The organism is Streptomyces sp. NPDC094448, from assembly GCF_044763775.1.
Classification (GTDB): Bacteria; Actinomycetota; Actinomycetes; order Streptomycetales; family Streptomycetaceae; genus Streptomyces.
This window is the reverse complement of record NZ_JBIWGU010000001.1, coordinates 290405-521090: the sequence shown is the minus strand read 5'-3', so window position 1 is coordinate 521090 and position 230686 is coordinate 290405. Positions and strand designations below refer to the sequence as shown.

General features: G+C 71.8%; 187 protein-coding genes and 1 riboswitch (2 of these 188 cut by a window edge). Of the genes, 94 read left to right on the top strand and 93 right to left on the bottom strand.

Annotated elements, in window-relative coordinates:
* On the bottom strand, nucleotides 1-1009 hold the 5' portion of the coding sequence (gene cobN, locus ACIQ9E_RS02075) for a cobaltochelatase subunit CobN (protein ID WP_403700482.1). It extends 2597 nt beyond the left edge of the window; 1009 of the gene's 3606 nt are visible here — the first part of the coding sequence; the start codon lies at nucleotides 1007-1009; its stop codon lies beyond the left edge, outside the window.
* 53 nt (nucleotides 1010-1062) lie between these two features.
* A riboswitch (cobalamin riboswitch) is annotated at nucleotides 1063-1138 on the bottom strand.
* 103 nt (nucleotides 1139-1241) lie between these two features.
* Between cobN and cobG the strand changes: the two genes are divergently transcribed.
* The 3 genes from cobG (at nucleotide 1242) to ACIQ9E_RS02060 (ending at nucleotide 4749) form a co-directional block, all read left to right on the top strand.
* Nucleotides 1242-2561, top strand: coding sequence for a precorrin-3B synthase (cobG, locus tag ACIQ9E_RS02070; RefSeq protein ID WP_403701301.1), 1320 nt, complete (start codon nucleotides 1242-1244; stop codon nucleotides 2559-2561).
* 62 nt (nucleotides 2562-2623) lie between these two features.
* Complete coding sequence (locus ACIQ9E_RS02065; protein ID WP_403701298.1) at nucleotides 2624-3256, top strand: precorrin-8X methylmutase; 633 nt, start codon at nucleotides 2624-2626, stop codon at nucleotides 3254-3256.
* The gene (locus ACIQ9E_RS02060; RefSeq protein WP_403700479.1) at nucleotides 3253-4749 is read left to right on the top strand and encodes a precorrin-2 C(20)-methyltransferase; all 1497 of its coding nucleotides are present in this window, start codon (nucleotides 3253-3255) and stop codon (nucleotides 4747-4749) included. The genes ACIQ9E_RS02065 and ACIQ9E_RS02060 overlap by 4 nt, the downstream gene beginning before the upstream one ends.
* A gap of 441 nt (nucleotides 4750-5190) precedes the next feature.
* Here ACIQ9E_RS02060 and ACIQ9E_RS02055 read toward each other — a convergent pair whose 3' ends face one another.
* Genes ACIQ9E_RS02055 through cbiE form a run of 3 tightly spaced genes read right to left on the bottom strand, consistent with a single transcriptional unit; the run spans nucleotide 5191 to nucleotide 8163 of the window.
* Complete coding sequence (locus ACIQ9E_RS02055; protein ID WP_403700477.1) at nucleotides 5191-5973, bottom strand: cobalt-precorrin-6A reductase; 783 nt, start codon at nucleotides 5971-5973, stop codon at nucleotides 5191-5193.
* 31 nt (nucleotides 5974-6004) lie between these two features.
* Nucleotides 6005-6754 (bottom strand): precorrin-4 C(11)-methyltransferase, encoded by a 750-nt coding sequence (gene cobM / locus ACIQ9E_RS02050; protein WP_403700473.1) that lies wholly within the window; start codon nucleotides 6752-6754, stop codon nucleotides 6005-6007.
* On the bottom strand, nucleotides 6751-8163 hold the full coding sequence (cbiE, locus tag ACIQ9E_RS02045) for a precorrin-6y C5,15-methyltransferase (decarboxylating) subunit CbiE (RefSeq protein WP_403700470.1): 1413 nt from the start codon (nucleotides 8161-8163) through the stop codon (nucleotides 6751-6753). The genes cobM and cbiE overlap by 4 nt, the downstream gene beginning before the upstream one ends.
* Before the next feature lie 529 nt (nucleotides 8164-8692).
* Between cbiE and ACIQ9E_RS02040 the strand changes: the two genes are divergently transcribed.
* Both ACIQ9E_RS02040 and ACIQ9E_RS02035 read left to right on the top strand, forming a co-directional pair.
* Entirely contained in the window at nucleotides 8693-9715 is a 1023-nt protein-coding gene (locus ACIQ9E_RS02040; protein WP_403700467.1) for an SPFH domain-containing protein, read from the top strand.
* Nucleotides 9712-10620: a hypothetical protein gene (locus ACIQ9E_RS02035; RefSeq protein WP_403700464.1), complete on the top strand. Its 909-nt coding sequence runs from the start codon at nucleotides 9712-9714 to the stop codon at nucleotides 10618-10620. Before ACIQ9E_RS02040 ends, ACIQ9E_RS02035 begins: the two co-directional genes overlap by 4 nt.
* Nucleotides 10621-10680: 60 nt before the next feature.
* Here ACIQ9E_RS02035 and ACIQ9E_RS02030 read toward each other — a convergent pair whose 3' ends face one another.
* The 15 genes from ACIQ9E_RS02030 to ACIQ9E_RS01960 all read right to left on the bottom strand — a co-directional run bounded on the left by ACIQ9E_RS02030 (nucleotide 10681) and on the right by ACIQ9E_RS01960 (nucleotide 27832).
* Complete coding sequence (locus ACIQ9E_RS02030) at nucleotides 10681-11517, bottom strand: enoyl-CoA hydratase/isomerase family protein (RefSeq protein WP_403700462.1); 837 nt, start codon at nucleotides 11515-11517, stop codon at nucleotides 10681-10683.
* The gene (locus tag ACIQ9E_RS02025; RefSeq protein ID WP_403701295.1) at nucleotides 11514-12620 is read right to left on the bottom strand and encodes a cytochrome P450; all 1107 of its coding nucleotides are present in this window, start codon (nucleotides 12618-12620) and stop codon (nucleotides 11514-11516) included. Before ACIQ9E_RS02025 ends, ACIQ9E_RS02030 begins: the two co-directional genes overlap by 4 nt.
* A gap of 246 nt (nucleotides 12621-12866) precedes the next feature.
* Nucleotides 12867-14222 carry a cytochrome P450 gene (locus ACIQ9E_RS02020; protein WP_403700459.1) on the bottom strand — a complete coding sequence of 452 codons (1356 nt, stop codon included), beginning with the start codon at nucleotides 14220-14222 and terminating at the stop codon, nucleotides 12867-12869.
* 10 nt (nucleotides 14223-14232) lie between these two features.
* The gene (locus ACIQ9E_RS02015) at nucleotides 14233-14793 is read right to left on the bottom strand and encodes a GTP-binding protein (protein ID WP_403700456.1); all 561 of its coding nucleotides are present in this window, start codon (nucleotides 14791-14793) and stop codon (nucleotides 14233-14235) included.
* Between the two features lie 3 nt (nucleotides 14794-14796).
* Nucleotides 14797-15180 (bottom strand): DUF742 domain-containing protein, encoded by a 384-nt coding sequence (locus ACIQ9E_RS02010; RefSeq protein ID WP_006345705.1) that lies wholly within the window; start codon nucleotides 15178-15180, stop codon nucleotides 14797-14799.
* Nucleotides 15173-16012 (bottom strand): roadblock/LC7 domain-containing protein, encoded by an 840-nt coding sequence (locus ACIQ9E_RS02005; RefSeq protein ID WP_403700452.1) that lies wholly within the window; start codon nucleotides 16010-16012, stop codon nucleotides 15173-15175. The genes ACIQ9E_RS02010 and ACIQ9E_RS02005 overlap by 8 nt, the downstream gene beginning before the upstream one ends.
* Entirely contained in the window at nucleotides 16009-17190 is a 1182-nt protein-coding gene (locus ACIQ9E_RS02000) for an ATP-binding protein (RefSeq protein ID WP_403700449.1), read from the bottom strand. Before ACIQ9E_RS02000 ends, ACIQ9E_RS02005 begins: the two co-directional genes overlap by 4 nt.
* A 361-nt stretch (nucleotides 17191-17551) precedes the next feature.
* Nucleotides 17552-18607, bottom strand: a complete 1056-nt coding sequence (locus tag ACIQ9E_RS01995) for a helix-turn-helix domain-containing protein (protein WP_403700446.1) — start codon at nucleotides 18605-18607, stop codon at nucleotides 17552-17554.
* Between the two features lie 384 nt (nucleotides 18608-18991).
* Complete coding sequence (locus ACIQ9E_RS01990; RefSeq protein ID WP_403700443.1) at nucleotides 18992-19561, bottom strand: methyltransferase family protein; 570 nt, start codon at nucleotides 19559-19561, stop codon at nucleotides 18992-18994.
* A gap of 225 nt (nucleotides 19562-19786) precedes the next feature.
* Nucleotides 19787-20206: a hypothetical protein gene (locus tag ACIQ9E_RS01985; RefSeq protein ID WP_403700441.1), complete on the bottom strand. Its 420-nt coding sequence runs from the start codon at nucleotides 20204-20206 to the stop codon at nucleotides 19787-19789.
* A gap of 354 nt (nucleotides 20207-20560) precedes the next feature.
* On the bottom strand, nucleotides 20561-22435 hold the full coding sequence (locus ACIQ9E_RS01980; RefSeq protein WP_403700438.1) for a serine/threonine-protein kinase: 1875 nt from the start codon (nucleotides 22433-22435) through the stop codon (nucleotides 20561-20563).
* A gap of 174 nt (nucleotides 22436-22609) precedes the next feature.
* Nucleotides 22610-24055, bottom strand: a complete 1446-nt coding sequence (locus ACIQ9E_RS01975; protein WP_403700435.1) for a hypothetical protein — start codon at nucleotides 24053-24055, stop codon at nucleotides 22610-22612.
* Nucleotides 24052-25413 (bottom strand): cytochrome P450, encoded by a 1362-nt coding sequence (locus tag ACIQ9E_RS01970; protein ID WP_403700432.1) that lies wholly within the window; start codon nucleotides 25411-25413, stop codon nucleotides 24052-24054. Before ACIQ9E_RS01970 ends, ACIQ9E_RS01975 begins: the two co-directional genes overlap by 4 nt.
* Nucleotides 25414-25796: 383 nt before the next feature.
* On the bottom strand, nucleotides 25797-27179 hold the full coding sequence (locus ACIQ9E_RS01965) for a sensor histidine kinase (protein WP_403700429.1): 1383 nt from the start codon (nucleotides 27177-27179) through the stop codon (nucleotides 25797-25799).
* Complete coding sequence (locus ACIQ9E_RS01960; RefSeq protein ID WP_403700427.1) at nucleotides 27176-27832, bottom strand: response regulator transcription factor; 657 nt, start codon at nucleotides 27830-27832, stop codon at nucleotides 27176-27178. The genes ACIQ9E_RS01965 and ACIQ9E_RS01960 overlap by 4 nt, the downstream gene beginning before the upstream one ends.
* Before the next feature lie 399 nt (nucleotides 27833-28231).
* Between ACIQ9E_RS01960 and ACIQ9E_RS01955 the strand changes: the two genes are divergently transcribed.
* A complete protein-coding gene (locus ACIQ9E_RS01955; protein WP_403700424.1) occupies nucleotides 28232-29005 on the top strand; it encodes a DUF3152 domain-containing protein in 774 nt (257 codons plus the stop codon).
* A gap of 77 nt (nucleotides 29006-29082) precedes the next feature.
* Here the strand turns inward: ACIQ9E_RS01955 and ACIQ9E_RS01950 are convergent, their stop codons facing one another.
* A complete protein-coding gene (locus ACIQ9E_RS01950; RefSeq protein WP_403700422.1) occupies nucleotides 29083-29838 on the bottom strand; it encodes a type 1 glutamine amidotransferase in 756 nt (251 codons plus the stop codon).
* 379 nt (nucleotides 29839-30217) lie between these two features.
* Here ACIQ9E_RS01950 and ACIQ9E_RS01945 point away from each other — a divergent pair, with 379 nt between their 5' ends.
* Entirely contained in the window at nucleotides 30218-31243 is a 1026-nt protein-coding gene (locus ACIQ9E_RS01945; RefSeq protein WP_403700419.1) for a LacI family DNA-binding transcriptional regulator, read from the top strand.
* An 832-nt stretch (nucleotides 31244-32075) separates the two neighbouring features.
* Nucleotides 32076-32882, top strand: coding sequence for an SDR family NAD(P)-dependent oxidoreductase (locus ACIQ9E_RS01940; RefSeq protein ID WP_403700416.1), 807 nt, complete (start codon nucleotides 32076-32078; stop codon nucleotides 32880-32882).
* A gap of 123 nt (nucleotides 32883-33005) precedes the next feature.
* Here the strand turns inward: ACIQ9E_RS01940 and ACIQ9E_RS01935 are convergent, their stop codons facing one another.
* On the bottom strand, nucleotides 33006-33671 hold the full coding sequence (locus ACIQ9E_RS01935; protein WP_403700413.1) for a hypothetical protein: 666 nt from the start codon (nucleotides 33669-33671) through the stop codon (nucleotides 33006-33008).
* A gap of 641 nt (nucleotides 33672-34312) precedes the next feature.
* On the opposite strand from ACIQ9E_RS01935, the gene ACIQ9E_RS01930 reads away from it, so the two are divergent.
* Nucleotides 34313-35053, top strand: a complete 741-nt coding sequence (locus ACIQ9E_RS01930) for a class I SAM-dependent methyltransferase (protein WP_403700410.1) — start codon at nucleotides 34313-34315, stop codon at nucleotides 35051-35053.
* A gap of 34 nt (nucleotides 35054-35087) precedes the next feature.
* On the opposite strand, the gene ACIQ9E_RS01925 is transcribed toward ACIQ9E_RS01930, so the two are convergent.
* The 4 genes from ACIQ9E_RS01925 to ACIQ9E_RS01910 form a co-directional block, all read right to left on the bottom strand.
* The gene (locus ACIQ9E_RS01925; protein ID WP_403700408.1) at nucleotides 35088-36221 is read right to left on the bottom strand and encodes an XdhC family protein; all 1134 of its coding nucleotides are present in this window, start codon (nucleotides 36219-36221) and stop codon (nucleotides 35088-35090) included.
* A gap of 119 nt (nucleotides 36222-36340) precedes the next feature.
* Nucleotides 36341-38749 (bottom strand): xanthine dehydrogenase family protein molybdopterin-binding subunit, encoded by a 2409-nt coding sequence (locus ACIQ9E_RS01920; RefSeq protein WP_403700405.1) that lies wholly within the window; start codon nucleotides 38747-38749, stop codon nucleotides 36341-36343.
* On the bottom strand, nucleotides 38746-39321 hold the full coding sequence (locus ACIQ9E_RS01915) for a (2Fe-2S)-binding protein (protein ID WP_403700402.1): 576 nt from the start codon (nucleotides 39319-39321) through the stop codon (nucleotides 38746-38748). The genes ACIQ9E_RS01920 and ACIQ9E_RS01915 overlap by 4 nt, the downstream gene beginning before the upstream one ends.
* Nucleotides 39321-40283, bottom strand: a complete 963-nt coding sequence (locus ACIQ9E_RS01910) for an FAD binding domain-containing protein (RefSeq protein ID WP_403700399.1) — start codon at nucleotides 40281-40283, stop codon at nucleotides 39321-39323. The genes ACIQ9E_RS01915 and ACIQ9E_RS01910 overlap by 1 nt, the downstream gene beginning before the upstream one ends.
* A gap of 319 nt (nucleotides 40284-40602) precedes the next feature.
* On the opposite strand from ACIQ9E_RS01910, the gene ACIQ9E_RS01905 reads away from it, so the two are divergent.
* The 5 genes from ACIQ9E_RS01905 (at nucleotide 40603) to ACIQ9E_RS01885 (ending at nucleotide 47758) form a co-directional block, all read left to right on the top strand.
* Nucleotides 40603-42459 carry a PucR family transcriptional regulator gene (locus ACIQ9E_RS01905; protein WP_403701293.1) on the top strand — a complete coding sequence of 619 codons (1857 nt, stop codon included), beginning with the start codon at nucleotides 40603-40605 and terminating at the stop codon, nucleotides 42457-42459.
* 235 nt (nucleotides 42460-42694) lie between these two features.
* The gene (locus ACIQ9E_RS01900) at nucleotides 42695-43759 is read left to right on the top strand and encodes an iron ABC transporter substrate-binding protein (RefSeq protein ID WP_403700397.1); all 1065 of its coding nucleotides are present in this window, start codon (nucleotides 42695-42697) and stop codon (nucleotides 43757-43759) included.
* A 52-nt stretch (nucleotides 43760-43811) separates the two neighbouring features.
* The gene (locus tag ACIQ9E_RS01895; RefSeq protein ID WP_403700394.1) at nucleotides 43812-45374 is read left to right on the top strand and encodes an ABC transporter permease; all 1563 of its coding nucleotides are present in this window, start codon (nucleotides 43812-43814) and stop codon (nucleotides 45372-45374) included.
* Entirely contained in the window at nucleotides 45371-46459 is a 1089-nt protein-coding gene (locus tag ACIQ9E_RS01890) for an ABC transporter ATP-binding protein (protein ID WP_403700391.1), read from the top strand. The genes ACIQ9E_RS01895 and ACIQ9E_RS01890 overlap by 4 nt, the downstream gene beginning before the upstream one ends.
* 507 nt (nucleotides 46460-46966) lie before the next feature.
* Nucleotides 46967-47758: a hypothetical protein gene (locus ACIQ9E_RS01885; protein ID WP_403700389.1), complete on the top strand. Its 792-nt coding sequence runs from the start codon at nucleotides 46967-46969 to the stop codon at nucleotides 47756-47758.
* 12 nt (nucleotides 47759-47770) lie between these two features.
* On the opposite strand, the gene ACIQ9E_RS01880 is transcribed toward ACIQ9E_RS01885, so the two are convergent.
* Complete coding sequence (locus ACIQ9E_RS01880; RefSeq protein ID WP_403701290.1) at nucleotides 47771-48451, bottom strand: GntR family transcriptional regulator; 681 nt, start codon at nucleotides 48449-48451, stop codon at nucleotides 47771-47773.
* Nucleotides 48452-49106: 655 nt separating this feature from the next.
* Between ACIQ9E_RS01880 and ACIQ9E_RS01875 the strand changes: the two genes are divergently transcribed.
* Entirely contained in the window at nucleotides 49107-49952 is an 846-nt protein-coding gene (locus tag ACIQ9E_RS01875; protein ID WP_403700388.1) for a (2Fe-2S)-binding protein, read from the top strand.
* Between the two features lie 291 nt (nucleotides 49953-50243).
* The gene (locus tag ACIQ9E_RS01870; protein ID WP_403700386.1) at nucleotides 50244-51335 is read left to right on the top strand and encodes a DUF2637 domain-containing protein; all 1092 of its coding nucleotides are present in this window, start codon (nucleotides 50244-50246) and stop codon (nucleotides 51333-51335) included.
* A 176-nt stretch (nucleotides 51336-51511) separates the two neighbouring features.
* Here the strand turns inward: ACIQ9E_RS01870 and ACIQ9E_RS01865 are convergent, their stop codons facing one another.
* The 3 genes from ACIQ9E_RS01865 to ACIQ9E_RS01855 all read right to left on the bottom strand — a co-directional run bounded on the left by ACIQ9E_RS01865 (nucleotide 51512) and on the right by ACIQ9E_RS01855 (nucleotide 55388).
* Nucleotides 51512-51997 carry an ATP-binding protein gene (locus ACIQ9E_RS01865; RefSeq protein ID WP_403700384.1) on the bottom strand — a complete coding sequence of 162 codons (486 nt, stop codon included), beginning with the start codon at nucleotides 51995-51997 and terminating at the stop codon, nucleotides 51512-51514.
* Between the two features lie 173 nt (nucleotides 51998-52170).
* Nucleotides 52171-53913 (bottom strand): pyruvate dehydrogenase, encoded by a 1743-nt coding sequence (locus ACIQ9E_RS01860; protein ID WP_403701288.1) that lies wholly within the window; start codon nucleotides 53911-53913, stop codon nucleotides 52171-52173.
* A 116-nt stretch (nucleotides 53914-54029) separates the two neighbouring features.
* Nucleotides 54030-55388: a hypothetical protein gene (locus ACIQ9E_RS01855; protein ID WP_403700382.1), complete on the bottom strand. Its 1359-nt coding sequence runs from the start codon at nucleotides 55386-55388 to the stop codon at nucleotides 54030-54032.
* A 110-nt stretch (nucleotides 55389-55498) separates the two neighbouring features.
* Here ACIQ9E_RS01855 and ACIQ9E_RS01850 point away from each other — a divergent pair, with 110 nt between their 5' ends.
* Complete coding sequence (locus ACIQ9E_RS01850; protein WP_403701285.1) at nucleotides 55499-55981, top strand: DUF456 domain-containing protein; 483 nt, start codon at nucleotides 55499-55501, stop codon at nucleotides 55979-55981.
* A 58-nt stretch (nucleotides 55982-56039) separates the two neighbouring features.
* Entirely contained in the window at nucleotides 56040-56414 is a 375-nt protein-coding gene (locus ACIQ9E_RS01845) for a PPOX class F420-dependent oxidoreductase (protein WP_403700379.1), read from the top strand.
* Nucleotides 56415-56515: 101 nt separating this feature from the next.
* On the opposite strand, the gene rsgA is transcribed toward ACIQ9E_RS01845, so the two are convergent.
* Nucleotides 56516-57631, bottom strand: a complete 1116-nt coding sequence (gene rsgA / locus ACIQ9E_RS01840) for a ribosome small subunit-dependent GTPase A (RefSeq protein WP_403700373.1) — start codon at nucleotides 57629-57631, stop codon at nucleotides 56516-56518.
* A gap of 458 nt (nucleotides 57632-58089) precedes the next feature.
* Here rsgA and ACIQ9E_RS01835 point away from each other — a divergent pair, with 458 nt between their 5' ends.
* Nucleotides 58090-59562, top strand: coding sequence for a hypothetical protein (locus ACIQ9E_RS01835; RefSeq protein ID WP_403700370.1), 1473 nt, complete (start codon nucleotides 58090-58092; stop codon nucleotides 59560-59562).
* Nucleotide 59563: 1 nt separating this feature from the next.
* Here the strand turns inward: ACIQ9E_RS01835 and ACIQ9E_RS01830 are convergent, their stop codons facing one another.
* The gene (locus ACIQ9E_RS01830; protein ID WP_403700367.1) at nucleotides 59564-59953 is read right to left on the bottom strand and encodes a VOC family protein; all 390 of its coding nucleotides are present in this window, start codon (nucleotides 59951-59953) and stop codon (nucleotides 59564-59566) included.
* Nucleotides 59954-60143: 190 nt separating this feature from the next.
* Here ACIQ9E_RS01830 and ACIQ9E_RS01825 point away from each other — a divergent pair, with 190 nt between their 5' ends.
* On the top strand, nucleotides 60144-61259 hold the full coding sequence (locus ACIQ9E_RS01825; protein WP_403700364.1) for a nitrous oxide reductase family maturation protein NosD: 1116 nt from the start codon (nucleotides 60144-60146) through the stop codon (nucleotides 61257-61259).
* 95 nt (nucleotides 61260-61354) lie between these two features.
* The gene (locus ACIQ9E_RS01820; RefSeq protein ID WP_403700361.1) at nucleotides 61355-62425 is read left to right on the top strand and encodes a methyltransferase; all 1071 of its coding nucleotides are present in this window, start codon (nucleotides 61355-61357) and stop codon (nucleotides 62423-62425) included.
* Nucleotides 62426-62512: 87 nt separating this feature from the next.
* Here the strand turns inward: ACIQ9E_RS01820 and ACIQ9E_RS01815 are convergent, their stop codons facing one another.
* The 7 genes from ACIQ9E_RS01815 to ACIQ9E_RS01785 all read right to left on the bottom strand — a co-directional run bounded on the left by ACIQ9E_RS01815 (nucleotide 62513) and on the right by ACIQ9E_RS01785 (nucleotide 67965).
* The gene (locus ACIQ9E_RS01815) at nucleotides 62513-62893 is read right to left on the bottom strand and encodes a TcmI family type II polyketide cyclase (protein WP_403700358.1); all 381 of its coding nucleotides are present in this window, start codon (nucleotides 62891-62893) and stop codon (nucleotides 62513-62515) included.
* On the bottom strand, nucleotides 62890-63354 hold the full coding sequence (locus tag ACIQ9E_RS01810) for an SRPBCC family protein (RefSeq protein ID WP_403700355.1): 465 nt from the start codon (nucleotides 63352-63354) through the stop codon (nucleotides 62890-62892). Before ACIQ9E_RS01810 ends, ACIQ9E_RS01815 begins: the two co-directional genes overlap by 4 nt.
* A 1-nt stretch (nucleotide 63355) precedes the next feature.
* Complete coding sequence (locus ACIQ9E_RS01805) at nucleotides 63356-63613, bottom strand: acyl carrier protein (RefSeq protein ID WP_006345754.1); 258 nt, start codon at nucleotides 63611-63613, stop codon at nucleotides 63356-63358.
* A 108-nt stretch (nucleotides 63614-63721) separates the two neighbouring features.
* On the bottom strand, nucleotides 63722-64996 hold the full coding sequence (locus ACIQ9E_RS01800; protein WP_403700352.1) for a ketosynthase chain-length factor: 1275 nt from the start codon (nucleotides 64994-64996) through the stop codon (nucleotides 63722-63724).
* Nucleotides 64996-66273, bottom strand: a complete 1278-nt coding sequence (locus tag ACIQ9E_RS01795; RefSeq protein ID WP_403700349.1) for a beta-ketoacyl-[acyl-carrier-protein] synthase family protein — start codon at nucleotides 66271-66273, stop codon at nucleotides 64996-64998. The genes ACIQ9E_RS01800 and ACIQ9E_RS01795 overlap by 1 nt, the downstream gene beginning before the upstream one ends.
* Nucleotides 66270-66707, bottom strand: a complete 438-nt coding sequence (locus ACIQ9E_RS01790; protein WP_403700346.1) for a cupin domain-containing protein — start codon at nucleotides 66705-66707, stop codon at nucleotides 66270-66272. The genes ACIQ9E_RS01795 and ACIQ9E_RS01790 overlap by 4 nt, the downstream gene beginning before the upstream one ends.
* A 112-nt stretch (nucleotides 66708-66819) precedes the next feature.
* Nucleotides 66820-67965: a SchA/CurD-like domain-containing protein gene (locus tag ACIQ9E_RS01785; RefSeq protein ID WP_403700343.1), complete on the bottom strand. Its 1146-nt coding sequence runs from the start codon at nucleotides 67963-67965 to the stop codon at nucleotides 66820-66822.
* A gap of 323 nt (nucleotides 67966-68288) precedes the next feature.
* Between ACIQ9E_RS01785 and ACIQ9E_RS01780 the strand changes: the two genes are divergently transcribed.
* The gene (locus ACIQ9E_RS01780; protein WP_403700341.1) at nucleotides 68289-70073 is read left to right on the top strand and encodes an FAD-dependent oxidoreductase; all 1785 of its coding nucleotides are present in this window, start codon (nucleotides 68289-68291) and stop codon (nucleotides 70071-70073) included.
* A gap of 226 nt (nucleotides 70074-70299) precedes the next feature.
* Complete coding sequence (locus ACIQ9E_RS01775) at nucleotides 70300-73008, top strand: SpoIIE family protein phosphatase (RefSeq protein WP_403700338.1); 2709 nt, start codon at nucleotides 70300-70302, stop codon at nucleotides 73006-73008.
* 27 nt (nucleotides 73009-73035) lie between these two features.
* On the opposite strand, the gene ACIQ9E_RS01770 is transcribed toward ACIQ9E_RS01775, so the two are convergent.
* The 3 genes from ACIQ9E_RS01770 to ACIQ9E_RS01760 form a co-directional block, all read right to left on the bottom strand.
* Nucleotides 73036-73863: a DUF1775 domain-containing protein gene (locus tag ACIQ9E_RS01770; protein WP_403700336.1), complete on the bottom strand. Its 828-nt coding sequence runs from the start codon at nucleotides 73861-73863 to the stop codon at nucleotides 73036-73038.
* A gap of 238 nt (nucleotides 73864-74101) precedes the next feature.
* Entirely contained in the window at nucleotides 74102-75382 is a 1281-nt protein-coding gene (locus ACIQ9E_RS01765) for a hypothetical protein (RefSeq protein ID WP_403700333.1), read from the bottom strand.
* A 413-nt stretch (nucleotides 75383-75795) separates the two neighbouring features.
* The gene (locus ACIQ9E_RS01760; RefSeq protein WP_403700330.1) at nucleotides 75796-76533 is read right to left on the bottom strand and encodes a histidine phosphatase family protein; all 738 of its coding nucleotides are present in this window, start codon (nucleotides 76531-76533) and stop codon (nucleotides 75796-75798) included.
* Nucleotides 76534-76833: 300 nt separating this feature from the next.
* On the opposite strand from ACIQ9E_RS01760, the gene ACIQ9E_RS01755 reads away from it, so the two are divergent.
* The 3 genes from ACIQ9E_RS01755 (at nucleotide 76834) to ACIQ9E_RS01745 (ending at nucleotide 78472) form a co-directional block, all read left to right on the top strand.
* Complete coding sequence (locus ACIQ9E_RS01755; RefSeq protein WP_040913662.1) at nucleotides 76834-77073, top strand: CbtB domain-containing protein; 240 nt, start codon at nucleotides 76834-76836, stop codon at nucleotides 77071-77073.
* A gap of 29 nt (nucleotides 77074-77102) precedes the next feature.
* A complete protein-coding gene (locus ACIQ9E_RS01750; RefSeq protein ID WP_403700327.1) occupies nucleotides 77103-77894 on the top strand; it encodes a CbtA family protein in 792 nt (263 codons plus the stop codon).
* A 188-nt stretch (nucleotides 77895-78082) separates the two neighbouring features.
* The gene (locus ACIQ9E_RS01745; RefSeq protein ID WP_403700324.1) at nucleotides 78083-78472 is read left to right on the top strand and encodes a VOC family protein; all 390 of its coding nucleotides are present in this window, start codon (nucleotides 78083-78085) and stop codon (nucleotides 78470-78472) included.
* A gap of 14 nt (nucleotides 78473-78486) precedes the next feature.
* Here ACIQ9E_RS01745 and ACIQ9E_RS01740 read toward each other — a convergent pair whose 3' ends face one another.
* Both ACIQ9E_RS01740 and ACIQ9E_RS01735 read right to left on the bottom strand, forming a co-directional pair.
* The gene (locus ACIQ9E_RS01740) at nucleotides 78487-79233 is read right to left on the bottom strand and encodes a helix-turn-helix domain-containing protein (RefSeq protein WP_403700321.1); all 747 of its coding nucleotides are present in this window, start codon (nucleotides 79231-79233) and stop codon (nucleotides 78487-78489) included.
* A gap of 10 nt (nucleotides 79234-79243) precedes the next feature.
* Nucleotides 79244-80599 (bottom strand): YihY/virulence factor BrkB family protein, encoded by a 1356-nt coding sequence (locus ACIQ9E_RS01735; protein ID WP_403700318.1) that lies wholly within the window; start codon nucleotides 80597-80599, stop codon nucleotides 79244-79246.
* Nucleotides 80600-80616: 17 nt separating this feature from the next.
* Between ACIQ9E_RS01735 and ACIQ9E_RS01730 the strand changes: the two genes are divergently transcribed.
* The 14 genes from ACIQ9E_RS01730 (at nucleotide 80617) to ACIQ9E_RS01665 (ending at nucleotide 95258) form a co-directional block, all read left to right on the top strand.
* Nucleotides 80617-82287 carry an acyl-CoA dehydrogenase family protein gene (locus ACIQ9E_RS01730; RefSeq protein WP_403700315.1) on the top strand — a complete coding sequence of 557 codons (1671 nt, stop codon included), beginning with the start codon at nucleotides 80617-80619 and terminating at the stop codon, nucleotides 82285-82287.
* 320 nt (nucleotides 82288-82607) lie between these two features.
* Complete coding sequence (locus ACIQ9E_RS01725) at nucleotides 82608-83825, top strand: GAF domain-containing protein (RefSeq protein WP_403700312.1); 1218 nt, start codon at nucleotides 82608-82610, stop codon at nucleotides 83823-83825.
* 318 nt (nucleotides 83826-84143) lie between these two features.
* Nucleotides 84144-84710 carry a GNAT family N-acetyltransferase gene (locus ACIQ9E_RS01720; RefSeq protein WP_403700309.1) on the top strand — a complete coding sequence of 189 codons (567 nt, stop codon included), beginning with the start codon at nucleotides 84144-84146 and terminating at the stop codon, nucleotides 84708-84710.
* Between the two features lie 697 nt (nucleotides 84711-85407).
* Nucleotides 85408-87105 (top strand): nitrite/sulfite reductase, encoded by a 1698-nt coding sequence (locus ACIQ9E_RS01715; protein ID WP_403700305.1) that lies wholly within the window; start codon nucleotides 85408-85410, stop codon nucleotides 87103-87105.
* A 184-nt stretch (nucleotides 87106-87289) separates the two neighbouring features.
* The gene (locus tag ACIQ9E_RS01710) at nucleotides 87290-87475 is read left to right on the top strand and encodes a hypothetical protein (protein WP_403700302.1); all 186 of its coding nucleotides are present in this window, start codon (nucleotides 87290-87292) and stop codon (nucleotides 87473-87475) included.
* On the top strand, nucleotides 87472-88170 hold the full coding sequence (locus ACIQ9E_RS01705) for a phosphoadenylyl-sulfate reductase (RefSeq protein WP_403700299.1): 699 nt from the start codon (nucleotides 87472-87474) through the stop codon (nucleotides 88168-88170). The genes ACIQ9E_RS01710 and ACIQ9E_RS01705 overlap by 4 nt, the downstream gene beginning before the upstream one ends.
* Before the next feature lie 58 nt (nucleotides 88171-88228).
* Nucleotides 88229-88762, top strand: coding sequence for an adenylyl-sulfate kinase (gene cysC, locus ACIQ9E_RS01700; RefSeq protein ID WP_403700296.1), 534 nt, complete (start codon nucleotides 88229-88231; stop codon nucleotides 88760-88762).
* Nucleotides 88759-89700, top strand: a complete 942-nt coding sequence (cysD, locus tag ACIQ9E_RS01695; protein ID WP_403700292.1) for a sulfate adenylyltransferase subunit CysD — start codon at nucleotides 88759-88761, stop codon at nucleotides 89698-89700. Before cysC ends, cysD begins: the two co-directional genes overlap by 4 nt.
* A gap of 2 nt (nucleotides 89701-89702) precedes the next feature.
* Nucleotides 89703-91082 (top strand): sulfate adenylyltransferase subunit 1, encoded by a 1380-nt coding sequence (locus tag ACIQ9E_RS01690; RefSeq protein ID WP_403700289.1) that lies wholly within the window; start codon nucleotides 89703-89705, stop codon nucleotides 91080-91082.
* A gap of 204 nt (nucleotides 91083-91286) precedes the next feature.
* Entirely contained in the window at nucleotides 91287-92396 is a 1110-nt protein-coding gene (locus ACIQ9E_RS01685; protein WP_403700286.1) for an aliphatic sulfonate ABC transporter substrate-binding protein, read from the top strand.
* A 31-nt stretch (nucleotides 92397-92427) separates the two neighbouring features.
* Nucleotides 92428-93234, top strand: a complete 807-nt coding sequence (locus tag ACIQ9E_RS01680) for an ABC transporter ATP-binding protein (protein ID WP_403700283.1) — start codon at nucleotides 92428-92430, stop codon at nucleotides 93232-93234.
* Entirely contained in the window at nucleotides 93221-94126 is a 906-nt protein-coding gene (locus ACIQ9E_RS01675) for an ABC transporter permease (protein ID WP_403700280.1), read from the top strand. Before ACIQ9E_RS01680 ends, ACIQ9E_RS01675 begins: the two co-directional genes overlap by 14 nt.
* Before the next feature lie 9 nt (nucleotides 94127-94135).
* Nucleotides 94136-94915, top strand: a complete 780-nt coding sequence (locus ACIQ9E_RS01670) for a sirohydrochlorin chelatase (protein ID WP_403700278.1) — start codon at nucleotides 94136-94138, stop codon at nucleotides 94913-94915.
* 148 nt (nucleotides 94916-95063) lie between these two features.
* Entirely contained in the window at nucleotides 95064-95258 is a 195-nt protein-coding gene (locus ACIQ9E_RS01665; RefSeq protein ID WP_403700275.1) for a DUF4236 domain-containing protein, read from the top strand.
* Between the two features lie 11 nt (nucleotides 95259-95269).
* On the opposite strand, the gene ACIQ9E_RS01660 is transcribed toward ACIQ9E_RS01665, so the two are convergent.
* Nucleotides 95270-95815, bottom strand: coding sequence for a DUF1697 domain-containing protein (locus ACIQ9E_RS01660; protein ID WP_403700272.1), 546 nt, complete (start codon nucleotides 95813-95815; stop codon nucleotides 95270-95272).
* Between the two features lie 228 nt (nucleotides 95816-96043).
* Between ACIQ9E_RS01660 and ACIQ9E_RS01655 the strand changes: the two genes are divergently transcribed.
* A complete protein-coding gene (locus ACIQ9E_RS01655; RefSeq protein WP_403700270.1) occupies nucleotides 96044-98338 on the top strand; it encodes an MMPL family transporter in 2295 nt (764 codons plus the stop codon).
* A 100-nt stretch (nucleotides 98339-98438) separates the two neighbouring features.
* On the opposite strand, the gene ACIQ9E_RS01650 is transcribed toward ACIQ9E_RS01655, so the two are convergent.
* From ACIQ9E_RS01650 to ACIQ9E_RS01640, 3 genes are read right to left on the bottom strand one after another with little or no spacing between them, the layout of a single operon-like run.
* Nucleotides 98439-99752 carry an ABC transporter substrate-binding protein gene (locus ACIQ9E_RS01650; RefSeq protein ID WP_403700267.1) on the bottom strand — a complete coding sequence of 438 codons (1314 nt, stop codon included), beginning with the start codon at nucleotides 99750-99752 and terminating at the stop codon, nucleotides 98439-98441.
* Nucleotides 99752-100621 (bottom strand): carbohydrate ABC transporter permease, encoded by an 870-nt coding sequence (locus ACIQ9E_RS01645; RefSeq protein ID WP_403700265.1) that lies wholly within the window; start codon nucleotides 100619-100621, stop codon nucleotides 99752-99754. The genes ACIQ9E_RS01650 and ACIQ9E_RS01645 overlap by 1 nt, the downstream gene beginning before the upstream one ends.
* A complete protein-coding gene (locus tag ACIQ9E_RS01640) occupies nucleotides 100618-101523 on the bottom strand; it encodes a carbohydrate ABC transporter permease (protein WP_403700262.1) in 906 nt (301 codons plus the stop codon). Before ACIQ9E_RS01640 ends, ACIQ9E_RS01645 begins: the two co-directional genes overlap by 4 nt.
* Before the next feature lie 167 nt (nucleotides 101524-101690).
* Here ACIQ9E_RS01640 and ACIQ9E_RS01635 point away from each other — a divergent pair, with 167 nt between their 5' ends.
* The gene (locus ACIQ9E_RS01635; RefSeq protein WP_403700259.1) at nucleotides 101691-102542 is read left to right on the top strand and encodes a phosphotransferase enzyme family protein; all 852 of its coding nucleotides are present in this window, start codon (nucleotides 101691-101693) and stop codon (nucleotides 102540-102542) included.
* A 596-nt stretch (nucleotides 102543-103138) separates the two neighbouring features.
* Here ACIQ9E_RS01635 and ACIQ9E_RS01630 read toward each other — a convergent pair.
* The gene (locus ACIQ9E_RS01630; protein WP_403700256.1) at nucleotides 103139-103876 is read right to left on the bottom strand and encodes an exonuclease domain-containing protein; all 738 of its coding nucleotides are present in this window, start codon (nucleotides 103874-103876) and stop codon (nucleotides 103139-103141) included.
* Between the two features lie 67 nt (nucleotides 103877-103943).
* A complete protein-coding gene (locus ACIQ9E_RS01625) occupies nucleotides 103944-105185 on the bottom strand; it encodes an SAV2148 family HEPN domain-containing protein (protein WP_366261081.1) in 1242 nt (413 codons plus the stop codon).
* A 433-nt stretch (nucleotides 105186-105618) separates the two neighbouring features.
* Between ACIQ9E_RS01625 and glgX the strand changes: the two genes are divergently transcribed.
* Both glgX and treY read left to right on the top strand, forming a co-directional pair.
* Nucleotides 105619-107766 carry a glycogen debranching protein GlgX gene (glgX, locus tag ACIQ9E_RS01620; RefSeq protein ID WP_403700254.1) on the top strand — a complete coding sequence of 716 codons (2148 nt, stop codon included), beginning with the start codon at nucleotides 105619-105621 and terminating at the stop codon, nucleotides 107764-107766.
* Between the two features lie 166 nt (nucleotides 107767-107932).
* Nucleotides 107933-110308, top strand: coding sequence for a malto-oligosyltrehalose synthase (gene treY, locus ACIQ9E_RS01615; protein ID WP_403701283.1), 2376 nt, complete (start codon nucleotides 107933-107935; stop codon nucleotides 110306-110308).
* Between the two features lie 43 nt (nucleotides 110309-110351).
* Here the strand turns inward: treY and ACIQ9E_RS01610 are convergent, their stop codons facing one another.
* Nucleotides 110352-110924 (bottom strand): FHA domain-containing protein, encoded by a 573-nt coding sequence (locus ACIQ9E_RS01610; protein WP_403700251.1) that lies wholly within the window; start codon nucleotides 110922-110924, stop codon nucleotides 110352-110354.
* A gap of 391 nt (nucleotides 110925-111315) precedes the next feature.
* On the opposite strand from ACIQ9E_RS01610, the gene ACIQ9E_RS01605 reads away from it, so the two are divergent.
* Both ACIQ9E_RS01605 and treZ read left to right on the top strand, forming a co-directional pair.
* The gene (locus ACIQ9E_RS01605; RefSeq protein WP_403700249.1) at nucleotides 111316-112206 is read left to right on the top strand and encodes a GNAT family N-acetyltransferase; all 891 of its coding nucleotides are present in this window, start codon (nucleotides 111316-111318) and stop codon (nucleotides 112204-112206) included.
* A gap of 132 nt (nucleotides 112207-112338) precedes the next feature.
* A complete protein-coding gene (gene treZ, locus ACIQ9E_RS01600; protein ID WP_403700246.1) occupies nucleotides 112339-114117 on the top strand; it encodes a malto-oligosyltrehalose trehalohydrolase in 1779 nt (592 codons plus the stop codon).
* 16 nt (nucleotides 114118-114133) lie between these two features.
* Here the strand turns inward: treZ and ACIQ9E_RS01595 are convergent, their stop codons facing one another.
* The 6 genes from ACIQ9E_RS01595 to ACIQ9E_RS01570 all read right to left on the bottom strand — a co-directional run bounded on the left by ACIQ9E_RS01595 (nucleotide 114134) and on the right by ACIQ9E_RS01570 (nucleotide 119301).
* Nucleotides 114134-115141 carry a hypothetical protein gene (locus ACIQ9E_RS01595; RefSeq protein WP_403700244.1) on the bottom strand — a complete coding sequence of 336 codons (1008 nt, stop codon included), beginning with the start codon at nucleotides 115139-115141 and terminating at the stop codon, nucleotides 114134-114136.
* A gap of 131 nt (nucleotides 115142-115272) precedes the next feature.
* Nucleotides 115273-115923: a nucleoside/nucleotide kinase family protein gene (locus ACIQ9E_RS01590; RefSeq protein WP_403700241.1), complete on the bottom strand. Its 651-nt coding sequence runs from the start codon at nucleotides 115921-115923 to the stop codon at nucleotides 115273-115275.
* Nucleotides 115924-115986: 63 nt separating this feature from the next.
* Nucleotides 115987-116400: a peptide-methionine (R)-S-oxide reductase MsrB gene (msrB, locus tag ACIQ9E_RS01585; RefSeq protein WP_403700238.1), complete on the bottom strand. Its 414-nt coding sequence runs from the start codon at nucleotides 116398-116400 to the stop codon at nucleotides 115987-115989.
* A 72-nt stretch (nucleotides 116401-116472) separates the two neighbouring features.
* Complete coding sequence (gene murC / locus ACIQ9E_RS01580; protein ID WP_403700235.1) at nucleotides 116473-117882, bottom strand: UDP-N-acetylmuramate--L-alanine ligase; 1410 nt, start codon at nucleotides 117880-117882, stop codon at nucleotides 116473-116475.
* Nucleotides 117883-117943: 61 nt separating this feature from the next.
* Nucleotides 117944-118414, bottom strand: a complete 471-nt coding sequence (locus ACIQ9E_RS01575) for an indole-3-glycerol phosphate synthase (RefSeq protein ID WP_403700232.1) — start codon at nucleotides 118412-118414, stop codon at nucleotides 117944-117946.
* 107 nt (nucleotides 118415-118521) lie between these two features.
* Nucleotides 118522-119301 carry a pyrimidine reductase family protein gene (locus tag ACIQ9E_RS01570; protein WP_403700229.1) on the bottom strand — a complete coding sequence of 260 codons (780 nt, stop codon included), beginning with the start codon at nucleotides 119299-119301 and terminating at the stop codon, nucleotides 118522-118524.
* Here ACIQ9E_RS01570 and zapE point away from each other — a divergent pair.
* The 4 genes from zapE (at nucleotide 119300) to ACIQ9E_RS01550 (ending at nucleotide 123664) form a co-directional block, all read left to right on the top strand.
* The gene (gene zapE / locus ACIQ9E_RS01565) at nucleotides 119300-120433 is read left to right on the top strand and encodes a cell division protein ZapE (protein ID WP_403700226.1); all 1134 of its coding nucleotides are present in this window, start codon (nucleotides 119300-119302) and stop codon (nucleotides 120431-120433) included. The two genes, ACIQ9E_RS01570 and zapE, sit on opposite strands and share 2 nt — an antisense overlap.
* Before the next feature lie 105 nt (nucleotides 120434-120538).
* A complete protein-coding gene (locus ACIQ9E_RS01560; RefSeq protein ID WP_403700223.1) occupies nucleotides 120539-120964 on the top strand; it encodes an OsmC family protein in 426 nt (141 codons plus the stop codon).
* Nucleotides 120965-121184: 220 nt separating this feature from the next.
* Nucleotides 121185-122546: an alkaline phosphatase PhoX gene (locus ACIQ9E_RS01555; RefSeq protein ID WP_403700221.1), complete on the top strand. Its 1362-nt coding sequence runs from the start codon at nucleotides 121185-121187 to the stop codon at nucleotides 122544-122546.
* Nucleotides 122547-122818: 272 nt separating this feature from the next.
* Nucleotides 122819-123664 (top strand): polysaccharide deacetylase family protein, encoded by an 846-nt coding sequence (locus tag ACIQ9E_RS01550; protein WP_403700218.1) that lies wholly within the window; start codon nucleotides 122819-122821, stop codon nucleotides 123662-123664.
* 8 nt (nucleotides 123665-123672) lie between these two features.
* Here the strand turns inward: ACIQ9E_RS01550 and ACIQ9E_RS01545 are convergent, their stop codons facing one another.
* Together ACIQ9E_RS01545 and ACIQ9E_RS01540 are read right to left on the bottom strand one after the other, a co-directional pair.
* Complete coding sequence (locus ACIQ9E_RS01545) at nucleotides 123673-123882, bottom strand: hypothetical protein (RefSeq protein ID WP_403700215.1); 210 nt, start codon at nucleotides 123880-123882, stop codon at nucleotides 123673-123675.
* 93 nt (nucleotides 123883-123975) lie between these two features.
* Nucleotides 123976-124650, bottom strand: a complete 675-nt coding sequence (locus tag ACIQ9E_RS01540; protein ID WP_403700212.1) for an AIM24 family protein — start codon at nucleotides 124648-124650, stop codon at nucleotides 123976-123978.
* Nucleotides 124651-124868: 218 nt separating this feature from the next.
* On the opposite strand from ACIQ9E_RS01540, the gene ACIQ9E_RS01535 reads away from it, so the two are divergent.
* The 8 genes from ACIQ9E_RS01535 to ACIQ9E_RS01500 all read left to right on the top strand — a co-directional run bounded on the left by ACIQ9E_RS01535 (nucleotide 124869) and on the right by ACIQ9E_RS01500 (nucleotide 134040).
* On the top strand, nucleotides 124869-125678 hold the full coding sequence (locus ACIQ9E_RS01535; protein ID WP_403700209.1) for an aminoacyl-tRNA hydrolase: 810 nt from the start codon (nucleotides 124869-124871) through the stop codon (nucleotides 125676-125678).
* 197 nt (nucleotides 125679-125875) lie between these two features.
* A complete protein-coding gene (locus ACIQ9E_RS01530) occupies nucleotides 125876-126652 on the top strand; it encodes a DUF4142 domain-containing protein (protein ID WP_403701280.1) in 777 nt (258 codons plus the stop codon).
* Between the two features lie 202 nt (nucleotides 126653-126854).
* Nucleotides 126855-128156, top strand: a complete 1302-nt coding sequence (locus tag ACIQ9E_RS01525) for a DUF692 domain-containing protein (RefSeq protein ID WP_403700207.1) — start codon at nucleotides 126855-126857, stop codon at nucleotides 128154-128156.
* Between the two features lie 4 nt (nucleotides 128157-128160).
* Nucleotides 128161-129117: a TIGR04222 domain-containing membrane protein gene (locus ACIQ9E_RS01520; protein WP_403700204.1), complete on the top strand. Its 957-nt coding sequence runs from the start codon at nucleotides 128161-128163 to the stop codon at nucleotides 129115-129117.
* Between the two features lie 189 nt (nucleotides 129118-129306).
* Entirely contained in the window at nucleotides 129307-130275 is a 969-nt protein-coding gene (locus tag ACIQ9E_RS01515) for a TIGR04222 domain-containing membrane protein (RefSeq protein ID WP_403700202.1), read from the top strand.
* Between the two features lie 134 nt (nucleotides 130276-130409).
* Nucleotides 130410-131396, top strand: a complete 987-nt coding sequence (locus ACIQ9E_RS01510; RefSeq protein WP_403701276.1) for a TIGR04222 domain-containing membrane protein — start codon at nucleotides 130410-130412, stop codon at nucleotides 131394-131396.
* A 113-nt stretch (nucleotides 131397-131509) separates the two neighbouring features.
* Nucleotides 131510-132313 (top strand): TIGR04222 domain-containing membrane protein, encoded by an 804-nt coding sequence (locus ACIQ9E_RS01505; RefSeq protein WP_403701273.1) that lies wholly within the window; start codon nucleotides 131510-131512, stop codon nucleotides 132311-132313.
* Nucleotides 132314-132429: 116 nt separating this feature from the next.
* Nucleotides 132430-134040: an alpha/beta hydrolase gene (locus ACIQ9E_RS01500; RefSeq protein ID WP_403701270.1), complete on the top strand. Its 1611-nt coding sequence runs from the start codon at nucleotides 132430-132432 to the stop codon at nucleotides 134038-134040.
* A gap of 426 nt (nucleotides 134041-134466) precedes the next feature.
* Here the strand turns inward: ACIQ9E_RS01500 and hemQ are convergent, their stop codons facing one another.
* Nucleotides 134467-135180 (bottom strand): hydrogen peroxide-dependent heme synthase, encoded by a 714-nt coding sequence (gene hemQ / locus ACIQ9E_RS01495; protein ID WP_403700199.1) that lies wholly within the window; start codon nucleotides 135178-135180, stop codon nucleotides 134467-134469.
* Nucleotides 135181-135184: 4 nt separating this feature from the next.
* A complete protein-coding gene (gene hemG, locus ACIQ9E_RS01490) occupies nucleotides 135185-136696 on the bottom strand; it encodes a protoporphyrinogen oxidase (protein ID WP_403700196.1) in 1512 nt (503 codons plus the stop codon).
* 150 nt (nucleotides 136697-136846) lie between these two features.
* Here hemG and ACIQ9E_RS01485 point away from each other — a divergent pair, with 150 nt between their 5' ends.
* Together ACIQ9E_RS01485 and ACIQ9E_RS01480 are read left to right on the top strand one after the other, a co-directional pair.
* The gene (locus ACIQ9E_RS01485; RefSeq protein WP_403700193.1) at nucleotides 136847-137062 is read left to right on the top strand and encodes a hypothetical protein; all 216 of its coding nucleotides are present in this window, start codon (nucleotides 136847-136849) and stop codon (nucleotides 137060-137062) included.
* A 34-nt stretch (nucleotides 137063-137096) separates the two neighbouring features.
* Complete coding sequence (locus ACIQ9E_RS01480) at nucleotides 137097-138491, top strand: FAD-dependent oxidoreductase (protein ID WP_403700190.1); 1395 nt, start codon at nucleotides 137097-137099, stop codon at nucleotides 138489-138491.
* A gap of 57 nt (nucleotides 138492-138548) precedes the next feature.
* On the opposite strand, the gene hemE is transcribed toward ACIQ9E_RS01480, so the two are convergent.
* Complete coding sequence (gene hemE, locus ACIQ9E_RS01475; protein WP_403700187.1) at nucleotides 138549-139613, bottom strand: uroporphyrinogen decarboxylase; 1065 nt, start codon at nucleotides 139611-139613, stop codon at nucleotides 138549-138551.
* A 91-nt stretch (nucleotides 139614-139704) separates the two neighbouring features.
* Here hemE and ACIQ9E_RS01470 point away from each other — a divergent pair, with 91 nt between their 5' ends.
* From ACIQ9E_RS01470 to ACIQ9E_RS01445, 6 genes are all read left to right on the top strand, one after another.
* Nucleotides 139705-140385, top strand: a complete 681-nt coding sequence (locus ACIQ9E_RS01470) for a DUF3000 domain-containing protein (RefSeq protein ID WP_403700184.1) — start codon at nucleotides 139705-139707, stop codon at nucleotides 140383-140385.
* A gap of 285 nt (nucleotides 140386-140670) precedes the next feature.
* Nucleotides 140671-141336, top strand: coding sequence for a response regulator transcription factor (locus ACIQ9E_RS01465; protein ID WP_006345827.1), 666 nt, complete (start codon nucleotides 140671-140673; stop codon nucleotides 141334-141336).
* Nucleotides 141337-141414: 78 nt separating this feature from the next.
* Nucleotides 141415-142701: an HRDC domain-containing protein gene (locus ACIQ9E_RS01460; protein ID WP_403700181.1), complete on the top strand. Its 1287-nt coding sequence runs from the start codon at nucleotides 141415-141417 to the stop codon at nucleotides 142699-142701.
* A 406-nt stretch (nucleotides 142702-143107) separates the two neighbouring features.
* On the top strand, nucleotides 143108-144325 hold the full coding sequence (locus ACIQ9E_RS01455; RefSeq protein WP_403700178.1) for a thiolase family protein: 1218 nt from the start codon (nucleotides 143108-143110) through the stop codon (nucleotides 144323-144325).
* Nucleotides 144322-146448, top strand: coding sequence for a 3-hydroxyacyl-CoA dehydrogenase NAD-binding domain-containing protein (locus ACIQ9E_RS01450; RefSeq protein ID WP_403700176.1), 2127 nt, complete (start codon nucleotides 144322-144324; stop codon nucleotides 146446-146448). The genes ACIQ9E_RS01455 and ACIQ9E_RS01450 overlap by 4 nt, the downstream gene beginning before the upstream one ends.
* A gap of 69 nt (nucleotides 146449-146517) precedes the next feature.
* Entirely contained in the window at nucleotides 146518-146892 is a 375-nt protein-coding gene (locus ACIQ9E_RS01445) for an NTP pyrophosphohydrolase (protein WP_403700173.1), read from the top strand.
* On the opposite strand, the gene ACIQ9E_RS01440 is transcribed toward ACIQ9E_RS01445, so the two are convergent.
* From ACIQ9E_RS01440 to ngcE, 9 genes are all read right to left on the bottom strand, one after another.
* Nucleotides 146880-148418, bottom strand: coding sequence for an amino acid permease (locus ACIQ9E_RS01440; protein ID WP_403700171.1), 1539 nt, complete (start codon nucleotides 148416-148418; stop codon nucleotides 146880-146882). The two genes, ACIQ9E_RS01445 and ACIQ9E_RS01440, sit on opposite strands and share 13 nt — an antisense overlap.
* A gap of 134 nt (nucleotides 148419-148552) precedes the next feature.
* Nucleotides 148553-150478 (bottom strand): 1-deoxy-D-xylulose-5-phosphate synthase, encoded by a 1926-nt coding sequence (dxs, locus tag ACIQ9E_RS01435; RefSeq protein ID WP_403700168.1) that lies wholly within the window; start codon nucleotides 150476-150478, stop codon nucleotides 148553-148555.
* Nucleotides 150479-150996: 518 nt separating this feature from the next.
* The gene (locus ACIQ9E_RS01430) at nucleotides 150997-152376 is read right to left on the bottom strand and encodes a sugar ABC transporter permease (protein ID WP_403700166.1); all 1380 of its coding nucleotides are present in this window, start codon (nucleotides 152374-152376) and stop codon (nucleotides 150997-150999) included.
* The gene (locus ACIQ9E_RS01425; RefSeq protein WP_403700163.1) at nucleotides 152373-153161 is read right to left on the bottom strand and encodes an ATP-binding cassette domain-containing protein; all 789 of its coding nucleotides are present in this window, start codon (nucleotides 153159-153161) and stop codon (nucleotides 152373-152375) included. The genes ACIQ9E_RS01430 and ACIQ9E_RS01425 overlap by 4 nt, the downstream gene beginning before the upstream one ends.
* A 157-nt stretch (nucleotides 153162-153318) precedes the next feature.
* Complete coding sequence (locus ACIQ9E_RS01420) at nucleotides 153319-154434, bottom strand: substrate-binding domain-containing protein (protein WP_403700162.1); 1116 nt, start codon at nucleotides 154432-154434, stop codon at nucleotides 153319-153321.
* A 152-nt stretch (nucleotides 154435-154586) separates the two neighbouring features.
* Entirely contained in the window at nucleotides 154587-155783 is a 1197-nt protein-coding gene (locus ACIQ9E_RS01415; RefSeq protein WP_403700159.1) for an ROK family protein, read from the bottom strand.
* A 198-nt stretch (nucleotides 155784-155981) separates the two neighbouring features.
* Nucleotides 155982-156923: a carbohydrate ABC transporter permease gene (locus ACIQ9E_RS01410; protein ID WP_403700156.1), complete on the bottom strand. Its 942-nt coding sequence runs from the start codon at nucleotides 156921-156923 to the stop codon at nucleotides 155982-155984.
* A gap of 1 nt (nucleotide 156924) precedes the next feature.
* Nucleotides 156925-157854 (bottom strand): carbohydrate ABC transporter permease, encoded by a 930-nt coding sequence (locus ACIQ9E_RS01405; protein ID WP_403700153.1) that lies wholly within the window; start codon nucleotides 157852-157854, stop codon nucleotides 156925-156927.
* Between the two features lie 97 nt (nucleotides 157855-157951).
* Nucleotides 157952-159397: an N-acetylglucosamine/diacetylchitobiose ABC transporter substrate-binding protein gene (gene ngcE, locus ACIQ9E_RS01400; protein WP_403700150.1), complete on the bottom strand. Its 1446-nt coding sequence runs from the start codon at nucleotides 159395-159397 to the stop codon at nucleotides 157952-157954.
* 565 nt (nucleotides 159398-159962) lie between these two features.
* Between ngcE and ACIQ9E_RS01395 the strand changes: the two genes are divergently transcribed.
* Nucleotides 159963-163832: a GH92 family glycosyl hydrolase gene (locus ACIQ9E_RS01395; protein ID WP_403700148.1), complete on the top strand. Its 3870-nt coding sequence runs from the start codon at nucleotides 159963-159965 to the stop codon at nucleotides 163830-163832.
* A 68-nt stretch (nucleotides 163833-163900) separates the two neighbouring features.
* On the opposite strand, the gene acnA is transcribed toward ACIQ9E_RS01395, so the two are convergent.
* Both acnA and ACIQ9E_RS01385 read right to left on the bottom strand, forming a co-directional pair.
* The gene (acnA, locus tag ACIQ9E_RS01390; protein ID WP_403700145.1) at nucleotides 163901-166615 is read right to left on the bottom strand and encodes an aconitate hydratase AcnA; all 2715 of its coding nucleotides are present in this window, start codon (nucleotides 166613-166615) and stop codon (nucleotides 163901-163903) included.
* Between the two features lie 298 nt (nucleotides 166616-166913).
* Nucleotides 166914-168017 carry an alkene reductase gene (locus tag ACIQ9E_RS01385; RefSeq protein ID WP_403700142.1) on the bottom strand — a complete coding sequence of 368 codons (1104 nt, stop codon included), beginning with the start codon at nucleotides 168015-168017 and terminating at the stop codon, nucleotides 166914-166916.
* Between the two features lie 86 nt (nucleotides 168018-168103).
* Between ACIQ9E_RS01385 and ACIQ9E_RS01380 the strand changes: the two genes are divergently transcribed.
* The gene (locus ACIQ9E_RS01380) at nucleotides 168104-168460 is read left to right on the top strand and encodes a MerR family transcriptional regulator (RefSeq protein WP_403700139.1); all 357 of its coding nucleotides are present in this window, start codon (nucleotides 168104-168106) and stop codon (nucleotides 168458-168460) included.
* 330 nt (nucleotides 168461-168790) lie between these two features.
* Complete coding sequence (locus ACIQ9E_RS01375) at nucleotides 168791-170320, top strand: helix-turn-helix domain-containing protein (RefSeq protein WP_403700136.1); 1530 nt, start codon at nucleotides 168791-168793, stop codon at nucleotides 170318-170320.
* Nucleotides 170321-170469: 149 nt separating this feature from the next.
* Here ACIQ9E_RS01375 and ACIQ9E_RS01370 read toward each other — a convergent pair whose 3' ends face one another.
* The 4 genes from ACIQ9E_RS01370 to ACIQ9E_RS01355 form a co-directional block, all read right to left on the bottom strand.
* Nucleotides 170470-171855, bottom strand: coding sequence for a tyrosine-type recombinase/integrase (locus ACIQ9E_RS01370; RefSeq protein WP_403700133.1), 1386 nt, complete (start codon nucleotides 171853-171855; stop codon nucleotides 170470-170472).
* Nucleotides 171761-172063, bottom strand: coding sequence for a helix-turn-helix transcriptional regulator (locus ACIQ9E_RS01365; RefSeq protein ID WP_403700130.1), 303 nt, complete (start codon nucleotides 172061-172063; stop codon nucleotides 171761-171763). Before ACIQ9E_RS01365 ends, ACIQ9E_RS01370 begins: the two co-directional genes overlap by 95 nt.
* Before the next feature lie 124 nt (nucleotides 172064-172187).
* Entirely contained in the window at nucleotides 172188-172889 is a 702-nt protein-coding gene (locus ACIQ9E_RS01360) for a hypothetical protein (RefSeq protein ID WP_403700127.1), read from the bottom strand.
* A 422-nt stretch (nucleotides 172890-173311) separates the two neighbouring features.
* Nucleotides 173312-174838, bottom strand: a complete 1527-nt coding sequence (locus tag ACIQ9E_RS01355) for a tyrosine-type recombinase/integrase (protein ID WP_403700124.1) — start codon at nucleotides 174836-174838, stop codon at nucleotides 173312-173314.
* Between the two features lie 456 nt (nucleotides 174839-175294).
* On the opposite strand from ACIQ9E_RS01355, the gene ACIQ9E_RS01350 reads away from it, so the two are divergent.
* The 4 genes from ACIQ9E_RS01350 to ACIQ9E_RS01335 all read left to right on the top strand — a co-directional run bounded on the left by ACIQ9E_RS01350 (nucleotide 175295) and on the right by ACIQ9E_RS01335 (nucleotide 180044).
* Entirely contained in the window at nucleotides 175295-176347 is a 1053-nt protein-coding gene (locus tag ACIQ9E_RS01350; protein WP_403700121.1) for a hypothetical protein, read from the top strand.
* A 533-nt stretch (nucleotides 176348-176880) separates the two neighbouring features.
* The gene (locus ACIQ9E_RS01345; RefSeq protein ID WP_403700118.1) at nucleotides 176881-177333 is read left to right on the top strand and encodes a MobC family plasmid mobilization relaxosome protein; all 453 of its coding nucleotides are present in this window, start codon (nucleotides 176881-176883) and stop codon (nucleotides 177331-177333) included.
* The gene (locus ACIQ9E_RS01340) at nucleotides 177330-179045 is read left to right on the top strand and encodes a relaxase/mobilization nuclease domain-containing protein (protein ID WP_403700115.1); all 1716 of its coding nucleotides are present in this window, start codon (nucleotides 177330-177332) and stop codon (nucleotides 179043-179045) included. Before ACIQ9E_RS01345 ends, ACIQ9E_RS01340 begins: the two co-directional genes overlap by 4 nt.
* Nucleotides 179046-179186: 141 nt before the next feature.
* On the top strand, nucleotides 179187-180044 hold the full coding sequence (locus tag ACIQ9E_RS01335) for a hypothetical protein (RefSeq protein ID WP_403700113.1): 858 nt from the start codon (nucleotides 179187-179189) through the stop codon (nucleotides 180042-180044).
* Here the strand turns inward: ACIQ9E_RS01335 and ACIQ9E_RS01330 are convergent.
* The 5 genes from ACIQ9E_RS01330 to ACIQ9E_RS01310 form a co-directional block, all read right to left on the bottom strand.
* Nucleotides 180032-180889, bottom strand: a complete 858-nt coding sequence (locus tag ACIQ9E_RS01330) for an aldo/keto reductase (RefSeq protein WP_403700111.1) — start codon at nucleotides 180887-180889, stop codon at nucleotides 180032-180034. The two genes, ACIQ9E_RS01335 and ACIQ9E_RS01330, sit on opposite strands and share 13 nt — an antisense overlap.
* Nucleotides 180823-182019: a JmjC domain-containing protein gene (locus ACIQ9E_RS01325; RefSeq protein WP_403700108.1), complete on the bottom strand. Its 1197-nt coding sequence runs from the start codon at nucleotides 182017-182019 to the stop codon at nucleotides 180823-180825. The genes ACIQ9E_RS01330 and ACIQ9E_RS01325 overlap by 67 nt, the downstream gene beginning before the upstream one ends.
* Nucleotides 182020-182095: 76 nt before the next feature.
* Nucleotides 182096-182263, bottom strand: coding sequence for a hypothetical protein (locus ACIQ9E_RS01320; protein WP_153480196.1), 168 nt, complete (start codon nucleotides 182261-182263; stop codon nucleotides 182096-182098).
* A gap of 136 nt (nucleotides 182264-182399) precedes the next feature.
* Nucleotides 182400-182702 (bottom strand): hypothetical protein, encoded by a 303-nt coding sequence (locus ACIQ9E_RS01315; RefSeq protein WP_403700105.1) that lies wholly within the window; start codon nucleotides 182700-182702, stop codon nucleotides 182400-182402.
* Nucleotides 182702-183142 (bottom strand): ATP-binding protein, encoded by a 441-nt coding sequence (locus ACIQ9E_RS01310; RefSeq protein WP_403700103.1) that lies wholly within the window; start codon nucleotides 183140-183142, stop codon nucleotides 182702-182704. The genes ACIQ9E_RS01315 and ACIQ9E_RS01310 overlap by 1 nt, the downstream gene beginning before the upstream one ends.
* 202 nt (nucleotides 183143-183344) lie before the next feature.
* Between ACIQ9E_RS01310 and ACIQ9E_RS01305 the strand changes: the two genes are divergently transcribed.
* Together ACIQ9E_RS01305 and ACIQ9E_RS01300 are read left to right on the top strand one after the other, a co-directional pair.
* On the top strand, nucleotides 183345-184733 hold the full coding sequence (locus ACIQ9E_RS01305) for a transcriptional regulator (protein ID WP_403700100.1): 1389 nt from the start codon (nucleotides 183345-183347) through the stop codon (nucleotides 184731-184733).
* A 61-nt stretch (nucleotides 184734-184794) separates the two neighbouring features.
* Nucleotides 184795-185967 (top strand): serine hydrolase domain-containing protein, encoded by a 1173-nt coding sequence (locus tag ACIQ9E_RS01300; protein ID WP_403700097.1) that lies wholly within the window; start codon nucleotides 184795-184797, stop codon nucleotides 185965-185967.
* A gap of 71 nt (nucleotides 185968-186038) precedes the next feature.
* Here the strand turns inward: ACIQ9E_RS01300 and ACIQ9E_RS01295 are convergent, their stop codons facing one another.
* Both ACIQ9E_RS01295 and ACIQ9E_RS01290 read right to left on the bottom strand, forming a co-directional pair.
* Nucleotides 186039-186518, bottom strand: coding sequence for an ASCH domain-containing protein (locus ACIQ9E_RS01295; RefSeq protein ID WP_403700094.1), 480 nt, complete (start codon nucleotides 186516-186518; stop codon nucleotides 186039-186041).
* Complete coding sequence (locus tag ACIQ9E_RS01290) at nucleotides 186515-188572, bottom strand: GNAT family N-acetyltransferase (RefSeq protein ID WP_403700091.1); 2058 nt, start codon at nucleotides 188570-188572, stop codon at nucleotides 186515-186517. The genes ACIQ9E_RS01295 and ACIQ9E_RS01290 overlap by 4 nt, the downstream gene beginning before the upstream one ends.
* Before the next feature lie 445 nt (nucleotides 188573-189017).
* On the opposite strand from ACIQ9E_RS01290, the gene ACIQ9E_RS01285 reads away from it, so the two are divergent.
* Nucleotides 189018-189584 carry an IS5 family transposase gene (locus tag ACIQ9E_RS01285; protein ID WP_403701267.1) on the top strand — a complete coding sequence of 189 codons (567 nt, stop codon included), beginning with the start codon at nucleotides 189018-189020 and terminating at the stop codon, nucleotides 189582-189584.
* A gap of 7 nt (nucleotides 189585-189591) precedes the next feature.
* Here ACIQ9E_RS01285 and ACIQ9E_RS01280 read toward each other — a convergent pair whose 3' ends face one another.
* Nucleotides 189592-190461: a RelA/SpoT domain-containing protein gene (locus ACIQ9E_RS01280; RefSeq protein ID WP_403700089.1), complete on the bottom strand. Its 870-nt coding sequence runs from the start codon at nucleotides 190459-190461 to the stop codon at nucleotides 189592-189594.
* A 1214-nt stretch (nucleotides 190462-191675) separates the two neighbouring features.
* On the opposite strand from ACIQ9E_RS01280, the gene pglW reads away from it, so the two are divergent.
* The 5 genes from pglW to pglX all read left to right on the top strand — a co-directional run bounded on the left by pglW (nucleotide 191676) and on the right by pglX (nucleotide 203602).
* On the top strand, nucleotides 191676-196169 hold the full coding sequence (gene pglW, locus ACIQ9E_RS01275; protein ID WP_403700086.1) for a BREX system serine/threonine kinase PglW: 4494 nt from the start codon (nucleotides 191676-191678) through the stop codon (nucleotides 196167-196169).
* A gap of 133 nt (nucleotides 196170-196302) precedes the next feature.
* Entirely contained in the window at nucleotides 196303-196800 is a 498-nt protein-coding gene (locus ACIQ9E_RS01270; protein ID WP_403700083.1) for a hypothetical protein, read from the top strand.
* Entirely contained in the window at nucleotides 196797-198209 is a 1413-nt protein-coding gene (locus ACIQ9E_RS01265) for a KGGVGR-motif variant AAA ATPase (RefSeq protein ID WP_403700080.1), read from the top strand. The genes ACIQ9E_RS01270 and ACIQ9E_RS01265 overlap by 4 nt, the downstream gene beginning before the upstream one ends.
* Nucleotides 198206-199696: a hypothetical protein gene (locus tag ACIQ9E_RS01260; protein WP_403700077.1), complete on the top strand. Its 1491-nt coding sequence runs from the start codon at nucleotides 198206-198208 to the stop codon at nucleotides 199694-199696. Before ACIQ9E_RS01265 ends, ACIQ9E_RS01260 begins: the two co-directional genes overlap by 4 nt.
* Nucleotides 199697-199798: 102 nt before the next feature.
* Entirely contained in the window at nucleotides 199799-203602 is a 3804-nt protein-coding gene (gene pglX, locus ACIQ9E_RS01255) for a BREX-2 system adenine-specific DNA-methyltransferase PglX (protein ID WP_403700074.1), read from the top strand.
* Nucleotides 203603-203662: 60 nt separating this feature from the next.
* On the opposite strand, the gene ACIQ9E_RS01250 is transcribed toward pglX, so the two are convergent.
* Both ACIQ9E_RS01250 and ACIQ9E_RS01245 read right to left on the bottom strand, forming a co-directional pair.
* The gene (locus tag ACIQ9E_RS01250) at nucleotides 203663-203842 is read right to left on the bottom strand and encodes a DUF397 domain-containing protein (RefSeq protein ID WP_403700071.1); all 180 of its coding nucleotides are present in this window, start codon (nucleotides 203840-203842) and stop codon (nucleotides 203663-203665) included.
* A 22-nt stretch (nucleotides 203843-203864) separates the two neighbouring features.
* Nucleotides 203865-204506 carry a DUF5753 domain-containing protein gene (locus ACIQ9E_RS01245; RefSeq protein ID WP_403700068.1) on the bottom strand — a complete coding sequence of 214 codons (642 nt, stop codon included), beginning with the start codon at nucleotides 204504-204506 and terminating at the stop codon, nucleotides 203865-203867.
* A gap of 158 nt (nucleotides 204507-204664) precedes the next feature.
* Between ACIQ9E_RS01245 and ACIQ9E_RS01240 the strand changes: the two genes are divergently transcribed.
* The 6 genes from ACIQ9E_RS01240 (at nucleotide 204665) to ACIQ9E_RS01215 (ending at nucleotide 215920) form a co-directional block, all read left to right on the top strand.
* Complete coding sequence (locus ACIQ9E_RS01240) at nucleotides 204665-205096, top strand: ATP-binding protein (RefSeq protein WP_403700065.1); 432 nt, start codon at nucleotides 204665-204667, stop codon at nucleotides 205094-205096.
* A gap of 122 nt (nucleotides 205097-205218) precedes the next feature.
* Nucleotides 205219-209175 carry a hypothetical protein gene (locus tag ACIQ9E_RS01235; protein WP_403700062.1) on the top strand — a complete coding sequence of 1319 codons (3957 nt, stop codon included), beginning with the start codon at nucleotides 205219-205221 and terminating at the stop codon, nucleotides 209173-209175.
* Nucleotides 209172-212048: a BREX-2 system phosphatase PglZ gene (gene pglZ / locus ACIQ9E_RS01230; RefSeq protein WP_403700059.1), complete on the top strand. Its 2877-nt coding sequence runs from the start codon at nucleotides 209172-209174 to the stop codon at nucleotides 212046-212048. Before ACIQ9E_RS01235 ends, pglZ begins: the two co-directional genes overlap by 4 nt.
* Entirely contained in the window at nucleotides 212045-213421 is a 1377-nt protein-coding gene (gene brxD / locus ACIQ9E_RS01225; RefSeq protein ID WP_403700056.1) for a BREX system ATP-binding protein BrxD, read from the top strand. The genes pglZ and brxD overlap by 4 nt, the downstream gene beginning before the upstream one ends.
* The gene (locus ACIQ9E_RS01220; protein ID WP_403700054.1) at nucleotides 213418-215580 is read left to right on the top strand and encodes a DEAD/DEAH box helicase; all 2163 of its coding nucleotides are present in this window, start codon (nucleotides 213418-213420) and stop codon (nucleotides 215578-215580) included. Before brxD ends, ACIQ9E_RS01220 begins: the two co-directional genes overlap by 4 nt.
* Nucleotides 215581-215668: 88 nt before the next feature.
* Nucleotides 215669-215920 (top strand): hypothetical protein, encoded by a 252-nt coding sequence (locus ACIQ9E_RS01215; RefSeq protein ID WP_403700051.1) that lies wholly within the window; start codon nucleotides 215669-215671, stop codon nucleotides 215918-215920.
* 249 nt (nucleotides 215921-216169) lie between these two features.
* Here ACIQ9E_RS01215 and ACIQ9E_RS01210 read toward each other — a convergent pair whose 3' ends face one another.
* Both ACIQ9E_RS01210 and ACIQ9E_RS01205 read right to left on the bottom strand, forming a co-directional pair.
* Nucleotides 216170-217582 (bottom strand): hypothetical protein, encoded by a 1413-nt coding sequence (locus tag ACIQ9E_RS01210; RefSeq protein WP_403700049.1) that lies wholly within the window; start codon nucleotides 217580-217582, stop codon nucleotides 216170-216172.
* Nucleotides 217583-217854: 272 nt separating this feature from the next.
* A complete protein-coding gene (locus ACIQ9E_RS01205) occupies nucleotides 217855-218751 on the bottom strand; it encodes a helix-turn-helix domain-containing protein (protein WP_403700047.1) in 897 nt (298 codons plus the stop codon).
* 264 nt (nucleotides 218752-219015) lie between these two features.
* Between ACIQ9E_RS01205 and ACIQ9E_RS01200 the strand changes: the two genes are divergently transcribed.
* Nucleotides 219016-219930: an alpha/beta hydrolase gene (locus ACIQ9E_RS01200; RefSeq protein WP_403700044.1), complete on the top strand. Its 915-nt coding sequence runs from the start codon at nucleotides 219016-219018 to the stop codon at nucleotides 219928-219930.
* 173 nt (nucleotides 219931-220103) lie between these two features.
* On the opposite strand, the gene ACIQ9E_RS01195 is transcribed toward ACIQ9E_RS01200, so the two are convergent.
* Nucleotides 220104-221090 carry a LacI family DNA-binding transcriptional regulator gene (locus ACIQ9E_RS01195; RefSeq protein ID WP_403700041.1) on the bottom strand — a complete coding sequence of 329 codons (987 nt, stop codon included), beginning with the start codon at nucleotides 221088-221090 and terminating at the stop codon, nucleotides 220104-220106.
* A 129-nt stretch (nucleotides 221091-221219) separates the two neighbouring features.
* Between ACIQ9E_RS01195 and ACIQ9E_RS01190 the strand changes: the two genes are divergently transcribed.
* The 5 genes from ACIQ9E_RS01190 to ACIQ9E_RS01170 all read left to right on the top strand — a co-directional run bounded on the left by ACIQ9E_RS01190 (nucleotide 221220) and on the right by ACIQ9E_RS01170 (nucleotide 225420).
* Entirely contained in the window at nucleotides 221220-222140 is a 921-nt protein-coding gene (locus tag ACIQ9E_RS01190; RefSeq protein WP_403700038.1) for a ribokinase, read from the top strand.
* A gap of 45 nt (nucleotides 222141-222185) precedes the next feature.
* Nucleotides 222186-223532 (top strand): NtaA/DmoA family FMN-dependent monooxygenase, encoded by a 1347-nt coding sequence (locus ACIQ9E_RS01185; protein WP_403700036.1) that lies wholly within the window; start codon nucleotides 222186-222188, stop codon nucleotides 223530-223532.
* 34 nt (nucleotides 223533-223566) lie between these two features.
* Nucleotides 223567-224091, top strand: a complete 525-nt coding sequence (locus ACIQ9E_RS01180) for a flavin reductase family protein (protein WP_403700033.1) — start codon at nucleotides 223567-223569, stop codon at nucleotides 224089-224091.
* Nucleotides 224084-224542 carry a riboflavin kinase gene (locus tag ACIQ9E_RS01175; protein WP_403700031.1) on the top strand — a complete coding sequence of 153 codons (459 nt, stop codon included), beginning with the start codon at nucleotides 224084-224086 and terminating at the stop codon, nucleotides 224540-224542. Before ACIQ9E_RS01180 ends, ACIQ9E_RS01175 begins: the two co-directional genes overlap by 8 nt.
* A 116-nt stretch (nucleotides 224543-224658) precedes the next feature.
* Nucleotides 224659-225420 (top strand): nicotinamide riboside transporter PnuC, encoded by a 762-nt coding sequence (locus tag ACIQ9E_RS01170; RefSeq protein ID WP_403700030.1) that lies wholly within the window; start codon nucleotides 224659-224661, stop codon nucleotides 225418-225420.
* 238 nt (nucleotides 225421-225658) lie between these two features.
* Here ACIQ9E_RS01170 and ACIQ9E_RS01165 read toward each other — a convergent pair whose 3' ends face one another.
* Nucleotides 225659-226198 (bottom strand): hypothetical protein, encoded by a 540-nt coding sequence (locus tag ACIQ9E_RS01165; protein ID WP_403700028.1) that lies wholly within the window; start codon nucleotides 226196-226198, stop codon nucleotides 225659-225661.
* 513 nt (nucleotides 226199-226711) lie between these two features.
* Here ACIQ9E_RS01165 and ACIQ9E_RS01160 point away from each other — a divergent pair.
* Nucleotides 226712-227536, top strand: a complete 825-nt coding sequence (locus tag ACIQ9E_RS01160; protein ID WP_403700025.1) for a TetR/AcrR family transcriptional regulator — start codon at nucleotides 226712-226714, stop codon at nucleotides 227534-227536.
* Nucleotides 227537-227658: 122 nt separating this feature from the next.
* Here the strand turns inward: ACIQ9E_RS01160 and ACIQ9E_RS01155 are convergent, their stop codons facing one another.
* The 3 genes from ACIQ9E_RS01155 to ACIQ9E_RS01145 form a co-directional block, all read right to left on the bottom strand.
* The gene (locus ACIQ9E_RS01155; protein ID WP_403700022.1) at nucleotides 227659-228111 is read right to left on the bottom strand and encodes a phospholipase; all 453 of its coding nucleotides are present in this window, start codon (nucleotides 228109-228111) and stop codon (nucleotides 227659-227661) included.
* A 248-nt stretch (nucleotides 228112-228359) separates the two neighbouring features.
* A complete protein-coding gene (locus ACIQ9E_RS01150) occupies nucleotides 228360-229745 on the bottom strand; it encodes a DUF4241 domain-containing protein (RefSeq protein WP_403700019.1) in 1386 nt (461 codons plus the stop codon).
* Nucleotides 229746-229950: 205 nt separating this feature from the next.
* Nucleotides 229951-230686 carry the end of a polyamine aminopropyltransferase gene (locus ACIQ9E_RS01145; protein ID WP_403701264.1) on the bottom strand. 818 nt of this gene lie beyond the right edge of the window, so only the last 736 of its 1554 coding nucleotides appear in the window; its start codon lies beyond the right edge, outside the window; it ends in the stop codon at nucleotides 229951-229953.

Here is a 230686-nt window from a genome sequence, read left to right as displayed (position 1 = left end):
TCCGCTTGTCTGCTGCGGGGATATGGCGGAGGCGGGCGTGGCGGACGGCGATCCCGGCGACGCGGGCGGCGCGCTCGGGGTCGGCGACGTACACCGGGAGGCCGTCGGCGTCGATCTCCTTGAAGGAGAAGGGGACCGTGATCAGCCGGCCGTCGAATTCGGGGACGGCTATCTGGCTGGCGGCGTCGAGCGGGGAGACGCCTTCGTCGTTCTCCTCCCAGACCGAGCGGGAGCCGGTGAGGCAGAGGGCCTGGAGGACGGGCACGTCGAGGGAGGTCAGGGGGCCCGCGTCCCAGGATTCGTCGTCGCCGCCCGCGGAGGCTTCGGCGGGCCGGGTGCCGCCTGCCGCCAGGACGGTGGTGACGACGGCGTCGGCGGCCCGCAGCGCGTCGATCAGCTCGGATTCGGGGGCCCGGAGGGAGGCCACGTACAGCGGCAGCGGGCGGCCGCCCGCCTCCTCGACGGCATCGCAGAGGGCGTGGACGAAGCCGGTGTTGCCGCTCATGTGGTGGGCGCGGTAGTAGAGCACCGCGATCACCGGTCCGGCACTGCCCGGCCGGGGGGCGCGCTCCAGGGGCCCCCAGGTGGGGGCGGAAGCGGGGGCGTCGAAGCCGTGGCCGGTGAGGAGCACGGTGTCGGAGAGGAAGCGGGCGAGGTGCTCCAGATTCGCCGGGCCGCCGTGGGCGAGATAGGCGTGGGCCTCGGCGGCGATGCCGACGGGGACGGTGGAGGCGGCCATCAGCGAGGCGTCGGGGGCCTGTTCGCCGGAGAGGACCACGACCGGGCGGGCGGCGCCGGAGGCGTCCGGGGCGAGCAGCAGGTCCAAGCCGTCCTGCCAGGCGCGCAGCCCGCCGAGGAGGCGTACGACGACGAGGTCGGCGCCGTCGAGGAGGGCCGGGAGGTCGTCCAGCGGGAGCCTGGAGGGGTTGGCGTACCGGTACGGCACCGGACCGCCCGCCGCCCGCGCACTGAGCAGGTCGGTGTCGGACGTCGACAGGAGCAGGATCATGCGGCGCCTGGCCTTCCTCGGGGTCCGCGCCCCGGGCGGTAGTCGGACGGCGGGAGTTCCTGGCTCACCCGGCCCCTGGGGGCGGGCTCACAGTGGCGGGACCGCGCCGGAATCGCACCGGGCTTCCTCCCCTGTCGCCGTCGCGGCGATGGCGGACCGGATGGTCCGCCGAGGAGCATAGTAAGGGCCACGGCCGAACAGGGTGGAGGGTGCATCCGGTGTGATGGTCGGTATGCTCGCCGCCATGTCCACGGCCCCCTTCCCTCCGTCGTCCCAGGCCACAGCGGTCTCACGGGACCGGGGCGACGTCTGCCCGGGGACCCTGAGGCTCCACGAGGCGGACGACGGGGCGCTGGCCCGGGTCCGGGTGCCGGGCGGTGTGCTCACCGCCGTCCAGGCCGGGGCGCTGCTGGACGCGGCGCGGCGGCTGGGCGACGGTGCGCTGCATCTGACCTCGCGGGGCAATGTGCAGTTGCGGGGGCTGCGCGGCGGCTGCGGCGCGGAGCTGGCGGCCGTACTGGACGCCGCCGGGCTGCTGCCGTCGCCGCAGCACGAGCGGGTCCGCAATATCGTCGCCTCGCCGCTGTCCGGTCTGGACGGCCGGGGCGTACGGGACGTACGGCCCTGGCTGACGGCCCTGGACGCGGCGGTGTGCGCGAGCCCGGCGGCGCGGGCGCTGTCGGGCCGGTTCCTGTTCGCGCTCGACGACGGGCGCGGGGACACGGCGGCGCTGGGCGCCGATGTGACGGTACGGGCGGTGGCCGGGGACGCCGGGGCGGCGCTGCTCGCCGCGGGCGGGGCGGACGAGGCGCTGCGGATCGCGGGGCACGAGGCGCCGCGCGCGGCACTGCTCACTGCAGAAGCGTTCCTTCAGTGGGTACGGGAGTCCGGGGACCGGGTCTGGCGCATCGCCGAACTCGGCCTTGAGCCGGGTGCGTTGCTGCGGCGGATCCGCGGCACCCTGGCGGACCACGGCATCGGCGCCGTACCCGGACCGCTGCCCCGCGACCCGTACCGCACCGGGGCACCCGTCCCCGGGATCGCCGGGTCCGCGCTCTGCGTCCAGGCCCCCCTCGGTCTGCTGACGGCCGGGCAGTGGCAGGAGGCCACGGAGATCGCCGCCGCCACCTCCGCGGGCGAGATCCGGCTGACCCCGTGGCGCGGGCTCGTCGTCCCCGTCCCGGGGCTGGGCCCGGCGGAGGCGTCGGCCGCGCTCGCCCGGCTCGCCCGTACCGGTCTCGCCACCGGCCCGGACTCGCCCTGGCTGCGGACCGGCGCCTGTATCGGCGCCCCGGGCTGCGCCAAGTCGCGGTCCGACGTACGGGCGGACGCGGTCCGCGGTCTGGCCGCCGCCGGCCGCTCCCCCCTGCCGCTGTACTGGTCCGGCTGCGAACGCCGCTGCGGGCGCCCGCCGGGAGACCGGATCGATCTGGTCGCCGTCCCCGAAGGCGGCTACCGGGTCACCGGGAGCACCGCGGGACTTCCGCCGCGCACCGCCGTCCTGGCCGACCCCGGCCGGCTCGCCGCCGTCCTGGCGGCGATCACCCCATGAGCCGTACGACAGCCGTACTGCGACCATCTGCGAACACGACCGAGAGCAGCGAGAAGAACACCGTGACCAGCTACGACTACGAGAAGGACGGGGCGGAGATCTACCGCCGGTCCTTCGCCACCATTCGCGCGGAGACGGACCTCGCGGCCCTGCCCGCCGACGTCGGCCGGGTGGCGGTCCGGATGATCCACGCCTGCGGCATGGTCGACCTGGTGCGCGACCTCGCCCACTCCCCCGGGGTGGTCGCCCGCGCCCGGGAGGCCCTGCACGCGGGTGCGCCGATCTTCTGCGATGTGCAGATGGTCGCCAGCGGGGTGACCCGCAAGCGGCTGCCCGCGGACAACGACGTCCTGTGCACCCTCGGCGATCCGGCCGTACCCGCCCTGGCGGCGCAGCTCGGCACCACCCGCAGCGCCGCCGCCATGGAGCTGTGGCGCGACCGGCTGGAGGGCTCCGTGGTCGCCGTCGGCAATGCGCCGACCGCCCTGTTCCGTCTGCTGGAGATGATCGACGAGGGCGCGCCCCGTCCGGCCGCCGTCATCGGCGTGCCCGTCGGCTTCATCGGCGCGGCCGAGTCCAAGGACGCCCTGGCCGCCCATCCGTCCGGTCTGGAGCATCTGGTCGTCCGGGGCCGCCGCGGTGGCAGCGCGATGGCCGCCGCCGCGCTGAACGCGATCGCGAGTGAGGACGAATGAGCGGCAAGCTGTACGGGGTGGGGCTGGGCCCCGGCGATCCGTCCCTGATGACCGTCCGGGCCGTACAGGCCATCGCGGAGGCGCAGGTGATCGCCTATCACAGCGCCCGGCACGGCCGGTCCATCGCCCGTTCCATCGCGGCGGAGCACATCCGGGCCGACCAGGTCGAGGAGGCCCTGGTCTATCCGCTGACCACCGAGACCACGGACCATCCCGGCGGCTACCGGGGTGCGATGGAGGACTTCTACGCCGAGGCGTCGGCCCGGCTCGCGGAGCATCTGGACGCGGGCCGTACGGTCGCGGTGCTCGCGGAGGGCGATCCGCTGTTCTACGGCTCCTATATGCATATGCACAAGCGGCTGGCGGACCGCTACGAGACCGAGGTGATCCCCGGGGTGACCTCGGTAGCGGCGGCGGCGGCCCGGCTGGGCACCCCGCTCGCGGAGGCCGAGGAGGTGCTGACGATCCTGCCGGGCACCCTGCCCGAGGAGGAGCTGACGGCCCGTCTGGCCGCCACCGACGCGGCCGTGGTGATGAAGCTGGGGCGGACCTTCCCCAAGGTCCGCCGGGCCCTGGAGAAGTCGGGACGGCTGCCCGAGGCCCGGTACGCGGAGCGGGTCACCATGGCCGGGGAGCGGCTGGCCGCCCTCTCCGAGGTGGCGGAGGATTCGGTGCCGTACTTCTCGGTGGCGGTCGTGCCGAGCCGGATCGGCACCGGGGCGGCCGAACGGGAACCGGAGGGGCCCGGCGAGGTCGTCGTGGTCGGCACCGGTCCGGCGGGCCCGCTCTGGCTGACACCGGAGAGCCGCGGCGCCCTCGCCGCGGCCGACGATCTGGTCGGCTACACCACCTATCTGGACCGGGTGCCGGTCCGCCCCGGCCAGCGGCGCCACGGCTCGGACAACCGGGTCGAGGCGGAGCGCGCGGAGTTCGCGCTGCAACTGGCCCGGCAGGGAAGGCGGGTGGCCGTCGTCTCCGGCGGCGACCCCGGGGTCTTCGCGATGGCCACGGCGGTGCTGGAGGCGGCGTCCGCCGAGGAGTACACCGGGGTGCCGGTACGGGTACTGCCCGGGGTGACCGCCGCCAATGCCGCGGCCGCCCGGGCGGGCGCCCCCCTGGGCCACGACTATGCGACGGTCTCCCTCTCGGACCGGCTCAAGCCCTGGGAGGTCATCGCCGGCCGACTGCGCGCGGCAGCCGCCGCGGATCTGGTGCTGGCGCTGTACAACCCCGGTTCCCGGAGCCGGACCTGGCAGGTCGGCAAGGCACGGGAACTGCTTCTGGAGCACCGGGCCCCGGACACTCCGGTCGTCGTCGCCCGGGACGTGGGCGGCGCGGGCGAGCGGGTGCGGATCGTGAGGCTGGCGGATCTGGACCCGGCCGAGGTCGATATGCGGACGATCCTGCTGGTCGGGTCCTCCCAGACGCAGGTGGTACGGCGCGGCGACGGCGAGGAAGTCGTGTGGACGCCGCGCCGGTATCCGGAGGAGTAGCCGGAGGTCCGGGGCGGCGGCCCCGGGCTTCCGGGCCGGTTCCGGGGGAGTCCTGGCTGCGGTGCCGGGGCGTGCCTGCGCGGCCCTCAGGCTCCGCGCGGCCGGGCGGTGCGGAAGCACGGCCGGGCCGGGCGGACCTCCGGGAGGTGCGGATACGGAGCACGGCCCGCCGGTTGCTGCGGACAGCGCCCAGCGGTCGGCCCGCGCGCGCCGGAGCGGACCCGTAGGGAAGTCCCGCGCCTTCACCGCCGGTGCGGGCGCGGGCGGGCCGGGACCGGTGGCGTACCGGCCGGGCCGGGGTGCCGTCCGGGTCCGCCACGGCCGGGCGTGCGTACCCCAGAAGCTCTGGATACGACGGCACCGCCCGCCGGTTGGTGCGGGCAGCAGCCCCGCCGCCCCGTCCCGGGCCGGACCCGCGGTGAAGCCCCGTCCTCCGGCCGGTCAGTGACCCGGCCCGCCGGGGCGGCGCGGTCGGCGCCCGTACTCCTCCGCGATCCACCGGGCCGCCTCCTCCGGCCCGGCCACCACCGGCACCGCTCCGGGCACCGGGGGTCTGCGGACCACCACGACCGGCAGCCCGGCCTCCCGCGCGGCCGTCAGCTTGGGCGCGGTGGCCGCTCCCCCGCTGTCCTTGGTGACCACCACGTCGATCCGGTGGCGGCGCAGCACGTCCCGCTCCCCGTCGAGGGTGAACGGGCCCCGGTCGAGCAGTACGGCCGAGCACGGCGGCCGCGGCCCTTCGGGCGGGTCGACCGAGCGGACGAGGAACCACAGGCCGTCGAGGCCGGTGAAGGCCGCGAGACCGGTACGGCCGGTGGTGAGGAAGATACGGCTGCCGAGGCCGGGCAGCAGCGCCGCGGCCTCCTCCAGGGACCCCGCCTCGTGCCAGTCGTCGCCGTCGCCCGCCGTCCAGCCGGGGCGGCGCAGGGCGAGCAGCGGCACCCGGGCACCGGCGGCGGCGCGGGCGGCGTTGAAGCTGATGGTCCCGGCGAAGGGGTGCGTGGCGTCGACGAGGGCGTCCACCGCGTGGGTACGGAGCCAGTCGGCGAGCCCGTCGGCTCCGCCGAAACCGCCGATCCGCACCGCGCCGGGCGGCAGCCGGGGCGCGGCCACCCGCCCGGCCAGGGAGTTCGTCACGCGCAGACCGGGCGGACGGTGGGTCTGCGCCAGCAGTTCGGCCAGGGTGCGGGCCTCGGTGGTGCCGCCCAGGATCAGTACGTGCACGGCAGACCCGTTCCCGGCACTCCGGTCTCCCTCAGCAACTGTGCCGTTCCCGCTCCGGCGAGTAGAGGTGGCTGTCGCGGAACTGCTCCGCGCCCAGCGTCCGGCCCACCATGATCACGGCCGTCCGCAGCACCCCCGCTTCCTTCACCTTCCCGGCGATCTCGTCGAGCGTGCCGCGGATGATCAGCTCGTCGGGCCGGGAGGCGTAGGCGACCACGGCGGCCGGGCAGTCGGCTCCGTAGTGCGGCAGCAGCTCCGCCACCACCCGGTCCGCGTACCGCGCGGCCAGATGCAGCACGATCAGGGCGCCGCTGCGGCCGAGGGTGGCGAGGTCCTCGCCCTCCGGCATGGGCGTGGCCCGCTGGGAGATGCGGGTGAGGACGACGGTCTGGCCGACCGTCGGGACCGTCAGCTCGCGCTTCAGCGCCGCCGCGGCGGCGGCGAAGGCCGGAACGCCGGGCACGACCTCGTACGGGATGCCCGCCGCGTCCAGCCGCCGCATCTGCTCGGCGACCGCGCTGAACACGGACGGGTCCCCGGAGTGCAGCCGGGCCACGTCGTGCCCCGCCTCGTGGGCGCGGACGAACTCGGCGGTGATCGCGTCCAGGTCGAGCTGCGCGGTGTCCACCAGTCGGGCGTCCGGCGGGCATTCGGCCAGCAGTTCGCGGGGCACCAGGCTTCCCGCGTACAGACAGACCTGGCAGGCGGCGAGCGTCCGGGCACCGCGCACCGTGATCAGATCGGCGGCGCCGGGCCCGGCGCCGATGAAGTACACGGTCATATCTCTGCTCCTGCCGTTCCTGCCGGTCCTGCGGTGACCGCCGGGTCCGGTGCCGCTTCCGTACTGCCGGTGCTGCCTGTGCTGCCTGTCGCCCCGGGCTCGGCGGAGGCCCCGAAGCCGCGGGGGAACCCGGCCCCTTCGGGGGTGCTCGACGTCTTCTCCACCGCCCACTGGGTCACCGGCATCGCCTGCCGCCAGCCGGTGAAACCGCCCACGGGCACCGCGCGAGCCGTCGCCAGCCGCACCAGTTCACCGCCGTGGCGGCGGTGGGCGGCGGCCAGCAGCGCCTCGGACTCCAGGGTCACCGTGTTGGCCACCAGCCGTCCGCCGGGCGGCAGCGCCTCCCAGCAGGCGTCCAGCAGTCCGGGGGCGGTGAGGCCGCCGCCGATGAACACCGCGTCCGGCCGGGGCAGTCCGGCGAGGGCGCCGGGCGCGGCGCCGGTCACCACCCGCAGCCCGGGGACGCCCAGCCGCTCGGCGTTGCGGACGATGCGTTCGGCCCGTACCGGATCGCGTTCGACGGAGACCGCCCGGCAGGACGGATGGGTCCGCAGCCATTCCACGGCGATGGAGCCGGAGCCGCCGCCGACGTCCCAGAGGAGTTCGCCGGGGGCCGGTGCCAGCACGCCGAGGGTGACGGCCCGCACATGCCGCTTGGTGAGCTGGCCGTCGTGTTCGTACGCCGCGTCCGGCAGGCCGGGGACCGCGCCGAGGCGCAGGGCGCCCGGGGCGCGGCGGCATTCGACGGCGACGATGTTCAGCGGGTCGCCCGGCGGGGCCGCGTCGGGCCAGCCGTCGGCGGTCACCGCTCCGGTCGTCCGCTCCCCGGGGCCGCCGAGGCGTTCCAGGACCCGTACCGGGCTGGGCCCGAAACCGCGGTCCCGCAGCAGGGCGGCGACCTCCCCGGGGGTGGCGGCGCCCGCGCTCAGCACCAGCAGCCGGCGGCCGTGGTGCAGGGCGGCCGCGATCCGGGCCGTGGGGCGGCCCACGACCGTGACGACCTCGACGTCCTCGGCGGGCCAGCCGAGACGGGCGCAGGCGTACGAGACGGAGGAAGGGTGCGGCAGGATCCGGGCGGCTCCGGCGCCCAGTACCTCGGTGACAGCGCGTCCGATGCCGTAGAACATGGGGTCGCCGCTGGCCAGTACGGCGATCCGGCGGCCGGAGTGGGCGGCGAGCAGCCGGGGTACGGCGGGCCGGAGCGGTGACGGCCAGGGGATCCGCTGCCCGGCGCACTCCGGCGGCAGCAGCCCGAGCTGACGCGGACCGCCGATGAGGACCTCCGCATCGAGGAGTTCCGCCTGGTGGGCGCCGGGGACACCGTCCCAGCCGTCGGCGCCGATGCCGACGACGGTCACCGCCGCGGCCGTGACGGCGGCGTCGGCCGATGAGGGTGGGGCGGGGGTCACTGCGCGGCACCTCGGAGTCCGTAAGGGCATCGGGGACGCACTCTACGGGGCTCCGACCTGCGGGATACCGCTCGGGGTACGGGATCCCGGGCCTCCGGGCCGGGTCCGCCGGATGCCGCCCGGCCCGCGACGCCGGGCCCGCGCTCTCCCGCGGTGCCCTTCGGGCCCCGGGTGGAGGTACGCCCCCTGGGCTGCCGCCGCGTGGTACGGCCCGAAGAGGCAGCCCCCGGGTGCGGGGGGCCGCGAGGGTGCTTTCTCCATTTTCCCCTTGGCCCAAAGCCCCCCGGGGTACGGGGGATCCGCACCGCCTTTCGCCGGCCCCCGGGCAAGCAGCCGAGCGGGGCGCGCCTTCCGCCGAGCCGCAGGACCGGGAATCCGCGGGCGCCGCCCCTCCGGGCGGACGGTGCCCGCACTCGCCCGGAGGGCCCGGAGGGTAGGGCGCGAGCCGCTCCCCCCGAACCCCATCTCGTCACCTTGACGAATACCGGCGCGGGCCATTAATGTCAATGAGACGAAAAGGGGTATCCGCATGGCCGACATCACCCGGCGTCTCGGCTGGCGCCATCTGCGCTCCGCGCCCACCTCGTATATCCGGCACCACCGCGGCGGCAAGCTCGTCCACGACGGGCCGGGGCTCGGCTTCTGGTACCGGGCCCTGTCCGCCGCGCTCGAAGAGATCCCGGTCGGCGACCGCGAGGAGTCCATGGCGTTCCACGCCAGGACCGCCGACTTCCAGGACGTGACCGTCCAGGCCACCGTCGTCCACCGGATCGGGGATCCGGCCGTCGCCGCCGAGCGGCTGGACTTCTCCGTCGACCCGGACACGGGCGTCTGGCGCGGCGCCCCGCTGGCGCAGCTCTCCACCCTGCTCTCCGAGACCGCCCAGCAGCACGCCCTCGATGTGCTCTCCCGTACGCCGCTCGCCGCCGCGCTGGTCGACGGGGTGTCCGCGGTACGGGAGCGGATGGCGGCCGGGCTCGCCGCCGAAACCCGGCTGGCGCAGACCGGGCTCACCGTGGTGGGGGTCCGGGTGATCGCGATCCGCCCGGAGCCGGAGGTCGAGCGCGCGCTGCGCACCCCGGCCCGCGAACGCATCCAGCAGGAGGCCGACCGGGCCACCTACGAACGCCGCGCCGTAGCCGTCGAACGGGAGCGCGCCATCGCCGAGAACGAACTGGCCAGCCGGATCGAACTGGCCCGTCAGGAGGAGCGTCTGGTGGAGCAGCGCGGCGCCAACGCCCGCCGGGAGGCCGAGGAGCAGGCGGCCGCCGACGCGGTACGGGCGGAGGCCGAGGCGGCGCGCACGGTACGGCTCGCCGGGGCGGAGGCGGCGGCCCTGCGGGAGGTCGGTGAGGCCCGGGCGGCGGCCGAGGCGGCCCGGCTGCGGGCGCACGGCGGGGCCGACCCGGCGGCGCTGCGGGCGCTGACCGCCGCCCGGCTGGCGGAGAACCTGCCGCGCATCGACAGTCTGACCGTCTCGCCGGACGTGCTGACGGGTCTGCTGGCAAGGCTGGGCCGGGACGGCGGCGCCGGGCAGGAGGCCGGGGCGTGAGCCTGGCGCCCCGGGCAGTCCTGGTCCACCGGACCACGGAGTACGAGGAGTTGCTGGCCCGGCACGGCACAGCGGGGCAGGCGGCGTTCTTCCTCTCCTCCCGGGGCCGGAGCCTCGACGAGGCCGCCGAACGGCACGAGACGGTCCGGCGGGCCCTGGCCCGGACGGCCGCGGGGATCCCGCTGAACTGGCGCCGGGCGCGGGTGGAGCGGGGGCAGCTCGACCGCTTCCTCTTCGGCCCCGAGGACGTGGTCGTGGTGGTCGGCGCGGACGGTCTGGTCGCCAACACCGCGAAGTATCTGACCGGGCAGCCCGTGGTGGGCGTCGATCCCGAACCGGGCCGGGGCCTCGGGGTGCTGGTACGCCACCGCTGCGAGGACACCGCCGCACTCCTGGAGTCGGCGGTCTCCGGCCGGCCGGTGTGCGAGGAGCTGAGCATGGTGGAGGCGGTTGCCGACGACGGCCAGCGGCTCTGCGCGCTCAACGAGATCTACCTCGGCGCACCGGGCCATCAGACGGCCCGCTACCGGCTGGGCACCCCGGAGCGGGGGCGGGAGCCCGGCCCGGAGGAGGTCCAGGCCTCGTCCGGGGTGCTGGTCGGTACGGGGACGGGGGCGACCGGCTGGCTGCGTTCGCTGTGGCGGGAGCGCGGCGGGGCGACGGTCCTCCCGGCTCCGACGGACCCCCGGCTGGTCTGGTACGTCCGGGAGGCGTGGCCGTCACCCGCCACCGGCACCTCCCTGGTCGAAGGCGCCCTAATCCACGGCGAACGGCTCCGGCTCACCGTGGAGTCGGACCGTCTGGTCGCGTTCGGGGACGGTGTCGAGAGCGACGCCCTGGTGCTGACCTGGGGCCAGACGGTCCGGCTGGGCCTCGCCGGGCTGCGGCTGCGGCTGCTGGTCTGAGGCCCGGGTGGGCGCCGGGTGGCGGGAGCGGGATGCCCCCCACCACCCGGCGTACCCGTACTACTGCCGCAGTTGTGCGGCCATGAGGTGGGCGTCCAGCAGTCCGACATCGGCCGTCCGGTCCGCCCTCGCGTACCCGGCGAACATCCGCTTGGTCAGGGTGAGGGCCTCCGGGGAGCGGCGGGAGATGGGCCGGGTCCAGGCGGCGACCGCCTGGTCCAGTTCGTCGTACGGGGCGACCTTGTGCAGCAGGCCGAGCTGCCGCGCGGTGGCCGCGTCGAAGGCCTCGCTGGTGAGCATGAGTTCACGGATCCGGGCCGCGCCCGCCTCCGAGATCAGCCGGCCCAGGACGCCGCCCCAGGCCGGCGGCATTCCCAGCCCGAGTTCGGGCAGCCGGAAACGGGTGGTGTCCGCCGCGACGCGCAGATCGCAGAAGGAGGCGAGGGCGAGGCCCTGGCCGACGACCCTGCCGTGCAGGCGGGCGATCGTCACCACATGGCTGTTCTCCAGCGCCTGGCAGAGCCGGTGTCCGCGGTCCAGGATGCGGCGCAGGGACGTACCGGTGGGATCCGTGTCCAGAGCCGCCTGGTACTCCCGGCGGTCGCCGCCGAGGCTGAAGTCGTCACCCGACGACGACAGGACGACGGCGCGGACCCCGGGCCGTTCGTGGAGGCTGTCGAAGAGGGTGACGAGACGGTCGAGCGCGGCCACTTGGAGAAGGCTGTCGCCGCCCCCGGGATTCAGGTCGACGTGGAGCACCGGTCCGTTCTCCGAAACGGCCGGCACCGGGAGGGCGACGACACCGTCCGACCGCCCGTCCGCCCGCTCGGACGGCGGATCGGACGGCGGGCGGGAGACCGGATCGGAGATCGGGGGCGTACGGCTGATGGTCGTCATACGAGGGCGACATCCAGATTCAGCAGGCGCCGGAACGCCACCCTCGGCGCCCAGGTCGGGCGGCGGGCGAGGGCGAGACGGGGCAGGCGCTGGGTGAGTTGGCGGAGTACGGTCTGGGCTTCGAGACGGGCCAGCGGTGCCCCCAGGCAGTAGTGGATGCCGCCCCCGAAGGCGAGATGGCCGCCCGGCTTGCGCAGCGGGTCGAACCGATGCGGGTCCCGGTGCTTCGCGGTATCGCGGTTGGCCGTCGCGAGCATCAGATGGACCACCTCGTCCCGGCGCATCTCGATGCCGTCGAGGGTCGTGTCGTCACGGGCGACCCGGGTGACCACCGGGGTCGGCGGATCGTAGCGGAGGGTCTCTTCGACGAAGCCGGGCGCCAGTTCGGGCGCCCCCGCTATTCGCTCCCACCATTCGGGGTTTTCGAGAAGCAGCCGGACCGTGGTGGACAGCAGCGAGGAGGTGGTCTCCAGAGCGGCGAGGAAGACGGACAGTGTCAGGTAGTAGACCGCTTCGTCGGAGCGGTCGGGATCGGGGTGCTGCTCCGTGGCGTCCCAGGCGGCGATCCACCGGGAGACGGGATCGTCCCCGGGGCGGGCCCGCCGCTCCCGGACCAGGTTCCTGAAGTAGGCCCGCAGTTCGGGGGTCGCCGCATCGGAGAGCGCCAGCTGGCGCGCGGACGGCAGCAGTTCCTGGGTGAAGACCTGGTCGTGGGTCAGCTCCCGCAGCCGCGCCAGATCGCCGGCGGGCAGACCGAGCCACGCGCCGATGGTGCGGACCGGCAGCTCCTCGCAGACCAGGTCGACCAGATCGGCCTCGCCGCCGCTGTACACCCGATCGACTACGGAGTCCAGTAGTCCACCGGTCACGCTCTCGACCGTCTCGCCGATCCGGCCGATTGTGGTGCGGTCGAAAGAGCCGAAAACGCGGCGCATCCGCGTATGGTCCGGCGGGTTGAGCACCAGCAGGGTGTAGCCCATCTCGGTGGACGAGGGGGTATCCCAGCGGGTACCACCGCCTTGGCGGCTACGCCAGCGGCGGTCGGGTTCCAGCCAGGCGCGGTCGCGGAGCACCTCGTCGCAGAGATCGAACCCGGTGATCAGGTGACCACCCCACGGAGCTGGGAAAACGGGCCCCAGCGAACCGAGATCCGTGTAGATCGGATAGGGGTTGCTCTGCCCCTTCGCGGTCCGTAGTCGGGAGAAGAGTGTGACGGCGGTACGGCGGCTGACCGGAGAAGGAGGGCAGGCCTTCACGGTGACGGATCCTTTCTGCAGGGTCAGCCGCCATAAGTACCCATGCCGTCCAAATTCCATCCGTCAGCAAGGGACTACAAAACGTAACTTACGTCACTCGCCCCGAGTCCAGGCCAGAAAACGGCTGAAAAGGCCTGCCTTCGGCTGCTGCTGACGGGCCGTACCGTGTGCGGTTCCGGACCGGTGCGGGGCCGCGTGCGGACGGGGCACGGCGTGCGCGGGCTCGGTCCGCGGCGGAGCGGGGGCCCGCGGGGTGAAGCGGATCGGGAGACCCAGCAGGGTGCGGGTCCAGGGCGAGGAGGCCCAGTTCAGATCCTTGAACGGAACGCGCATCTCGACATCGGGCAGCCCGTTCAGCAGCGACTCGACGGCGGCGACCGTGATCATGAACGCCGGGTCCTTGGCGGGGCACGTGTGCGGTCCGGCGCCGAAGGCCAGATGGGCCTTCGCGCTGAGCTGTTCCCGGTGGACGGTCAGCCGCGGATCGGTGTTGGCCGCCGCGAAGGAGATCGTGATCGGGTCGTTGGCCCGGACGGTCCGGTTGCCGATCTCGACGTCGTGGACCGGGAAGTGCGTCGCGTAGTTGGCGATCGGGGCGTAGTTCCACAGAGTGTGGGAGACCGCGTCCTCGACCGGCAGACCCGCCTGCCAGGACTCGCCCAGATAGAGCGCGGTGCTGGTGCCGATGGCGGCGGCCAGCGGTGCCGTACCGCCGGACAGCAGCACCACGAGCTGATGCAGCACTTCCTCGTCGGTGAGCTGGGCCGGGTGGTTCATCAGCCGGGTGGTGAGGTCCTCACCGGGGTGGCGCCGCTTGAGGTCGATCAGCTCGGTGATCGCCCCGCCGAGGATGTGGTCGGCGTTCGGGGTGCCGCTGAAGATACCGGTGACACCGGAGATGACCCGGTCGCCGATCTCGGGCGGGCAGCCGAACAGATCGCTGAAGACCAGCAGGGGCAGCGGCTGCGCGTAGTCGGCCATCAGCTCCGCCTGCCCCTCGGGCGCGGCGCCGAACTGCCCGATCAGATAGGCGGCGGACTGCTGCGTCTGCCGGACGAGCTGGAGTTCGTTGACCGTGGCCAGACTGTCCGTGACGGCCTGGCGCAGCCGGGCGTGGGCCGCGCCGTCGGTGAACAGCGTGTTGGGGCGGTACGCCATCATCGGCACCGCCGGACTGTCCTCGGGCAGCCGCCCCTCGTGGACGGCGTTCCAGCGGCGGGCGTCGCGGACGAAGGTGGCCGGGTTCTGGAGGATGTACAGGGCGGCGTCGTAGCTCGTGACCAGCTCGACCTGGACGCCCGGGGCGATATCGACGGGGGCGCTGGGCCCGAAGGAGCGCAGGGAGGCGTAGTGGCCCTCGGGGTCGGAGCCGAAGGCGGGCCCGTAGAGCGGGATGTTGCCGTGCGCGGGGCAGCCGGCGGGTATCCCGGATTCGGGGTGCTGCTGCATGCCGATTCTCCTAGTCGAGAAGTGAGAGTAGGTGGTTCACGAGGGTGATGAGGGCCTGGGCGGACGAACGCTGGTCCCGGACGTCGCAGGCGACGACGGGGGTTTCCGCGCTGAGGTTCAGGGCCTCGCGCACCTCTTCCAGCGGGTAGGCCGGGTGGGTCTGGAAGTGGTTGACGCCGATCGCGTACGTCAGTCCGAAGCTCTCCACGAGGTCGAGGACCGGGAAGGACTCGGAGAGCCGTTCCGGGTCGACGAGGACGAGCGCGCCCAGGGCTCCCCGGGACAGCTCCTCCCACATCTCCTTGAAACGCTCCTGTCCGGGGGTCCCGAAGAGGTAGAGCACCACCTGATCGCTGAGGGTGAGCCGGCCGAAGTCCATGGCGACGGTGGTCGTCGTCTTGTCGGGGGTGCTCGACAGATCGTCGAAGCCCTCGCTGGCCTCGGTGATCTCCTCCTCGGTCTGGAGGGGCTCGATTTCGGAGATGCTGCCGATGCAGGTGGTCTTGCCGACCCCGAAGTGTCCCACCACAAGGATCTTCACCGCGGTGGAGACGCCTGGATCCAGGTACACGTATCACGCTCCGAATCGGGATTTCAGGCCATCGAGCACGGCGCTGAGCAGTTCTCTGTCGACACGTTCGGCGCTCGGGACCGGCTGCCTCACCAGGATGAGACCGTCGTCCTCCAGCTGCGCCAGCAGGATGCGCACGATGCCGAGCGGCAGATGCGTATGGCCCGCCACCTCGGCGACGGACAGGAAGCCCTCGGCTACCAGGTCCATCACGATGCGCGCTTCCGGGGACAGGGTCCGCACCGCGGTCGCGGCGCCGGGCTGGGCGCAGATCAGGGTGGTGCGTTCGTACTCGTGGTCCGGCGGCAGGTTCCAGCCGTTGGTGATGACGAAGAGGGGGACCAGGGAGGACGTCAGTTCCAGCTCGTGTTCCGGATCGTCATGCATCGGCGCCCCCCGTCCGTACCGGCTCGGCGTTCAGCCGTGGCGCCACGGCGTGCAGCCGGGTGCTGAACTCCTCGATATCGGCGTCCCGGTCGGCCGCCGCGGCGAGGAAGGTGCCGTTCCCGGCGGCGATCAGGAAGATCCACCCGTGTTCGAACTCGATGACGGTCTGCCGCCATTCGGCCTCCGGCAGATCTCCGGCGAACGGGGCCGTGACGCGGCTGTAGGCGTTGATACCGGTCATCGCGGCGGAGATGGTGTCCGCCAGGTCCCGGCCGAGGCCGGAGGTCGCGCCGCGGGGCAGTCCGTCGGCGCCGAGCAGGACGGCGTGCCGGGCGCCGTGCACATCGGCGACGGCCTCGTCGAGGGCGGTCAGCGTGAATCCGCCGGGGAAGGCGTCGGTCGACCGGTCCCGGAGCGGCTCACCGGCGCCCGCACGGCCGGCTTCGACCCGGGGCGGCGAGGTGAGGTTGTCGCCGAGCCGGGCGACGAGCCGGTGCATCCGGAACGAGATCTGCTGCATATCGACCTCGGGCGCCGCGGCGGCGGCCAGATAGGCCCCCTGGCCGGCACCGATCAGGAAGATCCACCCATGGGAGAACTCGATGATCGTCTGGCTCCACCGCCGGTCGTCGGCATCGCCCGCGAAGTGGGCGATGGCCCGGCTGAGCGACTGCATCCCCGCCATGGCCGCGGAGATGGTGCGTACGTCCTTCGCCGGCAGCCCTTCGGTGGCCCCCCGGGGCAGACCGTCGGCCGACAGCAGGACGGCGTGCCGCGCCTTGGGCACGTTGCGAACGATGTCCTCCAGCATCCACGACAGATCAGAGGTCATGTGTCTTCCGCCCCTTCGAACGCCGGGGTGTCGAGGGTGCGGCCGGAGATCGTGCCGCGCTGGAAGGCGCCCAGGCTGCGGCCGGTGGCGCGGGCGGCCTCGTCGGAGCTGCGGGCCGCGGGCCGGACGGCGTCGCGGCTGCCGGCGTCCCCGAGCGGCTTCTTGCGGGCGCCGCGCTTGGGCAGCCCGTGCACGGTGCGGCCGCCGTTCTGGGCCCGGCCCTCGGCCTGCCGGATGTCCATCACGGGGGCCTCGGTCACCGGAGGCGTCTCCTCCACCGTCCACAGCTCCTCGGGGAGCAGGACGACGGCGCGGACCCCGCCGTAGCGGGAGATTCCGGTGACGTCGACCTTGAATCCGTACTGACGGGCCAGCAGGCCGATCACGGGGAAACCGAACTTGGGCTGGTTGCCCAGGTGCGACAGGCGCGGGCGGAGGTCCCCGGACAGCAGCGCGGTCGCCTTCTGCCGCTCCTCGTCGTTCATGCTGACGCCCGCGTCGTCGATGACGATGCAGAGGTTGCTCTGGATGTGCTGGAACGTCACTTCAATCGGGGCGTCGCTCTGCGAGAAGCTGGCCGCGTTGTCGAGGAGTTCGGCGACGGCGAGGGCGACCGGCGATACCGCCGAGGCCTTCAGGGCGAATCCGGTCTGCTGCATGATCTCGACCCGCCGGAAGTTGCGGATCTGCCCCTGCGCGCTGCGCACCACGTCGTACACGCTGGCGGGCCGGCTGCGGCGGCCGATCGGCGCACCGCACATCACGGCGATGCCCTGCGCCTTACGGGCCATCTGGGCATTCGCGTGGTTCACTTCGAGGAGATCGCCGAGTACGGAATGGCCACCGTACTTCCGCTGAACCTCCTCAAGCAGCGCCATCTGCTCCGCCGCGAGGGACTGGAGAAAGCGCGCCGCGCCCTTCAGCACCGCTTTGGTACTGTCCTCGGAAGACTCCTCGGCTTCCCGGACCGTCGTGTCGTGCTCGTCATGGAGCCGTCGCAGTTCTGCCTGGGCTACCGCCAGCTGGCTCTCGGCCGTCCGTATCTGCCGGCCCAGGGCGGCCTCGGACTCACGTTTTCTCACTCCCAGGGCTCTGTTGCGGCCGATGAGCAGCACGACCGCGGCAACGGCTATCGCCGCCACGGCGACCAGGCACCACGTAAGTGCGTCTTGATTCACGACAAACCTTTCCCGACGCATGACCTGAACACATTGACGGAAGCACCTCTATGAGGGTCCGCAACCCGGCCGCCTGGCGTCCGCGTCAACTACGCAGCATTCGGCCCGAGTTGTGAGATTCATGATCGCGGATTCGGGCATGCTATCACCGTGACCACACCCCCGGGGACCTGCTCTTTTACCCCCTGATTACCATCAATGCGGCGTGTCCGGCAAAATCTCTGCCAAGCACTGGCCATACGGGCAAGTCGCTCCGCGCGAAGGGCTGCTCCGGGGGCCGGGCGTACCGGGCCGCGAGCCCGGCCGTCCCGACACCGGCCGGGCACCGGGAGCCGGACGGCCGGGCCGCGCGGACGGTGCGTCAGACCGTCCCGCCGGGTTCCGCGGTACGACGGCGCGGGGGCCGCCGGGGCCCGGACTCGTCCACGGGGGCGGCCGGCCCGCCCTGCGGCGCCGCCGACTGCCGGGCCTGCTGACGGTAGGCACGGGGGCTGATGCCGTAGGCGGCCTTGAAGGTCCGGCTGAAGGCCGTACTGCTGGTGAATCCCCAGCGCGCGGCGATGGCGTGGATCGGCAGGGGGCCGCGGGTGGAGACGAGTTCGGCGCGGCAGCGTTCGAGTCGAAGCCGCCGGATCCGGGCCGCGACACCCTCGTCCTGGGTACGGAAGAGACCGTAGAGGCCGCTGAGGGACAGATGGTGCCGGGCCGCTACGGTCCGCGGGGTGAGGTCCGGATCGTCGAGATGGCGCTCGATGAACGCGTGGATCTGCCGGAGCGCCACCTCCTCCTTGGTCTCCGCCGGAAGCGAGTCCCCCAGGTCGAGCTGCTGCGCCAGCAGCGCCGATGCGAGGGCCACCGCGCTGCGCTCCAGTGCCGCCAGCCCCTCCGGGGAGCAGTCGGGCGCATGGTGCCGCAGGGACCCGAGGAAGGTCCGCAGTATCGCGCCGATGCCGTCCCGGGCGGCAAAACCACCGGCGAGCAGCGCGTCCAGCCGGCCCTCGGGCAGACCCACCGCCGTCCGCGGAATGCTCAGCAGCAGCACCCCGCTCCCTCCGGGGGAGGTGGTTCCGGCGCTGTAGGGGTGGGAGCTGTCGAAGAGGACCCCGTCGCCCGGTCCGAGACCGGCATGGTTGCGGCCCTGCTGGACGTGCATCCCGCCCCCGGTGATCAGACCGAGGAAGTAGTGCCCGGGGTCGCTGCACCGGATGTGTTCCGGAGTCCTCCAGGATTCCTGGGCCCCGAAGTCGTGGTACGCGACGGAGACCCGGCCCAGCTCCAGCAGCCCGGTTCTGGCGTGGAAGGTCGCCGGATCCACCAGCGCCATCCGGTGCGGGGCGACCGTACGGCTGATCACGTCGTTGAACCATTCGGCCTTGTCCGCCGTTGCGACGGTGTCGAGGGACACCCAGGACCACATGACAGCCCTCCTCCTTCTCCACGTGGCCGGATCGAATCAGCGGGCGGCGCGCGGGCCCCGCGCGGGCACGGGATCCGCCCGGCGCGGCGCCCGGCACCTCCGAGCAGATCAGACCGGACATTGTTCAGCAGCCCGGTCCCGGACTGATCATTGGCCGGGGGCACCTATTGACCTGCGGCGGGCCCGGCGTACGCTACTCGGCGGTCAACACGGCCGGGAGACGGCGGGGGTGGACGGTGGCAGGGCGTCGTGAGGTTCCGGTCGGCCCGGAAGCGGGCCCGGTCCAGGCATTCGCCCATGGGCTGTTCGAGGGGGCGTTCCGCACGGCCGGGCTCGGTGCCCGGGACCGGGAGCGCCGCGCCGCCGTGCACGGCGCCCGGCGGATCAGTACAGGAACGGCACCAGTCTGCGTGTACGGCTCCGGTACTCCTCGTACTCGGCGCCGAACGCCGCCAGCAGCATCTCCTCCTCGGCGGCGATCCGGCGGCCGTAGACGAACAGGAGGCCGACGGTCACCACGCCCCAGGCGATCCCGTTCCCGAGGCCGAGACTGTAGCCGCTCCAGACCAGCAGGCTGCCGCAGTAGCCCGGGTGCCGGATGTAGCGGTAGGGCCCGTCCGTGACCAGCCGCTGGCCGCCGGTGGTGCGCAGGGTCCGGGTGTAGTGGACGCCGAGGGTGTGCATGCCCCAGGCCCGCAGCGCCAGGCCCGCGGCGATCATCGCGATCCCGGCCCAGCGCGGCCACCCGGGCAGTTCACCGATCCCGACGGCCCCGAGTACCGCATTGACGAGGACGGCGGCCGCGTAGGCCGCCAGCAGCAGCCGGGTGGTGCCGCGATCGGCCGTACCGCCGCGCCAGGTGGCGGAGTCCGCGTCGGCGCGGCTGCGCAGCAGCAGTTCGTACCCGGCCCACAGCAGCACACCCGCGATGGAGAGGAAGTCGGTCAGCCGCATGGGCCGCAGCATCTCAGGCCCGGCGCCGGCGGCCCTTCCGACACGGCGGCGGGCTCCGGCCGGATACCCGGTCCGCGCCCGGCTCCGCACCCGGAAGGAACGGCCGCCGGATTGCCGGAGAGCGGACACTGCACCGACCGTCCGCGGGCATCCGGCCGGGAATGCCGAAAGGTCCTCTCGGGGCGAAATCCGAGAGGACCTCAGGCCGTTACGGCACCGCGGATATCAGCAGAACGGCGTGTCCGGGAGCACATCGTCCGGATAGTCGACGTAGTAGCTCGCCATCCAGCCGCTGAAATCGGGCCGGATGATGTACACCCAGTACGGATTGCCGCCGACCGTCTGGCTGCCCCGCTTCTGGCACCAGGCCTCGAACGACTGCCCCGGGTTGACCGTGCCGCGGATGTTCGGACAGTTGGCGACCGACGGCGAGTTGTTGCAGCGGGCGTAGTCGGCGTTGTTGTGCCGGACGTTCACCTGCGTCGCCCAGGTCGTGAACGAGCGTTCCACCGTGAACTCGCCCCGGTTCCCGACCACCGGCCGGCCGTCCCGGGCGACGGTGTCCGTCGCTCCCGCGGCCGGGGTCGCGGCCAGGACCGTGCCCAGCGTCAGAACCACAGCTCCCAGCATCGTGCGGATTTTCATGCTGTCCCCCGTCCGACCGGTGGCGTTTCCACCGCAACCGGACGTCCCCATGCTGACCGGAGAGCGGCACCGCAATGAAGGGCGAAGTCGGCCAGCGATTCCCCTTTTCGAGCACCCGGGAATTCATGTGCAGACGTTCGAGGAATTCCCCGGCCCAGTGAATCCATGGACCCCGACAATCCTATGAATGCGACGCAAGGGATTCGGGGTGTCCCGGCCCCGGCGGACGGGCCGGGGGCCGCTCGCCCCGTCCGCCGCTCCCGCACCGGCCGACACGGGAGCACCGGCGCCGGTACGGTCGTCCCCCGGCCGGAAACCGGTCACGGACACCGGTACGGCGAAGTCCGGTACGGATCAGCCGAGCGGCTGGTGCTTCGACACCACCTTGCCCTTGACGTCCGCGAACAGATAGCCCGTCTCGCCGTACTCGTTGGTCAGGTAGACGCTCAGTCCGGCCGGGGTGTCGAACGTCGTGTTCGGCGGTCGCACGATCAGATAGCGGGAGTTCGGGTTCTTCACCTTCAGATCCTTCTCCGCCGTCCGCAGCAGGGCCGGTACGACGTCCCAGTCGTAGCGGCTCAGTTCGACGGGGCGGTCGCCGCCGAAGATGCTCCCGCGGATGATGCCGGTCTCCAGACCGCGGTCCGGGTAGTAGCTGTAGGACTCGTAACGGGTGTCGCTGCCCTTGACCGCGGCCCGGAAGAACACGTACTCCGGATAGACGGTGGCGCCGAACACCCGGTTGGAACCGGTCTTCGCGGTCAGCGCCGCGACGGCCTTCCGGATGCCTTCGGGGGTAAGGACGTTCCGGCTCCCGGGGCTCTTCGTGCTCCGGCCCGCGCCGGGTCCGGTGCCCGTGCCGCCCGTCCCCGTACCGGGGGACGCGGAGCCCGGCGCCCCGGAGGGGCCCGGGTCCGCCCCGGTGACCTTCCTCTCCACGGTGTTCCAGTCGGGCAGGGCGTCCGTCACGACGGTCGCCGTCACCGCCGCGGAAAGGAGCACGGCACCGATCGCCAGCCGGATCCGGAGCGCGGACCGCGGCGGCACCGGGGCGATATCGCCCAGCACCGTCACCGGCTCGGCTCCCGGACCGGGCACCGGGACCGGGGTGGGTGGTGCCAGCGGATAGGAGGTCGCGGCGGACTCCCCGGTGCCGTCCGGCGGTACGGTTCCCGGCGCACCGTCCACGGCGGAAGTCGCCGGTCCAGGAGCGCCGTTCGCGGCGGACGGTACGGCGGCGGGCGGGCCCGCCGGGACCTCGGCCGCACCTGCCCCGCCACCCGCATCCCGCGCGACCTCGGCGAGCATCCGTTCCAGCGCAGCGAACGGGGGCCGGGCCGCCGGATCCTTGACGAGGACCGCGTTCAGTACGGCGGTGAGCCGGCCGGCCCGGAGCGGCGGCGGCAACGGTTCGTTCAGTACGGCGGCGAGCGTCGCGAGCGTGGTGGCCCGGCGCAGCGGATGGCGGCCCTCGACGGCGACGTACAGCATCATCGCCAGCGACCAGAGATCGGACGCCGGGCCGCCGGACTCGCCGGTGATCCGCTCGGGGGCCATGTAGTCGGGGGTGCCGATGATGGAGCCGGTCGCCGTGAGCACCGTCGACTCGCGGATCGCGGCGATGCCGAAGTCCGTGAGCACGGGCCGTCCGTCCGGCCGCAGCAGGACGTTGGCGGGTTTCACGTCCCGGTGCTGGATGCCCGCCGCATGGGCGGCACCGAGCGCGGCGAGGATCTCGCGGCCGAGCCGGGCGGCCGCTGCCGGGTCCAGCGGCCCGCGGGCCAGCAGATCGGCCAGCGAGCCGCCGGTGACCAGCTCCATCACCAGCCAGGGGTAGGTATCGCCGCCGCCGTCCACCACATGGTGGATGGTGACCACATTGGGGTGGTCGACCCGGGCCAGGGCCCGGGCCTCCCGCAGCACCCGGGCCCGCAGCAGCCGGGCCGCCTCCGGGTCGTACTCGGCGAGCCCCGGATCCGGCGGGCGCACTTCCTTCAGCGCCACCGCCCGGTCCAGTACCAGATCCCGGGCGCGCCAGACCGTGCCCATTCCGCCGCCGCCGAGACGCGCCTCCAGGGCGAACCGCCCGTCGACGACGCGCTCGTGGCCCGCCGGAGCCGGCCGGGTCTCCTCCCCGGCCCCGCCGCCCCCACCGGTCCCGGTACCGCTGCCCGTACCGGTCCCTATGCCGTTGTCGGCGCCGCTGTCGCTGCCGTTTCCGCCGCTCATGGCCGGGAGCATACGAGAACGCTCCGACATCCCGGCACCGGATCCGGATCCCGGGATCCGGCCGGGGGGCGAAACGAGCCGAAGCACGGGCCGGCGGGGTGCGCCGGACCGATCCGCGACGCCCTCCCGGTGGACGGCGCTACGCCCCGGCCCCGGCCCGGGGCGGCCCCGCGGTCATGACGCCTCGACGTGGTCCCGGCGGACGGGCTCGTACCAGGGCCGGCCCGAACCGTGTGCCGGGGCCTGGTGGGGGCCGTGGCCGGGCCCGTTCGGCAACCCGTGGCCATAGGCGTGTCCCGGCCGCTGCTGGCCGTGGGCGGACGCGTACGGCCGGGCGGATCCGGTGGCCGTACCGTCCAGGTGGCCCGGTGCCCCGCCCCGTACCAGATCGGTGTCGCTGGTCAGCCGTACACCGTCGGCCCGCCGGTAGCGGTCGGAGGAGAAGGACCAGTCGAGGTTGCCGCGCATCCAGGCCTCCATTCCGTCCGCGTACGACTCGACGGCGTGCCGTTCGCCGCGGGTGAGGCCGAGCCACTGCCCGGAGAGCGCCCGCAGTTCCTCGCGCGCCTGCCGGAATTCCGCGACCCAGCCGCCCACCCGGCCGTAGACGGCGTCGATCGCGTCCTGGAGGCCGCCGCCGCGCTCCCGGGCGAGGACGAGCACGCCGTTCGTGGTCTCGCCCGCGACGAGTTCCTTGCGGAGGGAGACGATGTCGTTGACCCAGACCACGACATCGGAGGCGCATCTGAACATGGTCTGGAACTGGTCGGTTTCATGGAGCAGCGGGGGGATCTCCCGGTCGGACGCGACCTCCAGCAGATCGAGGGAGGGGGTGATCCCGCCGGAGGCACGGCGCAGCTGCGTGTAGCCGAGGAGCCCGGGGGTGTGGTGGTGGCGGCGGTTGAGGGACTCGTACTTGAACGCGGCCAGGAAGTGAGTCATATGGAGGGTGAAGCGCATTCGCCAGGCCGCGCTCCGGTCGCGGGCCAGGTCGTGCCAGACCCGGGCCAGTATCGCGTCGAGCCTGCTGGCGGTGGTGGTGGCGGGCAGGGTGGCGTCGGGGGTCAGCAGCCGGAGCATGCGGAAGGCGGACGAGTCGTAGTCGATCTGGCCCTCGGGCTGCCGGTCGTGGCAGTCGTCGATGACGAACGCCCAGGTGAACCAGCCCGCGACGGCATCGGCGCGGTGCAGGCCCATGGCGGGGTAGGAGCGGGCGATCAGGGCACCGAGATGACTGCGGGCCAGCCGGTCGCGGGCGGCCGGGCTGTCGAGGAGGTCGTAGGCGTCGGCCCAGACCATAACGGAGGCTTCCAGATGCTCCAGCCAGGGGGAGACATGGGGCTGGAGGGCGAGCAGGGGGTGGTCGGGGCCGGGCCAGAGGTCGAGGAGGGCGCCGGTGGCGGGGTCGGCGACCCGGGTGGGGTCGCTGCCCGGATCGGGGTGCGCGGGCGCGGCGGGACAGTCGGCGGGGTGTTCGCCGGGGAGGTGGTGGGCCGGCTGGAAGGCGAGGACCGGCGGGGTGTCCGGATCCCGGAAGTGGCCGGCGGCGTACGGCGGGTGGGGGGCGTAAGCGGGGTGCAGCGGGCGGGGACCGCCCGCCGCGGCGAGGGTGGGGGTCATGAGCGGGCCTCCGTCGTCATGGGCAGCGGACCGGTGGTCAGTTCGGCCTTGGCCACCGGGCGGATCCGGTGGCCGGGCAGCGGGCGCAGCCGCCAGGCGGCCGTGATGGAGGCGAGGGCGAGGGTGACCTCCTGGTTGGCCAGGACGTCGCCGAGACACTTGCGGCTGCCGCCGCCGAAGGTGATGGTGGCGTTGCGCGGCAGTTCGCACGCGTTCTCGGGCAGCCAGCGGTCCGGGTCGAAGCGTTCCGGCTCGCGGAAGACGGCCGGGTCCCGGTGGAGTGCGTACGGGCTGAACAGGATGCTGGAGCCGGCGGGTACGGGGTGTCCGGCCAGCTGGGTGTCGGTGACGGCCCGCCGGGTGATGAACCAGACCGGCGGATAGAGACGGAGCGCCTCGGCGACGACCCGCTGGGTGTAAGGGAGTGCGGTCAGATCCGTGGCGCGGGCCGGGCGGCCGCCGAGGACGGCGTCGACCTCGGCGAGCAGCTTCCGTTCCACATCGGGGTTCTCGGCCAGCAGATGGAAGGCCCAGGTGAGACCGGAGGCGGGGGTTTCGACTCCGGCCGCGAGCACGGTCATCAGCTCGTCGTGGATCTCGGTGTCGGTCAGTCCGATGCCGCGTTCGTCGCGGGCGTTGAGCAGGACGGTCAGCAGATCGTCGCGGTCGGCGGTGTCACGGCGGTAGGTGTCGAGCATCCGGATGATGACGTCGTCGAGGCGCCGAAGGGCCCTGGTGAACCGGATATTGGCCGGGGTGGGCAGGGCGTGGAGCAGCGGCAGCGGGATGATCATCCGCCGGTAGACGCCCTTCCAGACGACGGGGAAGTTGCGCTGCACTGCGGTGACGGCGTCGGCTGCGATATCGGCGGAGAACATCATGCGGGCGGTGACCCGGGTGGTGAGCCTGCTCATTTCCGTACCGGCGTCGATGACGGCGCCCGGCCGCCAGGAGCCGGCCAGAGCGGTGACCTCGTCCTGCATCAGCCTGCAGTAGTCGTCGAGCCGGTCGCGCTGGAACGCGGGCTGGATAAAGCGCCGCTGCCGCCGGTGCTTGGCGGCTGGGCAGGTGCCGACACCGTCACCGAGCAGCAGTTTCATCGTGTCGATGAACTCGCCGCCCTTGTCGAACGTCCGGGGACGGTGCAGCACTTCCTGGACGACGTCGTGGGTACAGGCCAGATACGCCGTACTGGTGCCGATCTTCAGCCGGACGAGGTCCCCCTCGTGGCGCAGTCCGGGCAGATAGTCGAGGGGGGTACGGAAGAGCTGGAGGGCATTGCCCAGCAGGGGGACACCGCCCGGCGCCCGGCCGAGGCGGTAGGAACGGCGCTCGGACGCAACAATTGTCGTGCTCACGTGAAGAACCCTTACTGCGGAGACGGCAGGACACACCTGTCGCCTGGTCGTGATAAAAGCCGGATTCGTCGTGCGTACCTACGCCCTCGCACCTGAGCGGGTTCGCCGCCCGCCGGCCCGCTACCGGCCCGGACTCCTTCGTCCGGACCGCTTTCAACCTGACGCAGTGACGCCGGGGACGAAGCGGGCGTACGGGCGAGGTGCGCAAAATACGCATACGGATCTAAACACCACGTCCACCCGAAGTGCCATGTGCCACTCCGGCCGTGCGGGGTGATGCCGGGGTCCATCCGAAGGCACGTTGCCGCAGCCGGACCGTGGCCGGCCGGACCGCCGGAGCCGGGGGCGGCCGCGCTGTTCACCACGGCCGCCCCCGGGTCAGCTCACCTCCGGGGACGCGCAGTTGCCGCGGCCGCACTGCGGTGCGCGCCCTTCGGCAGGGGCAGGGTCGCGGTCACGGTCAGTCCGCCTCCGGCCCTGGGTTCGGCGGTGGTGTCGCCCTGGTGGGCACGGGCCACCGCCCGCACGATGGAGAGCCCGAGCCCGCTGCCGCGCGCCGAACCGACCCGGTCGGTCAGCCTCCGGAACGGCTCGAACAGCACCGGGATCTCATGGGCTTCGATCACGGCACCGGTATTGCCGACCGCGAGGTACGCGCCGAGCGGCCCGGTCCCGGTGTGCACGGTCAGCACCCCGTCCGGCACGTTGTACTTGACGGCGTTGTCCACCAGGTTGCGGACGAGTTGTTCGAGGAGCACCGGATCGCCCAGGGCGGGCGCGGGCGCCAGGATCCGCTGCACCCGCAGCCGGCGTCGCTGCGCGTCGGCGGCCGTATGGGTGAGGACGGATCCGGCGACCGCCGCCAGGTCGACGGGGTGGCTCTCGGCGGGGGCGCTCTCCGCGCGGGCCAGGGTGAGCAGCGCGTCGATCAGCCGCTCGTGGCGCTCGTTGACCGCGAGGAGGTTCTCCCCGAGCTGCCGCACCTCGGGGGGCGCGTTGCGCCGGGCCACCGCAACCTCCACCAGGGTCCGGCCCACCGCCAGCGGGGTCTTGAGTTCATGGGCGGCGTTGGCGATGAACCGGTCCTGCCCGGCGAAGGCCTGGTCCAGCCGGTCCAGCATGCTGTCGAAGGAGTCCGCGAGCCGTTTCACCTCACCGGGCGGTTCGTCGAGGCCGATGCGCTGGTGCAGGGTGCGGCCCGCGATCCGCTCCGCGGTGGAGGTGATCCGGTTGAGCGGGCGCAGCAGCCGTCCGGCCACCAGCCAGCCCATGGTGGTGGCGATCACCCCGACGACGACCACCGTCAGCCCGCCCTTGGCCATGAGATTGGTCCGCATGGTGGCGAGGACGTGGTCCCGTGACGCCGGGTCGATGGTGATGCCCTCGTACTCCGGGCGGCCGTCGGCCGGCACGGCGAAGCCCCCGACGAGCTTCTCGCTCGGCAGGCCCGTCGGCAGATCTGTCGGCGGGTGCGTCGGCGGGTCCGTCGGCAGCACGGTGGGCGGGGGCGGGACCTCGGGCGGCGACGCGGGGAGGGGGCCGAAGACCCGGCCGTCCGCCGGGCCGGATCCCGGCGGTGTCTGCGATACGGAAGGGCCGGACGTCCGCTCCGCGGTGGGGAACGGCAGCGAGAGGGTGTACTGCATGCTGTTCCCCACCAGGATCAGCGCCCCGCCGAAGATCGCCGCGCCCGCGACGAAGAACATCAGACCGAAGACGACCGTCAGCCGGACCCGCAGGCTGCCGCCGAGCGCGCGCAGGATCACCGGATGCGGTAACCGACGCCGGTCAGCGTCTCGATGACGGGATCGCCGCCGAGCTTGCGCCGCAGCGAGCGCATGGTGACCCGGACGACGGTGGTGAACGGATCCACGTTCTGGTCCCAGGCGCGTTCGAGCAGCGCCTCCGCCGAAACGGGCGCTCCGCCGGCGCGGAGCAGCTCCTCCAGCACCGCGAACTCCTTGCGGGACAGCGCGATGTACCGGCCGTCGCGGGTGGTCTGCCGCAGATGCGGGTCGAGTCTGATGCCGGCCCGCTCCAGTACGGGCGGTACGGCGGGCCGCGAGCGGCGGCCCAGCGCCCGGATCCGGGCGACGAGTTCGGCGAACGCGAACGGTTTGGTCAGATAGTCGTCCGCGCCCAGTCCGAGTCCCGCGACCCGTTCGGCGACGGTGGTGGAGACCGTCAGCATCAGCACCCGTACCTCCGCACCGGACGCGACGGTACGGCGGAGCACCTCGTCACCGTGGACCAGCGGGAGATCCCGGTCGAGCACCATCACGTCGTACGTGTACACCGCCAGGTTCTCCAGTGCCGCCTCCCCGTCGTGGACGACGTCGACCGCCAGCCCCTCGTCGCGCAGCCCCTCGGCCATCGCCCCGGCGAGCAACTCCTCGTCCTCGACCACCAGCACCCTCATGCGTTTCCACCGTTCCTCACCGCGTTGGTCCGGATCAAGTATCCGCGCCCGATGTGAAAAGCAGGTGAGCGGATACGCTCACCGTGATCGCACGCTTCTTCGCGTGGACTGTGCGCGGGCCGTGACCGCCGCCCGGCGCCGTACCCCGACCGGAGAGCGGCGCAGCGGCGCTCCCGCCGCACCGGACACCGCCCCGGGGTCGCAGCGGTCCGGCGGGCGCCGTACGGACGGATCCGGCCCGCTCCGAACGTCCCCGACGAAGGCTGAACTCCCATGGCTGACCGCCGGCTCACGACCGCTTCCCGACCCGGGGGCCGCCGCCGCTCGCACCGGACGGCACCCCGGGGCGGCCGGCGGGCCCGGCGAGGCCGCCGCTCGGCCGCCGCGACGGCGCTCCGGTTGCTGCTGTTGATCGTCTGTACGGCCGCGGTGGGCTGGGCCGGTCTCGCCCTGCTGCCGGACCCGGAGGAGGACCGGGCGGCATCCCCGGCGGCGGACGACGGCCCCATGCGCACCGCGTCCGCTCCCCCGCCCCGCGCCACCGCCACCGCCTCGGGCGGACCGCGCCCCCGCGGCGACGACCGGCCGCCCCAGCGGGTCCGCTACGCGGTCGACGGGCCCGGTACGTACACCTGGGCCAAGGGCACCGGGCCCCGGGCCGGCACCAAGGGGCGGCTCGTCCGCTACGGGGTGAAGCTGGAGCACGGCACCGGACTGGACGTCGACGAAGTCGCCGCCGAGATCGACGGCATCCTCCGCGACCCCCGGGGCTGGACCCGGCAGGGCGCCGCCTCCTTCCAGCGGGTCGGATCACCCCCGTACGACATGCTGATCCATATCGTCTCCCCCGGCACCACCGACCGCCTCTGCGGCCAGTGGGGTCTGAAGACCAGGGGGCAGGTCAACTGCGCAGGCGCCCCGCATCTGGTGGTCAACGTCCGCCGGTGGATAGAGCTGAGCCCCCAGTACCGCGGCCGGCCGGCCGACTACCACGCCCTGATCATCAACCACGAGGCCGGCCATGTCCTGGGCCGGGGCCACCGGGGCTGTCCGGGCCGGGGCCGCCCGGCCCCGGCGATGATGCAGCAGATAAAGGGGTTGAAGGGGTGTACGGCCAACCCCTGGGTGTACGACGCCGGGGGCAGGCTGATCGACGGACCGCCGGAACCCTGAGGGGCGGCGCCCGCCCGGGGCTGCCGGAGCACCGTGTTCGGCCGCGAGGCCGGACGGCCGGCTCGGGCCCGCGGGCCTCAGAGATCCCGCCGGGCCCCGGGGGCGGCGCCGAGCACCAGGTCCGCCCAGGATCCGGCCGTCCGCGCCCACACCGCGCGGAGTTCCGGCTCCGCAGCCCGGACCGAGGCGACGGCCGCACCGGGGTCACCGCCCGCCCGCGCGACGGCCGGGCCGTCCGAGAGCGACCAGTCCGCGACCGCATCACCGAGCACCTCGGGGTGGAACTGCACTCCCCAGGCCCGCGAACCGACCCTGAAGGCCTGGTGGAGGCAGTCGTCACCGGTCAGCAGCGGAACGGCGCCCGGGGGCAGGGCGCCGATCTCGTCCCAGTGCCACTGGGCGGCCCGTGCCCCGTCGGGTACGGAGCCGAAGAGCGGGTCCCCGTCGGCCGCGGGCAGCCGGCGCAACGGCACCGCCCCCACCTCGGGGCCCCGGTCCCGGACCCGGACCGAGCCGCCGAGCGCGGAGGCCATGATCTGGCCGCCGAGGCATATCCCGAGCAGCGGTACCGAGGAGTCGACGGCCTCGCGGACGAGGACCCGCACGGCGGGCAGCCAGGGCAAGGCCTCCTCGTCATCCGCGTTGGCCGCGCCGCCCAGCACGAGCAGTCCCGCACAGCCGTCGAGGGACGCGGGCACCTCGTCCCCGTCCCAGGGGTGGACCAGGTGCAGCGCGAGCCCGGCCGCCGCCAACTCCTCACCCACCAGGCCGGGACCGGTGCCGTCCTCGTGCTGGATCACCAGGATCCGGGGGGCCACCTGGGATGTAGTCACAGTCGTCCTGCCTCCGCAATCTGCTGGAGGAGCGCCGTGGCGCGCTCCTCGGGGGCTTCGCCGAAGACCGGTTCCGGCGGGCCCTCGGCCCGGGACGGCGCCCCGGTGGAGAAAGCCCACCCGGATCCGGACCCGCGGCCGGGAGCGGTGCGAACCAAAACCTTTTGAGCGATAGGGGTGGCCGATATGCTCAACCAAAAGGTTTTGGCAGTCAAGGGGTGCCCGAAGATTGACTGCCGGGGACCTCCGGTCCCGCCGACGGTCACCCACCACGGCTCGTCCGGCCGGACCGCGCACCACCCGCCACCATGCACGGATCACCATGCACGGATCACCGATCACCGATCACCGATCACCGATCACCAGGAGGGGACACGCGATGCCCGGACCGGCCGGACCGCACCACGTTCCGGAGACCGCGCGTTCGGTCGGGATCAAGGACGTCGCCCGCGCCGCGGGGCTCTCCATCACCACCGTCTCGCACGCCCTCAACGGCAAGGGCAAGGTCAGCGCCCGCAGCCGGGAACGGGTGCGGGAGATCGCCGACGCGCTGGGTTACCGGCCCAACCCCGCGGCCCAGGTGCTGCTCAGCGGCCGTACCGGCATCGTCGGACTGGCGGCCGGACATCAGAGCGCCGAGGCCTGGGAGCGGACCTACCGCCCGTACTACGCGTCGCTGACCGCCGGTGCCATGGTCGAGGCGGTCGACCGCGACTACGCCCTGGTGGTGGTCCCGGTCCGGCCCGGCACCGATCTGTGGACCCGGATCCCGATGGACGGGCTGATCGTCGTCGACCCGGTCGCGGGCGACCCCGTGATCGCCGAGGCGGTACGGCGCGGACTCGCCCTGGTCACCGACGGGCGGCCCCTCGACCCCGGGCAGGCCCGGATTCCGTATGTCCACAGCGATATGACGGCCGGTCTGCCGCTGGCCATGGAGCATCTGTACGGCCGCGGGGCCCGCCGCACGGCCTTGCTGACCGGCCCCGAACCCGACTCGTACACCCTCGACAGCGAACGGGCCTATGCGCGTTGGTGCGCCGGGCGGGGGCTGCCCGCACGCATCGAGCGGGTACGGGACGGGGAGACCGCGCGGGACACGGCCCGGCGGCTGCTCGCCTCCGGGGACCGCCCCGACGGCGTCCATGCGCTCAACGAGACCTACGGGGAGGCGCTGCTGGCGGCCGCGGATGAAGGGGGCATCGCCGTTCCGGACGGCCTCCAGGTGACCGCGGCGGGGGATGCGGAGCCGGGCACCCGCCCGGCCCTGACCCTGCTGACGCTCTCTCCGCGCCGGATCGGCGCGCTCTGCGCGGGCATGCTCATCGACCTGCTGAACGGCCGGGCGCCGGAGCCCGTTTCGGTGCCGTGCACGCTGCTGCCGGGGGACTCCACCCGGGTTTGAGCACCACGGGCCCGGGAGTCCGCCCTACGACGCCGGCTCCGGGTGCGAGAGCAACCGTTCGGCCGACATCCGCCGCACCGCGGCGGACCGCGGCTTCCCGGACGCGAATCCCGGCACTCGCTTCCCCCGGCCGACCGGCAACCGGATCCGGCCCTGCCCAGCGGCCGCGGGCGGTGCTTCCGGGGACCGGCGCCCCCGCTCCCGGGCGACGGCGCACCGAACAACGGAAGCCCGCCCGGCCTTTCCGTATTCCGGCCCGGCGAACACCCTCACCCGACCGGACTCTTTACCTCCGCGCACCGGCCCGGCGGATCTCCCGGCACCCCCGGCCCTGACGGACCGGCTCGAAACGGCGCGGCAGCCCTGGTTACCGACGGGAGGATTTGGCCGGCACCTTCCCTTCACCGGTGCCCGTCTCCGGCCCACCGCGGAAATGTGAACGGACAACAAGAATCCGCTGCCGCCGCATTACGGCGGCAGCGCCCGCACCCACTCCGTCAAAGGGCCGTCAGGGCGGCGGCAAGGGCGCGTCAGAGAACCGTACGTCTTCTTGTCCCGCCCTTCTCCGCCCACTTCGATGGACGTCGTGAACAGCGCGTGGTTCCTCCTCGGCCGACCGCCCCGTTCGGCGGACCGGCCCTACCGCGTCGCTGCCGGGAGCCGTCCGCTGCCCACTCCCCGCGCGCCGTCGGACGGCGCGCGGGCGGGGCCGCACGGCGGCCGAACCGCCCTCCGGGGGCGCCGCGAGTCCCGTTCCGGCGCCCCCGGCCGGGCCTCCACCGCCCCGGCCCCCGCTCACCTCTTCCCGTCACTTCTTCCTCTTGGATGGACCATGTCCGGCTCCGACCTCTCGTCCCTGACCGCCCTGGTGACCGGTGCGACCTCCGGTATCGGCCTGGAGACCGCCCGGCTGCTCGCCGAGCGCGGGGCGGCCGTGCTGGTGCACGGGCGTACCGCCGACGAGGCGCGGACGGCGGTGGACACGCTGATCGCCACCACCGGCGCCGACGGGGCCCGGCTGCACCCGTACGCGGCCGACTTCACCGGGCTGGCGGAGGTGACGGTGATGGCATCGCGCGTTCTGGCGGCCCATCCGCAGGTCGACGTACTGGTGAACAACGCCGGGCTCGCCGCGCCCGAACGTCACACGCTCACCCGCGACGGCAACGAAATCGCCTTCCAGGTCAACTTCCTCGCCCACTATCTGCTGACCGATCTGCTGGCCCCGGCACTGCTCGCCGCTCCGGCGGGCCGGGTCGTGAACGTGTCGTCCTCACTGCACCGCACCGCGTCCATCCAGTGGACCGACCCGCAGCGGGCCCGCCGCTACTCCCGGATCGCCGCCTACGCCCAGTCCCAGCTCGCCCTCACGGTCTTCGCCGCCGACCCCCGGATCACCGCGGTCTCGGTGCACCCCGGCGTCTGTTCGACGGAGCTGCTGCCGCTGTACGCGCACCGGGGTGCTCCGGCCGCCGAGGGCGCCGCCCATGTGGTGCGGCTCTGCGACCCGGCGACGGCCGTCGTCAACGGCGCCTACTACGACCGGGACCGGCAGGCGGAGCCCGCGCCGGGCGCGACCGGAGAGCGCGCGGTCAGGCGGCTGGCGCGGCTCGCGGACCAGCTGGTCCACACGGGCTGAAGCCCCGTCCCGCGAACCGGCAGGCACCGGACCACCGGACCACCGGATCGGCAGACCGGCAGACCGGCAGACCATCGGAGCACGGGTCGGCGGATCACCGGGCCGGCCGGGCCGGCGGGGCCGTCAGCGCGAGTGCCCGGCCCCCGGCCGTTCGGCGACGCCGAGACGGGCCGCCCACTCCAGGGCGTTGGGCACCCGCGACTCCCGGGGCAGCGGCCCCGGTTCGGAGGCGGAGTCGATCAGCTCCTCCAGAACGTCGGCGTTGACCGTGCCCGCGGCCACCCGGGCGACGAACCGCTCGGCCGCCACGGGGTCCCGGTAGCCGGCGTCGGCGAAGCTGTCGGCCAGCGAACGGTCGTCGAAGATGCCCGCATAGCCGTCGCAGGAGGCCGCGAGACCGTCGTCCGTCACATACTCGGGATAGGGGGCACGCTGCCAGCGGTCCCCCTCCCACCAGTACAGATAGCCGAGGTCATAGCCGTCGTTGAGTGCGCGCAGCTTCTGGTGCGGCAGCCAGTCGGGGGCGTCGGCCAGCAGGTCGACGGGCTTGTCTCCGACATAGGTGGTGTCGCTGCAGTCCACGTCCTGGCCGTAGAACACGGCCTTTCCGTCCGTCAGCAGGGCCAGCGTCCAGCCGCCGTTGGAATGCGCGCAGGACAGTTCCCGGTCACCGAGCCGGAATACGGGTCTGGTCGTTCTGGTGACAGCGATCAGTACGAGCACGACGGCGCGTTGCCACATGCGCTCGGGCCTGCCGAGCAGTGCCGGAATCCGAGGCTCGTCGGTCATCTCTGTTCCTGTTGTCGGCCATGGGTTTCGCCGCCCGAACATCCGGGGTTACCGAACCATACGACCGGATGGAGCACCGGCGCCAATGGTCCGCCGCATGCGCGTCGCGGCCGGGTCCACCGGGGTTGCAGGGGCCGGCGTGACCGTAGGGGAATGGACGGCCCCGACGGTACCTCTTCGTCGAATTCCCGTTCCGGGAAGGGAAATCCGTACAGGAATACGGACCGGGACAATGCTGCGGATCGGCATGTGGCACACCAGGGAGGGTTGTTCTTCGGGGAATGGCGGACGGGGATTCGGAGGGGCCGGGAATGCGATGTCGTACGGAGGGACGAGGGCGGCCGGGCCGGATCGGGCGAGCCGGACGTACCGCACACCTCGGGCTCGGGGGACGCGTCGCACTCCTCGGGCAGGCCTCCTCGGGCTGTCGGGGGCGAAGGCAGCTCCCGCCCCTGCTCCGATGTTCGCATTTGCTTACCGCTTACTCACCCGGTCGTCGGGGATCCGGCCGGAATGCACCTCACAAGGATCCGTCCGCCGTGCGCCCGACCCCACCGCGCTCCGGCGGGCTCACCGGTAGTACGTACGGGAGCGGCAGACGGTTCAACGGAACCGCGAACCGGGGACGTAGGGTGAGGACGGTGTTCACCTCATCCGGACCCACGCTGCGCGAACTCGCCGTCCAGGCGCTCTCCTCGGTGGAGCGCGGTTACGACCTGCTGGCCCCGAAGTTCGACGAGACCCCGTTCCGTACGCCCGGCCGTTTCCTCGATCCTTTCGTCGAGGCCGTCCGTCCCCTCGGCCCGTTCGCTACCGGTCTGGACGTCTGCACCGGTACCGGCGCGGGCGTAGGGGTGCTGCGCAGCCTGTGTGAGGAGCGGGTCGTCGGCGTGGACTTCAGCGCGGGCATGCTGGAGCGGGCCAGGACGGCCCCAACAGCGGGGCAGGATTCGGCCGCGGCGCCCGCGGTGGAGTGGGTACGGGCCGATGCCCGGGCGCTGCCGTTCGCGGCGGGCTTCGATCTGGCGGTGAGTTTCGGGGCGTTCGGGCATTTCCTGCCCGCGGAGCGTCCGGCGCTCTTCGCCGGGGTGTGCCGGGCGCTGCGGCCGGGCGGGGTGTTCGCCTTCCCGCTGCCCGCGCCGCCGCCGGTGGGCTCGCTGCCGTACTGGACGCTGTGGGGCTTCGACGCGGCGATGCGGGTACGGAACGCGGTGTGGCGGCCGCCGTTCGTCATGTACTACCGCACCTTCCCGCTGGGCCCGGTGCGGGCGGATCTGGAGCGGGCCGGGTTCGCGGTGGAGCTGCGGGCCGTGGAGGAGCTGGGGCGGCGGCCGGACGGCAGTCCGAACTGCCGGCTGGTGGTGGCCCGCCGCCGCGGCTGAGCCGAGCGGCCTACGGGGGCCGGGCCCCGGCCGGTCAGGCGACGGAGCCGATCCGGCCGGGTCGAGGCGCGTCGTGGTGGATCGGGGTCCCGGCCCCGGTCAGCGGTGCTCCGCTGCCGCCCCGGCGGCGGGCCACGATCTCGGCGGCGATGGACAGCGCGGTCTCCTCGGGGGTACGCGCCCCGAGGTCGAGCCCGATGGGGCTGTGCAGCACGGACAGCTGGCGCTCCGTCACCCCGGCCGCGCGCAGCCGCCGCTCCCGGTCGCGGTGGGTGCGGCGGGAGCCCATCGCGCCGATATAGGCGACGGGCAGCCGCAGGGCGTGGACCAGCAGGGGTACGTCGAATTTGGCGTCGTGGGTGAGGACGCACAGCACCGTCCGGGTGTCGGTCGCCGTGGACCGGAGGTAGCGGTGCGGCCAGTCGACGACGATCTCGTCGGCCTCGGGGAAGCGTTCGGCGGTGGCGAAGACCGGACGGGCGTCGCAGACGGTGACATGGTGGCCGAGGAACTTGCCGAGGCGGACCAGCGCGGCGGCGAAGTCGATCGCCCCGAAGACGATCATGCGTGGGGGTGGGGTGCTCGACTCGACGAGGAGGGTGAGCGGGCTGCCGCAGCGGCCGCCGTCCCGTCCGACGGGAACGGTGCCGGTACGGCCCGCTGCCAGCAGGGCCCCGGCCTCGGCGGCTGCGGTGCGGTCCAGCTCCGTACCGCAGCCGAGGGTGCCGCGGTAGGTTCCGCCGGGAGTGACGAGCAAGGGTCGGCCGATGAGGTCTTCGGGTCCGTCGGCGATCCGGACGAGGGCGGTGGGCTCACCGCGGGCGGCACGGGCCACGGCTTCGGTCCCGGGTCCTCCGGGGTCGACCGGGGTGACCAGGACTTCCAGCTCTCCGCCGCAGCTCAGGCCGGTGGCGAAGGCGTCGTCGTCGCTGTAGCCGAAGCGTTCGCGCAGGGCGTGTCCTTCGTGCAGGGCGCGGACGCACAGCTCGTAGACGGCGCCTTCGACGCAGCCGCCGGAGACGGAGCCGACGGCCGTGCCTGCGGTGTCGACGGCGAGGGCGGCGCCCGGCTGCCGGGGCGCGCTGCCGCTGACGGAGACGACGGTCGCGACGGCGTACTTCCGGCCCTGTTGGGACCACTGGTGCAGTTGGTCGGCGATGTCGAGCACGGTGCGCGCTCCTCTCTCCGGTTCGCCGGGGCCGGGGCTCCGGGGCCGGGCTCCAGGCTGGGGCTCCGGTACGGCTGGGGTACGGCGACGGTTGCGTGGGGTTCCCGTCCGTACCGTCGTCAGCCGTACCGGAGCCCGGTCTCTGCCGTCCCGGTGAGGTGTTCCGGGCGGACGGGGGTCCGGTTCAGCTCCAGGCCGGTGGCGGCCCGGATCGCGGCCAGTACCGCGGGGGTGGAGGACAGGGTGGGCGCCTCACCGACGCCGCGGAGTCCGTACGGTGCGTGTTCGTCGGCGAGTTCGAGGATGTCGACGGGCATGGTGGGGGTATCGAGGATGGTGGGGATCAGATAGTCGGTGAAGGACGGGTTGCGGACCCTGGCGGTGACGGGGTCGACGAGGATCTCCTCCATGACGGCCATGCCGAGGCCCTGGGTGGAGCCGCCGTGGATCTGGCCGACGACGGAGAGCGGGTTGAGCGCCTTTCCGACGTCCTGGGCGCAGGCCAGTTCGACGACCTTGACCAGGCCGAGTTCGGTGTCGACCTCGACGACGGCCCGGTGGGCGGCGAAGGAGTACTGGACATGTCCGTTGCCCTGTCCGGTGACGGGGTCGAAGGCCTCGGTGGGCCGGTGCCGCCACTCCTGTTCGGCCTCGACGGCGTCGTCCTCCAGGACCTCGGTGAGTTCGGCCAGCACCTCCCCGCCGTCGGTGACGACCCTGCCGTCCTCCAGCCGGAGCCCGGCGGTCGCCCAGGCCGGGTGCCGGGGGCCCAGCCTGCGGCGGCCGAGTTCGAGGACCCGTTCGCGGACGGTCTCGCAGGCGGCTTTGACGGCGCCGCCGGTGACATACGTCTGGCGGGAGGCGGAGGTGGAGCCCGCCGAGCCGACGCGGGTGTCGGCGGGCTGGACGGTGACCTGGGCGACACCGAGTTCGGTACGGGCGATCTGGGCGTGGACGGTGACCCCGCCCTGGCCGACCTCCGCCATCGCGGTGTGCACGGTCGCCACCGCGGCGCCGCCCACGACCTCCATCCGGACCCGGGCGGTCGAGTAGTCGTCGAAGCCCTCGGAGAAGCCGACGTTCTTGATGCCGACGGCGTAGCCGACGCCCCGGACCACGCCCTCGCCGTGGGTGGTGTTGGAGAGTCCGCCGGGCAGGGCACGCACATCGGGGCCGCCGCCCGCGACCTCCCACTGCCGTTCCGGGGGCAGAGGCAGGGCCTTGACCCGGCGCAGCAGTTCGGCGACCGGCGCCGGGGAGTCGACGGTCTGTCCGGTGGGCATGGTGGCGCCCTGGGCCATGGCGTTGAGCCGCCGCAGTTCCACGGGGTCCGTACCGAGGGCGGCGGCCAGCTTGTCCATCTGGGCCTCGTAGGCGAAGCAGGCCTGGACGGCGCCGAAGCCGCGCATGGCGCCGCACGGCGGGTTGTTGGTGTAGAGGGCGAACACCTCGATATCGACGTCGTCGACGACGTAGGGGCCGATACCCAGGGACGCCGCGTTGCCGACGACGGCCGGGGAGGAGGAGGCGTAGGCGCCGCCGTCGAAGACGATCCGGCAGCGGACGTGGGTGAGCTTTCCGTCCCGGGTGGCACCGTGTTCGTAGCGGAGCCTGGCCGGGTGGCGGTGGACGTGCCCGAAGAAGGACTCGAAGCGGTTGTAGACCATTTTGACCGGTTTCCCGGTCCGGAGGGCCAGCAGACAGGCGTGGATCTGCATCGACAGGTCCTCGCGGCCGCCGAAGGCACCGCCGACGCCGGAGAGGGTCATCCGTACCTTCTCCTCGGGCAGTCCGAGGACGGGGGCGATCTGGCCGCGGTCGGAGTGGAGCCACTGGGTGGCCACATAGAGGTCGACCCCGCCGTCGTCGGCCGGGACCGCCAGCCCCGATTCGGGTCCCAGGAAGGCCTGGTCCTGCATGCCGAAGACGTATTCGCCGGTGACGATCACATCGGCGCGGCGGGCGGCGGCCGCGGCGTCGCCGCGGACGATCGGCTGCCGGTGGACGATATTGGGGTGCGGGACCCGGCCGCTGTGGTGGTCGGTGCGGTGTTCGTGGACGAGTACGGCGCCGGGCGCGGTGGCGGAGGCCTCGTCGGTGACGACGGGCAGTTCGGCGTAGTCGACGCGGATCTTCGCGGCGGCCCTGCGGGCGGTCTCGGGGTGGTCGGCGGCGACCAGGGCGACGGGTTCGCCGTGGTGGCGGACCTTGCCGTGGGCGAGGGCGGGGGTGTCTTTGATCTCCAGCCCGTAGTGCTTCACGGCGGCGGGCAGATCGTCGTAGGTGAGGACCGCGTACACCCCGGGGGTGGCGAGGGCCTCGGCGGTGTCGATGCCCCGGATCTCGGCATGGGCGGTGGTGGAGCGCAGGGTGTGGCCCCAGATCATGTCCTCGTGCCACATGTCCGACGCATAGGCGAACTCCCCGGTGACCTTGAGTAGGCCGTCGGGGCGGAGGGTGGACTCGCCTATTCCGCCGCGGGTGCGGGAGCCCTGGGTGAGCCCCGACGGGGCGCCGGTGGCGGTCACCGTACGGGTCCTTCCCGGTCGTCCGGGGTGGCCTGGCGGACGGCCGCGAGGCGGACCGCGTCCAGGATCTTCTCGTAGCCGGTGCAGCGGCAGAGATTGCCGGAGAGTGCCTCGCGGATATCGGCGTCGGAGGGGTCGGGGGTGCGTTCGAGGAGTTCGTCGGCGGCGACGAGGAGGCCGGGGGTGCAGAATCCGCACTGGACGGCCCCGGCGTCGGCGAACGCCTGCTGGACGGGGGCGAGATCGTGTCCTGCGGTGTCCGGCCGGGACGCTTCCGCCGCGTCCGGCCGGGGCGCTTCCGGCGGCTCCGGCCGGGCGCGGCGGCGGGCGAGGCCGGGGAGTCCCTCGACGGTGATCACGTCCCGGCCCTCGGCCTGTCCCGCGGCGACCAGGCAGGAGCAGACCGGCACTCCGTCGATGCGGACCGTGCAGGAACCGCATTCGCCCTGTTCGCAGGCGTTCTTGGAGCCGGGGAGCCCGAGCCGCTCGCGCAGGACGTAGAGCAGGCTCTCGCCCTCCCAGACATCGTCGGCCTCGGCCCGCCGGCCGTTGACGGTGAAGGTGACCCGCATCAGGCTGCTCCTTCCGTTCCTTCGGCACCACGGGCGGGGCCGGGCGGCCGGGGGCCGGTGGGCCGGGTGTTTCCGGTGGTACGGCTCCGGGCGCCGCCGCCGGCCCGGTACTCGTCCCAGGCCCAGGTCAGGGTGCGGCGGGCCAGGACGCCGACGGCGTGCCGACGGTAGGCGGCCGTACCCCGGACGTCGTCGATGGGGCTGCACGCCCCGGCGGCCAGGGCGGCGAACTCCGCGGCCGCCGAGGGGCTCACGGCGGTCCCGCTCTCCCAGCAGCCGCCTTCCGCCAGCGCCGCGGTCAGAAACTCCTCGGCGGCCTCCGCCCGAACGGGGGTGGGCGCGGCGGAGCCGATACCGGTGCGGACGGTCCGGGTGGCGGGATGGAGCGCCAGACCGAAGGCGCAGACCGCGATCACCATGGCGTTGCGGGTGCCGACCTTGCCGAACTGCTGGGGACCGTCGGCGCGGGCGATATGGACGGCCCGGATCAGTTCGTCGGGCGCGAGGGCGTTGCGTTTGACGCCCGTGTAGAAATCGTCGATCGGGATGCGGCGGGTGCCGCGCACCGAGGCCACCTCGACCTCGGCGCCCGCGGCCAGCAGCGCCGGATGGGCGTCGCCCGCCGGGGAGGCGGTGCCCAGATTGCCGCCGACACCGCCGCGGTTGCGGATCTGGGGGGAGGCGACGGTGCGGGAGGCGAGTGCCAGGCCGGGCAGTTCGGCCCGTAGCCCGGTGATGATCCGGGTGTACGGGACGGAGGCGCCGAGCCGTACGGCGGTCTCGCCCACCTCCCACTGCCCCAGCTCGTCGATGCGGCTGAGGTCCATGAGGTGGGTGGGTCTGCGATGGTCGAAGTTGATCTCGACCATGATGTCCGTACCACCGGCGACGGGGACCGCCGTCGGATGCGCGGCCTTGGCAGCGATGGCCTCGTCCCAGGTGGCGGGCCTGAGGAACTCCATGCGCCGGGCTCCCTTCTGTCCGGTGGTGCGCTGTGTCCGGTGGTGCGCTCTGTCCGGTGGTTCGAGGTGCCGCTTCCGCCGCGGTTGTCTGCCGGGCCGGCCGTTTCGCCGCCCTCCCCGCTTCCGGCCGCATGCCGCGCAAGCCCAGTACACAAAGCGGGGCGCCCCCCGGTGCAGTCACCGAACGCCTGAAGGAATTGGCTGGTCCGCCGGTACTTCTTGTAGATTCAGACGAAAGACAGGACGGTACGCCGTGGGCGCCGCGCCCAGCGGCCGGCCGTGGCGACGGGGTTACGACGAACGGATCGGCGGCTACGGAATGCGGCTGCGCGCACTGCTGGAGAACGAGGCGCTGGGGCTGCGGCTGCTCGGCGGGGACGATGAGCTGGACCGCTCGGTACGCGGGGTCATGACCACGGACCTGCGGGACCCGAGCCGCTATCTGTCGGGCGGCGAGCTGGTGCTCACCGGACTGGCGTGGCGGCACACGCCGGAGGATTCGGAGCCCTTCGTACGGATCCTGGCGGAGGCCCGGGTGGCCGGGCTGGCGGCCGGTGAGGCGGAGCTGGGCCGGGTGCCGGACGATCTGGTGAAGGCGTGCGCCCGCTACCGGATGCCGCTGTTCGCGGTCCATGAGTCGGTGGCCTTCGCAACGATCACCGAGTACGTGGTGCGCCAGGTCTCCGGCGAACGGGCGGGCGATCTCGCCGCGGTCGTGGACCGGCACCGCCGGATGATGACCTCGGGCGCGGCCGGCGGCGGGCCGGAGGTCGTCCTCGGGCTCCTCGGCTCCGATCTGGACCTGCGGGCCTGGCTGCTCTCGCCCACCGGACGGCGGATCGCGGGCCCCGGCGTCGGCGCGCCGGGCGGGCCCGCCGCCGAAACCTCCGGCGGTACGGATCCGGGCGCGGCCTCCTCGGCCGGGACCACGGGGACCACCGGGGCCGTCGAGTCCGCCGGAACCACCGGGGCCCCTGGGACCGCCGGGACCCCTGGGACCGCCGGGATCACGGCCGGAGCGCTGCCCGCGGCGGTGAGCACCGCTCTCGCCGCGGAGCATCTCGCGGCCTCCCGCGCCGGACGGCGCCCGCCGCACCGGGTGACCGTGGCGGGGACCGCGTACTCCCTCTTCCCGATCGGCGCCGCGGGAGACACCCCGGCGGGGACCCCCGGGGACGTCCGCGGGGCCGTGCTCTCCGACTGGCTGCTCGCGGTCGAGGCCGACGCGGCCGACTGGCCCGCCGCCCGGCTCGACCTCCTCCAGGGGGTCACCCAGCTCATCGCGGTCGAGCGCGACCGCCGCGACGCGGCCCGCACCGTCCGCCGCAGGCTCGCCGCGGAAGTACTGGAGCTGGTCCAGTCGGGCGCGGCGCCCGCCGACATCGCCGCCCGGCTCCGGGTCGCCGCTCCCGTGCTGCTGCCGGGCCCGGACACCGCGCCGCACTGGCAGGTCGTGGTGGCCCGGGTCGACTGGAGCGGGGACGGCAACGGCGATGCCGACGACCCGGCGGCCACCGGCCCGGTCGCCCAGGCGCTGCTGGAGGAGATCCTCGTCGACCCGGCGGCCCAGGGCGCCGAGCCGGCCGACCGGATCGCCGTCGCCCACACCGGCGGCGAAGCCATCGCCCTCGTACCGCTGTCCGTACTGCCGCCCACCGGCGAGGGGCCCTCCGTCGAGGAGGCCCTTCACGCGGAGACGCTCCTGGCGGCCGTCCGGGAACCGCTGTCGGCCGGACTCGACGGCGACGGACGGCTCACCCTCGGCGTCAGCGCCGCGGTCTCTTCCGCCGAGGGGCTGCGCGGCGCGCTGGAGGAGGCCCGGCACGCCCGGCGGGTCGCCGCGGCCCGTCCCGGCCGGGTCTGCGCGGCGGGCCACCACGAACTGGCCTCGCACGTCCTGCTGCTGCCGTTCGTCCCGGACGACGTCCGCCGGGCCTTCACGGCCCGGCTGCTCGACCCGCTGCGGGAGTACGACCGGCGGCACCGGGCCGAACTGGTGCCGACGCTGGAGGCGTTCCTCGACTCCGACGGCTCCTGGACGCGCTGCGCCGCCCAGCTCCATCTGCACGTCAACACCCTGCGCTACCGGGTGGGCCGGATCGAACAGCTCACGGGCCGCGATCTGGCACGGCTGGAGGACAAGCTCGACTTCTTCCTCGCACTGCGGATGAGCTGAGCCCCCGCCCCGGGCAGGGTTGGCTGATTCTCGACCTCCGGACGCCGAGCCGGGTACGGTCCCGGACGACGACCTGGGCAGACCCGCACCACCCGTCCGCAGGCCCGCCCATCCCTTGGCCTGAAATTGACACTAAGGCAAGGCTCACCATATTTATAGGGACGTCCGTTTTTCTCCCCGTGCGACGGCCCGGCTCCTGCCCGTCCGGTCATCACGGGTCCTCCAGGAGGCACCCATGCGCCGTCCGCTCGCCCGCCGGGCCACCGTCCTCGGCATATCCGCCGCGCTCCTCGTTCCCGTCCTCGCCGCCTGCGGCTCCGACGACAAGAGCGACAAGAGCGATAAGAAGGACGGCGCGAAGGCGCAGAGCGCCGACGAGCTGGTCATCTACTCGGGCCGCAACGAGAAGCTGATCTCCCCGATCATCGAGAAGCTGGAGAAGGCGACCGGCACCAAGGTCGAGGTCCGCTACGGCGACAGCGCCGAACTCGCCGCGCAGATCCTGGAGGAGGGCAAGAAGACCAAGGCCGGTCTCTTCTTCTCCCAGGACGCGGGCGCCCTCGGCGCGCTCTCCAACGCCGGTCTGCTGGCGAAGCTGCCCGAGAAGTCCCTGAACAAGGTCGACGCCGCCTTCCGCGGCGGCGCGGGCGACTGGGCCGGCGTCTCCGGCCGCTCCCGCGTCATCGCCTACAACCCGGCGCTGGCCCCCAAGGCCCCGGACAGCGTCAAGGACCTGACGAAGCCCGAGTGGAAGGGCAAGGTCGGCTACGCGCCCACCAACGCCTCCTTCCAGGCCTTCGTCACCGGTATGCGCGTCCTGGAGGGCGACGAGGCCACCAGGAAGTGGCTGAAGGACTTCAAGGCCAACGGCGCCAAGGCGTACGACAAGAACGGCGCGATCCTCGACGCGGTCGACAAGGGCGAGGTCGCCCTCGGTCTGATCAACCACTACTACTGGTACGAGAAGGCCGCCGAGGTCGGCACCGACAAGCTCAAGGCCAGGATCCACTTCCTGCCCGGCGGTGACGCGGGCGCCCTGGTCAACGTCGCGGGCGTCGGTGTCCTCAAGGACGGCGGCCAGAGCGCCGCGGCCGAGAAGGCCGTCGACTACCTCCTCTCCGACGAGGCCCAGACCTACTTCGCCACCGAGACCAAGGAGTACCCGCTGGTCGCCGGGGTCGCCTCGCCCGTCGACGGGCTGCCGCCGCTGGCGTCCCTGAAGGCCCCCAAGATCGACCTCGGCAAGCTGGACTCCCTCCAGAAGACCCTGGAGCTGATCCGCGAAGCCGGCATGGTCTGATCGACCGGCCACCAGCCACGTCCAGGTCTCCGGAGACGAGAACACCACCCCCTTGAGCACCGACACCACCGAGTCCGTGCGCACCCCGGCTGCCGCGCCCCGCGCGGCAGCCGGTCGGCGTACCCCGCCACTGGTCCTGCTGCTGCCCGCCGCGGCGGCGGCGCTGATCGCGCTGCTGCCGCTCGGCTATCTCGGCGTGCGCGCCATGGAACGCGGCTGGGGCTTCGCCTGGGACATCGTCACCGAGGAGCGCACCCTCGAACTCCTCGGCCGCAGCCTCCGGCTGACCGCGATCGTCGTCGCCGGTTCGCTGCTGCTCGGCATCTCGCTGGCCTGGCTGACGGTCCGCACCGATCTCCCCGGCCGCCGGGCCTGGGCGGTCCTCGCGACCCTGCCGCTGGCCGTGCCGAGTTATGTCGCGGCGTTCACCTGGATCTCGGCGTTCCCGTCGCTGGAAGGGCTGCCGGGGGCGGCGATCACCCTCACCTTCGCCTGCTTCCCCTATGTCTTCCTGCCGGTCGCGGCGGTGCTGCGGGGCATCGACCCGGCCCAGGAGGAGGCCGCCCGCTCCCTCGGCAGCGGTGCGTTCCGCACCTTCGTCCGGATCACCCTGCCGCAGCTGCGGCCCGCCGCCGCGGGCGGCGCGATCCTCGTCGCGCTGTATGTGCTCTCCGACTTCGGCTCCGTCTCCATCACCCGCTACGACACCTTCACCCGGGCGATCCACACCTCCTACCAGGCCAGTTTCGACCGCACCCCGGCCGCGGTCCTCGGCTGCGTCCTGGTCGTGATGACCGTCCTGCTGGTCCTCGCGGAGAACCGCACCCGGGGCCGCGCCGGGCATGCCCGCACCGGCCGGGGCAGCGCCCGTCCCCCGGTACCCCTGCGGCTGGGCCACGGCACCGTGCCCGCGCTCGGCTGGTGCGCCGCGGTCGCGGGCGCCGCGGTCGTCTTCCCCCTGGCGACCCTCGGCTACTGGCTGACCGTCGGCAACTCCGGCTTCGACGGCGGGAAGTTCTGGGACGCCACCCTCGCCACGGTCACCGTGGCCGCCGTCGGCGCCGCGGTGACCACCCTGCTCGCGCTGCCGGTCGGCGTGCTGTCCGCCCGCTACCGGGGGCGGCTCGCCGGGCTGCTGGAGCAGTCGGTGTACGCGGGCCATGCGGTGCCCGGCATCACCGTCGGGCTGGCCCTCGTCTTCTTCGCCGTACGCTACGCCTACCCGGTCTACCAGGAGCTGCCGCTGCTGATCACCGCGTATGTGGTGCTCTTCCTGCCGGTGGCGGTCGCTTCTGCGCGGGCCGCGGTGCTCCAGGCGCCGCCCGTGCTGGAGGACGTCGCCCGCTCCCTCGGCCGGCGGCCGCTCCAGGTGCTGCGGGAGATCACGGTCCCGCTTGCCGCGCCCGGTATCGGCGCGGGCGCCGCGCTCACCTTCGTCGTCATCATGAAGGAACTCCCCGCGACCCTGCTGCTCCGGCCCACCGGTACGGACACCCTCGCGACCCGGCTGTGGACCGAGACGGGCGCGGGCGCGTTCGCCGGGGCCGCACCGTACGCGGCGGCCATCGTGCTGATCGCGGCCGTCCCCTCCTATCTGCTCGGAAGGCGCTCATGACCGCCGCAACCGATCCGACCTCCCCCCGCGGGACCTCCGCCGCCGGGGGCCCGGCCGGACTGAGCATCCGTGCCGTGACCAGTTCGTACGGCCGGGGCGACCGGGTGCTCGACGGGCTCGACCTCACCGTCGGCGCCGGGGAACTCGCCGCCGTACTCGGGCCCTCCGGCTGCGGCAAGACCACCCTGCTGCGGATCATCGCCGGTTTCATCGCGCCCGGCTCGGGCGAGGTCGCCCTCGGCGACCGGGTGATCAGCGGGCCCGGCGTGCACATCCCGCCGGAGCGGCGGGGCGTGGGCATCGTCGCCCAGGAGGGCGCCCTCTTCCCCCATCTCAGCGTCGCCCGCAACGTCGCCTTCGGACTGACCGGGACCGGCCGGGCGGAACGCCGGTCCCGTACGGCCGAGATGCTCGGCCTCGTCGGCCTCGCGGAGTACGGCGACCGGATGCCGCACGAGCTGTCCGGCGGCCAGCAGCAGCGCGTCGCCCTCGCCCGCGCCCTGGCGCCCCGGCCCGCGCTGGTCCTCCTCGACGAGCCGTTCAACGCCCTCGACAGCGCCCTGCGCGCGGGCCTGCGCTCCGATATCCGGACCGCGCTGCGGGCCGCGGGCGCGACGGCGGTCCTGGTCACCCACGACCAGGAGGAGGCGCTGTCCTGCGCGGACCGCGTCGCGGTGATCCGCGACGGCCGGGTCGCCCAGTGCGGCAGGCCGGACGAGCTGTACACGGCCCCCGCCGATCCATGGGTGGCGTCGTTCGTCGGCGAGGCGGTCGTCCTGCCCGCGCGGGCCTCGAGCGGACGGGCCGAGACCGCCCTCGGACCAGTCGCGGTCGCGGCGGACGCGAAGGGCCCGGGGACGGTCGTCCTCCGCCCCGAACAGCTCGGCCTGGCACCGGTGACGGCGGATTCCGGGGTACGCGGGCGGGTCACCGAGGTCCGGTACCACGGCCACGACGCGCTGATCCTCCTCGACACCCCGGACACCGGCCGGATCATGGTCCGCGCCCCGGGCGCACCGGAGTTCCGGCCGGGCGACGAGGCGGCCGTGACGGCTTCGGGCACGGCGACGTTCCACCCCGCGTAGCCGCCTCCCGCGGGCGACTCCCGGCCCGCCGGGCGCCCGCCTGCGCGCGCCGGCCCGGCCGGGACCGTAGCGGACCGGCCGGGCCGCCGGCGACACGGGCTCCCCGGCCCCCTCGCACCGGCATCCCTATACACCACACCGGCCGGGACACTCCCGCCCCTCCCGCCCCCACCCGGGCCCCGGCAGGGCCGGCACCGCCCGCCCCGGGGGTGATCGCCACCGGGCAACGGACCACACCTTGCTGACAGTTGCCGGCCAAGATCCAACCCGACCCGTCAACTCCCCTTCCGTCAGCGGCCCGGCGGGCGTCTCCCCTGCTGACGGGCCCCGCGAGGCCCTTCGGGCGGTCTCATCGGCCAATATCATGGATCTTCGTGCGGCTCAGCGCCGAAAGTTTGTGAATTGATTCACTCAACCCCTTGGCCCGGCGCCCCGATCCATGCTGAGATTCCCCATACTCAACAGCTCGACGGGGTGCTCGGGGAGGGCGTAGTGGCGCATACCGCCATGTCTGGTTTCGGAACGACATCCGGTGACGATCCACTCCAGACCGCGGTATGGCGGCTGCGTTCACGCGGCTGCTGGACCGACGCGGCCGCCCTGCTCACCCCGCACGCCGCGGATCCCGCCGCCGCGCTGGAGCGGGTGGGGCTGCTCGTCGAGCGGTGCATGTACACGGGTGAGGGCTGGGCCGAGGCGGAGGACGCTCTGCGGACCGCCGAGGCCGGGGCCGTCAGCGACGAGGAGCGCGGGGGCGCCGCGTGCGAACGCGGCCGGCTCGCCTATGCCTCGACGGTGCTCGGGGTACGGGACCGGGCCGACGAGGCCCGTACCGCACTCGGCCGGTCGGCCGCCCTGCTGTCGCCGGCCTCCCCCAGCCGCCCGCTCCTCGACTTCCGCCGCGGTCTGCTCGCCGAGCACATCGCAGATTCGCCGCAGGCCGCGCGGGCCGCGTACCGCCGGGCGCACGAGGGGGCCGAAGCCGGGGGCGACCGGCTGCTGCTCTCCTTCACCTTCCACCACCAGGCCCGGCTCGCCCTGCGGGAGGGCGAGACCGCCGAGGCGCGCCACGGCTTCTCGGAGGCGCTGCGGCTCCGGGAGGAGCTGGGCTATCTGATCGGTGCGGCACCCGCGCTGGCGGCGCTGGCCGACTGCGAGCCCCAGCCGGAGGCCGACCGGCTGCGGGCCGAGGCGGGACGGCTGTTCAGACTGCTGGGCGGGGTCCCGGTCTGGCTGGCGGGCCGGCTGCCCGTACCGCCGCCCCGACCGGTTCCGGCGCCGCACGTTCCCCTGGTCTGACGGTACGGGCCGTCAGCTTCCGGGTGTACGGCCGAAGTGGCCCTCGACGATCGGCCGGGCCGTCGCCGCCTCACCTTCTTCGAGGGCGTCGAGCAGCCGGAGGTGTTCGGCCGCGTCGGCGGTGAGGGAGACCCCGTCGGGGGGCCATTGGGAGCGCCGGTGCAGATCGTCCGCGACGGCCACCAGCTGCTCGTTTCCGGCGAGCGCCAGCACCGCGCGGTGGAAGGCGCGGTCGGCCTCGGCGTACCGGCCGCGGTCCCCCGTCGCCGCCGCGACCGCCGCCGCATCGGCGGCGGGACGCAGGGCGCCCCAGGCGGCGGCGGGCAGCGTGCGGACCAGTTCCAGGACGACGGGGGTCTCCAGGAGGGCCCGTACCTGCGCCAGTTCGGTACGCTCCCGGGCGCTGCGGACGGCGATCCGGAAGCCCCGGTTGGGCACGACCTCGACCGCTCCCTCGGCGGCCAGTTGCTGCATCGCCTCCCGTACCGGTGTCGCGGACACCCCGAAGCGCAGACCGAGCGCGGGAGCCGAGTAGACCTCGCCGGGGGCGAGATCGCCGTCGAGGAGCGCGGTGCGGAGCGCCTGGAGGATCTGGCCGCGGACGGAGTGCCGGCGGATCTCCCGGTGGGCGAACGGCACGTCCGGCTCCGGCCCGGCGCCCGAGCCGTCCGGGACGGACCGCGCGGACGGCAGGTGCGGTACGGGGGGTTCGCCGCCGTCCCGGCCGCCGGGGCCCGCTCCGCTCCCCGGGCGCGGTCCGCGGGACGCGTCTCCGCCGGTCCGGTAGGGCCCTCCGGGTGCCGGGCTTCCGGTCGTACGCGATCCGCCCGGGAGGTCACCGCCGGGCGGACGCGGCCCGGCCGGGGCGCTCCCGTCCGCCGGGTACGGACCGCCGGACGCATCGCGTCCGGTGCGGTACGGCTCATCGACCGCATCCCGGCCGGTGCGGTACGGACCGCCGGGCACGTCCCCGCCCCCGGGCTGCGAACCGGTGGCCGGCTGTCCGCCGGACGGACGCGGGCCGGTCGCCGGAGCCCCGGGGCGGAGCCGGTCCCGGAGCCGTCCGCCGTCCGCCTGGCCGGGGACCCTCACCGTGTCCGGACCGGAGGCGGCCCGTGGCGACTGCCGGGCAAGCCCCGGCCCCGCCGCATCGGTTCCGGGGCGCGACGCGGCCGCGCCCCGCGTCGGGGCCTGCTCCACTCGGGTCCTCCTCCGGCCTGCCGGGACCCGGTCGACGTTCCCCGGGCGTCCTGGATGCACCCTAGGCGGCCGGGACGTCACGTCAAACACTCCACCCCTCGGGTAAGGTTAGCCTTACCTGAAGTCGATCGTGGATTCGGCGGCCCGTATGACCCTGCCCGCACTGTTGCCCGCCCCCGCCTCACCCGTCGCGGACGCCTACGCCCGGCTGGCCGAGGCCTATCCCGGCATGGCCCTGCGGGAGCTGGGCCCCGGCGAGCCCGTACCCGCGGGCGAGGGCTGGTTCGGCACGGCGGAGCTGGCCGCGGGCGGGCCCGGACTCGACGCCTTTCTGGACTGGGACGTCGAGCAGGTGCGCCGGGACTACGGGGAGGACGCCCGGCCCGATGTCATCGCCACCTTCGGGCTGCACCGCTACCTCTGGCCCACCTGTCTGCTGATCACGGTCCCCTGGTTCCTGAACCGCCGGGTGCCCCGCCTCTCGCCCGCCGCGACGACGCTCCGGCGGACACCCGGTCAGATCGCCTTCCGGATCACGGAATTCGCCTGTCTGCCGGACGATCCGGCGGTACGGCTGCCCGGCGCCCGGCCCGTCCCGGACGAGGCCGCCCTGCGCGACGAGGTACGCGCCGCGGTGGCCGCGTACGCCGAACCCCTGCTGGCCGGCTTCGGACCGCGGATGCGGCGCGGGCGGCGGGCGCTGTGGGGCATGGTGACCGACGAGATCGTGGAGGGCCTCTGGTACGTCGGCGGGGTGCTCGGTGAGGGCCCGCGGGCCATGACGGAACTTCAGGAGCTGCTCCCCGGCACGGTCAAACCGTACGTCGGAACCCCCGGCTTCCGGCTGCTGTCCGGCCCGGCGGGCGAACAACTGCCCACCCGGGACCGGGCGAGCTGCTGCCTGTTCTATACACTGCGGCCGGACGACACCTGTGTCACCTGCCCCCGGACCTGCGACGCCGACCGGGTGACCCAGCTCCTTCCGGACGCCTGACCCACCGGCGTACGGAACCGCAGGGAGGGCTTTCCGGCCTTCCGGCGGAGGCCGTTCCGTACGGCCGGGAGCGAAGTCACGCTCCGGATGTCACTCCCCCCTTCCGAGTGATATAAATCGTACGCAACTCTCGCTGTCTGAAAGACAGTTCGAGGAAAACGCACCTATCCGTATGCCCTATGGCCCCATTGGCGTTCTCTTGCCACGAAACCCCCTGGGATCGCCCGGACTTCGGTCACTATGGCGGCCGAACGCCCTACCGCGATGCAGATGTAAAGGGACGCCAACAACATGAGAGACATATCGCTATCCTGGCTGCTTCCCGGCGGCGTGATGCTCGTGGGAGTCCTGGTCGCGATCGTCGTGCTCCAGCGCGGTAAGAAGAGTGCCGCGAAGCCGGAGCAGGAAGATTCCTGGGAACGCAGCGAGGAGCGCCGCAGGCGCAAGGAAGCCATGTACGCCACGGCTTCCTATGTACTCCTCTTCTGCTGTGCAGCGGTTGCCGCCGCCCTCTCCTTCCACGGTCTGGTCGGCTTCGGCCGGCAGAACCTGAACCTCTCCGGAGGCTGGGAGTACCTCGTACCCTTCGGTCTCGACGGTGCGGCCATGTTCTGCTCGGTCCTCGCCGTCCGTGAGGCCAGCCACGGTGACGCCGCCCTCGGCTCCCGCCTTCTGGTGTGGACGTTTGCGGGCGCTGCCGCCTGGTTCAACTGGGTGCACGCCCCCCGTGGCATAGACCACGCCGGTGCGCCGCACTTCTTCGCCGGTATGTCCCTTTCGGCCGCGGTGCTGTTCGACCGCGCGCTGAAGCAGACCCGCCGGGCCGCGCTGCGCGAGCAGGGCCTGGTGCCCCGCCCGCTGCCGCAGATCCGGGTGGTCCGGTGGCTGCGGGCCCCCCGCGAGACCTTCAACGCCTGGTCGTTGATGCTTCTGGAGGGTGTGCGGACGCTGGACGAGGCGGTCGAGGAGGTCCGTGAGGACCAAGCGGCCAAGAAGGCCAACCGGATGCGCAGCCGGGACCAGGCCAAGCTGGAGCGCGCCCGGATAAAGGCGCTCAACCGGCAGCACCGCGCCTGGGGCCGCGGCCGGGTGATGCCCGAGCCGGAGCTTCCGGCGCTGACCTCCAGCCCCGCGGGCGGGGCCGGGTCCAGTCATTCGGGCAGCTCGGCGGGGGCGCGGACGGAGAGTTCGGCCACCGTCGCGGAGCCTGCCATAGAACCCGGACAGCTGCCGCTTCGATCCTCGCGCTCCCTCGAAGCCGGGACGCCGGCGTCCCCCGACGCTAAGGTCGTCGACCTGACTGCGGAGGACGACACCATGACCCTGCCGAGGCTGGACTCCCTGGAGCGGAAGCTGAAGGACCTGGAACAGCAGTTCGGCTGAGGCCGGACAGGACGGACGCCGTACACGGTGTCGTCGGATGCGGTGGTGGGGGCGGACCGGTGAGCGGTCCGCCCCCACCGCCGTTCCGCCGTTTCCGGCCCGTCCCGGCGGCCGTACTCCGGCTCTGCGGCAGTCCGTTGCTACGGCGACGACTGCGGCTACGGCTACGGCTACGGCTACGGCAGTGCGTTCAGCTCGAACCAGACCACCTTGCCCGCGCTCTGGGTCCGTACCCCCCACGAGTCCGCGAGGCTCTGGACCAGCGCCAGTCCCCGGCCGTGGGTGTCGAGGAGGTCGGCCTCCTGCCGCACCTCGGGGCGGCTGGGCGGCGGCTCCGGGAACCCCTCCACGAAGTCCCGCACCTCGACCCGCAGGGTCTCGCTGCCGACGGTGGCGGTGACGACCGCGCCGTGATCCGTGTGGATCAGGGCGTTCGTCACCAGTTCACTGGCGAGCAGTTCGGCGACGTCCGCGGTCCCGCGGCTGCCCCACTGCCCGAGCATCTCCCGGAGTCCGTGCCGGACTTCGGGTACCGACTCCAGATCGCCGCACCCCATGCGCCGGTGCAGTTGCTCCCTTCCCCAGGCCTGTCCGGGCACTCCCCCGTAGCGGCCGTGTCCGTCCGCGGACGAACCGGCCCATCCCTGACGCCCTGTCATCATCCCCGCCCGTTGGTGTCACGGCCGTGGTCCCGGCCGCGCGTACGTACCTTCCACTCTTGCCCTGCCCCTTCGGACGGCGGGCCACGCCTGAGGAAGGGGTCAACCCGGGCCGGGAGGGGATTTTTCCCGCAGCGGGCGGATCTGGTCTACGCCTTCTGCCGGAGTCGGGCCCTTCAGGGCCTGGGCACATGGCGCAGATTGGAACGGGCCATCTGGAGCATCCGCCCGACTCCGCCGTCGAGGACCATCTTGCTCGCCGACAGGGCGAAGCCGGTCACCATCTCCGCGCTGACCTTCGGCGGGATGGAGAGGGCGTTCGGATCGGTGACCACGTCCACCAGGGCCGGACCGTCGTGTTTGAAGGCGTCCTTCAGTGCGCCCGCGAGCTGGCGCGGCTTCTCCACCCGGACGCCGTAGGCGCCCGAGGCGCGGGCGATCGCCGCGAAGTCGGGGTTCTGGTTGTGGGTGCCGTACGAAGGGAGCCCGGCGACCAGCATCTCCAGGTCCACCATCCCCAGCGACGAGTTGTTGAAGAGGACGACCTTCACCGGCAGGTCGTACTGGACCAGCGTGAGGAAGTCGCCCATCAGCATGGTGAACCCGCCGTCGCCGGACATCGACACCACCTGCCGGCCGCGGTCGGTGAACTGGGCGCCGATCGCCTGCGGCAGCGCGTTCGCCATCGAACCGTGGCTGAAGGAGCCGATGATCCGGCGGCGGCCGTTGGGCGAAATATAGCGGGCGGCCCAGACGTTGCACATGCCGGTGTCGACCGTGAAGACGGCGTCGTCGTCGGCCAGTTCGTCGAGGACCGAGGCCACGTACTCGGGATGGATCGGTACATGCTTCTCGACCTTGCGGGTGTACGCCTTGACGGCCCCTTCGAGGGCGTCGGCGTGCTTCTTCAGCATCCGGTCGAGGAAGCGCCGGTCGTTCTTGACCCGGACCCGGGAGTTCAGACAGCGCAGGGTCTCCCGGACATCGCCCCAGACGGCGAGATCGAGCCGGGAGCGGCGGCCCAGATTCTCCGGGCGGATGTCGACCTGGGCGATCTGCACATCGTCGGGGAGGAAGGCGTTGTAGGGGAAGTCCGTGCCGAGCAGGATCAGCAGATCGCACTCATGGGTGGCCTCGTAGGCGGCACCGTAGCCCAGCAGACCGCTCATACCCACATCAAAGGGATTGTCGTACTGAATCCATTCCTTGCCGCGCAGGGCGTGGCCGACGGGTGACTTCACCCGTTCGGCGAACTCCATCACCTCGGCGTGGGCGCCCGCGGTGCCGCTGCCGCAGAAGAGGGTCACCCGGTCGGCCTCGTCGATCATCCGGACGAGTCTGTCGATCTCGCCGTCACCGGGGCGGACCGACGGACGCGAGGTGACCAGGGCGGTCTGCGCGGTCTTCTCCGGCGCCTGCTCGGCCGCGACATCGCCCGGCAGGGAGACCACGGCGACCCCGCTCTGTCCGACGGCGTGCTGGATGGCGGTCTGGAGCAGCCGGGGCATCTGCCGGGGGTTGGAGATCAGCTCGCTGTAGTGGGAGCACTCACGGAACAGCTGGTCCGGGTGGGTCTCCTGGAAGTAGCCGAGTCCGATCTCGCTGGACGGGATATGGGAAGCGAGGGCCAGTACGGGAGCCATGGAGCGGTGGGCGTCGTACAGCCCGTTGATGAGATGGAGGTTGCCGGGGCCGCAGGAGCCCGCGCAGGCCGCGAGCTTCCCGGTGATCTGCGCCTCGGCTCCGGCGGCGAAGGCGGCGGTCTCCTCGTGCCGTACCTGGATCCAGTCGATACCGGAGTTGCGGCGGATGGCGTCGACCACGGGGTTGAGGCTGTCTCCGACGACTCCGTAGAGCCGCTGGACTCCCGCGCGGACGAGAAGGCCGACGAACTGCTCCGCCACGTTCTGCTTCGCCATGGGCCGGACACCCTTCCTCGTCCTGACGTCCTCGGCGTTCTCGGCCTTCTCGACGTCTTCAGGCATCCATCAACCCATGGAAGCCCGCTTCCCGCCTCCTCTGGACTCCGGTGGGCTCAGCCCGGCCCGCCGGGGTCCTCGCGGACGGTGACGGCGGTGCGGTCGTCCGCGTACCCCTTGGCCCGCAGTTGTACGTCGGCGAGGAAGGCCGCCAGTCCGGGCGGGCCGCCCGGGTGCCAGCGGCGCGCCAGTTCGCCGGCGAGTCCGGGCGCACCCCGCAGGGGTTCGGCGAAGCCGGAGCCGGCCAGCAGCAGCGTGTCGCCGGGCCGGGCCTCCGCGGCGTGGAAGCGGAAGGGGTCGGGGGCGGCGGCGGTCGCGGCGGGGTCGAGGTCGGTCCAGACGCCGTCTCTCAGACGGAACAGTCCGCCCGGTCCGGTGCCGAAGGACACCCTGGTACGGCAGAGGGGGTCGGTGAGGAGCAGCAGACAGCGCAGGCCCGCCGTACCGGCGCCGGAGCCGAAGGCCCGGAGCGGGCCGGCGCCGCGGTGGGCCAGCCGGTGCAGTCCGGCGCCGAGGACACCGTGCCGTCCGGCCCTGATGTCCTCGGCCAGTCCGGCGTGGGCCCGGCCGACGGCGGTCGCGACCCGGCGGCAGGCATCGGCCGCGGCGCGGTGAGCACCGTCCGCGCCGCGGCCGCCGGAGGCGACGGCGACCAGTACCAGGGCGGCGTCCCCGGCGCCGAATCTGGCCGTGAGCAGGGCGTCCTTGCGGTGCTCACCCCGGAAGCGCGCCGAATCGCCGCGGACGGACGCGGCCCGCAGGGTCCAGCGGCCGTACCGGGCGCCGTCGGCGACGGTGTCGGCGACCGGATCGCCGAGTGCTTCGGGGTCGGCGGGCGGCAGAGCGGTGGGCTCCGGTTCATAGGTCGGCGGTCCGTCGCCGATATGGCCGGGGCGGGCCTCGGACGCTCCGGCGGGGGCCGCCCGCGGATCCGGCGGCTGCGCCCACCGGGCGGTCTTCCGCCGGGACCGGGCGACGGTGGCGGGGCCGGGGCGTTCGGTGGGCTCGCGCCGGGGCAGCGGAGGGGGTGCGGGGGCGCCTGGCGGGTCGGGTCGGGGTGCCGCGGCGTCCCGTACCGCACCGGACTCCGTTTCCTTTCCCCCACCCTCTTCCAGTTCCGGTTCCGTGTCCGGCTCCGGTTCCGGTTCCCACCAGGCTCGGGGCCGTACGGACTGCTGTTCCGGCAGCACGGGCGGACCCGCCGCTTCCGGCGCCCCTTCCGGCACCGTGTCCAAGACGGTGCACGCGACCGTGTTCGACACCGCCGCCGTCGCGGTGGCGAAATGCTCGTCGAGGCTGTCGCCGTCCACCGGGGGCGGGCTCCCGGCGGGCCGCTCCGGAGGCGGCGGGGGCTCTTCGTACAGCCGGTTCCACCAGTCGTCCGCGGCGGCGGGTGTCTCCCCCTGCTGACTCATGCCCCTATGTTCCCCCCGGACGGGACGGCGGAACGGGGCTTTCCGAAATGCGTCCGCCCCACGACGGGCGGGGCCGCACGGCATGAGAGACCCTGGTGAACGTGGGTGGTGTGTGGCAGCAGGTGCTTCTGGGGTGCGTCTTTGCGTTCGGGTGCGCCGGGGTGCTGGTACCGGGTGTCCCCGGCCGCTGGCTGGTCTGGGCCGCGATGCTCTGGTGGTCGCTGCACGAGCGGACGGGCCTCGCCTGGACACTGCTGGTCTGTTCCACCGCCGTACTCCTGCTCGTTCAGGTCGCGATCTGGCTGATGCCCACCCGCCGGATCCACGATTCCGGGGCCACCGGCCGTACCGCGGTATGGGCGGGTGCGGGTGCGGTGGCCGGTTTTGTTCTGGTGCCGGTGATCGGGGCGATCCCGGGCTTCATGGCGGGCGTCTACGTCTGCGAACGCCGCCGCCTCGGGGGCCACGGCCAGGCGGTGGCGGCGACCCGTCAAGTGATGCGGGCGGCCGGGGCGAGCGTGCTGGTGGAGCTGTTCGGGTGCCTGCTGATCACGGGCGCATGGCTGGGCGCCGTGATCGCGGGCGGTTCCTGACCCGGTCCACGGGTGCCCGGCGGTTCAGCACGGGCTGCCGTCGTGTGAGGCTGTGATCATGACCGAATTCACCGAGGCCGAGCGCGCCTATCTCGCGACCCAGCGCCTGGGCAGGCTGGCGACCGTGGATCCGAAGGGGCAGCCGCAGGCCAATCCCGTCGGATTCTTCCCCCAGGAGGACGGCACGATCCTGATCGGCGGCTATGCCCTCGCAACGACGAAGAAGTGGCGCAATCTGCAGTCGAATCCCAAGGTCGGGCTGGTCGTCGACGATATCGTGAGCGTACGGCCGTGGCGGGTGCGCGGGGTCGACATCCGGGGCGAGGCCGAACTGCTGACCGGGCCCCACGAGCTGGGGCCGCACTTCAGCGAGGAACTCATCCGGATCCACCCGAAGAAGATCCACAGTTGGGGTCTGGGCCAGGAGGGGTGACCGGACGCGGGCGGGCCGCGGTGACGGGCTCGGTGCGCCCGTCACCGGTCGGGGCCGCAGGGCGGCCGGGCGGCGGTCGTCCGCCGCCCGGCCCTCCGGGGTCAGCGCCCCTGGCGGCCGCGTTTGGCCTCCATCGCGGCGCGTCCCTCCGCGCCCCTCAGCCGCCACTCGCGGCGGAGTTCGGCGCGCGCCCGCGCGTCGGTCTTCGCCACGATGTACCGGTTCTCCCGTACGAGCTTGCGGAAGCTCTCCAGCCGCCGCTCCGAGAGCGTCCCCTCGTCGACGGCGGCGAGCACCGCGCACCCCGGCTCGACCTGGTGGGCGCAGTCGTGGAAACGGCAGTCGGCGGCCAGCGCCTCGATCTCGGAGAAGACCTGGTTGACGCCCGTGGTCGCGTCGAACATGCCGACGCCCCGCAGTCCGGGGGTGTCCATGAGCGCACCGCCGCCGGGCAGCGGCAGCAGATTGCGGGTCGTGGTGGTGTGCCGGCCCTTGCCGTCCACGTCGCGGACGGCCTCGACGCGCATCCCGGCGTCGCCGACGAGGGCGTTGGCGAGGGTGGACTTCCCGGCACCGGAGACCCCGAGCAGCACACTGGTGCCGCCCGCGACGACGGCGGCGAGGACGTCCATGCCCTCGCCGGTGACGGAGCTGACCGCCAGGACCTGCGCGCCGGGCGCGACGGCCTCGACGTCGGAGACGAGATGGCCGAGCCCGGTCGCGTCCGGTACGAGGTCGCATTTGGTGAGCGCGACGACCGGTGCGGCCCCGCTCTCCCAGGCCAGCGCGAGAAAACGCTCGACCCGCCCGAGGTCCAGCTCGACGGCGAGCGAAACGGCGATGATCGCCGTGTCCACGTTGGCCGCGAGGATCTGCCCCTCGGAGCGTTTGGAGGAGGTGGAGCGGACGAAGGCGGTACGGCGCGGGAGGTAGGTCCGGACATAGCGCGGATCGCCGCCTGGGGGTTCGAGAACGGCCCAGTCCCCGGTGCAGACGACCCGGAGCGGGTCGTGCGGAGTGACGAACGCGGTATCGGCACGGACGGTGCCGTCGGCGGTGACGACATCGCACATGCCCCGGTCGACGCGCACGACCCGGCCCGCCAGAAGGCCTTCGGCGGCGTACGGGGCGAACGCTTCGTCCCAGTCGTCGTCCCAGCCGTAGGCGGCGAGGACACCGTGGACATCGGAAAAGGAGTCGAGCGGACTGCTGGACAAGATGGGGAACCCCTTACGAAGGGTGAAGGGCGGCCCCGGCGAAGCGCGCTGCGCGCGCAGGTCGGATGGGTGTCAGCCGGAGGCCACAGGGGGGGGAATGGATGAACTCCTGAGTGCGGGCAGCGCCCGATACCGTGACCGTCATCACTGTCCTCACCTCCTGCTTCCTCGACGAACCGACCGGCCTGTGCTCCACTCCGGGCAGCGCACGCGGCGCTCCCGGCGGAACGGGTTGAAGAGTAGACGCGCTCCCCGAGGGCACGCCAGCCATTTACGGGCCGGTGCCCCGCCCCGGCTCGGTCCGGTCCCGTTCCCGGCGCGCGGCGGCATCGGACAGCGGGGCACATCCGGCCACCGCCCGCCCGCTTCCTGTGGCTGCACTGCCGGACAAAGTGCCTTGTGGAAACGATTCTGCATCGAAAGGCGGGGCTGTCGGACGCCCCTCGTATGCTCCCCGGATGCAAGGTGAACTCATCGACGGTGTGCCCGTGCTGTGGACCGAGGAGCCGGGACCGTTCGAGGCCGTCCTGATCTTCGGGGGCGGGATCCTGGACGAGCCGCTCGCGGTCCGGGGGGCCATGCGGCTCGTCGCCCATCTCGCGCAGAGCGCGCTGCCGCGGCGGAACCATCCGAGCCGTGACTGGCAGGACCTCGAATCCACCTACTTCACGGCGTCCGGAAGTCCGGAGCAGGTGACCCGCTACCTCGACGGGATCTGCCGGGCTCTGGCCCGGCTGCCCCTCCACCGGCTGGCGCACGAGGCGGAGGTGCTGGGGACCGCCGATCTCTCCCCGGTCAGCGAGGTCGCGCAGAATCTGCTCTGGGGCCGCTACGGCCACACCGGTCCCGGTTCGGCGAACCACGAGGGGCCCGGGCTCCACGGGGTCTCCGCCGAGGATGTCCGGTCCGCCGCGGCCCGGGTCTTCCACCGGGACAATGCAGCGCTGGTGCTGACCGGACCGCCGCCGGAAGGACTCCGGCTGCCGCTGCCCGCGGGGGAGCGCCCGGCTGTGAGGGCCGCGGCGCCCGAGGTGATCACCGGCGCGGTGTGGTTCCCCTCGGATGTCCCCGATCCCGGTATGTCCTGGTCCGGGGATCCCGGGGACCCGGCGCTCCTGCTGTCGCACTATGTGTTCCGCGAGCGGCTCGTGCAGGCACTGCGGCACCGGAACGGGCTCTCGCACGAGATCAGGGACGTCCATCTCCCGCTCGGCCCCGGCCGGGCCGAGTTCATCTTCTGGCCCGACTCCCGCGAGGGGCACGAGCAGCGGGTCGCCGAGCTGATGTGGCAGGAGGCGCTGCGCCTGGCTTCGGAGGATCCCACCGAGGCCGAGCTGGCCCGGGAGGTGACCGCCTACCGCGAGCGGGCCGCCACCGTCGAACGCCCTGTGGACGAACTCCTGGAAGCCGCGGGCTGTCTGCTGGTGGACCGGGACTACCAGGATCTGGAGGCCCGGCTGGAGTCCCTCGCGCAGGTCGCGCCGGAGCAGCTCCGCGCCGCCTTCGCCACCGCACTGAAAACGGCGGTGCTCACCGTACCGAACGGGCTGCACCTGGAGCTGCCGCAGCTCGACGGCCGTCCGGTGCCCCAGTTGACCTGCAACACCTATGGCGACCCCGCCCCGGGCGCGGTCTTCCGGCCGAAGCGCACCGACCGGCTGCGGTACCGGGACCTGCGCGGCGCACAGCTGGTCCTCACCGACGACGGCATCTGGCACCGGGCAGCCCCGGACGACGTCCATTACGTGGCCTTCGCCGAGGCGAGCGCCCTCATCGAGTGCGGGAACGGCCGTCTCCTCCTCGGAGGAACACACTGCGTCATCGACGTGGACGAGAGCCTCTATCCGGGCGCCGCGCGGGCGTCGGCCGCCGCGGACGCCGCCGTACCCCCGCGGCTGCGCTTCCGGGCACCGGGCTTCCGGGAGGAGTGAACTATCCGTCGTTCTGCATCAGCTGGATGAGGTTGCCGCAGGTGTCGTCCAGGACCGCCGTGGTGACGGGGCCCATCGCCGTCGGTTCCTGGGTGAAGCGGACCCCGAGGGCGCGCAGCCGGTCGTACTCCGCGCGGACGTCGTCGACGGCGAAGGACGCGGCCGGGATCCCGTCGCGGACCAGGGCCGCTTTGTACGGTCCCACCGCGGGGTGGCCGTCGGGTTCCAGGAGCAGTTCGGTGCCGTCGGGGTCCTCCGGGGGGACGACCGTCAGCCAGCGGGCGGCGCCCAGCGGGATCTCGTTCTTCTTCACGAAGCCCAGCACGTCCGTGTAGAACTTCAGGGCCTTGTCCTGGTCGTCGACGAATACGCCGGTCACATAGATCCTCATGGCCCAGAATCATCACACGGGCGCCGGGGGCGCAGCCCGCCGGCGCCGATCGGGGGACACCGGCGGGGCGGGTGCGGGGCCGGCCCCGCGTCGGCCGGGGTGCGTCGAAAACAACCCGGTCGCAGCACACCGGGAAGCCATCGGCTCACTCCGTGTGGCAGGCCCCTGCGATGCCCCCTAGCGTCGCCGTATGAACAATCCTGACAAAAACCACCATTCACTCCATCACTATCGGAGACGCGCGGGTGCGCCGGCCGTCGCGGCCGCCGTGGTCGTCGCAGTCGCGTCGGGGGTCGCCGCCGCCCCCGCGCACCACGGCGGCCGTCACACGGTCCAGCCCGGCGAGTCCATCCAGGCCGCCGTGGACGCCGCGGCGCCGGGCGATGTGGTCGTGGTGTCCCCGGGGACGTACCGCGAGAGTGTGGAGATCACCACCTCCGGAATCACTCTCCGCGGTTCGGGCCCCGGCACCGTGATCGCGCCCCCGGCCGCCACGGAGACCGGGCGACGGGCCGAGAGCGCCTGCGCGAAGGCGGGCAACGGGGTCTGTATCACCGGGACGGAGGCCGCCGGGGTCACCGGGGTCACCATCCGCTCCCTGACGATCTCCGGGTTCGCCAAGGGCGGTCTGTGGGCGTCCAGGACCGACCGGCTCACCGTCCGGGAAGTCACCGCCGAGCAGAACGGCACCTGGGGGCTCGGGCAGGAGAAGTCCACCCGGGCCGTCTTCCGCCACAACACCGCGCGGGGGAACAAGGACGCGGGCATCATGCTGACGAACATCGTCGGGCACGAGGCCGCGGCCACCGACAGCCTCGGCACGGTCGTCGCCGACAACACCCTCACCGACAACCGGCTCGGGGTGATGCTGAAGCGGATCAGGAACCTCTCGACGCACGCCAACGAGATCACCGCCAACTGCGCGGGGATCTTCGTCGTCAGCGACGAGTCGAAGCCGGGCTCGGGCGATATCACCATCCGCTCGAACACCATCCACGAGAACAACAAGTTCTGCGCGGCGACGCCCCGGCTGCCCGCGATCCAGGGGTCCGGGATCGTGCTCACCGGCTCGGACGCCACCCTCATCAAGGACAACTCGGTCCGCGGCCACCACAGCGACACCCTGCTGGCCGGTGGGATCGTGCTGGCCGAGAGCTATGTCGGGGCCACCAACACCGGCAATGTCATCGAGCACAACACGGTCACCGAGAACATCGCCGCCGATCTGGTCGACCGCGGCAACGGCACCGGCAACACGTTCCGGAAGAACTCCTGCGCCTCGTCCAAGCCCGCGGGCCTCTGCTGAGCCCACCGGACGAGCCGCCCCGCCCCCGACTCCGTACCGAACCGCCGAACCCGCCGCGCCCCCGCGCCGGGAGAGCAGGAGAACGAGCGAACGCCATGACAACCCTCGGCACCAGACCCACCACCCAGCTCGCCGACGCCGACACCCTGCCGCCCCCGGCGATGCGGCTGCGCGAACTCGTCTTCGGGGCGGCCTGCGCCGCGGCCGTCCGCGCCGCCGCCCGGCTCGGCGTCGCCGATGCGCTCGGGGACGCGCCCACCACCGTCGAAAAGCTCGCCGCCGTCGTCCACGCCGAACCCAAGCCGCTGCGGCGGCTGCTGCGGGCTCTGTCCTGCTACGGCATCTTCACCGAGCGCCCCGACGGCACGTTCGTCCACACCGAGATGTCCCGGATGCTCCGCGAGGACGATCCGCAGTCGCTGAAGTACATCGCCCTGTGGTGCACCGAACCGTGGACCTGGGCGGCCTGGCCGCATCTCGACGACGCGGTGCGCACCGGGGACAGCGTCTTCGACGAACTGTTCGGCAAGGGCTTCTTCGAGTACCTCCACCAGGACGCCCATGAATCGGCCCATGTCTTCAACCGGGCGATGACCACCTCCAGCCGCCAGTCCGCGCTGGAGGTCGCCGATCTGCTCGACCTCACCGGGGTCTCCTCCGTCGTCGACATCGGCGGCGGACAGGGACATGTCCTGGCGAGCCTGCTGGAGAAGCACCCGCAGCTCCGCGGCACCCTGCTCGACCTGCCGGACGTCGTCGCCAAGGCCGATCCCCGGCTGCGGGAGGGCGGCGAACTGGCGGACCGGGCCGATATCGTGCCCGGGGACTGCCGCCGGGAGATCCCGGTCTCGGCCGACCTCTACATCATCAAGAACATCCTGGAGTGGGACGACCACAGCACCCTCGCGACCCTGCGCAATGTGATCGCCGCAGCCCGGCCGGGCGCCCGGGTCGTCGTCATCGAGAACCTCGTCGACGACAGCCCGTCCATGAAGTTCACCACCGCGATGGACCTGCTGCTGCTGATGAACGTGGGCGGCGCGAAGCACACCCGCGACAGCATGGTGGAGCGGATGACGCAGGCCGGACTGCCGGTCGGCGAGATCCGGCCCGTCAACGCCTATCTGCACGCCTTCGAGTCCGTGGTGCCCACCCGCGCCGAGTAGGGCACGAAGCGGACGGCGCACACGGTACGGCCCCGGGATCCCGTCGGACGGGTTCCCGGGGCCGTACCGCATCCGCGGACCGGTGTGTCAGTCGCTCTGCCAGGAGTAGAACTGACGGGCCATCGCGTCCTTCGGGGAGCGCCAGGTCGCCGGGTCGTAGGGGGAGACGTACGCCTGGAGCCGGTCGCTCAGCTCACGGAACTCCGGGTGCTCGGCCACCTGCGCGATCGCCGGGCCCGGCGGCCGGTCCGCTTCGATCAGATGGAGATACAGATCGGGCCCGAACTGGAAGAGGCTGCGCCGGTTGACGCCGACGAGATGGGGCAGTTCGCCCCGGTCGGAGGCCGCGAACAGACCCGCGATCCCGTCGGCCGAGCCGGGCGCCATCCGCGCCACGATCAGCGCCCGGTGGGCGGAGCGCGTACCCGTTTCCGTACCGGTACGGCCGGTGCCGGTGTGCGCGCTCACCGTCGCACCCCCGCCTGGGCGCGAGCCTCGATCTTGTCGCGGATCAGCGCCATCTGGATCTTGGAGTTGCGGTTGATGTTGTCGGTCATCCACTCGTCGTCGACGGGGGCGTCCGGCTTCATCGCGAAATCCTGCCGCCAGTGCAGCTTCGTCCCGCCGGGGACCTCGGTGTACTCCCACTCGATGTCCATGTGCTGGAACGGCCCGGTCTCCACCCGGCGGGCCCGCACCTGGCGGTTGGCCCGGTCCGGGGTGCGCTCGGAGACCCAGCTCCACACCTTCCCGTTCTCGTCGGGGTGCATGGTCAGCCGGAAGGTGGTGGTGGAGCCGGACCTTTCGAGGACCTCGACCGAGGCGTACTCGCTGAACAGCTCCGGCCAGTTCTCCAGGTCGTTGGTGATGTCCCAGACGAGGTCCAGGGGTGCGGCGACGGTGATCTCGTTCTCGGTGTGTCCGGGCACTTCAGGCTCCGCTCTTGAGAAGGGTGTCGTTGACGAGGGCGAGGAACTCGCGGGGGGTCCTGCACCGCTCCGCGTCCTGCGGCATCGGACGGCCGTACTGGTTCTCCAGCGTGGCGACGATGCCGAGGAGGCCGAGCGAATCGAGGCCGTAGTCCTCGAAGGGGGTGTCGGGCGCGCCGGCGAAGGTCTCCGGGTCGACGTTCACACCGGCGTTCTTCCGCATCAGTTCGGCCAGTGCGCCGGAGGTCAGGCTGTCCATGGGGGTACTCCTTCGTGCTGTGGGGAAATCCGGTGGTTCAGGGCCGGGGCCTGCTGCTCCGGGGCCGTGCGCAGCCCCCGTGCAGCAGGCCGGCGCGCTCCGCGGCGGTCACTCCGGGGCCGCGCTGCGCAGCACCAGCGCCGCGTTCGACCCCATGAGGCCCCGGCTGAGCACCAGCGCCGTCCGCAGCGGTGTCCGCCGCGCCTTTCCGGTGACGACGTCGAGGTCGTGGCAGACGTCGAAGACATTCGGCGTGGGCGGTACGAGACCGTGCTCCATGGCCATCACGGCGGCGGCCGCGTCCAGCACCGGACCGCCGCAGTAGGCCCGGCCGATACCGGTCTTGGGGGCGGTCACCGGCACCCGGGTGCCGTGGCTGCCGAGCGCGTCGGCGATGGCGAGGGCCTCCGCCCGGTCGGCCTCGGGGGTGCCCAGGGCGTCGGCGAAGACCACGTCGATCTCCTCCGGGGCGGCGCCGGCGGCCTCCAGCGCGCCCCGGACGGCACGGGCCAGCCCCTCCCGGGACGCCGCCCAGTTCCCGGGTCCGGTGAAGGTGGCGGCGTGCCCGGCGATCCGGGCCCGGGGCCGCACCCCGCGGGCCAGTGCCGCGCTCTCCTCCTCGACGACCAGCATCGCGCCGCCCTCGGCGGGGGCGAAGCCGCAGGCCTCGGCGGTGAAGGGGCGGTACGCGCGCTCCGGGTCGTCGGCCCGGCTCAGGTCCTCGTACCCGAGCTGGCAGACGACGGAGTACGGGGCGAGCGGCGCCTCGGCCGAGCCGACGACGACGGCGTCGGTGCCGCGGACGACGGCCCCGGCGGCATGGGCAATGGCGTCGAGGCCGCCCGCCTCGTCGCTGCACACCACCCCGCAGGGGCCCTTGAAGCCGCCGCGGATGGAGATCTGGCCGGTGCTGGCCGCGTAGAACCAGGCGATCGACTGGTAGGGGCCGACGAAGCGGGAGCCGCGGCCCCACAGCTGCTGGAGTTCGCGCTGGCCGAACTCGCCGCCGCCGGAGCCGGACGCGGTGACCACGCCGACGCCGAAGGGGAACTTCTCGTAGTCGGCGCGGCCGAGCCGGGCGTCGGCGAGAGCGAGATCGGCCGCGGCCATCCCGAAGTGGGTGAAGCGGTCGGTCTGGACGAGGAAGCGGTCCTCGACCATGGCGCCGGGTTCGAAATCGCGGACTTCGCCGCCGACCCGCAGCGGAAGCTGCTCGCAGCCCTCCCGGGTGACCCGGTCGAGGACGCTGATGCCCTCCTGCGTCGACTTCCAGAAGACGTCGGCGCCGATGCCGTTGGGGGCGACGACTCCGATGCCGGTGACGACGGTCCGGCGCTCCGGTGCCGTCCGGCGGCGGTTCGCCGGCCTGCTCGCGCTGCCCATCAGGTCCTCCCACTGGTCCGGCTGCCGGGCCGGGTCATGACGACGGCGGACTGGAATCCGCCGAAGCCGCTGCCGACGGAGAGCACGGTGCGCAGCTTCCGGGGGCGGGCGGTGCGGGGCACGTAGTCCAGGTCGCACTCGGGGTCGGGGGTGTCGTAGTTGGCCGTCGGCGGTACGACCTGGCGGTCCATCGCGAGGACGCAGGCCACCAGCTCGATGGCGCCGATCGCGCCGAGGGAGTGGCCCACCATGGATTTGATGGAACTCATCGGCGTCTTGTACGCGTGGTCGCCGAGCGACCGTTTGACGGCGGCGGTCTCGTGGCGGTCGTTCTGCTTGGTGCCCGAGCCGTGCGCGTTGACGTAGTCGACGGCGGTGCCGGCGATACGGGCGTGGTCGAGGGCGGTGTCGATGGCGCGGGCCATCTCCAGGCCTTCGGGGGTGAGCCCGGTCATGTGGTAGGCGTTGCCGAAGGTGGCGTACCCGCCGATCTCGCAGTAGACGGTGGCGCCACGGGCCCGGGCGTGCTCCAGCTCCTCCAGGACGAGGACGGCGCCGCCCTCCCCCATGACGAATCCGTCGCGGTCGGCGTCGAAGGGGCGGGACGCGTGAGCCGGGTCGTCGTTGTTGGGGGAGGTCGCCTTGATGGCGTCGAAGCAGGCGACGGTGATCGGGGATATCGGGGAGTCCGAGGCGCCCGCGACGACGATGTCGGCGCGGCCGTCCTCGATGGCCTGGAAGGCGTAGCCGACGGCGTCGAGGCCGGAGGTGCAGCCCGTGGAGACGGTCTGCACCGGCCCCTTGGCGCCGCACTGCTCGGCGACGGCGGAGGCGAGGGTGCTGGGCGAGAACGCCCGGTGGAGATGGGGTGCGGCGGGGCGGTGGTCGACGCCCCAGCGGGTGCCGGAGGCGGAGACGGCGACGTAGTCGTGCTCCAGCCGGGTGGTGCCGCCCACCGCGCTGCCGAGGAAGACACCGGTCCGCCAGGGGTCCTCCCGGTCGGGGTCGAGCCCCGCGTCGCGTATCGCCTCGGCGGCCGCGACCAGCGCGAACTGGATGTATCTGTCCTGCCGGTCGGTGTCCTCGCGGCTCAGCCCGTGGGCCGCGGGCTCGAAGTCGACCTCGGCGGCGATCCGGGAGCGGAACCCGGCCGGGTCGAAGAGGGTGATGCCGCGGGTCGCGGTACGCCCGTTCGCGAGCAGGTCCCAGAACGCCGGGGCGCCGACCCCGCCGGGGGCGACGACGCCGACCCCGGTGACCGCCACCCGCCGGGTCATGAGACGGCTCCGGACCGTTCCGGCGGGCCGCCGGCCGGAGCGCCCGCCGGATTGACCTCCGTGTCGACATGGCCGAGGTCGGGGCGGGGCGCCAGCGGGCCGAGGTGGAAGACCATCCGGGCCTCGACGTTGCCGACGTTGCGGAAGCGGTGCCGCAGGTCCTTGGGGATGAGCAGCCCCTGGTCGGGCCGGAGGGGGTGGGGTTCGCCGTCCAGGTCGACTTCGAGGAGTCCGCTCACGACATAGACGAACTCTTCGGAGTACGGGTGGTAATGCTCGGCGATGAACTCGCCCGGCTGCACGATGGCGAGGCCCATGAAGCCGCTCGTGGCCCCCACCGCGGTGGGTGTGAGCATGGCGCGCAGATCGCCGCCGCGCCGGGTGTTGGGCTGCGTCTCGCTGAGGTCCACGATGCGTGGGCTGTGCGTGGTCATGCTGTCTTCCTCCCGATGGGGGTGCCGGTCCGGGCGGGCGGGGCACCGGGGCCGGTGCGCGCCGCCCGGGCCGGCCCCGGGGTGTTGCGTGCAGGGGGTGCGGTCGGACCGGTCAGGTCTCGTCCGGAGCGAACCGGTCGGTGATGAGCTGCATATCGGCGCGGTTGACGAAGCGGGCGACGCCCGGGTCGCCCTCGGCGATATCGGCCGCCGTGTGCGGCAGCTCGTCGCCGTCGGCGAGGAGCTTGGCGAGGGTGGCGGTCTTGCGGGCGCCCTGGACTCCGAGGGCGAGGACGGTGTGGTCCGCGATCGGCCCGCTGACATCGATCAGCCGGACGACGACGTCGTCGCGGTGGAAGACGGTGGAGGAGACGATCGGGTCCCGGTCGTGTGCGGCGGCTTTCTCGTCCTGCTGGGCGAGGAGCCGGGCGACGGCCAGTCCGCAGCCCTCTTTGGCCTGGTAGAAGAGGGCGTGCCGGTTGACTTCGGCGGGTGGTCTGCCCTCGGCCGACACATGGTGGACGGCGGGCAGGGCCGCCCGGGTGAAGAAGACCCGGGCCGAGTTGGCGTCGTCGAGGTCCCGGTCCTGCTCCAGATACGGGTTGATGGCCTCTTCGACGGCCCGTACCTCGGGCTGTTTGGCCACGTGCCGCAGGGCGGCCATCAGATCGCCCTGGACCTCGATGGCCCGGACGACCCGGTTGCCGTGCATGAACAGGGACGTCCGGCGCAGCCTGGTGTGGTCGTCGACGCGGGCGGCGGGCGAGCTGTAGCCGGCCAGGATCTTGGCGACGGTCTGTTCGCTGCCCGGCTTCACGGTGAAGGTGAGGGCGTGGCGGACGACGCCGTCGCCGACCCGGACGGACGCCCGGGCGTCGGCGGGCCTGCGCCGCTGGTCGGGGCTGATGCTGAAGGCCTGTCCGGTCTCGCGCAGCACATTGAATTTCAGCGACCGGGTGTCGCGGACGCAGGAGTGCAGCGGCTGGACGGTCTCGACGTGTTCCTCGCTGTTGACCCAGGCCAGGAAGGGCGGTGCGCTCTCCCATTCACTGGTGATCAGCCACTGCGACGGGTTCTCGATGGACTGGCAGAGCTGGTCGCTGATGTGGCCGGGGACCGAGGCCACGCTGTTGCGCATGTGCTCGTACGCCTCCAGGAACTCCTTCTGGGCTCCTTCGTAGAGGTCGAGCAGGAGGATCACGCGGAGCCGGGAGCCGTCGAAGACGGACTGCGATATGCGTTCCGACAGGGTGGTCATCGGTGTTCACACTCCTTCGCGACCACGCCCGGCGGTCGCGGGCGCGGTGGCCCGCCGCTCCGTCGTCACGTCCGTCGCCTGTGCCTTGGCTGATATTCCGTTTCCGGGTTCGGTACGGGCGCTCCGGCCGGCCCGCCGGGGACCGTCGACGAGCCGGGCGGACCGGGCCGGGCCCGGTCCGTCCGGCCGCACCGGCCGGTCCCGCGGAGCGCGGGGCGCTCCCGTGATCCGATCGTGGTCGGCCCGCGCAAGTGGCGCGAGAGATGGGCACCATGCGGGTGAATGGGCGGGGGAACCGTTCCTGCACCGGGCACAGAGAAGCCATGGACGAGCCCGTGAAGCACTCCGCGACCGCAACCGCAGCACCGCATTCCGAGGCCCCCGCGCTCCGGGTCCCGGTCCTTGTCGTGGGCGGGTCCCTGGTGGGCCTGTCGACCTCGTTGTTCCTCAGCCGCCACGGCATTCCGCATCTGCTCGTCGAGAAGCATTCGGGCACCTCGGAGCATCCGCGCGGGCGGGGTATGAACCTGCGCACGATGGAGCTGTTCCGGGTGGCCGGGGTGGAGGCCGGGATCCGGGAGGCGTCGGCGGTCCTGGCGGAGAACCACGGGATCCTCCAGGCGCGGGGGCTGCTGGGGGACGACGGGGAGTGGCTGTTCCGGGAGATCGACCCGGGCGGCGGGCACCGGGCCATCAGCCCGAGCGGCTGGTGCCTGTGCAGCCAGAACGATATCGAGCCGGTCCTCGACGCCCGTTCCCGGGAGTACGGCGCCGATCTGCGCTTCTCCCACGAGCTGGTCTCGTTCGAACAGGACGACGAGGGGGTGACGGGGCTGGTGGAGAACCGGGCGACCGGGGCGCGGTTCGCCGTACGGGCGGACTATCTGGTCGCGGCGGACGGTCCGCGCAGCCCGGTGCGGGAGGCTCTCGGCATCGGCCAGAGCGGCAACGGCGAGCTGTTCCACAACGTGAGCATGACGTTCACCTCGCACGGGCTCGCCGAGGCGGTCGGGGACCGCCGGTTCATCGTCTGCTATCTGACCAGCCCGGGTGCGGACGGGGCGCTGCTGCCGGTGAACAACCGCGAGCGGTGGGTCTTCCACGCCCCCTGGCACCCGGAGGTCGGTGAGCCACTGGAGGCGTTCACCGACGAGCGGTGCCGGGACCACATCAGGGCCGCAGTCGGGGTGCCGGGACTGGATGTGGAGATCACCGGGAAGGCGCCGTGGCACGCGGCGGAGCGGGTCGCCGAACGGTACTCGTCGGGGCGGGTGTTCCTGGCGGGCGACTCGGCCCACGAGATGTCGCCGACGGGCGCCTTCGGCTCGAATACGGGGATCCAGGACGCGCACAACCTCGCCTGGAAGCTGGCGGCGGTCCTCAAGGGCTGGGCGGGTCCCGGGCTGCTGGAGACCTACGGCGCCGAACGGCTGCCGGTGGCCAGGGCCACCAGTGCGCGGGCGTCCGCCCGTTCGGCGGAGCACAGCCATCCGGGGTACGCGCCGGGGCCCACGGCGACCACCCGCCGGGGCAATGTGCTGACGGTGGCGATGGGGTACAGCTATCCGCGGGGCGCGGTCGCGGGCGCCGACCCGGGGGCCCCGGTGGTCCCGGACGCCATGCGGATCACGGGCGCGCCGGGCACCCGGGCGCCGCATCTGTGGGTCACCCGCGCGGGCGAGCGGATCTCGACGATCGACCTCTACGAGCGGGTGCCGGTGCTGCTCTGCGCGGAGGGGTCGGTCTGGCCGGAGGTGGCGCACCAGGACGCGGCCAGGCTGTCGGTACCGCTGGAGGTGCTCACCTTCGGCCGCGGTCCGGACGCCGATCTGGTGCCGGAAGAGGGCGCCGACTGGTCGGTGGCGCACGGTGTGGAGCCGGGCGGTGCACTGCTGGTACGCCCCGACGGTTTCGTGGCCTGGCGGGCGGCGGGGCCCGTACCGGCTCCCGGGGCGGCGGTGGCCGAGGCGCTGACCACGGTACTGAGCCTGGACACCCGCAGCCCGGAACAGGAGGCCCGGATGCTGGACGGGGCCGCCCGTCCGGCGGCGCCCGCCGCGCCGGAGGGCCCGGCGCAGGCCGGGGACCCGAGTCCGTCGGGCGTATGACCGCCGTACCCCCGGTCCGGGGTGTCCCCCGCGCGCGCCCGGCGCGCGGGGTGCCGGTGCAGGCCGGGGAGCGTACGGCGGCGGCCCCGGACGGGACGACCGCGTGCGGGCCCTCCGGTGTGCGCCGGGTCATGCGCATGGTGCCCCCGAACGCCCGGCGCCACCGCACCGCGCGCTCTGCCGTGCGCGGATAGCCCGCCCCATCCGACGGGTGTAGAAAGAGGACATGACCGCACGCTCCGGTCGCCCGCCCCGCCGCCCGCGCACGCGCCGGGCGCAGGGACCGCTCGATATGCGCAGCGTCGCGGGCCAGGTCTTCCTCCTCCAGGTCGTCATCGTGATCCTGCTGGTGGCAGCCGGGATCGCCGCGCTCGTACTCCAGTCGCATTCGGACAGCGAACGGGAGGCCACCCGCCGTTCCCTCGCGGTGGCCGAGACCTTCGCGAGCGCCCCCGGGATGGAGGAGGCGCTGAAGAGCCCGGATCCGACGGCGGTGCTCCAGCCGAGGGCCGAGACGGCCCGCAAGCTGTCGGGCGTTGACTTCGTGGTGGTCCTGGACACCCACGGCCGGCGGCTCACCGCACCGCTGCCCGGTCTGATCGGAAAGCAGTTCACCGGCGACACCGCGCCCGCGCTCCGCGGCGGGGTGGTCGAGGAGCAGGTCGGCGGCCCGCTCGGCCCGCTGGTGCAGGCCACGGTTCCGGTGCACGGGACCGACGGCTCGGTCATCGGTCTGGTGTCGGCAGGCGTGACACTGGAACGTGTGAGCGGGGTCGTCGAGGAGCAGTTCCCCCTGCTGTTCGGGGTGGCCGCGGGCGTCCTGCTGCTCGCCACCGTCGGAACGGCCCTGGTGAGCGGCCGGCTGCGGCGTCAGACCCATGGGCTGGGTCCCGAGGAGATGACCCGGATGTACGAACACCACGACGCGGTGCTGCACGCGGTGCGGGAGGGCGTGCTGATCCTGGACGGCGAGCGGCGGCTGCTGCTCGTCAACGACGAGGCCCGCAGACTGCTGGGGCTGCCCGCCGAGGTCGAGGGCCGTACGGTCGGCGAACTGGACCTGGACCCGCATACGGCCCGGCTGCTGTCCTCGGGCCGGATCGCCAGCGACGAGGTCTACCGGGTCGGGCGGCGGCTGCTGGCGGTGAACCAGCGCGCCACCGACCAGGACGGCGGGCCCCCGGGTACGGTCGCGACGATCCGCGACACCACCGAGCTGGCGGCGCTGAGCGGCCGGGTCGACGTGGCCCAGCAGCGGCTGCGGCTGCTGTACGACGCGGGCGACGAGATCGGCACCACCCTGGACGTGGTCCGCACCTGCGAGGAGCTGGCCGAGTTCGCGGCCGCCCGGTTCGCCGACTACGCGACGGTCGATCTGGTGGAGACGGTGCTGCGCGGTGAGGAGCCGACGGCCACCGGCGCCGGCGCGGATATGCGGCGTACCGCGTTCAGCGGCCCGCGGGACGACACGGCGCTGTTCCCGCTCGGGACCACGATCCGCTTTCTGCCGGGCACCCCGCTGGGTGAGGGCCTGGGCCAGGGCGAGGGCGTCCTGGAGACCGATCTCGGCGCGTACACCGGCTGGGAGCAGCAGTCCCAGGCCCGGGCGCGGCGGCTGGTCGAGGCGGGTTTCCACTCGATGATCGCGGTACCGCTGCGGGCCCGCGGCGCGATCCTCGGGGTGGCGATGTTCTGGCGCTCCGACCGGCCGGAGGCCTTCGAGGAGGAGGACCGCTCCCTCGCGGAGGAGCTGGTGGCGCGGGCCGCGGTCAGCGTCGACAACGCCCGCCGCTACTCCCGCGAGCACACCATGGCGGTGACGCTCCAGCGCAGTCTGCTGCCGCGCGGGCTGCCGGAGCAGAGCGCCCTGGAGACGGCGTTCCGCTACCGCCCGGCGCAGGCGGGCCTGGGCGGGGTCGGCGGGGTCGGCGGCGACTGGTTCGACATCATCGCGCTGCCCGGCTCCCGGGTCGCCCTGGTGGTCGGGGACGTCGTCGGCCACGGGCTGCACGCCGCGGCGACCATGGGCCGGCTGCGGACGGCCGTGCACAACTTCTCCACCCTCGACCTGCCGCCGGACGAGCTGCTGTGGCATCTGGACGAACTGGTGGTCCGGATCGACCAGGAGGACAGCGAGGCGGAGGCGGCGGAGGCCGGTGTCACCGGCGCGACCTGTCTGGTCGTGATCTACGATCCGGCGACCGGGGTGTGCACGATGGCCCGGGCCGGCCATGTCCAGCCCGTGGTCGTCCATCCGGACGGTACGGCCGCGTTCGCGAACGTGCCCGGCGGTCCGCCGCTGGGCCTGGGCGGGCTGCCGTTCGAAACGCTGGAGCTGCGGCTCCCCGAGGGCAGCACCCTGGTGCTGTACACCGACGGGCTGGTCGAGGACCGCGACCGGGATATCGACGAGGGCCTGACGCTGCTCCGCGACACCCTCTCCGGCCATGGCGGCCGGACCCCGGACGAGACCTGCGATGCGGTGCTGCGGGCCCTGCTGCCGGAACGGCCGCGGGACGATATCGCCCTGCTGGTGGGGCGGACGAGGGTGCTGGACGCCTCGCGGGTGGCCGAGTGGGACGTCCCGTCCGACCCGTCGGCGGTGGCCGAGGTGAGGGCGCGGGTCGCGGGCACCCTGAAGGAGTGGGAGCTGGAGGACGAGGCGTTCACGACGGAGCTGATCCTCAGCGAGCTGGTGACCAACGCGATCCGGTACGCGGTGGGTCCGATCCGGGTACGCCTGATCCGCGACCGCGCGCTGATCTGCGAGGTCTCCGACCACAGCAGCACCTCGCCGCATCTGCGCCAGGCCGCGAGCACGGACGAGGGCGGCCGGGGGCTGTTCCTGGTGGCCCAGTTCGCCGACCGCTGGGGCACCCGCTACACCCCGGACGGCAAGGTCATCTGGACGGAACAGCCCCTGACCGGGCCGTAGGGCCCGACCGGGGGCCGGGCCCCCGGCTCAGCTTCCGGACGAGCGGCGCCGGTACGCCACGAACCCACCCGCCGCCAGCAGGACCGCGACACCGGCCACGGCGGCGATGACCGGTCCGTTTCCGCCGTCGTCGTCCGCGGTCGACGTCATCGCCGTGGCCCCGGTCGGTGAGCCGCCTTCGGTGGGGCGGGCGGAGGGGAACGGCGACGCGGTGGCGGTGGGTGCTTCGGCGGGGGCCGGGGGAACCGCGGCCGAGGGGGCGGGGGTGACGGCCGGAGCCGGCTCCTTGGCCGGCGGGTCGGTCGCCACGAGCGCCGGGTCGATCGGGACCTTGACCGCGCCGGGCGCCTTGGCCTTCAGCTTCAGGACGGGTGCCGGACTGTCCGAGCCGTCCACGCCGGGGTCTTCGATCCAGCGGGAGACGGAACCGTCGCTGTAGGTCTCCAGGACCCGGAATATCAGCTCCTTCGCATCGGGGAGCTGCTGGACGGCGATGCTGTGGACCGCGTCCGTGCCGGTCGGGAGGGCGGTGCCGTGGACGGTGTAGCCGCCCTGGGAGTGGATGAACTTCCAGCCCTTGGGGGCGTTCTTGAGGGTGACCGCGGCGGGCGACAGGCCCTGGGGCAGCACGACCTGGATTTTGGTGATGCCCGCCTTCGCCGATTCCGCCTCGGAGGTGAGGGTCACGGTCACGTTCTTGGCGAGGGCGCGGGGGTCGGAGGCGGTCACGCCCGCGTGGGCGGCGGCCGGCTGCGCGGTCCCGAGCACGAGCGCCAGACCGCAGGCGAGTGCGGCGGGGGCGGCCGCGCGGAGGGGGAGGGGGGCGCGGCGAGGCTGCCGGGGGTTGGTGATCATGGTTCTCCTCTGGGTGCCGTCGTGGGGGTGACGCCGTCGAGGGGTGCCCGTCGTCGCTGTCGGGGCCCTGTTCTACCGGGGAGGTGCCGTGGTGCCGTTCGGTGCGGGATGGTGCGCGGGTTGCGGGCGTACGGGAAGTGCCGGGGCCATCATCGCCGACGGGGGCCGTTCGTGCGGGTGTTTGACCGGGTGGACGATCAACGGGGTTCGGCGGGCGGCTCGTTCTCCGGGCCGCCGGTCAGATCGCGTACCGCCAGACCGTGAGCATATGGGCGCCGTACCAGCTGCCGAAGAGCGTGGCGGCGGCCAGTACGGCGACGGCGGTACGGGTACGGGCCCGGCCCAGCGCCACCGCGAACGGCAGCAGGAACACCAGCGCGGGCACCAGCAGCCGCAGCTTGGAGTGGTAGTAGTTGCTCTGCGCCAGGGTCAGGACGACCATCACCGTCCCGTAGACGAGCAGCGGCGGCCAGGTGCCCCGCCGCCAGGCCGCCGCCGTCGCACCGACGGCGGCGAGCAGCAGGACGGCCGTGCTCACCGGCACCCAGCCGTCGGCGTGCTCCCAGGTGTGGGCCAGGAAGGAGAAGAAGGCGGCACCGTTGTCCCAGCGGGTCCCCCAGCCGGCTTCCTGGATGACGAACCAGGCGTTCAGCTGCCCGGACCGCCAGCCCACCCAGAGCAGATACGCCGGGGTCCCGGTGCACGCCAGGGCGACCGCCCCGACCGGGCGCCAGGAGAAACCACCGCGCCGCATCGCCAGTACGGCGGCCACCGCGAGCGCCACCGCGACCGCGAAGGCCGCGGGCCTGGTCAGCCCCGCCAGCAGCCCGAGGACTCCGGCGGACGCCCAGGCCTCCCGGTGCGCGGCCAGCAGCGCCCCCGCCGCGAGGGCGAGGAACAGGGATTCGCTGTAGCCCATCAGGAAGGTGACGGCCATCGGCTGCGCCCCGGCGAGCAGCACGATCCCGGCGAGCGCGGTCCGCGGCCCGTACAACCGGGTGAGCAGGGCGTGCACGGCGAACAGGGCGCCCAGCAGGGACAGCTGGGCCACCGCGACGGCGACCCCGCCTGCGTCGAGGCCGGTGAGCCCGTGCACGGCCCGTATCAGCAGGGGGTAGAGGGGGAAGAACGCGAGGTTGTTGCCGGTCGGCTCGCCGTCGTCGCCGTAGCTGAGGCCCGGCGGATAGCCCTCGGTCGCTATGTCCCGGTAGAGGGCGGCGTCCCAGGAGAGCAGCCGGTCCCGCAGGGACCAGCCGGACGGCAGCATCGCGGTGAGGACGAGCAGATGGACGAGGGTGTTCAGGGCGGAGACCCCGAGCACGGGCGCGACCGCGCGGCGGGCGTCCCAGCGGTGGCCGGCGGATGTGTCGTCCCGGCCGCGGACCGGGCCCTCGGTCTCGTCCGCGGATCGCCGCGCGCTCCGGAGCGCCGAGGCGGCCCCCGGCCTGCCGCGGGGTGAGGGCACCGGCAGCGGACCGGCGGCGGACGTTCGGGCGTCGGTCAGGGTCGGGTCGGCCATCGGGCTCCTCGCACGGTGGGATGGTACTCAACCCTCATACACATGTTCGTCATCGGTAGGTTGACAAGGCGTGATCCGGATCACCGCATACGGTCGCGGGCCCCGGTCGGCGGGGCGGGGCCGCCGCAGGCGCGGGCCAGGCACGCCGATGCCCGCCTCCTCCGCAGGCGGCCCCCTCCGTCGGCGGTCCGGGCCCGCGACGAGGGACGCGGTGCGCCGCAAGGCGGTCGGGGCACGCCCCGGGCCTCGCCCGAAGGGCACCCCGCGGTAGCCGGAGGACGTATGCGAGCCCGGCTCGCGCCGAGAGGGACGGACTGCGACGGCAGGGGCCGGGGCGGGGATACCGGGGGGCCGGGGCGCCGGGGCGCCGGGGCGCCGGGGCGCCGGGGAGGCGGTTCCCGGACCGGCGCGGGCTACCGCAGGCCCGCGGCCGCCCGCTCCGGAAGCGCGCCGGGAGCCGGGCCCCCGACCGGTTCCGGAGCAGCAGCGGGTTCCGGGGCCTCGGCAGGTCCCGGCTCCCGGCTCCCGGCGGCCGGGACCGCGGCAGGTTCCGCGGGCTCGGCCTCGGCCGGTTCCGGGACCGGCCGGGTGCCCAGGCGGAGGTTCCAGCGGCCTTCGCGGCACGAGAGTTCGGTGATGGTGAGCGCCGGTACGTCCAGCCGCCAGAAGGCCTCCGGGGGCAGTGCCAGCGCATGGACCACGGCGGCGCGGACCACGGCGGGTTCGGCGATCGCGAGGATCCGCTCCGGGGTCCGCCGGGCCAGCTCCGCCAGCCAGCCGCCGATCCGGTCGCGGAGCGCGAGCAGGGATTCGCCGCCGTGCGGCGCGGCGGCGGGGTCGGTGAGCCAGGCGCCGACCGCCGCGGGTTCGCTGCCGGTCAGCTCCGCCAGCCCGCGCCCCTCCCAGCGGCCGAGATCCCAGTCGGCGATGGCCTCGTCGACCTGATGCTCCGCGCCGAGCCCGAGCGCGACGGCGGTTTCACGGCAGCGCCGGGAGGGGGCGGTGAGCACCCGTGCGGCACGCGGTGTCCACCCGGCCGCGGCCTCCGCCGCCGCCCGGCCCGCCCCGTCCAGCGGCGCCCCGGAGTCGAACCGGACGGCCCGTGCCGCGGCCGTCACCCCTGCCGTCAGCAACAGCACCCGTATGGTCATCGCGGCCTCGACTCCCCTGCCCCGCCGGGAAGTTCCCGGACATCCGCCCCCGCGCGCGCCGGTGTCCCGGACGCCCCCGTACCCAAGCACACGATCCGGCCGGACGGGTCGGATACGCGCCATGGCGGCGGACCCGACGAAGCGGTACGGTCGCGTGGACATGACGAAGATATGACGGAAGTCCGGTGTGAATCCGGCACGGTCGCGCCACTGTGTACCCGTATCGCCACGGGAAGTCAGACCCGGCATCTCCGTCTCAGGCACCACGATCGGGACGCGTCGTTCCCTCTGGAGGTTGTCATGGCCCAGTCGGCCGTACCCGCCGCTCCGCTTCCGTCGGCTCCGGCCGCCGCGCCGGAGGCCCTCACCCCCATCTCCCTCAAGGAGATAGCCCCCTGGGCCGTGTTCGGCGGAATCCTGATGCTGATCCTGCTCTACTTCGTCGGCGCCGAGCAGGGCGCCGTCGCCGTACTCTCCGGCGAGACCGTGCACGAGTGGGTGCACGACGGCCGTCATCTGCTCGGCTTCCCGTGCCACTGACCCCACCGCACACGGGAGAAAGAGCACGAATGACAACACATCACCACACCCCCGCGCCCACTGGTCCCGCCGCCGTGCGGGCCCTGCTGGTACGGGGCATGCTGGCGGGCCTGATCGCCGGGGTGTTCGCTCTGGCCGTCGCGTACTTCCTGGGCGAGGGTCCGGTGGACGCGGCCATCGCGTTCGAGGAGGCCGGTGCGCACGGCCATCACGAAGGCGGCGAGGAACTCGTCAGCCGGGCCGTCCAGTCGACGGCCGGACTCGCCACCGGCGTCCTGGTGTACGGGGTCGCCGTGGGCGGGATCGCGGCGCTCGTCCTCTGCGCGGCCCTCGGCCGGATCGGCGGCTTCGGACCGCGCGCCACGGCCCTGCTGGTGGCGGGCGGCGCCCTGGTGAGCGGCTATCTCGTCCCATATCTCAAGTACCCGCCGAATCCGCCCGCCGTCGGGGACCCCGACACCATCGGACAGCGCACGGCGCTCTACTTCCTGTTGGTCCTGGCGAGCGTGCTGCTGACGGTGGCGGCGGTGATCGTCGGCCGGCGGCTGGCGGCCCGCTGGGGGAACGGAAACGCGACGGTCGCCGCGGTGGCGGGCTTCGTACTGGTGACGGCCGCCGGCTATGCCTTCCTGCCGTCGTTCGACGAGGTACCGAAGGGCTTCCCGGCAGCGGTGCTCTGGGAGTTCCGGCTGGCGACGCTCGCCGTGCAGACGGCGCTGTGGGCCGTGTTCGGCGTGGTCTTCGGCCATCTCGCGGAGCGGCTGCTGACTCCGGAACAGGCCTCTCCTCCGGCCCGGACGGAAGCGCTGCCCTCGCACTGAACCGGCAGCCGGGGCCGCCGCGCACCGGTCCCGGCCCCAGTGCCGGGCGAGGACGGTGCCACGGCACGGCGACAGCGGTCCCGGGGCACCGTCCGCCGTGCCGTGGGCTCACCCGTTCGGGAAGCGGACCGGTCCTGGTGTCCGATTTCTTCAAGACCGGCGGACGGGCACCCGCCTAACGTGGCGGCATGACAGCACGACTCGACGCCATCAGCCTCGTCGTCTCCGACATGGCCCCTTCCCTCGCCTTCTACCGGCTTCTCGGCCTGGACATCCCCCCGGACGCGGATAACGCGCCCCATGTGGAGGCGGTGCTTCCGTCCGGGTTGCGGGTGCTGTGGGACACGGAGGAGGTCATCCGTTCCTACGATCCGTCCTGGACCCGCCCGAGCGGGGGCGAGCGGATCGGGCTCGCCTTCCTCTGTGAGAGCCCGGACGCCGTGGACAAGCTCCACGACACGCTGGTCGCCGCCGGGCACCGGACGCACCTCGCGCCGTGGGACGCGGTGTGGGGACAGCGTTACGCCGTGGTGCTCGACCCCGACGGCATGGGTGTGTCCCTCTTCGCCGCCGCCTGAACGCGCACCGGGCGCTACGCCGGGACGGCCCGGGCGCCCGTCCCGTACCCGCTCGGTGTCATCCCCGACAGGGCCCGCATCTCCCGGGCGAAGTGAGCCTGGTCCGCATAGCCCGCCGCGGCCGCGGCACACGCGTACGGGGCACCCCGGCCGACCAGCGCGAGGGCCCGCTGGAGGCGGAGCACCCGGGCCAGGGTCTTGGGGCCGTAGCCGAAGGCGTCCAACGCCCGCCGGTGCAGCGTACGGGCGCCGAGGCCCACCTCGTCGGCCGCGGCGGCCACCGGGGCACCGCCGTCGAGGAGCCCTGCCACCCGGGTCAGCAGCGGATCGGGGCGGACACCCTCCGCGGCCCGGCGCGCGGCCGTCTCCAGCGCCACGGACTCCAGCTCGGCCGGCGGGTCGGCGGCCGCGTCGACGCGTTCGGTGAGCCGCCGGGCCCCCGCCGCGCCCCAGAGGTCGGCCAGCTCCACCCGCCGGTCGCGCAGTTCGTACGCCGGGACCCCGAGGACGGCGGGCGCCGTGCCGGGGGCGAACCGGATGCCCGCGAACCGGTCCCCCGGCCCGCCCTGCGGCGGCTGCGCCCGGGTGTCGGGGCCCGCGACGAAGAGCCGCCCCGGAGTCCACAGCAGGTCCATGCATCCGTCGGGGAGCACCGGCCGGACCGGCGCGGGCGATGCTCCGGGCCCGGCCGGTGCTCCCGGCGCGGGCGACTTCGTCCAGACGACCGCGCCCGCCAGCGCCGAGGCCCGCTCCTCGTACATGAGTCCGAGGCTACCCGCGGTCGCCGTACGGCGGGCGGCCCTCGTGCGGCGGCCCGTCCCCGCCGTGGCCCCGGCCACCCGCCGACGGCGGCTGCTCGGGCCGGGCCGGGTAGGGACGGCCCGCGGGGTACGGCGGCCGCGCCGGATAGGGCGGACGGTCCGGATAGGACGGCCGCTCCCCCGGATACGCCGGTCCCGCCTTCGGCTCCGCGGCCCCCGGCCGCCCGCCTGCCGCCGGTTTGCCCGTATGCAGCCGGGCCCGCAGATCGTCCGGCGGCAGAAAGCGGGACCAGCGTTCGGGGAACTCCGACGGCATATCCCCGGGCCCGCCGTCCGCGTCGTCGTCGGGCTCGCCTTCGTACTCGTACATCCGCGCCGCCTGCGCCCGCGCCAGCACCTCCACTGCCTGGGCCTCGCGCAGCCGCTCGTTGGCGGCCCGCGCGGCGGCCGTGGCCACGGACGGCCAGACCCGGTCGATGGCGGCGTTGACGGCGGCACCGACCAGTACGGCGAAGGCGGAGACGCCGATCCACAGCAGGACGGCGATGGGCGCCGCGAGGGAGCCGTAGATCGTCGGGCCCTCCACCGTACTGGTGATGTAGACCCGCAGCAGGGCGCTGCCCGCGACGCCCATGGCGAGCGCGACCAGCGCGCCCGGCACGTCTTCGATCCACGGGGAGCGGACGGGTACGGAGACGTGGTACAGCGTCGTCAGGAAGGCGACGCTCAGCAGGATGACGACCGGCCAGTAGACGATCATGACCAGGGTGGTGCCCCAGGGCACCAGCTCGACCACCCGGTCCGGGCCGACGGCCGCGAGCGGCAGCACCACCGCCCCGATGACCAGGGCGACGAGATAGAGCAGAAAGGCCAGCAGCCGGGTCGCGACGATGCCCCGGTGGCCGTCCAGGCCGTACATCACGGTGATGGTGTCGATGAAGACGTTCACCGCGCGGGAGCCCGACCAGAGCGCAATCGCGAAGCCGAGGGAGATCAGATCCGGCCGGCCGCCGTGGGTGACGTCGGCCAGCAGGGGTTTCGCGATCTCGTTGACGCCCCGCTCCGAGAGCACCGTCCCCACCGCGTTGAGGATGTTCTTCTCGATGGAGGCGACGGTGGTGGTGTCGGTCCACGAGTCGATGTAACCCAGAAGGCCGAGGAGCCCGAGCATCAGGGGCGGCAGCGACAGCAGGGTGAAGAACGCCGCCTCCGCCGCCAGCCCGAGGATCCGGTACTCGATGCACGAGTTGACGGTGTCCTTCAGAAGCAGCCAGACCATCTTCCGCTTGGAGACGTTGCGGTAGAGGACCCGGGCCCGATGGAGCCGCCCCGAATGCCGTTCGGGTGTTTCATTTGCTGCCTGCACCTCCTTACCGTATCCGCATGGCGACCAGCACCCACACAGTGACCAACCAGGCTCCGCCCCTGGTGGGATACGACGTCTTCGGGTCCGACCGCGCGCTGACGGAGGCGGTGGCGCGGCATACGGGCGCCGATCTGCCCGAGGCGGCCCGCGCGGAGCTTCCGGCACTGGCCCGGACCGTCACGACGGAGCTGACCGAGCTGGGCCGGGCGGCCGGTTCGGCACAGGCCCAGGAGTGGGGGAGGCTCGCCAACGAGAACCCCCCGAAACTGCGGACCCACGACCGCTACGGCAACCGGATCGACGAGGTGGAGTTCCATCCCGCCTGGCACCGGCTGCTGGGGCGGGCCGTCGGCGCCGGGCTCACCGACGCCTGGAGCCGCCCGTCCGGGCATGTCCGGCGCGCCGCGGGCTTCCTGGTGACGGCCCAGACGGAGGCCGGGCACGGCTGCCCGCTGTCGATGACCCATGCGGCCGTACCCGCGCTGAGGGCGGATCCGGCCCTCGCGGCCGCGTGGGAACCCCGGCTCACCTCGCACGCGTACGCGCAGGAGTTGCTGCCCGCGGAGCGGAAGCCGGGCGTGCTGTTCGGCATGGGGATGACGGAGAAGCAGGGCGGCAGCGACGTCCGGGCGAACACGACCCGCGCCGAGGAGCTGGCGGGCGGGGCCGGGGAGTACGTCCTGACGGGGCACAAGTGGTTCTGTTCGGCGCCGATGTCGGACGGCTTCCTGGTGCTGGCACAGGCGCCGGAGGGGCTGACGTGCTTCCTGGTGCCGCGGGTGCTGGCGGACGGGACGCGCAATGTGTTCCGGATCCAACGTCTGAAGGACAAACTGGGCAACCGTTCGAACGCATCGGCGGAGGTCGAGTTCGAGGGGACCTGGGCGCGCCGGGTCGGTGACGAGGGCCGGGGGGTGCGGACCATCATCGGGATGGTCGCGGCCACCCGGCTCGACTGCGTACTGGGTTCGGCGGCGCAGATGCGGCAGGCCGTGGCGCAGGCGATCCACCATGCGGCGTACCGCAACGCCTTCGGCGGGCCGCTGATCGACAAACCGCTGATGCGGAACGTACTGGCGGATCTGGCCCTGGAGTCGGAGGCGGCGACGGTCCTCGGGATGCGGCTGGCGGCGGCGTACGACGCGGGTACGGAGGCGGAGCGGGCGCTGCTGCGGATCGCGGTGCCCGCCGCGAAGTACTGGGTGACCAAACGCTGTACGCCGATGGTCGGCGAGGCGCTGGAGTGCCTCGGCGGCAACGGCTATGTGGAGGAGTCGGGGATGCCGCGGCTGCTGCGCGAGGCGCCACTGAACTCCATCTGGGAAGGCTCGGGGAATGTGCAGGCGCTGGACGTGCTGCGGGCGCTGACCCGGGAGCCCGGGGCGCTGGACGCCTTTCTGCGGGAGGTGGGCCTCGCCCGGGGCGCCGACCACCGGCTGGACGGGGCGGTCAAGGGTCTGCTGACGGAGCTGGCCGATCTGGAGGGCGCCGAGGGCCGGGCGCGGCGGCTGGTGGAGCGGATGGCCCTGGTGCTCCAGGGGTCCCTGCTGGTCCGCTGGGCGCCGCCGGAGGTGGCGGACGCGTTCTGCGCCTCACGGCTGGGCGGCGACTGGGGTACGGCCTTCGGCACGCTGCCGCGCGGTCTGGCGACGGGCGCGGTGGTGGAGCGGGCGCGGGCGGTGGTCTGAGGAGTACGGGACCGGGCAGCCGAGTACCAGCGGTCCGGCAGGCCGGTCCGCGGGTGACCGGGTCGGGCCGGCCGACGGTGCGGGCGGCCCCCTTGCGGACGCCCGGTCAAAAGGGTTTGGCCGTTGCTGTTGCGGGGGCGGCCGGTCAAAGATGATCATGACCGGGGTGGTGCTGCGCCGACACGGCACCACCCCGGCGCTGTACACCTTCGTACACCAGCGCACCCATTCGCGAGGGTTGCAGAGGGTTGCAACACTCTTGCGACCTATCGCCACATGGCGGTACGCGATCCGTACCGCCCGAGGAGGACCCCCGCGCCGTGCACACCTCGCCGATCGACCCGGCCGGACTCACCGCGATGGATCCGGCCGAGGCCGGAAGAGTGCTCAAGGGCGTCCGGGAGGCCGTACTGGGCGGGCGGAGGTCGGCGCTCGGCCCGCGGGCGGAGATCGGCGAGTCCTGGCAGCGGCTGCTGCGGTCCGGGCTCGACCCGGAGCACGGCGGCCGGGCGGGGCTGCTGCCGCGCGAGGAGGTCGAACGGCGGCGCGGCGAGTCCCCGCTGCGGACGGTGCTGCCGGTGCTCCGCGAGGGGCTGGTGGGGGTCGCGGACGCGGCGCAGCACGTGGTGACGGTCGCGGATGCCGACGGCAAGCTGCTCTGGCGCGAGGGCACCGCCGCGGTGCTGCGCAAGGGCGACGCCCACGGTTTCGTCGTCGGCTCCGACTGGAGCGAACCGCTGGCGGGGACGACCGCGATAGGGACGGTCCTGGTCGCCCGGCGCCCGGTCCTGGTCCATGCGGCCGAGCATTTCGTCGCCGCGTACCACTCGTGGACGTGCGCGGGGGCGCCGGTCACCGACCCGCGCAACGGGCGGCTCCTCGGCGTGGTGAATGTCTGCGGGCCCCTGGGAACGGCGCATCCGACGACCCTGCCCCTGGTCACCGCCGTGACCCGGCTCGCCGAGGCACAACTGCGCCTGGCGCATCTGACGGCCCTGGAGAAGCTGCGGGTGGTGGCCGCGCCGCTGCTGGGGCGGCTGACGGGGCGGGCGGTGGTCACCGACGGGAACGGCTGGCCCGCGGCGGTGATCGGCATGCCCCCGCCGCAGGGCCGGCTCCAGCTCCCGCGGGCCGCCGCCGCGGGCCGGTACTGGATCACGCCGCTGGGGACGGCCGATCTGGAGCCGGTGCCCGGCGGCTGGCTGATCCGGGTGACCGAACCGGGAGGCCCCGGCCCGGTCGCCCGCGTGGTGGTGGATCTGACCCGCCTCCCGCGCGCCTCGGCGACCGTGCACGGCGCGGCGGGCAGCTGGGTCCAGGAGCTGAGCCCGCGCCACGCGGAGCTGCTGGGGCGGCTCGCGGCCCGCCCGGAGGGACTGAGCGCGGCTCAGCTGGCGGCGGAGCTGTTCGGCGACCCCAGCCGGACGGTGACGGTCCGCGCGGAGATGTCCCGGCTGCGCCGGCAGCTCCCCCAGGTGCTGACGAGCCGCCCGTACCGGTTCGCGGAGTCCGTCGAGGTCGAGATCCGCCACGGGTAGCCTCCGGCGGCCGGCGGGAGGGATCCGCGGCCCGCGAGTCCGGCGCGGCGGCCGGGGCCGTACCGCGAACCCGCAGGGGCCGCTGTCGCACGGGGATGGGAACAGCAGGCTCGCCGTCCGGGCGGCCGCGCGGCGCCGGCATCCCCCTGCCATGCCGAGGCCGGGCCCCCTGTCCGGCCCGTGGGACGGCTGCCCGCCGACCGGACCGGCACCGAGGGCCGCCCGGCACCCCGTCCTCCACCCGGCCCCGGGCCGGAAGGGCCGCGGTGGGCACAACGGCCCTTCCGGCCCGGGGCCGGGCCGTGATTCCCTGGCCTCATGAGCATCACCGTCACCACGTGGTCCCTCGAACAGACCTCGCCCGCCGATCTGCGGCCCGCCGCCCCCACCGGGCCCGATGTCACCGTCGTCCGGTCGCAGACCCCGTCGCCCGAGTTCAGCCGGTTCCTCTACGCCTCCGTGGGCGGGGACGTCACCTGGACCGACCGGCTCGGGATGACGTACGCCGAATGGGAGGACGTGCTCGGCAAGCCCGGTACGGAGACCTGGGTGGCGTACGAGAAGGGCACCCCCGCCGGCTACGCCGAACTCCAGGCGCAGGACGACGGCAATGTGGAGATTCTCTACTTCGGGCTGATCGCCGCCTTCCGGGGCCGCCGTATCGGCGGGCACCTGCTGAGCTGGGCCACCGCCCGCGCCTGGGATCTGGCGGACCGCTGGCCGGGGCTCACCCCGACCAAGCGGGTCTGGGTGCACACCTGCTCCAAGGACGGGCCGCACGCCATGGACAACTACCTCCGGCGCGGTTTCACGCTCTTCGACACCGAAGTGACGGAGGAGCCGGAGAAGCCCACGCCCGGTCCGTGGCCCGGCGCCTACAGCTGACCCCCCGGCCCCGGCGTGCCGGGGCACCCCCGGCCCCCGGACACCTCCGCACATCCCGTAACTCCCGCGCATCCCAGTCGCTTCCGGGCAGCCCGTAACAGCTCGGGCCGCCCTCGCGTACTCCCGGACATCCCGGGCACCGTACGGACGGACCGGGCCGAGCCCGGTGAATGAGGCCCTCGGCCCGGTCCGGCGGCAGCCATCCGATCCCCCGGCGGCCGCCCCGGTCCGCGGCGGCCAGCCGAGCCTCTCGGCGCATACCGTGACCGCCGCCACACCATCTCACCAGGCGAGACCATGACGTCCACCATACGGATGACGGTGGACGCTCGTCGGATGCGCGTGCCACGCTTCCGTCATGTCTCGGGTTGGAATTGCCTTGGTGAGTCGGCGGCACGTCGACCACGGCCGCATGTCCAGCGCCATCTGTCCCGCCTGCTGACAAGCCCAGCACAGCCGCCCCCACCGGTCGCCGACAGCCGAGCAGCTCCCCCCTTTCGATCCGCCTCTTCCGCTGATCCTTCTGTCTCGCCCCTCTGCGCGTCTGCACGAACTCCGCCTGCACTCCGCCGCACCACCCCCGAAGACATCCGACACACCTGCTTCTCTCCGCACACCCGCACCCTGCGCACCGTCGCGCGGCCCGGCGCGTGTGCGGCTGTGAGCCGCCCTCCCGTTGCCCGAAGGACACACCGCCATGGCCGCCACACCGGACAAGCCCGCTCCCGCAGCGTCCCGCCGCAAGACCGGGCGCCACCGCGGCGAGGGACAGTGGGCCGTAGGCCATCTGACCCCGCTCAACGCCAATGAGCAGACCAAGAAGGACGATGACGGTCTCAATGTGCGGACACGCATTGAGACGATCTACGCCCATCGGGGCTTCGACTCCATCGACGGTGCCGATCTGCGCGGCCGGATGCGCTGGTGGGGTCTGTACACCCAGCGCAAGCCGGGGATCGACGGCGGCAAGACGGCGATCCTGGAGCCCGAGGAGCTGGACGACCGCTACTTCATGCTGCGGGTCCGGATCGACGGCGGACGGCTGACGACCCGGCAGCTCCGGGTGGTGGGCGAGATCTCGCAGGAGTTCGCCCGCGGCACCGCCGATATCACCGACCGCCAGAACGTCCAGTACCACTGGATCCGTATCGAGGACGTACCGGAGATCTGGCGGCGGCTCGAAGCGGTCGGTCTGTCGACCGCCGAGGCCTGCGGCGACACCCCCCGCGTCGTCCTCGGCTCGCCGGTCGCCGGGATCGCCGCGGACGAGATCATCGACGGCACCCCCGCGATCGACGAGATCCTCCGCCGGATCGTCGGCAACAAGGACTTCTCCAATCTGCCGCGGAAGTTCAAGTCCGCGATCTCCGGCTCGCCGCTGCTGGACGTGGCCCACGAGATCAACGACATCGCGTTCGTCGGGGTGAACCACCCCGAGCACGGCCCCGGCTTCGACCTCTGGGTCGGCGGCGGGCTCTCCACCAACCCCAAGATCGGGGTACGGCTGGGCGCCTGGGTGCCCCTCGACGAGGTCCCCGATGTCTACGAGGGCGTCATCTCCGTCTTCCGTGACTACGGTTACCGCCGGCTGCGCAACCGCGCCCGGCTGAAGTTCCTGGTCGCGGACTGGGGCGCGGAGAAGTTCCGCCAGGTGCTGGAGGACCAGTACCTGCTGCGGAAGCTGGTCGACGGGCCCGCTCCCGAGACGCCCGAGCAGGAGTGGCGGGACCACGTGGGCGTGCACCGCCAGAAGGACGGGCGGTTCTACGTCGGCTTCGCCCCGCGTGTCGGCCGGGTCGACGGCACCATCCTCACCAAGATCGCGGATCTGGCGGAGGCGCACGGCTCCGGCCGGGTACGGACCACGGTGGAGCAGAAGATGCTCGTACTGGATGTGACGGCGGACCAGGTCGACTCGCTGGTCGAGGGGCTGGAGTCGCTGGACCTGCGGGTCAGCCCGTCCCCGTTCCGGCGTGGCACGATGGCCTGCACCGGCATCGAGTTCTGCAAGCTGGCGATCGTCGAGACCAAGGCGCGCGGCGCCTCGCTGATCGACGAACTGGAGCGCCGGATCCCGGAGTTCGACCAGCCGATCACCATCAATATCAACGGCTGCCCCAACGCCTGCGCCCGTATCCAGGTGGCGGACATCGGTCTCAAGGGGCAGCTGGTCCTGGACGACGACGGCCGGCAGGTGGAGGGCTACCAGGTCCATCTGGGCGGCGCGCTCGGCCTCGACCCCGGTTTCGGCCGCAAGGTCCGCGGTCTGAAGGTGACGTCGGACGGCCTCCCCGACTATGTGGAGCGCGTCCTGCGCCGCTTCCAGGAGGAGCGCGAGGACGGCGAGCGTTTTGCCACCTGGGCGGCTCGGGCCTCCGAGGAAGCCCTCTCGTGAGCGGCGCACGCGCGGCCACCGGTCCGCGGACGAAAACGAAAGCCGCACCTCTGCGCCGCGCGGGCGGAGAAGCGAAACCAACCAGCCACGTGAGCGGCGCACGCGCGGCCACCGGTCCGCGGACGAAAACGAAAGCCGCACCTCTGCGCCGCGCGGGCGGAGAAGCGAACCGTCGGGGTGTCGTATGAGTGAGCGCGCGGCGCCGTTCTACTGCCCCTACTGCGGGGACGAGGATCTGCGCCCCTCCGAGCAGGGGCACGGTGCCTGGGAGTGCGCGGGCTGCAATCGCGCCTTCCAGCTGAAGTTCCTGGGGCTGCTGTCCCGGGGGCTGCGCCACGGCGGTGACGACGGGGGAAAGGACGCGATATGACGGTCACGGAGACCGGAGACCTACGCGAGCTGGCGGAACGCGCCGGCCGTGAACTGGAGGACGCCCCGGCGCTCGCGGTGCTCTCCTGGGCCGCCGAGACGTTCGGCGGCAGGTTCTGTGTGACGTCCTCCATGGAGGACGCGGTCGTCGCGCATCTCGCGTCCCGAGCCTTCCCCGGTGTCGACGTCGTCTTCCTCGACACCGGCTACCACTTCCCGGAGACCATCGGCACCCGGGACGCCGTCGAGGCCGTGATGGACGTGAACCTGATCACCCTCACTCCGCGGCAGAGCGTCGCGGAGCAGGACGCGGAGTACGGTCCGCGGCTGCACGAACGGGATCCCGATCTCTGCTGTGCGCTGCGGAAGGTGCGGCCGCTGGAGGAGGGGCTTTCGGGGTACGACGCCTGGGCCACGGGTCTGCGCCGCGACGAGTCCCCGACCAGGGCGAACACCCCTGTGGTGGGATGGGATGAGCGGCGGCGGAAGGTGAAGGTGGCCCCGATCGCCCGCTGGACGCAGGACGATGTGGACGCCTATGCCGCCGAGTACGGCGTGCTGACCAACCCTCTGCTGATGGACGGGTACGCCTCCGTGGGCTGCGCCCCCTGCACCCGCCGGGTGGCTGTGGGCGAGGACGCCCGGTCCGGCCGCTGGGCCGGGCGCGCGAAGACGGAGTGCGGACTGCACGGCTGACCGCCTGCGGCCGACCGGCGGCTGAAGCCGCCACTGACGACGAATCGGGAGAGACAACATGACCGGGGCCACGATCTGGCTGACCGGCCTGCCGAGTGCCGGCAAGACCACGATCGCGCACGAGGTCGCCGGACGGCTGCGCGCCGGAGGCCGGCGCACCGAGGTGCTCGACGGCGACGAGATCCGCGAGTTCCTGTCCGCGGGTCTCGGTTTCAGCCGGGAGGACCGCGATACCAACGTCCAGCGGATCGGCTTCGTCGCCGAGTTGCTGGCCTCGCACGGGGTGACCGTGCTGGTGCCGGTGATCGCGCCGTACGCGAAGAGCCGGGAGTCGGTCCGCGAGCGCCACCGGGCCGCGGGTACCGGCTTCGCCGAGGTGCATGTGGCGACTCCGGTCGAGGTCTGCTCGGAGCGGGATGTGAAGGGGCTGTACGCCAAGCAGGCGGCTGGGGAGATCAGCGGGCTGACGGGGGTGGACGATCCGTACGAGGCACCGGTCGCGCCGGACCTGCGGATCGAGTCGCACCGGCAGACCGTCACCGAATCCGCGGACGCCGTCTGGGGTCTGCTGGCCGAGAGGGGTCTGGTGTGAGCGCGGGAACGGGTGCTGCGGCCCAGGGGCTGAACGACAGTCCGTACGCGCTGTCGCATCTGGACGCGCTGGAGTCGGAGTCGGTGCATATCTTCCGGGAGGTGGCGGGCGAGTTCGAGCGTCCGGTGATCCTCTTCTCGGGCGGCAAGGACTCCATCGTGATGCTGCATCTGGCGCTGAAGGCGTTCGCCCCGGGGCGGGTGCCGTTCGCGCTGCTGCACGTGGACACGGGGCACAACTTCCCCGAGGTGCTGGAGTACCGGGACCGGACGGTGGCCCGGCACGGGCTGCGGCTGCATGTGGCTTCGGTCCAGGACTACATCGACCGGGGGGTGCTGCGGGAGCGTCCGGACGGTACCCGCAATCCGCTCCAGACGCTGCCGCTGACCGAGAAGATCGCGGCGGAGCGGTTCGACGCGGTCTTCGGGGGCGGCCGGCGCGACGAGGAGAAGGCCCGTGCGAAGGAGCGGGTTTTCTCGCTGCGGGACGAGTTCTCGCAGTGGGATCCGCGGCGGCAGCGGCCCGAGCTGTGGCAGCTGTACAACGGCCGGCACGCGCCGGGCGAGCATGTCCGGGTCTTCCCGCTCTCCAACTGGACCGAGCTGGACATCTGGCAGTACATCGACCGCGAGAAGATCGAACTGCCGGAGATCTACTTCGCCCATGAGCGCGAGGTGTTCCGGCGGAGCGGTATGTGGCTGACCGGTGGCGACTGGGGCGGGCCGACCGACGCCGAGCCGGTGGAGCTGCGGACCGTGCGCTACCGGACGGTGGGCGATATGTCGTGCACCGGTGCCGTGGACTCGGACGCCGTCACGCTGGAGGCGGTCATCGCGGAGATCGCGGCGTCCCGGCTGACGGAACGGGGCGCGACCCGCGCGGACGACAAGCTGTCCGAGGCGGCGATGGAGGACCGTAAGCGGGAAGGCTATTTCTGATCATGACATCCACCGACATCACCGACGGCGGGGGCGCGGCGGAGGCGCTGCTGTCGGCGACGACGCTGCTGCGGTTCGCCACCGCGGGCTCGGTCGACGACGGGAAGTCGACCCTGGTGGGGCGGCTGCTGCACGATTCCAAGTCGGTCCTCACCGACCAGTTGGAGGCGGTCGAGGACGCTTCCCGCAGCCGGGGTGCCGAAGGGCCGGACCTGGCGCTGCTGACCGACGGTCTGCGGGCGGAGCGTGAGCAGGGCATCACCATCGACGTCGCGTACCGCTACTTCGCGACGCCCCGCCGGCGGTTCATCCTCGCCGACACCCCCGGGCATGTGCAGTACACCCGGAACATGGTGACCGGGGCGTCCACCGCCGATCTCGCGGTCGTGTTGGTCGACGCCAGGAACGGGGTGGTGGAGCAGACCCGCCGCCATGCCGCCGTGGCCGCGCTGCTGCGGGTGCCGCATGTGGTGCTCGCGGTGAACAAGATGGACCTGGTGGGGTATGCGGAGGAGCTGTTCGCCGCGATCGCCGCAGAGTTCACGGCGTACGCGACCGCTCTCGGTGTCCCGGAGGTCACCGCGATCCCGATCTCGGCGCTGGCCGGCGACAATGTGGTCGAGCCTTCGGCGGTGATGGACTGGTACGGCGGTCCGACGGTGCTGGAGCATCTGGAGACGGTGCCGGTCAGCCATGATCTGGCGGCCTGCCACGCCCGGCTGCCGGTGCAGTACGTGATCCGGCCCCAGACCGCCGAACACCCGGACTACCGGGGGTACGCGGGGCAGATCGCGGCGGGCACGTTCCGTACCGGGGAGCCGGTGACGGTGCTGCCCGGCGGGCGGACCACCACGGTGAAGGGCATCGACCTGCTGGGCGAGGCGGTGGACGTCGCCTGGGCGCCGCAGTCGGTGACCCTGCTGCTGGCGGACGATATCGACGTGTCGCGCGGCGATCTGATCGTGCCGAGCGGCGATGTCCCGCCGTCCGGGCAGGACGTGGAGGCGACGGTCTGCCATGTCGCCGACACCCCGCTGACCGTGGGGCACCGGGTGCTGCTGAAGCACACGACCCGCACGGTGAAGGCGATCGTCAAGGAGATCCCGGCCCGGGTGACCCTCGACGACCTCTCGCACCATGCGGAGCCGGGGCAGCTGACCGCCAACGACATCGGCCTGGTGAAGGTGCGGACCGCCGAGCCGATCGCCCTGGACTCCTATGCGGACTCGCGGCGTACGGGTTCGTTCCTGCTGATCGACCCGGCCGACGGCACCACCCTGGCCGCCGGTATGGCCGGGGAGTCCTTCGCCACCACAGACCGGTCCGCCGCAGCGGCGGACCCCGAAGCCCGTCAGGGCGATGAAGCGGAGTGGGATTTCTGATGACGGACGTGTTCGCCACCTTCGCCAAGGAGGGCGGCCGGGTGGGCAGCGGCACTCTCGGCGCAGGGTCGGGGGGTGTCGTGCGATGTGCGCGATGACCCGACTGCCGATCCGTGCCCGCTGGAAACGAAGACCGACCACCGAAAGCGTCCCGGCCGCGCCGCCAAGGCGTGGACACCGGGGTTTACGAGAGGATTCCCTCGCGTGCCTGCCACTCGCACCACCACCCTCCGCCGTTCCCTCGCCGCGGCCGCCGCGCTGCCCCTGCTGATCGGGACCCTCGCCGCCTGCGGCTACGGCTCCGACTCCGAGGACGACAAGACCGCCCCCGCCGCCAAGGGCAAGAAGCTCTCCGCCGACACCGTCCGCCTCGGCTACTTCCCGAATCTGACGCATGCCACCGCCCTCGTCGGTGAGCAGGAGGGCATCCTCCAGAAGGAGCTGGGCGGCACCCAGATCAAGTCGACGACGTTCAACGCCGGCCCCTCCGAGATCGAGGCCCTGAACGCGGGCTCCATCGACATCGGCTTCATCGGCCCCTCCCCCGCCATCAACGGCTTCACCAAGTCCAAGGGGAAGAACCTGCGGATCGTGGCCGGGTCGGCGTCCGGCGGCGTGAAGCTCGTGGTGAACCCCGCCAAGATCAAGACCCTCGACGATCTCAAGGGCAAGAAGATCGCCACCCCGCAGCACGGCAACACCCAGGACGTGGCCTTCCTCAACTGGATAGCCGAGAGAGGCTGGAAGACCGACGCCCAGAGCGGCAAGGGCGATGTCTCCGTGGTCCGTACCGACAACAAGATCACGCCGGATGCCTATAAGTCGGGTTCCATCGACGGGGCGTGGGTACCGGAGCCGACGGCGTCGCGGCTGGTCAGCCAGGGCGCGAAGGTGCTGCTGGACGAGGCCACGATCTGGCCGGAGAAGAAGTTCGTGATCACCCATGTGATCGTGAGCCAGAAGTTCCTCAAGGACCACGCCGATGTGGTGGAGGCCTTCGTCCGCGGCACGGTGAAGACCAACGCGTGGATCAACGCCAACCCCGACAAGGCGAAGGCGTCCGCGAACGCCAAGCTGAAGGCGCTCAGCGGCAAGGAACTGCCCGCCGAGATCATCGACGGTGCCTGGCCGTCGATCCAGTTCCTCGACGACCCGCTGGCCTCGACCCTGAAGGCGCAGGCGGACCACGCCGTGAAGGCCGGACTCCTGGAGAAGCCCGACCTGGCGGGGATCTACGACCTCAGCCTGCTCAACAAGGTGCTGAAGTCCCAGGGCGCCCCCGAGGCAGCCGACGCCGGACTCGGCGTCAAGTAAGCCGCACGTACGTTCCCAGGAGGTGACGACCATGGCCAGCACCACGGTGACCAAGGACCGGACGACTGCCGGTGCCGGGACGGACCCGGCCGGCTACGCGGCCCGAATCGAGCACGTTTCGAAGTCCTTCACGACCCCCGGGGGACGGCAGCTCGTCCTCGACGACATCTCCCTGGATGTCGCCCCGGGCGAGTTCGTCACCCTCCTGGGGGCGTCGGGCTGCGGCAAGTCGACCCTGCTCAATCTGGTGGCGGGGCTGGACGCGCCCAGTGCCGGGACCATCGAGACCCCGGGCGGGCGGCCCGCGCTGATGTTCCAGGAACACGCGCTGTTCCCGTGGCTGACGGCGGGCAAGAACATCGAGCTGGCGCTGCGGCTGCGCGGGCTCGCCAAGGCGGAGCGGCGGACCGAGGCGGAGCGGCTGCTGGAGCTGGTGCGGCTGTCGGGCGCCTACGGCAAGCGGGTGCACGAACTGTCGGGCGGTATGCGGCAGCGGGTGGCGCTGGCCCGGGCCCTGGCCCAGGACAGTCAGCTGCTGCTGATGGACGAGCCGTTCGCGGCGCTGGACGCCATCACCCGGGACGTGCTCCACGAGGAGCTGACCCGGATCTGGCGGGAGACCCGGCTGTCGGTGCTCTTCGTGACCCACAACGTCCGTGAGGCCGTGCGGCTGGCCGAGCGTGTCGTACTGCTGTCGTCCCGTCCCGGGCGGATCGCCCGGGAGTGGTCGGTCGGCATCGAACAGCCGCGCCGTATCGAGGACACGGCCGTGGCCGAGCTGTCCGTCGAGATCACCGAAGAACTGCGGGGGGAGATCCGCCGACATGGTCAGAACTGAGACACCGTCCCCGGCGACACGACGTGCCGGGGACGACGGGGGAACGCACGATCTCGCCGCGGGGCTCGACGCCCTGGAGACCGTGGACGCCGGGCGGGCGTCGCTGCGGGAGGTGCTGCTGACGAAGGTGGTGCCGCCGCTGACGGCGGTGGCGCTGGTGATCGCGGTCTGGCAGACGCTGGTGTGGGCCGAGGTCACCGACGAGGGCAGTCTGCCCGCGCCGTCCGCGGTCTGGGACAGCCTGTCCGGTCTGTGGTTGCAGGGCACCCTGCTGGAGGTCGTCTGGACGAGTGTCTCGCGTGGTTTCTCGGGCTTCCTGCTGGCACTGGCCATCGGTACCCCGTTGGGGCTGCTGGTGGCCCGGGTGAAGTTCGTGCGGGCCGCGATCGGGCCGATCCTCTCGGGTCTCCAGTCGCTGCCGTCGGTGGCCTGGGTGCCGCCGGCCGTGATCTGGCTGGGCCTCAACAACCAGATGATGTACGCGGTGATCCTGCTCGGCGCGGTCCCGTCCATCGCCAACGGGCTGGTGTCCGGGGTGGACCAGGTCCCGCCGCTGTTCCTGCGGGCCGGCCGCACCCTGGGCGCCACCGGCCTCAAGGGCACCTGGTACATCGTGATGCCGGCCGCCCTGCCGGGCTATGTGGCGGGGCTCAAGCAGGGCTGGGCCTTCGCCTGGCGGTCCCTGATGGCGGCGGAGATCATCGCCTCGTCGCCGGATCTCGGCCTCGGTCTGGGCCAGTTGCTGGAGAACGGCCGCAACAACTCGGACATGCCGGGGGTGTTCCTGGCGATCCTGCTGATCCTCGTCGTCGGTATCGCCATCGACCTCCTGGTCTTCAGCCCGCTGGAGCGGGCGGTCCTGCGGGGCCGCGGTCTCCTCGTCAAGAACTGAGCCACCGCCGTGTCCGGACCCCGTCTCCTCGTCGTCGCCCACGGCAGCCGCGATCCGCGGCATGCCGCGACCGTCCACGCCCTGGTGCGCCGGGTGCGGTCGCTGCGCCCCGGGCTCCCCGTGGAGACGGGGTTCCTCGACTTCAACGCGCCCTCGGTACCGCAGGTACTGGAGCGGATCGCCGCCGAGGACCCCGAGGCCGGGGTGGTGGCGCTGCCGCTGCTGCTGACCCGGGCCTTCCACGCCAAGTCCGACCTCCCCGCCGTACTGGCGGAGGCATCGGCCGCGCTGCCCGGACTGCGGATCCGGCAGGCGGGGGTGCTGGGCCCGTCGCCGCTGCTGACCGCGGCGGTCGGGCGGCGGCTGTACGAGGCGGGGGCCGGGCGCACCCCCGCCGCACGACGCTCGACGGGGCTGGTCCTGGCCTCGGCGGGCTCCACCGACCCGGAGGCGATCGCAGCGATCGCAGCCATGGCGCGGGAGCTGAGGCGCACCGGTTGGTGCTCCGTGCGGCCTGCGTTCGCCTCCGCATCCCTTCCGCGTACGGAGGACGCCGTACGCCTGCTGCGGGCCGACGGCTGCGCCCGGGTGGCCGTCGCCCCGTATGTGATCGCTCCCGGCAGGCTGCCGGACCGGATCGCCGACGGCGCCCGCGAGGCGGACGTCCTGGCGGAGGTGCTGGGCCCCTGCCCGGAGCTGGCCCGGCTGATCGTCGAGCGGTACGAGCAGGCCGTACGCCCGGCGGAGGCCGCTCCGGCGGTCCTCGGCCGTCTCGGGGTCACCGCCTGATCCGCGGGCCCGTACCCCGAGGCCGTCTCGGGGTCGGCCCCGGCCGGTCCTGCGGGCCGGTGGTGACAGGATCGTGGCGGACCGGTGACGGGCACCGGGCGCGGATGCCGCACCATGGAAGCCTCGCCCCCGGTGAAGGAGTCCCGCGATGCCGTTCAACTACCACAAGCGGATCACCGTGATCCCGAAGCTGCTGCATATCACCGTCAGCTCCCACGGCTGGTCCTGGTCGCTGGGCGGCCGCCGGGCACATGTCACCCGGCACAGCGGTGGCGGACGCAGCGCCTCGGTCCGGCTCCCGGGCGGCTTCAGTCTCCGCCGGGACTCCCGCCGCCACCACTGACCCGCCGGTCCTCAGCCGGTCAGCTCGGCGAGCTTCACCACGGTGTTCCAGTTACGGGTGGTGGCGACGAGGCCCTTCGTGACGGCGGGCCGGGCCAGGGCTTCGGCCAGCTTGGAGCGGCCCAGCCCCTGGGGTGCGTAGAGATACAGGGCCCGGTCGCCGGTGCGGAAGTCCTCGGGCGCATGGGCCCCGCGGTCGACGGCGGCGAACCGCTCGGCGGTCACGGGCGCCGAGTAGTAGGTGACATGGAGCTGCTTGGACTCCAGGTCAGCGGCCGGGAAGGGGCAGTCGTCGACGATCGCCCGCAGATATCCGGCGCCGCGCACCAGACAGTCGACGGGGAAGCCGAAGCGTTCTTCGATGGCCTGCTCCAGGGCGCGGGCGAGGGCGTCCTCGTCGGTGGCGTCGCTGGTGAAGACGGCGTTGCCGCTCTGGAGGTAGGTGGTGACACCGCCGTGTCCGAGGCCTTCGAGCACGGCACGCAGCTCGGCCATGGGCACTTTGCGGTGCCCTCCGACGTTGATCCCCCGCAGCATGGCCGCATATCCGTTGCTCATACGGCCGAGCCTAGACCGCCCCACCGACAGGACCGGCAGGACCGATAGGTGTAAGGGGCCATGAGCCTTGGGCTCGGGGGCCCGACTGGTACCGGTGGATGAGAGCGGGGCCTCCCGGCTCACCGGTGAGGCTGATCCGGCGGCCCTCCGCCGCTTCTAGCGTCGTGTTCCGAGACGTGAAGTCGTCGGCACGGAGCCGACGTTATGCCGGGGAGGGCACGGTCGGTCATGGGTCTGACAGGGAACACGGGGGCGGCGGGGAGAGCGCGCCCCGCACACGCCGGGCCGAAGGGGCTGGCCGCGCGGGCCGGGAGCTGGAGCGCCCGCCACCGCTGGGCGGCGGTGGGCATCTGGGTGCTGTTCGTCGTGGTGACGATGTTCGCCGGATCGGCGGTGGGCCAGGAGAAGCTGAAGCCGACCGACCAGCTCACGGGGGAGACCTCCCAGGCCGCGAGGATCATCGACGAGGCGGGCATCGAGGATCCGGCGACCGAGCGGGTGCTGATCTCGGCCCGGGGTGCCCAGGGTCCGGCGGCGACCGACCCGGTGTTCCGGTCGGCCGTGGACGCGGTGCTGAAGGCCGTGGCCGCGACCGGTGAGGCGACCGAGCCCACCTCCCCGTACTCCAGTGGGGCGATCTCCAAGGACGGCCGCAGCGCCCTCGTCCAGTTCGATGTCCGCGGAGACCCCGAAACCGCGGGTGACCGCGTCGAGCCGCTGCTGAAGGCCGTCGCGAAGGTTCAGGAACAGCACGAGTCGCTGCGGATCGAACAGATCGGCAGCGCCAGCATGAACCGCACCTTCGACAAGGCGTTCGGCGACGATTTCAAGCAGGCCGAGTACTCGGCCGTACCGGTCGCCCTGGGCATTCTGCTGATCGCCTTCGGCGCCCTGGTGGCGGCGGTGATCCCGGTGGTCCTGGCGATCACCGCGATCATGGCCACGATGGGTCTGATGAGCCTGGTCAGCCATGTGGTCCCGATGTCCGATACGGCGAACTCGGTGATGCTGCTGGTGGGTCTGGCCGTCGGCGTGGACTACTGCCTGTTCTATCTGCGGCGGGAGCGCGAGGAGCGGGCGGCAGGCCGGGACAAGGAGACCGCGATCCGGATCGCGGCGGCGACCAGCGGCCGGGCCGTGGTGGTCTCGGGTGTGACGGTCTGCATCGCGATGGCGGGCATGCTGTTCACCGGGGTGGGCGATTTCGAGTCGATGGGCCTGGCGTCGCTGATTGTCGTGGCCGTCGCCATGGTCGGTTCGGTCACCGTGCTGCCCGCGCTGCTGTCGCTCCTCGGCGACCGGGTGGAGAAGGGCCGGGTGCCGTTCCTCGCCAGGCTGAAGAAGGGCGACGGGGAGAGCCGGTTCTGGCGGGCGGTCCTCGGCCGGGTCCTGCGGCGTCCGGTGGCTTCCCTGGTGGTCGCGACCGGTGCGCTGGCGGCCATCGCGCTGCCCGCGCTCGGGATGAAGACCGAGGAGCTGAAGCTGGACCAGGAGTTCGGTTCGTCGATGCCGATCGTGGCGACGTACGAGCGGCTCAACGAGGCCTTCCCCGGCGGGGCAGAGCCCGCGGCGGTCGTGGTCCGCGCCCCTGATATCGACGGGGCTCCGGTGAAGTCCGCGATCGACCGGTTCACCAAGGAAGCCGTGTCGTCGGGTGCCTCCGAGGGCCCGGTCGAGGTCACCGTGCACGCCGACAAGAACGTCGCCTTCATCTCGGTGCCGCTGGTCGGCGGCTCCGACCAGGGGCGGGCCGAGAAGAGCCTGGACCTGCTCCGCGACAAGGTCAGGCCGGCGGCCTTCGGCTCCCTCTCCGGGGTGGACGCGCCGATCACCGGCCAGGTCGCGGGGTCGAAGGACTTCACCGAGCAGATCACCGCATCGGTGGCCCCGGTCTTCGGCTTCGTCGTGGTCTTCGCCTTCGTCCTGATGCTGTTGTCGTTCCGCTCGGTGACCATCGCGATCACCTCGGTCCTGCTCAATCTGCTCTCGGTGGCCGCCGCGTACGGCATCCTCACCATCGTCTTCCAGCACGGCTGGGGCGCCTCCCTGGTGGGGGCGGAGGGTGTGGGGGCGGTCGTCGCCTGGCTGCCGCTGTTCCTCTTCGTGATCCTCTTCGGCCTCTCGATGGACTACCACGTCTTCGTGGTCTCCCGGATCCGGGAGGCGAAGGTGCGCGGCCGGAGCACCCAGGAGGCGATCACCCACGGGGTAGTGACCACGGCGGGTGTGGTGACCAGCGCCGCCGTCATCATGGTGGCCGTCTTCGCGATCTTCGGAACGCTGTCGATGCAGTCGATGAAGCAGATGGGTGTGGGGCTGGCCGCGGCGGTGCTGATCGACGCGACGGTGATCCGCGGCGTACTGCTCCCCGCGGTGATGGCCCTGCTCGGCGAGCGCAACTGGTACTTCCCGCGCTGGCTGCACTGGCTGCCGGACATGACGCACGACGAGCCGCAGGACGACGCGCCGCAGGGCGCGGCCCCGGAGGCGGACGGCGACCGCAAGGTGCCGGTGCGGGTGTAGCACCGCCCCACCAGGGGCCGGGCGGGCCGGAGCGTGTTCTCCGGCCCGCCCGGTGAGCTGCGCCCCCACCACGCCACCGCGTCTCCCTGGAACACCGGTGTTATCTCCGATAGCGCGCCAGGACCAGGTTTCCGTCGCGTTCCAGGCGGCGTTTCAGTTCCCGTTCCCCGATCGCCCCGCTGTAGTACTCCTGGTAGGCGGGCGTGGCCACCTTGTCCTTCCATTCCGTATAGCCGCGCACGGACTGCGCCGGTGCCGAGCGCAGGCCCCGCGCCAGGGCGGTGCCCACGGACCAGCCGTCCTCCTCGGTGCGCAGGGCGGGATCCGCGAGGGCGGCGGTGCCGGTCGGCAGCATCCAGTCGCCCTTCGCCAGCCGGACCGTGTTCGCGGGCCGCAGCATGAAGCCGATGAAGGCGGCGGCTTCCCGTTTGTGCCGGGTGTCCTGCGCGATCGACAGCGTCTGCGGGCTGACGCCCTGCACCGCACCGCCGGGGCCGACCGGCATCGGCAGTACGGTCCACTCGAAGCCGTCGGGCGCCTGCCGGGCGATCTGCTGGCGGTACGAGAAGCCGAGCGGGACCATCGCGTACCTTCCGCCGAAGAACCCGGGCAGGGCGTCGGAGCCGCCGGAGCCGAGGATCGTCCGGGAGGCCGTACGGTCCTCGTTGACCTGGTCGCGGATGACGTCCGGGACCAGGGCGTCGCCGTCACCGAAGCGGATCCGCACCTTGCCGTCGGCCTCCCGGTGGAAGAGCCGGCCGCCGGCCGAGAGTCCGAGGTTGAGGGTGGTGGCGACGGGTTCCTTCAGCGGCCAGGCGACGGCGTACCGCCCCTTCCCCATCGACCGGGTCAGCTCCCGCGCGATCTCGCGGAACTCCTCCCAGGTCCACGGCCGTTCGACGGTCGGCAGCCGGACGCCCGAGGATTCGACGAGCGTACGGTTGGCGATCAGCACCTTCGGCTCCTGGAGGAAGGGCACACCGTAGACGCCCTTCCCGAAGGTCGTCGTCTCCCAGCTCGCCCGGGGGATATCGGCGGTCAGCCGCTGCGGCAGCAGCGTCCGCAGATCGGCGAGGTAGCCGCCGTAGGCGAAGTCGGCGAGGTCGTCGGACGCGTCGTGGATGACGTCGGGGGCCTCACCTCCCTCGAAGGACGTCAGCAGCTGGTCGTGGACGCTGTTCCAGCTCCCCTGTACGTACTCGACCCGGACGCCGGGGTGGGCCGCGTTCCACTCCCGTACCAGCTGCCTGTTGGCGTCGACGGACTCCTTCTGCCAGGCCAGGGAGAGGAACCGGAGCCGGATCGTGCCGTCCCCGGCGTCCTCGCCGCCGCCGGTGCAGGCCGCGGTCGTGACGGCGAGCAGCAGTGCCAGTACGGCGGCGGTGATACGGGTACGGACCCGGGCCACGCCCATCACTTCACCGCCCCGGCGAGCACGCCGCCGGTGATACGCCGCTGGATGAGCGCGAAGATCACCAGTGACGGCAGGGTGGCCAGGAAGGCGGCCGCCGCGAGCGGCCCGAGGTCGGCGGCGCCCTCCGCCCCGAGGAAGTGGGTCAGCACCACCGGCAGCGTCTGTTTCTCCGGCGATTTGAGCAGCACCAGGGCGAAGAAGAACTCGTTCCAGGCGATGATGAACGCGAACATCGCGGTGACCACGATGCCCGGCGCCAGCAGGGGCGCGGTCACCGACACCAGGGTCCGCAGCCTTCCCGCGCCGTCGACGGCGGCGGCCTCCTCCAGTTCGCGCGGTACCGCCCGGACGTACCCGGCGAGCATCCAGAGCGCGAACGGCAGCGCCCACACCACGTACACCAGCACCAGACCCCAGAGCGTGTTGATCATCCGCAGGTTCTTCAGGACCAGGAAGAGCGGGATGATCAGCAGGACGAAGGGGAAGGCCTGGCTGACCACGACCCAGCCGGTGGCCGCGGTGGCCAGTCTGCCGCGGGTACGGGCGATGACATAGGCGGCCGGGGTCGCGACGAGCACCGCGATCACCGCCGCGGCGACCGCCACCAGCAGGCTGTTCCCGGCGGCCCGCAGCAGCGGATGCTCGTCGAAGGCCTGCCGGAAGTTCTCCAGGGTCGGCTGGTCCGGGATCCAGGCCGGATGGAGCGACCCCAGCTCCTTCGCCGGTTTCACGGCCGTGGACAGCAGCCACAGGAACGGCAGGGCGAGGAAGAGCAGATAGGCGGCGAGGGCGAGGTACTGGCCCGCGCGGCCGAGGGTCCGGCGCAGCTCACGGGTCGGCGGCGGTGCCGCCGGGGCGGTACGGGTCACTTCTCGTCCCCTCCTCGAAGCCTGCCCACCAGGAACACGGCCAGCACCACCGAGATCACCGCCACCATTGCGCAGCCCATCGCCGCCGCGTAGCCGAACTGGCCGTAGCGGAAGGCCTCCTCGTAGGCGAAGAGGGTGGGCAGCCGGGTCCGGCCGCCGGGTCCGCCGGCCGTGAGCACCCACACCAGGGCGAAGGCGTTGAAGTTCCAGATCAGATTGAGCGCGGTGATCGCCAGCGCGACGGGTCTGAGCGCGGGCCAGGTGACGGCCCAGAACCGGCGCCAGGCGCCCGCGCCGTCGAGTGCGGCCGCCTCGTGGAGTTCGTGCGGGGTGTTCTGGAGTCCCGCCAGGAGGGCGACCGTCGTCTGCGGCAGTCCCGCCCAGATCCCGACCACGATCACCGCGGGCAGCGCGGTGCCCAGGCCGGTCAGCCAGTCGCGGCCGTCGCCGAAGCCGAAGTCCCGCAGGGTCTCGTTGAGGATGCCCGCGTCCGGGCTGTACACCAGCCGCCACATGATGCCGACGACGACCTCCGGCATCGCCCAGGGGATGATCGCCAGCGAGCGGGCCAGCCAGCGCAGCCGCAGCTTCTGGGTGAGCAGCAGCGCAAGGCCGAGACCGAGGAGGAACTGGGGGACGGTCACCCCCACGGCCCACACCAGGCCGATACCGAAGGACTCCAGGAAGAGGGTGTCCCGGCGCAGGTCGCGGAAGTTCAGGGAGCCGATCCACTCGGTGGGTTCGGTACGGCCCGCCTGGGCGTCGGTGAACGCGAGCCCGACCCCGTACAGCAGCGGACCGGCGCTCAGCACCAGGATCGGGATCAGGGCGGGCAGGACGAGGAACCAGGCACCGTGGTCGAGCAGTCTGCGGGGCCGCGGAACCGTCGTCGCGTCTGTCACCGAGCCGGCTCCTTCGCCTTCGGGCAGCGGATGGCGGTGTGACCGCCCTCACCCTCGCGGGCCCTGGTCATGGTCCTGAGCTGCCGGGGGTCCGTCAAGGACGCCTGCCGCGGATGCGACACTTTGGCGTGTTCGCAGGGGTGAGTACGGAAAGGGGCGGACGCGACGTGGACGCGGAACGGGCACGGGACGTCCTCGCGGCGGCGGGGCTGCCGGACGGGGTGCTGCTCTCCCTCGGGGAGAACGCGGTCTTCGCGGTGGACGGCCTGGTCGTCAAGATCGGCCGGACGGCGGAGCTGCTGGCGCGGGCGGAGCACGAGGTCGCCGTCGGCACCTGGCTGGCGGGCGCGGACGTACCGGCGGTGCGTCCCGCGGAGCCGGCCGCGCGGCTCGTCGACGGGCATCCCGTCACGGTCTGGCACCGGCTGCCCGACGCGGTGCGCCCCGCGGGCCCGGCGGATCTGGCGGCCCTGCTGCGGCGGGTCCACGCGCTGGCGCCGCCGACCGGTCTCACCCTGCCGCCGCGGGAGCTGCTCGGCGGCGTCGAGCGGTGGCTGCGGCTGGCGGGGGACGCGATCGACCCGGCGGACGCGGCATTCCTCCGCGAACGGCGGGACGGTTTCGCCGCTGCGGCCGCGGCGCTGACCCCGCAGCTGCCGCCGGGTCCCATCCACGGGGACGCCCTCCCCCGGAACGTCCAGGTGGGCCCGGACGGTCCCGTCCTGGTCGACCTGGAAACCGTCTCCGCGGATCTGCGGGAGCACGACCTTGTGGTGATGGCCCTGTCCCGGGACCGCTACGGGCTGCCGCCCGAGGCGTACGACGCGTTCACCACCGCCTACGGGTGGGACGTACGCGACTGGGAGGGGTGCGGGGTGCTGCGCGGGGCGCGGGAGACGGCGAGCTGTGCCTGGGTGGCGCAGCACGCCCCCACGAACCCGAAGGCGCGGGAGGAGTTCACCCGCCGGGTCGGCTCCCTCCGCGACGCCGACCCGGAGATCCGCTGGTTCCCCTTCTGAGGAGCGTGCCCCGCGGAACGCGGTGCCCGGCGGAGCGGTCCGCGCAATTCCGCGCCCTGCGCCCAAGGGCCTGGGCCCCGGGGGCCCCTCATGAGGGGCAACCCTTCGGGGAGCGCCGTGGCTGGCGGGGATTGTTTTCCGACCGCGGGCCGTCGTGGGCCGTTCGCGCAGTTCCGCCCCCTACGCCTGGCGGCGTGGGGGGACCCCCAGCGACGCCTGGCGGCGTGGGGGGACCCGCAGCAACGCCTGGCGGCGTGGGGGGACCCCCAGCGCCCCTGAAGACCCTCTCCGGCCTCGTCAGGTGAAGGGCCTGTGGGACAGACATCCTTGCCACGGGGTCAAGTCGGGACCACGCGGGAGGGGGGTGCAGGGTCGCCCCCGCAGTGGGCTGCGACAAGCACGGTTTGCCGGAGGGCAGTGCATCGCAGGCCGCGAGGAGGTGAGCCCGGAGGCCACCGACCCACCCGCACCCGACAGGACCCCGCGCCTACCCCACGGAGTGACGCGACTCGACCACCGAGGAAGCCCGCACCCCGCAGGAACGAAGCGCCCCACAGCGGAAGGCGCCCCCGCACCCCGCAGGAACGAAGCGCCCCTCAGCGGGAGGCGCCCCCGCCGGAGGCGACCCGGGCCTCCCGGAACGGCCACGCCCCGTCCACCTCCGCCGTCGCGTCGCCCTTCCGGCGCAGGAACGATTCGAAATCCTTCGCCCACGACGCGTACCAGCGGATCTGCTGCTCGTGCAGCTCCGCCGGGGCGAGGCCGGCCACCGACGGGTGACGGACCGCCAGCGCGCGGGCCACCGCGACCGCCGCCTCCGCGTCCGCCGTCGCATCGTGCGCGTCCGCGAGCGCCACACCGTACTCCGCGCTCACGGCCTCCAGCGTGCGCTTCCCCTTGCGGTAGCGGTCCGCGGCCCGGTCGATGGTGAGCGGGTCGACGACCGGCCCGGGGGCCTGCCCGCCGAGCCGTTCGCCGAGGGACGGCAGCCCGTGGCGGGCCAGCTCCGCGCCGAGGAGGGTGAGGTCGAAGGAGGCGTTGTAGGCGACGACCGGCACCCCGCGGTCCCAGTGCCCGCACAGCTCGGCCGCGACCTCGTCCGCGACCTCACGGGCGGGCCGGCCCTCCGCGGCGGCGCGTTCGGTGGTGATGCCGTGGATCGCGGAGGCCTGTTCGGGGATCCGGATGCCGGGGTCGGCCAGCCAGACCCGGCGCCGGGGCGCGCCCCCGGGGACCGTGCGGACGACGGCCGCGGTGACGATCCGCGCTTCCCAGGGCTCGGTGCCCGTCGTCTCCAGGTCGAAGCCGACGAGTTCTTCCGTGTGCCAGGTCATGGTGGACCCCCTCCTTCGTGGTGCTGCTCCCCCGGATGCTTCTCACCCTGTCATGTGCCACTGACACTCAGGAGACCGGGCGGGAGTCGGACCACACCGACTCGAACTCCTCGCGGTAGGTCTGGAAGAGGCCGTGCTCTCCGGGGTCGCCGGGGTGTCCGGCCCGGACCACGGAGCGGCGGCCGCCGCGGAGTACCAGGACCGGTGCCTCCATACCGCGGGCGGTGCGCAGATAGGTCTGGACGACGGCCATCCCGTCGGGCCCGTCGCCGTCGACGAGGTAGGCGGTGAAGCGGGGCGTCTCGTCGAAGACCTGGATCTCGAAGGCGCCGGGGTCGCGGAGGAGCGAGCGGACCCGCCGCATATGGAGGATGTTCATCTCCACGGTGCGGCTGAGTTCGCCCTTCCTGAGGCCGAGTTCCCGTTCGCGCCGTTTGACGGCGCTGCTCGCGGGGTTGAGGAAGAGCAGCCGGACCCGGGCGCCGCTCTCGGCGAGGCGGACCAGCCGGCGTCCGGAGAAGTTCTGGACCAGGAGGTTCAGCCCGATGCCGATGGCGTCGAGGCGGCGGGCGCCGCCGAAGAGGTCCTCCGCGGGGAGCTGGCGCTGGAGGCGGACCCGGTCGGGGTGGACGGAGACCACGTCGGCGTACCGGTCGCCGACGAGGTCTTCGACGGCGTCGACGGGGAGCCGGTCGGCCGACCGGGTCGCGGTGCCGCTGCCGAGCATGTCGAGGAGGCGCGCGGAGGCGCGTTCCGCCTGGGCGAGCACGGCTTCGTTGAGGGCCCGGTTGCGGGAGACGACGTTGCGGGTGACTTCGAGTTCGTCGAGGGCGAGTTCGACGTCGCGCCGGTCGTCGAGGTACGGCTCGAAGCAGGGCCAGTGCTGGACCATCAGCTCCCGCAGCTGGGGCAGGGTCAGAAAGGAGAGCACGTTGTCGTCGGCGGGGTCGAGGAGATAGCCCTTGCGCCGGGAGACCTCTCGTACGGCGACGGCCCGCTGGACCCATTCCTGTCCGGCGGGTCCGGCGGCGGCGATGACCCAGTCGTCGCCGTGCACGGGTTCGTACACGGGCCGCAGGACGGCGGCGACGACGGCGCGCAGCCGCTGTTCGACCAGGTTCAGCCAGATGTACGCACGTCCCGCGCGCTGGGCGCGGGTCCGCACCTCGGCCCAGGACTCGGCGTCCCAGTCGAGTTCCGCCCCGATCTCCAGCGGTCTGGCGAGGGACACCGCCCCCGGCGGGACATCGGCGGGATCCCCCTCGTGACCGCTGTCACCGGGGGGTAGCTCCAGCCCTCCCGAGCTCACCGGCGTCCCCTTCCCGTCCCCCACCAAAGATCAACGCAGACTACTCCGCAAGCATGAGGGGGTGCAGCCGGATCGCCGGGGTCCCTTTTCAACTGCCTTCCGTTCCAGGGGTGTTATTCCGGCCATGTCGGCCGGGAGTGAGCGGATTCATAGCGGATCAGGGGGGATTCACGGCGGGGCGTCCGCCGGGTCCGGACCCGGCGGGCCCCGCGGGCTCCGGGGCGCGGGCCCGGAGCAGGTGCGGGCAGCGGGGGGCCGTACGCGGCGCGCCCCGGTCACGGCGACCGGTCTACGCCGTTCGGGTGAGGATCGGAACGCGCCGTTGACGGCGCGCCGTCCGGGGGGCGCGCCGGGGGCGCTCACGGTACGTTCGGACGGGATCCGGGCCCCTGTCCCCCCACCCGCCCGGATCGCGGAAGGGGCGGAGTTCTGCATGCAGGTCTGGCCGGGACAGGCGTATCCCCTCGGTGCCACCTACGACGGCGCCGGCACGAATTTCGCGGTGTTCTCCGAGGCGGCGCGGCGTATCGAGCTGTGTCTGCTGCACGACGACGGCTCGGAGGAGCGCGTCGAGCTGCGCGAGGCGGACGCCTTCGTCCGGCACGCGTATCTGCCGGGTGTGATGCCGGGGCAGCGGTACGGCTTCCGGGTGCACGGTCCGCACGACCCGGGTCAGGGGCACCGGTGCAATGCGTCGAAGCTGCTGATCGACCCGTATGCCAAGGCTCTGAGCGGGGCCGTGACCTGGGGTGAACCGGTGTACGGCTACCACTTCGGGCGGCCGGAGTCGCGCAATGTCCTGGACTCCGCGGGGCACACCATGGCGTCCGTCGTGGTGAATCCGTACTTCGACTGGGGGGACGACCGGTCCCCCCGGACGGAGTACCACCGGACGGTGATCTACGAGGCCCATGTGAAGGGCCTGACGATGCTCCACCCGGAGCTGCCGCCGGAGCTGCGGGGCACCTATGCCGGGCTCGCCCATCCGGCGGTGATCTCGCATCTGACGGAGCTGGGCGTGACCACGCTGGAGCTGATGCCGGTCCACCAGTTCGTCCAGGACCACCGGCTGGTGGACGCGGGGCTGCGCAACTACTGGGGCTACAACACGATCGGTTTCTTCGCCCCGCACAACGCCTATGCCTCGTGGGGTGAGCGCGGCGAGCAGGTGCTGGAGTTCAAGCACGCCGTGAGGGCGCTGCACCAAGCCGGTATCGAGGTCATTCTCGATGTGGTCTACAACCATACGGCGGAGGGGAACCATCTGGGCCCGACGCTCTCGTTCCGGGGCCTGGACAATGCCTCGTACTACCGGCTCGCCGAGGACCGGCGGCACTACACGGACACCACGGGCACCGGCAATTCGCTGCTGATGCGCTCACCGCACGTGCTGCAACTGATCATGGACTCGTTGCGGTACTGGGTGACGGAGATGCACGTCGACGGCTTCCGCTTCGATCTGGCGGCGACCCTGGCCCGGCAGTTCCACGAGGTGGACCGGCTGTCGTCGTTCTTCGATCTGGTGCAACAGGATCCGGTGGTCAGCCAGGTGAAGCTGATCGCGGAACCGTGGGATGTGGGCGAGGGCGGCTACCAGGTGGGGAACTTCCCGCCGCTGTGGACCGAGTGGAACGGCAAGTACCGGGACACGGTCCGGGATCTGTGGCGGGGTGAGCCGAGGACGCTGGCCGAGTTCGCGTCCCGGCTGACCGGCTCGTCCGACCTCTACCAGTGCGACGGCCGCCGCCCGCTGGCCTCCATCAACTTCGTCACCTGCCACGACGGTTTCACTCTGCACGATCTGGTGGCGTACGACAGCAAGCACAACGAGGCCAACGGGGAGGGCAACCGGGACGGCGAGAGCCACAACCGGTCGTGGAACTGCGGAGTGGAGGGCGAGACGGACGATCCGGCGGTGCTGGAGCTGCGGGCCCGTCAGATGCGGAACTTCTTCGCCACGCTGCTGCTGTCGCAGGGTGTGCCGATGCTCGGCCACGGGGACGAGTTCGCCCGGACCCAGTACGGCAACAACAACGCGTACTGCCAGGACGGCGAGGTGTCCTGGGTGCACTGGCCCAAGCCGGGGCAGACCGCCGTCCCCGGGGAGCAGCCGCTGCTGGACTTCGTCCGGACGATGGTGTGGCTCCGCCGCGACCATCCGGTCTTCCGGCGCCGCCGCTTCTTCCGCGGGCGGCCGGTGGACGGTCCCGACGGCACACCCGGCGCGGCGGGCGCGCTGACGGACATCGCCTGGTTCACCCCGGAGGGCGAACCGATGACCCAGCGGGACTGGCAGGCGGCCCGGCCGGGCGCGCTGTCGGTGTTCCTCAACGGCGACGCGATCTCCGAGCCGGGGCCGCGGGGCGAACGGATCCGGGACGACTCGTTCCTGCTGATGTTCAACGCGAGCCCGAGGGACCTCGACTTCACGGTTCCGGCGAAGCACGGCCGGGGCTGGCGGACGGTCGTGGACACCGCACGCCCGGAGGGTGTTCCGCCGGGCGGCGGCCAGCGGGTGGCGGCGGGGGCCCGGCTGCGCCGCCGGAGCCACAGTCTGACGGTGCTGCGCCGGCCGGTGTGACCCGGCCGGGGGATCCGGGGTACGGCGCCGGGCCGGCGCGCCCCGGACCGGCCCCCGCCCCGGGGTGACACGGCCCCGGACACCGCGGCCGCTCACCCGAACGGCCCCGCCGGGGCCGCCCGACCCGCCCGGTGCGGGTACGGACACCGGTATGACGGACACCGGTATGACGCCCACCGCCACCTACCGCCTCCAGCTCCAGCCCGCGTTCCCGTTCGCCCGCGCCGCCGCCGTCCTGCCGTACCTCGCCGGACTGGGGGTGTCCCATCTCCATCTCTCCCCCGTCCTGGAGGCCGTCCCGGGCTCCACCCACGGCTACGACGTCACCGACCCCACCCGGGTCCGGGAGGAGTTGGGCGGCGAGGAGGGCCTGCGGTCCCTGGCCCGGGCCGCCCGGGAGCACGGTATGGGCCTGGTCGTGGACATCGTGCCCAACCACATGGCGCTGGTGCCCCGCCACAGCCCCGCCCTGTGGGACGTGCTGCGGCACGGCCCGGACTCGCCGTACGCCCGCTGGTTCGACATCGACTGGGACGCGGGCGGCGGCCGGCTGCTGCTGCCGGTGCTGGCCGGGCGGTTCGGCGACGAGCTTTCGCGGCTGCGGATCTCGGCGGATGCCGGGGGCACCGTCGAGTACGGGGAGCACCGCTTCCCCCTGCGCCCCGGCACCGGGCCCGGCGCCGGGCCCGCCGACCTCGTCTCCGTACTGGACGCCCAGTGGTACCGGCTGGGCTGGTGGCGGCTGGCCCGCACCGAGCTGAACCACCGGCGGTTCTTCACCGTCGCGGAGCTGATCGGGGTCCGGGTGGAGGATCCGGAGGTCTTCGACGCCACCCACGCCAAAATCCTGGAGCTGGTGCGGGACGGGGTCGTGGCGGGGCTGCGGGTCGACCATCCGGACGGGCTCGCCGACCCGGAGGCCTATCTGCGCAGGCTCGCCGGGGCGGCCGGCGGGGCCTGCTGGACGGTGGTGGAGAAGATCCTCACCGGGGACGAGCGGCTCCCGGCGTCCTGGCCGGTGGCCGGGACCACCGGATACGACGCGCTGCACCGGATCGACGGACTGTTCACCGACCCCGAAGGCGCCGCGGAACTCGCCTTCCAGTACCGCGAGTTCACCGGCCTGCCCGCCGACCGGGGCGGCCGCTGGGAGCCGACCCGGCTCCGCGCCGCCCACCGGATCGCCGGCCGTGAGCTGGGGTCGGAGATCGCAGCGCTGACCCGGCTGGCGGTCCGGGCCTGCGCCGCCGACCCCTCGCTGCGGGACCACGCGCCGTGGGCGCTGTCCACCGCGATCCGCGAACTGCTGGTCCGGCTGCCGGTGTACCGGCCGTACCGGACCGGTGGCGGCACCGCGTCCGAGGTGCTCACCCCGGCCGCCGCGGTCGCCGCGAAGGCCGTGTTCGCATCGGCGGCGGAGGCCGGGGCCGTGGACGCGGTACGGGATCTGGCGCTGGGGCGGGCGGGCGGCGGACCGGACCGGGAGGCGTTCCGGGACCGGTTCGCGCAGACCGCGTCGGCGGTACGGGCCAAGTCGGTGGAGGACACGGCGTACTACCGCTGGACCCCGCTGCTGAGCGCGAACGAGGTCGGCGGCGATCCGGCCCGCCCGGCGGTGAGCCCGGCGGACTTCCATGCCTACGCCGCCCGGACCGCCCGCGACCACCCCGCCAACGGGACCGTGCTGACCACCCATGACACCAAGCGCAGCGCCGATGTCCGGGCCGGGATCGCCGTCCTGTCGCAGGCCCCGGAGCTGTGGGCCGGTTTTCTGGAGCGGGTGACCGCGGAGGCGGCCCGGCAGCCGGGCGGCCGGGCACCCGATCCGCAGCTGGCGTGGACGGCGTGGCAGACCGCGCTCGGTTTCGGTTTCCCCTACGAGGAGCGGCTGCGGGCGGCCCTCCTGAAGGGGGCGCGGGAGGCGGCACTGCACACGAGCTGGGCGGAGCCCGACGAGGCGTACGAAGCGGCCCTCTCGGCGTTCGTGGCCGCGGGCCCGGCCGGTCCCCCGCTGCACTCGGTGGCGTCGTTCGCCCGGGAGCTGGAGCCGTACGTCCGGGCGGACGTTCTGGGCTCGGTGCTGCTCCAGCTGACGATGCCGGGGGTGCCGGACGTCTACCAGGGCACCGAGCGGGACTACCGGGCGCTGGTGGACCCGGACAACCGGGCCCCGTTCGAGGAGGGCCCGGCCACCGCGAAGACGGCGCTGACCCGGGCCGCGCTGACCCTGCGGCGGCAGCGGCCGGAGGTGTTCGGCGTCTCGGGGACGTACACCCCGCTGACGGTGTCCGGCCCGGCGGAGGGGCACTGCGTGGCGTACTGCCGTACGGGTGAGGTGGTGGCGGCCGTCACCCGGCTCTCCCTGCGGCTGGAGCGGGCGGGCGGCTGGCGGGGTACGGAGGTGGAGCTGCCGGACGGGGTCTGGGCGGACGCGCTGTCCGGCCGGGAGGTGCGCGGGGGCCGCCGGGTGGCGGCGGCGGAGCTGTTCCTGGACGGCCCGGTGGCCCTGCTGGTCCGGGAACGCGACGGCGACGACCGCTGAAACGGTACGGCCACGGCGGTACGGCGGCGGGACCGTGCGGGTGTCAGCGGGCGGTGAGCCGGAAGGCGATCTGCCCGAAGGAGACGACGTCCCCGTCGCGCACCGGCACCGCGCCCGCGACCCGCTGCCCGTTCACCGTCGTGCCGTTCATAGAACCGAGGTCGCGCAGCACCCACTCCGCCCCGCGCAGGCTCAGCTCCGCGTGGGCGCGGGAGACGCTCTCGTGCGTCAGCCGCAGTCCGTTGCCCGGGTCCCGCCCTATCCGCAGGGGGTACGGGCCGGGCTCGGGCAGCAGCAGCGGCGGCAGCTTCTCGGCGGTCCAGGCCCGGCGCAGCCTGACCACGAACGCGGAGACCCCGCCGACGGAGCGGACGAGCTTCACCGCGAGCCCCGGCTCGTCGGCCCGGAGGTCGGCGGTGAGGGCCGCCAGCTCCTCGGGGCTGCGGGCCGCGAACGCCAGCTCCATCCGGCGCAGGAATGTGTCGTGGGAGAGCCTGCCCACGGCGGCACCCTCCCGGAGGACGTCCACCACCCGGTCCCGTTCGGCGTCGGACGGCCGCACGGGAACGGGGTGTCCGGGGAACCCCGGGGACGGGGACGGCAGGGAGGAGGTCACCCGGCAATTGTCGGCCCGGTGGCGGCGGGGTGTCCAGAAAACGGCACGCCCTATCACCCGGCGCACCGACCTGACCTGCACGGAAGCAACAGTTCCGGCACAGCTTCGCCACAAGGCCGGTGACGGTGTTTCAGGTGTCGGGATCCCGCCCGCCGAGGGGGTACGGCTCCGCTCCGGCCGTACCGTACGCGGCCCCGGCCGGAAAAGGCGCTGGACTCCGCCGCCTCCGTCCGGTTAGCGTGATCACGACGCCGTAGACCGAACGGAAAGGAGGCGAGTGCCGTGCAGTCCATCCACATCCCGCGCTCCCTCCCTGCCCACCGGGCGTCCACCGGCTGATTCCCGGGAGCGCGGACCCTCGTTCCGCTTCTCTTCCGGAGGAATCCCTCTCATGACCGAACTGGTCATCCGCGCGCTCTCCACGGGCGACGCACAGCTCTTCCACACCCTGCCCGACCCGCTGGGCACCGGCCGGACCCTGGCCGATATCACCCACCGCCCCGCATGGCAGCGGGTCGCCCTGCGCGACGGCCGCGTCGTCGCGCGGGCGGCCTGGTGGGGCGGGCCCGACGACACCGCCCCCGTGCACCTCAACTGGTTCGACTTCGCCGACGGCGAGGAGGAGGCGGGCGCCGAACTGCTCCGCAGCGCGCCCTACTCCGTGGGCTACGACCTGCTGCTGCCGCCCGGCTGGCGCGAGGACCCCGCGCTCAGGGCGGCCGGCGAGAGCCGGATCCGGGCGGCCGAGGCGGCCGGGATGCGGGTGCTCGTGGAGCGCTACCGCTACCGCTGGACTCCCGGGAACGGCCTGCCGGAGCGACCCGGGCGGCTGGTGTTCCGCCCGGAGCCGGACGACGAGGTGATCCTCGACGTCCTCCGCCGGGTCCACTCGGTGACCCTGGACGCGCACGCCCTGCGCGCCGTCGAACAGGGCGGTCTCGACCGGGCGGCCCGGGAGGAGCTGGAGTTCTTCCACTGGGCGCCCTCCCCGCGCGAATGGTGGCGTCTGGCATACACCCCCGAAGGGGAACGGGTGGGCCTCCAGATCCCGCTGCACGTCCCGGCAGGGCCCGCGGTGGGCTATATCGGGGTCCTCCCCGAGGCCCGCGGCCACGGCTACGCGTACGACCTGCTGGTGGAGTGCCTGCACGATCTGGTGGGCTACGGCGCCGAATCCGTACTGGGCGCGACCGACCAGCCGAATATCCCGATGGCCAAGCACTTCGCCCGCGCGGGCTTCCCGGTGGTCCAGGAGCGCATCGACCTGGTCCCGGCGGACTGACACCGTCCGGTAGGGGTACGCGCCTCCCGGGGCGCGTACCCCCACCGCCCTCCGTACGGCGCGCGGCCGCGGCCCCTCCTTGTCAGGATGGCCGGGACGGTCCGGAAGGCCGGCGGACGAGGAGGTTGCCCGGTGCGGTTCGAGGTGTGGGCGCCTTTCGCGCGCGAACGGGTGACTCTCCGGTTCGACGGCGACGACAGCGACGGCGACGGCGACGGCAGCGGGGTGCCCATGGCGCCGGATCCGGAGCGCCCCGGCTGGTGGACGGCCGAGGCCCCCGCCCGCGACGGCACCCGCTACGGCTTCGCCCTCGACGGCGGTCCCGTACGGCCCGACCCGCGCTCACGCCGGCTGCCCGAAGGGCCCGACGGGCCGGGCGCGGTCCACCTCCCGGACGGCTACACCTGGCGGCATCCGTGGCCGGGCCGGGGCCTGCCCGGGGCGGTGCTGTACGAGCTGCACATCGGCACCTTCACCCCCGAAGGCACCCTGGACGCCGCCGCCGGGCACCTCGGGGAGCTGGCGGAGCTGGGCATCACCCATGTGGAGCTGATGCCGCTCTGCCCCTTCCCCGGGGTGCACGGCTGGGGGTACGACGGGGTGGCCCCATGGGCGGTCCACGAACCGTACGGCGGCCCGGAGGCACTCAAACGGTTCGCCGACGCGGCGCACGGACACGGCCTCGGGGTGGTGCTGGACGTGGTCCACAACCATCTGGGCCCGTCCGGGAACCAGCTGCCCGCCTTCGGCCCGTATCTGACGGACGCCCACCGCACCCCCTGGGGCCCCGCGGTCAATCTGGACGGGCCCGGCTCGGACGAGGTACGGGACTATCTGCTGGGCAGTGCGCTGATGTGGCTGCGGGAGCACCGGCTGGACGGGCTGCGGCTGGACGCGGTGCACGCGCTCGTCGACGAGCGGGCGCTGACCTTCCTGGAGGAGCTGTCGGCGGCCGTCGACCGGCTCGCGGCGGAGCTGGGGCGGCCGCTGTTCCTGATCGCGGAGTCCGACCGCAACGACCCGCGGACCACCGCCGCGCGCACGGCGGGCGGCCTCGGGCTGCACGCCCAGTGGAACGACGACTTCCACCACGGGCTGCACACCCTGCTGACGGGCGAGTCCCAGGGCTACTACGCCGACTTCGCCGCCGACCCCCGGGCCGCGCTGGCGCGCTCCCTGACCCGGGTCTGGTTCCACGACGGTACGTACTCCTCGTTCCGCGGCCGGGCCCACGGACGCCCGGTGGATCCCATGGCCGGGCCCGTCCACCGTTTCGTGGGCTTCGCCCAGACCCATGACCAGATCGGCAACCGGGCCGCCGGGGACCGGCTGTCCGCGCTGCTCTCCCCCGGGCTGCTGGCCTGCGCCGCGGCCCTGGTCCTGACCGGGCCGTTCACCCCCATGCTGTTCATGGGCGAGGAGTGGGGGGCGGGCACGCCCTGGCAGTACTTCACCGACCACACCGACCCGGAGACGGCCCGGAGGGTACGGGAGGGGCGCCGGGCGGAGTTCGCGGCCCACGGCTGGTCCGCCGGCGAGGTCCCCGACCCGCAGGACCCGGAGACCCGGAACCGCTCCGTACTCGACCGCGCCGAACGGACCCGCGAACCGCACGCCCGGCTGCTGGCCTGGCACCGGGAGCTGATCGCCCTGCGCCGTGCCCAGCCCGACCTCACGGACCCCGACCAGGCGACGGTGGACGTCTCGTACGACACCTCCGGCGGCACCGACCGCTACGCCGTCCGCCGCGGCGAACTGCGCGTCCTGTACAACCTGGGCCGTGCCCCGGCCCGTTTCCCGGTCGGCACGGGCGCTCAGGTGCTGGCCTCCTGGGACCCCTCCCCCGGCCCGGACCCGGCCGGGGACCTGGAGCTGGGACCGGAGTCGTGCGCGGTGGTCCGGACGCCGTGAGCGCGTGCCGGGCCGGTCAGTCGGGGTCGTCGCAGTCGCCGACGAGACGTTCCAGCAGCTCCTGGAAGTCCTCGCCGACCACGATCCGCAGGCCGTCGCCGCCGTCCCGGCCGCGTCCGTCGTCGCTTCCGGACCAGTCGCCCGCACCGTCCCGGTCGTGGTCGCTGAGCTGGGTGAGGGTGCCGCCGCGCCACCAGTAGACGTACGGCGAGATGGCCCCCGGGGTGTCCGCGTAGCCGGAGGCGGCGAAGGAGGTCATGGCGTTGAGGGCGGGGATCAGCCCGGCGTCCCGGATGACGTGGAAGGCGAGCCGGTGGCGGAAGGGGAAGGCGACCAGCGCCCCGTCGGGGGTCATCGTGCCGCCGGTGACCTCCCGTACGACGCTCTCCAGCGTCAGCACCCGGCTGGCGGTGTAGAAGGAGTCCCCGGCCACGACCTCGAAGCGCAGACCGTTGTCGCCCTTGACGGTCTCATGGCCCTCCAGGGGCAGTCCGCGGAGGTTGTAGAGGGCCTGCTCCCGCAGATAGGACAGCCGGCCGAGGGGCTCCAGGGCCTCGTCGGTGAGCATCATGACGCTCTCGGGGAGATCCAGCGCGAGGACCTCGTAGAGTCCGGGTGCCAGGGCGCGGGCATAGCCGAAGCTGTCCCGGTCGAAACCGTCGGCGCTGAGTACCCGGGGGTAGAGCTGGGAGCGGATCTGCTCGGTGGAGAGGGTGTCGAGGGCGGACGGCGCGTCCATGGTCCGCAGCACCATGCCCACATGGCGGCGGACCAGTCCGGCCCAGGCCCGCGGCCCCCGGTCGTCGTTGTGCAGGACGGCGGCGAGATTCACCAGCCCGAACTGGCGTCCGGCGCTGTCGACGACGACGTCGGCGTAGACCGTGACCTCCAGACCCTGTTCGGCGAAGGCCTCACGCACCTGGGCGCGGAAGCGGTCGCCCTCGCCGGCGGAGAGATAGGGGAATTTGGGGTCCCGGGGCGCTTCGCTGCTGTCACGCCTCGGCCCGCGCCGGAACAAGCCCACGTCAACCGCCTCCCACTCGACCGGCCCGCATCGGTCCGAGACTACCGACCCCGGTCGTCCCGGTCGGCAAAGATCCGTTCAACGCCGCCGTACGCATCGGTAGCGCCCGGTGGGCGGGGGCCGGGACCCGGTCAGTACGAGGGGACGACGAGGTCGGCGCGGGAGCGGCCGCGGACCACGAGCCGGGCGTTGGCCTCGTCGGAGCGGTCCACCCAGCGGCGGGCGTCCTCGGGCGCCCGGCCGAAGGCGATATGCCGGGCAACGAGCCGGCGGACCCGGTCGGTGTCGTCGGGTTCGACGTACCAGACCTCGTCGAGCAGGGGCCGGACCCGGGCCCAGGGGCCGTCGTCGTGGAGGAGATAGTTGCCCTCGGTGACGACGAGCGGAATCCCGGGCGGTACGGGTACGGCTCCGGCGACCGGCTCCTCCAGGGCGCGGTCGAAGGCGGGCGCATAGACCGTGACCCCGGGTTCGGGGGCGCGCAGCCGGCCGAGCAGGGCCAGGTAGCCATGGGCGTCGAAGGTGTCGGGGGCGCCCTTGCGGTGGGCGCGTCCGAGCCGTACCAGCTCCGCCCCGGCGAGGTGGAAACCGTCCAGGGGGACGACGACGGCGCGGTCGCCGCCGAGCGTGGCGGCGAGCCGTGCGGCCAGCGTCGACTTCCCGGCTCCGGGCGCTCCGGCGATGCCGAGCACCCGCCGCCCGCCGTCCCGGGCGAGCGCACGGGCGCGCTCGACGAGAGGTGCGGGCAGCGGGGCGGCGAAGCTGCCGGGGGCTACGGACACCGGGGCATTGTCCCACCGGGCGGGGCGCGCCGCCCGGTGGGAGCCCGCCCGGTCACGGCGGGCTCAGCCCTCGGCGCCGTCCGGCGTCAGCTTCAGGGAAATCGAGTTGATGCAGTAACGCTGGTCCGTCGGGGTCGGATAGCCCTCCCCTTCGAACACATGACCGAGATGCGATCCGCAGCGGGCGCACCTCACCTCCGTACGGACCATGCCGTGGGAGCGGTCCTGGAGCAGTTCGACCGCGTCGGAGTCCTTGGGGTCGTAGAAGGACGGCCAGCCGCAGGGGGAGGGGAACTTCGTGTCGGAGCGGAACAGCTCCGCCCCGCACGCCCGGCAGGAGTAGACGCCTTCGGTGGTGGTGTCCGTGTACTCACCGGTGAACGCCGGTTCGGTACCGGCCTGCCGGAGCACCTGGTACTCGGCGGGGCTCAGCTCGGCGCGCCACTCCTCGTCCGGCTTGTCGATCTCGTACGCCATGGGAACCGCCTCCTCGGGTCTGCTTCTTCCTCGGTTGGACTCCGCCGGTCCGACTGTGTCCGTACGGCTGCTTCAGCGGGACGGAGTCCGGGCGGAGAGACGGTCCAGGATCACCGGACCGAGGTCGGTCACGTCTCCGGCGCCCATGGTGAGAACGAGGTCACCGGGTCCGGCCATTCCCGCGACGGCGGCGGCCACGGTCTCCCGGTCGTGGACCGGGGTGACCTCGGCGCCCGCGGACCGCCCGGCGTCGACGATCAGGGCACTGGTGATCCCGGGGATCGGGTCCTCCCGGGCCGGATAGATGTCGAGGACCAGGGAGGCGTCGGCAAGGGCCAGCGCCTCGCCCATCTCCTTGCCCAGCTCCTGGGTGCGGGAGAACAGATGCGGCTGGAAGACGACCAGCAGCCGGGAGCCCGCGGCGGCGCCCCGCATCGCCTCCAGATCGGCGGTCATCTCGGTCGGATGGTGTGCGTAGGAGTCGATGACCCGCACCCCGGCCGCCTCGCCCTTGAGCTGGAGGCGGCGCCCCACACCGGTATAGGCGCCGATGGCCCCGGCCAGCGCGTCGGCCGGGACACCGAGGGCGGCGCCCGCGGCGAGCGCGGCGACGGCGTTGAGCGCGTAGTGGCGGCCGGGCACCGAAACCGTGAAGGTCAGCTCGCGGCCGTCGAGGACGACGGTGACCGAGCTGGTCAGGCCCGCGGGGACGATCCGTACCACCCGGACGTCGGCGGACGCGGACTCGCCGTACGTGACCACCCTGAGCCCGTCCCGGCCACGGACCCGCCGGGCCAGTTCGACGGCGCCGTCCTGGTCGGCGAAGACCACCAGCGTGCCGCCGGGGACGATCCGTCCGGCGAAGGTCTCGAAGGACTCGTGGATCTCGTCGAGGGAGGCGTAGTTCGCGTGGTGGTCCAGCTCCACGTTGAGGACGATCGCGACCTCGGGGGCGTACTTGTGGAAGCTGCGGTCGCTCTCGTCGGCCTCGGCGACGAAGATCTCGCCCTCGCCGTGCCGGGCGTTGGTGCCGGGGCCCGCGAGATCGCCGCCGATGGCGTACGACGGGTCGAGCCCCAGCTCGGTGAGGGCGACGGCCAGCATGGATGTGGTGGTGGTCTTGCCGTGGGTGCCGGCGACCGCGATCGGGCGCAGCCCGTCCATCAGGGAGGCCAGCGCGTCGGAGCGGTGGACGACCGGCACGGACCGTTCGGCGGCGCGCAGCAGCTCGGGGTTGTCGGCGCGGATGGCGCTGGAGACGACGACGCAGCTGGCGCCGGAGGCCAGATGCCCGGCCCGGTGGCCGATGTGGACGGTGGCCCCGAGGGTCCGCAGGGCGTCCGCCGTGGGCGACTCCTTGGCGTCGCTGCCCGCCACCTTCGCCCCACGGCTGGCGAGGATCTTGGCGATGCCGGACATCCCGGCACCGCCGATGCCGATGAAGTGGGGCTGTTCCATGGCGGTGGGGATGGCGGCTGCCATGCGTGTTCTGCCTTCCTTACGGGGTCGCCCGGCCGGTCGCTGTTCCGGCCGGGCCACCACCCTATTCGTTGTGCGCGAAGAGCTTGAGCACCGGGACGCCGACCTTGTGGCGTGCCCGGGAGGCCCAGTCCCGGTGGAAGAACTCCTCCACATAGTGCGGTTCGGTCAGGACGATGACCTCGTCGGCGTTGGAATCCGCGACGACGGTCTTCAGCACGTCGAGCGGATGCTTCTCGACGACCTGCCCCACGGCCTCGGAGCCGGCCGCGCGCAGGGCCCGCAGGGAGTGTTCCAGGGCCAGCTCCGCCGGGGCTAGCGAGTCCTTCCCCTCGGGTTCTCCGCCCTCGTGGACGGCGTCCTTCAGCTCGCCGAGGGCCACATCGTCGATGGCCCGCAGCAGTACGTCGGCCTGGGCACCGCGCGGCTGCATCAGCACGACGAACGAGATGCCCTCGTCCCCGTGGAGGGTAGTCACAAAATCCACATCGGCGGACGTCAGGGGCTGCTCGATCATCAGTACGCTTGTGAACACGTTCAGGAGCCCTTCTGCGGAAACCATCCTTCCCCGTGACCGCACGGGGTCTGTGGGAGTAAGTCTGCCCAGCCGAAGCTAACCGGAACGGGAAATTCCGCTGATTGTCAGATGCGCCGGTATCGGGTGAAAAGGAAGCCCGCCTCTTCCAGTACGGACACCAGTGCGAACCGTTCGGGTACGGCTGTTCCCGGGCCGTTCGTGATCCGCTGGGCGTCCCCCGCCGTGAGGACCGGCGCCACCGTCAGACACAGCTCGTCCAGCACCCCGGCCGCCACGAACCGGCCCAGCAGCCTCGGTCCGCCCTCGGTGAGCTGGCGCGTCAGCCCCCGGCCGGCCAGCGCTGCCACGGCCGCCGCCGGGTCCACCCCGGGCCCGTCCCCGGCCACCACGACGTCCGCGCCCGCCAGCCGGGCCGCCCGGACCCGCTCGGCGGGCGCCCCCGCGCCCGTCAGGATCAGCGTCGGCACCAGCGGCTCGGTGAACAGCGGGGCCGTCCAGTCCAGCTCCAGGGAGGCGCTGACCACCGCGATCGCGGGGGCCGGGGCCTGTCCGGCGGCCGCCCGCCGCGCCGCGAAGGCCTCGCGGGCCCTGGCCGGCCGGTAGCCCTCCCGGCGGACCGTCTCCGCACCGGCGATCACCACGTCGCAGAGCGCCCTCAGCACCCCGAAGATCCGCATATCGGCCGGTCCTGACAGCGGCTGCGAGGCACCGTCGTGGTGGGCCGCGCCGTCCAGCGACGACACCATGTTCCCGCGCAGCCACGCCCCCGGCGCCCCGCTCCGCTCCCCCGGCTCCGGGTAGGCGTAGCACTCGGCCAGCTCCTCCAGCGACCACTCTCGGTCGTCATCGGCTGTCTGATCGGTCACAGGGAGCAGGCGTCGCATGTTCTGCAGTCTCGCACGGCGCTTACAGTGGGGAACTGTGTCGACTCGTGCCACCAGCAGCCCCATAGACCCCGGCCCGCCTCACTCCCTGTGCGAGCGCCGGCCACAGGTCTCCGTCGAGAGACTGGTGGACGAGCTGGAGCCGCCGTGGCGCTTCGAAGGGGTCCGCTTCGGCACCTACATCCCGGATCCCAACCACCCCAGCCAGGCGGACGCGGTGACCCGGCTGGCGGCCTTCGCCGCCGGGGTCGGCGCGGAGCGCCGGGACCCCGGCGGCATCCGGAGCTGGTTCTCCCGCAAGCCCGCCGCGCCCACCGGACCGCGCGGTGTCTATCTCGACGGCGGTTACGGCGTCGGCAAAACCCATCTGCTGGCCTCCGTCTGGCACGCCGCGCCCGTGCCGGCCCGCCAGAAGGCCTTCGGGACCTTCGTGGAACTGACCAATCTGGTCGGCGCGCTCGGCTTCCGGGAGACCGTCCGCGTCCTCGGCGGCTACCGGCTGCTCTGCATCGACGAGTTCGAACTGGACGACCCGGGCGATACGGTCCTGGTGTCGTCGCTGCTGTCGAAGCTGGTCGAGGCCGGTGTCTCGCTGGCCGCCACCTCCAACACCCTGCCCGGAAAGCTGGGCGAGGGCCGGTTCGCCGCCGCCGACTTCCTCCGTGAGATCCAGGGGCTGTCCGCGCACTTCCAGCCGCTGCGCATCGACGGCGAGGACTACCGCCACCGGGGGCTGCCCGAGGCCCCGCCGCCGTACGCCGACGAAGTCGTCGCCAAGACCGCGCGGACCACGTCCGGCGCCTCCCTGGACCACTTCCCCCATCTGCTCGGCCACCTCTCCCAGGTGCACCCCAGCCGTTACGGGGCACTGATCGAAGGCATCGAGGTGGTCTGCCTCACCGGGGTCGCGCCCGTACCGGACCAGTCGACGGCGCTGCGTCTGGTGGTGCTCGCCGACCGGCTGTACGACGCCGAGATCCCGGTGATCGCCTCCGGGGTCCCCTTCGACCGGCTCTTCGGCGAGGACATGCTGCGCGGCGGCTACCGCAAGAAGTACTACCGTGCGATCTCCCGCCTCACCGCACTGGCCCGGGACGCCAAGGCCCTCGGGAACACCGGCGGCGCCGCCTGAACCGGGGAAACCGGCCGGGCGGGATCCCGCCGGGTTTCCCGGGTCCGGCCCCCGACCAGTAGGTTCGAGGCGCAACCAGCTTTCCACCAGAAGGGATTCCACAGCATGGCCACGACTCGCACGGCGCACACGGTCTGGGAGGGCAACCTCCTCCAGGGTTCGGGCAACGTCACCTTCGACTCGTCCGGCATCGGCACCCAGCCGGTCTCCTGGCCCTCCCGCGCCGAGCAGGCCAACGGCAAGACCAGCCCGGAAGAGCTGATCGCGGCGGCCCACTCCAGCTGCTTCTCGATGGCGCTCTCGCACGGTCTGGCCGGCGCGGGCACCCCGCCCACCCGGCTGGAGACCAAGGCGGACGTCACGTTCCAGCCCGGTGAGGGCATCACCGGCATCCATCTGACGGTCCGCGGCGAGGTCCCCGGCATCGACGCCGCCGCCTTCGCCGAGGCGGCCGAGGGCGCCAAGAAGAACTGCCCGGTCAGCCAGGCCCTCACCGGCACGACCATCACCCTCACCGCCGAACTGGTCTGACCGGCCCGGCACCACCGCCGGAGGAAACGGCCGAAGTCCCTCCGGCGTACGTACAGTTTCAGACGACACAGTCGTCTCAGTGACCCGCACGGTTCACGCGCCCACCAGGTGCGTGCTACACACGTGCGGGTCACTTTTTTGTGGCCCACATCACCCCCCGCACCATCCCCGCACCGCCCCCTCCGTCTGTCATTTCTCTGTCCCCACAGGGAGTTGCCCCATGCCGGAAAGCACCCGCCGCAGCGTCCTCGCCCGTACGGGCGCACTGGGCGCCTCCGTCGCCTTCGCCGGAGCCCTCTCCGAACTCTTCGCGAGCACGGCCGCCGCCCACGGGCGCGGCGGCTACGGTCCACTCGTCCCCGATCCGGCCGGACTGCTCGACCTGCCCGCCGGGTTCCGCTACCGGGTGCTGTCCCGGGAGGGCGAACCGCTGCGCTCCGGGGAGGGCCTGGTCCCCGGCAACCACGACGGTATGGCCGCGTTCCGGGGCCGCCACGGCCGGGTCCATCTGGTCCGCAACCACGAGAACGACCCCACCGACCCGCTGCCCGTCCCCACCGTGCCCGGTCTGACCTACGACCCCGCGGCGACCGGCGGCTGTACGGTCCTGGAGCTGGACCGCGACGGCGATGTGCTCTCCGAGCGGGTCGCCATCGCCGGCACCGCGGTGAACTGCGCGGGCGGGCCCAGCCCCTGGGGCACCTGGCTGACCTGCGAGGAGGACGAGAGCCGCGCCGGGACCAACGGCTACACCAAGGACCACGGCTTCGTCTTCGAGGTCGACGGCGCCGACCCGTTCAGATCCGGCGCCGTACCGCTGACCGCGATGGGCCGGTTCGACCACGAGGCGGTCGCGGTCGACCCGCGGACCGGGATCGTCTACGAGACCGAGGACGCCCGCAACCCCTTCGGCCTCTTCTACCGCTTCCTCCCCGAACGCCCCCTCGGCGGCCGTGGGTCGCTGCACGCGGGCGGCGAACTGGAGGCCATGCGGGTACCGGGCGTACCCGACCTCTCCGCGGTCACCGAACCCGGGACGTCGTTCGACCGGGTCGAGTGGGTACCGGTGCCCGACAGCCAGGCGGTGCAGACCTCCGTACGCTCCCAGGACTACGGCCCCAAGGGCATCACCCGCGCCCAGAAACTGGAGGGCGCCTGGTGGGGCGGGCGCTCGGTGTACTTCGTCTCCAGCTATGCCCGCACCCGCCAGGGCGCCGCGGCCGACCACTTCGGCCAGGTGTGGAAGTACGAGCCGGACCGCCGCAGGGTCACTCTGGTGGTGATCTTCGGCCCGAATACCGATATCCAGACGCCCGGCGAGTCCCCGGACAATATCTGCCTCGCCCCCGGCGGCAATCTGATGCTGTGCGAGGACGGCGACGGCGCACAGCACGTCTACGGCGTGTCGCGCCGCGGCGAGATCTACGAGATGGCCCGGAACCGGCAGAACATCGGCACCCCGGAGCTGCCCGACTGGGGTGAGTTCGCGGGCGTCGTGTTCTCCCCGGACGGCGAGACGATGTACGTCAACTGCTACCGCCCCGGCACGACGTTCGCGATCACGGGCCCCTGGCACGACTGACCCGCCCCGGGGCGCGTAGCCCGCACGGGACGCCCCGGCGCACCCCCGCACGCCGCGCATGGCCGCCCGAGGGCGGGGCAGGCGTGCGGGGAGCCGCCCGCAAGGGCCGGTGAGCCCGTCCGGCCGGGGGGAGGGACGCCCTCCGGCCGGACGTCGTCCGGACGGGGCCTTCGGAGCGCGCACCCGCTCGGGTGGACGGCCCGACCGGGATCCCGACACAGCGGCGATACGGCCACCCCTTGCCACGATCATCACTTAAGTTCCCTTTTGTGATGATCAGAGTGCGTTGGTTCGCGGCTGTTGCGATGGCCGGTGCCGTTCTCGTGGGCTGCGCCGGAGAGCAGGGCGCTCCGGCGGGCCCGGCCCCGGTGCGGACGAAGGCCGGTGCGCCGTCCGGGGCGGCGGCGCCGACCCTCGCCCCCGGACCGGGCGGGGCGGCTCCCGTCTTCTCCCGGTCCGCGGTGCCCGCCGACCGGTCGGCGAAGACGGTCGCCCTCACCTTCGATGCGGATATGACCGCCGATCAGGGGCCGAGGGCCGCCCGCGGCGAACGCTTCGACCATCCGGCGCTCATCGACACCCTGCGTACGCTCTCGGTCCCCTCGACGGTCTTTATGACGGGCCGCTGGGCGGAGGAGTACCCGGACCAGGCGAAGGCGATCGGCAACGACCCCCTCTTCGAGGTGGCCAACCACTCCTACAGCCACCATGCCTTCAAGGAGCCCTGCTACGGGCTGCCCGTGCTGGCCGCAGGGGATATGAAGACCGATGTGGACCGGGCCTTCGCGGCGTTCCGGACGGCGGGCGTCCGCCGGGTGGTGCCGTACTTCCGCTTCCCCGGCGGCTGCTACGACGATGCGGCCCTGCGGGCGCTCGGACCGGCCGGTGTGACGGCGGTGCAGTGGGACGTGGTCGGCGGCGACGCCTTCGCGACGGATCCGGACGCGGTCGCCGAGCAGGTGCTGGAAGGGGTGCGCCCGGGGTCGGTGGTGGTGCTCCACTGCACGCGCAGCGCGGCCCCGACGACGGAGGCGGCGATCCGGAAGATCGTGCCCGAGCTGCGGAAGCGCGGCTACCGGATGGTGCAGGTGTCGGAGCTGATGCGCGCCGGGCGCTGACGGCCCGGTCAGCCCGAGCAGGCCGTGCGCTGGGCTTCCTGCCATGCGCAGACCGGGCAGAGGGTGATGCCCTTCACCGACTCCGGATACTCGGTGGGCTCCCGGCAGAGAATGCACTCGGCACGGGGCGAACCGTCCGGTCCGGGGTCCGCTGCGGGCTCCGGTCGGGACCGGTCGCCCCCGGTGCCGCCCCCCGCGCAGTACGACGATGCGTCCATACGGGCCAGGGTACGTCCGCGGCGGTCTCCGGCGCGGCGCCGGGGCCGGTCCGGGAACCGGCCACCGCGCACCTCACCGTGCCACCGGGTAGGTCAGTTGCCGGTCTTCTGCGGTACCAGTTCGCTCGGGCGGACGATGACGAAGCCCTCGCCTTCGAGCTTGAGCTGAACGGCCTCGCCGGAGCCGCCCCGGATCATCGAGCCGACCGACTGCGAGCGGTGCAGGGACGTGTGGAGGCTCGCGCTCCAGCCGACGACGGCGTCCGTATCGGCGTAGACGGGCTGCTGCGGCGAGACGGGGATGACGACCGGGGTGCCCTCGCACATCACGGCGAGCTTGCCGTAGCCCGTGAAGACGCTGTTGAAGAGCCCGCCGCCGGTCATGCCGGCGCCCTTCACGGTCTTGATCTCGTAGGAGAGGGTCGGGTCGAAGCAGAGGACGTTGCGGCCGTTGACGGTGAGCGCGTCGCCCTGCTCGATCTCCACGATGAAACAGTTCGCGGCCTCGTGGGCGAACCAGGCCTCGCCCTGCCCCGAGACCACCATCAGCGGCAGGCCCTCGCCGGTCACGGCGCGCTTGAGCATGCCGCCGAGGCCCTGGCTCTTCCGCTCGAACTGGAGATTGCCCCGGAAGGCGATCATGGAGCCCTGGCGGGCGTGCATCTCACCGTTGACGGTGTACTTGACCGACTTGGCGTTCTGGAGGGTCATGCCCGGGGCCGCCGCGGGCTGGGCCAGGCTCTCGGAGGAGAAAAGTTCGCTCTTCATACGCCGCATCCTCACCCGGATAGGCGTATTCCGCCAAGATTTTCGGACCGCTGCCCCGGTCACCGGCCTTTCCACGGGCTTTCGACGAGCTTCCTGCGGCGAGGAACAGCCCGCCCCGGACCCGGTTCCGGCCGCCCGGCGGCCGGGTCCGGGGCGGAGCCGTAGTCTCCGCCCGCCCCGGGGCCGCCGGTACCGGGTGGGCTGGCAGACTGGACGAGGTGAGCAGCGAATCCCACGGCGCCGAAAGCCCGGAACCCCCGAAGAGCACGAAGAGCCCGGAGGCCCCGGCGGTCACGGAGTCTCCGGAGAGCACGGAGGCTCCGGAGAGCACCGACAGCCCCTTCCGTCACGAGAGCACCGGCCGCGACGAGGCCCGGCAGTTCGTGCTGCCGCTGGTCGCCCGGATCGAGAAGACCGCTCCCCCGGCCCGTACCGACGCGCTGGAGACGGCCGCCCGCGCGGTCCTCGTGATCCTCGCCGACGAACGCTCCCAGGGCGACGGCGCGTGGGCGCGGTCGATGCGGGACTGGCAGGACGCCCGGATCCGCAAAGTGGTGCGGCGGGCGCGCGGCGCGGAGTGGCGGCGGGCCGGGGCACTGCCCGGTATCACGGTGACCGGCGCCTCGGCCGAGGTGCGGGTCCATCCGCCCGTACCACTGGACGGCTGGCCGAAGGAGCTGGTGAAGCTCCAGGTGTCGGGCACCGAACTCGACGATCCCCGGCCCCCGGCGGACCCCGATCCGCTGCGGCCGGTGCTCTGGCTCAACCCGGATGTGGAGATGTCGGCGGGCAAGGCGATGGCCCAGGCCGGGCACGGCGCCCAGCTCGCCTGGTGGGAGCTGGGCGAGGCGGAGCGCAAGGCATGGGAGGCGGACGGCTTCGCGCTCGCCGTCCGCACGGCGCCGCGGGAACGGTTCGCGGCCCTGGTGGCGGCCGGTCTGCCGGTGGTCCGGGACGCGGGTTTCACGGAGATCCCCGCGGGTTCGGTCACGGTCGTCGCGGACCATCCCGCCCTCCGGACCCGGTGACCCGGGGGCCCCGGACCGTGCCGTAGCGGTCGCGCGCCCTCCCGGTCCGGGGCGCTCCGCCGCGTACCGGATCCGTGGTGGTCCGGTGATGAACATGCGCAGGCCGCGTTGCGTATTCCTCACCGGCAGCGAACCGGTGGCGGCATCCCCCGCCGCGGTGGTCGGCCACGGGCACACCGGCTGGGGAGGCGGATGTGGTGCGGCACATCAACGGGACGGTTCTGATCATCGCGGGCATCGTCGCCACCGTGGGGGCCCTGCTGTTCCCGGTGTGGTCGTACGCGGACCGCTCGGGGACCGGCCGGGACCGGCTCGACTCCTCCAGCGTGCCCACCCCCTGGGGTCCGCTGTCGGCGACCGACCGTGACTTCCTGGTCCGGGTCCGGCTCGCCGGGCTGTGGGAGCTGCCCGCCGGACAGCAGGCCGTCGAGCGGGCCCCGACCCGGGCGATCAGGGACGCGGGCGACCATCTGGTGGTCGGCCACGCCGATCTGGACGCCCGGGCCCGGGACGTGGCGGCGAAGCTGGGGGTCGAGCTGCCGAACCAGCCCAACGAACAGCAGCGGGGATGGCTGCGGGAGCTGTCCGCGGCCCGCGGCGAGGAGTACGAGCGCAGGTTCGCCAATCTGCTGCGCATCGCCCACGGCAAGGTGTTCGGCCTGGTCGCCCAGGTCCGGCACACCACGCGCAACATCCTGATCCGTCAACTGGCGACCGACGCCAACCAGACCGTGCTGGACCACATCACCATGCTGGAGGCGACCGGCCGGGTCGATTTCGACGCCCTCGCGCACGAGGCGGCGGAGGGGACGACGGCGAGCCCCACCGGCCCGCCCGCGCCGGACGGGGACGCTCCGGCCGTGCCGGACCCGGCGGTGCCGTCCGGTGCGCTGAGCTATACGTCGCGGCCGTCGCCCCGCCCCGGGCCGCCGACCGCGATCGACACCGCCCGCCCGGCGCCGCCGACTCCGTAACGCGTCTCGCAGCCGCCTCCCGGGCCCCTCCGGGAACGCCTTCGGCCACCCGGGGATTGCGGTTCGGTCGCGTTCCCCGTGGGGCGGAACCTCAATTCCTGCTCTGAACGTCCCTGTTGCGGGATTCACCGCCGCCCGGCGGGGCCATGTCCCCCGTACACAGCGGAAGAATGTACGGAGAAGGGGACCAGGGGGAGGAACCATGCGGCACGGCATATTGGGCACCGGCATCGGCTGGCGGCCCGAGATCGCGGACACCGTGGAGCGCCTCGACGGAGTCGACTGGGTCGAGGTGGTGGCCGAGAACATCTGCCCCGGCCATCTGCCCGCCTCGCTGGAGCGGCTGCGCGCCCGGGGCGTCACGGTCGTCCCGCACGGTGTCTCCCTCGGTCTCGGCGGCGCCGACCGGCCGTCGGAGCAGAAGCTGGCGGATCTCGCGGAGCGTGCGGAGTTCCTCGGCTCCCCGCTCGTCACCGAGCACATCGCGTTCGTCCGGGCGGGCGGTCCGCTCACGGCGTCGCCGCGGCTGGAGGCCGGTCATCTGCTGCCGGTGCCGCGGACCCGGGACGCTCTGGCCGTCCTCTGCGAGAACGTGCGGATCGCGCAGGACGGGCTGCCGGTGCCGCTGGCGCTGGAGAACATCGCGGCGCTGATCTCCTGGCCCGGTGAGGAGATGACCGAGGGGCAGTTCCTGGCGGAGCTGGTGGAGCGGACCGGGGTGCGCCTGCTGATCGACGTCGCCAACCTCCACACCAACTTCGTGAACCGCGGCGAGGACCCGGCGAAGGCCCTGGACGAACTGCCGGTCGAGGCCATCGCGTACGTCCATGTCGCGGGCGGGGTGGAGCGCGACGGGGTCTGGCACGACACCCATGCCCATCCGGTGTCCGGGCCCGTGCTCGACGTACTGCGCGAACTGGCCTCCCGGATATCGCCGCCCGGGGTGCTGCTGGAGCGGGACGACGACTTCCCGCCGGAGGCCGAGCTGGCGGCGGAGCTGGAGTCGGTCCGTACGGTGCTGAGGTCCGCTCCTGCGGCCGGGCGGGTCACCGGCGCTCCCGGCCCCCGGCCCGGGGCCGTGGCGCCGGCCCCCGCGGACGCACGGGAGCGGCTGGGCATCGCGCAGGCGGCGCTGCTGTCGGCACTGGTGGCCGGGATGCCCGCGCCCGAGGAGTTCGACCAGCGCCGGCTGCGGGTGCAGAGCCGGGCGCTGGCGGCGAAGCGGGCACAGGTGGTGGCCAAGATCGCGCCGCAGTTGCCGGAGATCCTGGGCCGCGAGTACCGGAGCATGTTCCTCGCCTACGCCAAGGGCCGCCCGATGCACGCGGGATACCGGCGCGACGCCATGGCCTTCGCCGAGCATCTGCTGGCCGCCGGGCGGCCCGCGGACGAGCGGGCCCGCAGACAACTGACCCACTGGTGGCAGGAGCGGGCCGGGCTACGGCCCCGGCGCCGGTCGGCCCGGATCGTCCGTGCGGCACGCGCCGCACTCGTCAGGAGGTGACCGCATGGCCATCGGTACCGTCGCCGTGCTCGTGAACGCCGTCGTGGCTGTGCTCACGGTCTGGCTGGTCGTGGAGAGCGTCGTATCCCGCCGCCGCCACCGGCAGGGTGACGGCCGGCAGGTGAAGATCGACGATTCCTACCAGGCCGCGTTCCTCAACGGTGGCCCGCTGCGGACCGTGGACGCCGCGCTCGCCACGATGAGTGACGACGGACGGATCAGGATCGCCGAGCCCGGCCTCGTCACCATCGAGCGCGCCGAAGCCCACGACCCCGTGGAACGGGCCGTCCTGGAGGCCGCCGAGAGCGCGCCGAACGGTGCGCTGAACACCCTTCGGCACACGGCCGCACGTGCGGAGGCGGTCCAGCGGATCGGTCACGGTCTGGCGCGCAGCGGCCTGTTGGTCGCCCCCAGCCGGGATCTGCGGGTCCTCGCCCGGTGGGCCAGGATCCAGAAGATCGTGTTCCTGCTCGCGATACCCGCTGCCTACGTCGTCACCGAGTTCGTCGGCGACGCCGACTGGAGCAGGATGGGCGATCTCTTCCTGCTACGGGTCGGCCCCGGGCTGCTGGTGGGCTGGTTCCTGGCCGTCGTCGTGGGCCAGAACGTCGCGGCCCGGCTGACCGGGAACGGCGCCAGGGCGCTCTCTTTCCACCGCTCGGAGAACAAGCGTCCGGCCACCCCGGCGGAGCGGGTCGCCATCATGGGGCTGAACGGGGTCGAGGACAAGACGGTCCGCACCCTGCTGGTCGCCGCGGCCACCACGGCGTTCGTCGCGGTCGCGGCCGGCCCGGCACTCGCCGGGGAGCAGGTGTCGTGGTGCGGAGGCGGGGGCACCTCGACGAGCTGCGGCGGGAGCCAGGACAACCGCGGCACTTCGAGCTGCGGCGGCGGCGGTTCGTGCAGCAGCGGTGGCGACGGCGGGGGGTGCGGCGGCTGCGGGGGATGCGGCTGCGGCTGAGCGGCGCCCCGGAACGGAGTCCGGCGGCCCGGCCCCGGGCAGGGCCCGGAGCCGTACACCTGAAAGCACCGGCCTCCGCTCCCCCGCACACCACACCCGCCCCTTTCCTCCCTTCTCATCCCTTCTTATGCACTTTCCTTGCGCCGGGCCGCCGACCGGGCCCGGACCTCATCAACGGGGAGACATTCCATGGACCTCCAGACCATCGGCGTCGTGGCGGTGTTCGTCGTCGCCGCGCTCACCGTCGCCGTCGCCTGTGCGGCGTTCGCCACCCGCGCCCGCCCGCACGGCGGCCGGGTCTCCACGACGGGAGTCGTCGACGTCTACGACGCGGCCTTCCTGCGCGGCGGTCCGCTGCGCGTCGCGGACGCCGTCATCGCCCATCTGCACGACAAGAAGTATCTGGCCGTGGCGCGCCCCGGCACCGTCTCGGTACTGCGCGGCGGCGCCGACGGGGAGGTCCCCGAGGCCGCCCTCGCCCTGGCCCGGAGCGCGGAGAACAGCGTCCTGTCCACCCTGCGCAAGGCGGTGGCCTTCTCCCCCGCCGTCCAGGGGATCGGTGACCGGCTCCACTCCAGGGGCCTGCTGGCACCGCCGTCCGCGGCCCGCCGGAGGGTGTTCCTCTGGGCCAAGGTCCAGTTCCTGATCCTGTTCCTCGCCGTTCCCTTCGCCATCGGCCTCACCCTGTTCCTCACCGTCTCGGACGAGCCGGGCGCCGTGGTCTTCCTGACACCCGTGACCGTGATCGGAGTCATCGTCAGCGGCCGGAGCGGACGGGTGACCCGGGGCCGGCTCACCGCCGAGGGGCGCCGCACGCTCAAGGTGTACGTCATGGGCCACCGCGTCGACGGCCGGGCCGCGGCCAAGGTGGCCATGCGCGGGCCCAAGTCGATCACCGACCGCACCGTGCGGGAGCTGATGCTCGCCGCGGCGGCGATCCCGCTGACCTCGTACGCGATATCCGGGACCAGTGGTTCCCCGACCGCGGCGTACGTGCCGACCTGGTGCGGAAGCGCCGACGACGGTGGGGGCGGTGACGGCGGCTGCGGCGGCGGCGGCTGCGGCGGCGGTTCCGGGGGTGGCTGCGGAGGCGGCGGTGGCGGGGGTGGAGGCTGCGGAGGCGGTGGCGGTGGTGGCTGCGGAGGCGGCGGAGCCTGACCCGTCCCGGAGCGGCGGCCCGGTGGTATCCGCCGGGCCGGGCTCCGGACCGCCGGACCCGTCCGCCACCGGCCGCGGTCCGGCACGCCCGGCACCACCTTTCACCATGAGAGGGGAAAAGGCCCGTGACCTCCATGAACATCGCCTGGTACACCGGATTCGCCGTCGCCGCCGCCACCCTGGCCCTGCTGGTCGCGGTGGCGGCGGTCGGCCCGCGCCGGTCGCTCCGCCGCCGGAAGAAGAGCAGGCGGGTCCGCAACCGCTACGAGGCCGCCTTCCTCAGCGGCGGCCCCGCACGGGTCGCGGACGCCGCCGTCGCGGAACTCCACCGGCAGGGGCATATCGACGTGGTGCCGCCCGGGATCGTCGTGGTGCGCAAGAGCCGGGCGCCGCAGGGCGCTGTGCTCCGGTCCGTTCTGGACCTGGCCCGGGAGGCCGACAACAGTGCGCTGACCACCCTGCGGGAGGCCGCCATGCTCTCCCCCGCGGTCCAGGCGATCGGTGACGAACTCGCCCGACGCGGACTGCTGAACGCGCCGTCCGCCGCCCGGCGGGCGGTGCACCGCTGGGCCGAGATCCAGACCATGGCCCTGCTCCTGAGCCTGCCGGCCGCCTTGGTCATCGCCTTCGTCCTCGGCATCGGTCCCCATGGGGAAGGCCCTCTGTTCCTTTTCCTCGTGACTCTCTGGGTCCTGCCCGGTGCGGTGATCACCAGGTACTGCGCCAGGTGGACCCGGGGCACGCTGACCGCCGCCGGGTCGCAGGCGCTCGACGAGTACACCCGGGTGGAGCGCGACCCCCGGCAAGGGGTCCAGGTGGCGCTCCGCGGGCCCTCGGCGGTCACCGACGGAGGGCTTCGGGACCTGATGGTGTCCGCGGCCGCCTTCGCACCGCTCGTGATCGCCCCGGACCCCGGCAGCGGCACCGCCCCGGCCGCCTGGTGCGGCAACGGCCACGGCAGCGGCTCCTGCGGGGGAGCGCCCGCATCGCCCTCCTGGTCCGGCGAGAGCGGCGGCTCGTCCGGCGGGAGCGGCAGTTCGTCCTGCGGCGGCGGAGCCACTTCCTCCTGCGGGGGCGGCGGTTCGTCCTGCGGAGGCGGAGGCTGCGGCGGAGGCGTCTGACACCGGACACCGGCCGGCCGGGATCCGCACGGAACCTCCCGGCCGCCACCCCCTCGCCGGACGGCGGCGGAAAACCCGTGGCGGCCGGGCCCCTCTTCGCGTACAACACGCCCATGCTCCGGATCCTCCTCCTGGCCCTCGCCTGGGCCGCCGCGGGCGCCGCCTGCGTGCGGCTCTGCCGAGCCGCCGTGGCCGCCGCCCCGCACCAGGCCCGCCGCTCCACCCGGCCACGGGACCGCGAACTGACGCTCCTCGAAGCCGCATTCCTCGCGGGCGGACCGGGGCGGGTCATGGACGTCACCCTGGTCACCATGCACCGCCGCCGGGCGCTGCTGCTCGCGCACACCGGCTGGGCGACCGTCGTCGACGCGGACACCGACCATGTACTGGAGCGTTCGGTGATACGGGCCATAGGGCCGGCCGGCCACCAGGCCCGTACGGACGCGGTACGGCGGGCGGCCGGAACCGCCGATGCCGTACGGGCCATAGCCGCCTCGCTGGAGGAAGCCGGGCTCGCCGTCCCCGACACCTCCCGGGCCCGGTCCGCCGCGGCCGTACGCCAGGTCCGCGCCGCCGCCTTCGCCGTACCCGTGCTGACGGTCGCCGCCCTCGCCCTGCCCGGCGGGGGTGTTCCGGGCAGCGCGCTGCTCCCCTGGTTCGCGCTGCCGCTGCTGCTCACCCTGACCGCCCTGCTGATCGGGCGGGCCGAGATACGCCCCTATCTGGGCTGGGCCTCCCCCGAGGGCAGACGGCTCCTGGCCGGGCTGATCACCACCGCCGACGGCACCGAACGGGGACGGCTCACCGCGATCGCGGTCGCCGGTCCCGACGCCATCGAGGACCCGCTGCTGCGCCGGGCGCTCAGCAGCGGCCGGCGGGAGCGCGCGGCTACCCGTGCGGCGCATCGGGGGCATTGAACGCGACACCCCACCAAGGTGCTTTACAGCTCGACACATACCCCGAAAAATCCCTTGACCGCATGGCATGTGCCGTCCGTCCGCAGAAAGGGAACCGGAACGTGACGAGTAAAGGGGTGGGGTACGGGCTGGTCGCCGGTCTCGGTTCGCTGGTCCTGTCCGCGCTGACGGTGACGCCCGCCACGGGTACCGCGGTCCACGGCTCCGGCGACGCCGTGACGCCGGAGACCCGGGGTACCGCCGTCGCCGCGGCCCGCGCCGCCGAACGCGGCATCGCCTTCGGGGACTGCCCGGCAGCGGAAGGCCTCCCCGAGACCGTCACCTGCGGCACGGTGGAGGTCCCCCTCGACTACGCCGAACCCGGCGGGCGCCGGATCGCCCTGACGGTCAGCCGGATCGCCGCGACCGGCGAACCCGGCGCGTACCAAGGCGCCTTGGTCTACAACCCGGGCGGGCCGGGCGCGTCCAGCATGTACTTCCCGCTCGCCGGACAGCTCCAGGAGTGGAAGCGGATCGCCCATGCCTACGATCTGATCGGCTACGCCCCGCGCGGTGTCGGCCGCTCGGCACCCCTGTCGTGCCAGGACGCCGCGGAGTCCGTCAAGGCCCCTACGGCGTCCGAGACGCATCCCTCCCCGGCGTTCAAGCGGGCCCGGATCGCGGAGGCCAGGGAGTACGCCGACGGCTGCGCCCGGCGGACGGGCGACGCGCTGCGCCACTACACGTCCCTCAACAACGCCCGCGACCTCGATGTGCTGCGCGCCGCCCTCGGCCAGGAACGGCTGACGTTCATGGGCGCCTCCTACGGCACGTACTTCGGGGCCCTGTACGCCACGCTGTTCCCCTCGCACGTCCGCCGGATGGTCTTCGACTCGGCGGTGCATCCGGCCCGCGACAAGATCTGGTACCGCAACAACCTCGACCAGTCCTTCGCGTTCGAACGCCGCTGGGCCGACTTCCGCGCCTGGGTGGCCAGGCACGACGACGCCTTCGGTCTGGGAACCACCGCCGGGGCGGTGGCCCGCCGCTACGAGGAGGCGAAGTCCCGGGTCGCGAAGGAGCCCGCGGGCGGGATCGTGGGACCGGCGCAGCTCCAGTCCGCGTTCCTGGGCGCCGCCTACTACGACGACTACTGGCCGGCCCGTGCGTCGGCCCTGTCGGAGTATCTGAAGGGCAATGAGAAGCCGCTGATCCGGCAGGCGGCGCCGAAGAAGGAGTGGGCGGCGGAGTCGGAGAACTCCAACGCCGTGTACACGGCGATCCTCTGCAACGACGCGCCCTGGCCCACCGAGTGGAAGGTGTGGGACCGGGACAACACGGCGCTGGCCCGCAAGGCTCCGTTCGAGACCTGGGACAACGCGTGGATGAACCTGCCGTGCGCGTTCTGGCGGGCGCCGCGGCAGCAGCCGCTGGAGGTACGCGCCCGCTGGGGCACCCTGCCGCCGGTGCTGATCCTGGCCGCGGAGAACGATGCGGCGACGCCGTACGAAGGGGCGAAGGAGCTGGCGCGGAGGCTGAAGGGGTCGGTCCTGGTCACGGAGGAGGACGCGGGTACGCACGGGATCGGCGGCGGTGCGAACGACTGCGTCAACGCCTATCTGGAGGACTATCTGCTGCGCGGCGAGGCGCCGGTGCGGCGCGCGTCGTGCGCGCCGCACCCGGAGCCCGACCCGGTGTCGCTGGAACAGCGGACGCTGCGGCCGCAGCCGCTGCACCCCGCCGTCTGATCTTCCGGGTCACGGAGCCCGGGTCCCGTGCGGACCCGTCCCCGGTCTTCCGGGGGCGGTGCCGCCCCCGGACCTCCTCCGCCGAGCATCTTCTCAGGCCGCGGGGGTGGTCCGGGCCGCAACCGGGTTCTTGACCGCCCCGCGCCCGGCCACTGCCGGGGGTCCGGGGGTCGCCCCCCCGGGACAACACAGCCTCAGGCCGCGGGGGTGGTCCGGGCCGCAACCGGGTTCTTGACCGCCCCGCGCCCGGCCACTGCCGGGGGTCCGGGGGGCGCCCCCCCCGGGACAACACAGCCTCAGGCCGCGGGGGTGGTCCGGGCCGCAACCGGGTTCTTGACCGCCCCGCGCCCGCGCCGGGCGCCCTCGGGGCGCGCGGGCCACGGGCGTGGCCGTGACAGCAACCAAGCCGCCGCCCGGGTCCGCCCGTCAGGCGAGGTCCGCCACCAGGTCCGCCACGGACTTCAGCCGGCCGGTGTAGAAGGGGACCTCCTCGCGGACGTGCATCCGCGCCTCCGAGGCACGCAGATGGCGCATCAGGTCGACGATCCGGTGCAGTTCGTCCGCCTCGAAGGCGAGGAGCCACTCGTAGTCGCCGAGGGAGAACGACGCCACGGTGTTGGCCCGGACGTCCGGATAGCCGCGGGCCATCTTCCCGTGGTCGGCGAGCATCCGCCGCCGGTCCTCGTCGGGCAGCAGGTACCAGTCGTAGGAGCGGACGAACGGGTAGACGCTGACGTAGTCCCGGGCCCGCTCGTCGGCCAGGAACGCCGGAATATGGGACTTGTTGAACTCCGCGGGCCGGTGGAGCGCCATATTGGACCACACGGGGACCAGCGCCCGGCCGAAGCGGGTGCGGCGGAAGCGGTTGTACGCGTCCTGCAGCTCGTCCGCGGTCTCGGCGTGCCACCAGATCATCACGTCGGCATCGGCACGGAGACCGGAGAGGTCGTACGTGCCGCGGATCGTGACGTCCTCGGCGGCCAGCTTCGCGAACAGTTCCTCGACCTCGTCGGCCCAGCCGGCGCGGTCGTCGGGCAGTACGTCACGGAGCTTGAAGACCGACCACAGTGTGTAGCGGATGACCTCGTTGAGGTCCTTGGCCTTCTTGCCCGCGTTCGGGATCTTCTCTGGCGCACTCATGAGGTCATTGTCCCGCGTCGCCTCCGGGGCCCGTCGCCCGGGTCCGGCCCGCGGCGGCCGTGTCCGCCGCGCGCTGCCCGTCGGCGATGCAGGCGGGGATGCCGACACCGTCGTACGCGGCCCCGCAGACCGCGAGCCCGGGAAGCTTCGCGACCTCCGCGCGGATCCGCGCGGTCCGGTCGAGATGGCCCACGGGGTACTGCGGCAGTCCGCCGATCCACCGGGTCACGGTGCTCGCGACGGGCCGGGCCGCGAGCCCGGTGGCGGCCCCGAGGTCGCGCAGGGACACCTCGACGAGTTCGCCGTCCTCCCGGTCCAGATGGTCCTCGTCGCCGTAGCGACCGACCGAGGTACGCAGAACGGCCAGCCCCTCGTCGGCGGAGGCTCTGTCGACCCACCGCCATTTGCGGCTGGAGAAGGTGGACGCCTTGATGGTCAGGCCCTCGCCCGCGGGGACGAGGAAGCCGCTGCCGTCCGGCAGGGCCGCGGCGGCCGGGTCGGCGCGGCGGAACGCCAGGGTGATGAGGGTCATCGAGGCGTACTCGATACGGCCGAGTTCGGCGGCGGCCGCCGGGGACTCCGCGGACAGCAGCTCGGCCGTGGACCAGGCGGGAGTCGCGAGGACGACGGCGTCGGCGGTCAGGGTCTCGCCGCGGTCCGTCCGTACGTGCCAGCCGTCCGCGCCCCGTTCGAGGCCGAGGACCCGGGTGCCGGTGCGCAGCTCGCCGCCCGCCGCACGGACGGCGTCGGCGACGGCGAGCGGCAGGGTGCCGACCCCGCCGTCGAGGCCGAGGAAGACGGGTCCGCCCTGCTGCCGGGCCGCGGCCGCCTCCTGGACGGCACGGACGGCGTCCAGGAGGTACGGGTGGCTGCGGGCGGCCTCGAAGAGTGCGGGGACGGCGGCCCGCATCGAGAGGCGGTAGGCGTCACCCGCGTACACCCCGCCGAGGAGCGGCTCCACCAGCCGGTCGACGACCTCGTCACCGAGGCGGTCGGCGACATAGCGGCCGATGGCGACGTCGCCGCCGACGGCGGCGGGCGGCAGCTCGCGCTCCCGGGCGATGCGCGCCACGCCCTCGGGGGTGAGCAGTCCGGCGAGGGACCCCGCGTCGGCGGGCACGCCCATCACATGGCCCTTGGGCATGGGCCGCAGGGCGCCCCCGGTCCATACGGAGGCGGTCGTGGTGGCCGGGGCCTCCAGCCGGTCGCCGAGACCGACGGAACGGGCCAGGTCGGCGGCCTCCGGGCGGCGGGCGAGCATCGACTCGGCACCCAGATCGACGGGGACACCCGCGATCTCGCCCACGGCCAGCTTCCCGCCGAGCACGGCGGCGGTCTCCAGCAGGGTGACCCGCCAGCCCGCACCGGCCAGCCGGTGGGCGGCGGTCAGCCCGGAGATACCGCCGCCGACGACGACGGCACGGCCCGGGGGCGTACCCCCGCCGATGGTGCCGGGGGCGGTCTGTGTGCCGGGGGCGGCGGCCGTACCTGCGCCGCCGCGGTGCGCGGAATCCATGCCCCCACTCTCTCAAATGCCGTTCCGAGTCCCGAACGTGACCGGTTCGGGGACCGCCGGACGGCAAGGGTCCGCGGGGGGCTCCGTCGCACGGGCACGGGACGACGGACACGATGCGGTGCCGGGCCTCCGGTTCCGCGCAGGGAAGACATGCGTCATCGACGGGTGTCCGCCGCGCCGGCGGCGGCCGGGGTCCTGGCGGTCTCCGGCTGCTCCGCGGCGTCCGGCGACGGCAACGACAAGCCCGCAGCGGCCCACGACGGGAAGGCGGCGGCCGCTCCGGCGCCGGGGTGGGCCGGGGCCCGGTACGCATCCGAGCCCGCGCCCGCCGGAGCGGAGGCCGGCGCCGGACCGGACCGGGACTGATCCCCGGCCCACCGGCCGACGTAGCGTGTGTCCCATGGCAGCACAGCGACTGGTGGTCATCGGGGGCGACGCGGCGGGCATGTCCGCCGCATCGCAGGCACGCAGGTTCCGCACACCGGACGAGCTGGAGATCGTCGCCTTCGAGCGCGGTCACTTCGCCTCGTACTCGGCGTGCGGGATCCCGTACTGGATCGGCGGGCAGGTCGCGGAGCGGGACGAGCTGATCGCCCGGACGCCCGACGAGCACCGGGCCCGCGGGATCGACCTGCGGATGCGGACGGAGGTCGTGGAGATCGACCCGGACCGGGGACGGGTGCGCACCCGGGACCTGGCGAGCGGCGCGGAGTCGTGGACGGGCTGGGACCGGCTGGTGATCGCCACCGGGGCGCGGCCGGTCCGCCCGCCGATCCCCGGGATCGGGGCGCCCGGGGTACACGGGGTGCAGAACCTCGACGACGGACAGGCCCTCCTCGGCACCCTGGAGGGCCTCGGCTCGCCCGGCGGGGCCCCGGGGCGCCGCCGGGCGGTCGTCGTGGGCGCGGGGTACATCGGCGTCGAGATGGCGGAGGCCCTGCTGAACCGCGGTTTCGAGGTCACGGTCCTGAACCGCGGGGAGCAGCCGATGGCGACCCTGGACCCCGATATGGGGCGGCTGGTGCACACGGCGATGGACGGTCTCGGCATCACGACCGTCAACCGGGCCGGCGTCACCGCGATCCGCACCGGCGACGACGGGCGGGTACGCGCGGTGGCGACGGCGGACGCCGAGTATCCGGCGGACGTCGTCGTCCTCGGGATCGGGGTGGCACCGGAGACCACACTCGCCCGGGCCGCCGGGCTGCCGACCGGGGAGCACGGGGGGCTGCTGACCGACCTGTCGATGCGGGTCCGCGGCCGGGACGCGATCTGGGCGGGCGGGGACTGTGTGGAGGTCCTCGACCTGGTGTCGGGCCGGGACCGGTACATCCCGCTCGGGACCCACGCCAACAAGCACGGCCAGATCATCGGGGCGAATATCGGCGGCGGCTACGGCACCTTCCCCGGGGTCGTGGGCACCGCCGTCAGCAAGGTGTGCGATCTGGAGATCGCCAGGACCGGGCTGCGGGAGAAGGACGCGGCGGCCGCCGGACTGCAGTACGTCACCGCGACCGTCGAGTCGACCAGCCGGGCCGGGTACTACCCCGACGCCTCGGCGATGACGGTGAAGATCCTCGCGGAGCGCGGCGCGGGACGGCTCCTCGGGCTCCAGATCGTGGGCCGCGAGGGGGCGGCGAAGCGGGTCGACATCGCGGCGGTGGCGCTGACGGCCGGAATGACGGTCGAGCGGATGACGACGCTCGACCTCGGCTACGCGCCGCCGTTCTCACCGGTATGGGACCCGGTGCTGGTCGCGGCCCGCAAGGCCCTGAGGGCCCTCACCGCGGGCTGAGACCTGCCGGATCCCGCCGGGCCCCGGGCGCACAGCCCGGGCCCGGCGGGCGACCGGTCAGCGGGCGGTCTCGGTGTGGACGAACTCGGTGAGGCGGGTCAGCGCGTCCGGGTCCATCGACGGCAGGACGCCGTGGCCCAGGTTGAAGACATGGCCCTCCAGACCGGCGGCCGCCGCCAGCACCTCGCGGGTCTTCGCCTCGACCGCCTCGCGGGGGGCGAAGAGGACCGCGGGGTCCAGATTGCCCTGGAGCGCCTTCCCCGGGCCCACCCGGCGGGCGGCCTCGTCGAGGGGGACGCGCCAGTCGACACCGACGACGTCGGCGCCCGCCTCGCCCAGCAGGCCGAGCAGCTCACCCGTACCCACACCGAAGTGGATCCGGGGCACCCCGTAGCCGGCGACCGCGTCGAAGACCTTGGTGGACGCGGGCAGCACCGAGCGCCGGTAGTCCGCCGGGGCGAGGGCACCCACCCAGGAGTCGAAGAGCTGCACGGCGCTCGCACCGGCCTCGATCTGGACCTTGAGGAAGGCGGAGGTGATCTCCGCGAGCCGGTCCAGCAGATCCGCCCACAGCTCCGGATCGCCGTACATCAGCGCCTTGGTGTGCTCGTGGTTGCGGGACGGGCCGCCCTCGACGAGATAGCTGGCGAGGGTGAAGGGGGCGCCCGCGAAGCCGATCAGCGGGGTGCCGCCCAGCTCCTCGGTCAGCAGGCCGATGGCCTCCGTGACGTACCAGACGTCCTCCGGGGTCAGATCCCGCAGCCTGGCGAGGTCGGCGCGGCTGCGGACCGGCTCGGCGACGACCGGCCCCACACCGGGCTTGATGTCGAGGTCGATCCCGATGGCCTTGAGCGGGACGACGATGTCGCTGAAGTAGATCGCGGCGTCCACGCCGTGCCGGCGCACCGGCTGGAGGGTGATCTCCTTGACCAGCTCCGGCCGCATGCAGGACTCCAGCATCGGAATGCCCTCACGGACCTTCAGATACTCCGGCAGCGAGCGCCCCGCCTGCCGCATGAACCAGACCGGAGTGTGCGGCACCGGCTCGCGGCGACAGGCCTTCAGAAAGGCTGAATCGTACGTCTTCGGCTGCTGGCCCGGGGGGCGGTCGTAGGCACTCACGCACCGAATCCTCCCACGGCCGGGAAAAGCGGCCGACCGGCCCGGGTGTCCTTCCCTGCGCGGAAGCCGCGTTCCGCCTAGTCTTCCCCGCATGGCTGCGGCTCAGGGACGTTTTTCCGATCATGCTGAACATTCACACCCGGACGGGGGCGCCCCGGCGGGCGACTCCGTCCCGAAGGCGTTCCGGCGGGCGGTGGAGGCACTGCGGGGCGCCGGGCTGCGCCCCGAGATCGAAGTGGACCCGGCCCGTGCCCCGCAGAAGCTGGCGCCGTACGCGTACGCGCTGGAGGCGGCGGTCGTCGAGGACGACGAGGATCTGGCGGACGGCCGGCTGGTGCTGCTCCACGATCCGGCCGGGCACGAGGCGTGGCACGGCACCTTCCGGCTGGTGACCCTGGTCCGGGCCGAACTGGAGCCGGAGATGGCGGCGGATCCACTGCTGCCCGAGGTCTGCTGGTCCTGGCTGACGGGCGCGCTGGAGGCGCGCGGGCTGTCGTACGGGGAGGCGAGCGGGACCGTCACGCGTGCGGGCTCTCACTACTTCGGAGGACTTTCGCCCCGGCGCCCCGCGACCCAGATCGAGATCCGGGCGTCCTGGACGCCCGAGGAGGGTCCCGGCGGGGTGCCGGACACCGCCGCACACCTCGCGGCCTGGTGCGATCTGCTCTGCCAGCTCGCCGGACTGCCCCCCGCCCCGGGGGGTGGTCCGGAGCCGGTGACAGGGGTGGTGAGCCTGCCGCAGCGGCGGGGACCGCAGCACCGCCGGGATTGACGGCGTCACGGCACGGCCGCGCGGCCCGGGATACTCCTCCCGGGCCGCGCGGCCGTTTCCGTCCGTGCGACCCCGCTGCCGCGCTGCGCGGGGCCGGGGAGATCACTCGTAGGATCATCGAGCACCCGTCCGAATTGCACCAATTGTTACTCACTGAATAGTGATCATTCCCTAAAGGACACCGCACGGGCTGCCGAAGAGGTCAATGACCCTAACTTCACGGATTGCCCCGGCTTCACCCCCGAGCCGGCCCCGTCCCCGCACCTTCCCCCCAGGAGGAGCCCGGTGTCCGTCCTTCTCGAGCAGCCCGCAAGCCTGGTCGCCTACCGTCCGAACAAGCCGACCGCGATGGTCGTCGTGGCCGATCCGCGCGTCCGCTCCACCGTCACCCGCCACCTGTGGGCGCTCGGCGTCCGGGACGTGATCGAAGCCTCGTCCATCGCGGAGGCCCGCCCCCGGATCGGCAACCCCCGCGACATCTGTGTCGCCGACGTCCACCTGCCCGACGGATCCGGGCTCACCCTCCTCTCCGAGACCCGCGCCGCGGGCTGGCCGAACGGCCTCGCCCTCTCCGCCGCCGATGACATCGGCGCCGTCCGCAACGCCCTGGCGGGCGGGGTGAAGGGCTATGTCGTCACCGGGACCCGTACCAATATCGGGCACCCCACCCGGCCCGGCGCGGCCCCCATCGGCGCGGCCGCGGCCCGGCTCGGCCACCGCCGTCCGCCCGGCGCCCCCAGCCACCCGGGCGGCTACCGGGAGCTGTCCGGCCGCGAGGTCGAGGTCCTGCGGCTGGTGGCGGAGGGCCAGTCGAACAAGGCCATCGGCGTCTCCATGGGCCTGTCGGCGCTCACCGTGAAAAGCCATCTGGCGCGGATCGCGCGCAAGCTCGGCACCGGCGACCGGGCCGGAATGGTCGCGGTCGCCCTGCGCACGGGCATCATCCACTGACCCCTTCGCTCCCCCATGCGCCTGTCGGCGGATCGTTTCCGTCGACAGGCGCGCCGGGTTCACGGATACCCTTGACACGTGACCGACGCCCATAACCCCGCAGCAGAGACCGCACTGCGAACCGCCGGGGGCGCTCCCCCGGACGCCGGCGTCGCAGCCGAAGAAAGCCCCACTCCCCTGCTGGAGCCCCGCGAGGGCATCCCCCCGGTGGTGGCCGACGCCGAAGCACTGGCGGCCGTCGTCGCCGCGTTCGCGGCGGGCACCGGCCCCGTCGCCGTCGACGCCGAACGCGCCTCCGGCTACCGCTACGGCCAGCGCGCCTACCTCGTCCAGCTCCGCCGCGAGGGCGCGGGCAGCGCCCTGATCGACCCCGTCGGCTGCCCCGACCTCACCTCCCTGGGCGCCGCGCTCTCCGACACCGAGTGGATCCTCCACGCCGCCACCCAGGATCTGCCCTGCCTCCGCGAAATAGGCATGGTTCCCACCCGGCTCTTCGACACCGAGCTGGCCGGGCGGCTCGCCGGCTTCCCCCGGGTCGGCCTCGGCGCCATGGTCGAATCCGTCCTCGGATACGCCCTGGAGAAGGGCCACTCCGCCGTCGACTGGTCCACCCGGCCGCTGCCCGAACCCTGGCTGCGGTACGCCGCACTCGACGTCGAGCTGCTGATCGACCTGCGGGACGCGCTGGAGAAGGAGCTGGACCGGCAGGGCAAGCTGGAGTGGGCCCGGCAGGAGTTCGACGCCATCGCCACCGCCCCGCCGCCCGCACCCCGCAAGGACCCCTGGCGCCGCACCTCCGGTATGCACAAGGTGCGCCGCCGCCGTCAGATGGCGGTCGTACGGGAGCTGTGGACCACCCGGGACCGGATCGCCCAGCGGCGCGACGTCTCCCCCGGCAAGGTCCTCGGCGACGCCGCCATCATCGAGGCCGCGCTGGCCGTACCGCCGAACGCCCACGCCCTGGCCGGGCTCAACGGCTTCGGCCACCGGATGGGGCGGCGCCAGCTCGAACAGTGGCAGGCCGCGATCGACCGGGCACGGGCCCTGCCGGACCTGGAGCTGCCGCAGCCCGGACAGCCCATGACCGGCCCCCCGCCGCCGAGGGCCTGGGCGGACAAGGACCCGGCCGCGGCCGCCCGGCTCTCCGCCGCCCGGACGGCGGTCTCGGCGCTCGCGGAGGAGCTGAACCTGCCGCAGGAGAACCTGATCTCACCGGACACGGTGCGGCGGATCTGCTGGGAGCCGCCGGCGGACACGAGCCCGGACGGGGTCGCGACGGCACTCTCGGCCCTGGGCGCCCGCCCCTGGCAGTCCACCCTGACCTCGGTCTCCCTCTCCGAGGCCCTGACCCCTCCGGGGCGGTAACCCCGGGGGGTGGGGCCTGCTTCCGGCCGCGGGCCGTGGGGGCCGGTCGCGCAGTTCCGCCCCCTCATGCCTTCGGCACCGGGCCGCCCCCGCGCGGTGCGGGCCCTCCGGCGGTCGGGTTGCGTTGCTCCGTGGGGTAGGCACGGGGTCTTGTCGGGTGCGGGTGGGTCGGTGGCCTACACCACGGAGCAACGGTCACCCATCTTTAAGCCCCGCCGGCGATTGAGGCGCAGGAGCCGCCCGCATCCCGCGGGTACCCGGGGGCCGGGGCCGGGTACCGCGGCCGGAATGTGACGCCACTCGCAGAGCAAGGGGTGGGCACCGGGGTTACCGGTAAGTAGCATGCAGGCAAGCGCGCGCTCAGCGCACCCGCAGCAGTGCCACCCGCACCTGGAGGAGAGCCATCGTGCCTCGTACCCTCAGGGACGTCGTCTTCGTCGACGGCGTCCGCACCCCGTTCGGCAAGGCGGGCCCGAAGGGCATCTACCACGAGACCCGCGCCGACGATCTGATCGTGAAGGCGATCCGGGAGCTGCTGCGCCGCAACCCGGCCCTCGACCCCGCGAAGATCGACGAGGTCGCCGTCGCGGCGACCACGCAGATCGGTGACCAGGGGCTGACCATCGGCCGGACCGCCGGGCTTCTCGCCGGGCTGCCGCAGTCCGTACCGGGTTACTCGGTGGACCGGATGTGCGCGGGCGCGCTGACCGCCGTGACGACGACCGCCGGGTCGATCGCCTTCGGCGCGTACGACGCCGTGATCGCGGGCGGCGTGGAGCACATGGGCCGCCACCCGATGGGCGAGGGCGTCGACCCGAACCCCCGGTTCGTCTCGGAGAAGCTGGTCGACGAGTCCGCCCTCTTCATGGGCATGACTGCGGAGAACCTGCACGACCGCTACCCCTCCATCACCAAGCAGCGCGCCGACGAGTACGCCGTACGGTCCCAGGAGAAGGCGGCGAAGGCGTACGCGAACGGGAAGATCCAGCAGGATCTGGTGCCGGTCGCGATCCGCCGCACCAGCCCCGAGGGCGGGGAGACCGGCTGGGGCCTGGCGACTCAGGACGAGCCGATGCGTCCGGGGACCACGCTGGAGAACCTGGCCGGGCTGAAGACCCCGTTCCGTACCCACGGCCGGGTCACGGCCGGTAACGCCGCCGGGCTCAACGACGGCGCCACCGCCGCGGTGATCGCCTCCGAGGAGTTCGCCCGTGCGAACGGCCTGCCGGTGAAGATGCGTCTGGTGTCCTACTCCTTCGCCGGGGTGGAGCCCGAGGTGATGGGGTACGGCCCGATCCCGGCCACCGAGAAGGCGCTGGCCCAGGCGGGTCTGGCGATCGGGGACATCGGCCTGTTCGAGATCAACGAGGCGTTCGCGGTCCAGGTGCTGGCCTTCCTGGAGCACTACGGCATCGCCGACGACGATCCGCGGGTCAACCAGTACGGCGGCGCGATCGCCTTCGGCCACCCGCTGGCCTCCTCCGGCGTCCGGCTGATGACCCAGCTGGCCCGGCAGTTCGAGGAGCAGCCCGAGGTCCGTTACGGCCTCACCACGATGTGCGTCGGCTTCGGCATGGGCGCCACCGTCATCTGGGAGAACCCGCACTTCGAGGGGGACAAGTGAGCACCACCGCCGAACTGCTGAAGGGCGCGGCCGAGTTGTTTCCGGACGAGGTCGTCACCGCGGCGCACGTACGCCATCTGGAGCTTCCCGGCGCCGGGCGCTTCGCGCTGATCACGCTGGACAACGGTCTGGACCACACCAAGCCGACCACGTTCGGCCCGCAGTCGCTGGCGAATCTCGACGCCGCGATCGACCAGGTCGAGCGGGAGGCCGCGGACGGTGAGATCGTCGGTGCCGGTCTGACCGGCAAGCCGTTCATCTTCGCCGTGGGCGCCGATCTCAAGGGCGTCGAGCTGCTGGGGCGCCACGAGGACGCGCTCGCCATCGGCAAGGGCGGCCACGACGTCTTCAAGCGGCTCGCCGGGCTCGCGGTGCCGACCTTCGCCTACTACAACGGCGCGTCGATGGGCGGCGGTGTCGAGGTCGGGCTGCACTGCACGTACCGCACGGTCTCGCGGGCGGTCCCGGCGTTCTCGCTGCCCGAGGTCTTCCTCGGTCTGGTGCCCGGCTGGGGCGGCTGCGCGCTGCTGCCGAACCTGATCGGCGCGGACCGTGCGGTGACGGTGATCATCGAAAACTCCCTCAACCAGAACCGCCAGCTCAAGGGCGGCCAGGTGTTCGAGCTGGGGATCGCGGACGCGCTCTTCGACGGTGCGGACTTCCTGGAGCAGTCGCTGCTGTGGACCGCCTCGGTCCTGCGCGGCGAGACCGTGGTGGAGCGGGCCGAGGTGGACCGCGGCGAGGGCTGGGACACGGCCGTCGCCCGGGGCCGGGCGATCGCCGACGCCAAGGTGCACGGTGCAGCTCCGGCCGCCTACCGCGCCCTGGAGATCATCGCGGCCGCGAAGGACGGCGACCTCCAGGCCGGTTTCGACGCCGAGGACCGGGCGCTGGCGGATCTGATCATGGGCGGTGAGCTGCGCAGCGGTCTGTACGCCTTCAACCTGGTGCAGAAGCGCGCCAAGCGGCCCGTGGGCGCCCCGGACCGGAGCCTGGCCCGCCCGGTCACCAAGGTCGGTGTGGTGGGCGCGGGCCTGATGGCATCCCAGCTGGCGCTGCTGTTCCTGCGCCGCCTCGAAGTGCCGGTCGTGCTGACCGATATCGACCAGGAGCGCATCGACAAGGGCGTGGGCTATGTCCGTGCCGAGATCGACAAGCTGCTCGGCAAGGGCCGGATCGACCAGGACCGGGCCAACCGGTTGAAGGCCCTGGTGAAGGGTGTCCTGGACAAGGCGGAGGGTTTCGCCGACGCGGACTTCGTGATCGAGGCCGTCTTCGAGGAGCTGGGCGTCAAGCAGCAGGTGTTCGCGGAGGTCGAGGCCGTGGCCCCGGCGCACGCGATCCTGGCGACCAACACCTCCTCCCTCTCGGTCTCCGAGATGGCGTCGAAGCTGAAGCACCCGGAGCGGGTCGTCGGCTTCCACTTCTTCAACCCGGTCGCGATCCTGCCGCTGCTGGAGATCGTCCGCGGGGAGCGGACCGACGAGGCGTCGCTGGCGACGGCCTTCGCCGTGGCGAAGCAGGTGAAGAAGACGGCCGTCCTGGTCAAGGACGCTCCGGCGTTCGTCGTGAACCGGATCCTGACCCGCTTCATGGGCGAGATCCAGAACGTGATCGACGAGGGCACCCCGGTGGCGACGGCGGAGCGGGCGGTGGAGCCGCTGGGGCTGCCGATGTCGCCGCTGGTGCTGCTGGAGCTGGTGGGCCCGGCGATCGGTCTGCATGTCTCCGAGACCCTCAACCGCGCCTTCCCGGACCGTTTCACGGTCTCCCCCAATCTGGCCGCGGTGGTCGCGGCGGGCAAGCGGGGCTTCTACGTCTACGATTCCGGGCGGCCGGAGCTGGACCCGGAGGTCGCGGCGCTGCTGGTGCAGGGCGATGCGGTGCTGACCGAGGAGCAGGTGCGGGCCCGGGTGCTGGAGGCGGTGGCGCAGGAGATCGGGCTGATGCTCGACGAGGGTGTCGTGGCCGAGGCTCAGGACGTCGACCTCTGTCTGATCACGGGTGCGGGCTGGCCGTTCCATCTGGGCGGCATCACCCCGTACCTCGACCGTGAGGGCGTTTCGGAGCGGGTCAACGGCAAGCCGTTCCTGGCGCCGGGCGTGGCGAGCGTGCCCGCGTAGCGTGGTGTACCAAGGGGCCGTACGGATCCGTTCCGTACGGCCCCTTATCCCTGTTCGACGGGACCGGTGATGGTGACTCTGCTGATCGTGGACGGTGCGAACGTCGTCGGCTCGGTGCCCGACGGCTGGTGGCGGGACCGCCGCGCCGCCGCCGGACGGCTGCGGGACCGGCTCGCCGGGCGTACCGCGGACGGGGTGCCGGGGGTGCCGGGGCCGCTGGAGATCGTACTGGTGGTGGAGGGCGCGGCGCGGGGTGCGGCCTCGGTGCCGGGCGTCCGGGTGGACGAGGCGCCCGGCAGCGGTGACGACCGGATCGCCGAGCTGGTCGCCGAGGCGGCCCCGGAGCGGCCGTGTGTGGTCGTCACGGCCGATCGGGGGCTGCGTGAGCGGGTGGCGGCCGCGGGCGGCCGGACGATCGGCCCGCGGGCGGTCTACGGACCCTGAGGGCTCCGCGCGGGCGTGCCATCGCCCTCGGCGCTCTTGCCGAGGCGGCTGTGCCGGCGTCCGTACGCGTAGTAGACGATCACACCGAGGGCCATCCACGCCCCGAACCGCAGCCAGGTCTCGGCGGGCAGATTGAGCATCAGCCAGACGGAAGCGGCGACCGAGACGATCGGCAGCCAGGGCACCAGCGGGGTGCGGAAGGCGCGCGGCAGGTCGGGGCGGGTGCGGCGGAGGATGAGCACGCCGAGGGCGACCACGACGAACGCGAACAGCGTGCCGATGTTCACCAGCACCGCCAGTTCCTGGATGTTGGTGAAGCCGGCGACGATCGCGATGACCGTGCCGAGCAGGATCGTGGCGCGGTAGGGGGTGCGGAAGGTGGGGTGGGTGACGGAGAAGAACCGCGGCAGCAGCCCGTCCCGGCTCATGGCGAAGAACACCCGGGTCTGGCCGAGCAGCAGGATCAGACAGACCGACATCAGACCGATGACGGCGCCGAAGCTGATGACGCCCGCGTACCAGGGGTGTCCGGTGGATTTGAAGGCGTCGGCGAGCGGGGCGTCGATGGAGAGGTCGGTGTAGTGCTGCATCCCGGTGACGACGATGGAGACGGCGACGTAGAGCACGGTGCAGATGAAGAGGGAGCCGATGATGCCGCGGGGCATGTCCCGCTGCGGGAGCCGGGTCTCCTCGGCGGCGGTGGCGACCACGTCGAAGCCGATGAAGGCGAAGAACACGACGGAGGCGGCGGTGAAGATGCCGAGGACGCCGAAGTTGGTGGGGGCGTAGCCGAAGAGCAGTTGCACCAGGGGTTCCTGGAGGCCGGATTCACCGGTCTGCGGTTCGGCCGGGGGGATGAAGGGGTCCCAGTTGGAGACCTTGATGAAGAAGGATCCGGCGACGATCACGATGAGTACGACCACGACTTTGATGGCCACGATCAGGCTGGTGACCCGGGCGGAGAGCTTCATACCGGCGACGAGCACCGCGGTGAGCGCCAGCACCAGCAGGAACGCCAGCAGGTCGAAGCCGAATCCGGTGATGTCGTTGGTGCCGGACAGGGCGTCGGGGAGCTGCCAGCCGATGTTCTCCATCAGGGAGCGCAGATAGCCGGACCAGCCGACCGCGACCACGGCCGTGCCGAGGGCGAATTCCAGGACGAGGTCCCAGCCGATGATCCAGGCGGGCAGTTCGCCGAGGGAGGCGTAGGCGAAGGTGTAGGCGGATCCGGCGACGGGCACGGTGGAGGCGAACTCGGCGTAGCAGAGGGCGGCCAGTGCGCAGACGACGCCCGCGACGACGAAGGCGAGTGAGGTGGCGGGGCCCGCGTTCTCCTTGGCGACGGCCCCGGTCAGTACGAAGATGCCGGTGCCGATGATGACCCCGACACCGAAGACCGTGAGGTCGAGCGCGGAGAGGGATTTCCTGAGCGCGTGCTCGGGCTCCTCGGTGTCCCGGATGGACTGCTCGACGGTCTTCGTACGGAACGCGCCCGTCCTGGGCGCGGGGTCGGTCTCTGTGCTCACCGGGGACCTCCACAGGTGTCGTCCCGACATGATCGGGACGAGTGGTGGTCCGGAAGGGTCCGTACGGGTGGGTTTCACGCGAATGGGCCCGGCAGGACCACCCGTCAGGGGTGGTCCCACCGGGCCCGGACACGTCAGTCGCGGACCGGCTCCGCGGATTCGGTCTCGGCGCTCTCGTCGAAGCGGCCGTCCAGCCGGGAGACCAGACCGGTGACCTGGCGGGCGATATCGGGCGCGGTCAGCCCGATCTCGGTGAGCAGCTCGGCGCGGGACGCATGGTCGAGGAAGCGCGGCGGGATGCCGAAGTCGCGCAGCGGTACGTCGACGTTCGCGTCGCGCAGCGCCTGGGCGACGGCGGCGCCCACACCTCCGGTGCGGATGCCGTCCTCGACGGTGACGACGACCCGGTGGCGGTCGGCGAGCGGGACGAGTGCCTCGTCGACCGGCTTGACCCAGCGGGGGTCGACCACGGTGGTGGAGATGCCCTGCTGGTCGAGGAGGCCGGCGATCTCCAGGCACATCGGGGCGAGCGCGCCGACGGAGACGAGGAGGACGTCCGGGGTGTCCGTACCGGGCTCCCGGAGCACGTCCATGCCGCCGACCCGGCCGACGGCCTTGACCGCGGGGCCGACCGCGCCCTTGGAGAAGCGGACGACGGTGGGCGCGTCGTCGACGCTGACCGCCTCCCGGAGCTGGGCGCGCACCTGGTCGGCGTCGCGCGGCGCGGCGATCCGCAGACCGGGGACGACCTGGAGGATGGACATGTCCCACATGCCGTTGTGGGAGGCGCCGTCGGTGCCGGTGATACCGGCCCGGTCGAGGACGAAGGTGACACCGCAGCGGTGCAGGGCGACATCCATCAGGACCTGGTCGAAGGCGCGGTTGAGGAAGGTCGCGTACACGGCGAAGACGGGGTGGACACCGGCGGTGGCCAGACCGGCCGCGGAGGCCGCGCCGTGCTGTTCGGCGATGCCGACGTCGTACACCCGGCCGGGGAAGGCCTTGGCGAACTTTTCGAGGCCGACGGGCTGGAGCATGGCGGCGGTGATGGCGACCACGTCGGGCCGCTCCTCGCCGAGCTTCACCATCTCCTCGCCGAAGACGGACGTCCAGTCGAGGCCGGAGGAGGCGATCGGCAGCCCGGTGTCGGGGTGGATCTTGCCGACGGCGTGGAACCGGTCGGCCTCGTCCTGGAGGGCGGGCTGGTAGCCGCGGCCCTTCTCGGTGAGGCAGTGGATGATCACCGGGCCGTTGAACCGCTTGGCCCGGGCCAGCGCGGACTCCAGCGCCTCCAGGTCGTGGCCGTCGATGGGGCCGACGTACTTCAGGCCGAGGTCCTCGAACATGCCCTGGGGGGCGATGAAGTCCTTGAGGCCCTTCTTGGCGCCGTGCAGCGTCTCGTAGAGGGGTTTGCCGACGACGGGGGTGCGGCCGAGGAGGTCCTTGCCGCGGGCGAGGAAGCGTTCGTACCCGTCGGTGGTACGGAGGGTGGCGAGGTGGTTGGCGAGGCCGCCGATCGTGGGCGCGTAGGACCGCTCGTTGTCGTTGACGACGATCACGAGGGGGCGGTCCTTGGCGGCGGCGATGTTGTTCAGCGCCTCCCAGGCCATTCCGCCGGTCAGGGCCCCGTCGCCGATGACGGCGACGACATGGTCGTCCTTGCCGAGCACCTCGTTGCCCTTGGCGATGCCGTCGGCCCAGCCGAGGACGGTGGAGGCGTGCGAGTTCTCGATGACGTCGTGGTCGGACTCGGCCTGGCAGGGGTAGCCGGAGAGGCCGCCCTTCATCTTCAGCCGGGAGAAGTCCTGGCGGCCGGTGAGCAGCTTGTGCACATAGCTCTGGTGGCCGGTGTCCCACAGGATCCGGTCCTTCGGGGAGTCGAAGACCCGGTGCAGGGCGATGGTCAGCTCGACCACACCCAGATTGGGGCCCAGGTGGCCGCCGGTCTTGGAGACCGCGTCCACGAGGAAGGTCCGGATCTCCGCGGCCAGCTTGACGAGCTGCTCCGGGCTGAGCGTGTCCAGATCGCGCGGTCCCCTGATACGGGTAAGCAGCGTCACCCGTGCCTCCTTGCGTGTTGAGCTGGGCGTCTGAGGACGGTGCCGTGATCCCCGGTGGGCGCGGGATCGGCGGGACAGCCCTTAGCTGGTCGAATCGTCGCCGTCGTTCGTGGTGATCTGACCGAGTCTAGTGTTTGGGGTCTGCGGCGCGACCGAAGGGGCGGGCCGTCACCTCACGAACAACTGAACGCCCCTACAGGTGAGCGGTGCCCGGGGCGCCGTCCGGCGGGGATATGCGACGGGATGTGTGACGGAGGTCTCACTGGTTTCGGGCGCGGCGGCGGCCCGGCCCGGGGCGCCGGGCCCGTAAAAGAGGCCCCGGCCGGTGCGAGGGCGGGGCCGCCGGTGGTGTGCCCGCCCCCGCCGGGGCGCCGCCCGGCCGGGCCCGGCAGCAGCCGGCCCGGTACGGCCCCGGGGCCGTACCGGGCCGTCACCCGTACGGCCGTCGGCGACGGCGCGGTACGCCCGGTCCGGGGCCGTGGTTCCGTCCGGGCAGGACCGGCGCACCGCCATCCGTGTCAGGCCCTGCCCGCGGCCTTCTGGGTGCGGCGCGATACCGAGTCGATCACCACGGCGGCCAGCAGCACCCCACCGGTGATCATGTACTTCACGGGTTCGGCGATGCTCTCCAGCTGGAGGCCCTTCTGGATGGAGACGATCACCAGCACGCCCAGCAGGGCCGACCAGGTCCGCCCGCGGCCGCCGAACAGGCTCGTACCGCCGATCACCGCCGCCGCGATGGAGCTCATCAGCAGATCGCCGGAGCCCGCTCCCTGGTTCGCGGCGTTGATCTTCGAGGCGAGCATCAGACCGCCCATGGCGGCCAGGGTCCCGGCGATGGCGAAGACCGCCGTCCGGATCCCCGCCACGTCGATTCCGGCGCGCCGGGACGCCTCGATGCTGCCGCCCAGGGCGAAGACCCGGCGGCCGAACCCGGTCCGCCGCAGGACCACATCCGTCGCGGCCACCACCGTCACAAAGATCACCAGAGCCAGCGGCAGCCCCTTGTACTGGTTGAGCAGATGGGCCACCGGGAAGCAGACCGCCGCGAGCAGGGCCGTACGCAGGAGCAGTTCACTGAGCGGGCGCGACGGCACGCCCGCGGCGTCCCGGCGGCGCGCCCCGAGGAAGGCGGCGAGGAAGTATCCGGCGACCACGGCCGCCGCCAGCCCGTAGGCCGCGGCGATATCGGAGAAGTAGTACGTGGTGAGCTTGGCCACCAGCCCGGAGTCGTCGAGGTTGATGGTGCCGTTGGCGCCCAGGATCTGAAGCATCAGACCGTTCCACACCAGCAGTCCGGCCATCGTGACGACGAAGGCGGGCACCCCGATCCGGGCGAAGAAGAAGCCGTGGACCAGACCGGCCGCGGTACCGGAGAGCACGGCCAGGATCAGCGCGAGCCACTCGGGGACGCCGTGGGTGACGTTGAGGACCCCGAACGCGGCGCCCGCCAGTCCGCTGACCGAGCCGACGGAGAGGTCGATCTCGCCGAGGAGCAGCACGAAGACCACACCGACGGCGATCAGGCCGGTGCCCGCGATGTCGACGGAGATATTGGAGATGTTCTGCGCCGACAGGAAGGCGGAGTTGAGGGACTGGAACGTGGTCCAGATGACGATCAGTCCGACGATGACCGGTACGGAGCCGAGTTCGCCGGAGCGCATCCGGCGGGCGAACTCGGCCGCGTACCCCGCGAAGCCCTGTTCCCGGACGAGCAGCCGGGGGTCGACGGCGGTGATCGCGTCGGGGGCCGGGGCCGGGGCTCCGACCGCCGGGGCTCCGGCCGCCGGAGGTCCGCTCTCCCGGGGGTTCCGGTGCTCCTTCGCCAGGGGTACGGCGCCGGTGTCACCGGACCGCTCCGGGGGTGTCTCCCGGGGGGACGTCTGCTCCGCGCTCATCGGACCGGCTCCTCACTGCGCGCCGCCCGCCGGGTGACCGCGTTGTCCGTCGCTCCCGTGATCGCCGCGACGATGTCCTCCTGGGAGGTGCTCCCGACCTCGAACACCCCGTTGTTGCGGCCCAGCCGCAGTACCGCGACCCGGTCCGCGACGGCCTTCACATCGGCCATGTTGTGGCTGATGAGGATGGTCGCGAGACCGCGTTCGCGCAGCTTCTCGACCAGATCGAGCACCTGGGCCGTCTGCTCCACGCCGAGTGCGGCGGTCGGCTCGTCGAGGATCACCAGCCGGGGCGAGCCGAGCAGGGAGCGGGCGATCGCCACCGTCTGGCGCTGGCCGCCGGAGAGGGAGGCGATCGGAATACGGACGCTGGGGATACGGATGGCGAGATCGGTGAGCAGCCCGTGGGAGCGGCGCTCCATCTCGATCTCGTCGAGGACGCCCCCGCGCTTCAGCTCCCGGCCGAGGAAGAGGTTTCCGACGACGTCGAGATTGTCGCAGAGCGCCAGGTCCTGGTAGACGGTGGCGATGCCCAGCCGCTGGGCGTCGTGCGGGCGGTCGATCCGGACGGGACGGCCGTCCCACTCCACGGTTCCTTCGTCGACGGGGTGGACCCCGGCGATCGTCTTGATGAGGGTGGACTTTCCGGCGCCGTTGTCGCCGACGAGGGCGACCACCTCGCCGGCCCGGACCTCCAGGTCCACATCGGTGAGGGCCTGGACGGCACCGAAACGTTTCGAGATCCCTCGCAACGCCAGTACGGGCGCAGCGGACACGTCGACCAACTCCTTCGCCGCCTGACCGGCGGGGGTGGGGGTACGTCCGGCCCACCGCCGGCGGCTCGGCCGCGGCGGGGGCGGAGGGGGTTCACGGGCGGGCCCGGCCCGGCGGACCCGGCCGCTCCGGCCCGGGTCCGCCCTCCGGGCCGGACGGCACCGTTCGTCAGACCAGGCCCAGCGCGCCGCAGGCGGCGCGGTACTTGGGGGTGCAGATCTCGTCGAGGGTGTAGATACCGTCCTTGAGGACGGTCTCCTTGATGTTCGTCTTCGTCAGGGAGACGACCGGGACGAGTGCGGAGGGGACGCCCTTGGTGGTCGGGCTGTCCACGGAGTCCTTGGCGACGGCGCCGGGCTTCTCGCCCCGGGCGAGGGCGACGGCCATCTCGGCCGCGGCGTTCGCCTCACCGGCGTAGGGCTTGTAGACGCTCTGGTACTGCTCACCGGCGACGATGCGCTGGACGGCGGCGAGTTCGGCGTCCTGACCGGTGACCGGGGGCAGTTTGGTCACCCCGGCGGCCTTGAGTGCGGTGATGATGCCGCCCGCCATCCCGTCGTTCGCGGAGTAGACCCCGATGATCTTGTCCTTGCCGAGGGCGGTGATCGCGCTCTCCATATTGGAGTTGGCGTTCTCCGGCTTCCACTCCTTGGTGTCGAACTCCTTGCCGATGTCCACCTTGCCGTCGAGGACGGCGTGCGAACCCTTCTTGTACAGGGCGGCGTTGGGGTCGGTCACCGATCCGTTCATCATCACGACCTTCCCGGACTTCGCCTTGTCGCCGAGGGCGGCGAGCAGGGCCTCGCCCTGGACCCGGCCGACCTCCTCGTTGTCGAAGGAGGTGTACGCGTCGATCGGCCCCTCGGCCAGCCGGTCGTAGGCCACCACCGGTATGCCCGCGCCCTTGGCCTTCTTCACCCCGCCCGCGATCGCCTTGGCGTCCACCGCGTCGAGCACCAGCACGTCGACCTTGTTGGTGATCATCGTGTCGACCTGCTGGGTCTGGAGGTTCGCGTCCTGTTTGGCATTGGCGTAGACGACCTTGCCCTTGCCGTTCGTCAGCTCCCCGATCCGCTTCTCGATCAGCGGTTTGTCGAACTTCTCGTAGCGGGCGGTCTGGTTCTCCGGGAGCAGCAGGCCGACGGTGATCTCGTCACCGCCGGCGGGCTTCTCCGTGTCCTCGGCCCGGTCTCCGGCCTCCTTGGCGCTGCCGCAGGCGGCGAGGCCCACCGCGGTGACGACGGCGGTGGCGGCGACCACGGCACGACGCAGATATGCGTTCATCCATACCTCCCTGACGAGGCCGCGCCGGTGCGGCCGAGGTGGCAGGCAGTCAACTCCGCCCCACAGCCAGCGTCAAGGAGTAAATTCTTAACGAGATGACAACGGTGCCATGCGTTCTCTAAGTGAAGACGCATTCTTCCGGTGAAGAGGATTCACAGGACCGGTCGGATACCCGGGAAGCTCCCCGGCAGCAGGGCCGGTTCACCCATTTCGCTCAGCACCAGGGCGATCCCGCCCAGGACTTCGGCCCGGGCGCCGAGCGCGCCCTTGACCACCGTGAGATGCCGGGCCGCGGTCGGGATCGCGTAGCGGGTCAGGGCGGAGCGCAGCGGCGCCAGCAGCAGCTCACCGGCCTCGGCGATCTCCCCGCCGACCACGATCACCCGTGGATTGAGCAGATTGCAGAGCGCGCCCACCCCCACCGCCACATGCCGGCCGGTGTCCGCGATCACCCGGCGGCAGCCCGGATCGCCCTCCCGGGCCAGTGCGACCACCCGGTCCATGGTCAGCCCCGGCCCGTGCGCGCGCTCCAGCAGCGGCAGCACGTACGGCACCGCGGCGAAGGTCTCCAGACAGCCGCGGTTGCCGCAGCGGCAGACCGGGCCCGACTCGTCGAGGGTGAGGTGGCCGACCTCGCCCGCCGTGCCCCCGGGGCCGCGGTAGATCCGCCCGCCCATCACCAGACCGGCCCCGACACCGCCCGCGACCTTCAGATACGCCAGATCGGCCACGCCCCGGGCGGCGCCCCAGACCAGCTCCCCCAGCGCCCCCAGATTGGCATCGTTGTCCACATGGACGGGGACGCCGAGCCGCTCCGACATCTCCTTGCCGGGGTTGGAGCCGACCCAGCCGGGCAGCATGGAGGTCGCGCCGATGACCCCGGACTCCCCGTCGATCGGCCCCGGCACCCCCAGACCGACGCCGAGCACCTTGCCAGGACCTGCGCCGGTGGCCGCGATCAGCCGGGCGACCATCCGCTCGGCGCGGTCGAAGCCCGTACCGGCCGAGGAGTCGACGTCCAGCGGCTCCGCGTCCTCGGCGAGCACCTCATGGGCGAGGTTGGCGATCGCGACCCGCAGATGCGTATGGCCGAAATCCACCCCGACGACGACACCCGCATCGCTGCTCAGGGAGATCGACCGGGCCCGTCGGCCACCCGCCGAAGTGGGCGTGACCTCGACGGTTCCGCTCTCCTTCAGTTCGCGGACGATATTGGATACGGTGGCGGCGGAGAGTCCGGTGCTCCGGGCGATCTCGGCCTGGGTCAGCGATCCGGCCATCCGGACCGCCCGCACCACCCGTTCCAGATTGGCCCGGTGCAGGGACGTCTGCGAACCCGGCGTCTCCATGGACTCACCACTCCTACCGCGCTTGCGTACAACTTGTGAACTCCAAGCTGCCCCTTATCGGAGGATCGCGTCAAGAGCTGGACTCACCATGACGACGCCCCCCGGCGGGACCTCAGCCGAGGGGCGTCCGTACCAGGCGCCCCCGGGGGGCGCGGGCGGGTGCGGAGAGGGTGGGCGCGGAGCCGGTGGCCGGCCGGGCTACTTCACCGCGCCCGCCGTCAGTCCGGCCACCACCTGCCGCTGGAAGATGATGTACGCGGCCAGCACGGGCAGCATCGCCATCACCAGACCGGCCATGAGGCCCGAGTAGTCGCCCTTGTAGCCCTGGCTGACGGCCAGCTGCACCAGGCCCTGCGAGAGCACCTTCCGCTCGGGATCGGTGTTGAGCACGGTCGGCAGCAGATACTGGTTCCACTGGCCGAGGAAGTTGAAGATGCCCACGCTGATCAGTCCGGGCTTCGCCATCGGCAGCATCACCTGGAAGAACGTCCTGGTGTGCGAGGCGCCGTCCACGAATGCCGCCTCGGCCACCGAGGACGGCAGGGTCCGGAAGAAGGCCGTCAGGAAGAAGACGGTGAACGGCAGCGAGTAGGCGATGTAGACCAGGATCAGTCCGTGCAGCGTGTTCAGCATGGACATGTTCTGGAGTACGTAGAAGAGCGGCACCAGCGCCAGGATGACCGGGAAGCTCATCCCTCCGATGAAGAGGAAGTAGATGAACCGGTTGCCGGGGAACTCGAAACGCGCCAGTACGTACGCCGCCATCGACCCCAGCAGCAGGGTGCCCGCGAGCGAACCGCCCACCACCATCACGGTGTTGAGGAAGTAGTCGCTCATATGCGCCTCGGTCCAGGCGCGCGACCAGTTCTCGAAGTGCAGCTTGTCGGGCAGCGACCAGGGCTCGGTGAAGATCGCCTTGTCGGTCTTGAAGGAGCTCATCACCGCCCACAGGAGCGGGATCACGACCATGAACGCCCAGAGGATCAGCATGCCGTGCGAGAAGACGTTGAGGACCTGGCCCTCGCCCTTCTCCGCCGCCGGCGCGGAGCGCGATCCCGCGCGCTCCGGGGTGGTGGCCGCCGGAGCCGGCTCGGAACCGTCGCCCGCCACGCCCTCGGGAATGGTGTCTGTCGTCTTCATCTCAGAACTCCAGCCGCTCGCGCCGGCCCAGCCGCATCACCACGGCCGCGAACAGCAGCGTGACGAGGAGCAGGGCGACACCGATGGTCGTCGCGTAGGCGGCCTGGCCGGGGCCGAACGCCTTCTGGTACACGTACAGCGGCAGGACGATCGTCGAGTAGTCCGGGCCGCCGCCGCTCGGGCCCACGGTCATGATGTGGACGACCGCGAAGGACTCCGCGCCCAGCGCGAGGATGCCCATGTAGATCCACCCCGACTGCACGGTGTCCCAGAGCAGCGGCAGGGTGATCCGGAAGAAGGTGGTGAAGCGGTTGGCGCCGTCCAGCAGCGCCGCCTCGTAGAAGTCCCTGGGGATGGAGGCCATGCCCGCGGAGAAGAGGACCACGAAGAAGCCGACCGTCGACCAGACCAGAACGACCATCACACAGATCAGCGCCAGATCGGGGTCGCCGAGCCACTCCGGCTGGATACTGCCGAGACCGACGGCCTTCAGCGCGGAGTTGATGGCGCCGTCCGACGGGTTGTACGCGAACTTGAACAGCAGCGCCACGATCGCGATCGACAGCACCTGCGGGAAGAAGTACACGATCTTGTAGAAGCCGGAGCCGCGGACTCCCGCGACGGCGGCTCCCTTCCTCCGGCGCCCACCGACGTTGATCATGAAGGCGAAGAAGAGCGCGAGTCCGATCGTCACCAGCGGCAGGACCACCGCGAAGACCAGGCTGTGCTGGAGCGCCTTCCAGAAGACATCGTCCTCCAGCATTCTGGAGTAGTTGTCGAAGCCGATCATCTTGAACTCGGGGCTCAGGCCCGTCCAGTTGGTGAACGAGTAGAAGATGGCCTGGATGAACGGCCAGATGACGAAGAGCGCGTAGAGCGCCAGGGGTACCACCAGGAACCCCACGATGAAACGGTACTTGCCGTGCTGCATTCCTACCGACCCCGATCTTCCCGCGGAAAGCACCGCTGGTGCCGTGTGGAGAGCCGGGGCCCCGTTCCCGGTCGGCCGGACGGGGCCCCGACAGGGTTCACTGGCGCTTGAACTTCTTGATGGAGGCGTCCTTCGCCGTCTCGTCGGCGAAGCCCTGGATGCGCTTGATGGTCTCGGCGGGGGTGAGCCGGCCCGCCATCATCTCGCCCAGACCGGCAGTACCGATCTTCTCCTTCAGAAGGACGGTGTACCAGTCGCCGATCCGCGGGTTGACCACATTGGTGCCCGCCTTCTCCAGGGTGGCGACGACGGACTTCATGCCCGGGGTCAGGTCGATACCGTCGGTGCCGCCGTTGAAGGCGCTGAGGGACTTCACTGACTGGGTGAAGCCCTTGGAGGAGGCCTCGCTGAGCATGATGCGGAGCTGCTCCATGCCGCCCTCCTTGTTCTTCGCCTTGGAGGGGACGATGAACGGCTCGCCACCGGAGGCCCAGAGGGTACCGAAGGGCATCTTGTCGCTGGAGTCGATGCCGGTGGGGGCGCCGACGGCGAGGTCGAAGTCCTTCGGCATGGTCTTCGACGCCTCGTTCTCCACCCAGGAGCCGTTGGGGATGAAGAGCGCCTTGCCCTCGGTCCACTTGGTCTGCGACTGGATGTGGTCCAGACCGGGGGTGCCGTCGAGGACGTACCCCTTCTTCTTCAGCTCGTAGTACGCCTCGAAACAGTCCTTGACCGCCGGGTGCTTCCAGGCGTTCGGCTCCAGGTTGTCGATGGCCTTGAGCACATCGGCACCGCCGCGCTTGGCGATCATCGGGAAGAGGGTGAAGGGGATGTAGTACGGGTGGACACCCGCGTACGTCCAGGCGGCGATGCCCTTGGCCTTGGCCTTCTCGCAGACGGCGAGCATCTGGTCCCAGGTCTCGGGGTAGGTGACCTCAAGGGAGTCCAGCAGCTTCTTCGAGTACCAGACGCCGTAGACGGTGTAGGCGTAGTAGAGCATCCAGACCTGGCTGCCCTCGAACTGGCCCATCTCGACGATGCCCGGCCGCAGGGTGTCGCGGACCTTCTTGTTGGGGTCGTCGTAGGAGGCGGCGTCCAGCAGCGCGGTCAGATCGGTGAGCTGGTTCTGGCCGACCAGCGCACCCATGTCCATCTGCTCTTTGCCGGAGTTGTCGATCAGGTCCGGCGGGGTGCCGCCGTTGAACCGCGGCTGGAGCTCGGTCTGGATGGCCTGGGTGGCGTGGAACTTCACCTTGGCCTTGGGGAAGTTCTTCTCGTAGATCTTGACGGCGTCCTTGGCGTACTGCTGGCCGAAGCCGCCGTCGAACAGGACGAAGTCGAGCGGAGCCGACTCGTTGACCGCGAGCGGGTTCTTCGCGGACTTGGTGCCCTGCTTGACCTCGTCGTTCTTGTCACCGTCACCGCTGGCGCAGCCGGACAGAAAGCCCACGGTGGGGACGGTCAGCAGACCGAGCGCCGCGGAGCGCTGGATCAGTTTGCGGCGGCCGAGGCCCCCGTTGTCGTTGGCGGAGGTGGATCCCATGCTCAAGTCCTCGCCTTCATCAGGACTCAGGCGGTGAACAAGTCGCCCGTCCGTGTCGCCTCCCGGCGCAGGGCCCCGCCACCGCGGTGAATTGCTGTGATTTCCCGCAGGGAAACTCAGTGAAGCTTGGGTAGTGCACCTTTCTCCGGGAGACCACGGCAGCAGTGGTCGCGTTACGGCACGCGACAGCCCACGGGCCTTGTTCCCCCTGGCCCGAGCGGTCTCATCGACATGTCGCCCGGACGCCGACAGGTATAGTCCACTTCCCTCAAGGGGAGCAAGATCAAGAGCAAGGTTGACCGTCAAGCTTTCCCTAGTTGAGACCGTTCGGATATCTCACTCAACGCGTCCCTGACGTGCGGATGCGCACATGACCTGATCATTCTTCGCGGAATGGCCGATTCCAAGGGCGTCACCCGGCTATACCTGCCCGATGCCGCGTCAGCACCCTTGACACCGCAGGTCACTCCCCTTCCTACTGGAGCCTGCGCAGCATTTTGACAACGTTGCCAATCGGGGTAACGCCGCCCGAACGGGGGCTTTCCTCCAGAAGAAGGGCCCGTGAATGGCCAGACCCGGACGCCGGCCCAGGCCGGCCGCACCGCACCGGAGACCGCTCCGTACGGCGGCCGTCGCCGCCGCCACCGCCCTGCTGACCCTGGCGTCGGCCCTCACCGCCCAGCCGGCCGCCGCCCGGGCCCCGGCCGCTCCCGCGGATCCGGCCGACCGCACCTTCCACTCCTCCTTCGAGGCGGACGAACGCCCGCCGGACTGGCGCAATACCGTTGAAGTCGGGGTGGACGGCCAGAAGCGGTCATCAGGCGTCAACGGCGGATTCACCGCCGGAATACCGGGCAATGTCACCGATCGGGTGATCACGGTCCGGGCGAGTGGAGAGAACGCGAGCAGCGGCGAGGTGAAAGAGAATCTGGTCGATCTCCAGCCGACGACAAAATGGCTGGAATTCGCCAGTACTTCCTGGGTCGAGTTCGACACCGAAACCCCGGTGACGGTCGCCCGGTACGCACTGACCTCGGCCAATGATCATCCCGAACGAGATCCTCGGGACTGGACCCTCAAAGCCTCGGTGGACGGCCGGGAATGGCGAGTGCTGGACCGGCGCGAGGGCGAGTCCTTCCCTGAACGCTTTCACACCAGAACCTATGAAATCGGGAACCCGGCGGATATCGTCCCGTACGCCCGCTATCGACTGGAGATCACCCGCAACAACGGGGCCGGGCTCACCCAGCTGGCCGATGTCCAGTTCTCCGACGGCGGTACGGCCCCGCCGCCGCCCGCCGATATGCGCTCCCTGGTCGACCGCGGTCCCCGCTCCTCCCCCACCGCCAAGGCGAACGCGGGCTTCACCGGGCTGCGGGCGCTGCGCTACACCGGCACCCACGAGGCCGCGGGCCGGGCGTACTCGTACAACAAGGTCTTCGACGTCCACACCCCGGTCGGCCGGGACACCGAGCTGTCGTACCGGGTCTTCCCGTCGATGCCGGAGACCGACCTGAACTATCCGGCCACCCATGTCGCCGTCGATCTCGCCTTCACCGACGGCACCTATCTGAGCGGACTGGGCGCCACCGACAGCCACGGCGGTGCGCTGACACCGCGGGGCCAGGGCGATGCCAAACGGCTCTACGTCAACCAGTGGAACGCGGTCTCCGCCGCCGTCGGCACGGTCGCCGCGGGGAAGACCGTCGACCGGATCCTGGTCGGTTACGACTCCGTCCGTGGCCCGGCGAAGTTCCAGGGCTGGCTGGACGATGTGCGGATCGCCCCGAAGCCCCCGGCGGAGCGGCGGGAGAGCGTGGTGGACTACGCGGTCACCACCCGTGGCACCAACTCCGCCTTCTGGTTCTCCCGCGGCAACACCTTCCCCGCGACCGCCGTGCCGCACGGCTTCAACTTCTGGACCCCGGTCACCCTCGCCGATTCGACGAGCTGGCTGTACGAGTACCAGCGCGGCAACGACGAGCGGAACCTGCCCGTGGTCAAGGCGTTCAGCGCGAGCCACCAGCCGAGCCCCTGGATGGGTGACCGGCAGACCTTCCAGGTGATGCCGTCTGCGGCGGCGGGTGCGCCGCCCACCGGCCGTGACGAGCGCGGTCTCGCCTTCCGCCACGAGAACGAGACCGCCCGCCCGCACTACTACGGCGTCACCTTCGAGAACGGTCTGAGGGCCGAGGTGACACCGACCGACCACGCCGCGGCCATGCGTTTCCGCTACCCCGGTGACGATACGGGCATCGTGTTCGACAACGTCACCCGGCAGGGCGGTCTGACCCTCGACCCGGGCACTTCCTCGTTCACCGGCTACTCGGACGTCAAGAGCGGTCTCTCGGCCGGCGCGACCCGGCTCTTCGTCTACGGCGTCTTCGACGCGCCGGTCGTCGGCTCCTCCGCCGAAGGCGTCGGGGGCTACTTCCGCTTCGATGCCGGAGCGGACCGTACGGTCAATCTGCGGATCGCCACGTCACTGATCGGCATCGACCAGGCGAAGAAGAACCTGGCGGACCAGATACCCGAGGGAACCGGCTTCGACCAGGTCAAAGAGCGGGCGAAGAAGGCCTGGGAGCGGTTGCTGGGCCGGGTGGAGGTCGAGGGCGCCACCGAGGACCAGCTCGTCACGCTCTACTCCAGCCTCTATCGGCTGTACCTCTATCCGAATTCCGGTTACGAGCAGACGGGCACCCGGTCCCGGCCGCGGTACCAGTACGCGAGCCCGTTTGCGCCGATGGTCTCCGAGGACACCCCGACCCGTACCGGCGCGAAGATCACCGACGGCAGGGTGTATGTCAACAACGGTTTCTGGGACACCTACCGCACCACCTGGCCCGCGTACGCCCTGTTCGCTCCGGAGCGGGCGGGCGAGCTGGCCGACGGCTTCGTCCAGCAGTACCGCGACGGCGGCTGGATCTCCCGCTGGTCCTCCCCCGGCTATGCCGACTTGATGACGGGCACCAGTTCGGACGTGGCGTTCGCGGACGCGTACGTCAAGGGGGTGCGCGGTTTCGACGCGACGGCCGCGTACGAGGCGGCGCTGAAGAACGCGACCGTGGTCCCGCCCGTGTCCGGGGTGGGCCGCAAGGGCATGGAGACCTCCCCGTTCACCGGCTATGCCTCGACCGCCACCCACGAGGGCCTCTCCTGGTCCCTGGAGGGGCATCTCAACGACTACGGCATCGCGAAGATGGCGCAGGCCCTGCACCGGCAGACCGGGAAGGCGCGCTACCGGGAGGAGGCCGCGTACTTCCTCAACCGGGCCCGCAACTACACCGCCCTCTTCGACCGGGACGCCGGTTTCTTCCAGGGCCGGACCCCGGCGGGCGGCTGGCGGGTGCCGAGTGCCCGGTACGACCCCCGGGTCTGGGGTTACGACTACACGGAGACCAACGGCTGGGGCTATGCCTTCACGGCGGTCCAGGACAGCCGGGGTCTGGCCAATCTCCACGGCGGCCGGCCGGGTCTGGCGCGCAAGCTCGACGCGTACTTCAGCACTCCGGAGACCGCTTCGCCCGAGTTCCAGGGTTCGTACGGCATGGTCATCCATGAGATGACGGAGGCCAGGGACGTCCGGATGGGCATGTACGGGCACTCCAACCAGGTCGCCCACCACGTCCCGTACATGTACAACGCGGCAGGGCAGCCCTGGAAGACGCAGGAGAAGGTCCGGGAGGTGCTCTCCCGGCTCTACACCGGCAGCGAGATCGGTCAGGGCTACCACGGCGACGAGGACAACGGCGAGCAGTCGGCGTGGTGGCTCTTCTCGGCTCTGGGCTTCTATCCGCTGGTCATGGGCAGCGGGGAGTACGCGATCGGCTCACCGCTCTTCACCCGGATGACGGTGGATCTGGGGAGCGGCCGGAAGCTGGTGGTGAAGGCGCCGCGGAACAGCGCGGAGAACGTCTATGTCCAGGGGCTGAAGGTGAACGGCGAGCGGTGGACGTCCACCGCGCTGCCGCACTCCGCGATCGCCCGGGGCGGCACGCTGGAGTTCGCGATGGGCCCGCGGCCGTCGTCCTGGGGTACGGGCCCGGGCGCCGGGCCGGTCTCGATCACGACGGACGACCGGGTGCCCGCGCCGCGGCGGGACGCGGTCCGGCCCGGGGGCGCGCTGACCGACGACACGTCGGCGACATCGGCGGAGTTCTCGGCGGTGGAACTCGCGGTGCCGGGGGCGACCCGGGCCGTGCAGTACACGCTGACCTCGGCGGACCGGGCGAAGGCGCCGTCGGGGTGGGTGCTGGAGGGGGCACGGGACGGGGAGAGCTGGCGGGAGGTGGACCGGCGGTCGGGCGAGTCCTTCGCCTGGGACCGGCAGACCCGGGCGTTCACGGTCGCCCGGCCCGCCGCGTACGACCGCTACCGGCTGGTGGCGGCGGGCGGCGGCCCGGTGCTGCTGGCGGAGGTCGAACTGCTGGCGTGAACCCCGGTACGGCCGAGGGCCGCACCCCCCGAACCGGGGAGTGCGGCCCTCGTGGTGCCGGTGGCGCGTCAGCCGCGGATCAGGTTCCGCAGGACGTACTGCATGATGCCGCCGTTGCGGTAGTAGTCCGCCTCGCCGGGGGTGTCGATGCGGACGACCGCGTCGAACTCCACACCGGTGTCGGTGGTGACCTTCACCGTGCGCGGGGTGGTGCCCTCGTTGAGTTCGGTGACACCGGAGACGGAGAAGGTCTCCTCGCCGGTCAGACCGAGTGCCTCGGCGCTCGCGCCCTCCGGGAACTGGAGCGGGAGGACGCCCATGCCGATCAGGTTGGAGCGGTGGATGCGCTCGTACGACTCGGCGACGACGGCCTTGACGCCGAGCAGCGCGGTGCCCTTGGCGGCCCAGTCGCGGGAGGAGCCGGAGCCGTACTCCTTGCCCGCGAGGATCACCAGCGGGGTGCCCTGCTCGATGTAGTTGCGGGAGGCGTCGTAGATGAACGACACCGGGCCGCCGTCCTGGGTGAAGTCGCGGGTGAAGCCGCCCTCGGTGCCCGGCGCGATCTGGTTGCGCAGCCGGATGTTGGCGAAGGTGCCGCGGATCATGACCTCGTGGTTGCCCCGGCGCGAACCGTAGGAGTTGAAATCGCGGCGCGCGACGCCGTGCTCCGTGAGGTACTTGCCCGCCGGGGTGTCGGCCTTGATGGCGCCGGCCGGGGAGATGTGGTCGGTGGTGACCGAGTCGCCGAGCTTGGCGAGCACCCGGGCGCCGGCGATGTCGGTGACCGGCGAGGGCTCCATCTGCATGCCCTCGAAGTACGGGGGCTTGCGGACGTAGGTGGACTCGGCGTCCCACTCGAAGGTGTTGCCCGTCGGGATGGACAGCGCCTGCCACTGGGCGTCTCCGGCGAAGACGTCCTGGTAGGACTTGTTGAACATGTCCTCGCCGATGGCGTTGGCGACGACCTCGTTGACCTCGGCCTCGGACGGCCAGATGTCCTGGAGGTGGACCGGCTTGCCGTCCTGGTCGATGCCCAGGGCGTCACGGGTGATGTCGACCTTCATCGAACCGGCGATGGCGTAGGCGACGACCAGCGGCGGGGACGCCAGGTAGTTCATCTTGACGTCGGGGTTGATCCGGCCCTCGAAGTTGCGGTTGCCGGAGAGCACCGAGGTGACGGCCAGATCGTGCTCGTTGACGGCCTTGGAGACCTCCTCCGGCAGCGGGCCGGAGTTGCCGATGCAGGTGGTGCAGCCGTAGCCGACGAGGTTGAAGCCGACCTTGTCGAGGTAGGGGGTGAGGCCCGCCTTGTCGAAGTAGTCGGTGACGACCTTGGAGCCCGGGGCGAGGGTCGTCTTCACCCACGGCTTGCGGGTGAGGCCCTTCTCGACCGCCTTCTTCGCCACCAGGGCGGCGGCGACCATGACGTACGGGTTCGAGGTGTTGGTGCAGGAGGTGATCGCGGCGACGGTGACGGCGCCGTGGTCGATCTCGTACGTCGTGCCGTCGGGGGCCGTGACCTGCGTCGGGCGGGACGGGACACCGTTGGCCGCGGCCGGGGCGTCGGAGGCCGGGAAGGACTCCTTGCCCGCCTCCTCGTCGTCGTCGACGTAGTTGCGGACGTCCTGGGCGAACTGCGCGGCGGCGTTCGCGAGGACGATGCGGTCCTGGGGGCGCTTCGGACCGGCGATGGAGGGGACGACCGTCGCGAGGTCCAGCTCCAGCTTCTCCGAGAAGTCCGGCTCGGCGGCCGGGTCCAGCCAGAGGCCCTGCTCCTTGGCGTACGCCTCGACCAGCGCGACCTGCTGCGCCGAGCGGCCGGTGAGCCGCAGGTAGTTCAGCGTCTCGCCGTCGATCGGGAAGGTCGCGGCGGTGGAGCCGAACTCGGGGGACATATTGCCGATGGTGGCGCGGTTGGCGAGGGAGGTGGCGGCCACGCCCTCGCCGTAGAACTCGACGAACTTGCCGACGACACCGTGCTTGCGGAGCATCTCGGTGATGGTCAGCACCAGGTCGGTGGCGGTGGTGCCGGGGGTCAGCTCACCGGTCAGCTTGAAGCCGACGACGCGCGGGATGAGCATGGAGACCGGCTGGCCGAGCATCGCGGCCTCGGCCTCGATACCGCCGACGCCCCAGCCGAGCACACCGAGGCCGTTGACCATGGTGGTGTGCGAGTCGGTGCCGACGAGGGTGTCCGGGTACGCCTGGCCGCCGCGGACCATGACGGTACGGGCCAGGTGCTCGATGTTCACCTGGTGGACGATGCCGGTGCCCGGCGGGACGACCTTGAACTCGTCGAAGGCGGTCTGGCCCCAGCGCAGGAACTGGTAGCGCTCCTTGTTGCGGCCGTACTCCAGCTCCACGTTCTGGGCGAAGGCGTCGTTGGTGCCGAACTTGTCGGCGATGACGGAGTGGTCGATGACCAGTTCGGCCGGCGCCAGCGGGTTGATCTTCGCCGGGTCGCCGCCCAGCTCCTTGACGGCCTCGCGCATGGTGGCGAGGTCGACGACGCAGGGCACACCGGTGAAGTCCTGCATGATGACGCGGGCCGGCGTGAACTGGATCTCCTGGCTGGGCTGGGCCTGGGAGTCCCAGCCGCCGAGCGCCCGGATGTGGTCGGCGGTGATGTTCGCGCCGTCCTCGGTGCGGAGCAGGTTCTCCAGCAGCACCTTCAGGCTGTAGGGCAGCCGCGCGGAGCCCTCGACCTTGTCCAGCCGGAAGATTTCGTACGACTCGTCACCCACGCGCAGCGTGCTGCGGGCGTCGAAGCTGTTCGCCGACACGACAGTCTCCTTCATCAAAGTGCGCGTACTACGTCCATGCTGCCGCCACGGCCCCTCGCCGATCCGCTAAGGTAGGGCTTAGTTAGGTAACCCTTACCGGGATGGCGGCTGCGGTACGCCCGGGCAGTTATCTCGATGTCGAGATAACTCTAGTACATCACCGCGGCACGGTCATGCGCGGGCACCCCGGGGCGGGGGTGTCCGCCGTCACTCATGGGCCGGTACGGGCACGGCCCGCGCCCCGGGGCGCGGGCCGTGCGATCGCGCCCGGGTCGACCCGGCGCGCGCCGGGCCGGGATCAGGCCTCCACCCGGGTCGGGGCGGGGGCACGGCGGGGGTAGTCGGAGTAGCCGCGGGCTCCGTGGGTGTAGAGGTGGGGCCAGTCGACACCGGCCAGGGGCGCACCGGCGGCGAACCGTTCCGGCAGGTCGGGGTTGGCGATGAAGGAGCGGCCGTACGAGACCAGATCGGCCACGCCCTCGGAGAGGACCGCCTCGCCGCCTTCCTTGGTGGTGGCCTCGCGGTTCTCGCCGATGTTCGCGATGACGGGCCCGTCCCAGAGCGGCAGCAGCTCCGCGAGGGCGGGATAGCGGTCGTCGTCGATCAGGTGCAGATAGGCGAGGCCGAGCCGGTTCACCTCGGTGACGAGGGGGCGGTAGACCGGGCCCGGATCGTTCTCGACCATGCCCTCCTGCGGGTTTCCGGGCGAGAGCCGCAGCGCGGTGCGCCCGGCGCCGATCGCGGCGGCGACGGCGGAAACCACCTCCAGGGGGAAGCGGATCCGGTCGGCGACGCTGCCGCGCCCGTAGGCGTCGTCCCGGAGGTTCGTGTTGTCGCCCAGGAACTGGTGGATGAGATAGCTGTTGGCGCCGTGGAGTTCGACGCCGTCGAATCCGGCTTCGATCGCGTTGCGGGCGGCGGCAACATGGTCGTGCACCGCCTGCCGGATCTCGTCCGCGGTCATCGCCCGGGGTACGGGTGGATCGGCCTTGACGCCGTCGCGGATATGGACCGGGTCCGGCAGCGGCACGGCGGAGGGGCCCGCGGGGATATCGCCGGACAGCCGGGACAGCGGGTGCCCGTGCCGTCCGCCGTGCATCAACTGGGCGTAGATCCGCCCGCCGGCCCCGTGTACGGCGTCGGTGACCGCGCGCCAGCCGCGGATGTGCTCCGCGCTCTCCAGACCGGGCATCCGCCGGCCCGCCTGCCCGGCCCGGCTCGGCCAGATGCCCTCGGTGATCAGCAGTCCGGCGCTCGCGCGCTGGGCGTAGTAGTCGGCGACGACGGGCAGCGGGGTGCCGTCCTCGGCCGCGCGGAAGCGGGTCATGGGGGCCATGACGATGCGGTTGGGGAGACGGAGGGGGCCGAGGGCGAAGGGCGTGAACAGGGGTGAGTTCGTCATGCCCGTACCGTAAAATCTGACACGGATGTCAGGTTCAAGTCTTCGGTACGGTACGGCACCGGGGGCGCCGGAAACGGGGGTGCGGGATGCGGATCGGTGAACTGGCCCGGCGGACGGGCGTGAGCGAACGGTCGCTGCGCTACTACGAGAAGCGGGAGCTGCTGGCCTCCGACCGCACCCCCGGCGGCCATCGGGACTACTCCGAGGCGGCCGTCGACCGGGTCGTCCATATCCAGGAGCTGCTCGCGGCCGGACTGAACACCGAGATGATCGGCCGGGTGCTGCCGTGCATGCGGGACAGCGACGGCGGTCCGGCGGAGACGGCCACGCCCCAGTTGGTGATCTGGCTGACCGAGGAGCGGCAGCGGATCGACGGGCTGATCGGGGAGCTGATGCGGTCCCGGGACGTACTCGACGAAGTCATCGGCGCGGCGAAGGGGTAGCGCCCACGGGACGGCGGCCGCCCCGCCGTCCACCCGCACGGCCCGGCACGGGCACTGACGCCCGCGCCGATACGGCACCGGCGAACAGTCAACTCGGACAAACGACCCCATTAACCATCCAACCGTTGCGACGCACACCACAGAAGCACCCGGCATGGGCTCACGGCCGCCGGGCAGAAGAACCACCACAACACCCGGACGGACCGCCTCCACTTGCCCCGGCCGCCGATCCGACGGAGCGTCATAACCGCGGCGGTTCCGGCGCGCCGACTCACCCGGTTGACACCCCCAGCGCGCGCCTCATCTCATATCTGAGATAACCTCAACCGCATGGCAGACGACTACCTCGTACGCATCGGCAGGCTCATCCGCGACGCCCGGCAGCATCGAGGCTGGACACAGAGCCAGCTCGCCGAGGCGCTCGGCACCAGCCAGAGCGCGGTCAACCGCATCGAGCGCGGCAACCAGAACATCAGCCTTGAGATGATTGCGCGCATCGGGGAAGCCCTCGACAGCGAAATCGTCTCCCTCGGCTATGCCGGACCCATGCATCTGCGGGTCGTCGGCGGCCGCCGGCTCTCCGGCGCCATCGACGTCAAGACGAGTAAGAACGCCTGTGTCGCCCTGCTCTGCGGCTCCCTGCTCAACAAGGGCCGTACGGTGCTGCGCCGGGTGGCCCGGATCGAAGAGGTCTACCGGCTGCTGGAAGTCCTCAACTCCATCGGCGTCCGCACCCGGTGGATCAACGAGGGCATGGACCTGGAGATCGTGCCCCCGGCCGAGCTGGACCTGGACGCCATCGACGCCGAGGCCGCCCGCCGCACCCGTTCGATCATCATGTTCCTCGGCCCGCTGCTGCACCGCGTGGACAGCTTCCGGCTGCCGTACGCGGGCGGCTGCGACCTCGGCACCCGGACGATCGAACCCCATATGATCGCGCTGCGCCGCTTCGGTCTCGACATCACCGCGACCGAAGGCCTCTACCACGCACGCGTCGAACGCCCGACGTCCTCCGGACGGCCCATCGTCCTGACCGAACGCGGCGACACGGTGACCGAGAACGCGCTGCTGGCCGCCGCCCGCCACGACGGCGTCACCGTCATCCGCAACGCCTCCTCCAACTACATGGTCCAGGACCTCTGCTTCTTCCTGGAGGCGCTGGGGGTCGAGGTGGAGGGCATCGGCACCACCACCCTCACGGTCCACGGGGTGCCCACCATCGACGTGGACGTCGACTACTCCCCGTCCGAGGACCCGGTCGAGGCGATGAGCCTGCTGGCCGCCGCGGTGGTCACCGAATCCGAGCTGACCATCCGCCGGGTGCCCATCGAGTTCCTCGAAATCGAGCTGGCGGTCCTGGAGGAGATGGGGCTCGACCACGACCGCTCCTCCGAGTACACGGCGGACAACGGCCGTACCCGCCTGGTCGACCTGACGGTCCGCCCCTCCAAACTGGAGGCGCCGATCGACAAGATCCACCCCATGCCGTTCCCCGGCCTGAACATCGACAACGTCCCGTTCTTCGCGGCGATCGCGGCCTCCGCCCAGGGCCAGACCCTGATCCACGACTGGGTCTACGACAACCGGGCCATCTACCTCACCGACCTCAACCGCCTCGGCGGCCGGCTCCAGCTGCTCGACCCCCACCGCGTCCTCGTCGAAGGCCCCACCCGCTGGCGCGCGGCGGAGATGATGTGCCCGCCCGCGCTCCGCCCCGCGGTGGTGGTCCTGCTGGCGATGATGGCGGCGGAGGGTACGTCCGTACTCCGCAATGTGTATGTCATCAACCGCGGCTACGAGGAGCTGGCCGAGCGGCTGAACTCCGTGGGCGCGCAGATCGAAATCTTCCGCGACATTTGATACGACGATGCCGCCACACCCCGTCTGACCTGCCATTTAGCGGGTCAGGGAGGGGTGCGGCGGCATCTGTGGGACTTCTCTGGGACTTTGGGCCTGCGGCGGGCTACGAGCCACGCTCCACGGGCTCTACCGACCGACCGCAGCCGCAGCTACGCGAAGATCGCGTCGATGGCGGCGCTGCCCCGTGCGCCAGCACGGGGCAGGAAGTGGGAATACTTCCGCAACGTGAACCCGGGATCGGAGTGCCCCAGCCAGCGGGCCAGAGAGACGACCGATTCGCCAGCCTCCAATTCCTCGGAGGCGAAGAAGTGGCGCAGGGCGTGGAAGCCGTGTTCCCGGGACGGCTCCCACACGCGAGCGCCGTCGGTGCTGCTCTCGTCCAGCGCGGCGATCACGCCCGCCGTGGCCAGAGCGGGCTTCCACACGTAGGAGTTGAAGTAGTTCCGGTTGATGGCCTTCCGCTCGCGTCCCGTGACCAGGAGGTTGTAAGTCCTCGGCCGTCGATGCTTGGCCTCCACCGGCGTCTTGGGCGGAGTCGGGTCGTCCCAGGGCAGCGTGACCGGCACCGGCGCGAACTCCTTCATGTGCTGCCGGATGGCCCGGGCCACGCTGGACGGCAGCGGCACGTCCCGGACCTTGCGGCCCTTCGGAAGCGCGAAGCACAGCTTGGCCCGCACCATCTTGATCTGCCGCCGGACGTGGACGACCTCCTTCTCAAAGTCGATGTCATCCGCCGAGAGCCCGAGCGCCTCCCCTTGGCGGAGCCCGAGTCCTGCTCCGATCACGAGGAGGAGCCGGTAGCGATCCGGCAGGGCCTCTCGTACGGCCAGGACCCGTTCGGGCGGCCACGCCTCGACCCTGCCAGGCGCCGCGGGCGGAGGCCCGACCGTGCTGGACCGGCATGGGTTGCGGCCGAGGCGACGGTCCTCGACCGCGGCCTGGAGGATGCTGGAGAGCGTCGCCCAGACCAGACGGATGGAGGTCGGACCGAGGTCCTTCTCCAGCCGCTTCTTCCAGTGGCGCAGGACTTCCGTGCCGATGGCGTTGAGCGGCTGAGCACCCAGGTGGGGAAGGATGTGTCGCCGTACCCTCTGCTCGATCCGCTCGATCGTGGATGGGTCACCGCTCTGGGTGGGCCACCAGTGGGTTGCGATGTAGTCCTTGAGGGAGATGGCGCCGTCGCGCGGATCGACGAACTCGCCCCGGCGTGCATCGGTCTGGGCCTGTGCGAGCCAGGTCTTGGCATCCTGAAGCGCGTCGAAGGAACGGTCCTTGACACCGGGGATGCCCTTGACGCGGTAGCGGGTGCACTTGCCGTAGAGGGCGGTCCGTTCACGCTTGCCGGTTTTCGGGTTGGGGCGCTTCTTGAGCCATCGGTCTTCTATGTAGCCGGCCAGGTGGAACTCCTTGACGATGGGGACGGGGATGGCGCTCGCAGTGTCAGGCGCTGGGAAGGCGAGCGGGCCGCTCCCGAAGAGCGGCGGTAAGCGGGTTGAGATCTGGATTGGAACGGGAGTCGGCCTGCTCCTGCTCACGAACCCAGGCGTCGAGGGCATCGCGCCGGTACATGACGCGGCCACGCGGACCCATGCGGAAGCTCGGTGGTCCCTGCCGACGGTGGCGCCAGACGTAAAGGGTGTGGGGTGAGAGGCCGAGGTAATCAGCAGCGTCCTTCACTGTCAGGAAGGCCGTGCGTACGGCTACCGAAGAAGCCGTGGGGGCAAGCAAAGGTCGTACGGGCATCAAAGGTTCTCTGTGAGGTACGGAAGGGGTGGGCCCGGGTGAGCGGAAAATCGCTTCTCCACCCATCCGGTGCCTGTCGTGCAGCAGGGAGTATCTACGGCCGAGCCGGGACTCGGAGTACGGGCTACGGTCGCTGCGGAGCTGATTTCGAATCACTCGGCAGGTCGGGAAGAGCCATGGCGGCTTCGATTTGATCCCAGGGGATTTCGTCCCGTGTCGGCATGCGAAGGCAGGGCGCGAAACGTTCGGCGAGGCGAGGAGCGCTCATTCCGGCCCACTCGGCCACCGCAAGAATGTGCGCCACTGTCTGGTCACCGTTCTTCAGCCACGCCGCGATGCATGCGTCACGCAGGTCAGAGACATTCCTACCGAGCGACAAGTCGATTTCATCCGCCTCCAGAATCGCCGCCCGCGCTTGCCACCAGACGTTCCGGTAGATCTGGGCGGTCAGCGACCGTCCGTCATCGAGAACGAATATCGCGTCATCAGGGCGGAGATTGCGCCGGATGGCCTCCTCCTTCAGGATCGTCGCCAACTGACGGCAGAGGGGAACACGCCGCACATCCCCTGCACAGTCCGAGTCTTTCTCGCAGCGCTCCGGTGCCTGAGGGTGGACAAGGAGCCAACCGCGGCCGTCGTCCGCGAATTCCATGTCCCGAACACGCAGCGCCAGGGATTCCTTCGGCCGCAACGCCGCGAGAGCGATAGATGCCAGGAAAGCCCGAAGAGCGAGCCCGTTCTGCGGCTGCTCGGCGGCCCAGTCCAGGATCGAAGAGCGCTGCCGATCGGTCAGATGAGACGTCCTGCTATAAACAATCGCGCGCATAGGGGGTCCTTGAGGGTGAGGCAGAGGGACAGACAGAACTGTCCGGCCATCCCACGTGAATCACACGGTGGCCGAACTACTTCAATGATCAGGAGAATCGTCGGTTTCGGTAACCGGCGATCCCGTGCTATCTTGCACCGCTCACGCCGCACTCCCCCCGCGAGCTGCTCTAGTTTACTTGCTTCGCCGCACAATTCCAGTCCCTTGCGGGATCGATGCGTCTGCCGTCGGCGAATCGGCACGCGGGTGCCGGAATCGCCGAGGCCTACTCATCAGGCACTCAACCTGAACAAGTGAAGGCGCCGGAACAGAGCAAGCGCCTTCTAAGCGCTTGGCCGCAGGTTCGAGTCCTGCCGGGGGCGCTCTTCCCTTTGTGCCGCAGCCCTCCCGTCCGGGAGGGCCTTTTTGCTGTTCAGGGGCTTTTAGCTGGTACGCCGGGAGGGGCCAGCGAGGCCCCCGGGGCCTCCTGGCGACACGGGTGGGAGTCCGGCTGTGGGCGGCTTGGGACGGCTCCTGGCGGCTGTTCTTCCCGAAAACTTCCCCAAGTTTTGATGATGATCCCTCTGCACGAGCCCGGTCCCGGGAAGCTGCTGCGGACCTTCGATGCGCTGCTGGAGTTCGGCGAGCTGGCCGGTGACGCAGCGGGCGTACGTGGCGAGCAGTACGGGCACGCTGTTGCCGGCCCAAGCGGCAACCTGGGCGGGTGGAACGCCGTTGTTCAGCCAGGTGGTCAGGCAGGTGTGGCTCAGGTCGTAGACGCGCTTCCCGGTCGGTGATTCGTACACGTGCGGCGGCAGCACGGCCCGGCGAGCCTTGTTCCAGGCACGGCGGAAGACGGACCCGGCGAGCAGTCCACCTTTCTCCCCGGGAAAAAGGAGGTCTCCGGGCTGGAGGCGGTCCGTCGTGATCAGGTCGCGGAGGATGGCGACGAGTGCCGGGGGGACGGGGACGGGGCGGGTGTCGCCCTCGGCGCGGCCCTTGAGGTGACGGGTCTCGTGGACCCGGCCGTCGTCGGTCCAGTGGCTGCCCACCTCTGGCTCGGCGGTGTGGACGAGCAGTTCGCCCCAGCCCTCGGCGGGCAGGGTGGCCGATGCGACACGGAGGGCGACGGCCTCCTCAGGCCGCAGCCCCGCGTAGTACAGCGTGGCGAAGAAGCCGTGGAGCCGATGACCGGTGCGGGGGCGGCCGGCGATCCAGCTGAGGAGAGCGGCCACCTGGGCGGGGTTGAGCAGGGACCGCTTGTCGACGGCGTCGGCGGCCTTCGGGGCGACGTCGTCCTCCTTGCCCTTGGGCAGCGGGTTGACGGTAAGGATCTGCTGCCGGACGGCGTACTTCAGGGCCACGTTGAGGATACGCCGCTCGCGCTTGACCGAGCTGGCGGCAGCGCGGATGCCGTCGAGGAGGGCGTTGAACGCGTCCAGGACGGCGGCGACGCGTTTGCCGTCCTCCCAGGCACTCATCGAGAGGGAGTTGCGAGCGATCCAGGCCAGGACGGCGCGGGCCTCGGACGGGGCCTCGTCACGCCGGAGCTTGTTGAAGGCGTACTCACGCAACGCCCGGCGTGCCTCGACCGGGTCGAAGCGGTCCGGGAGGTCGGTGCGGAGCAGAGCGAGGGTGACCTTGGTGAGGGCCTTGGCGGTGTTCTTGCGGTTGTTGGCGGAGATCCGCGGCCACTTCATGTCGACGTACTGGAGGGCGAACTCGTACCAGGTGGCCCCGGCGGCGGGTGGGGTGTGCGATGCGGGCAGACCGGTACCCGTATCGAAGGGTTCTCCGTTGTTCGCGGCGACGCGATGGGTGGCACGGAAGGACTCGGCGAGCGCGTTCGTCGTAAAGCTCTGTCCGTGGCGGTTGCCGTTGACGGACCATCGGACGGTGTAGCTGGTCCTGCGCTTTCCCCGGTAGATCTCGGTGGCGTAGAAGCGGACTTTGAAGGACCGGTTGATCACGCACGGTCCTCACGGTCGGTCAGCCAGTTCTCGTAGTCGCGGCGCAGAAATCGTCGACGGTCAGCTTGTCGGGGAGACGGCGGGCGGGAAGCGGCAAGTGGTTCCTCGGGTACGGGAGCAGCGATCACCGCACTGATCTGCGGTTACTCCACCAACGGTAGGAACGATCCCCGGTTTGGCGAACCGGGGAACCGCTGCTATAAACCCATCCTCACCACTCCCCAAATGCCTTGCGGGCCGGATGATTTCGGCAACCGGGGATCGTGCCCTACCGTTTCGACAACCCCCCGACACGCCATCGAACCCCCTGCTGTTCTGCCGTTGGAGATAGGGCCGAACAGGGCTGGACTTTCCCCGGTCGGGTGTGGCTGTGTTGTCGTCCCTCTCTTATCGACCTCCCTTCCCGTGTGACGAGCAACGGTGGGCTGTGCCCGCCGGGTGAGGACTGTTTCCGCCTTGTCCCGTATACGCACCATCAAGCCCGAAGCGTTCGAGTCTGAGGACCTCGCCGCCGTGAGCGTGACCGCCGTGCTCACGTTCATCGGTCTACTCACCCAGGCCGACGACTCCGGCCGCTTCCGGGACAGCGCGGCGATCATCGCCGGACGGCTGTGGGCCCTACGGCCGGAGCACACGGCCACCGATGTGGAAGAGGACCTGCGGCAACTCGCCGAGACCGGGCTGATCTGCCGGTACACCGGCTGCGACGGACGCACCTGGCTGCACATCGCCACCTGGGACCGGCACCAGAAGATCAACCGCCCGTCCGAGTCGCGTCTCCCCCGCTGCCCGGCCCACCAGCCCGCGCAGCACTGCGGACGGTGCCGATCACCGCGGTGCCCCACTGCCGGCACCGGCTCGGCGCCGCACGCGACCGGCGATTCAGTGAGCCCTCATGGAGAACTCACACGGCCGGTTTCGCCCGACTTCGCCCCCGAGCCGGACCGCGCCGAGACACCCGTACGATCCACACCCCATCCGGAGGAGAAGCCCGACGCCGCAGCAGACCCCGAGGCCGCACCGATGGAAGAAACAGCAGGTCAGCGGAGTTTCCGTGAGGCTTCACGGTCGGCTGACGGAGCCCTCGGTGAGGGCTCACTGCCTGGATCTAGGATCTTGGATCCTGGATCTGTACCTATGGGGCGCCCCGCACCCGCACCCGCACCCGCACCCGCACCCGCCATCCCATCTGCCACGGACCTGGTCGCCGAGTACGCGGCCGACTGCACCCGCCGACCGCCCCGCGACGTGCTCGGGCAGCTGACGAAGCAGGTGAGCGGCTTGCTGAACGAGGGCTTCGAACCGACGGTGCTCCGGCAGGCCATGGACCGGCTGCGGGCGAAGAGCCTCCACCCCCGTACCCTGCCGAGCCTGGTGAACGAGATCGTCAACGCCCCGACGAAGACGGGATCGGGTGCGGCGTCCGGTCCCGGGGCCCACACTCCGTACTTCAACCAGGATCCGCCCATGGGCGCCTTCGGAATCCCCCTGGAGCGGCTCTCGGACTGACCGCTGCCGTCCCGCCTACCTTGGTCCGCGACCACGACCGGTCCGGTCCAGAACTGGTCCGCAGGTTGGTCCGGTCCATGCCCCGGACCAGACGCGTACGGCGGCACTTCTGGTCCGCACGGACCGGATCGGTCTGCGGACCAGGCTTTCCGCAGGTCAACGCGGGTCTCACCCGGTAGCGGAAGTCCGCCCGACCACTGCGGACCGCGGTTTGCGGGCCACGAACCAGCGGACCAACCCGCTGGTCCGCGACCATCCCTCCACCGGCCGACAGCTGTGGTCCCGGACCAACGCCGCCCCACCTACCAACTCTTCTTGCCCTCACCTCTGTCGACGACCCGAACGGAACAGACCTCTTGCCCGACGAGCACAGCAGACGACCCTCCCTCCAGACACGAACGACCGCTGCCCCCGCCCCGGGCGGAGCAAGGTATGGCGTTGGACCGTCCACAGGCCGGACCGACGCGGAAGCCTCCGCCCCGGGAGTGGCGGAGGCGGGCCCTCGGCGCGAGGGCGCGCCGAGGACGGGGGTCGTGCGTGCCGCTGACGAGGCCGCCCTGCGCCGCATTGCACGACGACGGGGCCGCAAAGAGGTCCGGCGCAAGGAACGCGTCGATGTCCGCTACAGCGCCGAGGAGAAAGCCCGGATCGTCGGCAAGGCTCGCGAACTGGAGATAGCCAGCGCGCACTTCGTCGGTGCCGTGGTCATGGCCTACCTCGACGGAGAACTCGCCAGCGGCCTGCCCGGGCAGCGCACCAGCCTCGACGACCGCCTCGACCGGCTCGACGCCCTGCGTACCGAGGTGGCCCGTATCGGAAACAACGTCAACCAGATCGCCCGCCGGCTGAACACCGGAGGCGTTCCCCACCCTGGGGACACCGCCCTCCTCGACCGCGCCCAGCAGACCCTCGGCACTGTGCGCGCCACTATCGCCAAGGTCGCCGGGGTCATGAACGAGACCGTCTCCGCGAAGGCGGCCGAATGATCGCGAGGGTCGGCAGCGGGAAGAGCACCGCTGGTCTCATCCGGTACCTGTTCGACACGAAGGAGGCCAAGGACCACACCGACCCGCACCTGGTCGCCTCCTGGGACGGCTTCGCCCCGGACCCCGGCCGGGCCGATGACTTCGACGCCGCCAAGAAGCTCCTCGTCGCCGACCTGGACCTGCGGGTCAAGCAGGCCAGACGGCTCGGCCGGGGACCCAAGCAGCATGTGTGGCACTGCTCGATCCGGGCCGCACCTGAGGATCGGATTCTCAGTGACGACGAGTGGGCGGACATCGCCCGGCGAATCGTCGCGGCCACCGGCATCGCCCCCGAGGGAGACCCGGACGGATGCCGGTGGGTGGCTGTGCGCCACGCCCCCGACCACATCCACATCGCCGCCACCAAAGTCCGGAGCGACCTGAGCCCCGCCCGCAACTGGCACGACTACCTCAATGCCGACCGCGAGCTCGCCTCCATCGAGAAGGAGTACGGCCTCCGGCAGCTCGTCCGCGGAGACCGCACCGCCGCCCAGCGCCCCACCCGCGCCGAGAAGGAGAAGGCACTGCGGACCGGTCGGCGGACGACCACCCGCGAGCACCTGCGTACCACCGTCCGTACCGTGGTCGCCGCCTCCACCAGTCCAGAGGAGTTCATCCGCGTACTGACCGGGGTGGAGGGCGTCCTCGTCGATGTCCAGCGCTTCCCGTCCGGCGACATACGCGGCTACAAGATCGCACTCAGCGGCGACACCAACGCTCAGGGCGAGCCCATCTGGTTCTCCGGCTCCAAGCTCGCCCCCGACCTCTCCTACCCCCAGATCCGCCAACGCCTCGACGCCACCGAAGCACTGCCGACCGACCCGACCGGAACCCGCCGAAGGCCCGACCCCTGGCACCAGGCCACCGCCGCGACCGAACGCATACCCCGCCACCTCGACCAGGCCGACGACGAAGCCGCCCAGGCCCACATCGCCGCCTTCGGAGAAGCACTCGACGCCCTGCCGCTGGTCGCCCCCGACGACCTCCGTCCCCAGCTCCGTCAAGCCGCCACGGCCTTCGAACGAGCAACCCGCTCCCGGGTCCGGGCCCGGCACGACCAGGCCCGAGCCCTGCGCGGAGCCATCCGCGCCCTGCGAACCGCACCAGCTAGCGGTGACAGCAGCGGACTGGCGATGTTCCTCGACATGGCTCTCCTGGCCGTCATCGCCACCATCCGCTGGCACCGGCTCCGCCACCACGACCAGCAAGTCGCAGCCGCCCAACAGACCCTGCTTCATCTCCGAGCCGCCTACGCTCAAGCAGCCACCGCGCCCCTGGCCGCCCTCACCGACCGCAGGCCACCGACGGACAAGGCCGCATGGCTGGCCCAGCACATCCGAACGGTCATCCCCGATCACGGGGAGACGGTCCTCACCGACCCCGCCTGGCCCGCCCTGGCCACAGCGCTCTCGGAGGCCGAAACCGAAGGGCATGACCCACGACGACTCCTCCAGGTCGCGACCCACCAGCGCACCCTGGATGACGCCGTTTCCCCTGCGGAGGTCCTCACCTGGCGGATCCGCCGTCTCGCCCACCGGCCACCGCCAAGCGCCCGCGCCCTCGCAGCTCAGGCACGCTCGACCAGGGCTGCAAGGCCGATGGTCGTGTACCAGAACGAGCCCGTCGCCGCGACGCCGTTGAGTCCGACGCCACGGCCCAGTCCACGCCGATAGCCCAACCGCTGACGGCCTCCTTCGCTGCGTCCGAAGGAGGCCGTCGCTGTACCCGGGGCACGCCGTAGGCATCAGGTAACCGCTCGCCCCTCTTGGCTCAGATGCCCCCGTGGCACCGCGGCCCGCTGCTACGGTCCCCGCATGACGCACTCGGTCTCCGCTGTCCGCTCTGTCGACCTCCGAGTCGAGCCGGTCGACAAGGTTCTTGACCGCGTCGAGCGGTCCCTTCAGACCCGACTGGACCCCAGCACGGTGGTACGCAAACGCCGATCCGTCGGCGCACGGACCGACCGCGACACCTGGGTACGGGTGGAACGTCGGCCGCTCGACAGAATCACCGACCAGGGATGGAACGGTACGGAGAGCGCAGCGCGCCTTGAGGGCGTCGCCCAGCCCGCGTGGCGGGGATGTGTGGTCTGGCAGGACGCGGACGAGCCGGTGATGTGGCGTGCCGACGAGTCCGACCTTCTTCCCGGTACGCCGATCGGGACCGCCGTCCTGGCGGAAGAGCCGACGCTGTCGGAGGAGTGGTGGCGGGACTTCGGTTCTTCACTGGACGCGCTCGCACGTAACACGACCAAGCGCGTAGCCACTCCGGACACCGTCACAATCACACAGGAGCTGGTCAGCAGGTCGATCCGGGGCGTGTTCCCCGAGGTGATCGACACGACCGTTGAACAATGGGTTCCGGCCCACGCCGACCTGAACTGGGCCAACATGAGCGCACCCGTCTTCTCCCTCTTCGACTGGGAGGACTGGGGAAACGCCCCTCACGGGCTCGACTCCGCGACGCTCTGGGCCGCCTCGCTCGCCGTCCCCGCTCTGGCCGACCGCGTACGACGCGAGCGGAGGCACGACTTCGAGAGCCGGGACGGCAAGCTGATGACGCTCTTCGTGTGCGCGAAGATCCTTGGACCGGACGCACACCCGGAAGACCCTCGGATCGAACCCGCCCGGCACAGGGCACGGCAGGGCATCGCGGAGCTTCAGGCCGGCTGACCCATCGCCCGCTCCCGGAGGAGGGTGCGGTAATCGTGGATCGTCGGCTCATCGGGCTCGGCGGCCAGGGCGTCGAGCAGTTCGCCCAGATGAGCCGGATCGTCCGTACCCACGGCCATGGTCCCGGCACCCGGGAGGCAGTACGAGGCCCGAAAGGCCGCCTGGACACGGGAGAATCCTTCACCGCCCCGAAGGAAGACCCGGGGGTCGATCCGACCCCATACCGGGTCCCCCGTGCTTCCCCCGAAGGGGCTCATGCCCCACAACCGACTGCGGCCGAGGTCCCAGGCCGCCGCGAGGGCTTCGGCGGCGTCGAGCGTTCTGGTACCGACCAGCAGCCCGGCTCGCGCCATGAGGACCGATGGCTTCGGCGTCGTCGGATCGACCAGGCCAACCAGCGGGGACGGATCCCAGGAGGCCACGCCCCAGGCACCGCACAGCCCCTTCGACACGGCGTCGTCCAGCACCGCGCACGCCTGGGCCAGTACGTCCCGGCCATGGTTGGAGGCGTCACCGAGGGAGTGTTCCGGGTTGTGCAGGAACACCAGGTCGGGCTCCCGTCCGAGATCCCGGGCGGCGTGTTCCACGGCCTCGTACAGCCGCACGGGGTCCAGGGAGTGCTCGGCCCGTTCCCGTCCGGGGAAATAGCCCACCTTCGTGGAGACCGTGAACCTGGGCAGGAGATCGCCGGCTGTCCGCGCCAGGACGGTATGCGAGTGGAAGCCGAGGTAGTTGGTGCTCGTGTCGATCGAGGTGACGCCGAGATCCAGTGCTCCGGTCAGGAGGCGGCGTTCGTGACGAGACCGGTGTAGCCCGAGGACAACTCGGGGGTGAAGACCGCGCACAGCTCCTCCTTCACCAGGATCTCGGCGACCTCCACCGCTTCGGACCCGACGACGGAGACCGCCCGGTCCAGCGGCACGGGCCTCCCGCTCAGCAGCAGCCGCAGCGAGGGCAGGGCCTTGGCCAGGAGGGTCAGCTTCTTCCCCGAGGCCAGGACGTCGACGGTCTCGCCGTTCTCCTCGATACGCGGAGGGAAGTGGGTGGTGCAGACCACGGCGTCGAGTGATCCGAAGACGTCCAGGAAGGGGACCTGCCGGGGAAGCGGCATCGCCTGCTCGTACGCGGCCAGGAAGTCGGCCGGCGAGCGCTCGGCGACCAACTGGGTGGCGACCTCCGTCAGGGCGTGGAACGCCTCTCCGTCACGACGGTCCAGGTCGTGACGGAAGATCTCCTGCTCCCGGCACCAGTCGCCCAGCCAGGCCAGCCAGCTCGCGCCGGTGCGCTTGGTGATCCCGAAGGTGACGTGGAGGCTCTTCCCCGACCCGTGGCCGTTACGGGTTGCCTGGTGCCAGTGACCGCGGGGGATGTGCATCACGTCGCCAGCTTTCAGCACCCCTGACCAGATGATCTCTTCGCTCGGGGTGTCGTTGGGGTCGGCGTCCCGGTACAGGGGCACGGCACGGGAGGTGCCGCGGACCTCCCAGCCCTTCTCGCCCGCCAGCTGGACGATCACCACGTCGTGGTCGTCCCAGTGCAGAGGGAAACCCGACGCCTCGTTCGTCGTCAGATACGCGTTGACCTGGACGCGCTCGTGCGACCACCACTGGAGCGCCCGGCAGGCGACCTCCATCGTCGGATCGAAGACGTTGGCCTGGTCAAGGATCACCGTGGCCCCCTCCCCCAGCAGCCGGCCGAGGCTGTGCATGTTCACCATGGGGATGCTCTGGCCCCGGGGGCTGACGCTGTCCGTGAAGTAGATGGCCGGGTGAACTTCCTTGCTCTCCTGGAAGACCCGGAACTGCGGGCGGTTCATGCTCCGGCGCATGACGATGTCGAGCAGGCGGTTCGGGGTGAGTACGCGCGAAATCAGGCCCGGGTCGCCGATACTTCCGCGTGCGAAGTTTTTGCCGAGTTCGCCCGCGCCGTTCCACCCGAGCGCCGTCTCGATGGCGCTGATCAACCGGTGTTCCATCGTTTCCTCCTCGTGAGATCGGCTGATAGGGAGCGGTGGGGTCCGCGGGGAGAACCACGGACCCCACCGCCGCCCGCTACTCGCTGTCGTGCAGGTTGCCGTCGCCTCCGGGCCACGGCGAGTCGCCGGAGCTACCGGCGTTGTCCGACCGGAGGCTGTCGTACCGGTCGTGGACGGAGGTCAGCTCCTCGACCGCCACCAGGAGGCCGTTCCGGGCCGACGACGGTGTCGTGTTCTCTGCCACCTCGTTGTTCTCCTTCCTCTTGGGTTCCTCCCGCCGGCATTCCGGTGGAGGCTGGGGGCCGCACCCTTGTTGGTGGTGCTGGGTGCGGATGACATAGGGCACGGGTGGCCGGAGGTTCGGAGACCTCGTCACGGCGTCAGCGCGCGGGGCGGGCGTCCCAGCGGATGTTGGCGTCCAGGACCCGCTGATCAAGCTCGTACAGACAGGCCCGGCAGGCGTACAGGGACGCATGCATTCCGCTGGACCGGACCGGGCCGATCCACGTCACCTCGACGTTCTGCCGTCCGCACCACAGCCAGCACTCGCCGTACGGCTGCCACTCGTGGCGGTCCCACAGGGCGTGGGCGGTGGGCTCCCCCGTGCTCGGGTCAATGTCTCGGCGCGTGGGCCGGAAGACGAGGTCCGGGTCGGGAAGAGGCGACGGGCGAAGCGGATACATCAGACGGCCGGGCGAAGCTGGGGCTCACAGGGCGGCCGAGGACCAACCGGTCTCCGCACCGGAAGGGCGACCTCAGCCCAGACCCGCTTGCCGCGCCCGAGCGGCTCCCATCCGGACCGCACCGCAAGGGCGTCCACCAGGGCCAGGCCCCGGCCGCATTCGTTCTCGGTGCCGAAGCTCCCTGTCCGGGGAGCCTCGTGGTTGCCGTCTCTCACGTCGATCAGCAGGCCGCTGGGACGCCCGAGAACGGTGATCGTGACAGGTCCCTCGCCATGAACCACAGCGTTGCTGACCAGTTCAGAGATGATGAGGCGGATCGTCTCGGTCGTCTCTTCGTCCATGAAGCCCCACGCGCGGACCCGCTCCACGACCGAGCGCCGGGCCATGGAGACCTCCTCTTCCCTGCCCATGAGGACGAGACGGGTGGCGAGCGAGGACATGGTGGATGCCTCCACAGAGTTGGAAGGCGACTCCGCCAGGACAGGAACGCGAGCGAAGCCGTCAAACTAATGTCCGTCTAGAGGCGAAGGCGCGAGCCCGGCCCGAGGACGACTGAGGTCCAGTCAACGGCCGGGCCCCTTGGGTGCGGAACGTTTCTGGGGGGTTTCTCCAGGGGACGCCACCCTCGTATGCAGGGGTGGAATGCGTTGCCCGGCCGCCCTGTTGGGATACGACAGGAGTGATGACGTGCCCGGTGAGTCCTTAGCTATCCACCCCTTGACCTTCGTCCGGCAGTCGCGCGGATGGGGGAAGGCCGAGTTCGCCCGCCTCATGCAGACGCGTGGCAAGCTGCTCGGCATCCCCCTGGCGACGAATCGCACGACCGTCTGGAAGTGGGAGCAGGGCCAGGAACCGGATGCGGACGCCCAGCGCGTGCTCAGCGACCTGCTGTCCGTTCCGTACGAACGGGCGCAAGCGGAGGGCTGGCCTCGGTGGCTTCCGGTCTGGGAGGTGACGGGGCTCACCGCGCCGTGGACCGAGGCCGGCACCGTCGAGGCGCTGGCCGATCTCGTGGGGAGTGGACGGTTGGATCGACGGGGCTTTCTCACCATCACCGGCGCCACCCTGACCGGACTGGCGTCGAGCTGGGTCGAGGCACCGTCCGCGTTCGCCTCGGCGATCAACGGAGACCGCGTCACCGACGTGATGGTCACAACGATCGAGCAGCGCGTCAGCACCCTTCGTACCCTCGATGATCAGTTGGGAGGGGCCCGGCTCCTGGAACAGGCCCGAGGCGACCTTTCCCTGGTCACGGGCCTGCTCAGCGGCGGCCGGTACACAGACGACATCCGGGTTCGCCTGTACGCGTTGGCCGCCCGGACCTCACACCTGACCGGTTGGATGGCGTACGACGCAGGACTGCGGTCCGCAGGCCAGCGGTACTACGTCGGCGCGCTGCGCAGCGCCCGTACCGGCGGAGACGACGCCTTCGGCGCCTTCATCCTGGCCGAGATGGGCGTCCACGTCTCCGAAGCCGGACGCACGGCCGAGCGGGTCGACCTGATCTCGACCGGTATCGACAACGCTCCCCGCACCCTGTCACCCTCCGCGCAGTGCTTTCTCTACCTGCACAAGGCCGAGGCGCTGTCACGCGACGGCGATCACCAGAGGGCCGGCACAGCCCTCAACCGCGCCGCTGCCCTCTGGGAGCGCCAGACGGCGGGGGACGCGCCGGACTGGCTCGACTGGTTCGGCGAAGCGCAGGTGAAATCGACAGAGGGCAAGGTGCTGCTCCGCGCGGGGCATGTGGAGCGAGCGACGCGTTCGCTGGTGACCTCTGTCGAGCGGGCGGCGCCCCGGGACAAGGCCGTCCGTTCCAGCCGACTGGCAGAGGCCCGTCTGGCCGGTGGGGACTTGGACGGGGCGCTGGACGCCGCGAACTACGGCGCCGCGCTCCTGGAGGACAAGGTCAGCTCCGTACGGGCACTGGACCGCTTGAAGGAGTTCTCCTCCCAGCTCGAACCCCACAGAGCCGTCCCATCCGTACGGGAATTCCGCGAGCGCCTCCAGGCGGTGCCCGTGGCGGCCTGATCGCCGCTGCTCAGATACTTGCCCCTCGGAGCGAGCGTACGTGAGTGCCAGGATGGGCGGCATGACGGTGATCAACGGTGAGGTCGCGGCAAGGTTCGAACCGGTACGAGAGGAGTTCTCGGCGAACTTCGCCCGGCGCGAGGACATCGGCGCGGCGGTCTGTGTCTACCAGGACGGCCGCCCCGTGGTGGACCTGTGGGCCGGGGTCGCCGATCCGGACACCGGCCGCCCGTGGGAGCGGGACACCCTTCAACTCGTCTACTCGGCGACAAAGGGAGCGACCGCCACGGCGGCGCATCTGCTGGCCCAGCAGGGCGAGCTGGACCTGGATGCCCCAGTGGCCGAGTACTGGCCGGAGTTCGCCGCGAACGGCAAGGCGGAGATCCCGGTGCGCTGGCTACTTTCCCACCAAGCTGGCCTGGTCGCTCTCGACGAGCCGGTGCCGCTGGACGAGGCACTGGCCTGGCACCCCATGACGGCAGCCCTGGCCGCCCAGCACCCGCAGTGGACTCCGGGAACGGCACACGGGTACCACGGCCGGACCTGGGGCTGGCTTGTCGGCGAAGTGATCCGCCGGGTGTCCGGCCGCACGCCGGGCCGCTTCTTCACCGAGGAGATCGCCTCGCCGCTGGGGCTGGACTTCTTCATCGGGCTGCCGCCCGGTGAACGCGACCGGGTCAGCCGCATGGTGTACCGGAAGCCGGACGTCGACCTCACCACCGTGCCCGAGGAGTCGCTCCCCAAAGACCTCCGTGAGCTCGTCGCCGCCTGGCGCGACCCGAACTCGTTCAGCAACAGGGCGTTCGCGGTCACCGACCCGGCGAACATCGACTTCGACTCCCCCGAGGTCCAGGCCGCGGAACTCCCCTCATCCAACGGCATCGGCACCGCGCACGCACTGGCGCGCATGTACGCCGCGCTGATCGGCGAGGTGGACGGGGTCCGCCTACTCACCCCAGAGACACTGGCCGCGGCGATCGAAGAGCAGGCCAGCGGACAGGACCAGGTGATGGTGGTACCCAGCCGGTTCAGCACCGGGTACATGCTCCCCACCACGAATATCCCTATGACCGGGCCGCGTGCCTTCGGCCACACAGGGCGAGGAGGCTCACTTGGCTTCGCCGACCCTGAGCGCGGCATCGGCTTCGGCTACGTCATGAACCACGTCATCGGGGGCCCTGGTGATCTGCGGGCAACGGCGCTGGCTGACGCGGTACGAAGGTCCCTGGCCTGACTCTGCCGCGAAGCGGGGACAGGCAACATGCCGCGAGGGAAGCACGCCCAGCAGCGGGCTGCCAACCGCACCTACGCGGGAGCAGCATCGTTCAATGCTCCGTGGAGCGCCGCGCCCGTGTCGGGGGCGGCAGCAGCAACTCTCCTCAGATCGTCGTCCGTCAAATATCTGTAGCTCTGCGGCGGATGGAAGGAGCCCAACGCACGGAGCGCGGCCAACGGTACCGGGGCTTCGAAGGTGACCGGCTCCTCCAGCGAGAGGCCGCTGGCCCGGGTCGCACCACTCATGTACTCGTCGTACTCGCGTCGACTGATCCCGGCGGTGGTACGACTGGCCGACCAGACCTCACGAGGGGAAGCAACCTGCACAGAAGCGATCCGAGCCATACCGACGATGGCCATCGTGGGCGCGGTCGCGTAGAGAAGCACAGGGGTTCCGGGCGGAGCGGCGACGCGCTGACGGCGGACCTCGACCGTCTTGGTCCCGGCCAGGATCGCCGTGGCGAACCGAGGGTGGACAGACAGCAGCATCGCGCGCTCCGGATCGCTCACGTCTTTCGGTGCCCCTCTTCGTACACGGCTTGGAACAGCGCGTTGTCGATCTTCGAAAGCGACATCACCGAGAACTTTAGCCCCAGCGCAGCAGCCAGCGCGGTCAATCGCGCATGGCTCACCTGCGCGGGAAAGATCTCCGTGTCCGAGAACCTCAAGGCCATGACCTTGCCCACCGGCTTCGCCGCATCCCGCACTTCGGCACGACCATATACGCCCAGGTGTTCGAATCGCGAGAACAGGGTGTCAGGGTCGCCGATGACCACCTCGTCCAGCCGCGAGCAGCCGATCACCATCGAGCCCTGCTGTCCGGCAGTCCCCTCGCTGACATACCAAAGGATCCGGCCAGGAACGCTCTCTCCACGGTGGCCGGGGGACCGGTAGTAGACGTGCTCACGACTGATGCCCAGTACGTCGTCACGCGGCATCAGCATGGCCGGGACATTGAAAAGTTCCGTAGACCATCGGGGTTTCACGGGCGCGATGAAGGAGGGCAGCGCCGTGTCAACGAGCTTGGCTGGCCACCACATTCGCTCGGCCACGCTCACAATCTCGGGCGACGCATGCGCGTCTAGGCGCGGCGCCGTACGCCCAGCGCGTGCCGCGATCTCTTCGGCCAGCACGGAGACAGTCTCGGCCGGTCCGGACAGGTCGACAAGGAGAGCTGTGAAGCCGCCCTCATCCTCCGTAAAGCCGTCGGCGCCCGCCGCCGACATAGCGACAGGGGAAAGGTGCGGATCGGCGATACGAACTGCCTGCGCGCCCCGTTCGCGGCCCACTCGTTTCAGCATGAAGAGCATCTGCCGAGCCAGCGTCTGCTCCAGCGGGTGCCCTGCCGTGCGCAGGAAGGCGACATTCAGCGTGCGGCCGTCCATGGCCCACACACACAAGGCCACGGGATGCCCCTCAGCATCCCGGATGAGTGCCCTGTGCCACAGCACACCATCCGCAGCAAGGGCCTTCAACCGCTCCACGAAGTCGGTACCGCTATCACTGGCACCCTGTTCGAAGAAGGCAACCAGCTCTCCTTCACTTCCGGGCCGGACCTCTTCGGCAGAGAACGCCGTGCCCATGAGGTCCGCCGGACGGTAGACCTGGGCTTGACGGAGTTCATCGACATGGAGGGTCACCATGGCCGGAGAAACGACTTTGACACCCGCTACGCCCCAAGCGACGTCGGCCAGCCGTTCCAACTCTGGGTCACGCGTCACCAACACTTGCAGCCCAGCGCATGACGCCTCCGCCACATAGCGCAGCCGACCAGAGACCTTCTCGTCGATCGTGACCTCTGGTGGCTCCCCGGTCACTGCCGTGATCAACTCCTGCTGACGTGCCGACACCGAACCGGGGTCAGGCGCTGCCTCCCGGAGCCTGGGCAGACCTGCTTGTTGGTGATTGCGCTCCTCTCGGCTCTCGACCTCCCGCACGTCACGGAGGAGCTGCGGCGTGTATGTGAAATCGATCAGATCGGCGAGCCATCCGGCCTCAAGGGCCCGAGACTCCTCAACAGCCCTCGCGGTACCCGCGCCCTGAAGCCCGGAGAAGACGCTGTGGTCAATGGCGACGACCAGCAGGGCGTCGCTCTGCGCCTCGGTGAACAGATCATCATGACCAAGATCGAGCCACCAGGTGTCAAGGGTTTCCCTATCACTACCTCGGCCAAGGCCCTCGCCCTTGGGTACGAAGCCGAGGGCACTCCACACGGAGCTGAGTCCGTAGTCCCGCCGGCACCGGGCTCGGATGCCGAGCCGATGGCGTTGGCGACGACGAAGCTCCGCGATCAAGAGCCCTGCGATCCCGTTCCCTCGACGTTCCTCCGCGACGCACAAGTGCACGAGACGCACGTGCTGACTGCGCTTGGGCAGCCCAAAGAGGGCGTAGCCGACCAGTTCGTCGCCCTCCAACGCGACCAGCAGCCCACCGTCGTCCGCATACTTGCGGTATGCGGGCGGAGTGAGCAGTCCCAGCCGCTTGGTGTACCGATCACCCAAGGCGATTGCGGCGGTCAGTAGCTCTGCCTGCTCCCCCGTCACCGGCAGCACATCGATCGTCATGCTTCCCCTCCACATCCCGGTGCCCGACAAATCACGCCCCTCCCGCGCATACTGCCGAACCGGAACATCACGGGGCCACTGATTGACCAAATCCGACGAGGTCGACTCGAATCGTGACCCACAGCGCGTAGACCCGTCCCAGCCATGCAGGCTACGGACGCCGTCTTCCCGAAATCGACGGGTGTTCTGGTCAACCACCACCCGCTGCGTACAGAAAGCACAGGTCAGGAGCATGGGTACCCACGGGTAAGCAGGCCTCGGCCGCAGGTTCGAGTCCTGCCGGGGACGCTCTTCCTCTTGTGCCGGGACCCTCCCGTCCGGGAGGGCTTTTCGCTGGTCAGGGCACTTAGACATCGTTTCTGATGGTGGGATCGCTCGTTGAACCGCCCATGACGGAGCTGATCGAGCGGCTGGTGCCAGACGGTTGTGGCCGCTGTTCCGGCAGGTGGTCCCGCCGACGGAGGTCATACGCCCGCAGGGCGGCGGCCGCCGAGCTGGGGACCGTGAATGTCTGGCGGCGATCATCTTCGTGGCCACCTCGGGCTGCACCTGGCGGCAGTTGCCTCCGGTGTTCGGACCAGCCTGGCTCGCCGCCTACCGGCGCTTCGCCCAGTGGAGCCGAAAGCGGGTGTGGGCCAGGGTGCACTGGGTGCTCCTCGACGAACTCGGGGCTCGGGGCGAGCTGGACTGGTCGCGATGCGCCATCGACTCCGTCAGCGTCCGGGCGGCAAAAGGGGGCCACTCACCGGACCGAATCCGACCGACCGTGGCAAGTCGGGATCGAAAATTCCACCTGATCACCGACCGCAACGGACTGCCCCGTTCGCTGGGCATCTCCGACTCCAACACGCATGACAGCCTCGGTCTGCAACCGCTCGTGCGCGGGATTCCGCCCGTCCGTTCCCGCCGCGGACCGCGCCGCCGGCGCCCGGCCAAACTCCACGACCGGGCGCTTCCTGGGCTTCGTCGGCATAGCCGCAGCCCTCATCATTTACCGCCGCTCACCAACTGACACAACGTCATAGGCGCGCCACGACGAACTCGGTGAAACGCCCGGTGTCTGCGAAGTAGTTCGGGTATGCGTCGCGCAGCTGGCTGATCCGGGCGATGTTGATGAGCACCGCGTCCAGGTCCTCGTTGTCCAATGCCTCCAACTCGGTGATCCGGGCCTCTGCGGCGGCCAGCGTCTCGTGTACCGTCACTGTGAGCTGTCCCTTGGTACGCCAGAGCTCGAGGGTCAGGGTGTTCCGGCGGTCCGTCTTGGAGTGCTCGCCCACGATCGCCGCGTAGCCCCGTAGTCGCTCCAGAACGCCGACGTTCGCCTCCAGGCCCGCCAACTCGGCCGCCAACTCCTCCCGCGTCCCCTCGGCGCCGGGTACCGGGATGGTGCCTTCTTCGTACGCCATGAGCGAGCCGACCAGGACGAAGAACCTGAGCACGTCCGCCTCGCCCTTCCCGTACTTCAGCTCGCTGCCCGAGAACAAGTCCATGGTCTCGACGGCGGTCGCCCAGGCGTGCTGGAGCAGCGTGCGCACCTGCAGCTCGATCCGCAAGCCGTGGTACTCCTCTTTCGAGGCTCCGTACTCGTACACCAGGTGAACACCCCGGTAGCCAGAGTCGCGTGGCCCTGGGGCATCACGTAGGTAGTCGTAGACCTTCTTGACGCGGTTCTTGCTCCGTGGCAAGTCCACCAGGACGCTGACCAACTCGTCCACCTCGGCGACGGTATCGAAGACTACCCGGCAGCCCCCCAAGTCCTGCATGGTGGTCACGCTCATCGTGGGGTGGCGCTTCAGCTTGTCCAGGATCGTGGGCAGGCGCTTCCGGCGCTCGGCCACGATGGCGTTCGGGTTCACGTCGAGCGCTCGCTGCCGCACGGTCACGGTCACCGCGTTCAGAGGAAATGCGTGGGCGAGACGGTAGTTGCTCAGGACGTCCCGCGCCTCCTGGATCTCCTCGAGGGTGCCCGTCCCCTTACCGATTGTCCGGCTCGCGCGTTGGACGCGCTTGTTCGAGTCTCAGGGACCACCCACTTCTTCATGGTCGCCGACCGTACAGGGCCGCGCCGACGCTCGCCTCCGGTTATCGCTGCGGTCGGCGCGGCCCTTTCCGGAGATCGAGGAGAGCGTCCGGCGGCTACCGGTCGATACGGACGCACGGCCGTCGGGGTCCTAGCGGGGCCCGACGGCGCGCGGGGAAAGACACCGGACTGGCTGGTGTGGTGGTTTACCTCGCTCACCGGGAGAGGAGCTGGGTGCAGTCGCCATCAGCCCTGGTGGGCTCGCAACGTCTGCGCCAGGATGTCGGCGCCGGCCGCCCGTCGTCATCTGCCCGGATGGGTTCATGACCGCACACACCTACACTTCCCGAAATCACCAGAACTTCGCTCGCCTACACAGAGGCCAAGCCCATCACCGCAGGTCAGAAGCCTCTCTCCCACCGAGTCACCAAGCGCCTTCTAAGCACCTGCTCTACCGGTTCCTCACCAAAACGGTCGGAGGCAGGCGAGACGCTGACTTACCGCCTATCACACGCCCTTCGCGTGCTCACAGGGTGACCCGGAATCACGCCCGTGGATCACGGAGCTGAAGTTCGAGGGCAGCAAGAACTAATCCAGATTCGCCGCACCCTGCGCGACTTCATCCCCAGCTCCCACGACACCGCACGACGCAGCCGAATATTTCAGCATCGGCGAGCGGGAGAACCTGGGCGCACGCCGCCCCGAGGAATTCGATCTGCGGAAACTCCACGACCGGCTGGAGAGCCTGGAATGGGTCAGCGACACCGAGTGCGAGGCGTACGGTCTGGACGCCGCCCGAATCTCCTCACTCCGGCAATGCGGTGTGCAGCCCTTTCGCACGCCCGTCAGCCGCGCCCCGCCAGGCGCAGGAACGCGGCCCATTACCCGGGCCCGTAGGCGACGGCGGGGACCGCCGACTCCTGCCACCTACCGCGACCGGTCATCGTGGCGCATTCTTCGGGCCCTGAGCGAGGGAGGGTGATCGCGAACAGGACCAGCCGGTCAGCCCGCTGCGACTACGATTCCGTACAGGTCCGGGGCATGCGCCGGACCCGGCCCGCACCCCGGCGCCCTCCACCGTTCGTGAAGCCCGTCCCCGCCTGTCCCGTACCGGAGGTCCCCCAGGTGTCGTCGACTCCCCGGCCGTCCGCTCCTCGCCCCGGTCCACCGCCGGCCCGTGAGCACTGGTTCCAGCCGCGTCGTTCCGGTTTCCGCTGGGAGCAGGAGGGCCTGGACCACATCCGTCGGCTGATGCCGGCGACCGAGCCGTACCGGGCCTGGGCCACATTCCAGTTCACCGGCGTCACCGGCCGGGTCAACGAGTGCGATCTGCTGATCGCGGTGCCAGGTGGCGTGTACCTCCTGGAGCTCAAGGGACATCCAGGCCGGGTGGTGAACCACGGTGACACCTGGCAGTTCCACAGCGACCGGGTGCGCACGCTCCGTAATCCGCTGCACCTGACCGATCTCAAGGCCAAGGAACTCAAGGCCCAGCTGGAGCAGGCAGCCCGCGCCTCCGGTATCGATCCACGCAAGGTGCCCTTCATCAAGCCGGCCGTTTTCCTGCACGACGCCACCCTGGTGAGCGAGCTGGACGAGTTCCAGCGCACCGCCGTCTACGGGCTGAACGACTCCGGAAGCGGGCTGCCCGGCATCTGGGACGGGCTGCTCGGACTCCCTCCGGAGCGGGAGAGCTGGCGGGTCACCCCGCAGGACAGCGCCCGCCTCGAGCAGCTGATGAAACGCGTCGGGATCAGCCACTCCACCGCTCATCTGCGGTACGGGGACGACTGGCGCCTCGAGCCGCGGGCCCTGGACGCGGGCCCTGGGTGGGAGGACCGCCTCGCGGTCCGCGACGACAGTCTGGCCAAGGAGAGCGGCCGGGTCCGGATCTATCTGTCGGGGCAGGACTCGTCCGCCGAGCAGCGCAGCCGCCTCGACCGTGCGGCCCGTCGCGAGTACCAGGTCCTGCAGGGGATCAACCACCGCGGCATTGTCCAGGCCGTGCAGATCCGCGAGCACCAGGGCGGCCCGGCGATCCTCTTCCGGCACCGCGAGGCCGATCTGCGGCTGGACGCCTACCTGAACGCCTATGGGGGCCTCCTCTCCCCCGCGATACGTCTGGATCTAGTGCGCCAGCTCGCCGAGGCCGTGCGGTACGCGCACAATCGCTCGCTCTACCACCGGGCGCTGGCCGCCCGCTCGGTGTACGTCAGCGCCCGCGAGGACGGCACGGACCCGACCTTGCGGATCGCGGACTGGCAGACGGCCGCCCGGGACTTCGAATCCAGCTCCCATCTGTCGCTGGCCGACACGCCGCTGGACTCCGGTCTGGTGGCCGACACGGCCCAGGTGTATCTCGCCCCGGAGACGTCCCGGGAGTTCGCCGACCCGGTCGACCTGGACATCTTCGGCCTCGGCAGCCTCTCCTACCTCCTGCTGACTGGGAAGCCGCCCGCCGAGGCACGCAGCTCCCTGGTAGACCGGCTTGCCGCCGAGGGCGGACTGCATCCGTACGCGGTCTCCGACAGCGTCTCGGCCACCCTGGACGACCTGGTCTTCCGGGCCACCGCCTCCGATGTGCAGCACCGGCTCACCTCGGCCGAGGAGTTCCTGCGGCTGCTCGACGCCGCGGAGGCCGAGTTCGCGCAGACCGGACGGTCGGCGGCGGTGACGGTCGACCCGCTGACCGCCAAGGCCGGGCAGTATCTGGACCAGGAGTGGGAGGTCGTACGGGTCCTCGGCACCGGCGCTACCGCCCGCGCGATCCTGGTCGCTCGCCGCACCGAAGAGGGCGCCTACGACGAAGCCTCCCTGCGGGTGTTCAAGGTGGCTCTCGACCGTGAGAAGGACGCCCGTCTCTACGCCGAGGCGAAGGCGCTGCGCGAGGTCGGCGGCAGCCGCATCGTCAAGCTGCTCGCCGACCCGCGTGAGGTGGGCGGCCGCACCGTCCTGGAGATCGAGTACGCGGGCGGCTTCCGTTCCTCCCAGGACCGGGAGCCGGTCAGCCTGGGCTCGCGGCTGCGCGGTGAGGGGCGGCTCGGGTACGGACAGCTGGAGCGGTTCGGCACCGACCTCTTCGACGCTCTGGACACTCTCGCCGCCCGTGGGGTGCGGCACCGTGACATCAAGCCGGACAACCTCGGCCTGTTCAAACGCAACGACGGTTCCTGGCAGTTGATGCTGTTCGACTTCTCGCTGGCCGACGCACCCGACCAGGATCTGCGGGCCGGCACCCGCGGCTATCTCGACCCGTTCCTGGGCAGTAGCCGTCGTTCCCGTTACGACGATCACGCCGAGTGGTACGCGGCGGCGGTCACCCTGTACGAGATGGCCACGGGCGAACGACCGGTGTGGGGCGACGGCCAGGTGGATCCGCTGACCGTCGCGGACGCCGAGCTCCATGTCGCTGACGAGCTGTTCGAGTCCGCCCTGCGCGAGGGACTGACCAGTTTCTTCCACCAGGCACTGGATCGAGATCTCGATCAGCGCTACGGCAGTCTGCGTCTGCTGCAGGATGCCTGGCGGGACGTCTTCCGCCGGGCGGACTCGGCCCGGCCCCCTACCACCCCGGCCACGGTGGACCGGCAGGCCGAGGACGTGGAGGACGCCCGGGAACAGGCGGCCGCGGCTGCCGGGCCGAAGACCTCGCTGGACGCGGCGGGGCTCTCGCCGCGGGCCGTCTCGGTGGCGGCCGGTCTCGGGGCCTCCACCGTGGAGGCGCTCCTGGACGTCCCGGCGTACTCGATCTCCCGTGCCCGGGGCGCCGGGAACGTGATCCGCAAGGAGCTGAACCGGCGGCGCAAGCAGTGGCTCCAAGAGCTGCGGCAGCGCCCTGCGGGGAGAAAGCCCGTCTCGCTGCCCGCCGACGCCCCCGAGGAGGCGCTGGAGTCGGTGGAGACCCTGGCCGCCCGGCTCACCCCGGCGGCGACGACCGGACGGCGTACCCGGCCACGGCCGGACGTCGTCCTGGCCACCCTGGGTCTGCCCGGTGCCGCCCTGGCCGAGAGCTGGCCCTCCCAACCGGCCATCGCCAGGGCCCTGGACATCAGCCAGCCGACCGTTTCGCAGCACCAGAGCGCCGCGATAGGGCAGTGGGCCGCACTGCCCTGGCTCGGCCGGGTCCGCGACGAGCTGGTGACCGTACTGTCCGAGCAGGGCCGGGTGATGACGGCCGCCGAGCTCGCGGCCGAGCTCCGGGTCAGGCACGCCCCGCGGGACGCGGACGACGACACGGACCGCGCGGACCTGCAGGCGCTGGCGCTGGCCGTGGTGCGGGCCGCGGTCGAGGCCGAGTCGCGTCGGCCGGACGAGGCCCACGGGATCGAGCACGGGGATGGAGACGGGGAGGGGGAGGGGTCCGCTCCTCCGCCCCGGATCGCCGTGCTGCGGCGCGGCGGCTCGGTCCTGCTGGCTCTGGAGGACCTTCCCGGAAGCGACGACCCGACCCCGGTGGAACTGGCCGATCACGCGACCGAGCTGGGCCACGCCGCCCAGACCCTGGCGGCCCGCGATCCGCTGCCGGGCAAGGAGGCCGTCCTGCGCGAACTGCGCGCGGTGCCCGCACCGGAGGGGATGGCCCCCCCGGCCGACACCCGTCTGGTGGCACTGGCCGCGTCGATGGCCGGCGGTGTCGGCGTCTCTCCGCGGTTCGAGCTGTTCCCCCTGGACCTCGGTCTGGACCGGGCACTTCGCGTCTCTCAGGCGGCGGCCGGGGTGCGGCGCGCCATCGGCATCGGGGCCGATGACCTGCTGGCCCGGCTCCGCTCCCGCTTCCCGGGTCTGGCGGTACTGGCCGACCTCACGTACGTGGAGTTGGAGGAGGCCCTGGACAAGGCCGGCTTCCCGCTGGAGTACGACCGGGACCGCTCGCTATTCTTCCCACCCGCGCGCGACCCCGACCGGAGCCGTCCCGCGTACACCATGACGTCCGTGCCCGGGACCGGCACCCTCTACGGCGACGCGCAGGCGGAGCTGGCCGAGGGGCGCGATCCGCGCCGGATCCTCGCCCTGCGCCTCGACGACGCGCTGCGCCGGGGCGGTTTCCTGGCGCTGACCGTCAGGGGCGCCTACCTTCCGGGCCTCGCCGAGCGGCTGGCCGAGCGCTGCAGTGTGCTCCCGATCGCCCTGGACGACCTGTTCCTCACCGCGCTGCGCGAGCTGGCCGAGGAGCAGGGGGTGCCCTGGCGGGCCCTGCTGAAGGCGGACGCCGGATTCACCGCCACCGGCCTCCTCGGCACCGCTCTGGGTTCCTACACCCGACTCGCCGCCGAGCGCGTGGCACGGCGGTGCGCGGACCTGGCCGAGCAGGCGGGCCCGCGCACCGTCCCGCTGCTGCACCGGGCCGGCCTGGTGGCCCGCTACTGGGAGGCCGGCGGCCGCGAACTCCTGGTCTCCCTGCAGCAGTCGGCCCGCCGCCCAGCCGACACCCCGCACGGCCTGTGGCTGCTCGTCCCGATGGACGACCCGCAGGCCACCCCGGCGCTGGAGGGACGCACGGTGGACGTGGTGGACCGGGTGAGCGAGTGGGTGGTCCTCGAAGGGCTGCCGTTGAGGGAGCTTCGCGGCGAGGAGTGAGGGCAATGGGGAGCGGCGGCGGCACGGCGTCGGGCCCCCTTCCCTCACCCGCTGTCCCTGACGCAAGCTCGACCGCCCATGACCTGCGCGAATCCACCCCTTCGGAGCAGCCTCGCCGCTTATGATCAGCAGCGTGCCGGATGAAGACGTGAGAGCCCAGGACGCGGTGATGGAGCAGCAGTACGCCCTCGCCGGAGCGCGGCATTACCACGATGCCGTCTATCTCTGTGGCGACCAGCGGTGGCCGACCGCCGACCACCTCTTCGGGTTCGCCGCCGAGTGCGCGCTGAAGAGCCTGTTGCTGCGGTTCGCGGTGCACGACGTGTCCACGTACCGCAACGGGAATGCGGTGAACCGGGCACGGTGGGTGAATCCCCGGACCGGGAAAGAGGACTGGCTGGGCCACATCAACCAGGTCCTGGGGGCGGCCCCTCTGCTGGCGTACGGCCGCGGCGGCCCCGCCTTCGTGGAGGCCGTCGACCGGCTGAACGTCTTCGCGTCCTGGGACCTGGCGGACCGTTACCGGGACGGCAGGCAGGTCTCCGACTCGGTCGTAGCCGACCGCCAGGAGGCCGCGCGCCTCGCCCTCTCCTTGTACGAGCTGTACGAGCTCACCGGAAGGACCTCATGACCGCGTACGACGTCCCGGTCCGCTTCGACAGTTCCCGCCCGATCGCGTTCAGGATCGCACGGCACGTGGCGGAGGAAGGGTACGACGTCGTGCTGGTACGGGACGTGCTCGGCCGGTTCACCCTCGTCGTCGACGACAGCGAAGGCGTGGATGCCGGACAGCACGAGCGCTGGTCGGCGACCTTGCAGGACCGGCTCGGCCCGTACTGCGGCAAGCGGCGGGTCCTGCTGAAGTCCCGGATGTTCTCGGCCGACGTCCTGCTCAGGTCCCCTCGTGCGATCGACGCCCCCGACGGGTCCACCTCCGTCGGCTCCGTCCGGTTCCTGGACAACACCGTCGTCGGCGAGGGCTGGACCCAGGTCTCCACGCCGTCCGCACCGACGCTCGGGCCCCGTACCCATCGCACCGCTCTGTACGGTTTCAAGGGGGGCGTCGGCCGCACCACGGCGACCTCGGTCCTCGCCCGCTCCCTCGCCGACACCGGCAAGATCGTGCTGGTGATCGACCTGGACCTGGAGTCACCAGGTATCGGCCCGCTGCTTCTCGGGACGGGGCGGTTGTGCCGCCACGGTGTCGTCGACCACCTCGTGGAGGCGGCTCTCGGCAACGAGGAGGGCCTGGAGATCGTGGCGAGGTCGGGGTACGAACCGCGCAACCGGGGCGAGCTGTGGATAGCCCCTGCTCGGGGGGCGGGCGACGACACACCCAACGCCTACGTGGACAAGCTCAATCGTGTCTACGCCGATTCGCCGGGCGCGAGTTTCGCGGACCGCCTAGAGGCGACCGTCCGTGCCTGCGAGGAGGCGGTGGAGAAGGGCGACAGTGGGCGCCGCCCCGATGTGGTGCTGCTCGACAGCCGGGCCGGCATCCACGACGTCGCCGCCGTGACCATCTCCCGGCTGTGCGACCTCGCGCTGCTCTTCGGTGCGGACAACGCGCAGACCTGGTCGGGGTACCGGGACCTCTTCGAGGCGTGGGCGGCGTCAGGGCAGGGCCCGGACATCCGGCGCAAGCTCCGCATGGTGGCCTCGATGGTGCCGGACTCGGTCCACCACCCGATGGAGATCTACCTGAGGTCCTTCCGGCTGAATTCCTACGACTGCTTTTCCACGCTCTACGACGAGGTCTTGGCCGAGGGCACGGCCGAGGATCCGCAGCGGTCGGATTCCGGTGAGGGGACCACGGGCAGTGTTCCGTTCGCCCCATCCCCGGAGGACGACTCCGCTCCTCATCACCCGGTCCCGATCCTCTTCGAGCCGGGCCTGGTCGGCATGAACGTCCCGGACTCCCCGCAGTGGCAGGAGCGAGTCTTCGTACGGGCCGCGTACCTTGAGTTCCTCGCGACGGTCGTTCCGCTGGTCCTGGCCGACCCGGTCGACGGAAACGACGACGAGGAAGAGACGGGATGACCGAGCTGCTGAGCGCCGATGCCTACCGCGATCTGCTGTCGAGGGCGCTGGAGGGCACGGTCGACGCGGACACTCGGCGGCCGGACTCGCACTCGCTGTACATGCCGGATCTCCACCGGTCCGCCCTGTACGTGGACTCCACGGTGGTCGAGGGCGGCCGGGGTGACGGGAAGACCTTCTGGGCGCGGTCCCTCCTCGACCCGGTCCTGCGGGCGGCGGCGGCGGCCGAGTACCGCATCAACCGGCTCAACAAGCTGCGGGTCTCCCCCGGCTACGGCCAGGACATACGGTCGGACTCCTATCCCGGCCCGATGGCGCTGCCCCGTCTGGTGGACGGTGGTGCTCTGCCGGAGGAGATCTGGTACGCCGTGCTGCTCACCGCGCTCGGGCAGCCGGAACTGCGCGCGCTCCCCGAGTGGGGCGACAAGCTCTCCTGGCTCCGGGCGAACCCCGGCCCGGCCGACCGGACCATCGAGGAGGAGGACGCCCGGGCCTTCGCCGAGGACGTGGTGCATCTCCTGGTCTTCGACGGCCTGGAGCATCTGCACCCCGATCAGCGCGTCGTGGACCGGCTGATCGCGGGACTGCTCAGGGTCGCCCAGCGGATGCGCTTCGGCACGCGCAACATCCGTTTCAAGGTGTTCCTGCGTCCCGACATGTTCGAGGCCGCCAAGCAGCTCTTCCCCGATGCGTCGAAACTGTCGGGGAACGCAGCGGAGCTGACCTGGTCCCGTACCGATCTGTACGGGCTTCTCTTTCATCATCTGGGCAACGAGGGCGGCGCGGACGCCGAGCGTTTCCGCCGGATCACCGGCGGCTGGGAGAGCACCCAGGGGCCGGACGGAATGTCCACCCGGCATGTCCCGCCGATCGCCCTGCGCAACGACGCCAGGGCCCAGACGGAGCTGTTCGAGCAGATCGCCGACCCGTACATGGGCAGCAACGTTCGCCAGGGACGCCCTTACACCTGGCTGCCCAACCACCTCATGGACAGCAAGGACCGGATCAGCCCGCGCAGCTTCCTCAAGGCCCTGTCCGAGGCGGCCGAGGTCACCCGGCCGGGGCACGACCGTGCGCTGCACCACTCCGCCATCCACAGCGGGGTGCGCGCGGCGTCCAGGGTGCGGGTGGACCAGGTCGGCGAGGACACCCCGTGGGTCAGGACGGCGATAGAGCCACTGTCCGGCTGCCAGGTGCCGATCACCCAGGGGAAGATCATCGAGATCTGGCAGGAGCACGATCTGCCGAGTGAGCTGCGCCGGGACTCCGCCCGCTACACCCAGCACGACCGGCCCGAGCTGGTCATAACCGGCCCCCGCGACCCCGACGACCTGCCCCGCCTGATCCAGGAGCTGGTCGACCTGGGTGTGATGCGCCGGCGCGACAAGGAGCGGGACGAGCACGCGCTGCTCGACCTGCCCGACATCTACCGCCTCGCCTTCGGCCTCGGACGCAAGGGCGGCATCCCGCTGACCGGCCGCAGGTAGCCGCTGGCACCGGACCCCGACCTGGCAGGATGGACGGACCCGCGAGGACGAGCGACCTCGCGGGACGACGCTCCGGAGAACCAGGAAGACGAGGTGCCGCCCGTGCCCCCCGAGGACGCACGCACGCCCGAGACCACGGAGGCGGCCACCGCCTCGCTGGACCGTGACGTGCTGCTGAAGGATCTGCAGAAGCAGGTCGCCCTCCTGGTGGAGGACCTGCGGGAGCGCGAGGCGGAGGGCGGCGAGGCGAAAGCCGCCCTGACCGCCGAGTACCAGCGTGCCCTGGGCGCGGAACGCACCTCCCTGCGGTACGAGGGCTGGCTGGACGAGCGCCTGGTCCAGATCGCCTCCGCCTGGGTGCTCGCCTGCGTCTTCGTCCGGTTCTGCGAGGACAACCGCCTCGTACGGGAGGCCCGGCTTGCCGGTCCCGGTGAGCGGCTGGCCGAGGCCCAGGACAACCACGACGCGTTCTTCCGCCGCCATCCCGAGAAGAACGACCGCGACTGGCTGCAGGAGTCCTTCCGGGCGCTGGGCCGCGAGCACGAGATCACCGGGGGCCTCTTCGACCCCGCCCACAACCCGCTGTGGGAACTGAATCCGTCCTACACGGCGGGGGCTCGGCTGCTCGCCTTCTGGCGCGAGCGGGGCGCCGACGGCACGTTGCGCCACGACTTCACCGACCCCGCGCTCGACACCCGCTTCCTCGGCGACCTCTACCAGGACCTGTCCGAGCACGCCCGCAAGACCTACGCCCTGCTCCAGACCCCGGACTTCGTCGAGGAGTTCATCCTCGACCTCACCCTGGAGCCGGCGGTGGAGGAGTTCACCCTGGAGCCAGCGTGGAAGCACCGGCCGGTGAACTGGGACGGCGAGATGTACGACACCGACGACCCGGAGAACCCGGAGGTACGGGGTCTGCGCTGCATCGACCCCGCATGCGGTTCCGGTCACTTCCTGCTCGGGCTGTTCCGCCGGATCCTCGCCAAGTGGCGCGAGGCGGCCCCCGGTGAGGAGGACTGGCTGCTGATCCGCCGCTCGCTGGAGGCGGTGCACGGGGCGGACAAGAACCCCTTCGCCGTCGCCGTCGCCCGCTTCCGGATGCTGGTCGCCGTGGTCCAGGAGTGCGGGGTCAGGCAGATCTCCGCCGCCCCGGGGGTGCCGATCAACATCGCGGTCGCCGACTCCCTGCTGCACGGGCGTGAGGCCGGCCGGAAGACGGACGCCACCCTGGACGACGCGGCACGGAACGACGAGGTCTTCACGTACCGGACGGAGGACGTCCAGAAGTACGTGAAGAAGGTGGACCTACTCGGGCGCGGCTCGTACCACGTGGTGGTGGCGAACCCTCCCTACATCACAGTGAAGGACCCGCTGGAGAACGCGAACTACCGCAAGGCGTACTGGACTTGTTCCGGGAAGTACGCGCTGTCGGTCCCCTTCGCCCAGCGGATCTTCGAGCTGGCGGTCCGGGCGAGCGGATCGCATCGTGACGGTGGGTTCACCGGGCAGATCACGGCGAACTCCTTCATGAAGCGGGAGTTCGGGTCGACGCTGATCCAGTCGTTCTTCCACGGCGGGCCCTACCGGGACCCCGGCACCCGGCGCATGGACAACTACATGGGCGTCGACCTCACCCACATCATCGACACCTCCGGCGCGTTCATCCCCGGCCACGGAACGCCGACCGTCATCCTGGCGGGCCGCCACCAGGTCGCCCGGCAGAGCCTGCCCATCCGGGCCGTCCTCGGCGTGCGGGGCGAGCCCGACCAGCCGGAAGACCCGGCCCAGGGCAAGGTCTGGCAGGCAATCGTCTCGCAGTGGCGCAAGCCGGGGAGCGAGTCGGAGTGGGTGAGCGTGGAGGACGCGGAGCGAGCGCGGTTCGCGGAGCACCCGTGGTCGCTGAGTGGGGGTGGAGCGGGGGAGGTAATGGAGCGGGTCGAAGGGGCCTCTGTCACCCGATTGAGCAACGTCGCCAAGTCTCTGGGAATCAGCTCGTTCACACTTGAGGACGACCTGTACCTGCTGCCGCAGAGCACGGTGAAGACGGTCGGGATTCCGGAGAAATGGACTCGTCCCATGGTCACCGGAGACCTTCTCCGGGACTGGAACGGCGGAGATTTCGAAGCCGCCCTGTTCCCGTACTCACCAGAGTTCGAACCGATCGACGTGGAGGACATCGGCCCTCTCCACCACTTCATGTGGCCGAGCCGGACCAGCATTGCGAACAACATCCTCTTCGGCAGGAAGACCAAGGTCGAGGGCGGTCTGAAGTGGTCGGAGTACGGGCGGCTAACCACGAGCAAGCTGCGGACACCGCTGTCGATCGCGTACGGCGAGGTCGCCACGCACAATCACTTCGTGCTGGACCGGGGCGGGAAGGTGTTCAACAGAACCGCCCCGGTAATCAAGCTGCCTGAGGGAACGAGTGAGGAACGGCATCTCGAGCTGCTCGGGTTGCTGAATTCATCGACCGTCTGCTTCTGGATGAAGCAAGTAAGCCATGTCAAGGGAGGCAGCGGAATCGGACGCGGGGTTCAGGACGAAGCTTGGGAGAACCGCTTCGCCTTCAACGGGACACGGTTGCAGGAATGTCCGATCCCTCAACGTTTCCCTCTGGCTTTGACCCGCGAACTGGACGCTCTCGCCCAACAACTCGCTGACCACGAGCCGTCCTCTCTCATCACGGCCGCCCTCCCCACCCGGGCCCGCCTCGACGAATCCCGCTCCGAGCAAGACCGCCTGCGCGCCCGGATGATCCTCCTCCAGGAGGAGTTGGACTGGACCGTGTACGGGCTCTACGGCCTCCTCACCCCCGAGGAGGTCGAACGGACCACCCTGTCCGGCAGCCCCGACACGCTGACCGACGCAGACGTGCCCCAACTCGCCCTGGGGCAGCGCGCGTTCGAGATCGCTCTCGCCCGCAGCGGCGCGGAGACCGCCTGGTTCACCCGGCATCACTCCACCCCCACCACCGAGATCCCCGCCGACTGGCCCGAGTCCTACCGTCGCGTCGTCGAGGCCCGCCTGGACCTTATCGCGCACGACAAGGACATCCGGCTGATCGAGCGCCCCGAGTTCAAGCGGCGCTGGTACACCGACCCGTGGGAAAAGCGGGAGGCCGCCGCCCTGCGGACCTGGCTGCTGGACGCCGCCGAGCGCAAGGACCTCTGGTACACGGACCGGGACGGCTTCGACTCCGCCTGCCCGATGACCATCTACCAGCTCGCCGACCGGCTCCGTCACGACGAGGACGTACAGACCGTCGCCGCGCTCTACGCCGCCGACCATCTCGGCCAGCGTGAGGCCCGGCTGTCCACGGTCCTCGCCGCCGTCATCGAGACCGAGCACGTGCCGCACCTGGCGGCCCTGCGCTACAAGGAGTCCGGGCTGCGCAAGCGCGCACAGTGGGAGGAGGTCTGGGAGCAGCAGCGGAAGGAGGACAAGGACGGCGAGCGCCTCGACATCAAGGTCCCGCCCAAATACACCTCCGCGGACTTCCTCAAGCACAGCTACTGGTCGAACCGCGGCAAGCTCGACGTACCCAAGGAACGGTTCATCTCCTACCCTGGTTCCGCCCCCGACGGCGACCCCTCGCTCCTGATCGGCTGGGCCGGCTGGGACCACCGCGAACAGGCCGAAGCCCTGTCCGGTCTCATCACCGACCGCCTGGAGCAGAACGGCTGGCCCCGCGAGGACCCCCGGTACGTGCCGCTCCTGGCCGGTCTCGCCGAGGTCCTGCCCTGGGTCGAGCAGTGGTACGACGCGTACGACGAGGACTGGGGCAGCAACGCGGCTGAGGAGTTCCGTACCGCTCTCAAGATCGCTCTGGAGGCTCGCGACCTCTCCCCCTCCGACCTGCGGGACTGGCGCCCTGAGCCGAAGGGGCGCGGGCGCGGGGCGAAGTAGCCCGGACTCACCGAGGGGGTGGGTACCTCACTCGCGAGGCGCCCAGCCCCTCCGCGTCCGTCAGCCGCGCCCCGCGATGTGCAGGAACGCGGCCCACTCCTCGGCCCCGACGGCGAAGGTCGGCCCTTCGGCCTGCTTGGAGTCCCGTACGTGGACGGCATCGACGGTAGCGTCGACCTCGACACACTGGCCGCCCCCGCCACTGCTGTAGCTACTCTCCCCTTCCAGCCAAGTCGGCACGCCTGGACATCCGTATCGAGGTTCACACCTCTCCCAGCAACTTCCCGATGTACGCCAGCGATTCACTCGGCGTAAGGGCTTGTGCACGGATGGTTCCATACTGCGCTTCGAGCTCACGAACCGCTTTCCGCTCGGTGAGCAGGCTGCTGACGCCGGCTGCTTCGGCATAGACAACGCGCCGCTGCCCTGCGGTCTCGATCAACGTGAACGGGCCGCTGAGACCCGCATGATCAACGCGGGTGGTCAGCATGACCTGCACCTCCACGTTGCGGTTGTGGCCGACCAGCGGGATCTGCTCCAGCTGCCCTCGTAGCACTTCGATCCCACCCACCGGGCGGTGCAGGACAACCTCTTCGATGACGAAGCTCATCAGCGGCCTCGACCTCCGGGGGAAGATCTCTTGCCGCGCGATCCTTGCAGCCACTCGTTGCTCGATTGTCTCCTCGTCGAGCAACGGGCGACTCATCGCGAACAGCGCCCGCGCATATTCCGGGGTCTGCAACAAGCCGTTCACGATGTGGTTGTCGTAGACGTGCAGCTCCGCTGCTTCGGTCTCCAACCGGACGCACTGCCGGGCGAACCCCGGATAGCGCGCCCGCCCCAGCTCCTCCTCCATCGCCGTGAGCACCCCGCCCGCCCCCAGCGCCCGGTCGAGCGCGTCCAAGTTACCCCTCGCGCGAACCCTCGTCGCCCGCGCGCCACAGGTTCCCCCGTGTGAGTGTCCCGTACAACCCGTACAGTCTTCCCGTCCACCTCCACAGTCGCGCTCCGTACCGGTTCCGTTCCTGGCCGTGGCCCGGCCGCCCGCGTCATCGTCGGCACATGACGACCTCGCACCCCACGGACGACTTCACCTTCCGCTTCACCGCCACCCCGCGCGGGGCCCGCCTCGCCCGCCGCCTGGCCACCCATCGGCTGCACATCTGGGGACACCACTACGGCTCGGAGACGAACGACGCCGTCGCCCTGGTGGTCGCCGATCTGGCGGCGAACTCCGTCACACACGGGGCGGTACGCGGGCGAGGCGCGCTGTTGCGTCTGAGCCGCGAGCGGGACGGCCTGATCCGGGTGGAGGTCAGCGACACCCGGGGCGAGCGCGTGCCCGCTCCGGCCGCCCCCAACGCCACCGCCGTGGCCGGCCGGGGCCTCATGATCGTCGAGGCGCTCGCCGAGGATTGGGGTGTGCGGCCTAGCGAGGGCGCACCCGGCAAGATCGTGTGGGCCTGCCTCCGCCCTTCCGGAGCCCCTGGCTGATCCGCTCCCGGCGTCCCGATCCGGACTCCTCCACCCGGGTGAGCTGGCAGGATGGAGGGGACGCCCGGCCGTGGTGGTGCGGCAGTGCGGGGCGAGGACGCTGTGGGGAGCTGGAACTGCTGATGGCCAGGGGCAATGGGACCGTGCTGAAGGACGTTCTCGACATCAAGGAGGACGCCCACGCCGGCGACTTCAAGATCGAGCTGTCACAGGGCTTCGCCGGGAAGTCGGCCGGCTCCATCGCCGAGTACGTGGCCACCCCGCAGCTCGCGAAAGAGTTCGACAAGGCGTTGCGACTGGTCCGCGACGCCCTGCGGAAGAACACCTCGTACGCCGCCTACCTGCACGGATCCTTCGGCGCCGGTAAGAGTCACTTCCTCACGGTGCTGCACGCCGTGCTCAACGGGGACCCGGCCGCCCAGACCAAGGAACGCCTCGGTGCGGTGGTGGCCGGGCACCAGGACTGGCTGCGGGACAAGAAATTCCTGATGGTGCCGTTCCACCTGGTCGGCTACCCCAGCCTGGAGGGGGCACTACTCGGCGGCTATGCCGACGCCGTGCGCAAGCTGCACCCCGACGAGGCCACCCCCCTGGTCTTCCGGGCCGACTCACTGCTCGCCGACGCCCGTAACCTGCGCGCCTCCATCGGCGACGAGGCGTTCCTCCGGCTGCTCCCCGCGCCCAGGTCACAGAAGGCCCCCGTATCGCCCGCCGCCCCGGTCGGCGGAGACGACGAGGCCGAGCTGCGGCCGATCGGCACCGCCCCCGCCGAGGGCTGGACGGCCGCCGCACTCAACGCCGCGCTCGACGCCCCCGCCGGTGACCCGGGCCGTGACCAGCTGGTCACGGCGCTGTTCGACGGTCCGATGAAGTCGTACGCGGGCAGCACCGGCGGCGAGGAGAGGGCGTACATCCCGTTGGACGACGGGCTGAGCGAGATCAGCAAGCACGCCAAGGGCCTCGGCTACCAGGGTGTGGTGCTGTTCCTGGACGAGCTGGTGCTGTGGCTGCAGGCCAAGATGTCCGACCGTACCTTCATCAACGAGCAGATCCAGAAGACCGTCAAACTGATCGAGACCACCAACCCCGACCGGCCGGTGCCGATTATCTCCTTCGTCTCCCGGCAGCGTGACCTCTCCCAGCTCGTCGGCAAGGACGTCCTCGGCTCCGACGTGGAGAACCTCAACCACGCTCTGCAATACCTCGAAGAGCGCTTCGAGGTGATCAATCTGGAGGACCGCAACCTCCCGGAGATCATCAAAGAGCGGGTCCTCAGGCCGCGCCCCGGCCAGGAGGCGGTCCTCGACGCCGCGTTCGCCGGGATCGACCGGACCAGCCAGATCGTGAAGGACGTGCTTCTCGACGGGGACGGCGCCACCGGCTCGCGCTGGGAGGACTTCCGGTCGGTGTACCCGCTCTCCCCGGCCCTGCTCAACGTGCTGGTCGCCCTGTCCGGCGCGCTCCAGCGCGAGCGCTCGGGCCTGAAGCTGGTGCAGCAGCTCATGGAGCTCAACGCCGACACCGAGCTCGGCAGCCTGATCCCGCTCGGCGACCTGTGGGACGTACTGATCCACGACACCGGCACCGCCTTCACCGACAAGCTGAGCCAGGAATCGGAGTCCGCGACGCGGTTCCACGCCAAGGCCCGGGCACACCTCCTGGAGAAGTACGGCACCGCGGACCACATCGACTTCCGGGCCGACGAGCGCTTCGTCAAGACCCTGCTGCTCGCCGCGCTCGCCCCCGACGTGCCCGCGCTGCGACGACTGACCGGCACCCGGCTCGCCGCGCTCAACCACGGCTCGGTCCGCTCCCGGACCGTCCCTGTCGGTGAGCGGGTGCGGGAGCGAATGAAGGCCCTGCAGCTGGAGTTCCCCGCCGAGCTGCGCGCCGAGGGCGGGGACGATCCTGTCTTCTCCATCCACCTGTCCGACCTCGATGTCGAGCCGATCCTGAATTCCGTGGTCCGCGAGGACAAGACGGGGGTCCGCCAGAGCTGGGCACGGGAGCGGATGCGGCAGGAACTCGGACTGGGGCTGGGCAAGGGTGAGGAGCAGCTTCTCGACACCAAGAAGATCATCTGGCGTGGTTCAGAACGCACCGTGGAGTTCTTCTTCGGGTCGGTCCACTCCCCCGTCAGCATCACCGACGAACAGTTCACCGTCTCCGAGCCGGGCCGTATCAGGATCATCTTCGACTACCCCTTCGACGAGAGTCACCGCCGCTCCCCCGACGACGCCTACCACCGGGTCCAGGGGCTGATCAACAGCGGTCACGACGCCCCCGTGCTGGTCTGGCTGAGCGACTACCTCTCCGAGCAGCGCAAGGCCCAGCTGGGGCGGCTGATGCGGATCAACTTCCTGCTCGAGCGCGACCGGCTCTCCGAGTACACCCGCAACTTCCTGCCCGAGGAGCGGACCAAGGCCCGCAACCAGCTGGAGCGGGCCCGGGAGACGCTCACCGAGACCCTGGCCGGCGCGCTGAGCGAGGTCTACGGCCTCACTCAGACCAAGGAGGGAACCGTCGGCGCGGAAGTGACCGACGGCCGGCACCTCCTGTCCCTGCAGCCCGAGCACCCGCGCCCGCAGCCCCCGGGGAGCAGGCAGTTCCCGCAGGCGGTGACGCAACTCGCCGACGGCCTGTTCTCGGCGATGTACGACAAGCACCCCGACTTCGGTCCCGGCGCCGGCTCCGTACCCAAGGCGGTCAGTCAGAACGAGCTGAACACCGCCCTGAAGTGGATCACCCTGGCGCTCGGCGAGAGCGACACCCGCATTGAGGTCGACTCCAAGGACCTGCGGGCCGTCAGGCGGGTCGTGGAGCCCCTGGGCCTCGGCACCGTCCACGAGGGGCCGCTGATCCTGAAGCGGGAGTGGTGGACCCGCATCAACCAGGTGGCCTCCCTCAACGGCCAGAAGGACGCCACCGAACTGAGCGCCGAGGACATCCGCCGCTGGATCACCCGTCCCGCCGAGGACAAGGGACTGGGGTACCGCGGCCTCGACAAGCAGATCACCAGCCTGCTGATCGCCGTCTACGCCCTGCTCGACAACCGCACCTGGGAGAAGTACGGAGCCGTCGAGGCGGCTCCCCCGCTGGACGCGATCGGCCCCGGGTGGTCGCTGCGTGCCAAGGAGATGCCCGGCGAGGAGGAGTACGCGGCGGCCCGGACCCGCGCCGGACGGCTGTTCGGCGTCCCCGCCAAGCCCGCCCTGTTCGCCCGCAACGTCCACGAGCTGGCCGCCGGCGTCCACGCTAAGGCGACCGCACACGAGAAGAGCGTGGGCGACGTCCGGTCCGTCCTCAAGCGCCACGCCGTGCTCCTCGGTCTCGACGCACCGGAGCAGGCCCCGCGCACCGAAAGCCTGCACACGGCCGCCGCGCTCCTCGCCCGGCTCGTCCGGCACGGCGACGACCCCACCGCCCTCGTACGCGAACTGGCCGCCCTGTCGTACGAGACACCGGACCTCGAGCTCTCGCACACGATGGACAGTGCCGCGGAACTCGCCGCGTCCCTGCACGGCACCGACTGGGCGCTCCTCGAACGCGTCCGCAAGCTCAGCGCGCGGGACGACACCGTGGGCGACCGGGCCCAGCGGTTCCTGGACCGGATCAGGGAGGCCGCCCGGGACACGGAGAAGGAGCGGTCCTTGATCCCCGTGCTCAAGGAGGTCCGGGAGAGTGCCCACGCGCTGATGGACGCAGCCCTCCAGCTGGAACCGCCCGCCCCCGCCCCCGGCCCGCAGCCGCCGGTCAACGCCGAGCAGGTCACCCTGTCCCAGCACGGCATCCCGCCGGTGCCCTCGGAGCTGCCCGACCCCGGCCCCTCCGAGCAGCTCCGCATCCCGCCGGCCGACGAGCGCTCCGGAGACGACCGCCAGCCGGAAGACCGTCTTCCGGCCGTCCCGCACGTCGTGGACGCCGGCCCCTCCGGAGCCGCCGCGCTCCCCCGGAAGCTGACCGCCGTACGGGAGGAGATCGAGGCCTACCGTGCCGCGCACCCGGACGCGGTGGTGCGGATCGTCTGGCAGGTCGTCGGCGACGGCACCGTACAGACGTGGGAGGGCGAACAGGGATGAGCACCACCCGTCCCGTCGCCGGCCGCCGGGCCGTCGAGGTACTCCTGGAGACCGAGCTCGCCCGCGATCCCGGCTGCCGGCTCGTCCTGGTCGACGCCGTCTGGGACAGCGATGACAAGGACACGGAGTTCACCGTGCGGGTCGGGACCGGGCACCGGAGGGTCCTCGTCACCGACCAGGACTCCCCGCTCGGCATCGCCGACGCCTGGAACCGCCACCTCACGCAGGCTGAGGACGGTACCGGTGACGACAGTGTCCTCGTCGTCACCGGTACCGTCCCGCCCGACCAGCTCGGCTGGGACCTGCGCGCCCACGCGCCGCACCGGCGGCCGCTGCCCGTGAACCGGACCGAGATCGTCGCCCAGATCTTCGGGGCGGCCGACCTCGACCCCCGGATGCTCGGCGAACACTGGCTGCTCGACGCCCTCTTGGCGGCCGAGCCCCTCGACGGCTGGCCCCGCACCAGTGGCGTCCTCACCCGCGACCGGGCCGTACGCGCCCTGCTCGCGGCCCGGCTCGGCCTCGGCGACACCGAGGCCGACACCCTGGATCTGGACGCCGACACCCTCTTCTCCTGGACCCGCGGCGCCTCGGGCCCCGCACGATTCGCCGCACTGTCCGAGGACGAGCGGCGCGGTCTCGGCGAATGGCTCGGCCGGGCTGCCGGAGAAGCAGCCCCCATCCTCCTCACCCTGGCCGCCGAAGGACGGGGCGCCGACGCCCTGCCGCTCGGCGCACTGGCCTCCGCCGCCCTCGCCTCGTCCCGGTCCGAAGCCGCTGTCTTCGCCCTCGGTTCGCTCTTCGGCAGCGCGCTCACCGCCTTCGACCGGCTGAAGCCCTTCGCGGAAGCAGCCACCGGGGTTCTCACCCGCTGGACCGCGCAAGCGGAAGGCGGCGGGGCCCAGGCCGACCAGGCCCGGCACCGGCTCCTCGGCGTCCTCGAACGCGCCGACCGACTGGCCGCCGGAGCCCGGCTCGACACCCTGATCGCCTCGGACCGCCTGCTGCCCTCCGGCTACCGCGGCCGGCTGCGCGCCCTGGCCACCGCCCTCACCGAGGGTGCGCACGCCGGGAGCGGCGACGCGGCCGGAGGCGCCGAATCAGCACTGAACGACCTCGCCGCGCACCAACTGGCCGCCGTGTACGGCCACTCGACCGAGACCGCGCACACCGCAGTCCGCCTGCTGCGCCGACTCGCCGTGCCACCACCCGCCCTCTCCCGCGTCGGCCAGGCCGTACAGGAACATCTGGCCGACACCGGCTGGGTCGACCTGGCCGTCGGCATCCTCGCCGAAGGCGACGAATCACCCGACCCGGTCATCGGCGAGGCCTACCGGCGGCTCATAAGGGCCGTACGGGAGCGCCGGTCCGCCACCGACGAGGCGTTCGCCGCGCTGCTCGCCCGCTGGACCGAGAACGCGGCCCAGCAGGCCGACGGGGGCGCCCTGCTCATTGAGGACGTGCTGGCCCGGGCCGCGGCCCCACTGGCCCGCGACGGCGGCCGACCGCTGATCGTCGTGCTCGACGGAATGAGCGCGGACGTCGCCGTCCGGCTCGCCGGCGAGCTGGACCGGCGGGTATGGACCGAGATCGTCCCCTCCCCCGGCAGGGATGCCCTCCCCGCCCGGCAGGCGGCGGTCTCGATGCTGCCCTCCATCACCCGGGTCAGCCGGGCCTCCCTGCTGTGCGGGCGGTCCTCCGAAGGCGGGCAAGACGCGGAACGCTCGGGGTTCGCCGCCTTCTGGCGCAAGCGCCACCGGGAGGGCCGGCTCTTCCACAAGGGCAGCTTCGAAGGCGCGGCCGGGCATCGCCTCGCCCCCGAGTTCGTCGAGGCTCTCTCCTCGGACGAGGTGGTCGCGGTCGTCGTCAACACCATCGACGACGCGCTGTCCAGCGGCCGGGAGGGCACCAGCGGACGTTGGGGACTGCACGACATCGGCAAACTGCCCGACCTGCTGAACGCGGCCCGCAACCACGGTCGACCCGTCCTCCTGGTCTCCGACCACGGACACGTCATCGACCGTACCGATCGCGGGAACCCGCCCTTCCAGGTCACCGGCGTCAAGGGAACCCGCTGGCGTACCGGCACCCCCCAGGACGGGGAAGTGTCGCTGAGCGGGCCGCGCGTCCGAACCGACAGCGGCCGCGCGACCCTGGCCTGGCGCGACGACGTCCGCTACACCGCACGGCAGGCGGGCTACCACGGCGGCGCCTCACTCGCCGAGGTCACCGTCCCCGTCATCACCCTGATTCCGGCCGAAGGAGTCGTGCCGTCGGGATGGGTCCTGCTGCCCTCCGAAGCGACCGAACCCGGGTGGTGGAACTCCTCCTCGGGGACGGGTACCGCGCCGTGGCACACCCGGACCACGGATGCCGCCGCCTTGGCGAGGACCCCGGACCCAGGACCGGAGAAGACCGACAGCCCGCTGAAGGCCGCCGGACGGCAGAAGGCCGAGCGGGTTCCCGCCACGGCTGCCTCCGGCTCCCCTGTTCCGGTCGCGCTCCGGGCCGTCGACGTGGATGCCGCTCCCCGCCCGCTCCCCCGGATGAGCCTGGGCGAGCATGTCGTGCGCAGCCTCCCGTACAAGGCGCAGAAGGAGTTCGTACGTCTGGCTCCCGGTGAGAAAGCCGTCGCGGCCGTCCTCGACGCACTGGTCGCAGCCGGCGGGAGGCTCTCGCCGGGTGCGGTCGCCGCGGCCGCCCGGGCCGCCACCGGCAAGTCGCAGCGCAACCCGGAGCGCTTCGCCACCGTCCTGGAGCGGCTGCTCAACATCGACGGCTATCCCGTGCTCCGGCTCATCGAGTCCGGCCGCACCGTCCAGCTCGACAAGGCCCTGCTCCAGGAGCAGTTCCTGGAAGGCGGCCCCGCATGACCCGGCCGACACCCGACATCAGCACCGCGCGGCGCCAGGACGTCCTCGACGCACTGCGGCGCGGCACCGTGCCCCAGGCGGGACTCGGCCTGTTCGCCGTCGGCCTGACCCGCTTCGAGGCGGCGCTCGACGACAACCTGAACACAGTCACCCGCGGCGGCTCCGCCTTCCACGCCCTGCGCGGCGAGTACGGCTCGGGCAAGACCTTCTTCGCCCGCTGGCTCGCCGAGATCGCCAAGCGGCGCGGGCTCGCCGTCAGCGAGGTGCAGATCTCCGAGACTGAGACCCCCCTGCACCGATTGGAGACCGTCTACCGCAAGCTCACCGAACGCCTGACCACGGCCACCCACCAGCCCTCCGCGCTGCGGGCGGTGATCGACTCATGGCTGTACGCCCTGGAGGAGGAGGCCCTCGCGTCTGGTGAGATCGAGGACGACGACGAGGGCGGCCTCGCGGCCGCGGTGGACGAGCTTCTGGAACTCCGGCTCGCCGCCGTCGCCCGCACGACGCCGGCCTTCTCCGCCGCGCTGCGCGGCTACCACCGGGCCGTGGCCTCGGGGGACGGGCCGCAGGCCGAAGCGCTCATCGCCTGGCTCGGCGGACAGAAATCCGTGGCCGCCGCCGCCAAACGCTCCGCCGGAATCCGTGGCGACCTCGACCACTTCGGCGCTCTGGGATTCCTCCAGGGATTGCTGACCGTCCTGCGCGATTGCGGGCATCCGGGCCTGCTGCTCGTCCTCGACGAAGTCGAGACCCTGCAGCGGGTGCGGGGCGACGTACGGGAGAAATCCCTCAACGCGCTGCGCCAGCTCCTCGACGAGATCGACAGCGGCCGGTTCCCCGGACTGTTTCTCGTCATCACCGGTACCCCTGCCTTCTACGACGGGCCGCAGGGCGTCCAGCGCCTCCCCCCGCTGGCCCAGCGCCTCGCCACCGACTTCACCACCGACCCCCGCTTCGACTCCCCGCGGGCCGTGCAGCTTCGCCTGCCAGGATTCGACCTGTCCTCGCTCGGCGAACTGGGCCGCAAGGTCCGCGAGATCTACGCGGCCGACGCCCGTCGGCCAGACCGGCTCGCCACCCATGCCGACGACACCTACCTGGAGGAGCTGGCCCGGTCCCTCACCGGATCGCTCGGTGGCAAGGTCGGCATCGCACCCCGCCTGTACCTGCGCAAACTCGTCGCCGACGTGCTGGACCGGATCGACGAGTTCGACGACTTCGACCCACGCAAGCACTACGCCCTCACCCTGGACAGCGCCGAACTCACTCCCACGGAACGCAACGCGGCCGGCGCCGACGACATCGAGCTGGAACTGGAACCGTTCGAGGACACCGCTTCCGAGCCGAGTACGGAATCGAAGTCGTCATGACGGTCCCCCCGGCTCCGGGCCCAGATGACGTATTCGACCTGCTCGACCCGGTCCTCGGGCACCACATCGTCAACACCCTCGGCTGGCGCGGGCTGCGACCGCTGCAGGCGGAAGCCGTCACACCGCTGCTCGCCGGTGAGGACGCCCTCCTGCTCGCCCCCACCGCCGGAGGCAAGACCGAGGCCGCGGTTTTCCCGCTGCTGACGCGGATGAACCAGCAGGGCTGGACGGGCACCGGCGTGTTGTACCTCTGCCCGCTCAAGGCACTCCTGAACAACCTGGCGCCCCGGATCCACGGCTACGCCCAGTGGGTGGGACGCCGGGCCGCCCTGTGGCACGGGGACACCCCCGAGTCCGTACGCCGCCGTATCCGGACCGATTCCCCGGACTTCATGCTCACCACACCCGAGTCCCTCGAAGCGATGCTCATCAGCGTCAAGACCGACCACACGCACACACTGGGCCGGGTGCGCGCCGCCGTCGTCGACGAGGTGCACGCCTTCGCCGGGGACGACCGCGGCTGGCACCTGCTCGCCGTACTCGAACGCCTGGAACGGCTGACCGGCCACCGCATCCAGCGCATCGGCCTTTCCGCCACCGTCGGTAACCCCGACGCCCTGCTCACCTGGCTCCAGGGCGCGAGCCCCACCGGCCGGTCGGGACGGGTCATCGCCCCGGGTGTCACCCTGCCCTCCTGTGACAACACCTCTGGTTCCGGTGGTCTCCCCAGCCCCGACGGAGATGTCGAACTCGACTACGTCGGCTCGCTCGCCAATGCCGCCAAGGTGATCTCCACCCTGCACCGCGGCGAGAAGCGGCTGGTCTTCTGCGACTCCCGCAAGCAGGTGGAGGAGCTCGGCGCGGCTCTGCGCGCCCACGAGGTCACCGTCTTCCTCTCCCACGCCTCCCTCTCCACCGACGAACGCGCACGCTCCGAGCAGGCGTTCGCCGAGGCGCGCGACTGCGTCATCGTGTCCACCTCCACACTGGAACTCGGTATCGACATCGGCGACCTCGACCGGGTCGTCCAGATCGACTCCCCCGGCACCGTCGCCTCGTTCCTGCAGCGCATCGGCCGCACCGGACGCCGCAGCGGCACCACTCGCAACTGTCTTTTCCTCGCCACCCGGCCCAGCAGCCTGCTCCAGGCCGCCGGCCTGCTCACCCTGTGGTCCCGCGGCTGGGTGGAGGCCGTCACTCCGCCGCCGTCTCCCCGCCACCTCGTCGCCCAGCAACTCCTCGCCGTCACCCTGCAGGAGCACCGCATCGGTGACCGGCTGTGGCCCAGGCAGTGGAATGGACTAGCCCCCTTCGACCGGTCCGCCGCGCCACTCCTCTCGCACCTTGTCTCCGAAGGTTTTCTCGACAACGACGGCGGCATGCTGTTCATCGGCCCCGAAGCCGAGAAGCACTTCGGGCGTCGGCACTTCATGGAACTGACCGCCTCCTTCACCGCGCCTCCCGAGTTCACCGTGCTCGCCGGACGTACTGAGATCGGCACCACCGACCCCACTGTCCTCACCGAGGAACGACAGGGGCCGCGCAGGCTGCTCCTGGCCGGCCGCAGCTGGCAGGTCACCTTCATCGACTGGGCCCGGCGCCGCGCCTTCGTCGAACCCGTCGAGGACGGCGGCGTCGCCAAATGGCAAGGCAACGAAACCCGTGGTCTGTCGTACGCGCTCACCCGCTCCATGCGTGACGTCCTCCTCGGTACCGACCCCGACGTCCGCCTCACCCGCCGCGCCACCGTGACCCTCGCCAAACTCCGAACGGACCGCGCACCCTGCGAAGTTCACCCTGCGGGCTCCCTCCTGGTCCTCGACGCGGACGCCGCCCGGTGGTGGACCTGGGCCGGCTACCGCGCCAACGCCACCCTCGCCGCCTCCCTCGGCAACCTCGCCGACCCCGTGCAGCGCCCCACCGACACTCACGTCCGGCTCCGCCAGGACCTCTCGCCCGCCGACTGGAAAGCCGCCCGCGCCGAACTTCCCGACTCCCTCACACTGCCCACCGTCGACCCACGGGCCGTCCGCGGCTTGAAGTTCTCGGCAGCCCTCCCACCCCGTATCGCCACCACGACCCTCGCCGAACGCCTCGCCGACCTCGACGGTGCCCTTGCCGCAGCCCGTGAGCCCGTACGACTGGAATGGCACGCCTGACCCGTCACGGACGCCGCCGGCCACGGCGATGCCGAGGTCAGGCCAGGACGGGAGGGCGGGGCCCTGAGGATGCGCCGCACGCAGCCAGGTGCGCGGCACAACCGCCGGGCAGGCCAGTTTGCTCGGCGACGTCCCCTACGGTCTGGCCCTGATGGGCGGCATTGCCGTCCAGGCACACGGCCTCGCGCACCGCCCCAGTCAGGATCTCGACTTCGCCACTGAGCATCCTGACGCCTTGGCACAGATCGCCGACCACCTGCTCAAAGGGCTGAGCGGACACGGATGGCGGATCTCCGCACTGCATTCCACGCCCGGGGTTTCACGCGGTCATCTCGTCTGAAAACCCGTCGGAGCGAGGGTCATCTCAGCGTCAAGATATCGCCTGTAACGCCCACAGCGCACATAATGCGCACCGACAAAACCACAGGTCAGGCGCCCTTTGCCACCGGCTCCAGGATCGCCACGCACTCCACATGGTGCGTCATCGGAAGAAAATGCGCCCGGATCCGGGGGTGCTGGCCCCGCGACGGGGGTCGCAACTCGTTTGACTGCCCTCCGCAGCCGGATGGCGTCACCCCTCTCCGCGTCATTATCCGTCCTGTCGTTCCGGCCCGTAGGGGCTCCACCCCTTCAAATATGGTTTGAGCTCTTCCGGCTTCGGATCGCTCGGAACCGGCATTCCCAGAGGCTGATTCAAGGGGTCCGTCTCCTTCCCGTACTCACGCGCCCACTCCAGCCACCGCACTGCCGATTCCAGAGCCGGCCCGACCAAGGCTCCGCCCGACTCGGCAAGACGACGTTCCAGGGCATCGCAGTACTCACCCAGCGCGACAGCCTCCCGCCAGCGCCTGGCCTCCTCGCGAAGCACTCCGGCGAGTTGATTCCGAACAGCTCGTTCCTTGGCCTCCTTCATGGCCGCTCGCCAGCGGACTTCGCGCTCCGCCCTGGCCCGCTCCTCGTTCTCTCGGCGCTGAGCGTCAGCCAGCGCTCGCGCCTCGATCTCCCCGAGAACCACGCCCAGGCTGTCCTCAAGGGTCCGCCCCTTCCGATCCCGCCACCGGCCGGGCCTACTGGACCGGCCGTGGTCGAGTTCGATAGCGAGACGCGCGGCGCGGTCCGGATTCGTGGACTGTGGGAACTCCTGCCTGACGGTGACCGTGTAGGCGAAGCCGTCGACGACGACGTCCACTCCGCCTTCGCGCAGCGAATAGTACGATCGCCCTTCCGTCACCTCGTACCCACGCCGTACCGCTTCGGCCGCCAGGGCCTGCAGTATCAGGAGTGACCTGCGGCGAAGCGCAGGCGGAATCACCAGTTGCCCCTCATGCTCCCTGATCGCGGCAACGGCTCGATGAGGTGAATTCAGTCTCGTGGGAACGGGCACGGCCGAGATGTCTGTCTTCGGCCGCTGGCTCCGCGAGTTGGGGTGTGGGCCTTCTGCAAGGAACATCTCCAGCCCACGAGCGCCGAAGCCGACCTTCTCGATGCGCTTACCCGGCGGTTCCAGGCCGTGCCGCTTAGCGTAGTTGACGACACGCCGCCATTCCGCGACCTCGTCGTCACTTGGGTCGACGAAACGGACATGCCCCTCGGCAGCCAAGCGCTCGACCAGTTCCCGCGCCTTCGCCCGTCGAACCCGGGCTATGGGCCGCTCGTTGTAAGGCGTCGGGCTCCCCTTGCGCTTCGTGGCCTGGTGCCGCCCGCCGCTGTCCGTCGACGCCTGGACGACTCCGTCCGCAAACGCCGGGTCGTCGGGATGATGGCCATGGTGAAGGTAGAACCGGCCGGCCTCGGTGACCTCCGTATGCACGTCACCGGCGTCGCGGCTGATCTTCAGGAGACCACGGTCACGCAGAGCGTACGCCGAAGGCCATTCGCCCGGCGCCCAGGCATGGGGTTTCTTTCCGGCCGCGAGGCTTTCGAGCAGGACATGTTGCCGATCGTTCAGAGCAGACCACCGATGCACACGGACCAGCCCACACCGCACCGCCATCCTCTGCATAGAGCCGAAAGAGTGACGATGGGCAGAGGGATTTCCCTGGGAGTTTTCTGGGACTTCCGGCTGCATCAACGGGCATGACCATGAAACACCCGAAAGAACGTTTACGCAGGTCAGCAGCCTGACACCAGCAAACGTAGCAGGTCACAGACTCGGCTGGTCTCTTCCGCGATATCTGACCTCCGGCCGCCGCCGCACCCTTCCTGGCCTGCTTCACCATGGGCCGGTTGGGGTGCGGCGGCGTCTGTGCGGCTTCCGGGCGTACCCAGGCCCGGCTACGGTGTGTCCGGCGGGTCGGGGGCGGGGGCTCCGGGGCCGGCTGCCGAGCGGCCGGCGAGACCGCGCAGCACCCGGTGGGAGGCGGTGCCGGTGGGGGCGGTGAGCACCATCAGGCACTGCCCGGGGTCGGGGAGGGCGAGGATCTGCCAGTCCAGGGTGAGATCGCCCGCCACGGGGTGGTGGTAGCGCTTGGTGCCGAAGGTCTTGTGGGCCACGTCATGGGCGGCCCACCAGCGGCGGAAGTCGGCGTCGCGGTCGGCGAGTTCACCCACCAGGGCCCGCAGTCCGGGAGCGTCGGTGTCCGCGGCCGCGTCCATGCGGACATAGGCGACGCAGGCGCGTGCACTGTCCTCCCAGTCCGTGTACAGGTCACGCACAAGGGGGTCGAGGAAGGCCAGGCGCATCAGGTTCCGCTCGGCCGGCGCCAGGGCGGAGAAGTCGCCGTAGAGGGCGGCGGCGAGGGTGTTCCAGGCCAGTACGGACATGGTGGGGCCGAGGACCATGGCCGGGGTGTCGCGGAGGTTGTCCAGCAGGAGCCGGGTCCGGGCGGGGACCCGGGGCACGGCGCGTTCGGCGGGACGGTCCCGCGCGGGCGCGGCGGTCCGGCCGGCGAGGCGGTGGAGGTAGCCGGTCTGTGCGTCGTCCAGGCGCAGGGCGGCGGCCAGGGCCGCCAGGACGGCGACGGAGGCACCGGCCAGCCGGCCCTGTTCGAGCCGCGTGTAGTACTCGGTGCTGATCGCGGCCAGCAGGGCGACCTCTTCACGGCGCAGGCCCTTCACCCGTCGCGGGTGCCCGACCGAGGGCAGTCCGACCTGTTCCGGGGTGACCTGCGCGCGCCGGGCGCGCAGAAATGCCCCCAAGTCGTTGCTGCGGCCCCGGTCATTGCTGGTCATGGTCCGTCCATTGTCGCTCGCCCGCGGTGCGCCGGGCCCGGTTCCGGGTGGGCAGGTTCCTTCCCCCTCACCCGGGTGCCCCGGAACGGCTTCGCCCTGGCAGGGGCGGACGGGCGGTGGGAGAGTGAAGGAAGAGCCGCGCCGGGGATCCGGCGGCCCTGCAGCGCCCCTTCGGCCGAGCGCGCGGGCACAGGCACCGGCGGATCACAGGAAACCGCCTCCCGCATCCGGAGCCAATCGAAAGACATCTTTTCCATGGAATCCATGACTTTCAAGAACAAAAACCTTGATATCGCTGCCGATCTGTATCTGCCCGACGGGTTCGATCCGTCCCGGACGTACCCGGCCATCGTCAGCGCGCACCCGATCGGCAGCTGCAAGGAGCAGACCTCGGGCCATGTCTACGGCGCCGCTCTGGCCGCCCGGGGATACGCCGTCCTCGCCTTCGACGCCGCCTACCAGGGCGCCAGCGGCGGAGAGCCGCGTTTCATCGAGGACCCGGGGCTGCGGGTGGAGGACTTCCGCTGCGCGGTGGACCATCTGGTGACCCTCGGCTACGTCGACGAACGCCGTATCGGTGTCCTGGGCATCTGCGGGGGCGGCGGCTACGCCGTCACGGCGGCGATGACCGACCGCCGCTTCAAGGCCGTCGGCACGGTCTCCGCCGTGAACTACGGCCGCATGATGCGCGAGGGCGACCTCTCCCCGGACGCCGCCATCGCCACCCTCGACGCCATCGCCGAACAGCGGACCGCCGAAGCGCGCGGCGCCGGCCCGGTGATCACCGACGCCCTGCCCGCCTCCCCCGAGCAGGCCGCCGAGCTGGGCATCACCGGACTCGACATGGTCGAGGCCACGAAGTACTACCGCACCTCCCGCGGCCGGCAGCCGAACGGGCTCACCCGCTCCCTGCTCTCCCGTATGGGGCCCGCGGTCGGCTACGACGCCTTCCACCCGGCCGATCAGCTCCTCACCCAGCCCCTCCAGATCGTCGTCGGCGGCGTCCCGGGCGAATTCGGCTCCTACCGCGACGGGTTCGACCTCTTCCACCGCGCCCGCTCCCAGCAGAAGGACATCCTCGTCGTCTCCGGCGAGTCCCACTACGACCTCTACTGGAAGCCGGAAGCAACCGGGCGGGCCCTCGACGCTCTGATCCCCTTCTACGACAAGCACCTCTGAGAACCGGCTGCCGTTGACCGACCGGCATCGGCCCTGCCGGATACCGGCGACGGAGGCGCCGTCCGGGCGGCGGGACGAGAAGCATCGGCACTCTCCCCGCCCAAGGCTTCGGCGAGCGCGGGCCACCGGCCCCGGCGTCTCGCGCCGGGGGGAAGGCCCCGGGTGACTGCCTGTCAGGTTTCGTCGGTCGAGGCGCGGACGACGAGCCGCGGGGCGAACCGCTCTATCCGCTCCGCCCGTTCCCCGGCCGGGGCCTGAAGTAGCGTCAGGCCGCGCTCGGCCATCTCGGACAACGGGTGCCGGATGGAGGTGATGGGCGGGTCCAGGAGTTTGAGCATCTCGGTGTCGTCGAAGCCGGTGACGGCGATCTGGCGGGGTACGGCGACCGAGGAGCGGTGCAGGGCGCTCACGAGTCCGACGGCGAGGACGTCCGCTCCGCAGACGACCGCGTCGACCCGGTCGCGCTGTTCGATGATGCGGCGCGCCGCCACCCGTCCCCCGTCGGTGCTGAAGCCGGGCAGCAGGATGGTGGTGGCGTCGGGGCCCTGCGATGCGGTGAAGGCGGCGACCCGCTCGGCGCCGGAGGAGGACGCCTGGTCGGCCACGAGCGCGATCCGGCGCCTGCCGATGCTCTCCAGATGGCCGACCAGGAGCCGTACCGCGGACGCGTTGTCGAGCGTGACGGCGACGGTACCGGACTCCTTGGCCCACCGGTCGAAGAGGACGACGGGACGGCGGGCGGCCGCATCGCGGATCGCGGGCCCGGACGCGTCGGCCGAGACGGGCACGACGAACAGGCCGTCCACCCGGCCGCTGAGCAGCGTGTCGATCTGCTCGGCCTCGATGGCGGTGTCGTTCGCCGCGTCGGTGACCACGAGCGTGCCGCCCGCCGCGCGCACCTGTTGGGCGATGGCGTCGGCGAGTTGGACGAAGTAGGGGTTGGCCAGCGTCGGGACCACGACGCCGATGGTGCCGGTCGCGCCGGTCCGCAGTGCCCGCGCCGACTGGTTGGGCTGGTAGCCGAGCCGGTGGGCCGCCTGCTCGACACGGCGCGCGAGTTCGGGATCGACGTTCCGGGGCGTACCTGCGAGCACACGTGACGCCGTGGCGCGGGAGACCCCGGCGGCCTCGGCCACGTCGATGAGTCGGGGCGCTGTCACGTAGGGATCCTTCTCGGTCGATGGGCGGGGATGCGCCACGGCGTCGGGGCGATCAGGAAGCACGAGGCTACTTGACGGCGCGGGAACCCTGGTACAGCATGTCGGAAATCGTTCTCCCAAGGAGTCCAAATGTCGCTCATCACCGTCGTCGGTTCGGTGAACCGCGACTTCGTCCTGACCGTCGAGGACCTGCCGCACCCCGGTGAGACCGTGCTCGCGCGACGCTTCGTGGAGGGTGTCGGCGGCAAGGGTGCCAACCAGGCCGTCGCGGCCGCCCGGCTCGGATCACGGGTGCGTCTCGTCGCCCGGGTCGGTGCGGACGCGGCCGCCATCCTCGACGCGCTCACGGCCGAAGGCGTGGACGTCGGCGCCGTACTGCCGGACGAGCGGACCACGACCGGGATCGCCGCGGTCGTCGTCGACGACGCGGGCGAGAACACCATCGTCGTGAATCCGGGAGCCAACGCCGAACTCGGCGTCCAGGACCTGCCGGCCCGGCTCGTCCGGTCGCCCGGAGAAATCGTCCTCGTCCAGCACGAAATCACCCCCGAGGTGGTCGCGGCCGCGGTCCTGCGGGCCCGGGACCAGGGCGGATTCGTCGTCCTCAACCCGGCGCCCGCCCGGCCGGTCGAAGCGGAGGTCCTGGCCGCCGTCGACGTCCTCGTCCCCAACCGCGGCGAGCTGGCCGCGCTGCTCGGCACCGAGCCGCCCACGACCGTCGACGAGGCCCGGGACCTGCTGGTACGCGCCGCGCTGCCGTGCCGGGCGGTCGTGGTGACGCTCGGGGCGGACGGCGCCGTACTGAAAGAGGCGCACAGCACGGACACCACGCACATTCCCGCGCCCGTGGTGGACGCCGTCGACACCGTCGGTGCCGGCGACACCTTCTGCGGCGCCCTCGCGGACGCCCTCGGGCGCGGTACCGGCCTGCCGGCCGCCGTGGAGCGCGCCGTGCGGGCGGCCTCGTACACCACCACCGGCCTCGGCGCACAGACCTCCATGCCGTACGCGGCACAGCTCGACGCACCCGCGGTCGTCTCTGCTTTCTGACGCACCACCCCACGGGTCACCCACCAGCACTACGGAGAACCACCCATGAGGAACCTCAAGATCGGCGTTTTCGAGAACGCCCAGACCAACGCGAGCGGCACGGCCACCTGGCGCCACCCCGACAGCCGGCGGCACCTCTTCGACACCCTGGAGTACTGGCGGGACCTCGCCGCCGTCTGCGAGGACGCCAAGCTGGACTTCCTCTTCCTCGCCGACGCCTGGGGCTGGTCGGAGATCGACGGCACCCGTCCGGCGATCGCCACGGAGGAGACCCTCGACCTGCCGCGGCTGGACCCGATAGTCGTGGCGTCCGCGCTGCTGTCCACGACGACCAACCTGGGTCTCGTGATGACGGGCTCGGTGCTGGTGGAGCCCCCGTACGCCTTCGCGCGCCGGCTCGCCACGCTCGACCAGCTCTCCGGCGGCCGGATCGGCTGGAACATCGTGACGACCGGCACGGCCGACACCGCGGTCAAGGCCTTCGGTATGGACATGGTGGCCCACGACGACCGCTACCGGATGGCCGAGGACTTCCTGGAGCTGGTCTACAAGTACTGGGAGGGCGCCTGGGAGCCGGACGCGCTGGAGAAGGACAAGGCGGGCCGGTTCGCCGACCCGGCCAAGGTGCACCTGGTCAAGCACAAGGGTCCGTTCTTCAGCTCCGAGGGGTACGGCAACACGGCGCGCTCCCCGCAGGGCACGCCGGTGCTGTTCCAGGCCGGGGCGTCCCCGGCCGGGCGCCGGGTCGGCGGCCGGCACGGCGAGTGCATGTTCGTGGGCAGCGGTTCGGTCGCGCAGCTCGCCGGGCACACGTCCGCCATCCGTGAGGAGGCGGTCAAGGCGGGCCGCCGGGCCGACGATGTGAAGGTGATGTCGGCGTTCTCCTGTGTCGTCGGTGCGACGACCCAGGACGCGCACCGTCGCTACCAGGGAATCCTCGACGCCCAGCGTTCCGAGGTGACGGTCGCCAGCTACGCCATGTTCACCGGGCTCGACCTCTCGTCGTATGCGCCCGAGACGCCCATGGCGGAGCTGTCCACCGAGCTGTCGCAGACCCAGGTGGCCCGTTTCGCGGACAAGACGGTCGGCGACGTCCTGGCCGACTGGCACACCCACGGGGTCGGGGCCCGGCCGGTCGTCGGCACGGCGGAGGAGATCGCCGACGAGATCTGCGCGCTCGCGGAGGGCGCCGACCTCGACGGCTTCCTGCTGTCCCCGACGGTCCAGCCCACCTCGACGACGGACTTCGTCGAGTCGGTCCTGCCGATCCTGCGGTCCCGCGGGGTCTTCCGCGGTGAGTACACGGAGAACGAGAGCCTGCGCGAGCGCCTCACCGGGGCGTCCGACAGCGCGCTGCCGGACAGCCACCCGGCGGCCCGGTACCGGCACTGAGTACGGAACGCGCGAGGAGAGGATGGTGAGCACCATGGCCACGTCTGCCCAGAACCCGTCCCGGGTGTCGGCGCCGGCGGAGCTGGACGGGGCAACGCTGCGACAGGCGTTCGGGGCCTACCCGACCGGTGTCGTCGCGATCGGCGCGCTGCGCGGGAACGAGCCGGTCGGGTTCGCCGCCAGCTCGTTCGTGTCGATCTCGCTGGAACCGCCGATGGCCGCGGTCAGCGTGGCCCGTACGTCGACCACGTGGCCGCTCCTCGCGGAGGCGCCCGTGCTGGGGCTGAGCGTGCTCAGCCACGGCCAGGGCGCGCTGTGCCGGCGGCTCGCGTCCCGGAACGGCAACCGCTTCGAGGGCGTCTCGTGGCAGTCGACGCCCGACGGTGCCGTGCTGATCGGGGACGCCGCGCTCTGGCTGACGGCCCGGGTCAACGCGGTCTACGACGGCGGCGATCACGAGATCGTGCTGATGGAGCTGCTGACGGCCGAGCTGTTCTCCGGTGTGGAACCCCTCGTCTTCCACACCAGCCAGTTCCGTGAGCTCATTCCCCATGGCTGACACCCCGACCGGCATCGTGCACCTCACGGGTGCGGTGGTGCACGGTGCCGGCCGGGGCCGCGGGCTCGGATTCCCCACCGCGAACGTGGCGGCGGATCCGGGTTCACGGATCCCGCCACCCGCGGTCTACAGCGGCTGGGTCGTACGCCATTCGACCGGCGTCGTCCACCGCGGAACGATCAGCATCGGGTCGAACCCCACTTTCTGCGATACGACGGAAGTCCATGTCGAGGTGTACTGCCACGACACGGCCGACGAGTTCTACGGAGAGCGCGTCGGACTGTGGTTCGTGGCACGGATCCGGGACACGGTGAAGTTCGCGTCGCCCGACGATCTGGTACGCGCCGCCCGGCGGGACGTCCTGCGGTCGGAGGCCCTGCTGGCCTCCGGCCGGGGGCGCCGCATCCTCACCGGCGCACTCGCCGCGTACCGGAAAACCGTCTCCGTCTGAGACGTCCCTCCGCACGGGCTCGGCGCGCACAGCCGGACTCCCTGCCCCCTGAACGGCCCGTTCCGGGCCACACCCCCCACTCCCAGCCTTGCTCCGTACGAACAAAGGTGTGAGTAATGAGTGCATTCTCGTGGCTGAACGAGCAATTCAGCTTCTTCGGCCTGGACGTCTACTGGTCCGACTTCCTCGGCAACATCCTGGCCCTGGCCACGGTCTGGCTGGCGCTGCGCCGGCTGCTGATCGCCTGGCCCGTGCAGATCCTCGGATCGGTGCTGCTGCTGATCGCGAGTCTGAACGTCGATCTCGGAGGCAACGCCGCACGGCAAGTTGTGATCATAGCATCGGCGTCCTGGGGCTGGGCGACCTGGCGCCGCAGCCGGGAGAAGGAAGGCGCCATCAACGTCCGCTGGGCGTCGTGGCGTGAGCGGGCCGTACTGCTCACCATCATGATCGTCGGCACCTTCGCATTCGCCTCCCTGCTGAAGGCGACCGACGCGTCGTTCTACCCGGGAGCCCCGTGGTGGATGGTCCTCGCCGACGCGTGGATCTTCGTCGGCTCCATCCTGGCGATGTACTCCCAGGCCCGGCGGTACGTCGAGTTCTGGTTCGCCTGGCTGGCCGTCGACCTCGTCGGGGTGCCGCTCGCCATCCACTCCGAGCTGTACTTCTCCGGAATCGTCTACGCGATCTTCTTTGTGATGGTCGTCATCGGCATCCGCGACTGGGCCTCCCGCAGCAAGGCCCAGGAGATCGCGTCGCCGCTGGAGTCGGCGGTCGTGGTGGAGAGCCGGAGCGAGGCGGCCCCGGCCGCGGGGGCGCCCGCTCCCGTGGCGGGCACGGAAACGGCACGTGGGCCCGGGGCCGCCGACGACCGGTGACCGCGGTTGTGCACAGGAATCAGCCGGCCGGGTCCGGCGAAGCTCCCGGGAACTTAACAGCCGGTCGGGCAGACCCGGCCGACCGATCGCCGCCGTACCCCCTCCGGCCTGCAAAGGCGCAGACCGGACCGGGGTACGGCGGCATGCGTACGACCAGGGCCCGGCCCCGCATCCCCGGGCGCACGGCCCCGCGCCCAGCGGGCCTTCACCCGGCCGCCGGTCTTCACTCAGCCGCCGGTCAGCGGTGGTGCTCGCCGGGCATCGGGACCCGGTGGGCTCCCGACGAACACTCCCACTGGGGGGCGCCTCCCACGAGCACCGCGTGGTATCCGAGGCCGTGCCCGGGACAGACCGGCCAGACCGTCCGGTAACGGTCCATCACATACCCCTGCACAGCGTCCCCCGTCTCGCAGGCGATATCCGGTTCACGGACGGCCAGGATCGTGGTGTTCCCTACCTGGGTCAGGCCGGTGGGTTCCCGATGGCCGGGCGGTTCGGACCACAACGCCTCCTCGATGCCGAGGCCCGTCTCGCGGCGCGCCCGGTCGAACAGCCGGCGCGCCCAGCGCGTCGACACGTCGATCCTCCGCTGCTGCACCAGCGGGGCCAGATGGTCCGCCGGCAGCTCGCCGTTGAGGGTGAAGTGCTTCCCGAGGAAGGCGAGGAAGTCGTTGGACTCCTCGGCCCGGCCCGGTTCGAGTTGGAGCTGCTCGCAGACTTCCCGGGTCCAGGCCAGGAAGGCGCGGTCGGTCAGGGGGTCGAAGGCGGAGGCGGGCATCTTGACCAGCGGACTCCTCGGTCGGGTGCCGGGGTCTGCCGAACCCGGCACGGGAGGGGACGGGACGGCGACCGGTGCGGTGGCGGTGGCGGTACGGTGTCGCCCGCCGGTCCGCCGGGCGAAGCGGTGCACGGTGAAGGCGGCGGCGAGCGCCAGGACCGACGCCGGTCACCAGCGCCACGGCGAGGACATTGCGCAGTACGGCCGGGACCACCTGCCCGACGAGGACCGCCGCGCCGGACACCGGCATCGTACGGAACCGCTCGACCGGGCCGTTGCGCAGGTCGTCGGCGGCCCCGACGGCGGTCAACGCGGCGCCGAACGGGTCCACCGAGGCCGGGACCGGCGCGGCGCCGAACCCTTTGCGCAGCCCTTTCACTTCGATCGCACAACCGACGGCCATACCGGCACAGCTCCCCCGTGGACCGGAGATCAGAAATCGTATATGGCGTAAACTCCGGTATAAGCGCTAGAGGGTTTCCACCGACACTCTCAACTCGATCACGGAGAGCGATGAGCGCGAGTCGAAAGTCCAGGGAGAGCCGGGCCAGAACCCAGGAGGCGCTGTGGGGCGACGCCCCCGGGCGCCCGTCGCGGGGTCCCAAGAGGGGGCTCTCGGTGGAGAAGATCGCCTCGACGGCCATCGCCATCGCCGACGCGGAGGGGCTCGACGGCATCTCGATGCAGCAGGTCGCCGGACGCCTGGGCTATACGGCCATGTCGCTCTATCGGTACGTCCCCGGCAAGGATCAGCTCGTCGGCATCGTGTACGACCGGGCGATCGGTCCGCCGCCGGGGTCCGCCGCTCCGGACGGACCGGCGGAGGAATCGGCGGAGAGTTCGGCGGAGGCGCCGGGCTGGCGGGCGGGGGTCTACCACTGGGTGCGGTCGATACTGAAGGTGTACGACCGGCACCCCTGGCTGCTGGACGTCACCATCAGCACCCCGCCGCTCGGGCCCAACCAGCTCGGGTGGCTGGAAGCACTGCTCCAGGAGCTGTCGGACATCGGCCTGGCGGACGACGAGATGCTGCATCTGGCGATGTTCGTCGCCGGTGCCGTCCGGGATCTGGCCCGGACCTCCCTGGAGCTGGAACAGGCTCCGGACCGTACCGGCGTATCGGTCGAGGAGAGGGGCGGGAACTACGCCCGCGCGATGCGGGAACTCATGGACGGCAGCCGGTTCCCCGCCCTGTCGCGGCTGGTGGCATCGGGGGTCTTCGAACCGGGCGGCACCGCGTACAACGGCATCTCGCCCGGCCTGGACTTCGGGCTCCGGCGGCTGCTGGACGGGGTGGAGAGCCATGTCCGGCCGGTGGGCGGGGCGGTGGACGCCTGAGGGAAGGGCCGCTGCCCGCGACGCGGCGCGCCACGGGCCCGGCCCCGCCGGTACGCACCCCGGAGGCCCCCCACCCTGCGGTACATACGCCGGGACGCTCCCGCCCCGGCGCGCCGTCCGGCTCAGCCCAGGGCGCGTACCGCCTGGTAGTACGTCCAGGCCGTGCTGTTGCACGTCACCTTCGCCGCTCCGCCGTACCCCGCGCACACCCGCTTGAGGTCCTCGTAGAAGGCACTGTCCAGCCGGGCCTTGTGGGCGCTGAAGGAACCGGCCGCCTTGTAGTTGCGGTACCCGAAGTCATGGCGGGCGCAGGAGTTCCGGAAGGGGAAGCCGAAGGGGTTGTCGGGGGAGCTGGAGCAGTAGTCGGTGGACCAGTCGAAGCGGTAGGCGGACCAGGCGCCCTGGTTACCGCGGGCGGCCGACCAGGAGTTGTAGCTGCTCGCGCTGGTCTGCGTCCACTGGGAGAGGATCTGCGGCTTGTCCGCGGGAACGGCATGGGCGGGGTTCGCCATGACGGTGCCCACCAGCACGGCCGATGCCGCGGTGGCGAGGGCGGCCGAGAGCGTACGACGCATGGATGTCCTTTCGCTGACCGCCGCGGGGATCGCGCGGCGGTCGGGACAGGGGACCCGGGCCCCCGGGTGCGGGGGCACCAGGACGGACGGATGCACGGACCGTCTGATCCAGGGGCCCGCGAAGGGAGTTGCTGCTCCGGGGATACCCCGGGAGCACCGCGCTTACGGCTCCACCGGGAACGTACCGCGCAAAATCCTTTCGCCGCGCACCGGTTGAACTACTGCGCCCGCGGGGTCGGCTCGGCGCCTCACCGGAAACGGTTGTACTGACGCTCCTCCTTGAACGCGACGACGTCGGCGATCCGGCCTTCGATGAAGTCGCTGGTGGATCCGGGGTCGGTGAAGGGCGCGGTCCGGCGGTCCGATGTCCTCCCGGCATAGGGGGAAATGCAGCCGACAGGTCCCGGGAGCGCCGGCGGCAGCGGGCGGCCGTCCTGGACGACGAGCATGTCGGCGACGAAACAGGTGACGGAACCCTCGGCGCTGCGGCCGATCCACACGGGGTAGGAGCCGTCGCCGTGGCCGCTGCAGTAGGCGATCAGGTTGGTGCCGCCGACCGGGTCGTCCACGGTGCACGAACCCTTCTCGTGATCCCACCGGGCTTCCTGCGCCCGGTTCTTGAAGAGTTCGGGGAGCGTGTCGCGGCCGGATGCGTCGAAGAAGCACGCCGTACCGGTGTCGACTCCGAAACCGTAGAACTCGTCTCGGCTCAGCAGACGCGGATCCTGCCCCGGCTGCAGGGCGAGCTCCCAGACGACGGTCGGCTCGTCGGTGATCCGCAGCATCGCGGCGGGGGTCTCCCCCCACCCCATTCCCTCCCATTTCATGGTGGCTATGAGAACGGGGTAGTCGCCGGGCGGCACGGTCACGGTGAAAGCCTGGTCGGCAGAGCACATCGGGTGGGGGTCCCGTGCGGTCACCGAACCGGTCGGCAGCCGGAGCAGTCCCGCCCGGGCGGGCTCCTCGACCACTGCCGTGCCGTCCTTGCAGGCCAGCCGGGTCCCCGAGGTGAAGAGCGCTTCGAGGTCCCCCGGCTGCAGCGGTACGGGAGCCGTCCAGAGGGCGGTACCGCGAGGCCCGGGGACCGGCGCCCCGGGGGCGGCGGCCGGGTGGAGGGCGATCGGGTCGGCCGTCCCGAGCATCCGCCCGGAGACATAGGCGGTCCAGGCCCCGAACTCCGCTTTGGCCACCGTGTGGTGCTCGGCCGGGACGTCGGCGCCGATATGCAGAGATCCGTCGCTGTTCAGAATGCGCCGGGCCCTTCCGTCCGGGTCGATCTCCATCGAGAAGTACGGCTCGGTCCCCACGCACTCGGGCCCGCTGCCGGCCGTCGGCCGCCACTGCCGGTACCGGCGCAGATGCAGCAGCCCTTCGTCCAGTTGCCGGTACTCGTACTCCCGGTCGCGCCGCGCCTCCGAGTCGAAGAGGAACAGCCCGAGATAGCCGTGGTGCCAATCGACCTGGAACAGTGCCTTCGGCTGTGCCCGGGAAGAAAGCAGGACGGCGTACGGTTCCCCCGACGCGTCCCGGCGACGGGCTTCGCTCTCCGGCATCGGAGCGCTTGCCTCGCGTACCGCCGGATCCCAGCCCTCGCAGTACTCCACGTCCACCCTGTCACCGTTCTGCACTGTCACGTTCTCCCGCCCCTGCCCGCTGTCACCTGCTGATTCTGTTCGGGCACCGTAGCTGCCGGCACTGACAGCCCAGGACACGAGGGGGTTCGGGGTGTTCGAGGTGTTCCGCGGCACGGTCCCGGTCGGCATCGGGCCCGGCCGGAAGGGTGGTTGCGAGGGCTCCCCCGCGGTGCGGGACGGTCGGCGAACCGCCCCGCACGGCGGCTCAGTAGTCCCGCCACTCCCGGCGCGTGTACTCCAGGACCACCGGGTCCATCAGCGTGCTGGCGCGCACCTCGCGGGGCCGCCGGTCGACGGGGAAGACGGTCGACGCCTTCAGGACGGCGGAGTCGAGGAACCGCAGCCGAGGCACTTCGGGGGCCAGTCGCAGGGCGGGGGCGGGGGTGTCCCTGCCCCGGGTGGCCAGGACGAAGCCCCAGTTGCCGAAGCTCGGTACATCCGCCTGGTAGGGGGTGGTCGCGTATCCGGCTTCGGCGATGGTCTCGACGATGGACCAGTACGTCTTGGGGGCGAAGAACGGCGATCCGCCCTGCACCAGCACGCGTGCCCCGGGGTTCAGCACCCGGCCGAGGAGGTGGTAGAACTCCACGCTGTAGAGCTTGGCCAGGGACGCGGTGTCGGGGTCCGGGAAGTCGATCAGGACCGCGTCGTAGCGTTGCCGGGCATCCCGCAGCCAGTTGAAGGCGTCGGCGTTGACGGCGGTCACCCGGGGGTCTTCGAGCGCACCGCCGTTGAGTTCCCGCAGGGGTCCGTACGTCCGGGCCAGATCGGTCACCGCGGGGTCCAGGTCGACCAGGGTGACCTGCCGTACGTCGTCGTAGCGGAGGACCTCGCGCAGCGCGAGGGCGTCGCCGCCGCCGAGGATCAGCACCGAGGACCGGCGTCCCGCCATCGCGGGGTGGACGAGGCTCTCGTGGTAGCGGTACTCGTCGACGGAGGAG

Bases quoted from the DNA above. Each gene is read 5' to 3' on its own strand.
- cobG (WP_403701301.1), top strand. From the start codon at position 1,242: ATGCTCGCCGCCATGTCCACGGCCCCCTTCCCTCCGTCGTCCCAGGCC.
- ACIQ9E_RS02060 (WP_403700479.1), top strand. From the start codon at position 3,253: ATGAGCGGCAAGCTGTACGGGGTGGGGCTGGGCCCCGGCGATCCGTCC.
- cobM (WP_403700473.1), bottom strand. From the start codon at position 6,754: ATGACCGTGTACTTCATCGGCGCCGGGCCCGGCGCCGCCGATCTGATC.
- ACIQ9E_RS02040 (WP_403700467.1), top strand. From the start codon at position 8,693: ATGGCCGACATCACCCGGCGTCTCGGCTGGCGCCATCTGCGCTCCGCG.
- ACIQ9E_RS02030 (WP_403700462.1), bottom strand. From the start codon at position 11,517: ATGACGACCATCAGCCGTACGCCCCCGATCTCCGATCCGGTCTCCCGC.
- ACIQ9E_RS02020 (WP_403700459.1), bottom strand. From the start codon at position 14,222: ATGCAGCAGCACCCCGAATCCGGGATACCCGCCGGCTGCCCCGCGCAC.
- ACIQ9E_RS02010 (WP_006345705.1), bottom strand. From the start codon at position 15,180: ATGCATGACGATCCGGAACACGAGCTGGAACTGACGTCCTCCCTGGTC.
- ACIQ9E_RS02005 (WP_403700452.1), bottom strand. From the start codon at position 16,012: ATGACCTCTGATCTGTCGTGGATGCTGGAGGACATCGTTCGCAACGTG.
- ACIQ9E_RS01995 (WP_403700446.1), bottom strand. From the start codon at position 18,607: ATGTGGTCCTGGGTGTCCCTCGACACCGTCGCAACGGCGGACAAGGCC.
- ACIQ9E_RS01990 (WP_403700443.1), bottom strand. From the start codon at position 19,561: ATGCGGCTGACCGACTTCCTCTCCATCGCGGGTGTGCTGCTGTGGGCC.
- ACIQ9E_RS01985 (WP_403700441.1), bottom strand. From the start codon at position 20,206: ATGAAAATCCGCACGATGCTGGGAGCTGTGGTTCTGACGCTGGGCACG.
- ACIQ9E_RS01980 (WP_403700438.1), bottom strand. From the start codon at position 22,435: ATGAGCGGCGGAAACGGCAGCGACAGCGGCGCCGACAACGGCATAGGG.
- ACIQ9E_RS01975 (WP_403700435.1), bottom strand. From the start codon at position 24,055: ATGACCCCCACCCTCGCCGCGGCGGGCGGTCCCCGCCCGCTGCACCCC.
- ACIQ9E_RS01960 (WP_403700427.1), bottom strand. From the start codon at position 27,832: ATGAGGGTGCTGGTGGTCGAGGACGAGGAGTTGCTCGCCGGGGCGATG.
- ACIQ9E_RS01945 (WP_403700419.1), top strand. From the start codon at position 30,218: ATGCCCGGACCGGCCGGACCGCACCACGTTCCGGAGACCGCGCGTTCG.
- ACIQ9E_RS01940 (WP_403700416.1), top strand. From the start codon at position 32,076: ATGTCCGGCTCCGACCTCTCGTCCCTGACCGCCCTGGTGACCGGTGCG.
- ACIQ9E_RS01935 (WP_403700413.1), bottom strand. From the start codon at position 33,671: ATGACCGACGAGCCTCGGATTCCGGCACTGCTCGGCAGGCCCGAGCGC.
- ACIQ9E_RS01915 (WP_403700402.1), bottom strand. From the start codon at position 39,321: ATGCGGGTCACCTTCACCGTCAACGGCCGGCGGGCCGAGGCCGACGAT.
- ACIQ9E_RS01910 (WP_403700399.1), bottom strand. From the start codon at position 40,283: ATGGAGTTCCTCAGGCCCGCCACCTGGGACGAGGCCATCGCTGCCAAG.
- ACIQ9E_RS01905 (WP_403701293.1), top strand. From the start codon at position 40,603: ATGCGGCTGCGCGCACTGCTGGAGAACGAGGCGCTGGGGCTGCGGCTG.
- ACIQ9E_RS01900 (WP_403700397.1), top strand. From the start codon at position 42,695: ATGCGCCGTCCGCTCGCCCGCCGGGCCACCGTCCTCGGCATATCCGCC.
- ACIQ9E_RS01890 (WP_403700391.1), top strand. From the start codon at position 45,371: ATGACCGCCGCAACCGATCCGACCTCCCCCCGCGGGACCTCCGCCGCC.
- ACIQ9E_RS01885 (WP_403700389.1), top strand. From the start codon at position 46,967: ATGTCTGGTTTCGGAACGACATCCGGTGACGATCCACTCCAGACCGCG.
- ACIQ9E_RS01875 (WP_403700388.1), top strand. From the start codon at position 49,107: ATGACCCTGCCCGCACTGTTGCCCGCCCCCGCCTCACCCGTCGCGGAC.
- ACIQ9E_RS01870 (WP_403700386.1), top strand. From the start codon at position 50,244: ATGAGAGACATATCGCTATCCTGGCTGCTTCCCGGCGGCGTGATGCTC.
- ACIQ9E_RS01865 (WP_403700384.1), bottom strand. From the start codon at position 51,997: ATGATGACAGGGCGTCAGGGATGGGCCGGTTCGTCCGCGGACGGACAC.
- ACIQ9E_RS01860 (WP_403701288.1), bottom strand. From the start codon at position 53,913: ATGGCGAAGCAGAACGTGGCGGAGCAGTTCGTCGGCCTTCTCGTCCGC.
- ACIQ9E_RS01855 (WP_403700382.1), bottom strand. From the start codon at position 55,388: ATGAGTCAGCAGGGGGAGACACCCGCCGCCGCGGACGACTGGTGGAAC.
- ACIQ9E_RS01845 (WP_403700379.1), top strand. From the start codon at position 56,040: ATGACCGAATTCACCGAGGCCGAGCGCGCCTATCTCGCGACCCAGCGC.
- ACIQ9E_RS01835 (WP_403700370.1), top strand. From the start codon at position 58,090: ATGCAAGGTGAACTCATCGACGGTGTGCCCGTGCTGTGGACCGAGGAG.
- ACIQ9E_RS01830 (WP_403700367.1), bottom strand. From the start codon at position 59,953: ATGAGGATCTATGTGACCGGCGTATTCGTCGACGACCAGGACAAGGCC.
- ACIQ9E_RS01825 (WP_403700364.1), top strand. From the start codon at position 60,144: ATGAACAATCCTGACAAAAACCACCATTCACTCCATCACTATCGGAGA.
- ACIQ9E_RS01820 (WP_403700361.1), top strand. From the start codon at position 61,355: ATGACAACCCTCGGCACCAGACCCACCACCCAGCTCGCCGACGCCGAC.
- ACIQ9E_RS01805 (WP_006345754.1), bottom strand. From the start codon at position 63,613: ATGGACAGCCTGACCTCCGGCGCACTGGCCGAACTGATGCGGAAGAAC.
- ACIQ9E_RS01800 (WP_403700352.1), bottom strand. From the start codon at position 64,996: ATGGGCAGCGCGAGCAGGCCGGCGAACCGCCGCCGGACGGCACCGGAG.
- ACIQ9E_RS01795 (WP_403700349.1), bottom strand. From the start codon at position 66,273: ATGACCCGGCGGGTGGCGGTCACCGGGGTCGGCGTCGTCGCCCCCGGC.
- ACIQ9E_RS01790 (WP_403700346.1), bottom strand. From the start codon at position 66,707: ATGACCACGCACAGCCCACGCATCGTGGACCTCAGCGAGACGCAGCCC.
- ACIQ9E_RS01785 (WP_403700343.1), bottom strand. From the start codon at position 67,965: ATGACCACCCTGTCGGAACGCATATCGCAGTCCGTCTTCGACGGCTCC.
- ACIQ9E_RS01780 (WP_403700341.1), top strand. From the start codon at position 68,289: ATGGACGAGCCCGTGAAGCACTCCGCGACCGCAACCGCAGCACCGCAT.
- ACIQ9E_RS01775 (WP_403700338.1), top strand. From the start codon at position 70,300: ATGACCGCACGCTCCGGTCGCCCGCCCCGCCGCCCGCGCACGCGCCGG.
- ACIQ9E_RS01770 (WP_403700336.1), bottom strand. From the start codon at position 73,863: ATGATCACCAACCCCCGGCAGCCTCGCCGCGCCCCCCTCCCCCTCCGC.
- ACIQ9E_RS01765 (WP_403700333.1), bottom strand. From the start codon at position 75,382: ATGGCCGACCCGACCCTGACCGACGCCCGAACGTCCGCCGCCGGTCCG.
- ACIQ9E_RS01760 (WP_403700330.1), bottom strand. From the start codon at position 76,533: ATGACCATACGGGTGCTGTTGCTGACGGCAGGGGTGACGGCCGCGGCA.
- ACIQ9E_RS01755 (WP_040913662.1), top strand. From the start codon at position 76,834: ATGGCCCAGTCGGCCGTACCCGCCGCTCCGCTTCCGTCGGCTCCGGCC.
- ACIQ9E_RS01750 (WP_403700327.1), top strand. From the start codon at position 77,103: ATGACAACACATCACCACACCCCCGCGCCCACTGGTCCCGCCGCCGTG.
- ACIQ9E_RS01745 (WP_403700324.1), top strand. From the start codon at position 78,083: ATGACAGCACGACTCGACGCCATCAGCCTCGTCGTCTCCGACATGGCC.
- ACIQ9E_RS01740 (WP_403700321.1), bottom strand. From the start codon at position 79,233: ATGTACGAGGAGCGGGCCTCGGCGCTGGCGGGCGCGGTCGTCTGGACG.
- ACIQ9E_RS01730 (WP_403700315.1), top strand. From the start codon at position 80,617: ATGGCGACCAGCACCCACACAGTGACCAACCAGGCTCCGCCCCTGGTG.
- ACIQ9E_RS01720 (WP_403700309.1), top strand. From the start codon at position 84,144: ATGAGCATCACCGTCACCACGTGGTCCCTCGAACAGACCTCGCCCGCC.
- ACIQ9E_RS01715 (WP_403700305.1), top strand. From the start codon at position 85,408: ATGGCCGCCACACCGGACAAGCCCGCTCCCGCAGCGTCCCGCCGCAAG.
- ACIQ9E_RS01710 (WP_403700302.1), top strand. From the start codon at position 87,290: ATGAGTGAGCGCGCGGCGCCGTTCTACTGCCCCTACTGCGGGGACGAG.
- ACIQ9E_RS01705 (WP_403700299.1), top strand. From the start codon at position 87,472: ATGACGGTCACGGAGACCGGAGACCTACGCGAGCTGGCGGAACGCGCC.
- cysC (WP_403700296.1), top strand. From the start codon at position 88,229: ATGACCGGGGCCACGATCTGGCTGACCGGCCTGCCGAGTGCCGGCAAG.
- ACIQ9E_RS01690 (WP_403700289.1), top strand. From the start codon at position 89,703: ATGACATCCACCGACATCACCGACGGCGGGGGCGCGGCGGAGGCGCTG.
- ACIQ9E_RS01680 (WP_403700283.1), top strand. From the start codon at position 92,428: ATGGCCAGCACCACGGTGACCAAGGACCGGACGACTGCCGGTGCCGGG.
- ACIQ9E_RS01675 (WP_403700280.1), top strand. From the start codon at position 93,221: ATGGTCAGAACTGAGACACCGTCCCCGGCGACACGACGTGCCGGGGAC.
- ACIQ9E_RS01665 (WP_403700275.1), top strand. From the start codon at position 95,064: ATGCCGTTCAACTACCACAAGCGGATCACCGTGATCCCGAAGCTGCTG.
- ACIQ9E_RS01660 (WP_403700272.1), bottom strand. From the start codon at position 95,815: ATGAGCAACGGATATGCGGCCATGCTGCGGGGGATCAACGTCGGAGGG.
- ACIQ9E_RS01655 (WP_403700270.1), top strand. From the start codon at position 96,044: ATGGGTCTGACAGGGAACACGGGGGCGGCGGGGAGAGCGCGCCCCGCA.
- ACIQ9E_RS01650 (WP_403700267.1), bottom strand. From the start codon at position 99,752: ATGGGCGTGGCCCGGGTCCGTACCCGTATCACCGCCGCCGTACTGGCA.
- ACIQ9E_RS01630 (WP_403700256.1), bottom strand. From the start codon at position 103,876: ATGACCTGGCACACGGAAGAACTCGTCGGCTTCGACCTGGAGACGACG.
- glgX (WP_403700254.1), top strand. From the start codon at position 105,619: ATGCAGGTCTGGCCGGGACAGGCGTATCCCCTCGGTGCCACCTACGAC.
- treY (WP_403701283.1), top strand. From the start codon at position 107,933: ATGACGCCCACCGCCACCTACCGCCTCCAGCTCCAGCCCGCGTTCCCG.
- ACIQ9E_RS01605 (WP_403700249.1), top strand. From the start codon at position 111,316: ATGACCGAACTGGTCATCCGCGCGCTCTCCACGGGCGACGCACAGCTC.
- msrB (WP_403700238.1), bottom strand. From the start codon at position 116,400: ATGGCGTACGAGATCGACAAGCCGGACGAGGAGTGGCGCGCCGAGCTG.
- murC (WP_403700235.1), bottom strand. From the start codon at position 117,882: ATGGCAGCCGCCATCCCCACCGCCATGGAACAGCCCCACTTCATCGGC.
- zapE (WP_403700226.1), top strand. From the start codon at position 119,300: ATGTTCTGCAGTCTCGCACGGCGCTTACAGTGGGGAACTGTGTCGACT.
- ACIQ9E_RS01570 (WP_403700229.1), bottom strand. From the start codon at position 119,301: ATGCGACGCCTGCTCCCTGTGACCGATCAGACAGCCGATGACGACCGA.
- ACIQ9E_RS01560 (WP_403700223.1), top strand. From the start codon at position 120,539: ATGGCCACGACTCGCACGGCGCACACGGTCTGGGAGGGCAACCTCCTC.
- ACIQ9E_RS01555 (WP_403700221.1), top strand. From the start codon at position 121,185: ATGCCGGAAAGCACCCGCCGCAGCGTCCTCGCCCGTACGGGCGCACTG.
- ACIQ9E_RS01550 (WP_403700218.1), top strand. From the start codon at position 122,819: ATGATCAGAGTGCGTTGGTTCGCGGCTGTTGCGATGGCCGGTGCCGTT.
- ACIQ9E_RS01545 (WP_403700215.1), bottom strand. From the start codon at position 123,882: ATGGACGCATCGTCGTACTGCGCGGGGGGCGGCACCGGGGGCGACCGG.
- ACIQ9E_RS01540 (WP_403700212.1), bottom strand. From the start codon at position 124,650: ATGAAGAGCGAACTTTTCTCCTCCGAGAGCCTGGCCCAGCCCGCGGCG.
- ACIQ9E_RS01525 (WP_403700207.1), top strand. From the start codon at position 126,855: ATGCGGCACGGCATATTGGGCACCGGCATCGGCTGGCGGCCCGAGATC.
- ACIQ9E_RS01520 (WP_403700204.1), top strand. From the start codon at position 128,161: ATGGCCATCGGTACCGTCGCCGTGCTCGTGAACGCCGTCGTGGCTGTG.
- ACIQ9E_RS01515 (WP_403700202.1), top strand. From the start codon at position 129,307: ATGGACCTCCAGACCATCGGCGTCGTGGCGGTGTTCGTCGTCGCCGCG.
- ACIQ9E_RS01510 (WP_403701276.1), top strand. From the start codon at position 130,410: ATGAACATCGCCTGGTACACCGGATTCGCCGTCGCCGCCGCCACCCTG.
- ACIQ9E_RS01505 (WP_403701273.1), top strand. From the start codon at position 131,510: ATGCTCCGGATCCTCCTCCTGGCCCTCGCCTGGGCCGCCGCGGGCGCC.
- hemQ (WP_403700199.1), bottom strand. From the start codon at position 135,180: ATGAGTGCGCCAGAGAAGATCCCGAACGCGGGCAAGAAGGCCAAGGAC.
- hemG (WP_403700196.1), bottom strand. From the start codon at position 136,696: ATGGATTCCGCGCACCGCGGCGGCGCAGGTACGGCCGCCGCCCCCGGC.
- ACIQ9E_RS01485 (WP_403700193.1), top strand. From the start codon at position 136,847: ATGCGTCATCGACGGGTGTCCGCCGCGCCGGCGGCGGCCGGGGTCCTG.
- ACIQ9E_RS01480 (WP_403700190.1), top strand. From the start codon at position 137,097: ATGGCAGCACAGCGACTGGTGGTCATCGGGGGCGACGCGGCGGGCATG.
- ACIQ9E_RS01470 (WP_403700184.1), top strand. From the start codon at position 139,705: ATGGCTGCGGCTCAGGGACGTTTTTCCGATCATGCTGAACATTCACAC.
- ACIQ9E_RS01445 (WP_403700173.1), top strand. From the start codon at position 146,518: ATGGTGACTCTGCTGATCGTGGACGGTGCGAACGTCGTCGGCTCGGTG.
- ACIQ9E_RS01430 (WP_403700166.1), bottom strand. From the start codon at position 152,376: ATGAGCGCGGAGCAGACGTCCCCCCGGGAGACACCCCCGGAGCGGTCC.
- ACIQ9E_RS01420 (WP_403700162.1), bottom strand. From the start codon at position 154,434: ATGAACGCATATCTGCGTCGTGCCGTGGTCGCCGCCACCGCCGTCGTC.
- ACIQ9E_RS01415 (WP_403700159.1), bottom strand. From the start codon at position 155,783: ATGGAGACGCCGGGTTCGCAGACGTCCCTGCACCGGGCCAATCTGGAA.
- ACIQ9E_RS01410 (WP_403700156.1), bottom strand. From the start codon at position 156,923: ATGAAGACGACAGACACCATTCCCGAGGGCGTGGCGGGCGACGGTTCC.
- ACIQ9E_RS01405 (WP_403700153.1), bottom strand. From the start codon at position 157,854: ATGCAGCACGGCAAGTACCGTTTCATCGTGGGGTTCCTGGTGGTACCC.
- ngcE (WP_403700150.1), bottom strand. From the start codon at position 159,397: ATGGGATCCACCTCCGCCAACGACAACGGGGGCCTCGGCCGCCGCAAA.
- ACIQ9E_RS01395 (WP_403700148.1), top strand. From the start codon at position 159,963: ATGGCCAGACCCGGACGCCGGCCCAGGCCGGCCGCACCGCACCGGAGA.
- ACIQ9E_RS01385 (WP_403700142.1), bottom strand. From the start codon at position 168,017: ATGACGAACTCACCCCTGTTCACGCCCTTCGCCCTCGGCCCCCTCCGT.
- ACIQ9E_RS01380 (WP_403700139.1), top strand. From the start codon at position 168,104: ATGCGGATCGGTGAACTGGCCCGGCGGACGGGCGTGAGCGAACGGTCG.
- ACIQ9E_RS01375 (WP_403700136.1), top strand. From the start codon at position 168,791: ATGGCAGACGACTACCTCGTACGCATCGGCAGGCTCATCCGCGACGCC.
- ACIQ9E_RS01365 (WP_403700130.1), bottom strand. From the start codon at position 172,063: ATGCCCGTACGACCTTTGCTTGCCCCCACGGCTTCTTCGGTAGCCGTA.
- ACIQ9E_RS01360 (WP_403700127.1), bottom strand. From the start codon at position 172,889: ATGCGCGCGATTGTTTATAGCAGGACGTCTCATCTGACCGATCGGCAG.
- ACIQ9E_RS01340 (WP_403700115.1), top strand. From the start codon at position 177,330: ATGATCGCGAGGGTCGGCAGCGGGAAGAGCACCGCTGGTCTCATCCGG.
- ACIQ9E_RS01335 (WP_403700113.1), top strand. From the start codon at position 179,187: ATGACGCACTCGGTCTCCGCTGTCCGCTCTGTCGACCTCCGAGTCGAG.
- ACIQ9E_RS01325 (WP_403700108.1), bottom strand. From the start codon at position 182,019: ATGGAACACCGGTTGATCAGCGCCATCGAGACGGCGCTCGGGTGGAAC.
- ACIQ9E_RS01315 (WP_403700105.1), bottom strand. From the start codon at position 182,702: ATGTATCCGCTTCGCCCGTCGCCTCTTCCCGACCCGGACCTCGTCTTC.
- ACIQ9E_RS01310 (WP_403700103.1), bottom strand. From the start codon at position 183,142: ATGTCCTCGCTCGCCACCCGTCTCGTCCTCATGGGCAGGGAAGAGGAG.
- ACIQ9E_RS01305 (WP_403700100.1), top strand. From the start codon at position 183,345: ATGCGTTGCCCGGCCGCCCTGTTGGGATACGACAGGAGTGATGACGTG.
- ACIQ9E_RS01300 (WP_403700097.1), top strand. From the start codon at position 184,795: ATGACGGTGATCAACGGTGAGGTCGCGGCAAGGTTCGAACCGGTACGA.
- ACIQ9E_RS01290 (WP_403700091.1), bottom strand. From the start codon at position 188,572: ATGACGATCGATGTGCTGCCGGTGACGGGGGAGCAGGCAGAGCTACTG.
- ACIQ9E_RS01265 (WP_403700080.1), top strand. From the start codon at position 196,797: ATGACCGCGTACGACGTCCCGGTCCGCTTCGACAGTTCCCGCCCGATC.
- ACIQ9E_RS01260 (WP_403700077.1), top strand. From the start codon at position 198,206: ATGACCGAGCTGCTGAGCGCCGATGCCTACCGCGATCTGCTGTCGAGG.
- ACIQ9E_RS01240 (WP_403700065.1), top strand. From the start codon at position 204,665: ATGACGACCTCGCACCCCACGGACGACTTCACCTTCCGCTTCACCGCC.
- ACIQ9E_RS01235 (WP_403700062.1), top strand. From the start codon at position 205,219: ATGGCCAGGGGCAATGGGACCGTGCTGAAGGACGTTCTCGACATCAAG.
- pglZ (WP_403700059.1), top strand. From the start codon at position 209,172: ATGAGCACCACCCGTCCCGTCGCCGGCCGCCGGGCCGTCGAGGTACTC.
- brxD (WP_403700056.1), top strand. From the start codon at position 212,045: ATGACCCGGCCGACACCCGACATCAGCACCGCGCGGCGCCAGGACGTC.
- ACIQ9E_RS01220 (WP_403700054.1), top strand. From the start codon at position 213,418: ATGACGGTCCCCCCGGCTCCGGGCCCAGATGACGTATTCGACCTGCTC.
- ACIQ9E_RS01210 (WP_403700049.1), bottom strand. From the start codon at position 217,582: ATGCAGAGGATGGCGGTGCGGTGTGGGCTGGTCCGTGTGCATCGGTGG.
- ACIQ9E_RS01205 (WP_403700047.1), bottom strand. From the start codon at position 218,751: ATGACCAGCAATGACCGGGGCCGCAGCAACGACTTGGGGGCATTTCTG.
- ACIQ9E_RS01200 (WP_403700044.1), top strand. From the start codon at position 219,016: ATGACTTTCAAGAACAAAAACCTTGATATCGCTGCCGATCTGTATCTG.
- ACIQ9E_RS01190 (WP_403700038.1), top strand. From the start codon at position 221,220: ATGTCGCTCATCACCGTCGTCGGTTCGGTGAACCGCGACTTCGTCCTG.
- ACIQ9E_RS01185 (WP_403700036.1), top strand. From the start codon at position 222,186: ATGAGGAACCTCAAGATCGGCGTTTTCGAGAACGCCCAGACCAACGCG.
- ACIQ9E_RS01180 (WP_403700033.1), top strand. From the start codon at position 223,567: ATGGCCACGTCTGCCCAGAACCCGTCCCGGGTGTCGGCGCCGGCGGAG.
- ACIQ9E_RS01175 (WP_403700031.1), top strand. From the start codon at position 224,084: ATGGCTGACACCCCGACCGGCATCGTGCACCTCACGGGTGCGGTGGTG.
- ACIQ9E_RS01170 (WP_403700030.1), top strand. From the start codon at position 224,659: ATGAGTGCATTCTCGTGGCTGAACGAGCAATTCAGCTTCTTCGGCCTG.
- ACIQ9E_RS01165 (WP_403700028.1), bottom strand. From the start codon at position 226,198: ATGCCCGCCTCCGCCTTCGACCCCCTGACCGACCGCGCCTTCCTGGCC.
- ACIQ9E_RS01160 (WP_403700025.1), top strand. From the start codon at position 226,712: ATGAGCGCGAGTCGAAAGTCCAGGGAGAGCCGGGCCAGAACCCAGGAG.
- ACIQ9E_RS01155 (WP_403700022.1), bottom strand. From the start codon at position 228,111: ATGCGTCGTACGCTCTCGGCCGCCCTCGCCACCGCGGCATCGGCCGTG.